Annotated in this window: 221 protein-coding genes, 11 tRNA genes and 1 other RNA gene (2 of these 233 running past the window's edge); 137 read left to right on the forward strand and 96 right to left on the reverse strand. The window is 68.5% G+C overall.

Annotated features, from left to right (window positions below):
* The 4 genes from aqpZ to BLT45_RS07370 form a co-directional block, all read right to left on the reverse strand.
* Positions 1–516 carry the 5' portion of an aquaporin Z gene (aqpZ, locus tag BLT45_RS07355; protein WP_093296942.1) on the reverse strand. 207 nt of this gene lie to the left of the window's left edge, so the window shows 516 of its 723 coding nt (coding positions 1–516); the start codon lies at positions 514–516; its stop codon lies off the left edge, out of view.
* Between the two features lie 146 nt (positions 517–662).
* Positions 663–1526 (reverse strand): pirin family protein, encoded by an 864-nt coding sequence (locus BLT45_RS07360; protein ID WP_093296944.1) that lies wholly within the window; start codon positions 1524–1526, stop codon positions 663–665.
* Positions 1527–1636: 110 nt separating this feature from the next.
* Positions 1637–2302, reverse strand: a complete 666-nt coding sequence (gene nfi / locus BLT45_RS07365; protein WP_254771803.1) for a deoxyribonuclease V — start codon at positions 2300–2302, stop codon at positions 1637–1639.
* On the reverse strand, positions 2299–2844 hold the full coding sequence (locus BLT45_RS07370) for a SixA phosphatase family protein (protein WP_093296946.1): 546 nt from the start codon (positions 2842–2844) through the stop codon (positions 2299–2301). The genes nfi and BLT45_RS07370 overlap by 4 nt, the downstream gene beginning before the upstream one ends.
* Positions 2845–2959: 115 nt before the next feature.
* On the opposite strand from BLT45_RS07370, the gene BLT45_RS07375 reads away from it, so the two are divergent.
* Entirely contained in the window at positions 2960–4510 is a 1551-nt protein-coding gene (locus BLT45_RS07375; protein ID WP_093296949.1) for a phospholipase D family protein, read from the forward strand.
* A gap of 24 nt (positions 4511–4534) precedes the next feature.
* On the opposite strand, the gene mfd is transcribed toward BLT45_RS07375, so the two are convergent.
* The 5 genes from mfd to rlmJ all read right to left on the reverse strand — a co-directional run bounded on the left by mfd (position 4535) and on the right by rlmJ (position 10954).
* Positions 4535–8008: a transcription-repair coupling factor gene (gene mfd, locus BLT45_RS07380; RefSeq protein WP_093296951.1), complete on the reverse strand. Its 3474-nt coding sequence runs from the start codon at positions 8006–8008 to the stop codon at positions 4535–4537.
* Between the two features lie 108 nt (positions 8009–8116).
* A complete protein-coding gene (locus BLT45_RS07385; protein WP_093298675.1) occupies positions 8117–8389 on the reverse strand; it encodes a DUF4242 domain-containing protein in 273 nt (90 codons plus the stop codon).
* Between the two features lie 85 nt (positions 8390–8474).
* Positions 8475–9023 (reverse strand): GNAT family N-acetyltransferase, encoded by a 549-nt coding sequence (locus BLT45_RS07390; protein ID WP_093296954.1) that lies wholly within the window; start codon positions 9021–9023, stop codon positions 8475–8477.
* 55 nt (positions 9024–9078) lie between these two features.
* Positions 9079–10029 carry a DUF808 domain-containing protein gene (locus BLT45_RS07395; RefSeq protein WP_093296956.1) on the reverse strand — a complete coding sequence of 317 codons (951 nt, stop codon included), beginning with the start codon at positions 10027–10029 and terminating at the stop codon, positions 9079–9081.
* A gap of 67 nt (positions 10030–10096) precedes the next feature.
* On the reverse strand, positions 10097–10954 hold the full coding sequence (rlmJ, locus tag BLT45_RS07400) for a 23S rRNA (adenine(2030)-N(6))-methyltransferase RlmJ (RefSeq protein ID WP_093298677.1): 858 nt from the start codon (positions 10952–10954) through the stop codon (positions 10097–10099).
* Here rlmJ and creB point away from each other — a divergent pair.
* The 7 genes from creB to BLT45_RS07435 all read left to right on the forward strand — a co-directional run bounded on the left by creB (position 10953) and on the right by BLT45_RS07435 (position 17031).
* Positions 10953–11663, forward strand: coding sequence for a two-component system response regulator CreB (gene creB / locus BLT45_RS07405; RefSeq protein ID WP_093296959.1), 711 nt, complete (start codon positions 10953–10955; stop codon positions 11661–11663). The genes rlmJ and creB overlap by 2 nt on opposite strands.
* Positions 11664–11666: 3 nt before the next feature.
* Positions 11667–13106: a two-component system sensor histidine kinase CreC gene (gene creC / locus BLT45_RS07410; protein ID WP_093296962.1), complete on the forward strand. Its 1440-nt coding sequence runs from the start codon at positions 11667–11669 to the stop codon at positions 13104–13106.
* 130 nt (positions 13107–13236) lie between these two features.
* Positions 13237–14607, forward strand: a complete 1371-nt coding sequence (gene creD / locus BLT45_RS07415; RefSeq protein ID WP_093298680.1) for a cell envelope integrity protein CreD — start codon at positions 13237–13239, stop codon at positions 14605–14607.
* An 81-nt stretch (positions 14608–14688) separates the two neighbouring features.
* Positions 14689–15174: a hypothetical protein gene (locus BLT45_RS07420; RefSeq protein WP_139187956.1), complete on the forward strand. Its 486-nt coding sequence runs from the start codon at positions 14689–14691 to the stop codon at positions 15172–15174.
* 2 nt (positions 15175–15176) lie between these two features.
* The gene (locus BLT45_RS07425; RefSeq protein WP_093296967.1) at positions 15177–15482 is read left to right on the forward strand and encodes a hypothetical protein; all 306 of its coding nucleotides are present in this window, start codon (positions 15177–15179) and stop codon (positions 15480–15482) included.
* A 65-nt stretch (positions 15483–15547) separates the two neighbouring features.
* A complete protein-coding gene (locus BLT45_RS07430) occupies positions 15548–16153 on the forward strand; it encodes a GNAT family N-acetyltransferase (protein ID WP_093296969.1) in 606 nt (201 codons plus the stop codon).
* Positions 16150–17031, forward strand: a complete 882-nt coding sequence (locus BLT45_RS07435) for a carbon-nitrogen hydrolase family protein (RefSeq protein WP_093296971.1) — start codon at positions 16150–16152, stop codon at positions 17029–17031. The genes BLT45_RS07430 and BLT45_RS07435 overlap by 4 nt, the downstream gene beginning before the upstream one ends.
* A 10-nt stretch (positions 17032–17041) precedes the next feature.
* Here BLT45_RS07435 and BLT45_RS07440 read toward each other — a convergent pair whose 3' ends face one another.
* The 18 genes from BLT45_RS07440 to BLT45_RS07520 form a co-directional block, all read right to left on the reverse strand.
* Positions 17042–17563 carry a phosphatase PAP2 family protein gene (locus BLT45_RS07440; protein ID WP_093298682.1) on the reverse strand — a complete coding sequence of 174 codons (522 nt, stop codon included), beginning with the start codon at positions 17561–17563 and terminating at the stop codon, positions 17042–17044.
* Between the two features lie 7 nt (positions 17564–17570).
* Positions 17571–18716: a glycosyltransferase family 4 protein gene (locus BLT45_RS07445; protein ID WP_093298685.1), complete on the reverse strand. Its 1146-nt coding sequence runs from the start codon at positions 18714–18716 to the stop codon at positions 17571–17573.
* A 154-nt stretch (positions 18717–18870) separates the two neighbouring features.
* Positions 18871–19287, reverse strand: coding sequence for a hypothetical protein (locus BLT45_RS07450; RefSeq protein WP_093296973.1), 417 nt, complete (start codon positions 19285–19287; stop codon positions 18871–18873).
* Between the two features lie 25 nt (positions 19288–19312).
* Entirely contained in the window at positions 19313–19654 is a 342-nt protein-coding gene (locus BLT45_RS07455; protein ID WP_093296975.1) for an MmcQ/YjbR family DNA-binding protein, read from the reverse strand.
* A 28-nt stretch (positions 19655–19682) separates the two neighbouring features.
* Entirely contained in the window at positions 19683–20102 is a 420-nt protein-coding gene (locus tag BLT45_RS07460; RefSeq protein ID WP_093296977.1) for a hypothetical protein, read from the reverse strand.
* 65 nt (positions 20103–20167) lie between these two features.
* Positions 20168–20824 carry a DUF2306 domain-containing protein gene (locus BLT45_RS07465; RefSeq protein WP_093296979.1) on the reverse strand — a complete coding sequence of 219 codons (657 nt, stop codon included), beginning with the start codon at positions 20822–20824 and terminating at the stop codon, positions 20168–20170.
* A 133-nt stretch (positions 20825–20957) separates the two neighbouring features.
* On the reverse strand, positions 20958–21389 hold the full coding sequence (locus BLT45_RS07470) for a hypothetical protein (RefSeq protein WP_093296982.1): 432 nt from the start codon (positions 21387–21389) through the stop codon (positions 20958–20960).
* Between the two features lie 5 nt (positions 21390–21394).
* Positions 21395–21790 (reverse strand): YbjQ family protein, encoded by a 396-nt coding sequence (locus tag BLT45_RS07475; protein ID WP_093296986.1) that lies wholly within the window; start codon positions 21788–21790, stop codon positions 21395–21397.
* A gap of 48 nt (positions 21791–21838) precedes the next feature.
* The gene (locus tag BLT45_RS18310) at positions 21839–22246 is read right to left on the reverse strand and encodes a DUF4259 domain-containing protein (protein WP_175455754.1); all 408 of its coding nucleotides are present in this window, start codon (positions 22244–22246) and stop codon (positions 21839–21841) included.
* Positions 22247–22341: 95 nt separating this feature from the next.
* Positions 22342–22698, reverse strand: coding sequence for a hypothetical protein (locus BLT45_RS18315; RefSeq protein WP_175455755.1), 357 nt, complete (start codon positions 22696–22698; stop codon positions 22342–22344).
* Positions 22695–23663: an aldo/keto reductase gene (locus BLT45_RS07485; protein WP_093296992.1), complete on the reverse strand. Its 969-nt coding sequence runs from the start codon at positions 23661–23663 to the stop codon at positions 22695–22697. Before BLT45_RS07485 ends, BLT45_RS18315 begins: the two co-directional genes overlap by 4 nt.
* Before the next feature lie 51 nt (positions 23664–23714).
* Complete coding sequence (locus BLT45_RS07490) at positions 23715–24971, reverse strand: sensor domain-containing phosphodiesterase (protein ID WP_217629534.1); 1257 nt, start codon at positions 24969–24971, stop codon at positions 23715–23717.
* A 146-nt stretch (positions 24972–25117) separates the two neighbouring features.
* A complete protein-coding gene (locus BLT45_RS07495) occupies positions 25118–26329 on the reverse strand; it encodes an erythromycin esterase family protein (protein ID WP_139187957.1) in 1212 nt (403 codons plus the stop codon).
* Positions 26330–26359: 30 nt separating this feature from the next.
* The gene (gene ppx / locus BLT45_RS07500; RefSeq protein WP_175455756.1) at positions 26360–27889 is read right to left on the reverse strand and encodes an exopolyphosphatase; all 1530 of its coding nucleotides are present in this window, start codon (positions 27887–27889) and stop codon (positions 26360–26362) included.
* Positions 27890–27925: 36 nt separating this feature from the next.
* On the reverse strand, positions 27926–30013 hold the full coding sequence (ppk1, locus tag BLT45_RS07505; RefSeq protein ID WP_093296999.1) for a polyphosphate kinase 1: 2088 nt from the start codon (positions 30011–30013) through the stop codon (positions 27926–27928).
* Entirely contained in the window at positions 30010–31347 is a 1338-nt protein-coding gene (phoR, locus tag BLT45_RS07510; protein ID WP_093297001.1) for a phosphate regulon sensor histidine kinase PhoR, read from the reverse strand. The genes ppk1 and phoR overlap by 4 nt, the downstream gene beginning before the upstream one ends.
* 54 nt (positions 31348–31401) lie before the next feature.
* A complete protein-coding gene (gene phoB / locus BLT45_RS07515) occupies positions 31402–32091 on the reverse strand; it encodes a phosphate regulon transcriptional regulator PhoB (protein ID WP_093297004.1) in 690 nt (229 codons plus the stop codon).
* Positions 32092–32190: 99 nt separating this feature from the next.
* Positions 32191–33831, reverse strand: a complete 1641-nt coding sequence (locus BLT45_RS07520) for a M48 family metalloprotease (RefSeq protein ID WP_093297007.1) — start codon at positions 33829–33831, stop codon at positions 32191–32193.
* A gap of 187 nt (positions 33832–34018) precedes the next feature.
* Between BLT45_RS07520 and grxC the strand changes: the two genes are divergently transcribed.
* The 4 genes from grxC (at position 34019) to BLT45_RS07540 (ending at position 37318) form a co-directional block, all read left to right on the forward strand.
* Complete coding sequence (gene grxC, locus BLT45_RS07525; protein ID WP_254771804.1) at positions 34019–34309, forward strand: glutaredoxin 3; 291 nt, start codon at positions 34019–34021, stop codon at positions 34307–34309.
* Positions 34306–34701, forward strand: coding sequence for a carboxymuconolactone decarboxylase family protein (locus tag BLT45_RS07530; protein WP_093297010.1), 396 nt, complete (start codon positions 34306–34308; stop codon positions 34699–34701). Before grxC ends, BLT45_RS07530 begins: the two co-directional genes overlap by 4 nt.
* A gap of 150 nt (positions 34702–34851) precedes the next feature.
* Positions 34852–35859, forward strand: a complete 1008-nt coding sequence (locus BLT45_RS07535; protein WP_093297013.1) for an isocitrate dehydrogenase — start codon at positions 34852–34854, stop codon at positions 35857–35859.
* A 133-nt stretch (positions 35860–35992) separates the two neighbouring features.
* Positions 35993–37318, forward strand: a complete 1326-nt coding sequence (locus BLT45_RS07540) for a Na+/H+ antiporter NhaC family protein (RefSeq protein WP_093297016.1) — start codon at positions 35993–35995, stop codon at positions 37316–37318.
* A gap of 48 nt (positions 37319–37366) precedes the next feature.
* Here the strand turns inward: BLT45_RS07540 and BLT45_RS07545 are convergent, their stop codons facing one another.
* Positions 37367–38140, reverse strand: coding sequence for a Bax inhibitor-1/YccA family protein (locus BLT45_RS07545; RefSeq protein WP_093298697.1), 774 nt, complete (start codon positions 38138–38140; stop codon positions 37367–37369).
* 151 nt (positions 38141–38291) lie between these two features.
* On the opposite strand from BLT45_RS07545, the gene BLT45_RS07550 reads away from it, so the two are divergent.
* From BLT45_RS07550 to BLT45_RS07610, 13 genes are all read left to right on the forward strand, one after another.
* A tRNA-Pro gene (locus BLT45_RS07550) sits at positions 38292–38368 on the forward strand.
* Between the two features lie 54 nt (positions 38369–38422).
* Positions 38423–38499: transfer RNA gene (locus BLT45_RS07555), tRNA-Arg, on the forward strand.
* Between the two features lie 34 nt (positions 38500–38533).
* A tRNA-His gene (locus BLT45_RS07560) sits at positions 38534–38610 on the forward strand.
* A gap of 76 nt (positions 38611–38686) precedes the next feature.
* Positions 38687–38762: transfer RNA gene (locus BLT45_RS07565), tRNA-Lys, on the forward strand.
* A 123-nt stretch (positions 38763–38885) separates the two neighbouring features.
* A tRNA-Leu gene (locus tag BLT45_RS07570) sits at positions 38886–38971 on the forward strand.
* Positions 38972–39225: 254 nt separating this feature from the next.
* Complete coding sequence (tig, locus tag BLT45_RS07575) at positions 39226–40518, forward strand: trigger factor (protein ID WP_093297019.1); 1293 nt, start codon at positions 39226–39228, stop codon at positions 40516–40518.
* 77 nt (positions 40519–40595) lie between these two features.
* A complete protein-coding gene (gene clpP, locus BLT45_RS07580; RefSeq protein ID WP_093297022.1) occupies positions 40596–41222 on the forward strand; it encodes an ATP-dependent Clp endopeptidase proteolytic subunit ClpP in 627 nt (208 codons plus the stop codon).
* A 128-nt stretch (positions 41223–41350) separates the two neighbouring features.
* Positions 41351–42634: an ATP-dependent Clp protease ATP-binding subunit ClpX gene (gene clpX, locus BLT45_RS07585; protein WP_093297025.1), complete on the forward strand. Its 1284-nt coding sequence runs from the start codon at positions 41351–41353 to the stop codon at positions 42632–42634.
* A 184-nt stretch (positions 42635–42818) separates the two neighbouring features.
* Positions 42819–45278, forward strand: coding sequence for an endopeptidase La (gene lon / locus BLT45_RS07590; RefSeq protein ID WP_093297028.1), 2460 nt, complete (start codon positions 42819–42821; stop codon positions 45276–45278).
* Positions 45279–45391: 113 nt separating this feature from the next.
* Positions 45392–45766: an HU family DNA-binding protein gene (locus tag BLT45_RS07595; protein WP_175455807.1), complete on the forward strand. Its 375-nt coding sequence runs from the start codon at positions 45392–45394 to the stop codon at positions 45764–45766.
* Positions 45767–45803: 37 nt separating this feature from the next.
* Positions 45804–45878 (forward strand) — tRNA-Val (locus BLT45_RS07600).
* Positions 45879–45964: 86 nt separating this feature from the next.
* Positions 45965–46041 (forward strand) — tRNA-Asp (locus BLT45_RS07605).
* 168 nt (positions 46042–46209) lie between these two features.
* The gene (locus BLT45_RS07610; RefSeq protein ID WP_093297030.1) at positions 46210–48186 is read left to right on the forward strand and encodes a SurA N-terminal domain-containing protein; all 1977 of its coding nucleotides are present in this window, start codon (positions 46210–46212) and stop codon (positions 48184–48186) included.
* A 52-nt stretch (positions 48187–48238) separates the two neighbouring features.
* On the opposite strand, the gene BLT45_RS07615 is transcribed toward BLT45_RS07610, so the two are convergent.
* Both BLT45_RS07615 and gloB read right to left on the reverse strand, forming a co-directional pair.
* Positions 48239–49453, reverse strand: a complete 1215-nt coding sequence (locus BLT45_RS07615) for a lytic transglycosylase domain-containing protein (protein WP_093297033.1) — start codon at positions 49451–49453, stop codon at positions 48239–48241.
* Positions 49450–50229, reverse strand: a complete 780-nt coding sequence (gene gloB, locus BLT45_RS07620; RefSeq protein ID WP_093297035.1) for a hydroxyacylglutathione hydrolase — start codon at positions 50227–50229, stop codon at positions 49450–49452. The genes BLT45_RS07615 and gloB overlap by 4 nt, the downstream gene beginning before the upstream one ends.
* A 64-nt stretch (positions 50230–50293) precedes the next feature.
* Here gloB and BLT45_RS07625 point away from each other — a divergent pair, with 64 nt between their 5' ends.
* Genes BLT45_RS07625 through dnaQ form a run of 4 tightly spaced genes read left to right on the forward strand, consistent with a single transcriptional unit; the run spans position 50294 to position 52713 of the window.
* A complete protein-coding gene (locus tag BLT45_RS07625) occupies positions 50294–50953 on the forward strand; it encodes a methyltransferase domain-containing protein (RefSeq protein WP_093297038.1) in 660 nt (219 codons plus the stop codon).
* 16 nt (positions 50954–50969) lie between these two features.
* The gene (gene rnhA / locus BLT45_RS07630) at positions 50970–51419 is read left to right on the forward strand and encodes a ribonuclease HI (RefSeq protein WP_093297040.1); all 450 of its coding nucleotides are present in this window, start codon (positions 50970–50972) and stop codon (positions 51417–51419) included.
* Complete coding sequence (locus tag BLT45_RS07635) at positions 51416–51979, forward strand: GNAT family N-acetyltransferase (RefSeq protein WP_254771805.1); 564 nt, start codon at positions 51416–51418, stop codon at positions 51977–51979. The genes rnhA and BLT45_RS07635 overlap by 4 nt, the downstream gene beginning before the upstream one ends.
* Entirely contained in the window at positions 51979–52713 is a 735-nt protein-coding gene (dnaQ, locus tag BLT45_RS07640; RefSeq protein ID WP_093297044.1) for a DNA polymerase III subunit epsilon, read from the forward strand. The genes BLT45_RS07635 and dnaQ overlap by 1 nt, the downstream gene beginning before the upstream one ends.
* Before the next feature lie 6 nt (positions 52714–52719).
* On the opposite strand, the gene BLT45_RS07645 is transcribed toward dnaQ, so the two are convergent.
* Positions 52720–53424 (reverse strand): PP2C family protein-serine/threonine phosphatase, encoded by a 705-nt coding sequence (locus BLT45_RS07645; RefSeq protein ID WP_093297046.1) that lies wholly within the window; start codon positions 53422–53424, stop codon positions 52720–52722.
* A 215-nt stretch (positions 53425–53639) separates the two neighbouring features.
* On the opposite strand from BLT45_RS07645, the gene BLT45_RS07650 reads away from it, so the two are divergent.
* Together BLT45_RS07650 and BLT45_RS07655 are read left to right on the forward strand one after the other, a co-directional pair.
* Positions 53640–53730 (forward strand) — tRNA-Ser (locus tag BLT45_RS07650).
* Positions 53731–53839: 109 nt separating this feature from the next.
* Complete coding sequence (locus BLT45_RS07655) at positions 53840–54247, forward strand: DUF6165 family protein (RefSeq protein WP_093297049.1); 408 nt, start codon at positions 53840–53842, stop codon at positions 54245–54247.
* Here the strand turns inward: BLT45_RS07655 and BLT45_RS07660 are convergent.
* Positions 54223–55287 (reverse strand): NAD(P)H-dependent flavin oxidoreductase, encoded by a 1065-nt coding sequence (locus tag BLT45_RS07660; protein WP_093298700.1) that lies wholly within the window; start codon positions 55285–55287, stop codon positions 54223–54225. The genes BLT45_RS07655 and BLT45_RS07660 overlap by 25 nt on opposite strands.
* 2 nt (positions 55288–55289) lie before the next feature.
* Entirely contained in the window at positions 55290–56336 is a 1047-nt protein-coding gene (locus tag BLT45_RS07665; RefSeq protein ID WP_093297051.1) for a glycosyltransferase family 9 protein, read from the reverse strand.
* A gap of 19 nt (positions 56337–56355) precedes the next feature.
* Between BLT45_RS07665 and BLT45_RS07670 the strand changes: the two genes are divergently transcribed.
* From BLT45_RS07670 to BLT45_RS07700, 7 genes are read left to right on the forward strand one after another with little or no spacing between them, the layout of a single operon-like run.
* The gene (locus BLT45_RS07670; protein WP_093297053.1) at positions 56356–57105 is read left to right on the forward strand and encodes a 3-deoxy-D-manno-octulosonic acid kinase; all 750 of its coding nucleotides are present in this window, start codon (positions 56356–56358) and stop codon (positions 57103–57105) included.
* A 1-nt stretch (position 57106) separates the two neighbouring features.
* Positions 57107–57859: an MBL fold metallo-hydrolase gene (locus BLT45_RS07675; protein WP_093297056.1), complete on the forward strand. Its 753-nt coding sequence runs from the start codon at positions 57107–57109 to the stop codon at positions 57857–57859.
* Entirely contained in the window at positions 57856–58869 is a 1014-nt protein-coding gene (gene moaA, locus BLT45_RS07680; RefSeq protein WP_093297059.1) for a GTP 3',8-cyclase MoaA, read from the forward strand. The genes BLT45_RS07675 and moaA overlap by 4 nt, the downstream gene beginning before the upstream one ends.
* Before the next feature lie 15 nt (positions 58870–58884).
* A complete protein-coding gene (gene moaC, locus BLT45_RS07685; RefSeq protein ID WP_093297062.1) occupies positions 58885–59367 on the forward strand; it encodes a cyclic pyranopterin monophosphate synthase MoaC in 483 nt (160 codons plus the stop codon).
* Positions 59364–59609: a MoaD/ThiS family protein gene (locus tag BLT45_RS07690; protein ID WP_093297065.1), complete on the forward strand. Its 246-nt coding sequence runs from the start codon at positions 59364–59366 to the stop codon at positions 59607–59609. The genes moaC and BLT45_RS07690 overlap by 4 nt, the downstream gene beginning before the upstream one ends.
* 3 nt (positions 59610–59612) lie before the next feature.
* Positions 59613–60041 carry a molybdenum cofactor biosynthesis protein MoaE gene (locus BLT45_RS07695; protein ID WP_093297068.1) on the forward strand — a complete coding sequence of 143 codons (429 nt, stop codon included), beginning with the start codon at positions 59613–59615 and terminating at the stop codon, positions 60039–60041.
* The gene (locus BLT45_RS07700; protein WP_093297072.1) at positions 60038–61048 is read left to right on the forward strand and encodes a beta-propeller fold lactonase family protein; all 1011 of its coding nucleotides are present in this window, start codon (positions 60038–60040) and stop codon (positions 61046–61048) included. The genes BLT45_RS07695 and BLT45_RS07700 overlap by 4 nt, the downstream gene beginning before the upstream one ends.
* A 167-nt stretch (positions 61049–61215) precedes the next feature.
* Here BLT45_RS07700 and ffs read toward each other — a convergent pair.
* Together ffs and BLT45_RS07710 are read right to left on the reverse strand one after the other, a co-directional pair.
* An RNA gene (gene ffs, locus BLT45_RS07705) (signal recognition particle sRNA small type) lies at positions 61216–61312 on the reverse strand.
* Between the two features lie 234 nt (positions 61313–61546).
* Positions 61547–61639, reverse strand: a tRNA-Ser gene (locus BLT45_RS07710).
* 131 nt (positions 61640–61770) lie between these two features.
* Here BLT45_RS07710 and dnaX point away from each other — a divergent pair.
* The 4 genes from dnaX to BLT45_RS07730 are packed head-to-tail and all read left to right on the forward strand — an operon-like array spanning position 61771 to position 64863.
* Positions 61771–63510, forward strand: a complete 1740-nt coding sequence (dnaX, locus tag BLT45_RS07715; RefSeq protein WP_093297074.1) for a DNA polymerase III subunit gamma/tau — start codon at positions 61771–61773, stop codon at positions 63508–63510.
* 7 nt (positions 63511–63517) lie between these two features.
* Entirely contained in the window at positions 63518–63838 is a 321-nt protein-coding gene (locus BLT45_RS07720; RefSeq protein ID WP_093297077.1) for a YbaB/EbfC family nucleoid-associated protein, read from the forward strand.
* A 52-nt stretch (positions 63839–63890) separates the two neighbouring features.
* Positions 63891–64487, forward strand: coding sequence for a recombination mediator RecR (gene recR / locus BLT45_RS07725; RefSeq protein WP_093298703.1), 597 nt, complete (start codon positions 63891–63893; stop codon positions 64485–64487).
* Between the two features lie 22 nt (positions 64488–64509).
* The gene (locus tag BLT45_RS07730) at positions 64510–64863 is read left to right on the forward strand and encodes a histidine triad nucleotide-binding protein (protein WP_093297081.1); all 354 of its coding nucleotides are present in this window, start codon (positions 64510–64512) and stop codon (positions 64861–64863) included.
* Between the two features lie 61 nt (positions 64864–64924).
* Here BLT45_RS07730 and BLT45_RS07735 read toward each other — a convergent pair whose 3' ends face one another.
* The 4 genes from BLT45_RS07735 to BLT45_RS07750 are packed head-to-tail and all read right to left on the reverse strand — an operon-like array spanning position 64925 to position 69276.
* Positions 64925–65437, reverse strand: coding sequence for a Slp family lipoprotein (locus tag BLT45_RS07735; RefSeq protein ID WP_093298706.1), 513 nt, complete (start codon positions 65435–65437; stop codon positions 64925–64927).
* Between the two features lie 17 nt (positions 65438–65454).
* Positions 65455–67401, reverse strand: a complete 1947-nt coding sequence (locus BLT45_RS07740) for a transglutaminase TgpA family protein (protein WP_093297084.1) — start codon at positions 67399–67401, stop codon at positions 65455–65457.
* On the reverse strand, positions 67382–68338 hold the full coding sequence (locus tag BLT45_RS07745) for a DUF58 domain-containing protein (protein ID WP_254771806.1): 957 nt from the start codon (positions 68336–68338) through the stop codon (positions 67382–67384). Before BLT45_RS07745 ends, BLT45_RS07740 begins: the two co-directional genes overlap by 20 nt.
* A gap of 11 nt (positions 68339–68349) precedes the next feature.
* Complete coding sequence (locus BLT45_RS07750) at positions 68350–69276, reverse strand: AAA family ATPase (RefSeq protein WP_093297091.1); 927 nt, start codon at positions 69274–69276, stop codon at positions 68350–68352.
* Positions 69277–69346: 70 nt separating this feature from the next.
* Between BLT45_RS07750 and BLT45_RS07755 the strand changes: the two genes are divergently transcribed.
* Positions 69347–71188 carry an ArnT family glycosyltransferase gene (locus tag BLT45_RS07755; protein ID WP_093298709.1) on the forward strand — a complete coding sequence of 614 codons (1842 nt, stop codon included), beginning with the start codon at positions 69347–69349 and terminating at the stop codon, positions 71186–71188.
* 9 nt (positions 71189–71197) lie between these two features.
* Here BLT45_RS07755 and BLT45_RS07760 read toward each other — a convergent pair whose 3' ends face one another.
* A complete protein-coding gene (locus tag BLT45_RS07760) occupies positions 71198–71767 on the reverse strand; it encodes a Maf family protein (RefSeq protein ID WP_093297094.1) in 570 nt (189 codons plus the stop codon).
* 124 nt (positions 71768–71891) lie between these two features.
* On the opposite strand from BLT45_RS07760, the gene BLT45_RS07765 reads away from it, so the two are divergent.
* The 15 genes from BLT45_RS07765 to ligD all read left to right on the forward strand — a co-directional run bounded on the left by BLT45_RS07765 (position 71892) and on the right by ligD (position 86369).
* Entirely contained in the window at positions 71892–72398 is a 507-nt protein-coding gene (locus BLT45_RS07765) for a YceD family protein (protein ID WP_093297097.1), read from the forward strand.
* Between the two features lie 67 nt (positions 72399–72465).
* Positions 72466–72660 (forward strand): 50S ribosomal protein L32, encoded by a 195-nt coding sequence (rpmF, locus tag BLT45_RS07770; RefSeq protein ID WP_056880637.1) that lies wholly within the window; start codon positions 72466–72468, stop codon positions 72658–72660.
* A gap of 91 nt (positions 72661–72751) precedes the next feature.
* Positions 72752–73747, forward strand: a complete 996-nt coding sequence (locus BLT45_RS07775; protein WP_093297100.1) for a beta-ketoacyl-ACP synthase III — start codon at positions 72752–72754, stop codon at positions 73745–73747.
* Positions 73748–73953: 206 nt separating this feature from the next.
* A complete protein-coding gene (gene fabD, locus BLT45_RS07780; protein ID WP_093297103.1) occupies positions 73954–74898 on the forward strand; it encodes an ACP S-malonyltransferase in 945 nt (314 codons plus the stop codon).
* 69 nt (positions 74899–74967) lie between these two features.
* Positions 74968–75711, forward strand: a complete 744-nt coding sequence (gene fabG, locus BLT45_RS07785; protein ID WP_093297106.1) for a 3-oxoacyl-ACP reductase FabG — start codon at positions 74968–74970, stop codon at positions 75709–75711.
* A gap of 147 nt (positions 75712–75858) precedes the next feature.
* Entirely contained in the window at positions 75859–76098 is a 240-nt protein-coding gene (gene acpP / locus BLT45_RS07790) for an acyl carrier protein (RefSeq protein ID WP_093297108.1), read from the forward strand.
* A 110-nt stretch (positions 76099–76208) separates the two neighbouring features.
* Entirely contained in the window at positions 76209–77450 is a 1242-nt protein-coding gene (gene fabF, locus BLT45_RS07795; protein ID WP_093297111.1) for a beta-ketoacyl-ACP synthase II, read from the forward strand.
* An 81-nt stretch (positions 77451–77531) separates the two neighbouring features.
* Positions 77532–78893, forward strand: a complete 1362-nt coding sequence (locus BLT45_RS07800; protein ID WP_093297114.1) for an aminodeoxychorismate synthase component I — start codon at positions 77532–77534, stop codon at positions 78891–78893.
* Positions 78894–79016: 123 nt separating this feature from the next.
* Entirely contained in the window at positions 79017–80048 is a 1032-nt protein-coding gene (mltG, locus tag BLT45_RS07805; RefSeq protein WP_254771846.1) for an endolytic transglycosylase MltG, read from the forward strand.
* A complete protein-coding gene (gene tmk / locus BLT45_RS07810; RefSeq protein ID WP_093297120.1) occupies positions 80045–80707 on the forward strand; it encodes a dTMP kinase in 663 nt (220 codons plus the stop codon). The genes mltG and tmk overlap by 4 nt, the downstream gene beginning before the upstream one ends.
* Positions 80704–81681 (forward strand): DNA polymerase III subunit delta', encoded by a 978-nt coding sequence (locus BLT45_RS07815; RefSeq protein WP_093297123.1) that lies wholly within the window; start codon positions 80704–80706, stop codon positions 81679–81681. Before tmk ends, BLT45_RS07815 begins: the two co-directional genes overlap by 4 nt.
* Positions 81682–81703: 22 nt before the next feature.
* Complete coding sequence (locus BLT45_RS07820) at positions 81704–82057, forward strand: PilZ domain-containing protein (protein ID WP_056880630.1); 354 nt, start codon at positions 81704–81706, stop codon at positions 82055–82057.
* Between the two features lie 95 nt (positions 82058–82152).
* Positions 82153–83073 (forward strand): non-homologous end joining protein Ku, encoded by a 921-nt coding sequence (locus BLT45_RS07825; RefSeq protein ID WP_093297126.1) that lies wholly within the window; start codon positions 82153–82155, stop codon positions 83071–83073.
* Positions 83074–83077: 4 nt separating this feature from the next.
* Entirely contained in the window at positions 83078–83704 is a 627-nt protein-coding gene (locus BLT45_RS07830) for a GIY-YIG nuclease family protein (RefSeq protein WP_093297129.1), read from the forward strand.
* A gap of 76 nt (positions 83705–83780) precedes the next feature.
* Positions 83781–86369, forward strand: a complete 2589-nt coding sequence (gene ligD / locus BLT45_RS07835) for a DNA ligase D (protein ID WP_093297132.1) — start codon at positions 83781–83783, stop codon at positions 86367–86369.
* Here the strand turns inward: ligD and BLT45_RS07840 are convergent.
* The gene (locus BLT45_RS07840) at positions 86364–87359 is read right to left on the reverse strand and encodes a DNA topoisomerase IB (protein WP_093297134.1); all 996 of its coding nucleotides are present in this window, start codon (positions 87357–87359) and stop codon (positions 86364–86366) included. The two genes, ligD and BLT45_RS07840, sit on opposite strands and share 6 nt — an antisense overlap.
* A gap of 6 nt (positions 87360–87365) precedes the next feature.
* The gene (locus BLT45_RS07845) at positions 87366–87653 is read right to left on the reverse strand and encodes a hypothetical protein (protein ID WP_093297137.1); all 288 of its coding nucleotides are present in this window, start codon (positions 87651–87653) and stop codon (positions 87366–87368) included.
* Positions 87654–87846: 193 nt separating this feature from the next.
* Here BLT45_RS07845 and BLT45_RS07850 point away from each other — a divergent pair, with 193 nt between their 5' ends.
* Entirely contained in the window at positions 87847–89364 is a 1518-nt protein-coding gene (locus BLT45_RS07850; RefSeq protein WP_093297140.1) for an ATPase domain-containing protein, read from the forward strand.
* A gap of 13 nt (positions 89365–89377) precedes the next feature.
* Complete coding sequence (locus tag BLT45_RS07855; RefSeq protein ID WP_093298712.1) at positions 89378–91024, forward strand: ATP-binding protein; 1647 nt, start codon at positions 89378–89380, stop codon at positions 91022–91024.
* Positions 91025–91057: 33 nt separating this feature from the next.
* Here the strand turns inward: BLT45_RS07855 and BLT45_RS07860 are convergent, their stop codons facing one another.
* Positions 91058–94126 carry a sensor histidine kinase gene (locus tag BLT45_RS07860; RefSeq protein WP_175455757.1) on the reverse strand — a complete coding sequence of 1023 codons (3069 nt, stop codon included), beginning with the start codon at positions 94124–94126 and terminating at the stop codon, positions 91058–91060.
* A 212-nt stretch (positions 94127–94338) separates the two neighbouring features.
* On the opposite strand from BLT45_RS07860, the gene BLT45_RS07865 reads away from it, so the two are divergent.
* Together BLT45_RS07865 and BLT45_RS07870 are read left to right on the forward strand one after the other, a co-directional pair.
* Positions 94339–94968, forward strand: coding sequence for a hypothetical protein (locus BLT45_RS07865; RefSeq protein WP_093297146.1), 630 nt, complete (start codon positions 94339–94341; stop codon positions 94966–94968).
* A gap of 165 nt (positions 94969–95133) precedes the next feature.
* Positions 95134–95352, forward strand: coding sequence for a polyprenyl synthetase (locus tag BLT45_RS07870; protein WP_093297148.1), 219 nt, complete (start codon positions 95134–95136; stop codon positions 95350–95352).
* A 22-nt stretch (positions 95353–95374) separates the two neighbouring features.
* Here BLT45_RS07870 and BLT45_RS07875 read toward each other — a convergent pair whose 3' ends face one another.
* The 7 genes from BLT45_RS07875 to BLT45_RS07905 all read right to left on the reverse strand — a co-directional run bounded on the left by BLT45_RS07875 (position 95375) and on the right by BLT45_RS07905 (position 99496).
* Complete coding sequence (locus tag BLT45_RS07875) at positions 95375–95965, reverse strand: hypothetical protein (RefSeq protein ID WP_093297151.1); 591 nt, start codon at positions 95963–95965, stop codon at positions 95375–95377.
* Between the two features lie 128 nt (positions 95966–96093).
* On the reverse strand, positions 96094–96780 hold the full coding sequence (locus BLT45_RS07880) for an aquaporin (protein ID WP_093297154.1): 687 nt from the start codon (positions 96778–96780) through the stop codon (positions 96094–96096).
* Positions 96780–97163, reverse strand: coding sequence for an arsenate reductase ArsC (locus tag BLT45_RS07885; protein ID WP_093297157.1), 384 nt, complete (start codon positions 97161–97163; stop codon positions 96780–96782). Before BLT45_RS07885 ends, BLT45_RS07880 begins: the two co-directional genes overlap by 1 nt.
* Positions 97160–97600 (reverse strand): arsenic resistance N-acetyltransferase ArsN2, encoded by a 441-nt coding sequence (arsN2, locus tag BLT45_RS07890; RefSeq protein WP_093297159.1) that lies wholly within the window; start codon positions 97598–97600, stop codon positions 97160–97162. Before arsN2 ends, BLT45_RS07885 begins: the two co-directional genes overlap by 4 nt.
* Before the next feature lie 3 nt (positions 97601–97603).
* Positions 97604–98092, reverse strand: a complete 489-nt coding sequence (locus tag BLT45_RS07895; RefSeq protein ID WP_093297161.1) for an ArsI/CadI family heavy metal resistance metalloenzyme — start codon at positions 98090–98092, stop codon at positions 97604–97606.
* A complete protein-coding gene (locus BLT45_RS07900) occupies positions 98089–98430 on the reverse strand; it encodes an ArsR/SmtB family transcription factor (protein WP_093297163.1) in 342 nt (113 codons plus the stop codon). The genes BLT45_RS07895 and BLT45_RS07900 overlap by 4 nt, the downstream gene beginning before the upstream one ends.
* Positions 98431–98554: 124 nt before the next feature.
* Complete coding sequence (locus BLT45_RS07905) at positions 98555–99496, reverse strand: hypothetical protein (RefSeq protein WP_139187958.1); 942 nt, start codon at positions 99494–99496, stop codon at positions 98555–98557.
* Positions 99497–99568: 72 nt separating this feature from the next.
* Between BLT45_RS07905 and BLT45_RS18095 the strand changes: the two genes are divergently transcribed.
* From BLT45_RS18095 to BLT45_RS07925, 5 genes are all read left to right on the forward strand, one after another.
* Positions 99569–99913, forward strand: coding sequence for a hypothetical protein (locus tag BLT45_RS18095; protein WP_139187959.1), 345 nt, complete (start codon positions 99569–99571; stop codon positions 99911–99913).
* A gap of 185 nt (positions 99914–100098) precedes the next feature.
* Entirely contained in the window at positions 100099–100509 is a 411-nt protein-coding gene (locus BLT45_RS07910; RefSeq protein ID WP_217629536.1) for a g-type lysozyme inhibitor, read from the forward strand.
* A 132-nt stretch (positions 100510–100641) separates the two neighbouring features.
* Positions 100642–102897 (forward strand): patatin-like phospholipase family protein, encoded by a 2256-nt coding sequence (locus BLT45_RS07915; RefSeq protein ID WP_175455758.1) that lies wholly within the window; start codon positions 100642–100644, stop codon positions 102895–102897.
* The gene (locus BLT45_RS07920) at positions 102887–103315 is read left to right on the forward strand and encodes a hypothetical protein (protein WP_139187960.1); all 429 of its coding nucleotides are present in this window, start codon (positions 102887–102889) and stop codon (positions 103313–103315) included. The genes BLT45_RS07915 and BLT45_RS07920 overlap by 11 nt, the downstream gene beginning before the upstream one ends.
* Positions 103316–103343: 28 nt before the next feature.
* Positions 103344–104357: a L,D-transpeptidase gene (locus BLT45_RS07925; protein WP_093297171.1), complete on the forward strand. Its 1014-nt coding sequence runs from the start codon at positions 103344–103346 to the stop codon at positions 104355–104357.
* Between the two features lie 33 nt (positions 104358–104390).
* Here BLT45_RS07925 and BLT45_RS07930 read toward each other — a convergent pair whose 3' ends face one another.
* From BLT45_RS07930 to BLT45_RS07940, 3 genes are read right to left on the reverse strand one after another with little or no spacing between them, the layout of a single operon-like run.
* On the reverse strand, positions 104391–104615 hold the full coding sequence (locus BLT45_RS07930; protein WP_093297174.1) for a hypothetical protein: 225 nt from the start codon (positions 104613–104615) through the stop codon (positions 104391–104393).
* Positions 104612–105031: a VOC family protein gene (locus tag BLT45_RS07935; RefSeq protein WP_093297176.1), complete on the reverse strand. Its 420-nt coding sequence runs from the start codon at positions 105029–105031 to the stop codon at positions 104612–104614. Before BLT45_RS07935 ends, BLT45_RS07930 begins: the two co-directional genes overlap by 4 nt.
* The gene (locus BLT45_RS07940) at positions 105028–105504 is read right to left on the reverse strand and encodes a helix-turn-helix domain-containing protein (RefSeq protein ID WP_093297178.1); all 477 of its coding nucleotides are present in this window, start codon (positions 105502–105504) and stop codon (positions 105028–105030) included. Before BLT45_RS07940 ends, BLT45_RS07935 begins: the two co-directional genes overlap by 4 nt.
* Positions 105505–105698: 194 nt before the next feature.
* On the opposite strand from BLT45_RS07940, the gene BLT45_RS07945 reads away from it, so the two are divergent.
* Positions 105699–105953, forward strand: a complete 255-nt coding sequence (locus tag BLT45_RS07945; protein ID WP_093297181.1) for a hypothetical protein — start codon at positions 105699–105701, stop codon at positions 105951–105953.
* An 84-nt stretch (positions 105954–106037) separates the two neighbouring features.
* Positions 106038–106571 carry a GNAT family N-acetyltransferase gene (locus tag BLT45_RS07950; protein WP_175455759.1) on the forward strand — a complete coding sequence of 178 codons (534 nt, stop codon included), beginning with the start codon at positions 106038–106040 and terminating at the stop codon, positions 106569–106571.
* 10 nt (positions 106572–106581) lie between these two features.
* On the opposite strand, the gene BLT45_RS07955 is transcribed toward BLT45_RS07950, so the two are convergent.
* Together BLT45_RS07955 and BLT45_RS07960 are read right to left on the reverse strand one after the other, a co-directional pair.
* Complete coding sequence (locus BLT45_RS07955) at positions 106582–106980, reverse strand: hypothetical protein (RefSeq protein WP_093297185.1); 399 nt, start codon at positions 106978–106980, stop codon at positions 106582–106584.
* A 16-nt stretch (positions 106981–106996) separates the two neighbouring features.
* Positions 106997–109060 carry a 3-hydroxyacyl-CoA dehydrogenase NAD-binding domain-containing protein gene (locus BLT45_RS07960; protein ID WP_093297187.1) on the reverse strand — a complete coding sequence of 688 codons (2064 nt, stop codon included), beginning with the start codon at positions 109058–109060 and terminating at the stop codon, positions 106997–106999.
* 239 nt (positions 109061–109299) lie between these two features.
* Here BLT45_RS07960 and rpoE point away from each other — a divergent pair, with 239 nt between their 5' ends.
* The 9 genes from rpoE to recO all read left to right on the forward strand — a co-directional run bounded on the left by rpoE (position 109300) and on the right by recO (position 118011).
* On the forward strand, positions 109300–109920 hold the full coding sequence (gene rpoE, locus BLT45_RS07965; protein ID WP_093297189.1) for an RNA polymerase sigma factor RpoE: 621 nt from the start codon (positions 109300–109302) through the stop codon (positions 109918–109920).
* Positions 109917–110819 (forward strand): sigma-E factor negative regulatory protein, encoded by a 903-nt coding sequence (locus BLT45_RS07970; RefSeq protein WP_093297192.1) that lies wholly within the window; start codon positions 109917–109919, stop codon positions 110817–110819. The genes rpoE and BLT45_RS07970 overlap by 4 nt, the downstream gene beginning before the upstream one ends.
* 69 nt (positions 110820–110888) lie before the next feature.
* Positions 110889–112385, forward strand: coding sequence for a DegQ family serine endoprotease (locus BLT45_RS07975; protein ID WP_093297194.1), 1497 nt, complete (start codon positions 110889–110891; stop codon positions 112383–112385).
* Between the two features lie 156 nt (positions 112386–112541).
* Positions 112542–114335 (forward strand): translation elongation factor 4, encoded by a 1794-nt coding sequence (gene lepA, locus BLT45_RS07980; RefSeq protein ID WP_175455760.1) that lies wholly within the window; start codon positions 112542–112544, stop codon positions 114333–114335.
* 93 nt (positions 114336–114428) lie between these two features.
* Complete coding sequence (lepB, locus tag BLT45_RS07985) at positions 114429–115229, forward strand: signal peptidase I (protein WP_093297200.1); 801 nt, start codon at positions 114429–114431, stop codon at positions 115227–115229.
* A gap of 34 nt (positions 115230–115263) precedes the next feature.
* On the forward strand, positions 115264–115641 hold the full coding sequence (locus tag BLT45_RS07990) for a DUF4845 domain-containing protein (RefSeq protein WP_093297203.1): 378 nt from the start codon (positions 115264–115266) through the stop codon (positions 115639–115641).
* 4 nt (positions 115642–115645) lie between these two features.
* On the forward strand, positions 115646–116308 hold the full coding sequence (gene rnc / locus BLT45_RS07995) for a ribonuclease III (RefSeq protein ID WP_093297206.1): 663 nt from the start codon (positions 115646–115648) through the stop codon (positions 116306–116308).
* A gap of 10 nt (positions 116309–116318) precedes the next feature.
* Positions 116319–117257: a GTPase Era gene (gene era / locus BLT45_RS08000; protein ID WP_093297209.1), complete on the forward strand. Its 939-nt coding sequence runs from the start codon at positions 116319–116321 to the stop codon at positions 117255–117257.
* Between the two features lie 7 nt (positions 117258–117264).
* Positions 117265–118011, forward strand: coding sequence for a DNA repair protein RecO (gene recO / locus BLT45_RS08005; protein WP_093297212.1), 747 nt, complete (start codon positions 117265–117267; stop codon positions 118009–118011).
* On the opposite strand, the gene BLT45_RS08010 is transcribed toward recO, so the two are convergent.
* Positions 118008–118700, reverse strand: a complete 693-nt coding sequence (locus BLT45_RS08010) for a response regulator transcription factor (protein WP_175455761.1) — start codon at positions 118698–118700, stop codon at positions 118008–118010. The genes recO and BLT45_RS08010 overlap by 4 nt on opposite strands.
* Positions 118701–118799: 99 nt before the next feature.
* Between BLT45_RS08010 and rlmD the strand changes: the two genes are divergently transcribed.
* From rlmD to BLT45_RS08055, 9 genes are all read left to right on the forward strand, one after another.
* Positions 118800–120143 carry a 23S rRNA (uracil(1939)-C(5))-methyltransferase RlmD gene (rlmD, locus tag BLT45_RS08015; RefSeq protein WP_093297217.1) on the forward strand — a complete coding sequence of 448 codons (1344 nt, stop codon included), beginning with the start codon at positions 118800–118802 and terminating at the stop codon, positions 120141–120143.
* Entirely contained in the window at positions 120143–120661 is a 519-nt protein-coding gene (locus BLT45_RS08020) for a CYTH domain-containing protein (RefSeq protein WP_093297220.1), read from the forward strand. Before rlmD ends, BLT45_RS08020 begins: the two co-directional genes overlap by 1 nt.
* Before the next feature lie 12 nt (positions 120662–120673).
* Positions 120674–121681 carry a beta-N-acetylhexosaminidase gene (gene nagZ / locus BLT45_RS08025; protein WP_093297223.1) on the forward strand — a complete coding sequence of 336 codons (1008 nt, stop codon included), beginning with the start codon at positions 120674–120676 and terminating at the stop codon, positions 121679–121681.
* Positions 121681–122250, forward strand: coding sequence for a hypoxanthine-guanine phosphoribosyltransferase (locus BLT45_RS08030; protein WP_093297225.1), 570 nt, complete (start codon positions 121681–121683; stop codon positions 122248–122250). The genes nagZ and BLT45_RS08030 overlap by 1 nt, the downstream gene beginning before the upstream one ends.
* Positions 122251–122253: 3 nt before the next feature.
* The gene (locus BLT45_RS08035) at positions 122254–123000 is read left to right on the forward strand and encodes an S-methyl-5'-thioinosine phosphorylase (RefSeq protein ID WP_093297227.1); all 747 of its coding nucleotides are present in this window, start codon (positions 122254–122256) and stop codon (positions 122998–123000) included.
* Between the two features lie 90 nt (positions 123001–123090).
* Positions 123091–123297, forward strand: coding sequence for a cold-shock protein (locus BLT45_RS08040; RefSeq protein ID WP_055942196.1), 207 nt, complete (start codon positions 123091–123093; stop codon positions 123295–123297).
* Between the two features lie 91 nt (positions 123298–123388).
* Positions 123389–124621: an FAD-dependent oxidoreductase gene (locus BLT45_RS08045; protein WP_093297230.1), complete on the forward strand. Its 1233-nt coding sequence runs from the start codon at positions 123389–123391 to the stop codon at positions 124619–124621.
* 76 nt (positions 124622–124697) lie between these two features.
* Positions 124698–126326 (forward strand): acyl-CoA dehydrogenase family protein, encoded by a 1629-nt coding sequence (locus BLT45_RS08050; protein WP_093298719.1) that lies wholly within the window; start codon positions 124698–124700, stop codon positions 126324–126326.
* A complete protein-coding gene (locus tag BLT45_RS08055; RefSeq protein WP_093297232.1) occupies positions 126323–126838 on the forward strand; it encodes a L,D-transpeptidase family protein in 516 nt (171 codons plus the stop codon). Before BLT45_RS08050 ends, BLT45_RS08055 begins: the two co-directional genes overlap by 4 nt.
* 12 nt (positions 126839–126850) lie before the next feature.
* Here BLT45_RS08055 and fabR read toward each other — a convergent pair whose 3' ends face one another.
* Positions 126851–127504 carry an HTH-type transcriptional repressor FabR gene (gene fabR / locus BLT45_RS08060; protein WP_254771847.1) on the reverse strand — a complete coding sequence of 218 codons (654 nt, stop codon included), beginning with the start codon at positions 127502–127504 and terminating at the stop codon, positions 126851–126853.
* 106 nt (positions 127505–127610) lie between these two features.
* On the opposite strand from fabR, the gene BLT45_RS08065 reads away from it, so the two are divergent.
* On the forward strand, positions 127611–128714 hold the full coding sequence (locus BLT45_RS08065) for a ferredoxin reductase (protein ID WP_093297237.1): 1104 nt from the start codon (positions 127611–127613) through the stop codon (positions 128712–128714).
* 5 nt (positions 128715–128719) lie between these two features.
* Positions 128720–129871 (forward strand): fatty acid desaturase family protein, encoded by a 1152-nt coding sequence (locus BLT45_RS08070; protein ID WP_093297240.1) that lies wholly within the window; start codon positions 128720–128722, stop codon positions 129869–129871.
* Between the two features lie 3 nt (positions 129872–129874).
* Here BLT45_RS08070 and BLT45_RS08075 read toward each other — a convergent pair whose 3' ends face one another.
* From BLT45_RS08075 to BLT45_RS08090, 5 genes are all read right to left on the reverse strand, one after another.
* Positions 129875–130255 carry a hypothetical protein gene (locus tag BLT45_RS08075; RefSeq protein WP_093297242.1) on the reverse strand — a complete coding sequence of 127 codons (381 nt, stop codon included), beginning with the start codon at positions 130253–130255 and terminating at the stop codon, positions 129875–129877.
* A 72-nt stretch (positions 130256–130327) separates the two neighbouring features.
* A complete protein-coding gene (locus BLT45_RS08080) occupies positions 130328–132103 on the reverse strand; it encodes an ABC transporter transmembrane domain-containing protein (RefSeq protein ID WP_093297245.1) in 1776 nt (591 codons plus the stop codon).
* Positions 132104–132188: 85 nt separating this feature from the next.
* A complete protein-coding gene (locus BLT45_RS08085; protein ID WP_254771807.1) occupies positions 132189–132779 on the reverse strand; it encodes an IMPACT family protein in 591 nt (196 codons plus the stop codon).
* Positions 132776–133903, reverse strand: coding sequence for a hypothetical protein (locus tag BLT45_RS18485; RefSeq protein WP_254771808.1), 1128 nt, complete (start codon positions 133901–133903; stop codon positions 132776–132778). The genes BLT45_RS08085 and BLT45_RS18485 overlap by 4 nt, the downstream gene beginning before the upstream one ends.
* Positions 133900–134454 carry an RNA polymerase sigma factor gene (locus tag BLT45_RS08090; protein WP_056880716.1) on the reverse strand — a complete coding sequence of 185 codons (555 nt, stop codon included), beginning with the start codon at positions 134452–134454 and terminating at the stop codon, positions 133900–133902. Before BLT45_RS08090 ends, BLT45_RS18485 begins: the two co-directional genes overlap by 4 nt.
* A 259-nt stretch (positions 134455–134713) precedes the next feature.
* On the opposite strand from BLT45_RS08090, the gene BLT45_RS08095 reads away from it, so the two are divergent.
* Positions 134714–137623: a bifunctional diguanylate cyclase/phosphodiesterase gene (locus BLT45_RS08095; protein ID WP_093297250.1), complete on the forward strand. Its 2910-nt coding sequence runs from the start codon at positions 134714–134716 to the stop codon at positions 137621–137623.
* Between the two features lie 51 nt (positions 137624–137674).
* On the opposite strand, the gene BLT45_RS08100 is transcribed toward BLT45_RS08095, so the two are convergent.
* The 5 genes from BLT45_RS08100 to xseA all read right to left on the reverse strand — a co-directional run bounded on the left by BLT45_RS08100 (position 137675) and on the right by xseA (position 143506).
* Complete coding sequence (locus BLT45_RS08100; protein WP_093297253.1) at positions 137675–139444, reverse strand: vWA domain-containing protein; 1770 nt, start codon at positions 139442–139444, stop codon at positions 137675–137677.
* Positions 139445–139582: 138 nt separating this feature from the next.
* Positions 139583–140143, reverse strand: coding sequence for a hypothetical protein (locus BLT45_RS18490; protein WP_254771809.1), 561 nt, complete (start codon positions 140141–140143; stop codon positions 139583–139585).
* 23 nt (positions 140144–140166) lie between these two features.
* Complete coding sequence (locus tag BLT45_RS08110) at positions 140167–141345, reverse strand: glycoside hydrolase family 19 protein (RefSeq protein ID WP_093297255.1); 1179 nt, start codon at positions 141343–141345, stop codon at positions 140167–140169.
* 30 nt (positions 141346–141375) lie between these two features.
* Entirely contained in the window at positions 141376–142038 is a 663-nt protein-coding gene (locus tag BLT45_RS18100) for a hypothetical protein (protein ID WP_139187961.1), read from the reverse strand.
* Between the two features lie 139 nt (positions 142039–142177).
* Entirely contained in the window at positions 142178–143506 is a 1329-nt protein-coding gene (xseA, locus tag BLT45_RS08125; protein ID WP_093298725.1) for an exodeoxyribonuclease VII large subunit, read from the reverse strand.
* A 118-nt stretch (positions 143507–143624) separates the two neighbouring features.
* On the opposite strand from xseA, the gene BLT45_RS08130 reads away from it, so the two are divergent.
* From BLT45_RS08130 to BLT45_RS08145, 4 genes are all read left to right on the forward strand, one after another.
* A complete protein-coding gene (locus BLT45_RS08130; RefSeq protein WP_139187962.1) occupies positions 143625–144887 on the forward strand; it encodes a sialidase family protein in 1263 nt (420 codons plus the stop codon).
* Between the two features lie 61 nt (positions 144888–144948).
* A complete protein-coding gene (locus BLT45_RS08135) occupies positions 144949–145347 on the forward strand; it encodes a DUF2946 family protein (protein ID WP_139187963.1) in 399 nt (132 codons plus the stop codon).
* 62 nt (positions 145348–145409) lie between these two features.
* A complete protein-coding gene (locus BLT45_RS08140; RefSeq protein ID WP_093297266.1) occupies positions 145410–147611 on the forward strand; it encodes a TonB-dependent receptor in 2202 nt (733 codons plus the stop codon).
* Positions 147612–147711: 100 nt separating this feature from the next.
* Positions 147712–148401, forward strand: coding sequence for a hypothetical protein (locus BLT45_RS08145; protein ID WP_093297268.1), 690 nt, complete (start codon positions 147712–147714; stop codon positions 148399–148401).
* A gap of 3 nt (positions 148402–148404) precedes the next feature.
* Here BLT45_RS08145 and BLT45_RS08150 read toward each other — a convergent pair whose 3' ends face one another.
* On the reverse strand, positions 148405–148959 hold the full coding sequence (locus BLT45_RS08150; RefSeq protein WP_093297271.1) for a response regulator transcription factor: 555 nt from the start codon (positions 148957–148959) through the stop codon (positions 148405–148407).
* A 13-nt stretch (positions 148960–148972) separates the two neighbouring features.
* Positions 148973–150196 carry an ATP-binding protein gene (locus tag BLT45_RS08155; protein WP_175455809.1) on the reverse strand — a complete coding sequence of 408 codons (1224 nt, stop codon included), beginning with the start codon at positions 150194–150196 and terminating at the stop codon, positions 148973–148975.
* 95 nt (positions 150197–150291) lie between these two features.
* Between BLT45_RS08155 and ispG the strand changes: the two genes are divergently transcribed.
* Together ispG and BLT45_RS08165 are read left to right on the forward strand one after the other, a co-directional pair.
* Positions 150292–151557, forward strand: coding sequence for a flavodoxin-dependent (E)-4-hydroxy-3-methylbut-2-enyl-diphosphate synthase (ispG, locus tag BLT45_RS08160; protein WP_093297276.1), 1266 nt, complete (start codon positions 150292–150294; stop codon positions 151555–151557).
* Positions 151558–151561: 4 nt separating this feature from the next.
* Positions 151562–152236: a phosphatase PAP2 family protein gene (locus BLT45_RS08165; RefSeq protein WP_093298728.1), complete on the forward strand. Its 675-nt coding sequence runs from the start codon at positions 151562–151564 to the stop codon at positions 152234–152236.
* Between the two features lie 96 nt (positions 152237–152332).
* On the opposite strand, the gene BLT45_RS08170 is transcribed toward BLT45_RS08165, so the two are convergent.
* Complete coding sequence (locus BLT45_RS08170) at positions 152333–152944, reverse strand: hypothetical protein (protein WP_093297278.1); 612 nt, start codon at positions 152942–152944, stop codon at positions 152333–152335.
* A gap of 52 nt (positions 152945–152996) precedes the next feature.
* Positions 152997–154412 (reverse strand): pectin acetylesterase-family hydrolase, encoded by a 1416-nt coding sequence (locus BLT45_RS08175; protein WP_093297280.1) that lies wholly within the window; start codon positions 154410–154412, stop codon positions 152997–152999.
* Between the two features lie 387 nt (positions 154413–154799).
* Here BLT45_RS08175 and BLT45_RS08180 point away from each other — a divergent pair, with 387 nt between their 5' ends.
* Complete coding sequence (locus BLT45_RS08180; protein WP_093298731.1) at positions 154800–155741, forward strand: DedA family protein/thiosulfate sulfurtransferase GlpE; 942 nt, start codon at positions 154800–154802, stop codon at positions 155739–155741.
* A gap of 13 nt (positions 155742–155754) precedes the next feature.
* Here the strand turns inward: BLT45_RS08180 and BLT45_RS18105 are convergent, their stop codons facing one another.
* Entirely contained in the window at positions 155755–156651 is an 897-nt protein-coding gene (locus tag BLT45_RS18105; RefSeq protein ID WP_175455762.1) for a GGDEF domain-containing protein, read from the reverse strand.
* A 94-nt stretch (positions 156652–156745) separates the two neighbouring features.
* Here BLT45_RS18105 and BLT45_RS08195 point away from each other — a divergent pair, with 94 nt between their 5' ends.
* Complete coding sequence (locus BLT45_RS08195) at positions 156746–159487, forward strand: serine/threonine-protein kinase (protein WP_175455763.1); 2742 nt, start codon at positions 156746–156748, stop codon at positions 159485–159487.
* 12 nt (positions 159488–159499) lie between these two features.
* Here the strand turns inward: BLT45_RS08195 and BLT45_RS08200 are convergent, their stop codons facing one another.
* The 6 genes from BLT45_RS08200 to BLT45_RS08225 all read right to left on the reverse strand — a co-directional run bounded on the left by BLT45_RS08200 (position 159500) and on the right by BLT45_RS08225 (position 164787).
* Positions 159500–160408, reverse strand: coding sequence for a DMT family transporter (locus BLT45_RS08200; RefSeq protein ID WP_254771810.1), 909 nt, complete (start codon positions 160406–160408; stop codon positions 159500–159502).
* Between the two features lie 14 nt (positions 160409–160422).
* Complete coding sequence (gene murB, locus BLT45_RS08205; protein ID WP_093297284.1) at positions 160423–161463, reverse strand: UDP-N-acetylmuramate dehydrogenase; 1041 nt, start codon at positions 161461–161463, stop codon at positions 160423–160425.
* Positions 161460–162515 carry a quinone-dependent dihydroorotate dehydrogenase gene (locus tag BLT45_RS08210; protein ID WP_093297286.1) on the reverse strand — a complete coding sequence of 352 codons (1056 nt, stop codon included), beginning with the start codon at positions 162513–162515 and terminating at the stop codon, positions 161460–161462. Before BLT45_RS08210 ends, murB begins: the two co-directional genes overlap by 4 nt.
* 14 nt (positions 162516–162529) lie before the next feature.
* Positions 162530–162808 carry a DUF4190 domain-containing protein gene (locus BLT45_RS08215; protein ID WP_093297289.1) on the reverse strand — a complete coding sequence of 93 codons (279 nt, stop codon included), beginning with the start codon at positions 162806–162808 and terminating at the stop codon, positions 162530–162532.
* Positions 162809–162957: 149 nt separating this feature from the next.
* Complete coding sequence (locus BLT45_RS08220) at positions 162958–164490, reverse strand: L-piperidine-6-carboxylate dehydrogenase (protein WP_093297291.1); 1533 nt, start codon at positions 164488–164490, stop codon at positions 162958–162960.
* 220 nt (positions 164491–164710) lie between these two features.
* A tRNA-Arg gene (locus BLT45_RS08225) sits at positions 164711–164787 on the reverse strand.
* A 141-nt stretch (positions 164788–164928) separates the two neighbouring features.
* Between BLT45_RS08225 and BLT45_RS08230 the strand changes: the two genes are divergently transcribed.
* The 7 genes from BLT45_RS08230 (at position 164929) to BLT45_RS08260 (ending at position 173466) form a co-directional block, all read left to right on the forward strand.
* A complete protein-coding gene (locus tag BLT45_RS08230) occupies positions 164929–166047 on the forward strand; it encodes a hypothetical protein (RefSeq protein ID WP_139187965.1) in 1119 nt (372 codons plus the stop codon).
* The gene (locus tag BLT45_RS08235) at positions 166044–166514 is read left to right on the forward strand and encodes a GNAT family N-acetyltransferase (protein WP_254771811.1); all 471 of its coding nucleotides are present in this window, start codon (positions 166044–166046) and stop codon (positions 166512–166514) included. The genes BLT45_RS08230 and BLT45_RS08235 overlap by 4 nt, the downstream gene beginning before the upstream one ends.
* Positions 166515–166845: 331 nt before the next feature.
* The gene (gene thrA / locus BLT45_RS08240) at positions 166846–169338 is read left to right on the forward strand and encodes a bifunctional aspartate kinase/homoserine dehydrogenase I (RefSeq protein ID WP_093297296.1); all 2493 of its coding nucleotides are present in this window, start codon (positions 166846–166848) and stop codon (positions 169336–169338) included.
* A gap of 37 nt (positions 169339–169375) precedes the next feature.
* The gene (locus BLT45_RS08245) at positions 169376–170305 is read left to right on the forward strand and encodes a homoserine kinase (protein ID WP_093297298.1); all 930 of its coding nucleotides are present in this window, start codon (positions 169376–169378) and stop codon (positions 170303–170305) included.
* Positions 170306–170317: 12 nt separating this feature from the next.
* Positions 170318–171613, forward strand: coding sequence for a threonine synthase (gene thrC / locus BLT45_RS08250; protein ID WP_093297301.1), 1296 nt, complete (start codon positions 170318–170320; stop codon positions 171611–171613).
* A gap of 9 nt (positions 171614–171622) precedes the next feature.
* The gene (locus BLT45_RS08255; RefSeq protein ID WP_093297303.1) at positions 171623–172672 is read left to right on the forward strand and encodes a L,D-transpeptidase; all 1050 of its coding nucleotides are present in this window, start codon (positions 171623–171625) and stop codon (positions 172670–172672) included.
* Between the two features lie 128 nt (positions 172673–172800).
* Positions 172801–173466 carry a murein L,D-transpeptidase catalytic domain family protein gene (locus BLT45_RS08260; RefSeq protein WP_093298743.1) on the forward strand — a complete coding sequence of 222 codons (666 nt, stop codon included), beginning with the start codon at positions 172801–172803 and terminating at the stop codon, positions 173464–173466.
* Positions 173467–173473: 7 nt separating this feature from the next.
* On the opposite strand, the gene BLT45_RS08265 is transcribed toward BLT45_RS08260, so the two are convergent.
* Positions 173474–174334 carry an MBL fold metallo-hydrolase gene (locus BLT45_RS08265; RefSeq protein ID WP_093297305.1) on the reverse strand — a complete coding sequence of 287 codons (861 nt, stop codon included), beginning with the start codon at positions 174332–174334 and terminating at the stop codon, positions 173474–173476.
* Positions 174335–174445: 111 nt separating this feature from the next.
* Here BLT45_RS08265 and BLT45_RS08270 point away from each other — a divergent pair, with 111 nt between their 5' ends.
* Complete coding sequence (locus tag BLT45_RS08270) at positions 174446–174922, forward strand: OsmC family protein (RefSeq protein ID WP_093297307.1); 477 nt, start codon at positions 174446–174448, stop codon at positions 174920–174922.
* Between the two features lie 93 nt (positions 174923–175015).
* A complete protein-coding gene (locus BLT45_RS08275; RefSeq protein WP_254771848.1) occupies positions 175016–176050 on the forward strand; it encodes a LacI family DNA-binding transcriptional regulator in 1035 nt (344 codons plus the stop codon).
* A 7-nt stretch (positions 176051–176057) separates the two neighbouring features.
* Here the strand turns inward: BLT45_RS08275 and BLT45_RS08280 are convergent, their stop codons facing one another.
* Positions 176058–177734, reverse strand: a complete 1677-nt coding sequence (locus tag BLT45_RS08280) for an alpha-amylase family glycosyl hydrolase (protein ID WP_093297309.1) — start codon at positions 177732–177734, stop codon at positions 176058–176060.
* Complete coding sequence (locus tag BLT45_RS08285) at positions 177734–179119, reverse strand: MFS transporter (RefSeq protein WP_093297311.1); 1386 nt, start codon at positions 179117–179119, stop codon at positions 177734–177736. Before BLT45_RS08285 ends, BLT45_RS08280 begins: the two co-directional genes overlap by 1 nt.
* A 372-nt stretch (positions 179120–179491) precedes the next feature.
* Here BLT45_RS08285 and BLT45_RS08290 point away from each other — a divergent pair, with 372 nt between their 5' ends.
* From BLT45_RS08290 to BLT45_RS08300, 3 genes are all read left to right on the forward strand, one after another.
* Positions 179492–181108 (forward strand): alpha-glucosidase family protein, encoded by a 1617-nt coding sequence (locus tag BLT45_RS08290; protein WP_093297313.1) that lies wholly within the window; start codon positions 179492–179494, stop codon positions 181106–181108.
* 16 nt (positions 181109–181124) lie between these two features.
* Positions 181125–182048 carry an alpha/beta hydrolase gene (locus BLT45_RS08295; RefSeq protein WP_217629537.1) on the forward strand — a complete coding sequence of 308 codons (924 nt, stop codon included), beginning with the start codon at positions 181125–181127 and terminating at the stop codon, positions 182046–182048.
* Positions 182049–182322: 274 nt separating this feature from the next.
* The gene (locus BLT45_RS08300) at positions 182323–185085 is read left to right on the forward strand and encodes a TonB-dependent receptor (protein ID WP_093297315.1); all 2763 of its coding nucleotides are present in this window, start codon (positions 182323–182325) and stop codon (positions 185083–185085) included.
* 118 nt (positions 185086–185203) lie between these two features.
* On the opposite strand, the gene BLT45_RS08305 is transcribed toward BLT45_RS08300, so the two are convergent.
* Together BLT45_RS08305 and rnd are read right to left on the reverse strand one after the other, a co-directional pair.
* Positions 185204–185279: transfer RNA gene (locus tag BLT45_RS08305), tRNA-Ala, on the reverse strand.
* Between the two features lie 17 nt (positions 185280–185296).
* Entirely contained in the window at positions 185297–186406 is a 1110-nt protein-coding gene (gene rnd, locus BLT45_RS08310) for a ribonuclease D (protein ID WP_093297317.1), read from the reverse strand.
* Positions 186407–186637: 231 nt separating this feature from the next.
* Between rnd and BLT45_RS08315 the strand changes: the two genes are divergently transcribed.
* From BLT45_RS08315 to BLT45_RS08340, 6 genes are all read left to right on the forward strand, one after another.
* The gene (locus BLT45_RS08315; protein WP_254771849.1) at positions 186638–188368 is read left to right on the forward strand and encodes a formylglycine-generating enzyme family protein; all 1731 of its coding nucleotides are present in this window, start codon (positions 186638–186640) and stop codon (positions 188366–188368) included.
* 18 nt (positions 188369–188386) lie between these two features.
* The gene (locus BLT45_RS08320) at positions 188387–189298 is read left to right on the forward strand and encodes a M48 family metallopeptidase (protein ID WP_093297321.1); all 912 of its coding nucleotides are present in this window, start codon (positions 188387–188389) and stop codon (positions 189296–189298) included.
* The gene (locus BLT45_RS08325) at positions 189295–189837 is read left to right on the forward strand and encodes an SRPBCC family protein (RefSeq protein ID WP_254771812.1); all 543 of its coding nucleotides are present in this window, start codon (positions 189295–189297) and stop codon (positions 189835–189837) included. The genes BLT45_RS08320 and BLT45_RS08325 overlap by 4 nt, the downstream gene beginning before the upstream one ends.
* 34 nt (positions 189838–189871) lie before the next feature.
* A complete protein-coding gene (locus BLT45_RS08330; protein WP_093297323.1) occupies positions 189872–190111 on the forward strand; it encodes a hypothetical protein in 240 nt (79 codons plus the stop codon).
* 22 nt (positions 190112–190133) lie between these two features.
* Positions 190134–190484 carry a bleomycin resistance protein gene (locus BLT45_RS08335; RefSeq protein ID WP_175455764.1) on the forward strand — a complete coding sequence of 117 codons (351 nt, stop codon included), beginning with the start codon at positions 190134–190136 and terminating at the stop codon, positions 190482–190484.
* A gap of 79 nt (positions 190485–190563) precedes the next feature.
* Positions 190564–191004 carry a phage tail protein gene (locus BLT45_RS08340; protein ID WP_093297327.1) on the forward strand — a complete coding sequence of 147 codons (441 nt, stop codon included), beginning with the start codon at positions 190564–190566 and terminating at the stop codon, positions 191002–191004.
* A 75-nt stretch (positions 191005–191079) separates the two neighbouring features.
* On the opposite strand, the gene BLT45_RS18320 is transcribed toward BLT45_RS08340, so the two are convergent.
* From BLT45_RS18320 to gluQRS, 5 genes are all read right to left on the reverse strand, one after another.
* Complete coding sequence (locus BLT45_RS18320; protein ID WP_175455765.1) at positions 191080–191250, reverse strand: hypothetical protein; 171 nt, start codon at positions 191248–191250, stop codon at positions 191080–191082.
* Between the two features lie 53 nt (positions 191251–191303).
* A complete protein-coding gene (gene phbB, locus BLT45_RS08345) occupies positions 191304–192044 on the reverse strand; it encodes an acetoacetyl-CoA reductase (RefSeq protein ID WP_093297329.1) in 741 nt (246 codons plus the stop codon).
* Positions 192045–192117: 73 nt separating this feature from the next.
* The gene (gene phaR, locus BLT45_RS08350; RefSeq protein ID WP_093297331.1) at positions 192118–192621 is read right to left on the reverse strand and encodes a polyhydroxyalkanoate synthesis repressor PhaR; all 504 of its coding nucleotides are present in this window, start codon (positions 192619–192621) and stop codon (positions 192118–192120) included.
* A gap of 186 nt (positions 192622–192807) precedes the next feature.
* Positions 192808–193548: a beta-ketoacyl-ACP reductase gene (locus BLT45_RS08355; protein ID WP_093297333.1), complete on the reverse strand. Its 741-nt coding sequence runs from the start codon at positions 193546–193548 to the stop codon at positions 192808–192810.
* A 45-nt stretch (positions 193549–193593) separates the two neighbouring features.
* On the reverse strand, positions 193594–194514 hold the full coding sequence (gene gluQRS / locus BLT45_RS08360; RefSeq protein WP_093297335.1) for a tRNA glutamyl-Q(34) synthetase GluQRS: 921 nt from the start codon (positions 194512–194514) through the stop codon (positions 193594–193596).
* 120 nt (positions 194515–194634) lie between these two features.
* Between gluQRS and htpX the strand changes: the two genes are divergently transcribed.
* Complete coding sequence (gene htpX / locus BLT45_RS08365; protein ID WP_093297337.1) at positions 194635–195516, forward strand: protease HtpX; 882 nt, start codon at positions 194635–194637, stop codon at positions 195514–195516.
* A gap of 73 nt (positions 195517–195589) precedes the next feature.
* On the opposite strand, the gene BLT45_RS08370 is transcribed toward htpX, so the two are convergent.
* Complete coding sequence (locus BLT45_RS08370; RefSeq protein WP_093297339.1) at positions 195590–197665, reverse strand: EAL domain-containing response regulator; 2076 nt, start codon at positions 197663–197665, stop codon at positions 195590–195592.
* A gap of 99 nt (positions 197666–197764) precedes the next feature.
* The gene (epmB, locus tag BLT45_RS08375; RefSeq protein WP_093297341.1) at positions 197765–198784 is read right to left on the reverse strand and encodes an EF-P beta-lysylation protein EpmB; all 1020 of its coding nucleotides are present in this window, start codon (positions 198782–198784) and stop codon (positions 197765–197767) included.
* 101 nt (positions 198785–198885) lie between these two features.
* Here epmB and efp point away from each other — a divergent pair, with 101 nt between their 5' ends.
* The 7 genes from efp (at position 198886) to folE2 (ending at position 204312) form a co-directional block, all read left to right on the forward strand.
* Positions 198886–199452: an elongation factor P gene (gene efp / locus BLT45_RS08380; protein ID WP_093297343.1), complete on the forward strand. Its 567-nt coding sequence runs from the start codon at positions 198886–198888 to the stop codon at positions 199450–199452.
* Positions 199452–199661, forward strand: a complete 210-nt coding sequence (locus BLT45_RS08385; protein ID WP_093297345.1) for a hypothetical protein — start codon at positions 199452–199454, stop codon at positions 199659–199661. Before efp ends, BLT45_RS08385 begins: the two co-directional genes overlap by 1 nt.
* An 11-nt stretch (positions 199662–199672) precedes the next feature.
* Complete coding sequence (locus BLT45_RS08390; RefSeq protein ID WP_093297347.1) at positions 199673–201013, forward strand: TRZ/ATZ family hydrolase; 1341 nt, start codon at positions 199673–199675, stop codon at positions 201011–201013.
* Positions 201014–201059: 46 nt separating this feature from the next.
* Complete coding sequence (gene ubiG, locus BLT45_RS08395) at positions 201060–201779, forward strand: bifunctional 2-polyprenyl-6-hydroxyphenol methylase/3-demethylubiquinol 3-O-methyltransferase UbiG (RefSeq protein WP_093297350.1); 720 nt, start codon at positions 201060–201062, stop codon at positions 201777–201779.
* Positions 201776–202471 (forward strand): phosphoglycolate phosphatase, encoded by a 696-nt coding sequence (locus tag BLT45_RS08400; protein ID WP_254771813.1) that lies wholly within the window; start codon positions 201776–201778, stop codon positions 202469–202471. Before ubiG ends, BLT45_RS08400 begins: the two co-directional genes overlap by 4 nt.
* Positions 202472–202559: 88 nt before the next feature.
* Positions 202560–203267 carry an isoprenoid biosynthesis enzyme family protein gene (locus tag BLT45_RS08405; RefSeq protein WP_093297352.1) on the forward strand — a complete coding sequence of 236 codons (708 nt, stop codon included), beginning with the start codon at positions 202560–202562 and terminating at the stop codon, positions 203265–203267.
* A 112-nt stretch (positions 203268–203379) separates the two neighbouring features.
* Positions 203380–204312, forward strand: coding sequence for a GTP cyclohydrolase FolE2 (gene folE2 / locus BLT45_RS08410; protein WP_217629538.1), 933 nt, complete (start codon positions 203380–203382; stop codon positions 204310–204312).
* A gap of 218 nt (positions 204313–204530) precedes the next feature.
* Here the strand turns inward: folE2 and BLT45_RS08415 are convergent, their stop codons facing one another.
* The 3 genes from BLT45_RS08415 to yidD are packed head-to-tail and all read right to left on the reverse strand — an operon-like array spanning position 204531 to position 207000.
* Positions 204531–205346, reverse strand: a complete 816-nt coding sequence (locus BLT45_RS08415) for a M23 family metallopeptidase (protein WP_254771850.1) — start codon at positions 205344–205346, stop codon at positions 204531–204533.
* Between the two features lie 44 nt (positions 205347–205390).
* On the reverse strand, positions 205391–206737 hold the full coding sequence (locus BLT45_RS08420) for a dihydroorotase (RefSeq protein ID WP_093297358.1): 1347 nt from the start codon (positions 206735–206737) through the stop codon (positions 205391–205393).
* On the reverse strand, positions 206737–207000 hold the full coding sequence (gene yidD, locus BLT45_RS08425) for a membrane protein insertion efficiency factor YidD (RefSeq protein WP_093297360.1): 264 nt from the start codon (positions 206998–207000) through the stop codon (positions 206737–206739). The genes BLT45_RS08420 and yidD overlap by 1 nt, the downstream gene beginning before the upstream one ends.
* Before the next feature lie 96 nt (positions 207001–207096).
* Between yidD and dksA the strand changes: the two genes are divergently transcribed.
* Complete coding sequence (gene dksA / locus BLT45_RS08430) at positions 207097–208197, forward strand: RNA polymerase-binding protein DksA (protein WP_093298760.1); 1101 nt, start codon at positions 207097–207099, stop codon at positions 208195–208197.
* 71 nt (positions 208198–208268) lie between these two features.
* Here dksA and BLT45_RS08435 read toward each other — a convergent pair whose 3' ends face one another.
* From BLT45_RS08435 to cysS, 3 genes are read right to left on the reverse strand one after another with little or no spacing between them, the layout of a single operon-like run.
* A complete protein-coding gene (locus BLT45_RS08435; protein WP_093297362.1) occupies positions 208269–209510 on the reverse strand; it encodes an MFS transporter in 1242 nt (413 codons plus the stop codon).
* Complete coding sequence (locus BLT45_RS08440; protein WP_093297364.1) at positions 209507–209944, reverse strand: SufE family protein; 438 nt, start codon at positions 209942–209944, stop codon at positions 209507–209509. Before BLT45_RS08440 ends, BLT45_RS08435 begins: the two co-directional genes overlap by 4 nt.
* A gap of 46 nt (positions 209945–209990) precedes the next feature.
* The gene (gene cysS, locus BLT45_RS08445) at positions 209991–211382 is read right to left on the reverse strand and encodes a cysteine--tRNA ligase (RefSeq protein ID WP_093297366.1); all 1392 of its coding nucleotides are present in this window, start codon (positions 211380–211382) and stop codon (positions 209991–209993) included.
* Positions 211383–211521: 139 nt separating this feature from the next.
* Between cysS and BLT45_RS08450 the strand changes: the two genes are divergently transcribed.
* The 12 genes from BLT45_RS08450 to BLT45_RS08505 all read left to right on the forward strand — a co-directional run.
* On the forward strand, positions 211522–212022 hold the full coding sequence (locus BLT45_RS08450) for a hypothetical protein (protein WP_093297368.1): 501 nt from the start codon (positions 211522–211524) through the stop codon (positions 212020–212022).
* Positions 212023–212283: 261 nt separating this feature from the next.
* Positions 212284–213288, forward strand: a complete 1005-nt coding sequence (locus BLT45_RS08455; protein ID WP_093297370.1) for an N-acetylornithine carbamoyltransferase — start codon at positions 212284–212286, stop codon at positions 213286–213288.
* Positions 213289–213318: 30 nt separating this feature from the next.
* Complete coding sequence (locus BLT45_RS08460) at positions 213319–214515, forward strand: argininosuccinate synthase (RefSeq protein ID WP_093297372.1); 1197 nt, start codon at positions 213319–213321, stop codon at positions 214513–214515.
* A gap of 13 nt (positions 214516–214528) precedes the next feature.
* Positions 214529–214969, forward strand: a complete 441-nt coding sequence (locus BLT45_RS08465) for a GNAT family N-acetyltransferase (protein WP_093297375.1) — start codon at positions 214529–214531, stop codon at positions 214967–214969.
* Positions 214966–216054, forward strand: a complete 1089-nt coding sequence (locus BLT45_RS08470) for an acetylornithine deacetylase (RefSeq protein ID WP_093297377.1) — start codon at positions 214966–214968, stop codon at positions 216052–216054. The genes BLT45_RS08465 and BLT45_RS08470 overlap by 4 nt, the downstream gene beginning before the upstream one ends.
* A 34-nt stretch (positions 216055–216088) precedes the next feature.
* Complete coding sequence (locus BLT45_RS08475) at positions 216089–217408, forward strand: acetylglutamate kinase (RefSeq protein WP_093297379.1); 1320 nt, start codon at positions 216089–216091, stop codon at positions 217406–217408.
* 1 nt (position 217409) lies between these two features.
* A complete protein-coding gene (locus BLT45_RS08480; RefSeq protein ID WP_093297381.1) occupies positions 217410–218030 on the forward strand; it encodes a GNAT family N-acetyltransferase in 621 nt (206 codons plus the stop codon).
* On the forward strand, positions 218027–218989 hold the full coding sequence (gene argC / locus BLT45_RS08485) for an N-acetyl-gamma-glutamyl-phosphate reductase (protein ID WP_093297384.1): 963 nt from the start codon (positions 218027–218029) through the stop codon (positions 218987–218989). The genes BLT45_RS08480 and argC overlap by 4 nt, the downstream gene beginning before the upstream one ends.
* Positions 218986–220278 (forward strand): argininosuccinate lyase, encoded by a 1293-nt coding sequence (argH, locus tag BLT45_RS08490; protein ID WP_093297386.1) that lies wholly within the window; start codon positions 218986–218988, stop codon positions 220276–220278. Before argC ends, argH begins: the two co-directional genes overlap by 4 nt.
* On the forward strand, positions 220275–220532 hold the full coding sequence (locus BLT45_RS08495; protein ID WP_093297389.1) for a YciI family protein: 258 nt from the start codon (positions 220275–220277) through the stop codon (positions 220530–220532). The genes argH and BLT45_RS08495 overlap by 4 nt, the downstream gene beginning before the upstream one ends.
* 9 nt (positions 220533–220541) lie before the next feature.
* Positions 220542–221690: a glutamate 5-kinase gene (gene proB, locus BLT45_RS08500; protein WP_093297391.1), complete on the forward strand. Its 1149-nt coding sequence runs from the start codon at positions 220542–220544 to the stop codon at positions 221688–221690.
* A gap of 19 nt (positions 221691–221709) precedes the next feature.
* On the forward strand, positions 221710–222673 hold the 5' portion of the coding sequence (locus BLT45_RS08505) for a glutamate-5-semialdehyde dehydrogenase (RefSeq protein WP_093297393.1). 299 nt of this gene lie beyond the right edge of the window; the window shows 964 of its 1263 coding nt (coding positions 1–964); it begins with the start codon at positions 221710–221712; its stop codon lies beyond the right edge, outside the window.

Consider the following 222673-nt stretch of genomic DNA (forward strand, 5'->3'; position numbering starts at 1 on the left):
CGGCGCGAACCCGACCGGCGCGCGCCCGTGCGTCGAGCCCATGATGACGATCAGGAAGAACGCGGTGAGCACGACTTCGGTCAGGAACGCCGCCGCCACGGTGTAACCCCCGGGCGACATCGCGCCATAGCCATTGCTGGCGAACGCGCCGGCGGCGTTGGGGTCGATCGCGAAGCCGGGCTGTCCCTTGGCGATGTGCCACAGGATGAAGCCGGCGGCCAGGCCGCCCACGACCTGCGCCACGATATAGGGCAGCAGGTCGCGCGCCGGGAACCGTCCGCCGGCCCACAGGCCCACGCTGACCGCGGGATTGAAATGGCCGCCGGAAATGGGGCCGAACGCGTAGGCGCCGGTCAGCACCGTCAGGCCGAAGGCCAGCGACACGCCCAGCAGGCCGATGCCCAGCGGGTTGCCGTCGCCGCCGAAATTGGCGGCCAGCACCGCGCTGCCGCAACCGCCCAGTACCAGCCAGAACGTCCCCAGGAATTCCGCCGCGAATCTCTTTGCCAGACTCATGCCAGCCCCCAATGCGTGCGTGCCCCGTCACATGACGGTGCGCGCACGATAACGGAACGGGATTCGCGCAGGTGTTTGCTTTGCGTTATTGCGCGCGATTCAAACGCGACTGAAGTAAAACTCACATTTCGCCCGCTGCCGCCGGCTCACCGCTCGGGCAGGGGAATGAACTCGGTTTCGCCCGGCACGTGGCCGAAGCGGCCGTCCAGCCAGTCCTGCTTGGCCTGGTCGATCCGCTCCTGCGAGCTCGACACGAAGTTCCACCACATGTGCCGCGGCGCATCGAGCGGCTCGCCGCCCATCAGCAGGCCCTTCACCGGGGTCTTGGCACGCAGCACGGGGCGGCTGCCCCGGTCGAACACCACCAGGTGCTTCTCCGGGATGTCGGCGCCATCGACCTGCGCGTCGCCTTCCAGCACGTACAGCGCACGCTCGACGTGGCCCGCATCGATCTCCAGCTCCGCATCCGGCTGCAGATCAACGGCTACGTTGAAGGTGCCGCTGAACACCTTCACTGGGGACTCCTCACCGTAGGCACGACCGGCGATCACGCGCAGGCGCACGCCGGCGCGGTCGATGACCGGCAGCGTGGCGGCGGCATGATGATGGAACTCGGGCGCGACTTCCTCGTACGACTTCGGCAGCGCGACCCAGGTCTGCATGCCGTGCACGTCGTGGAGGCCGGTGCGCACGTCGACCGGCGTGCGTTCGGAGTGCGCGATGCCACGGCCCGCCGTCATCCAGTTGACATCGCCCGGCGAGATCACCTGTTCCGACCCCAGCGTGTCCTTGTGGTTGATCGCGCCGGCCCAGAGGAACGTCACCGTGGCCAGGCCGATGTGCGGATGCGGGCGCACGTCGATGCCGCGGCCCGGTTCGAACACGGCGGGCCCCATGTGGTCGACGAACACGAACGGGCCCACGCTGCGGGCCTGCAGGCTGGGAACGGCGCGGCGCACGTTGAAGCCGCCGCCCAGGTCGTGCACGCGTGGCGCGATGATCGTGGTCATGGCATGTCCTCGAGGGTAGGCGCGCAGCATCGCATGGGCCGGCGCCGACCCGGATGACGATACGGAAACGGTCCGTTGCGCGTCATCCCCCATCCGGGCAGGCGCGGCGGTCAGCCCCGGCGCGAGGCGAGCCGGTCCGCGAGGCGGGTGGGTTCCGGCAGGCGGTAGCCGCGCAGCGTGCGCAGCACACCGTCCAGCGCGCCCTGCATCGACACCCGATGACCGGGCGAGACGATCAACGGATTGCAACGGATCTTGCTGCGCAGGGCCCAACCGATGTGTTCGCGACGATGGATCAGGGGCGTGCGTTCGCCGGTGGCGGCGCCGGGCGGTGCGTGGTGCCCGCACAGCACCTGTTTCGCGACGCCGATGCTCGGCAGCCCCGTCACCACGCCGAAATGCGCGGCGATGCCGAGTCGCCGTGGATGGGCGATGCCCTGTCCGTCGATGAAGGCCAGGTCCGGCGCATGCGGCAGGCGCTCCAGGGCGGCGACCAGCGCAGGCAGTTCGCGGAAGCTCAACAGGCCCGGCACGTAAGGCATCGAGGTGGGCAGTCGCACCACCTCCGACGCGACCGGCTGCAGCGTGTCGGCCGCCAGCAGCACGGCCGCGGCGCGCGTGGTGGCGCCTTCATCCTCGAAACCGACATCGAAGCCGCCCAGCCAGCGCGGCGTTTCCGGCGCATCGTCGCGCAGGGCCACGGCGCCGGCCAGCGACACCTGCAGCCGGCGCGCATCGGCGATGCTGCCGTCCCAGTCGCCGAACACACCGGTCACGGTGAAGTGCCACCGTAGCGCTGGACCTCGAGCGTCGCGCGGCCAGCCGCATCCACGCGGACGATGGACAGGCGGTCGTATTCGGTGTCGTCCATGGGCTGCGTGGTGCAGCTGCACAGGGCGGCGACCAGGTCGGGCACGGTGTTGCTGTGGCCGACGACCAGCACGGTGCCGCGGCGGTGCGCCTGCTTCCAGTGCGCCGCGCTCTCCACTGCAGGACCCCGCGCGAAGTACGCGCCGATCGTGAGGCCGTGCGCATCGGCGGCAGGACGCGCCGTCTGTTGCGTGCGCCGGAACTCGGTGGCATAGGCGGCCACGAGCGGGGCGTTCCGCAGGCGCTCGGCGAGGGCGTCGGCGCGCGCCAGGCCCACGGTGGACAGGTTCGGATCCTGCGGATCGTCGGTGGCTTTCTCGGCATGCCGCACCACGATGAACGTCAGCGGCGCCTCCGCCGGGCCGCGCGATGGCAGGGTGCCGCAGGCCGTCGCGAGCGAGGCCAGGGCCAGCAGGACCAGGAGGCGAAGCAGGGGCAGCGGGTGCATGGCGGTCCTCGGCGATGGAAGGAAGCGAGCGTGCAACGGTGTCCGGGGACGCGCAAGCACGGCCCTCACGGCGCAGGCACTACGATAGGCGCACACGCGTGAGGGAGGGGACAGGATGCGGAAGTGGCTGCGCCGGCTCGGCCTGGGGGTGCTGGTCCTGGTGGTGGCGTCCGCCGTGGCGCTTTACAGCTATGGCCGGTTCGCCGAGGGCGCGCGCGGTGCGCCCTCGCACGCGCTGGCTACCGCGGCGGATGCCACGGCACTGGATCGCGCGGTCGCCCCGATGCTGCGCGAACATCCCCGCCAGAGCGGTATGGCGCTGCTGTCGGACAACCTCGACGCCTTCACGGTCCGCGCCGCCACCGCACGGGCCGCGGGCCGCAGCCTCGACCTGCAGTACTACATCTGGAACCACGACTTCACCGGCAACCTGCTGGGGTACGAAGCGCTGCGCGCCGCCGATCGCGGCGTGCGCGTGCGCCTGCTGCTGGACGACATGACCGCGCACGGCAAGGATTCGCACCTGGCCGCGCTGGACGCCCACCCCAACATCGAGGTGCGGCTGTTCAACCCCTCGCGAAGCCGCGCGGGCGTGCTGGGGCGCGCGAGCGAGATGCTGCTGCGCCCGGTCGCGATGAACCGGCGCATGCACAACAAGGCCTGGATCGCCGATGGGCGCGTGGCGGTGGTCGGAGGACGCAACGTCGGCGACGAGTACTTCGATGCTGCGGCGCAGACCAACTTCCTCGACCTGGACGCGGTCCTCGTGGGCCCGGCCGTGCAGCAGACCTCGGCGATCTTCGATGATTTCTGGAACAGCGCATCGGTCATCCCGCTCGTCGCGCTTTCCACGGCGGAGGACGGCGCACTCGATCGGCTGCGTGCGAACGGCGACGCCGGCTACCGTTCGACGCGCGCCGCCGACTATGTCGCGCGCCTGCGCGGCAGTCCGGGCCTGCCGGCGCTGGTGGGCGGCAATGCGCTCTACTGGCTCGATGAGGTGGGCGTCTACTCGGATCCGGCCGCCAAGGGGCAGGGCGAAGGGCAGGCGCAGTGGTTGATCCACCGGCTGGGCCAGGCGATGGGCTTGGCGAAGCGCGAGCTGCGGGTGATCTCGCCGTACTTCGTGCCGGGCGACGAGGGTACTCAATGGCTGGTGGGCAAACGCGAGGCGGGCGTGGAGGTCAGCGTGCTGACGAACTCGCTGGCGGCCAACGACGTGATGGCCGTGCACGGCGGCTACGCGCCGTATCGCGTGCCGCTGCTGGAAGGCGGCGTGGCGCTGTACGAACTGATGCCACACGGGCGCCAGGACAGCAGCCTGTTCGGTTCCAGCGGCGCCAGCCTGCACACCAAGGCCTTCGCGGTGGATGGCGAACGCGGATTCATCGGCTCGTTCAACCTCGATCCGCGTTCGGTCAACCTCAATACCGAAATGGGCATCCTGTTCCGCGACCGTGCCGCCACGGCCGCCTTGCTGCGCAGCTACGAGGCGAAGATCGCGCCGGACAAGAGCTATCGCGTGCGCCTGCAGGACGGTGCGCTGCGCTGGGACGACGCGTCGCAGAAGCCGCCGCGCGTCTGGGACCGCGATCCGGAAGCCAGCGCATGGCGTCGCGGCGTGTCCCGCGCGGTGGGCTGGCTGCCGGTCGAATCCCAGCTCTAGCCTCCGCGCGCGTGCCGGAAGACGTCACGACGGCGACAGCGTGGCGAGCAGCGCCTTGGCGGCGTTGAAGCGGTCCGGCGCGTCCGGCAGCGGCACCTTGATGCGCAGCTTGTCGGGCCCGTCCATCGTGTAGAGCTTCGGTTGCTTCTGGATCAGCTGGATCACCGCCATCGGATCGATGTTCGGCTTGCTCTCGAACACGATGCGGCCACCGTGCTCGCCCAGCTCCAGCTTGCGGATGCCCAGGCCATTCGCGGCCAGCTTCAGTTCGGCGGTGGCGAACAGGTACTTCGCCGGATCGGGCAGCAGGCCGAAGCGGTCGATCATCTCCACCTGCAGGTCGCGCAGGTCCTCCCTGTCCGGCGCACTGCTGATGCGCTTGTAGAGCGTCAGGCGCGTGTGCACGTCGGGCAGGTAGTCTTCGGGGATCAACGCGGGCACGTTCAACTCGACGTCGGCGCCGCGGCGTTCCTGGCCCAGGTCGACATCGGGCAGGTGGCCGGCCCGGATCGAACGCACCGCGCGCTCGAGCAACTCGGTGTAGAGGCTGAAGCCCACCTCCGCCATCTGGCCGCTCTGGTCCTCGCCCAAGAGCTCACCGGCGCCGCGGATCTCGAGATCGTGCGTGGCGAGGGTGAAGCCCGCGCCCAGTTCGTCCATCGAGGCGATCGCCTCCAGCCGGCGCTGCGCGTCGGCGGTGATGCTGCGCTTGTCGGGCACCACGAGGTAGGCATACGACCGATGGTGCGAGCGGCCGACGCGCCCGCGCAGCTGGTGCAGCTGCGCCAGGCCGAACTTGTCGGCGCGGTTCATGATGATGGTGTTGGCGTTCGGGATGTCGATGCCCGATTCGATGATCGTCGTGCACAGCAGTACGTTGAAGCGTTGCTTCTGGAAGTCCAGCATCACCTGCTCAAGCTCGCGCTCGGGCATCTGTCCGTGGGCGATGCCGATGCGGGCCTCGGGCACGAGTTCCTGCAGCTCGCGCTGCATGCGGCCGATGCTCTCCACGTCGTTGTGCAGGAAGTACACCTGGCCGCCGCGCGACAGTTCGCGCTGGAAGGCCTCCTTCAGCAGCGCGTCGTCCCACGGCGTCACGAAGGTCTGCACCGCCATGCGGTTGGCCGGCGGCGTGGCGATGATGGACAGGTCGCGGAGACCGGCCATGGCCATGTTGAGCGTGCGCGGGATGGGCGTGGCGGTGAGCGTCAGCAGGTGGACGTTGGCGCGCAAGGCCTTCAGCGCTTCCTTCTGGCGCACGCCGAACCGCTGTTCCTCGTCGACGATCACCAAGCCGAGATCGGCGAACTTCACGTCCGGCTGCAGCAGCCGATGGGTGCCGACGATGACGTCCAGCTTGCCCTCGGCCAGCTTCTCCAGTTCGGCCTTGATCTCCTTGGCCGTCTTGAAGCGCGACAGCACCTCGACCTTCAACGGCCAGTCGGCGAAGCGGTCGCGGAAGTTGCGGTAGTGCTGCTCGGCCAGCAGCGTGGTCGGTACGAGCACGGCGACCTGCTTGCCGGCGCTGGCGGCGGCGAAGGCGGCGCGCACGGCCACCTCGGTCTTGCCGAAGCCCACGTCGCCGCAGACCACGCGGTCCATCGGTTGGCTGGACTGCAGGTCGCGCAGCACCGCCTCGATGGCCGCGCGCTGATCGGGGGTTTCCTCGAACGGGAAACCCGCGGCGAACGGCTCGTACATCGGCCGGTCGACGTGCAACGCCAGTCCGGCGCGCGCCTGCCGGCGTGCCTGGATCTCCAGCAACTCGGCCGCCACGTCGCGTACCTTCTCGGCCGCCTTTTTCTTCGCCTTCGCCCAGGCTTCGCCGCCCAGCGAATGCAGCGGCGCGGTTTCCGGCGAGGCGCCGGAGTAGCGGCTGATCAGATGCAGTTGCGCGACCGGCACGTACAGGCGATCGCCCTTGGCGTACTCGATCTCGAGGAACTCGCCGGGCATGCCGCCCACGTCCATCGCGATCAGGCCGCGGTAGCGGCCCACGCCATGGTCTTCGTGGACGATCGGCGCACCCTCGGTGAGTTCGCCGAGGTCGCGGATGATCGCTTCCGGCTCGCGGCCGGTGCGCTTGCGCCGGTGCGCCTGGGTGGCGCGCTCGGGAAACAGCTGCCGCTCGGTGAGGACCGCGATGCGCGGGTCATCGAGGGCGAAGCCGTCTTCCAGCGGCGCCACGGTGATCGCGAATCGATCCTTGCACGTCAGGAAGGTGCCGAAGTCCGCGAGCACGCTCGGCACGAGATCGGCGGCCTGCAGCACCTCCAGCAACGCCTCGCGGCGGCCGGGCGAATCGGATGCGATCAGGACGCGGCCCGGGTAGTGGCCGAGGAACGACTTCAGCGCCTCGCCGGCCGGCGCGTCCTTGGCCGCCACGGGCAGCGGCGGCAGCGGCTGGTCGCCCAGCGGCAGCGCGTCGCCGTGGCGGCTGTGCTGCGGCCCGCACACATCGACGCGGGCCTGATGGTTGAGCCGCTCGCGCAGGCCGTCCGGCGACAGGTAGAGCTCGTCCGGCGGCAGCAGCGGCCGTTCGATGTCGTGGCGGCGCTGCTCGTAGCGGTTGCGCGTCTGCGCCCAGAAGGCTTCCGCCGCTTCGCCGAAGCCGTCGGTCAGGACCGGCAACGTATCGGTGTGCAGATAGTCGAACAGGGTCGAGGTCGCATCGAAGAAGAGCGGCAGGTAGTACTCCACGCCGGCCGGCGCCAGGCCCGACTTGAGGTCCTGGTACAGCGCACTGCGGCGCGTGTCCACGTCGAAGCGGTCGCGCAGCAGCGTCATCGCACGCTCGACGGAGCGCTCGTCGAGCGGCACTTCGCGGCCAGGCAACAGCTGCACCGACGCTACCCGGTCCAGCGAGCGCTGGCTTTCCGGGTCGAAATGGCGGATCGAATCGATGCTGTCGTCCAGCAGCTCGATGCGCAGCGGCGCGTCGGCGCCCATCGGATAGACATCCAGCAGTCCGCCGCGCACGGCGAAGTCGCCGGGGTCCAGCACTTGCGGCACGTGCCGGTAGCTGGCGGCTTCGAGCCGGCGCTTCTCGGCATCGAAATCCAGCCGCTGTCCCACGCGATAGTCGAAACTGCCGCCGGCGATGTGCCGCAGCGGCGACAGGCGCTGCATCAGCGTCTGCACGGGCACGATGACGATGCCGCGCGTCAGCGTGGGCAGGCGGTGCAGGGCCGAGAGACGCTGCGACACGATGTCCGGATGCGGGCTGAACTGGTCGTAGGGCAGGGTCTCCCAGTCCGGGAACGGCACGACGGGCAGGTCGGCCGCAGCCCCCAGCAGCGTGTGCAGGTCGGCTTCGATCTGGTGCGCTTCGTGGTTGTCGCGCGCGACCACCAGCACCGGACCGTCATGGGCGCGGGCGGCGGCGGCGATGGACCAGGCCAGCGCGGTGGGCGATGCGGGCGCGCGCCACCAGGCGCGCGACTGGCCGCCGCGAGGCAGAGGGGGGGCAGGGGGCGTGATGTTCTTGGCGTCGGTCATGGGTACACAAAACAACGGCAGCGCCGGACACCGTGGGGTGCCCAGCGCGAAGGGACGCGCAGTGTACCAACAGCCCTGCGGGCGGCCTTCACCGCCGCGCGCGACGCCTCATTCGGCGGTCAGCGGATCGATGATGGCCACCACAGGCGAGATGCGATCGGCGGGAAATCCGCCGCGCAGCGCGTGTTCCCGCACGAGCGCTTCGCTGGGCGCGCGGTAGACGCAGTAGACCTTGTCGTCGGTGACGTAGCTGTGCTCCCACTGCACCTGCGGGCCGAGGTCGGCCAGCACGCCGCAGGATTTCCGGGAAACCGCCTTCAGTTCGGCGGGGGTCATCAGGCCGGCGCCTTCGATGTCGCGTTCGATCAGATAGCGGGGCACGGGGAACTCCAACGCGTGGCGGGGGCCACGGCCATGCCTTCGACTACGCGGAAACCGCCGGCGCGCGCCGACCGCCGGTCGGCGGTCAGGGATCTTCGTTGAGATCCAGCACCACCCGCACCAGGCCCGCGCCGTCGGCCTCGCGCACGCGCTTGAAGCCCAGCGACTGGGCGAGCTGCAGCATGGGTTCGTTGCTGTCCAGCACGTCGCCGTACAGGCGGTCCAGCTTCTTCGAACGCGCCCACTTGGCCAGCTTGCGCATCAGGTGGCGACCCAGTCCCTGGCCGGCGATGAAGTGGCTGACCAGGATGGCGAATTCGGCATCGCGGGTGCGCGCCACCATCGAGGCGCGCGCGACCGCGCCCACCAGTGCCTCGCCCGGCGGAAGCGGTTCGGCGGCGACCAGGGCGAACTCGGTGTTGGGATCGGGGTGGGTCAGGCGCTGCGCCATATCCGGCGTCAGCTCCTTCAGCGCGTAGAGGAAACGCTGACGTATCTCTTCCGGGCCCAGCAGGCCGAACGCGCCCTGGATGGGGCCGGCGTCCTCCGGGCGGATCGGGCGGATCAGCAGTTCGCGCCCGCTGGGCAGGCGGAAGTGTTCATGCCAGGGCGGCAGGCGTTTCGGCGCGGTCATGGGCGGATGCTCGCATGAAATCCGGAGGATCGGCGAGGGCCGTCGGGCATGCGGTTCAGGCGGCGTGGCGTTTGCCGCGCATGCGCTGGATGGCCGTGACCACGGCGAGGATGACGGCGCCCGCCACCACCCCCACGCCGGCATTGAACAGGTTTTCCCACAGCACGCCCCAGCCGCCCGTCACGTAGGGCGCGATGACGTGGTGGAGCGCCGGGATGCTGTGGACCAGGATGCCGCCACCGACCAGGAACATGGCGGCGGTGCCGGCGATGGAGAGGAACTTCATCAGGTAGGGCGCGCTGCGCAGGATGCCGCGGCCGAAAGCGCGCTTGAAGCGCGCCCAGCCGCTCTCGCGCGTGTCGACAGTCAGCGCTAGGCCCGCATCGTCCAGCTTCACGATGCCGCCCACCAGGCCGTACACGCCCACGGTCATGATCGCCGCGATGGCGACCAGCGTCAGCACCTGCTCCAGGAAGGTGCGGCCGCCCAGCGTGCCGAGCGAGATCACGATGATCTCGGCCGAGAGGATGAAGTCGGTGCGGATGGCGCCGCGGATCTTGTCCTTCTCGAACGCCACCATGTCGACGTTCTCGTCCTGCACGGCGGCCAGGCGCTGGGCATGCTCCTGCTCGTCCTCGCCCTTGTGCAGGAACTTGTGGGCCAGCTTCTCCACGCCCTCGAAGCACAGGAAGGCGCCGCCGATCATCATCAGCGGCGTCACCAGCGGGATGGTGTAGCCGCGGCCGTGCAGCCAGGTTTCCAGGGCGCTGATCGCCAGCGCGGCGGGCACCAGGATGGCCTTGTTGACCATCGACCCCTTCGCCACCGCCCAGACCACCGGCAGCTCGCGGTCGGCCTTCACGCCGGTGACCTGCTGGGCATTGAGCGCCAGGTCGTCGCCGAGCACGCCCGCGGTCTTCTTCGCGGCCACCTTCGTCATCACGGACACATCGTCCAGCAGGGTGGCGATGTCGTCGATCAGGGCGAACAGGCTGGATCCGGCCATGGAGAAGGTCTGTGTCGTCGTGGGGAGGGGCCGATTCTCGCACAGGCCCGTGGAGGCGCCGTGCGCGTCAGCTCGCGGCCCGCAGCCATTCCAGCCGGTGGCTTGCCCCGGCCTCGCCGAGGTGGGTGGCGAGCACGGGGAGGATCGGGGCCAGGGCCGCGTCCAGTTGCCAGGGCGGATTGATCACCAGCATGCCGCTCCCGTTGAGGCGCAGCGGCGAGTCGTCGGGCCGTACCTGCAGTTCGGCCACGAAGGCGCCCTTGGAGGGCAGTGCCGCCATCTTGCGGAAGAACGGCAGCAGGCTGCGGCGCTGCTTGATCGGATACCACACGGCATAGGTGGCGGCGGGCCATCGTTCCAGCGCATCGCGCAGGGCCGCGGTGATGGCGGGATACTCGGCGTCCTGCGCTTCGTACGGCGGGTCGATCAGCACCAGGCCGCGGGCGATCCGCTGGCTGCCCGCGCGCGGCGGCAGCAGCGCCTTCATCGCGGCGTAGCCATCGCGCGCATGCACCGCGACGCGCTCGTCATGGGCGAACAGGTCCTTCAACGCGCTGGCCTCTTCCGGCTGGAGTTCGCAGGCCGCCAGCCGGTCCTGCGCGCGCATCGCCTGCGCGACCAGCAACGGCGAGCCCGGGTAGGCCACCAGCGCACCGACCGGGTTGTTGGCTTCCACCGCGCGCAGGTACCGCTCGGCCAGCTCGGGCAGGCGGGGCACGCCAGCCAGCTTGAACACGCCCTCGTCGGCCTCGGAGGTCTTGCGGCTTTCCGCGCCGCCCAGCAGGTAGCGGCCGCGCCCGGCATGGGTGTCCAGCACGAAGAACGGCGCATCCTTGCGCTTCAGCGCATCCACCATCGCCAGCAGGACGAGGTGCTTGAGGACGTCGGCGTGGTTGCCGGCGTGGAAGGCATGGCGGTAATTCATGGCGCGCAGCATATATGCTTGCGCCATGCCGCGCGTATTGATTGCCGAAGACGAAACCGCCATCGCCGATGCCGTGCTGTACGCGCTGCGCAGCGAGGGCCTGGAGGCCGACCACTGCCTGCTGGGCCGCGAGGTCGCCGCGCGTGTGCGCGCCGGCGGCGTGGACGTGGTGGTGCTCGATGTCGGCCTGCCCGACATCAGCGGCTTCGACGTGTGCCGCGAGCTGCGCGGGTTCAGCGACGTGCCGGTGATCTTCCTCACCGCGCGCAACGACGAGATCGACCGCGTGCTGGGCCTGGAGCTCGGCGCCGACGACTACGTCACCAAGCCGTTCTCCCCGCGCGAACTGGTGGCCCGCGTGCGGGCGCGCCTGCGCCGCGTGGGCGGCACGGCGACGGTGCCGGCGGGCGAATGGGTCCTGCGCGGCGCCTTCGCGATCGACCGCGAGGGGCACCGCATCCGCTACCACCAGCAACTGCTCGACCTGACCCGTTACGAATACGCCGTGCTGGATGCGCTGCTGCAGCGGCCCGGCGCCATCCTCAGCCGCGCGCAGCTGATGGATCGCGGCTGGGACAGCGACGCCGACAGTGCCGACCGCACCGTCGACACGCACGTGAAGACGCTGCGCGCGAAGCTGCGCGCGGCCGGCGCCGACCCCGACCCGATCCGCACCCACCGCGGCCTGGGTTACGCCGTCGAGGCCTGACCGGTGCGGCTCGGGCTGAAGCTGGTCCTGGGTTTCTTCCTGATCGTCGGCATCGCCGCGTTCTTCGTGATGCGGGTGTTCGTCAACGAAGTGAAGCCCGGTGTGCGCCAGGCGATGGAATCCACCCTGGTGGACGCCGCCAACCTGCTGGCCGAAGTGGCTGCCGACGATCTGAAAGCCGGACGCATCGCCGATGGGGGCTTCGCGCGCCACGTGGCGCTCGCACAGCAGCGCGATCCGAAAGCCTGGGTGTGGCGGTTCCAGAAGCGCAGCGTGGACTACCGGGTCACCGTCACCGATGCGAGCGGCGTGGTCGTGTTCGACTCGCAGGGGCGCGACGTCGGTCGCGACAACTCGCGCTGGAACGACGTCTACCGCACGCTGCGCGGCGAGTACGGCGCGCGCTCCAGCCCGGAAGCGCCGGGCGACACCGCGCACACCGTCATGCACGTCGCCGCGCCCATCTACGATCCCGGCGACCGCGCCACGCTGCTGGGCGTGCTCACGCTGTCGCAGCCCAACCGCAGCATCGAGCCCTTCATCGTCGCCAGCCAGCGCAGCATCCTGTTGCGCGGTGCGTGGCTGATCGGCATCTCCGCGCTCATCGGCGTCCTGATGACCTGGTGGCTGGTGCGCGGCATCGGCGGGCTCAACCGCTACGCGCAGGCGGTCAGCGCCGGCGAACCGGTGCCGCCGCCGCGTCCGCGCGCCGACGAGATCGGCGACCTCGGCCGCGCGCTGGAGACGATGCGGCACAAGCTGGCGGGCAAGGCCTACGTGGAACAGTACGTACAGTCGCTGACGCATGAAATGAAGAGCCCGCTGGCGGCCATCCGTGGCGCCGCCGAACTGCTGCAGGAGCCGCTGCCGGAAGCGGACCGCCAGCGTTTCGCCCGCAACATCCAGGCGCAGGAGCAGCGGCTCACCGAGACCATCGACAAACTGCTGGCCTTGGCCGAGGTCGAGCAGCATGGCTGGCTGCAGCGGCGCGAGCGCGTGGATGCCGCCGCGCTTGCCGATGAGGTCGCGCAGGCCGTCGACGACAGGCTGACCCCACGCGGCGTGCACCTGGTGACGGTACCGGTGCAAGGAACTTGGAGCGTGGAAGGCGATGGCTTCCTGCTGAGGCGTGCGCTGGGCAACCTGCTGGACAACGCGATCGCTTTTTCGCCGGCCGGCGGCACGGTCGAGCTGGTCGTCGAGGCCGATGCGGACCAGGTGCGCTTCATCGTGCGCGATCGTGGTCCCGGCGTGCCGGACTACGCGCACGAGCGGGTCTTCGAGCGCTTCTATTCCTTGCCGCGTCCGGACAACGGTCAACGCAGTTCCGGCCTGGGCCTGCCGTTCGTTCGCGAGGTGATGCGCCTGCACGGCGGTGAAGCCACGCTGCGCAACCGGCCCGAGGGCGGCGCCGAAGCCGTCCTGTCGCTCCCCAAGGTGTAGCCGTCCATCGTCGTCATCCCGGCTTTCGCCGGGATGACGGAAGAGCACTTCACACAGTCTTCAAACAGGCCACCTGCCCGTTGCACACGGGCCATGGACGATGCACCGCGTATCCAACCGGGGCATCGACATGAAGTCACTGAAATTGCTGTTGCGTTTCCTCACCATCGGCGGGCTGGTCCTGCTGCTGCTCATTCCCCTGATGATGATCCGGGGCACCATCCAGGAGCGCGAAGCCTACCGGCACCAGGCCGTCGAGCGCGTCATCCAAGGCACGGCCGGCAAGCAGCGCGTGACCGGGCCGATCCGCGTCGTGCCATGGACGGAAGTGCGCCGGATCGAGTGGCTGGACGACAAGGGCATCAAGCGCCTCCGTGAAGACAAGACCACGGGCCATCTGCTGCAGATGCCGAAGACGTTGGAGGTCACCGGCCGCCTGGAACCCGCCGAGCGCGCCGTAGGCCTGTACAAGGTCCGGGTGTACGAATGGCACGCCGATCTTGCCGCCACGTTCGAGTCGGCGCTGCCGGGACCGTCGACCACCGGCGCCGAACGCCAGTACGGCACGCCGTATCTCGTGTTCGGCATTTCCGACGTGCGCGGCGTCGCCGGCACGCCGGAACTGAAGGTCGATGGCGCGGCGCTGCCGCTGAAGTCCGGCACCGGCTATCTCGGTGCACGCCTGGACGGCATCCACGCCGAGCTGCCCGCCGTCGTCGCGGGTCGGGCAGCGGGCCAGCAAGTGGCAATGAAGCTGCTGCTCAAAGGCACCGAATCGCTGTCGGTCGTGCCGCTGGGCGACAACAACGACATCCGTGTCAAATCGAACTGGCCGCATCCGAAGTTCGAAGGCTACTCGCCTACCAGCGAGGTCACCGGAGCCGGCTTCAATGCGACGTGGAAGATCTCGTCGTTGGCCAGCAATGCGCAGAAGCAGCTGCGTGGCGAAGACGGTCAGGACGCGCAGGCCGACCGCATCGTCGACGGCCGCGTGCTCGCCGCGCCGCTGAACAGCAGCGTAGACGCACTGCACGTCAGCCTGGTCGATCCGATCGACGTCTATACGCAGGCCGACCGGGCCAGCAAGTACGGCATCCTGTTCGTGGTGCTGACGTTCGTCGGCTTCGCCCTGTTCGAACTGATCAAGCGCTTGCCCATCCACCCCCTGCAGTACCTGCTGGTCGGCCTGGCGCTGGCGATCTTCTTCCTGCTGCTGCTCAGCCTTTCCGAACACATCGCCTTCTGGCAAGCCTACCTGGTGTCGGCCGCGGCCTGTATCGGCCTGCAGTTCGTCTACCTGTCGGGCGTGCTCCAGAGTTGGCTGCGTGCGGCGGGATTCGCCACCATGCTGACGCTGCTGTATGGCGTGCTTTACGGGCTCTTGGTATCGGAGGACAACGCGCTGCTGATGGGCTCGCTGCTGCTGTTCGGCATCCTGGCCGTGATCATGTGGGTCACCCGCAAGGTGGACTGGTATGCGCTCGGCACGGAACTGCGCTGAGCCATGGCGCGCCGTGCGCGACGCTACCGGGGAAGGACCGCGCTCGCGGTCCTTCTCCTCCTGCTGGCGGTGGGCTGGGCCATGAATCGCGTCCGCATCTACCACCGTGCACAGCAGGTGCTGCCGACCGCCATCGAGACGTCGGGCATGCAGCGCTTCGCGATGTCGCCCGGACAGCTGGAGTGCATGCTGCTGGGCCTGCTGGTGAGGTGCGAGTCGCACGGTGCTGTCGTGCTGGCACTGTCCGATCCCGCGGCCACCGCGATCAAGCGCGACGGACTGGACTACTTCGACGGCGCCACTCGCTCGCGCGGTGTGCTGTCGTCGCGTGGACCGGCGCGCTACGAAGCCTGGCGACCGTCGCCGCTGCCGGAGACGTGGCGCAAGTGGGACGACGGATCCGGCCTGTGGCCGGGCGTCATGCACGTGGACGTCGGCCCCGGCATGCGCCGCAGGCTCTCCGCTGCCTGGCAGGAAGGCGCGTACTTCACCCGTGATACCCGAGGCGGCGCCTGGCTGGTGGTGCTGCCGAGCGAACGCTTGGTCGTCTACAGCTGGTGGGATTGAGCATGACGTTGTTCCTGGGTTCGATCGTCATGTTCTCGCTTCCGTTGGGCGCGCTCGCGCTCGTCGCAGCCGGGGCGGGCTTCTTCTTCCGGGCGGCCCAGCCCCTGATCCTGGCCGCGAGCGCCGTTTGCGTGGCGTGGGCCTGCGTGGGTTTCATGGAGGCCGGCATGTTCGCGCATGTGCTGATCCTGCCGCTGATCATCGCGTTCGGCCTGGCCGTGTGCGCGAGCCTGGCGGTGCGCCGATGGATGGAGCACGGCTACCGACAGGACGCCCTGAGGGCGGCCGAGGAGGTGGACCCCGCTTGATCGCGACGTCCATGGAGGGGTTGTCTCGTCTCGCCCCGGCCGATGGCGTGCGCTAGAGTTCAAGGATGACCTCTGCGCACACCATCGGCCTTTTCCGCGGGCCGGAGATCACGCCCTGGCTGGACGACGTCGCGCGCCTGCGCGTGGCGGTGTTCCGCGACTGGCCTTACCTCTATGAAGGCGACCTCGCCTACGAGCGGGACTACCTCGCGGCGTATGCGGCCTCGCCGGAAAGCCTGTTCGTGCTGGCGATGGAGGATGGGCAGGTCGTCGGTGCGTCCACCGGCCTGCCGCTGGTCGACGACACCGAGGCTTTCCGCCAACCCTTCCTCGACAGCGCCTTCGATCCGGAAGACGTGTTCTATTTCGGCGAATCCGTGCTGCTGCCGGCCTATCGCGGCCGCGGCATCGGCCATGCCTTCTTCGATCATCGTGAAGCGCATGCGCGTGCGTTGGGCCGCTTCGCCTGGACCGCGTTCTGCGCCGTGGATCGCGCGGACGACGATCCGCGCAGGCCGGCCGACCACCGCGGCAACGAGGTGTTCTGGGGCAAGCGTGGCTACGAGCGACACCCCGGCATGACGATGCGCCTGCCCTGGGACGAGATCGGGCACGGCGAGACCGATCACGCACTGACGTTCTGGCTGCGCCCGCTGGAGACCGCACGATGAAAGTGGCCGTTGCCAAATACCCGATCCAGGCACCGGTGGATTTCGCTGCGTTCGCGCAACGCCAGGCGGCCGTGCTGGGCGATGCCGTCGCACAGGGTGCCCGCATCGCCGTACTGCCGGAGTACCTGTCGCTTGAATTGGCGGCCACGTTCGATGCCGCGACGCAGGGCGACCTGCACGCGTCGCTCGCGGCGATCCAGTCGCATCGCGACGCCTGGTTGGCCCTGTACGCGGGGCTGGCGAAGGCGCTGGACCTGCACATCGTGGCCGGCACGTTCCTGTTGGCGCAGGCGAACGGTCGCTACCGCAACCGCTGCGACGTGTTCACCCCACAGGGCGGGCACCTCTGGCAGGACAAGCTGCAACTCACCGGATTCGAGAAGGGGCTGAGCGTCATCGACGGCGGCGATGCGCTGACGGTGTTCGACCTGGGCGGCGTGCGCACCGGCGTGGCCGTCTGCTACGACAGCGAATTCCCCTTGCCCGTGCGCGCGCAGGCCGAGGCCGGTGCGCGCCTGCTGCTGGTGCCCAGCTGCACCGACACCGACGCCGGTGCCACCCGCGTGCGGGTGGGGTGCCTGGCGCGTGCGCTGGAGAACCGCGTGTTCGTGGCCCAGTCGGTGACGGCAGGCGAGGCGGCCTGGAGTCCGGCGCTGGACATCAACACCGGCGAGGCCGCGATCTTCGCGCCGATGGATCGGGGTCTGCCCGCAGACGGCGTGGTGGTGCAGACGTCGGGGAACCAGGTCTGGGCGCTCGCCGATCTCGACCTCGAGGCACTGGAGCGCAGTCGCCACGACGCACAGGTGGCGAACGACCGGGACTGGGCGGGCCAACTGAAGCCCGCGATCACGCGTGCCCGGGTGGACAAGCGCTGACGCGTTCCGATCAACCCAGCAGGCTGACCCCGGGTACCAGCCAGATGGAGAGCGCGGCCAGCGCCGAACCGATCACCGTCGCTGCCAGCACGTCGCTGGGGTAGTGCAGGCCAAGCACCACCCGCGAGGCCGCCACGCAACCGGCGAACGGAATCAGCAGCGGTGCCAGGACCTGGTAGTGCGCCAAGGCGACCAGCGTGAACGCCACCGCATGCAGCGTGTGGCCGGACGGGAAGCTGAATTCGTCCAGCGGCGCGATCCACGCACGGATCCGCACATCGGAAGCGAACGGGCGTGGACGCCGCGTCCAGCGCTTCAGCAGCTTGTACAGCGTCAGTGCGATGACGCCGGTCGCCGCCAGGTGCGCGGAGGCGGCCAGGCCGTCCAAGCCGTCGGCGACGATCAGCGCCGCCATCAGCACGTACCAGAACACCCCGTCGCCCAAGCGGCTGACGATGGCGAAGAAGCGGCGCACGCCGGTCCATTCGCCCCAGCGGTTGGCTCGCAGGCACCAGCCGGTATCCCGGCCCATGAAGGCATTACGCGGCAGCAGCGGACGCATGGTGGCTTCTCCGGGTCAGTGCGAGGTCGGTCAGCAGGGCATCGAAATCGGCGGCGACCTGTTCGGGGCGCAGGGCGCGCATCGCGACGGCGGCGGCATCGCCCATCGCGCGACGTTGTGCCGGGTCGGCGGCCAGGCGTTGGGCGGCGGCCAGGAAAGCGTCGTCGTCGTCGACCGCCGCGCCGTGCGCGCCATCGACCAGATGCTCGCGCGCGGCGCCGTAGTTGAAGGCCACCGTCGGCACGCCGCTCGCCATCGCTTCGAGGGTGACGTTGCCGAAGGTTTCGCTGTGGCTGGAAAACAGGAACAGGTCGCCGCTGGCGAAGTGGCGCGCCAGCGCTTCGCCGCGCTGCACGCCGCAGAAGATGAAGTCGGGACGCTCGAGCGCGAGACGCTCGCGGACCGGTCCATCGCCCACCCAGACGAACTTCGCGGTCGGCTGCTGTTGCCGGATCGCATCGAACGCCCGGATCGACAGGTCCAGGTTCTTCTCGGCGGCGATGCGGCCCACGTAGATCACCACCAGGTCCTCCGGCTGCACGCCCCACTGCGCACGCAGAGCGTCGTCGCGGCGTGCCGGGCTGAAGTGCTGCGCGTCCACGGCGCGTGCCAACCGCATCACGTGCTGGAAGCCCTGCGCCTGCAGGAAGTCGGCCAGCTCGCGCGTGGGCACCAGCGTGGCCTGTGCGCCGTTGTGGAAGCGGCGCATCCAGCGCAGCGCGGTGTGTTCGAGGAAGCGCGCGCCGTAGTCGCGCATGTATTCGTCGAAGCGCGTGTGGAAGCCGGTGGCCACCGGAATGCCCAGCCGGCGCGCGGCGCGCACGGCCGACCATCCCAAGGGGCCTTCCGTGGCCACGTAGATCGCATCAGGCGGAGCGTCCTTCCACTGCGCCAGCAGGCGCCGGGTGGCCGGGAGGCCGAATTTCAGGCCGGGGTAGCGCGGCAGGCTGGCGCCGCGCACCAGCAGCGTGTCGTCCGGCGCCGCGGTCTCGGTCGCCTGCCGCGGTCGCACCAGCGATACCGCGTGACCCCGCTGGCGCAGGCCGGTTTCCAGCCCCTGCACGGTGAGGGCGACGCCGTTGACTTCCGGCGGGTACGTCTCGGTGACGATGGCAAAGCGCATGCGCAGCTCCACGTTTTGCGCATGCTGGGGGCGAGAGATGTAGCCGATGTGTCGGATCGGTGACCGTGGGATGACGGTGTGCGCGGAGGCGCACAAAAGCCACGGTTTCGTTCAGGTATGGCGTGCAGCGACGGGCATCCGGTCGCCGACCGCATTACGTCGCGTGAAGGACGAAGCCGGTGCCACTGCCCGGGAGGCTGGACGTGCAGATGATCGTGTTCGTGGTCGAGCCGACCTCGTCGATCGCCGTGTGCAGCCGATGCAGGATGTCGTCGAAGGCCTTCCGCCTCGCCGGCATAGAGATCTCCCAGGTGACCACCCAGAATTCGTTGTTCTTGCTGCCCTCGATCTTGCCGGCCAGGCCCGGATAGTTCACGCGGGCACGGCAGTCGGCGGCCATCGCATGCTCGAGGAACCGCGCGGAGAAGCTGAAGGTGTGCGTCTCCCCGACCGGCAGCGCGTAGCGGTGGCCCAGGGTCCAGATGCGATGCCGGCGCAGGTACTGCCGATACATCCGCCACCCGAGCGTGGCGAACGCGACCAGCACGCCGATAAGGATGAGCGTCTCCATGGCGCGATCGTACAGGCCTTCGGCGTCAACGCGTCCTGCGTGTGCGCGGCGGTCCCGCATCCTTGTGCACGCGGGTCTCGTAGGCCTTCGTTACCAGCGCCCTGACGACCCCGGGCGTGGCCTTTGCCAACGCGACCCGCAGTCCCAGCACCTTGCTGCCCCAGAACAGCTTCTCGACGGACGCGGGATGCATCGCCAAGGCCTGCTCGCGGTCCTCCTCGCCGAGGAACACATGCACGTGTGTTTCCTCCGGCGGGATGGTCACGAAGATCTTGCCGCGCACCCGGAACGACGAATAGGTGTGGTGAGGCTCTTCGGTGACCGCCTCCAGCGACAGCGCATGTACGCGGACGTCGTCCAGTTTCATCCGGAGCGCCTTGTCGGACCGCGCACCTTCAGGCAGGTCGCTTGCCGCGTGCCAATCGATGTCCCAGCCACGCCATCGGCAGGTAGGCGAGCACCAGGTCCACCACGGTGAACCACAGCGGAGAAGGCAGCATCGCGACGGCGGCGATACCGCCGATCAGGAAGAGCGCGCCCACCGCCCACGCTGGGCCACCGGTGCGCCCGGGCGTGGCCAGGGTGGCGACGAAGGCACCCACGAGCGTGCCCACCGCGTGGGCCAGGAACGGGAACACGAAGTGCTTCGGCTCGAACAGCGGCATCGCCGCCTTCAGGCCTTCGGTGGTGGTGGTGTCCACGCCGGCAGGGGGCGGAATGACATGGCCGCTGAGCATGACCAGCGCCATGTTGACGATGCTGCCGACGAACAACCCGGCGATGACGGCCAGGATCAAACGGAATACACGCTTCATGACAACCTCCGGCAAGGATGCGAGGGACTGCCCGTCGGCGTGGGGCCGGCCGTGACTGAGGGCGACTATAGGCGAGCTTCGGCCGCGCGGGGTCGGGGCGTCCTCAGCGCCGGCCACCAGGTGTACCAGGCTTCCACCGCCAGCAGCGGCAGCACGAAGCACAGCCACTCCCGGGTCACGCCCCGCAATTGCGGGTCCGGCATGAAGGGGAACATCACGTCTTCGGCCTGGCCCATCACCCGCACGATCACGAACGCCACCGCGATCGTGTAGCTGCGCACCACGAAACGTTCGTGCGCCGCGAACGCACGCCGCCGCGCGCACCACCAGGCGGCAGCTGAAAAGGCGACCCACAGCGTCGCGAACAGCACGACGGGGACGCGACGGCCCACGAGATCGAAGGTCAGCCCCAGATAGATCGCAAGCGAGCCGGCGATGAGCGATGCCACCAGGTAAGCGCGTCCCATGCGGCGATGCCACTGCGGCCACCGTAGACGGAAGCGACGACTGAACTGCAGCGGTGGCAGGAGCAGCAGGGGCGTGGCGAAGGTCAGGTGCACGATCAGCGCCCCCGTACGGAATGCCGGCTCTCCGGTCCGGTCGCGTGTCAGCGCGTAATCCAGCTCGCCCCAGAGGAACCAGGTGCTGAGCGACACCAGGATGAGCAACAGCAGGACCTTGAACGGCTTGGCTGGCAGCGCGGTCGGACTCGCAGCGGACATGCGGACGCACCTGGGCGTGGCGAGAGTGCCCTGTCGTTCGTCCTACGTATCGCCGTGGCAGAAACGGTCAGCCGGGCGGACTTCGTGTCAGACCTATGACGCTCAAGCGCCGGTGATGGCCTTTACCCCGCCGTCACCACGCGAACCCTTCCTTCCAGTCGTCCTGCGGCAACCACGTGGTCTGGTCCGGCGACGAAGCATCGATCTGGCCGGCCGCCACGCTGCGCGCCACCAACGGTTCGATGTCCGAGAAGCGGGCGGCGCGGGAGCCGATGGCGGCGCCGAGGAGGTTGTTGTGGATGTCCATGGCATTGGCGCGTTTGCCGCGCCGTTCCATCACGCCGTTGACCAGGTCGATGGCGCGCGCGTCCAGCGTATAGGCCACGACGGCGCTGGCCAGCGTATGCCGGTAGGCATCCAGCGGCCCGTGCCGGCCGCCGGGCAGCGGGCTCTGCAGGACGTGGGACCACGTATAGATCAGCACGAAGGCCGGGTACACCGCCAGCACCAGGGCCAGCAGCACGAGGCGGCGCAGCCAGGGCCGTTTGCGCTTCGACGGCTTCATCGGGTCTAGAAATCCTGCGGTTCGACCACCACGGCCGTGCCGTAGCACAGCACTTCGGTGAGGCCGGCCATCACGTCGGTGGCGTCGTAGCGCACGGCGACGATCGCGTTGGCGCCCAGGTGCCGGGCGTGCTGCAGCATGTCGCGGTAGGTCTCGTCGCGCGCCTGCTCGCACAACTCGGTGTAGATGGTGATGTTGCCGCCGAACAGCGACTGCAAGCCGCCCAGGAAGTTGCCCACGATCGACCGCGAGCGCACGGTGATGCCGCGCACCATGCCCAGGTTGCGGCGGATGCGGTAGCCGGGCAGTTCCATGGCGGTGGTCACCATGGCGTCGCTGAGGTGCAGGCCGGTGGCAGGCGAAGGCGCGTAGGCGGAGGACGAGTTGTAAGGGTCGGTCATCGGGCGTCCAGAAGAGGCGTCGTGCGCAACAGGGCGCGACGCGGTGGATCAGGGGTCGAGGTGGCTGCGGAGTTCGGTGACGACGGCCTGCCAGTCGTGGAGGTCGTCGGTCTCTTCCCACAGTTCCCGCAGTTCGGAGTGGTCGGCCAGGATGCGGGTGAGCGCGTCCCGTGCCTGCGTGGCGAGATCGGCATCGATGGTCGGCTGGATCCGCGCGAGCCAGTCCGCCAGCCCTTCTTCCCGCTGTGCCGCGAACGTAGGGCGTCCGCGCGCTGCGGCCACAATCTCGGCGGCGACGATCGCCAGCGTGGCATCAGGCGCCTCCACGTATTCGGTAGACGTCAGTACGTTGTCCAGCACCTCACGGACCAGCGACAGGTCGCCGCTGTCCAGCAGATCGATCATGAAATCGCCCGCGTCGTCGTTCTCGAACGAGCCGATGCCCCAGGTGCCCATGTGTGGTTCCTCAGTGAATGCGTTACGGTTATTTGGCAGCCGCTGATTGTTCTGACGCATCTTCATGCATCTAATCGGTGTCGTACATGGGACGATTACGCGTTGGCGGTGAGCCAAGCGAACACGGAGAGGGTGAACAAGGAAAAGCCGGCATACATCATGATCGTTGCGAACCGCTTGTAGTGGCGCTCGTTGGGACGCTCGTCGTAGTGGTCTAAGACGATGGATGCCATGATCAGGCAGGCACAGATCACTGCGCCATACATGAACCATGCCGCGCTGCCGTACAGGTGCAGTCCTTTCATGTTGCTGCCGCGCCTGAAGTCGATCGGCAGGTAAAAGTGCTCGTATATCCAGCAGTACGTGCCATACGTGAACAACAGCGTGGCAGTGGCGATCAGGATGATCCTGTCCCGCCTGTCGATCCTGTTGGGTACATGTTTCTTCTTCACGGCACCCGTCCCCCTCGCGCCGCGGTGAACAACGCATACCACTCCTCGCGCGAGAGCTGCACCTCGTCCGCCGCGGCACAGGCCACCAGGCGGACGGCGTCGGTGGTGCCGACGATGGGTTGGATGCCGGCGGGATGGCGCAGCAGCCAGGCGAGCTGGATGGCTTCGGGCGTCACGGCCTTCGCCTCGGCCAGCTGGCACAGCAGTGTCGCCGTCTCGCGCACCACCGGGTCGGAGAACTCGGACGTGCCGGCGAGCTTGCCACTGGCCAGGGGCGACCAGGCCTGCACACGGACGTCGTGCAGGCGGCAATAGTCCAGCGTGCCGGCGGCGGACGCATAGGCATGCCCGGTGGTGTTGGCGACCACGCCCTCGTCGATCAGCGGCAGATGAAGCAGGCTGATCTCCACCTGGTTGGCCACCAGCGGCTGGCGCACATGGCGGCGCAACAACTCGATCTGGCTGGGCGTGTGGTTGCTGACACCGAAGTGCCGCACCTTGCCGCTGGCGTGCAACGTATCGAAGGCGCGCGCGACCTCTTCCGGCTCTACAAGTGCGTCGGGACGGTGCAGCAGCAGGACGTCGAGGTACTCCACGCCCAGTCGCGCCAGGCTGCCGTCCACCGAAGCCACGATGTGGTCATGGCTGAAGTCGTACCGGCCCGGGGTGCCGGGCGGATCGTCGGCGAAGCGGATGCCGCACTTCGATTGCAGGACCATCCGTGCGCGCAGGCCGGGCGAGGCGCGCAGCACGTCGCCGAAGGCCTGCTCGGACTTGCCGCGCGCGTAGATGTCCGCGTGGTCGAACAGGGTGATGCCGTGGGCCAGCGCGGTTTCGACCAGCCGTTGCGCGTTGCGGCGCTCGTCCGCGGTGATCGGCGAGGCATCCCACGCACGGCTCAGGTGCATGCAGCCGTAGCCGATACGGGACGTGGCCAGGCCATCGGCGAGGGGATAGGTCTTCATGGGTGCGGCACGCAGGACGGGAACGGCATCATGCCAGAGCGTCGCACCGTGTCAGTTGCGTTGGCGTTCGGCGGCCAGCTTCTGCTGCAGCGCGTCGGCTTCCAGCGGCCGTGCGAGGTGGTAGCCCTGCACGTCGTCCACGCCGAGCGCCTGCAATGCCTCGAGTTCCGAGGCGGTCTCCACGCCTTCGGCCACCACATGCGACTGGGTCTGGCGGGCGAACTCGATCAGCGCGGCGGCCAACGCACGTCGCGGCGAGTCGGAATCGATGTCGCGGGTCAGGCTGAGGTCCAGCTTGATGATGTCCGGATGGATCGCCAGCACGTGTCGCATGCTGGCGTAGCCTGCGCCGGCATCGTCCACGGCGATGCGCACGCCGGCCTCGCGCAAGGGCGCCAGGCGGTTGTTGAGCAGCCCGTAGTCGTCGACCAGCGAGTGTTCGGTGATCTCCAGCACCACCCGGTGCGGGTCGAGGTCGTCGATGTAGCCATCGATGCCGCCGCTGATGATCGTCTGCGGCGACACGTTGAGGGCCACGTAGAAGTCGCCCGGAATGCCGCGCAGGCCATCCAGCGCCGACAGGATGGCATTGAGTTCCAGACGGACGCCCAGGCCGATCTCGCGCGCCTCGGCGAACCACACGTCGGGCGTGCGCTGCGGTTCCAGCTTGAAGCGCGACAGGCATTCCACGCCGATGATGCGGCGTTCGCTGCTGCGGTAGACGGGCTGGTAGACCACGTGCGGCTGGCCGAGCTCCAGCACGGCGGTGACGCGCGCCACCTTCTCCTCGTGGGCGTGCACGGCATCCAGGTCGCCGTCGATCTGGTAGGCCAGCAGGTCGGCGAAGGCGCGCATCATCTGCAGGTCGCGCTGGCTGAGCGACAGGTTGGAGGCCAGGCTGAAACAGCAGAACGTGCCGTACACGCGGCCATCGCGCAGCTGGATGGGCACACTGAGGTGGGCGCCGATGGGCACCAGCGCGGTCTCGGGGATATGGGCGAGCAGCGGGACGGCCGCCGTATCGGGGATCAGTTGCGGGATCTGGCCTTCGACCACCCGCATGCAGTAGCCCTCTTCGAGCGGACTCGAATCGCCGGGACGGATCGGCGCAGGGTCCAGCCGGCTCACCACATGGCGGAATACCCGGTCGCGGCCGTTGAATTCGGAGACGAAGGCCACGTCCATGTCGAGGTGGCGGCGCACCGCATCCAGCATGCGGTCCACGTTGCGGCCGATCGCGGCGGCGCCGGGGCCGCCCTCCAGCCAGGCGTCGGACAGCAGCTCATCGTGGATTCTTCGATCGATCAAGGCTTCCTCCTGAAGACAGGCGTACGACGAAGTGAACAGCCGTCGGGCCTGCCCCCGCCGCAAAGGCGGACGGGGAGGATGGCGTGGGGACAAATGGGTACGGGCCACGCCGCGGACCTCTCGGCAGGTCCGAGTGTACCTTCATGTCACATAAGGGGAAGTGCCGGGGCCGGCGGGACCTCGATGTCCCCGGCGACATGCAGCGGGGTCTCCAGCGGCAGGATCCAGATGCCGTCGAGCAGGGTCGACCAGTCTGCGGTCAGGGGTCGCGCATAGCCCACGACACGGGACTCTCGGGTGCCCAATCGATGGAGTTGGGCAACGTCCAGAAAGACGCTGGATCGCGATGCATGAGGCGCGGCTTCCAATGTGCCCAACGTCGGCGTGTTCAACGCGAGGCTGCCTTGCCCCGGCCTGCCATGGTGTCCGGATGCCGAGGTGAACCCGATGCTGGCGAGATCAGGGCCGAAGCCGGGCACGAGACGCATGCCGAGGGGAATGCGCTCGGGCTTGTCGGCCAATACGCCTTTCAACGCGTGACGAGTGGCCGTCCAGATGACAATGCGCGGTGCGGGCACGCGCGCCTGGTGCCATGCCACATTCCGCGCCATGGCATCCTCGCGCAGGTTGAAGCCGTCATGCGAGCCGACATCCAGGGCACGCATCAGGGCCCAGGTCATGCGCGCGGTGGCCTTGGACGACACCGTGTCGTGATCAGAGGCCAGGCGTGTCTGGATGGTGGCGAGACACGCGCGCACCTGTGTGCGAAACGCATCATCGAAGGGATGCGTCGCATCGAACTCCCACCGGGTGAAGCGGGCGATCCGGCGTTCGCACATCGTGCGTGAGCGACCCGCGTGGCGGGCGAGCCGGGCGGGCAGCGCCTGTGCCGAATACGTCTGGGTGATGCCGCCTACCTGGACATCCAGACCCTGGACATGGAGTCTCCCCGCCACGACGTCCTGCCAAAGCCAGTCCAGCGTCGGTTGGAACTCGGCGGTACCTGCCCAGAGCGCGCCGACCGCATCCGCCAGCAGTCCGGGTCCCGCATCCCGCGCAGCAAGCTGTTCTTCCAGATGAAGGAACTCATAGACGGGACTCTCGAAATACACGGCGGAGAAGCCGCACCGTTCGACCAGCGCCCGGGTGATGCGTCCTTTGAGGGCAACCGTACGTCCCGCGCCATGGCCCGAATCCTCGCCAAGCAGCACCACGCGCTTGTCGCAAAGTGTGGCGAGTGCGGCCTCAAATGCCTGCTTTTCGTCATCCGATGCATCGCTTGCCTTGGCGGCCGACAGGAAGGTCGCGCACAAGAGCAGGAGCGCAATGGCTACGAAGCGTGACGTACGCGTGTTCATCACGGCCTCCTGCCGTATCAGTGAGGGGCCTCAGGCCACGAACGGCTTGAACGCGATCCCCAGGCCCTGCATGTCTTCGGGCTCGCCCAGCAGGTCCGAGCGCAGCAGCGGGCGTGCGTCGATCCACTTCTTGCTGACCACCAGGTCGAGGCGCTCGCCCTGCGCGGTGAGGTCCAGGCGCGGGATGGCTTCGTTGTCGTGCGAGCGGTGCAGCAGCACGGCCAGCCGCAGCAGCGCGGCCTTGCGCTTGGCGCTGAGCAGCAGGCGGTCGGGCAGGGCGTCGAAGGCGTTCTTCGGGATGCCGCGGCGGTGCGTGCGCACCAGCGCCGCCAGGACCTGCTGCTCCTGGCGGGAGAAACCTTCGATATCGGAGTGCTCCAGCAGGTACGCGCCGTGCACGTGGTACTGGCTGTGCGCGATCACCAGCCCGATCTCGTGCAGGCGCGCGGCCCAGCCGAGCATGCGTGCGTCGTCGTCGTCCAGCCCCCAGCTCTGCTCCACCTGTTCGAACAGGCGCATCGCCGTGGCTTCCACGCGCGCGGCCTGGAATTCGTCGATGCCGTAGCGCTGCATCAGGGCGGCGGTGGACAGGTCGCGCGGGTCGTTGTCGCCGCCGCGGCCCAGCATGTCGAACAGGATGCCTTCGCGCATCGCCGCCTTGCTGACCATCAGGCGTTGCAGGCCCAGCGCTTCGAACGCAGCCTCCAGCACGAGCACGCCGCCGGCGATGATCGGCCGGCGGTCGCTGGACAGGCCGGGCAGGTCGATGTCCTCGATGCGGTCGGCCTGCAGCAGTTTCTCGCGCACCTGCGGCAGTGCCTCGGCGGTGACGGCGCCCTTGGTGAGCTTCATCGCCGCGCAGATCTCGCCGATCGCCTTGTTGGTGCCGGAGGAACCGATGGCTTCCTGCCAGCCCAGGCTGCGGTAAAGCCCGGCGAATTGCTGGAACTCGGCGCCGATCTCGGTGAGCGCTTCCTTCCAGCGCTTGCGCGACAGCTTGCCGCCGGGAAAGAAGCGGCGTGTGCTGGCGATGCAGCCGGCCTGCAGGCTTTCGCGCTCGAGCGTCTCGAAGCCGCGGCCGATGATGAATTCGGTGGAGCCGCCGCCGATGTCGATGACCAGTCGGCGGTGACCGGCCTTCGGCGGTTGCGCATGGGCGACGCCCAGGTAGATCAGGCGCGCCTCCTCTCGGCCGGAGACCACTTCGATCGGCTTGCCCAGCGCGGCTTCGGCCGGCACCAGGAAATCCAGGGGTTCGCGCAGCTGGCGCACCGTGTTCGTCGCCAGAGCACGCACGCGCGCGGCAGGTACGTCGCGGATGCGCTGGCCGAAGCGCGACAGGCAGTCGAGCGCACGCTGGCGGGCGGCGGCGGACAGGCCGCCCTTGCCGTCCAGGCCATCGGCCATGCGCACGGTCTCGCGCAGGCGGTCCACGACGCGCAACTGCCCGAGCACGGAACGCGCGACCACCATGTGGAAGCTGTTCGAGCCCAGGTCGATGGCGGCCAGCATGTCCCCGTCCTGCAACGGCGGGGAGGTGGGGGATGAGAAGGGCACCATGCGCACAGTTTAGCCGGTGGCGGCGCCGCTGGCTTCTTACACTTTCGCCAACAGCGTGCCCTGCGCCGAATGCGGCGCGTCGTCGCCCGGCGTCAGTTTCCGGTAGCTGCCGTCGGCCAGCAGCTCCCAGGCGTTGCAGTTGTCGTCCAGGTAATTCTGCAGGCCGTCCTTGAACACGCGCGCGGCGATGTCCTTGTCGAGGAGGGGGAAGCAGGTCTCCACGCGGTGCAGCAGGTTGCGTTCCAGCCAGTCGGCGCTGGCGCAGTACAGTTCCGGCGAGCCGTCGTTGCCGAACCAGTAGATGCGGCTGTGCTCCAGGAAGCGGCCGACGATGGAGCGCACGCGGATGTTCTCGGAGATACCGGGCACGCCGGGGCGCAGCGCGCAGGCGCCGCGCACGATCAGGTCGATCTGCACACCGGCCTGGGAGGCCGCGTAGAGCGCGCGGATGATGCGCGGCTCGTTGATCGCGTTGATCTTGGCGATGATGCGCGCCGGCTTGCCGGCCTTGGCCAGCTTGGCCTCGCGCTCGATCTTCTTGATCAGGCCGGGGTGCAGGGTGAAGGGCGATTGCAGCAGGCGCTTGAGCTTGGTGGTCGGCGCCAGGCCCGACAGCTGCTGGAACAGCAGGTGCACATCCGTGCCGATGTCCGGGTCGGAGGTGAGCAGGCCGATGTCGGTGTACGCGCGTGCCGTGCCGCTGTGGTAATTTCCGGTGCCCAGGTGCACGTAGCGGCGCAGCTTGCGGCCTTCGCGGCGGACGATGAGCAGCATCTTGGCGTGGGTCTTGTAGCCCACCACGCCGTACACGACCTGCGCGCCGGCTTCCTGCAGCTTGTCCGCCACACCGAGGTTGGCGTCTTCATCGAAGCGCGCCCGCAGTTCCACCACCACGGTGACGTCCTTGCCGTTGCGCGCGGCCTGCACCAGCGCCTCGACGAGCGCGGAGTCCTTGCCGGTGCGGTACAGCGTCTGCTTGATGGCCAGCACATCGGGATCGACGGCGGCCTGCTTGACCACTTCGAGCACGGCTGCGAACGAATCAAAGGGATGGTGCAGCAGCACGTCGCCGTCGGCGACCTTCTCGAAGATCGCATCGCTGTCGCGCAGCGTACGCGGGGTGAAGGCGGGGTACTTCAGTTCGGGGCGCTGCACCAGGTCGTAGACCTGGATGACGCGGTTGAGGTTGACCGGCCCGTTGATGGGGTAGACCGCATTGTCGGGCAGGGCGAAGTTCTGCAACAGCGTGCGCACGATGGGCTTGGGGCAGTCGTGGGCGATCTCCAGGCGCACGGCGGGGCGGTAGCCGCGGCCGACCAGCTCGTCGCGCAGCGCCAGCGCCAGGTTCTCCACTTCCTCTTCGTCGACGACGACTTCGGAGTTGCGGGTCACGCGGAACTGGTAGGAGCCCTTGACCTCCATGCCCGGGAACAGCTCGTCGACGAACACCGACAGCACCGAGGACAGCAGGACGAAGTCGTTCTCGCCGCCGGACACGCGCTGCGGCAGGTGGATGATGCGCGGCAGCGAGCGCGGCGCGCGCACGATGGCCAGATGGCCGGCGCGACCGAACGCGTCCTTGCCCTTCAGCACGACGACGATGTTCAGCGACTTGTTGAGGATCTTCGGGAACGGGTGCGCCGGGTCCAGGCCCAGCGGCGACAGCACCGGCATGATCTCGTTGCGGAAATAGGCGCGCAGCCAGCGCGTCTGCCGCGCGTTCCAGCTGTCGCGGCCGAACACCCGCACGCCGGCTTCGGCCAGGCCCGGGCGGAGGACGTCGTTCCAGCACTTGTACTGCGCATCGACCAGCTCGGCGGCGCGGTCGTGGATCTTGTTGAGCACGGTGGCCGGGCTCATCCCGTCAGCGCCGGGTGGCAGGCCGAAGTCCTGCGCATGGCGGACCGTGGCCGCGCGGATCTCGAAGAACTCGTCCAGGTTGGTGCAGGAGATGCAGAGGAAGCGCAGGCGCTCCAGCAGCGGCACCGACGGGTCCTGCGCCTGCGCCAGCACGCGGAAGTTGAAGTCCAGTTGCGACAGTTCGCGATTGAGGTAGAGCGCGGGATCGCGCAGCACGTCTTCACCGGTCAGGGCGGCGGGCGTCGTGTCGAGGGCGGCGTTCATGCGGTCTGGTCCGTCAGGGCGGGAGTGGGGGCGTCCAGGCGCGGTTCGACGCGCTCGGCGCTGAAATGGACGGCGAAGGTGCTGCCGTGGCCGACTTCGCTTTCGATCTCGAGCCGGGCCTGGTGCAGGTTGAGCACGTGCTTGACGATGGACAGGCCCAGGCCGGTGCCACCGCTCTCGCGCGAGCGGCTGGTCGAGACGCGGTAGAAGCGCTCGGTGATCCGCGGCAGGTGCGAGGACGGGATGCCGTAGCCGGTGTCGCGCACGCTGAGCACGGCACCGTCGCCTTCGCGGGCGAACCGGACCGTGATGGTGCCGCCGACCGGGGTATAGCGCACGGCGTTGCTCACCAGGTTGGAGAACGCGCTGTGCAGTTCCTTGTTGGAGCCGGCCAGGTCCACGCCGGCGTCGTCCTGCACGACGATGGTGTGGCGGCGCTGGCTCAGCGCCTCGGCTTCGCGGCGCAGGGTGGCGAGCATCGGCGCCATCGCGACGTTCTCGTCGGGCAGGCTCTCCTGCGCTTCCAGGCGCGACAGCGTCAGCAGGTCCTCGACCAACTGGGTCATGCGCTGGGACTGCTTCTGCATCTCGCTCAGCATCGGCGCCCAGTCCGGGTACTCGGTGGGCTCGAGCATGTCGAGGTAACCGTGCACGACGGTCAGCGGCGTGCGCAGTTCGTGCGAGACGTTGGCGACGAAGTCGCGACGCATCTGTTCCAGGCGCAGCATCTTGCTGACGTCGCGCGCGACCAGCAGCCAGTGTTGGTCGGAGTAGGGGATCAGGCGCAGATTGAGGCGCAGGTCCGGGTCCACCGGTGAGGCGGCATCGAGCATCGGTTCGGCGTTGCGGCCGGCGGCGAGCCAGTGCGACATCGGCAGCGGCTGCAGGCGGTCGCCGACCGGCGCACCGATGTCGGTGGGGTACTGCAAACCCAGCAGGCTGCTGGCCGCCTTGTTGAACCACTGCACGCGCTGGCTGTTGCGTTCCACCACCACGACGGCATCGGGCAGGGCGGCGGCCGCGGCGCGGTAGGCGCGCAGCATGTCGAGCAGGCGGCGCTTGCGGGTGCGCATTTCGGCCTGGCCGCGGAAGAGCAGGCGGTCCAGTTCGTTCCAGACGCCCTGGCCCTGCGCGGGCTCCAGGCGCTGGCGCGCGGTCAGGCGCAGCAGCACCTTGCGCAACCGCCAGTAGTGCCAGGCCACCACGCCCAGCGCGGCCAGGGTGACCACCGGCCACACGTATCCCAGCAGCAGGCCGACGACCACGGCCAGCGCCAGGATGCCGGCCAGCTGGCCGAGCGTCTTGAACCAGGCGGAACGGATGTGGTGGGGCATGGACCGATTGTGTCAGATGTGTATGACAGCGACGCGCGGGCGCGACGCCCGCGCTTACATCGCCGCGGAGAACCGGTAGCCGGAGCCGCGCACCGTCTGCACCATGTTTTCCAGTCCGTGCGGCTCGAGCGTCTTGCGCAGCCGGCGGATGTGCACGTCCACCGTGCGCTCCTCGACGTAGACGCTGCCGCCCCAGACGTGGTCGAGCAGTTGGGTACGCGAATAGACGCGCTCGGGGTGGGTCATGAAGAAATGCAGCAGGCGGTACTCGGTCGGGCCGATCGGTACCGGCGTATCGCCGGCGAACACGCGGTGGGCGGCGCCGTCGATGCGCAGGTTGCCCACCGCGACGCTGCCGTCTTCGTCGTCGTCGCGGGAGCGGCGCATCACGGCGCGGATGCGGGCCAGCAGCTCGCGGGCCGAGAACGGCTTGACCACGTAGTCGTCGACGCCGGCCTCGAGCCCGCCGACGCGGTCGTTCTCTTCGCCACGGGCCGTCAGCATGATGATCGGCACGTCCCGGGTCATGGCGTCCTTGCGCCAGCGGCGGGCCAGCTCGAGGCCGCTGGTGCCGGGCAGCATCCAGTCCAGCAGGATCAGGTCGGGGACGCGGTCGGCGATGGCGTTCTGGGCTTCGCGGGCGTCGCCGGCATGGATGGGCTCGTATTCGCCCTTGCGCAGGGCGAAGGCCACCATGTCGCGGATGGCGGGTTCGTCGTCGACGATCAGGATGTGCTTCTGCACGCGGCGTCCGGTGGCGTAGGGGTCTGCGCCAGTAGACGACAATTTTATGACGATTACATGACGGGCCGCCGGGCTGTCACAAGGACCGCCGGGTGGGGTTCAGCGGCGCTCGACGTCCGGGTCGCGGATGCCCTGGCGACGGAGTTCCAGCACCTCGGGGGTGATGGCGGCGATGCGGGCGTCGACCCGGGCGCGGGCGTAGTAGTCCAGGTCGCTCTGCTTCTTGAGATTCTGCAGCTGGATCAGGGCCTGTTCCGGGCGGCCGTTGAGGTAGGCGGCCTCGGCGTAGGCCTCGCCGGCGCGCGCGGTGTCGCCGGCCAGTTCATTGGCCCGGGCGAACTGCTGCTGGAAGACCGGGTCGTCGCCCGCCCGCGCCATCAGGGGGCGCAGCACGGCCTGGGCGCGGCGCCCGGCCTCGGCGCCACCCTGTTCGTTCAGCACCTTGGCGTAGGTCAGGGCCACCGGGCGGTTCTGTGGCAAGCGCTGGACCAGGGCGTCGAAGCGCCGGTTCGCGGCGGCGGTCTCACCGGTCCGGGATTCGGCTTCGCCCAGGGTCAGGGACACCCACAGGCTGTCCGGGTAGTCGTCCTCCAGGCGGCGCAGTTCGGTCAGGGCGGTGCGGACATCGCCGCCCTGCAGATGGGCGACCGACAGGCCATAGCGTTGCGGGCCCCCCAGCGGCTTGCCGGTCTGGCGGCGCAGGGTCTCGTACTCGCGCACGGCGGCCGACGGGGTGTCGGCACTGAGCGCGCGCAGGCGCTCGCGGGCCCAGTCGAACTCGCCGGTGTCGCCCTGGCTGAAGGCGAGCGAGGGCAGGGTGACCGGGACCGGCAGCAAGGGGTTGTCGCTGCGTGTCTCGGGCAGGGTGATGCCGCGGCGGTCGAAGCGTTCCACGCGTTCGCCCCCCGGGACGGCGGTGACGGTGGTGACCTGTTCGCCGCGCAGCTGGTCGGCGCGCTGGCGCGCTTCGCTGATGCGGGTGGTGGTGACGGGGTGGGTCTGCAGGTAGTCGGGGATGGCCTCGCGGCCGCTGCCGCGCGCGACCCGGGTGGCCTGCTGCAGCTTGGAGAAGAAGCCGGCCATCGCGTCGATGTCGTAACCGGCGCGCGACAGCGTGCGGATGCCGACCCGGTCGGCCTCGGATTCGTTGGAGCGGGTGTAGTCGATCTGCCGCTGCTGCATGAGGCCCATCGCCGAGGCGATGGCCGCCTGCGAAGCATCGGCGCTGGAGTTGCCGCCGGCGGCCTGCGCCAGCACGATGGCGCCCAGCATCCCCAGCAGGATCGGCACCTGGTCGCGTTGCGCACGTTCCACCCCGCGCAGCACGTGCTGCTGGGTGACGTGCGCGATTTCGTGGGACAGCACCGCGGCCACTTCGTCCTCGCGGTCGGCCGTCAGCACCAGGCCGGCGTTCATGCCGATGTAGCCGCCCAGCGTGGCGAAGGCGTTGATCTGCCGGTCGCGCATCATGAAGAAGGTATAGGCCTGCTGTGGGTTGTCGCTGTCGGCGCCGAGCCGGTTGCCGACGGTCTGCAGCCAGTCAGCGACCAAGGGGTCTTCCAGCAGGTACCCGTAGTTGCGCAATTCGCGCAGCATCATGCCGCCGTACTGGGCCTGGCGCGCCGGGGTAAGCAGCTCGCCGGCGGAGGAACCGATGTCCGGCAACCGGCTGTCCTGCGAAGCCGCCAGCGGCGCCGCGAGGACCAGGGTCAGGGCAGTGGCGAGCAGCAGTGGGCGCAAATGGAGGCTCCGTGGCGGATAATGACGCCGTCATCAGGATGACCGGTCGATGATCCGGGCGAGTGAATACGTGGTTAACCGGACCAGTACCGGTCCGCACTGTTCCATGTCGCCGTCTGGAACCCGACCGGCTCGGCCCGATATCGAGTGCGACCACAGTACGTCCTTTTCGTTCCGGAGAATTCCCTTGAGCGACAGCCCGCAAGGCGCCACGGCGCCGGAAATCACCCTCTACAGCACGGCGATCTGCCCGTACTGCGTGGCCGCGAAGAACTTCCTGAAGAGCAAGGGCCAGGCCTGGACCGAGGTGCGCATCGACCTGGACCCCGCCGAGCGCGAGAAGATGATCGCCAAGGCCAAGCGCACCAGCGTGCCGCAGATCTTCGTGGGCGACGTCCACGTGGGCGGTTACGACGACATGATCGCGCTGCATCGCGCGGGCAAGCTCGACGCCCTGCTGGCGGGAGGCGCCGCATGAGCGCCGCCGACGACAGCCAGGACCGCGTGAAGGCGTTCACCGAATTCCGCCAGCGCATGAACAAGCGCATCCTGGACGAACCGAACCAGGTCGTGCGCCGCTTCTTCGCGCTGGACACGCAGACCTACCAGGAAGGCGCGCTGGACGTGAAGACCAAGGAGCTGCTGGGCCTGGTCGCCTCGATGGTGCTGCGCTGCGACGACTGCATCAGCTACCACGTCGCGCAGTGCAAGGAGGCGGGGGTGACCCGGGAGGAATTCTTCGAGACCTTCTCCGTGGGCCTGGTGGTGGGTGGTTCGATCGTCATCCCGCACCTGCGCCGCGCCGTGGATTTCCTGGACCAGTTGGAGGGCGGCGACGCCGCTGCACCGGCGGCCCACGACCACGGCTGAGGCGTTTCGCCCGGCCCTTGCGCCGGGCGTCAGACCATCGTCGATTTGGGGCCCCGAGGGGCGCTCGGGCATAATGGCGGGCACAGACCTTCCCCCTTGCGCCCGTCCCGGCCCCGGCCCGCGCGCGCCCCTGTTCGGAAACCCCACTCAATGACCCAGACGATTACGGTCATCCGCGGCGACGGTATTGGCCCGGAGATCATGGACGCCACCCTGTACGTGCTCGATGCCCTCAAGGTCGGCCTGACCTATGAAGAGGCCGATGCCGGCATGGTCGCGCTGGAGAAGCATGGCGACCTGCTGCCGCAGGCCACGCTGGACTCCATCCGCAAGAACGGCGTGGCCCTGAAGAGCCCGCTGACCACGCCGGTGGGCGAGGGCTTCAGCTCGATCAACGTGGCGCTGCGCCGCCATTTCGACCTGTACGCGAACGTGCGCCCGGCGAAGTCGTTCCCGAACACCAAGTCGCGCTTCCCGTCGGGCGTGGACCTGATCACCGTGCGCGAGAACACCGAAGGCGCGTACATCGGTGAGGGCCAGTCGATTTCGGAAGACGGCGAAACCGCGCTGCTGACCCAGAAGATCACCCGCAAGGGGTCCGACCGCATCGTGCGCTACGCCTACGACCTGGCCCGCAAGACCGGTCGCAAGAAGGTCACGATTGTCCACAAGGCCAACATCCTGAAGACGACCTCGGGCCTGTTCCTGAAGGTCGCGCGCGAAGTGGCCGCGCAGTACCCGGACATCCAGACCAACGAGATGATCGTGGACAACACCTGCATGCAGCTGGTGATGCGCCCGGAGCAGTTCGACATCATCGTCACCACCAACCTGTTCGGCGACATCATCTCCGACCTGTGCGCCGGCCTGGTCGGCGGCCTGGGCCTGGCCCCGGGCGCCAACATCGGCGTCGATGCCGCGATCTTCGAGGCTGTGCACGGCTCGGCCCCGGACATCGCCGGCAAGGGCGTGGCCAACCCCTGCGCGCTGCTGCTCGGCGCGGCCCAGATGCTGGATCACCTGGGCCAGCCGGAGAAGGCCGAGCGCTTGCGCGCGGCCATCATCGCCACGCTGGACGCCAAGGATTCGCTGACCCCGGACCTGGGCGGCGAGGGCAACACGATGTCGTTCGCCAAGGCGATCGCCAGCCGCGTCTGAGTTCGGCGCACATCGGGACGTACACGGACGGGACGCTCAGCGTCCCGTTTTTGTTTGCCTATGTCCCATCCATGGGGTTGGACGCTAGGCTGGCGGCACGCACAATCCGCGGCCCCCCGCAGAAGGCCCTGCCATGTCCGTCCGTCCCAGCGCCCTGGCGCTGACCCCGCTGCTGCTGTTCCTCGCGTTGTTCTTCGGTGCGGGGCTGTACTACACCGAGCAGGGCGACGCGATGGGCTTCTACCGGCTGCATGCGCCGGTGGCGATTCTGCCGGCGATCGCGCTGGGCCTGTGGATCGCGCATCGCGCCGGGGTCAAGGCGATGGACACGCTGCTGCAGGGCATCGGCGACAGCAACATCATCCTGATGTGCCTGATCTTCCTGTTGGCCGGCGCATTCGCCATGGTCACCAAGCAGATCGGCGCCGTGGACGCGGTGGTCGCGCTGGGCGTGGGCGCGTTGCCGCCGGCGCTGATCCTGCCGGGCCTGTTCCTGGTGGCGGGCTTCCTCTCGTTGGCGGTGGGCACCTCGATGGGCACCATCGCGGCGGTCACGCCGATCGCGCTCGGCGTATCCGATGCCGCCGGCATCGACCGCGCGCTGGTCGTGGGGGCAGTGTTGGGTGGCGCCACCTTCGGCGACAACCTGTCGGTGATCTCGGATACGGCGATCGCCGCGGCGCGCACCCAGGGCTGCACGGTGCGGGAGAAATTCCGCGAGAACGTGAAGATCGCGCTGCCCGCCGCGCTGCTGACCCTCGTGGTGCTCGGACTGGTAGGGGATGCTTCGCCCGTGGAGGCCGCCGAGCCGACGTCCGCCTGGCTGGTGCTGCCCTACGTGCTGGTGCTGGCGCTGGCGATCACCGGACTGGACGTGCTGGTCGTGCTGACCATCGGGCTCGTGGTGGCGGGGCTCTTCGGCCTGTGGTTCGGACCGGCCGACTACGCACTGCCGAACTTCGCCGACGACATTTACGCCGGGTTCGAAGGCGTGGTGGAGATCACCCTGCTGGCCTTGTTCATCGGAGGACTGGGCGCGCTGATGAAGGCGAGCGGCGGCCTGGACTGGCTGGCCAGGCAGATCACCCGCATCGCGCGCGGCAACACCGGTCGCCGCACCGGCGAGTGGTGCATCGCTGCGCTGGCTTCGCTGACGGACGTGTTCACCGCCAACAACACGGTGGCCATCCTGATCAGCGGCGGCGTGGCCCGCGACATCGCCGAGCGCCACGACGTGCCGCCGGCGCGCGCGGCCAGCGTGCTCGATATCTTCGTCTGCATCGTGCAGAGCCTGCTGCCCTACGGCGCGCAGATCCTGTTGGCCGCCTCGCTGGCCAGCCTGTCGCCGCTGGCGTTGATGGGCAAGGTGCACTACTGCTGGCTGCTGGCCGGCGTGACCGTGCTGTTCATGGTCTGGCCGTCGCGCCGGGCCAGGGCCGCCACCCACGGCGACGCATGAAAAAAGGGCGCCCGAGGGCGCCCTTCGCTTTTCCGCATGCGCCAGGCGTCAGTCGCGCGACTGCAGCTTGGCCAGCAGGCGCAGGAACTCGACGTACAGCCACACCAGCGTGACCATCAGGCCGAACGCGCCGTACCACTCCATGTACTTCGGCGCGCCGGCTTCCACGCCCGACTCGATGAAATCGAAGTCAAGCACCAGGTTCAGCGCGGCGATCACCACCACGAACAGGCTGAAGCCGATGCCGATCAGGCCGGACTCGTGGATGTAAGGGACCTTGATGCCGAAGAACGACAGCGCGAAGCTGACGAGGTAGATCAGGAAAATGCCACCGGTCGCCGCGGCGACGCCGAGCTTGAAGTTCTCGGTCGCCTTGATCAGGCCGCTGCGATAGGCGGCCAACAGCGCGCCCAGCGTGCCGAAGGTCAACAGAACCGCCTGCATCACGATGCCCGGGAAGCGCAGTTCGAACATCGCCGAGATGGCGCCCAGGAAGAAGCCTTCCACCAGCGCATACAGCGGCGCGGTGACCGGCGACCATTCTTTCTTGAAGGCGGTCACAAGCGCCAGGACGAGGCCGCCGATCGCGCCGCCCAGCGCGTAGATCGCGATGCCGGGCGCCACCATCGGCTGGCCGTCAGGCCCGGTGACGACGGACTGGCTCCAGGCGAATGCCGCGGTGAGCACGGTCAGCAGGAGCAGGATGCCGGTCTTGTTGACGGTGCCATTGAGCGTCATCGTGCCGCCGTCGCGCGACACCACGCTGCCCGTGCCGAGGTCGAGGAAGGTGGATTCCTTCAGTGCCGGATTGCCGCTGCGTATCATGGTTCCCTCATGTGGTCATCGGACTTCTGTCCCCAGCGCCGGAGCATATCCCAAGCCGTGGACCTTCAGGTTTCGTTTGACAGGCGGGCCCCGTGTTCCGACAATACGCGGCCTCGTTGGCGTCCAGACGCCACGCCGGGACCCTCGTCGGGGTATAGCGCAGTCTGGTAGCGCATCTGCTTTGGGAGCAGAGGGTCGGGGGTTCGAATCCCTCTACCCCGACCAGCCTGATGTACTGCCCTGGCGTGACCGACAGGGGAGGGCGAGAATCCGGACCGGGCGCCCGTAGCTCAACCGGATAGAGCACCGGCCTTCTAAGCCGGCGGTTACAGGTTCGAGTCCTGTCGGGCGCGCCACTTCCGGTGTGCGGCGGCAGGGAAAGTTTCAGTGGTGGCTGTAGCTCAGCTGGTTAGAGTACTGGATTGTGATTCCAGATGTCGGGGGTTCGAGTCCCCTCAGCCACCCCACTGTTTGAAGGACTTCCGCGCTCGTGGGGGTTCACACAAAAAGAAGATGCGGTTACACTACGCAGCCAGTTTTTCGGGGCCGTTAGCTCAGTTGGTAGAGCAGTTGACTCTTAATCAATAGGTCCAAGGTTCGAATCCTTGACGGCCCACCAAACCCGAGAACGCCCGGCTCACGCCGGGCGTTTTTCTTTGTGTGTATTAGCTCGGGGTAGCGATTCATTGCGCTGGCTTTTCTTTCGGGACCGGTCGCCGCACGGGTACAATCGCCGGGACCTGCGAAAGTGGCGGAATTGGTAGACGCACTGGATTTAGGTTCCAGCGGGTAACCCCCGTGAGGGTTCGAGTCCCTCCTTTCGCACCATGCTTCCCGGGAGCGCCTCGCACGCCTTTTGGTGTCAACTTGGGGCAAATCCCCGTCCCGGCGGGACCCCCCATCCAGGCGGGGTGACGACGGTCCCGGGGTCCCGAGGCGCCGTCCCAGGCCAAATGCTGGCAGCCAGCCCCGGAATCGGCGAAACTAACAAGTTCCGCCGGCCGGGCCTCGTGCCCGCGCGCCAGGCGTCCCGGATTATCAACATCGCCCCGGCAGTGCCGTGGCCGCAGGAGTCAGTGAGTATGCAAGTTTCGGTCGAATCGATCGGCAATCTCGAACGCCGCATGAGCTTCAGCCTGCCGGCTGACCGTCTGGACACCCACATCGGCGGCCGCCTGCGCGAGCTGACCCGCACGGCCCGCATCAAGGGCTTCCGCCCGGGCAAGGTGCCGGCGAAGGTCATCGAGCAGCGTTACGGCGACCAGGTGCGCGCCGAGGCGCTGGACGGCCTGCTGCGCGAGACCTTCAACAATGCTGTGCGCGAGCAGGATCTCCAGCTCGCCGGCAATCCGCGCATCGAGAAGCAGGGCGCGGGCGAGCTGGATTTCGTGGCGACGTTCGAAGTCGTCCCGGATTTCGGCGATGTCGATGTGACCAAATTGAATGTCGTCCGCCACACCGCCGAGGTGAGCGATGCCGACATCGAGCAGATGGTCTCGAACCTGCGCATGCAGCGTCGGACCTTCCAGGCGGTGGAGCGTCCTGCGAAGGAAGGCGACCGCGTCGGCCTGGAGACCTGGTCGCAAGCCGGTGACGAGCGCATGCCGGCGGAAGGCGTCGAGAAGGGTGCCACCCTGATCGGCTCGGGCGTCATGTTCGGCGAGATCGAGCAGGCCCTGGTCGGCCTGTCCAAGGGCGACGAGAAGACCGTATCGGTGACGTTCCCGGCCGATTGGCGCGTGCCGCAGCTGGCGGGCCGGCAGGTCGACGTGCATGTGAGCGTCACCGAAGTGGCGGAGTCCGTGGTGCCGGAAGTGGACCGCGACTTCATCCGCAGCTTCGGCGTGAAGGGCGGCGATGCCGAGCAGTTCCACGCCGACATCCGCAGCAACCTGGAGCGCGAGCTCAAGGGTGCGCTGATGACCCGCCTCCGCCGCGAAGTGGGCGAGCAGCTGATTGCCGCCTATTCCCACGTCGAGATGCCGCCGCGCCTGGTCGAGAACGAGGCCCGCGTGATGGTCCAGCAGGCGGCCGAACAGGCCCGCCGCCAGGGTCAGCAGGTGCAGATCCCGGACAATGCCCACGAAGGTTTCACGGATGCGGCACGCAAGCGCGTGCTGGTCGGCCTGCTGGTGGGCGAGGTCGCCCGCCACAACCAGCTGCGCCTGGACCCCAAGCGCCTTAACGAAACCCTGCGTCTGATCGCCTCGACCTACGAAGAGCCGGAACAGGTCATTGAGTTGTACCGGAACGATCCCCAGTTGATGAACAGTCTGCAGGGCCGTGTGATGGAAGAGCAGGTGATCGACTGGATCGCCGAGCGCGCCCAGCACACCGAGCAGACGCTTTCCTTCCAGGAAGCCATCCGCAACTGAGCCGGGCTCCCGTCCGGGCAGGCGGTCCGGCTATCCTAGGCCGGACCCCTCCCCATGAACGACAGGCGCGAAAACAGATGAGTATCGAAACCAAAGCCCTCAACCTGGTGCCGATGGTGGTCGAACAGACCAGCCGTGGCGAACGCGCCTACGACATCTACTCGCGCCTGCTGAAGGAGCGCGTGATCTTCCTGGTCGGCGGCGTGGACGACCACGTGGCCAACGTCATCGTGGCGCAGATGCTGTTCCTCGAGGCGGAGAACCCGGAGAAGGACATCAGCCTGTACATCAACTCGCCCGGTGGCGTGGTGACGGCGGGCATGGCCATCTACGACACCATGCAGTACATCAAGCCCGACGTCAGCACCATCTGCGTGGGCCAGGCGGCCAGCATGGGCGCGCTGCTGCTCGCGGCCGGCGCCAAGGGCAAGCGTTACGCCCTGCCGAACTCCCGCGTGATGATCCACCAGCCGTTGGGCGGCTTCCAGGGCCAGGCCACGGACATCGACATCCACGCCCGCGAGATCCTGACCCTCCGCGCCCGCCTGAACGAGATCCTCGCCAAGCACACCGGCCAGGCGCTGGAGACCATCGAGCGCGACACCGAGCGCGACAACTTCAAGAGCGCGGCGGACGCCCAGGCCTACGGCTTGGTCGACCAGGTGCTGGAGCGCCGTCCGGACGACTCCATCCAGGCCGGCTGATTGCCCGGATTGGCCCGGTTTCACGCGCAAATACCCCTGTTCACGGGCCTGGCTGACAAGCCGGGACCGTGTGCTATTCTCCGACCGAAAGCCCCCCGGGGCAGGTTGAGCGACCGAGTAATACCAGCATGAGCGAAGATCGTCAGGGCCGTTCCGGCGACAGCACCAAAATCCTGTACTGCTCGTTCTGCGGGAAGAGCCAGCATGAGGTCCGCAAGCTGATCGCGGGCCCCAGCGTGTTCATCTGCGATGAGTGCGTGGAGCTGTGCAACGACATCATCCGCGAGGAACTGGAAGAAAAGGCCCAGTCCGCACGCAGCCACCTGCCGAAGCCGCGCGAGATCCTCGAGGTCCTGGATCAGTACGTGATCGGCCAGAACCGCGCCAAGCGCACGCTGGCCGTGGCGGTCTACAACCACTACAAGCGCATCGAGAGCCGCCAGAAGAACGATGAGGTCGAACTGGCCAAGTCGAACATCCTGCTGGCCGGCCCGACCGGTTCGGGCAAGACCCTGCTGGCCGAGACGCTGGCGCGCCTGCTCAACGTGCCGTTCACCATCGCCGATGCCACCACGCTGACAGAAGCGGGTTACGTGGGCGAGGACGTCGAGAACATCATCCAGAAGCTGCTGCAGAAGTGCGACTACGATGTCGAGAAGGCGCAGCAGGGCATCGTCTACATCGACGAGATCGACAAGATCTCGCGCAAGAGCGAGAACCCGTCGATCACCCGCGACGTGTCCGGCGAAGGCGTGCAGCAGGCGCTGCTGAAGCTGATCGAAGGCACCGTCGCCAGCGTGCCGCCGCAGGGCGGGCGCAAGCATCCGCAGCAGGAATTTCTGCAGGTCGACACCAAGAACATCCTCTTCATCTGCGGCGGCGCGTTCGCCGGGTTGGACAAGATCATCCAGCAGCGCAGCACGGAAGCCAGCGGCATCGGCTTCGGCGCCAAGGTGAAGAGCGCCGAGCGCAAGACCGAGACCGGCAAGCTGCTGACCGACGTCGAGCCCGAGGACCTGATCAAGTTCGGCCTGATCCCCGAGTTCGTCGGCCGCCTCCCGGTGGTCGCGACGTTGGAGGAGCTGGACGAGCCTGCGCTGGTCAAGATCCTGACCGAGCCCAAGAACGCCATCACCAAGCAGTTCAAGAAGCTGTTCGAGATGGAGGGCGTGGAGATCGAGTTCCGGCCCGACGCCCTGTCCGCCATCGCGCGCAAGGCGCTCAAGCGCAAGACCGGCGCGCGCGGCCTGCGTACGATCGTGGAATCGGTGCTGCTGGACACGATGTACGACCTGCCGTCGATGGAAAACGTCAGCAAGGTGGTCGTCGACGAATCCGTCATCGAGCACAAGTCGGAGCCGTACCTGATCTACCAGAGTCCGCCGCCGCCGAAGGTGGCCGCAGCCGAGTGATCCGGCACGGAAAATGCATCCGAATACAGGCGCCCACGAGGCGCCTGTTCACTTTCTGGCGATCCTGCAAGTCGCTGGTTTTGCTGGCGTTTCCAGGTCGCTATTGCATCCCCGTCCGGATGGCCCCATAACGGGCCCATCGGTGTTTCGACACCCCCGGATTCGCACTTAGCTGGAGCCCCCCATGCCCCGCCGCCCCCAGACTGAAATCCTCGACCTGCCGGTCCTGCCACTGCGTGACGTGGTGGTGTTCCCGCACATGGTCATCCCCCTGTTCGTCGGTCGCGACAAGTCGATGCGCGCGCTGGAACAGGCGATGGAAGCCGACAAGCGCATCATCCTGCTCGCCCAGAAATCGGCCGAGACCGACGACCCCGCGGCGGCCGACCTGTACACCGTCGGCACGCTGGCGCAGGTGCTCCAGTTGCTGAAGCTGCCCGACGGCACGATCAAGGTGCTGGTCGAGGGCACGGCGCGCATCAACGTCAGCAACGTCGTGGAGCGTGACGGCTCGCTGTACGGGCAGGGCGAAGAGGTCGATTCCACCGACGGACGCGAGCCGCGCGAGATCGAAGCGGTCGCGCGCTCGCTGATGAGTCTGTTCGAACAGTACGTGAAGACCAACCGCAAGTTGCCGCCCGAGCTGCTGCAGACGCTCGCCGGTATCGACGAGCCCAGCCGCCTGGCCGACACGATCGCCGCGCACCTGGGCGTGCGCCTGGGAGACAAGCAGCGCCTGCTGGAAACCATCGAGGTGGGCGAGCGGCTCGAACTGCTCGTTGGCTTCGTCGACGGCGAGATCGACGTGCAGCAGTTGGAGAAGCGCATCCGCGGCCGGGTGAAGTCGCAGATGGAGAAGAGCCAGCGCGAGTACTACCTCAACGAGCAGATGAAGGCCATCCAGAAAGAGCTGGGTGAGCTGGACGAAGCGCCGAACGAGCAGGAAGAACTCGCCCGCAAGATCGCCGAAGCCGGCATGCCCAAGCAGGTGGAGACGAAGGCGCGCAACGAGCTCAACAAGCTGAAGCAGATGTCGCCGATGTCGGCGGAAGCCGCCGTGGTCCGCAATTACCTGGACTGGTTGCTCGGCGTGCCGTGGAACAAGCGCACCAAGGTGCGCAAGGACCTCAAGGTCGCCCAGGACACGCTGGATGCCGACCACTACGGTCTGGAGAAGGTGAAGGAACGCATCCTCGAATATCTCGCGGTGCAGTCGCGGGTGAAGAAGCTGCGCGGCCCCATCCTGTGCCTGGTCGGTCCGCCGGGCGTCGGCAAGACCTCGCTTGGGCAGAGCATCGCCAAGGCGACGAACCGCAAGTTCGTGCGCATGTCGCTGGGCGGCGTGCGCGACGAGGCTGAGATCCGCGGCCATCGCCGTACCTACGTCGGCTCGATGCCGGGTCGCATCGTGCAGAACCTCAACAAGACCGGCAGCAAGAACCCGCTGTTCGTGCTGGACGAGATCGACAAGATGTCGATGGATTTCCGGGGCGATCCGTCGTCGGCGCTGCTGGAAGTGCTGGATCCGGAGCAGAACAACGCGTTCAACGACCATTACCTTGAGGTCGACCTCGACCTGTCGGAGGTGATGTTCGTCGCCACCTCCAATTCGTTGAACATCCCCGGCCCGCTGCTGGACCGCATGGAGGTGATCCGCATCCCCGGCTACACCGAGGATGAAAAGGTCAACATCGCGCAGCGCTACCTGGTGCCCAAGCAGCTGAAGGCCAACGGCCTGAAGGCGGATGAACTCAGGATCGCCGAGGACGCGGTCCGTGACCTGGTGCGCTACTACACGCGCGAGTCCGGCGTGCGCAATCTGGAGCGCGAGGTCGCCAAGATCTGCCGCAAGGTGGTGAAGGAGATCGCCTTGGGCGGTGCGAAGGCGATGGCGAAGAAGAAGAACAAGGCCGCGGCGGTACAGGTCAGCTCGAAGAACCTGGAGAAGTATTCCGGCGTGCGCCGTTTCGACTTCGGTCGTGCGGAGGAGCAGAACGAAATCGGCTTGGTGACGGGCCTGGCGTGGACTGAAGTGGGCGGCGACCTGCTGCAGATCGAAGTCGCGTTGGTCCCGGGCAAGGGCGGCATGCTGCTGACGGGCCAACTGGGCGACGTGATGAAGGAATCCGGTTCCGCTGCGCTGTCGGTGGTGCGCAGCCGCGCCGCAAGCCTGGGCGTGGATGCGGAGTTCCTGCAGAAGCACGACGTCCACCTGCACGTGCCCGATGGCGCCACGCCGAAGGACGGCCCCAGTGCGGGTATCGCGATGGCGACGGCGCTGGTGTCGGCGCTGACCAAGAACCCGGTGCGGGCGGATGTCGCGATGACCGGCGAAATCACCCTGCGGGGTCGCGTGACCGCGATCGGCGGCCTCAAGGAGAAACTGCTGGCGGCGCTTCGTGGCGGCATCACCACGGTGATCATCCCCGACGAAAACAAGAAGGACCTCGCGGACATTCCGGCCAACGTCACCGATGGCATGAAGATCGTCCCGGTGAAGTGGATCGACGAAGTGCTCGATCTCGCGCTGGAGCGTCCCCTGGCGCCCGTTCCGGCCGATGGCGGGGGCGGTTCCGAACGTGGCGTGCCCGCCACGGAGAAGGAGGGCGACAAAGCGTCGCAGCAACCCGGCGTGAAGCACTGAACGCGGTGACGAACGGCAGCTGAAAACCCCCGAAACCCGCGTCATTGCTGGGTTTTCGGCTTGCGTGGCATTTTTTGCACTGGTATAACGACGTCACCCGCGCGCGCCAGGCGATGCCTCGAAGCGCGTGGAAACAACGACCGGTTCCCAAGGGCGCGCGCTACCCCAGGTCCCGGTTACTCATTCCGCGGTTGTTCCGCAAAGGGAGTTACTCAATGAACAAAACCGAATTGATCGATGCCGTCGCCGACGAAGCAGAAGTCTCCAAGGCCGAAGCCGGCCGTGCCGTCGACGCCGTCATCTCCAGCATCACGAAGGCCCTCAAGAAGGGCGACAGCGTGACGCTGGTCGGCTTCGGCACCTTCCAAGTCCGCAAGCGCGCTGCCCGCACGGGCCGTAACCCGAAGACGGGCGACACCATCAAGATCAAGGCGTCCAAGAACCCCGCGTTCAAGGCTGGCAAAGCCCTGAAGGATGCCGTAAACTAATCGACTCGCTGCCGATGGCAGGGTGCTTGATGCACCTGGGTGCTTAGCTCAGCGGTAGAGCGTCTCCCTTACACGGAGAGGGTCGGGGGTTCGAAACCCTCAGCACCCACCACCTCGGGGCGATGCGAAGTTAAAAAAATTTTGTCGGATGGTCTAGCGGAAAGTACGCGAACCACCTTACAATGTTCGTCTTGATGCGGAGTGGTAGTTCAGTCGGTTAGAATGCTGGCCTGTCACGCCGGAGGTCGCGGGTTCGAGTCCCGTCCACTCCGCCACTAAGACCCCAGAAAGCCCGCGAAAGCGGGCTTTTTGCTGTCTGCGCGCAGGGCATTTCGCCTTAACGCCGCTGTGCCCGAGGGCCGGAGGCCGCCGCCGGGCGGCGAGACGCCGATGACCGGGCGCGCTAAACTGCGCGGCTGAACGAATTCGGATCCCGTCCGCACATGCTGCAGAAACTCCGCGACAAAACCTCCGGCTGGATCGCCAGCCTGATCCTGGGCTTGCTGATCATCCCGTTCGCCTTCGTGGGCGTTAACGAGTACATGACCGGTGGTACCGCCAGCGACGTGGCCTTGGTCGAAGCGCCGCCGACATGGTGGGAGTCCGCGCCGCAGTGGTGGCCGGCCTCCATGCTGTGGCAGCGCGAAGAGGTCACGCAGGACGAATTCCGCGCCGCCTTCGAGCAGGCACGCCAGCAGGCGCGCCAGCAGGCCGGTGAAGCGTTCGATCCGCGCGACTTCGAGAGCGCGGACAACAAGCGCAAGGTGCTCGAGCAGCTGATCGACCAGAAGGTCCTCGCGCTGGGCTCCAAGCGCGCCGGCATCGTCGTCGGCAATGCCGCGCTCCAGAAGATGATCGCCAGCGAACCCGCGTTCCAGGTCGACGGCAAGTTCAGTCCCGAGCGTTACCAGCTCATGCTGTCCTCGCAGGTGCCGGCGGTGTCGCCGCAGAAGTTCGAGGAAGAGCAGCGCGAGCGCCTGCGCATGATGCTGGTGCCGATGGCGATCAACGATTCGGATTTCATCACCGAAGGCGAGCAGGAACGCATGTGGAAGTTGCTGGGTGAAACCCGCGACATCGGCATCGCGCTGCTGCCGCCCGTGGCCGAGGATGCGGCGCCGGTCAGCGACGCCGACATCAAGGCCTGGTACGACGGGCACAAGAACGACTTCAAGCAGCCGGAACAGGTTTCGCTGGAGTACATCGAGATCAACGGTGCGACGCTGCCCGCGGGCGCGCCGGCCGACGAGGCTGCACTGCGCAAGCGCTACGAAGCGGAGAAGTCGCGCTTCGTTTCCGCGGAGCAGCGCGTGGTCGCGCACATCCTCATCTCGGCCGACGCGGGCGCGGATGCCGCGACCCTGAAGAAGGCGGAGGAAAAAGCCGCCGCGCTCGCCAAGCAGGCGCGCGAGGGCGCCGATTTCGCCGCACTGGCGCGTGCCAACTCGGAAGACCCGGGTTCGAAGGATCTTGGCGGCGAGCTGCCGCCGTTCGCGAAGGACGGCTCGATGGTCAAGCCGTTCGAGGATGCGGCGTTCGCCATGCAGGCCGGCGAGATCCGTGGCCCGGTGAAGTCGGATTTCGGCTACCACGTGCTGCAGCTGAAAGAGATCAAGGCGGGTGCGGGCCGTAGCTTCGAAGAGGTCCGCGGCGAATTGGCCGCCGAGGAAGCCGGGAGCGAACGCGACCGCGCCTACAATGACCTGGCAGGACGCGTGGTCAACGAGACGCTGAAGAATCCGACCGCCTTGGCGCCGGCTGCGCAGGCCGTGGGCCTGCCGCTGCAGAAGGTCGGTCCGTTCTCGCGCAATGCGCCGGAAGGTGTCGCGACCGTTCCTGCCGTGCTGCGTGCCGCGTTCTCCGACACGCTGGTGCAGGACGGTACCGTCAGCGACCCGATCGAGATCGCGCCGAACCACAGTGTGGTGATCCGCGTGGCGCAGCACACCCAGGAGCAGGCGCTTGCGTTGGACAAGGCGCGCGATGCGGTGGTCGCTGCCATCCGCGCCGACCGCCGCGAGAAGGCCGCCGTCGCAGCGGCCGACGCGCTGGTCGCACGCCTGCAGAAGGGCGAATCGCTGGCCACCATCGCGGCCGCCGACGGACTGCGCTTCAACGAGCTGCCGGGCATGCGCCGCGGCATGCCGATGCCGACGGCCGAAGCCAACGAGGCGATCTTCGCGGCCGCGCGTCCGGCGGAAGGCAAGTCGACGGCGGGCAAGGTCGCGCTGGGCAATGGCGCCTACGCGGTGTTCACCGTCAACAAGGTGACCGAGGGCGTGCTGGCGGACATGCCGGCGGAAGAGCGCGCGATGATGCGGCAGCAGATGACGCAGCTGACCGGCGGCATCTCGACGCAGGCCTACGTCGATGCGCTGCGCAAGCGCTTCAAGGTCAAGGTCTTCGAAGACCGGCTGTAACGGTCCTGTCGCGCGCCACCCCGCAATCCCGCCGAAAGGCGGGATTGCTGTTTCAGGGCGCCTCGCTCTGCGTTTCGTCCAGTTGGAGCACCATGCCCGGGCGCAGGACCGCACCGGGCTTGAGTCCGTTCATGCGCAACAGGCGCGCCGCCGGGATGCCATGGCGCTTGCCGATGCTCCAGGCGGATTCTCCGCGCTTGACCGTATGCGTGCGCCCGGTCGAGGCGGTCCCGGAGGAAACCGCGGCATCGTTCTGGGGCGAGGACGGCGATGCGTCGGCCGCCGTCGCAACCGGCGTCCCGCTCGCGGTCTCGCTCGCCGTGGCGAGGCTGGGCGCCAGCAGTCGCATAGGGCGCGTGCCCCGACTGAAGCGCCCTGCCAGTGCGGGATTGAGGCGATTGAGCAGCGTCGTCGATTGTCCGTGGGCCGTGGCCCACGAGGCCAACGTGCCACCGTCGGGTAACGGATGCGCGGCGAGCCGCGGCACAGGGCGATCGAGCTGGTCCAGCCAGGCATCGCGGTCATCGGCCTGCTGGAAGATGCAGGCCAGGGCGTGCAGCTTCTCGACATACGCGTAAGTGATGCCGGAGAGCCCCGGCAACTCGGCGGGGCGTGCGTTGCGCGCATTCATGCCGGCGCGGCGCATCGATTGGAGTACGCGGTACTCGCCGGCGTTGTAGGCCATCACCGCCAATCGCCAGTCGCCGCCGAACATGCCGTGCAGCGTCTTGAGATAGCGCACGGCAGCCTGCGTCGAATCCACCGGCGACAACCGGCCGTCGTAGCCTTCGCGCATCGGCACGCCGTGATTGCGCGCGGTGATGCCGATGAACTGCCACAGCCCGGCCGGGCCGTTCGGGTTGCGGGCACCCGGCTTGTATCCGCTTTCCACGAACGGGATAAGCGCGAACTCGGTGGGCAGGTGCGCTTCGCGCAGCGCATCGACGACGTAGCCGAACAGCGGCAGCAGGTCGTCCTCGGCGCGCGCCAGTTGCCCGGGAGCATGGCCGAACTGCTTCTTCCAGCGCCCGTTGGTGGCCGCGCTGTCGCATGCAGGGTCGGCGAGGCCGTCGCGGAAACGCTGGTAGATCTCCAGGCCGCTGCGCTGCTGGCTGGCGGGCAGGGCGGAGACCGGCACCGTAGCGTCGGACGTGGGCGTGCCCGAGGTTTCCCCGGGCGCGGGGGGATCTCCGGCGACGGCGAACGGCGGCACGGCGACGAGCAGCGTCGCCACGAGTGCGGCACCCAGGGTATGCCGCGTCCTCATGCGCGGAAGTCGTTCTTCCACTGCCGCAAGGCGGCGAACGTTTCGACGCGATCGACGGGCGCGCGCCCGAGCCGATGGGCGACGGCATCGCGGACGGGATCGGTGTCCACGCGCAGGAAGGGATTCGTGGCGATCTCGCTCGCCAGGGTGACGGGCAGCGAGGGGCGCCCGGCCTGGCGCATGGCGCGCACGTCCTCGATGCGGCGCTGCAGCGCGCGATTGTGCGGATCCACCGCCTGTGCGAAGACCCCATTGGCGAGCGTGTACTCGTGGCCGCAGCAGACCAGCGACTCGGATGGCAGCGACGCCAGGCGGTCCAGAGCATCCAGCATCTGCGCCGGCGTGCCTTCGAACAGGCGCCCGCAGCCCAGGCTGAACAATGTGTCGCCGCAGAACAGTTGCGGGGGTCCCTCCGAGCCGCCACCGTGGAACGCGATGTGGCTGCGCGTATGGCCATGCACTTCCAGCACCGACAGCCGCCAGTTCTTCAGGCGCACGGTGTCGCCCGCACCCACGCGCTCGGTGGCGTCGGGAACGCGGTCGTCCGCCGGTGCGAACACCGGCAGGGTCGGCCAGCGTTCGCGCAGCGCCGGCACGCCGCCGGCGTGGTCGGGATGGTGATGGGTGATCAGGACCGCTGCAGGCCACAGGCCGTTGCCGGTGGCGGCCAACACCGGCGCGGCATCGCCCGGATCGATCACCAGGGCATCGCCATCGTCGTCGACCAGCGCCCAGATGTAGTTGTCCTCGAAGGCGGGCAAGGCGAGCAGGCGCATCGGCGAACGGACTCCGGGGGGACGGGGACGGACGCCTGAGGTCGGCGTCCTCTACAATCCGAACATGCCTGCCTTCGCGTTTACCCGTCAACCCGATGCCCTGGCGTGGTTCGGGACCGGGCGCGGCGGACCCGTGCTGGCCTCCGAGCACGCCCGCGTCAGCCAGGCACTCACCAGCCGTACTCCCCAGCCCTGGCTCTGGATCTCGCCCGAGGGGGCCGACGCCGCTCTCTCGGCCGGCCCGGCGACCCGCGGCGTGCACCTGCGGGCGCGGGCAGGCTCCTCCCGCCTCTCCGGGCATGTGCACTGCGCGCTGCCCCTGCCGCTACCGACCGAGGCTGCTGGCGTCATCGTGCTCCAGCACGTCCTGGATGCCGGTGATCCCCAGCCGCTGCTGCAGGAATGCGCCCGCGTCCTGGAGCCGGGTGGGCGCCTGTGGCTGTTCGTCCTCAATCCGCTGAGCCCGTACCGGTTGCGGTGGCGCCGTTCCGGCCTGGTCCCGCGAACGCTGGGGCAGTGGCGACTGCAACTGGCCGCGGCCGGCCTGACCGCTTCCCAGCATGTCCTCCACTACGGCCCGGTGTGGCGCGGCCTGCCAGACGCGCCGGGCCGCGGTCCCGCGCCGCTGCGTGCCGCCTGCCTGCTGGAGGCGGAAAAGCGCGTCGCCGGCCTGATTCCCCCCTCGCCCGTGGCCCGTGCCTGGCGCACGGCGCCGGCCGCCTGAACCCTTACGAGACCGCATGAAGCACATCAGCATCCACACCGATGGTTCCTGCCTGGGCAATCCCGGCCCGGGCGGTTGGGCCGCCCTGCTGCGCTATGGCCAGAAGGAGCGCGAGCTGGTGGGCGGCGAGGGCCAGACCACCAACAACCGCATGGAACTGATGGCCGCCATCGCCGCGCTGGAGGCGCTGACCGAGCCTTGCCAGGTCACTCTCCATATCGATTCGCAGTATGTGCGCCAAGGCATCACCGAATGGATGCCGAGCTGGGTGCGCCGCGGCTGGAAAACCGCGGGCGGTGATCCGGTGAAGAACCGCGATCTGTGGGAACGGCTGCATGCTGCCGCCGGCCGCCACCGCATCGAGTGGAAATGGGTGAAGGGGCATAACGGCGATCCGGACAACGAACGCGTCGACGTGCTGGCCCGCAACGAGGCCACGCGCTTCCGTGGCGGAGCGGTGGCGTGACGGGAGTGCCACTGGTGCCGGGCACCCTGGTTGCCGAAACGCCCCGCCTGCGTTTGCGGGCCATGGCCGACGACCGCGCGGAAGACGCCGCCCTGATGTTGACGCTGCTCAACGAACCCAGTTTCATCAGGAACATCGCCGACCGCGGTGTCCGTACGCTGGAGCAGGCGAGCGCCTACCTGAGGCAGGGTGCGATGCGCAGCTACGCCGAACATGGCCTGGGCATGTACGTCATCGAAAGGAAGGACACGGGCGAACTGATCGGCAACTGCGGGCTCGTGCGGCGCGAAGGGCTGGACGGTCCGGATATCGGCTACGCGCTGTTGCCCGCGCATGTGGGCTACGGCCTCGCCGAAGAAGCCGCGCGCGCCGTGATGGCCGACGCGCGCGATCGCCTGCGGCTCTGCCGCCTGCTGGCCATCGTCAATCCCGACAATGCCGCGTCGATCCGCCTGTTGCAGAAGCTGGGATTCGTCTTTGAGAGAATGGTCACGCTGCCCCATGTGGAACAAGAGGTCGGCCTGTACCACGCGAACCTTCTCACGGAAACGTCTCTCTGATGCGCCAGATCATCCTCGATACCGAAACCACCGGCCTGGAATGGAAGAAGGGCAACCGGGTCGTCGAAATCGGCTGCGTCGAGCTGCTCGAGCGCCGGCCGACCGGGCGCACCTATCACCAGTACATCAATCCGCAGCGCGAATTCGAGCAGGGCGCGGCCGAAGTCACCGGTTTGAGCCTCGAGTTCCTGTCCGACAAACCGCTGTTCGCCGACATCGCTGACGAGTTCCTGGCCTTCATCGAAGGGGCGGAACTGGTGATCCACAACGCGGCGTTCGACGTGGGCTTTCTCGACTACGAACTGTCGCGGCTCGGCGAACGGTACGGGCGGCTGGCCGATCGGGCCACCGTCGAGGACTCGTTGCTGCTCGCGCGACAGCGCTTTCCCGGCCAGCGCAATTCGCTGGATGCGCTGTGCAAGCGCCTGGGCGTGGACAACACCCATCGCCAGCTCCACGGCGCGCTGCTCGACGCCCAACTGTTGTGCGATGTCTATCTGAACCTGACGGCCGGCCAGAGCGAGATCGGCTTCGGTGGGGCCGAGGAGGCCGCCGCGGGCGCCGCCGCCGTCACGGTTGTCGCCTTCGATACCGCCAGCGCGAGCGAGCGGCCGCGTGTCGTCGTATCGGCCGACGAACTCGCCGCCCACGAAGCGCGTCTGGAAAAGCTGCGGAAGAAAGCCGGAGGGCGGTGCCTGTGGGACCCGCCGCTGCTGGAGCAGGCGGGCACCTGACCGCCGTCAGTGGCAACGCACCAGGATCGCGGTGACGTTGTCCGAGCCGCCGCCGTCCAGGGCCGCGGCGATCAGGGTGTCCACGCATTCCTGTGCGCTGCAGTCGTCATGCTTGAGCGTGACGGCGATGCTGCGGTCGTCGACTTCTTCGGTCAGGCCGTCGCTGCACAGCAGGAGCTGCATGCCCGGGCGTAGCTCGCCCGTCATGGTTTCCACGTTCAGGTGGTTCGGATCGGTGACGCCGAGCGCCTGGGTCACGACGTTGCGATGCGGATGCGAGCGCGCCTGCTCGGCCGTCAGCGCGCCTTGGGCGATCAGTTCCTGCACATAGCTGTGGTCCTGGCTGAGCTGGGCCAGTTGGCCCTCGCGCCAGAGATAGGCACGGCTGTCGCCGACCCAGGCCACTTCGAAGCGGTTGCCCTGGATGCGGGCCGCCACCACCGTGGTGCCCATCGGCAGGGTGTCGTTGCGGCGGCGCGAGGTGCGGATGATTTCCTCATCGGCGATGCGGATCGCCTGTGCCAGCGGCGTGCCGTCGCGGACCTCGCGGACGATGGTCTCGCGGGCCAGCGCACTGGCCACCTCGCCACAGGCGTGACCGCCCATGCCGTCGGCCACCAGCCACAGGCCCAGCTCGCTGTCGCCGTAGTAGGTGTCCTCGTTCAGCTCCCTGCGGAGGCCGACGTGGGAGATGTGGCCGAATTCGATCATGGTGCCCTGCGCTGTGGGACGTGCTTCGCCTACCCGTTCATACGCAATGATCCGGACGGACAGGACAACCGGCAAGGCCGACGCGTCAAGGAGGCCGGTCGGGGTTCATCGACGTGCACGCCGATGGCCGCGCGTGCGCGCCATCGTGTCCGTCGGCTTGTCCGGAAGCGGCCCGCCACGTATCATTCACGGCCCTGGACGCGTCCAGGGCCACCGGAGAGGTGGCAGAGTGGTTGAATGTACCTGACTCGAAATCAGGCATACGTTAATAGCGTATCGAGGGTTCGAATCCCTCCCTCTCCGCCAGTTTCGCGAAAGCCCCCGAAAGGGGGCTTTTTGCGTTCTGGCGCCTGCGCGAGGGGTGCCGCGGCGGAAGTCGCCGCCTAGAATGACGTTCTTTGCCGGGAGTCCGCCCATGTCCGAGATCCTCGTCCCCGTGTCGTTCGGCGAGCTGCTGGACAAGATCGCCATCCTCCAGATCAAGTCCGAGCGCATGAGCGACCCGGCCAAGCTGGCCCATGTGCGCGACGAGCTGACCGCGCTCGAGCAGGCCTGGATGGCGCATCCGGCGGCGGGGAACAGCATCGTCGAGCTGCGCGCGCAGCTGAAGGCCGTCAACGAGCGCCTGTGGGACATCGAGGACGACGTCCGCGTGAAAGAAAAGGCGCAGGCGTTCGACGATGCGTTCATCCGCCTGGCGCGCAGCGTGTACATCGAGAACGACGAGCGCGCCCGCATCAAGAAGGCGATCAACCTGGCGCTGGGGTCGAGCTACGTGGAAGAGAAGTCGTACCAGGACTACCGGTCGGGCGACGCGTCCTGACGGATCGGGGCGAAGCCCTGCGCCAGCGCTTCCGTAAGCGCTGCGGCGGGAACCTCGCGGCACGCCGGGAACCGTTGGCCTGCCCACAGCAGCGAGTAATCGTCGAGCCCCTGCGCCTCTGCAGGTCCGCGCAACGGTGCGGAATAGGCCGTCGCCAGCGGGAATGCGGGCGCGTCATCCGCCAGGGGGCCCCAGGCCCGCATCGCATGGTTGACGATGCCGCGCGCTGGGCGACCGGTGAAGACGTTGGTGACCGCGGTCGTCCGCGGTTCTCGCAACGCCCGGCGGTGCACCGCACGCGTATCGGCCTCCGGGCACAACAGATAGGCCGTGCCGATCTGCACGCCCGCGGCACCAAGCGCCATCGCGCCCGCGACGCCGCGCGCGTCGGCGATGCCACCGGCGGCGATCACCGGCACGTCGACGGCCGCGACGATCTGCGGCAACAGCGCGGGCAGGTCCGACTGCAGGTCCAGGTCATCGGACAGGAAATGCCCCCGATGTCCGCCCGCTTCCCAGCCCTGCGCAATCACGGCATCCACGCCGCGCGCCTGCAGCCAGCGCGCCTCGTCCGCGGTGGTCGCACTGGCCAGCACGCGACAGCCGGTCTCGCGCACGCCGGCCAGCAATGCGTCCGCCGGCAGGCCGAAATGGAAGCTCACCACTGCAGGCCGGTGCGCCTGCACGAGCGCGAGTGCTTCGGCATCGAAGGGGCGGCGTCCCGGCGTGGCCACGATGTCTTCGATGTCGAGATCGAACCGTGCGTAGTCGGCGCGCAGTTTCCGCCGCCAGGCGTCGTCGCGCGCGGAATCCGGCGTCGGTGGTGCGTGGCAGAAGAAGTTCAGGTTCCAAGGCCGGTCGGTACCGGACCGCAGGTGGCGGATTTCGGCGTCGAGCGCATCCGGTGTCAGCGCGGCGGCGGGCAGGGCGCCCAGGCCGCCTGCTTCGCAGACGGCGAGCGCCAGGCGGCTGCCCTGCACGCCGGCCATCGGCGCCTGCAGCAGCGGCCAGCGGATCCCGAGCAGGTCGGCCAGGTCCACGGTCAACCGTCCAGGTCGGCGCGTCGCCGCTCGAAGGCCGCCACCGCGTCTTCCACCGTTACCAGACCCATGACGCCGTCGTGTTCGATCTTCGTGCCCCAGGGCAGGTCGGCCGCAGGCTTGCCTCGGTACTTGCGCGCAGCATCGTCGTAGCGGTCCACGCAGTAGCGCGTGGTCGAGTAGGGGCCGCTGCGATGCGGATTGCTGGCGGCGTGCAGGCCCAGCACGGCGCTGCCCATCGCGTTGGCGATGTGCATGGGGCCCGAGTCCGGCGTCACCACCAGGTCGGCGCGGGCGAGCAGGGCAGGCAACTGCTTGAGCGTGTCCTTGCCGACGAGGTCGAGCACCGGGGCGCGCATCGCCGCGATGATGGCGTCGGCGGTGCGGCGTTCGAGATCGCTGCGACCGCCGCACAGCACCACGCGCCAGCCCTGCGTGGCCGCATGGTCGGCGAGCGCGGCGTAGCGTTCGGCGTACCAGTTCCGGCGTTCGTGGCTGGAGCACGGCGAGATCATCAGCGTGCGCTGGCCATCCGCAGGCCATTGCGCCCCCGCCCAGGCGTACGCGTCTTCGGGAACCGGCAGGCGCCAGACGACCTCGTCCTGATTCAGGCCCAGGGGTTCGCAGAAGCTGCCGATCGCGTCCAGCACGTGGATGCCGGGACGGTCGGGGATGCGCTCGTTGATCACCAGCCCGTGCAGGTCCTTCGAGCGGCTGCGGTCGTAGCCGATCCGGCGGCGTGCGCGGATGAAGGCCGACAGCAGGTTGGCGCGCAGGGCCACCTGCATCTGCAGCAGCGCGTCGAAGCCGTCGCCCGGCAGGTCCGCGCGCAGGGCACGCATGCCGGCCAGCCCCGTCTTCTTGTCGTAGGTGTGGAAGGTGACGCCCTCGAGGCCTTCCAGCAGCTTGAAGCCGCCCTTGTCGATCACCCAGTGCAGGCGGGTCTGCGGCCAGTGGCGCTGCAACGTGCGCACCAGCGGCACGACATGGGTCACGTCGCCGAGGGCGGACAGGCGGAGCAGGCAGAGCGATTGGGGAATCGTGGACAAGTGTTGTTAGACTCGCTGGATGGTCGGTTTTGACGCCTCGGAATCCCTGACGCCGTTCCGCGAAGGCAGCGGATACGGTGCGATTCTGTTCGACCGCAAACACCTGCGGCAAGCGGATCCCGACTGGTTTTCGCCAGAGAAGTGGGGCGACCGCGCCCGGCCCGTCGACAGTGGCGGCCGGGGAGGCGCCTGGTTCATCGATGCGCCTTCGAGCCAGTGTGTCCTGCGTCACTATCGGCGCGGCGGCCTGGCCTCGCGCTTCAGCCAGGACCGCTACCTGTGGCACGGTCCCGACCGTACGCGCAGCTTCGCCGAATTCCGCCTCACCCGTGCGCTGCTGGCGCGTGGCCTGCCGGTCGCGCGGCCGGTGGCCGCCAGTTACGTGCGCGATGGCATGTTCTACCGTGCGGCCATCCTGGTGGAGCGGTTGATGGATGTGCGTACGCTGGCCGACATCGCGTCGCAGGACGACGGCCGAGCGCCCTGGGAAAGCACGGGCCGGCTGGTGGCGCGCTTCCACCGGGCCGGCCTGGACCACGCCGACCTCAATGCGCAGAACATCTTGTTCGACGGCACGGGCCATGGCTGGCTGATCGACTTCGACCGTGGGCGCCTGCGTATTCCCGCCACCGCCTGGCGGGAACAGAACCTGGCGCGCCTCAAGCGTTCGCTGCTCAAGCTGCGCGGCGCGCGCAGCGTCGACGAGGTCGGCGTGGATTTCGCCCACCTGCGTCGCGCCTACGACCACGCCTGGTCGCGGGGTTACTGAGGTGACGTGGATGCTGCGCTTCCTTGGCGTGGGCAACGCCAGCGCGGTCGAGCTGGGCTCGGCCATGGCCACGCTGGAGCGCGATGGCGCCCCGTGGCTCACCATCGATTGCGGCGGCGAGGGCCTGACCGCGTACCACGCCCGATACGGCGACATGCCCGACGCGGTCTTCATCACCCACCTGCACCTGGACCATGTCGCCGGCATGGAGCGGCTGTTCGTGGCCAGCTATTTCGATCCGGCGCGGCGCGGCAAAGTCCGCCTGTACGTGCCTGCGCCGCTGGTGCCGCTGCTGCACCAGCGCATCGCCAGCTATCCGAACGTGCTGGCCGAGGGTGGAGCGAACTTCTGGGATGCGTTTCATCTGGTGCCGGTCGGCGATGCCTTCTGGCACGACGGGCAGCGGCTGGAGGTGTTCCCGGTACGCCACCACTGGCCGGAGACGGCGTTTGGCCTGCGCCTGCGCGGCAGTGTGGTGTGGACGGGCGATACGCGTCCGATCCCGGAGATGCTGGCCCGCCACGCCGATGCCGACGAACTGATCGCGCACGATTGCGGGCTGCACGGCAATCCTTCGCACAGCGGCATCGACGATCTGGAGCGCGAATATGCGTCGGCTCTGCTCGCCCGCTGCGTGCTCTACCACTACGCCAGTGCCGCGGACGGCGAGGCATTGCGCGCACGCGGTCATCGCGTCGCCTCGCCCGGCGAAGGCATCGCGCTGGCCGGGCCATCGCCCGTCGAGCTGCCGTGAACGTCTCGCCACTGCCGAAGGATCTGCTGGGGCGTCCGCTGCACGACCTGCGGCTGTCGGTGATCGATGCCTGCAACTTCCGCTGCGGCTATTGCATGCCGGCCGACCGGGTGCCGGAGGACTACGGCACCGATGCGTCGCAGCGCCTGTCCTTCGACGAGATCGAGGTGCTGGTCCGTGCGTTCGCGCGGCTGGGCGTGCGCAAGCTGCGCCTGACCGGCGGCGAGCCCTTGCTGCGAAAGCGCCTGCCGGATCTGGTGCGCCGGCTGGCCGGCATTCCCGGCCTGGACGATATCGCGCTGACCACCAACGGCGTGCTGCTCGCGCACCAGGCGCAGGCCCTGCACGACGCCGGCCTGCGGCGCATCACCGTCAGCCTGGACGCGCTGGATCCCGACGTGTTCGCTGACATGTCCGGCCGACGCGGGCAGGTCGGCGACGTGCTCGCCGGCATCGATGCCGCGGTGGCGGCCGGCTTCACGCGGTTGAAGATCAATGCCGTCGTGCAGCGGGGCGTGAACGAAGCGGAGGTGCTCCCGCTGGTCGAGCGCTTCCGCGGCACCGGGCACGTGGTGCGCTTCATCGAGTTCATGGACGTCGGCGACAGCAACGACTGGCGGCTCGAGCGGATGGTCCCCTCGTCGGCACTGCGCGACCGGATCGCCGCGCGCTGGCCCCTGCATCCCCTGCAGGCGGAATACCGGGGCGAGGTGGCCGAGCGCTATGGATTCGACGACGGTGGCGGCGAAGTGGGGTTCGTCAGTTCCGTCAGCGTGCCGTTCTGCGGCGACTGCCATCGCGCCCGCGTGTCGGCGGACGGCCGATTGTTCACCTGCCTGTTCGCGTCGGACGGCACCGACCTGCGGGCGATACTGGCCCAGGGCGAAGACGCGCTGGTCGCGCATGTGGCCCACCTGTGGTCGGCGCGCGGGGACCGCTACAGCGAACTGCGCGGCCGCCCGGAAGTGCGGGACCGGCGCCGCGTCGAGATGTATCTTATCGGCGGCTGATTTCCCAGGACCCGCATGCCCCGCACCGCACTGACCCACCTCGACGCCGACGGCCGCCCCGCGATGGTGGATGTGTCCGGCAAGGCCGTCACCGCGCGCGAAGCGCGGGCGACCTGCCGCGTGCGCTTCCCCGCCGAGGTCGCGCGACAGCTGAAGCGCAACGGGTTGCGCAGCGCCAAGGGCGGGATCGTCGATACCGCGATCATCGCCGGGACGATGGCGGTCAAGCGCACGCACGAACTGATCCCGTTCTGCCATCCCCTGCCTATCGACGGTTGTCGTCTGGCGATCGACTGGGAGGGCGAGAACGCCCTGTTGATCGAATGCCAGGTGCGCACGGTGCATCGCACCGGCGTGGAGATGGAGGCGCTGACCGGCGCCACCGTCGCCGCGCTGACCGTATACGACATGTGCAAGGCGCTGTCGCACGCCATCGTGCTGGGACCGGCGAAGCTAGTGGCCAAGCGCGGTGGCAAGCGCGACGTGGGGTCGGCATGACAACGACGCTCACCGTGCTCTATTTCGCCAGTCTGCGCGAACGCACGGGTGTGGCCAGCGAATCGGTCACCACCGTCGCGGTCGATCTTTCCGGACTGTATGGGGAAGTGCAGGCGCGCCACGGGATCGCCTGGCCTCGCGAGCACCTGCGCGTCGCGGTCGATGGCGAGTTCGCGCGCTGGCAGGACAGCCTGCGGACGGGCAGCGAAGTCGCCTTCATCCCGCCCGTGAGCGGAGGCTGAGGCATGCCGCAATTCGTTCTTTCCGCGGAGCCTTTGGATGTCGTCGCGTTGGGGTCCGCGCTGCGCGATCCGCGCGCGGGTGGCCATGCGACGTTCGAAGGCTGGGTCCGCGACCACCACGCCGGCCGCGCAGTGGATGGCTTGGACTACGAAGCGTATGGCGCGCTGGCCGAACGCGAAGGCGAGCGCATCGTCGCCGAGGCGATGGAACGCTTCGAAGTACTGGCGGCCTGCTGCGCGCACCGCGTCGGCGCCCTGGCGGTCGGCGATCTGGCCGTCTGGGTCGGGGTGAGCGCAGCGCATCGCGGCGCCGCATTCGATGCGTGCCGCTACATCATCGACGAGGTGAAGCAACGCGTGCCGATCTGGAAGCGCGAGCACTATCGCGAAGGGGATGCCGATTGGCTGCATCCGGTGGCGGACGGTCCGTGAGGGCGCTCCTGCCGGCCACGCTGGGCATCGCCCTGGTGTGCCTCTGGGCACCGGGCGCTCAGTCGGCCGAACTGCTGGTCGGCAACAAGTCCGCCGATACCGTGTGGCGCCTGTCGTTGCGCGACGGTCGCCGCGTCGGCGAATACAGGACCGGCGACGCGCCGCACGAGATCGCCGTGGCGCCGGACGGTCGCGTCGCCGTGGTGACGAACTACGGCGGCGCGAAATCCGGCAGCACGTTGTCCGTGCTGGACCTCGTGGGAGGCAAGCCGACGCGCGTGATCGACCTGGGCCAGCACAGTGCGCCGCATGGCATCCGCTTTCTGGCCGATGGGCGTCGCGTGCTCGTCACCACCGAAGCGTCGGCCAGCCTGATCGTGGTCGACGTCGCCTCGGGCGAGGTGGAACGCAGCATCGATGTCGGCGGTGGTACGGGGCACATGGTGGCGCTGTCACCGGACGGGCAGGTCGCCTATCTGACCAAGATCCAGGCCGGCACGATCAGCCGGATCGATCTGGCCACCGGCGCCCGCGTGGAGCGTCCGGCGGGCAAGGGCGCCGAAGGCGTCGCGGTGCGGCCGGACGGTGCGGAAGTCTGGGTGACGAACCGCGAGGACGGCACGCTCACCGTGCACGATCCGCGCACACTGGCGGTCAAGCGCCGCATGAGCAGCAAGGGCTTCCCCATTCGCGTGACCTTCGCGGCCGACGGCGCGCTGGCCTTCGTCACCAATGCCCGCGCGGCCACGCTGGCCGTCTTCAACGCCCGGACCAAGGTGCCGGTGGCGACCGTTGCGCTTTCGCGCGAGGACATGGACTACCAGGCCACCATGCTCGGCAACGCGGCGCTTCCGATCGGCGTGGTGGTCGCGTCGGACCGTCCACGGGCCTACGTGGCGATCAGCGGCGGCGACCGGGTTGCGGTCATCGATACGCAGCGCTGGCAGGTCATCGATTACTGGGTGACCGGCCGCGAACCCGACGCGCTGGGCATCATCGCCGACTGAGTCGCACGCGCCGTCGGGCAGAAAAGGCGGTGGCCCCGCCGGCTGACCTCGGCGCCCGCGTTGATCGATACCGTTGCTGCCGCGCCCCGCGGTTGTTCCGCGGCGCGGAGAAAGATGCCGTCGCAACGGCAGGGGTCAATGAATAACCCGTGGCCGAAAAGGCGGTGGCCCCGCCGGCTGACCTCGGCGCCCGCGTTGATCGATACCGTTGCTGCCTTCCGGCCCTGGCGGGATTTTCGACCTAGCGTCGCGAGGGGCCGACGGGGCCACCATAGAAACGAAACCGCGCCGGAGCGCGGTTCGCCATCATCCCGATACGCTGGGACGCATCGAATCTGGCGGAGAGAGGGGGATTCACTCGGCGCTGCGCGCCTTCGCCCTGCGGGCGGCTTCGCCGTGCAAACCGCTACGCGGTTTGTCGAACCCGGGGGTTCTCACCCCCTCTCCACGTCCCGGCGAAACATCACGGACCTGAAGCCATCACTACGTCTTTCAATCTGGCGGAGAGAGGGGGATTCGAACCCCCGAAGCGCGGTTTAGACGCTTACACACTTTCCAGGCGTGCTCCTTCAACCACTCGGACACCTCTCCGGGACCTGAACGCGACCGCGGGCCGCTTTCAGGGGCGTGAATTCTAGCCTCCGGCGAAGCAGGCCACAAGCGAAGCCGGTCGCGGGCGTCTTCCGGCCGGGGCCGCTTGCCGGCCGTGGCACAATGTCGGCATGTCCTACCTTGTCCTCGCCCGCAAGTGGCGCCCCAAGCGTTTTGCCGAACTGGTGGGCCAGGAACACGTGGTCCGCGCGCTCACCAACGCGCTGGATTCCGGGCGGGTGCACCACGCCTTCCTGTTCACCGGCACCCGTGGCGTCGGCAAGACCACCATCGCGCGCATCTTCGCCAAATCGCTGAACTGCGAGAAGGGCACCAGCGCCGATCCGTGCGGCCAGTGCGCGGCCTGCCTGGACATCGACGCGGGCCGCTACATCGACCTGCTGGAGATCGACGCCGCGTCGAACACCGGCGTGGACGACGTGCGCGAAGTCATCGAGAACGCGCAGTACATGCCGTCGCGCGGCAAGTTCAAGGTCTACCTGATCGACGAAGTCCACATGCTCTCGAAGGCGGCGTTCAACGCGCTGCTGAAGACGCTCGAGGAGCCGCCGGAGCACGTCAAGTTCCTGCTCGCCACCACCGATCCGCAGAAGCTGCCGGTGACGGTGTTGTCGCGCTGCCTGCAGTTCAACCTGAAGCGCCTGGACGAGGAGCAGATCCGCGGCCAGATGACCAAGATCCTCGGCGCCGAGCAGATCGAGGCCGACACCGGGGCGATCGCCCAGCTCGCGCGCGCGGCCGACGGTTCGCTGCGCGACGGCCTGTCCTTGCTCGACCAGGCGATCGCTTATGCCGGCGGTGCGTTGCGCGACGACGGCGTGCGCACGATGCTGGGCACCGTGGACCGCACCCAGGTCAACGCGATGCTCGCCGCGCTGGTGCAGGGCGATGGCGACGCGCTGCTGCAGGTGATCGCGGGCCTGGCGGAATTTTCCCCGGACTGGGGTGGCGTGCTGGATGCGGTGGCCGAAGCGCTGCATCGCATCCAGGTGCGCCAGCTGGTGCCCTCGGCCGCGGTGGAAGCCGAAGGCGTGGATGTCGAAGCATTCGCCGGACAGCTGCGCCCTGAAGTGGTCCAGCTCTGGTACCAGATGTCGATCAACGGCCGGCGCGACCTGCACCTGGCACCCAGCGGCCGCGCGGGCTTCGAGATGAGCCTGCTGCGCATGCTGGCGTTCCGTCCTGCCCAGAACGGCGAAATGCGGGGCGAAGGGAAGCAGGCGCCGGCGGCAGCAGACGCGGGCGCCGCGGTATCCGCGGCGCCTTCCAAGCCGGTGCGCGCCGCTGAACCCGTTCGCGAGGCGATGCCGCCGCCGGCCGCGCCCGTCCATGAAGCGCGCGCGGCCGTATCGCCGCCTGCTTCGTCTGAAGACCCGCCGTGGGCGCCTGAGCCGCCGCCGGCTCCGGCACCGACTGCGCCTGTTGCACGCACGGCGATGCCGACCGACATCGGCATCATCGATGCCGAGACCTGGCTGCATTTCGCCAGCACCTGCGGGTTGAAAGGCGTCGGCAAGCAACTGGTCGAAAACGTCGCCTTCTCCGGCTACGCCCACGGCACGCTGACGCTGGCGCTGGACAGCGGGTTCGACTACCTCCGCTCCGAGCGCACGCTGGGCGAGCTGGCCGACGCCATCGCCGAACGCTACGGCGTCGCCCCCCGGCTGGCGTTCGCGACCACCATCGCCGCCGCGGAGACCGAAACGCTCAAGGAGCGCAGCCACCGGCAGCGTGGCGAGCGGCAGAACGAGGCCGAAGAAACCTTCATGAACCATCCGGATGTGCAGCGACTGGTGCAGCAGCACGGCGCCCGGCTCGTCCCGGACTCCATCCGTCCTTACGAAGAGTGATCACGACATGCGTGGAAACATCGCCCAACTGATGCAGCAGGCGCAGAAGATGCAGGAGAACCTGCAGCGCGCCCAGGAAGAACTCGCCAAGCTGGAAGTCACCGGCAATGCCGGCGCCGGCATGGTCAGCGTCACGCTGACCGGCGCGAAGGAGTGCCGCAAGGTCCGCATCGATCCGTCGGTGCTGTCGGATGCCGAGATGCTGGAAGACCTGATCGCGGCCGCTTTCAACGACGCCTCCAACAAGGTCGACGCGGAATCCAAGTCGCGCATGGGTGCGGCCACGGCCGGCATGCCGATGCCGCCGGGCATGAAGCTGCCGTTCTGACCCGCACCGGTCCGGCGCCCGCGGTATCGGCGGGCGTGGACCCGGGATGACGATGTCCAGTCCGCTGCTCGAACAGCTCATCGAATCGCTGCGCGTGCTGCCCGGTGTCGGGCAGAAGACGGCCCAGCGCATGGCCTACCACCTGCTCGACCGTGAGCGGGACGGCGGCAAGCGCCTGGCCGCCGTGCTCGCCGATGCGCTCGAACGCATCGGCCATTGCGCGCAGTGCCGCGACTTCACCGAAGGCACCCTCTGCGTGATCTGCGCCAGCGGTAGCCGCGACCGCCACCAGCTCTGCGTGGTCGAGTCGCCGTCGGACCGCCTCGCGATCGAACAGGCGACCGGCTATCGCGGCGTCTACTTCGTCCTGCACGGCAGGCTGTCGCCCCTGGACGGCATCGGTCCGCGCGAGCTCGGGCTGGATGCGTTGACCCGTCGCCTGGTTGCGGGCGAAGCGACCGAACTGATCATCGCCACCAATCCGACGGTCGAGGGCGAGGCCACGGCGCATTACCTGGCCCAGCTGGCACGCCAGCAGGGCGTGCGACCCAGCCGGCTGGCGCATGGCGTCCCCCTGGGCGGCGAGCTGGAGTACGTGGATCGCGGCACGCTGGCCCATGCCTTCGGCGGCCGCAGCGAAATGACCTGACCATACCCGGGAAGACGACCCCATGACCGATACCATCTTCGCCCGCATCATCCGCCGTGAGATTCCCGCCACGATCGTCTACGAGGACGACGACGTGCTGGGTTTCAAGGACATCGCGCCGCAGGCGCCGGTGCATGTGCTCTTCATTCCCAAGCACGACGCGATCCCGACGCTCGACGATCTGCGGCCGGAGCAGGCGGTACTGGTGGGCAGGCTGGTGCTGGCGGCAGCGGAGTACGCGCGTCGCGAAGGCTTCGCCGAGGACGGCTACCGCGTGGTGATGAACTGCCGCGAACATGGCGGACAGACCGTCTTCCACATCCACCTGCATCTGCTGGCCGGCGCACCGCTGGGACGCTTCGGCACGCCGGGCTGAGACGATCGATCAAAAAGAAAGCCGCCCTCGGGCGGCTTTCTTCATGCGGCGATGGCGGTGCTCACCACCAGCCCCAACGGCCCCAGCGCGGGCCCCAGAAGGGATCGTAGTAGGGATAGGGGCGAACCTCGACCTCGCGCACTTCCGGCCAGAGGTAGACCACGTCCGCTGCGACACGCGGCAGCTGGTAGTCGTAGTCGCCGATACGCGTGCTCTCGTAGCCGTCGATCTTGCCGACGAAGGTCACTTCGCGGCCTTCGGCGAACACGGCCGGATCGTAGAAACCGGCGCGGCAGGCGATGAAGCGGCCATCGGTGGCATCGGGCGCGCTGGCCAGCGGCCGACCCGTGCCCGCCAGCGGTCGCGAGACCAACTGGAAGCACGTGCTGTTCTGCGCGGGCGTGGTGCTGATGATGCGGCCGCCCCAGCGGACGGAGGCGCCTACCTGGGGTGCAGCGACCGAGTCGCGCGGATTGACGGGCGTGAAGCTGCCCTGCAGCGGTGCGGGTGCGGTGGCGCACGCCGACAGCAACACGGCAGTGGCGGTAGCGAGGACAGCGAAACGAAGGTTCATGGCCAGTCTCCAGTAGGTCACGGGCGGTGCCGGCGCAGGTCTTCGATCAGTGCGCGGTGATCCCCCTCATCCGGAGCGTAGCGCGCCGCGGCGAAACGCCGGCTGAGCGAAAACAGTACGTTCGAGGCCTGCGGACGCCGCGCGGCGACCCTTCGTGCCCAGTCCGTGGCGGTCTCATGGGGCTCCCGGCCGAGCCCCAGGCGCGCGTACCGGCGTCCCAGGCGGTGCCAGGCGCGCAGCAGCGGATCGCGTTCGCGTTCGGCCCGGGCCAACCACCAGCCCATCCAGCCCAGCGTGCCGAGCGCCGCGATGCCGAACAGGATGCCCAGCCCGGCGCCGCCGAGTCCGTTCGCGCCCAGGCGTTCGAGCAGCTGCGTCTGTCGGCGCGCATCGAAGCCCAGCACCAGATCGTTCCAGCCGCGGCGCATCCAGTCGCTGACGCTGCCGAAGCCCTCGAGCGTGAGGCGGCCTGCGCCCACCCCATCGCCCAACTGGTCGTCCAGGGTGTCGTAGATGCGTTCCGGCGCCACGGCTGCGGTCGGATCGACGCGTACCCAGCCGCGTTCCGGCAGCCAGACTTCGGCCCAGGCATGGGCGTCCATCTGCCGGATCACCCAGTAGCCGCCCAGCCGGTTGTAGACGCCGCCCGTGTACCCGGTCACCACGCGCGCAGGCACGCCAGCGGCCCGCATCAGGAAGACGAAGGACGAGCTGAAGTGCTCGCAGTAGCCCTGCTGCTGATCGAACAGGAATTCGTCCACGGCGTCCCTGCCGGGCAACGGGGTTTCGAGCGTGTACGCGAACTCCGCGCGGATCCAGGCAAGTGCTCGCTGCACGATCGCACTGTCGTTGCCGCCGGCTTCCTGCCGCCACTGCAAAGCCAGTCGCCGTGTGCGCGGATTGAAGTCCGCCGGTAACAGGAGGGCCTGCTGGCGCAGTAGCGCCGGCAAGGGGGATTCGAGACGATCCGGCGCCACGGATTGCATGCGCCAGCGCGTGAGTGCGTTTAGCGGCGTACGCACCGTCATCGAATAGTCGTTGGCCAGATGAGCACCTTCGGGGGCGGCCGAAGGTAGGTCCAGCGCCACCAACTGGCGCCTGTCCGTCGGCTCGACCTCGAGCTGATAGTCCCATTGCGTGCCGCCACGCGTAGCTCGCGCGGGCGGCAGTCCACGCAGCCATGGCGCCTGCGTCCAGGTGCGACCGTCGTAGTTCCACAACACCGGCCCGCGCCAATACATCTGCTCCGGGGCGGGCGTCGCGCCAAAGAACTGCGCGCGCAGCGCAGGATCCTCATCGGCCATCAGGTCGAGCCATCCACCGGGCGACATGTCATCGCTCAGACCGGGTTTGGCGAGCGCGCGTTCTGGCACACCCCACAGCGGTGACGCGAAACGAGGGAACAACCAGAACGCCGCCAGCACCAGCGGCAGTCCCAACAGCACGAGCCGTCCGACGAGGACCAGACGGGGCCATGCGTTGGGTGCGTCGGCCGTGCTGAACGTCTCCACATCGGCCAGCCGCTGCAGCGCGATCAGGCCGGCGCACAGGCCGAACAAGCCCAGCGTCATCGTCAACGGCCCCTGGTCGAGCAGGAAGGCGGCGAACGGCGCGAAGAAGGCGAAACCGAGCAGGCTGCGATTGTCGCGCAGCCCCTGCGTTTCGGTGGGCTTGAGGGCGAGCATCGCCGCCAGCAACGCGCAGCCGGTATCGCGTCCGAAGCGCAGGCCGGTGACGTAGAGCACCGCCGCCAGCATCGCCAGCGCCAGCAGAACGCGGAGCCAGGCCGGCAAGGGGCGCCACCAGGACGCAGCGCCGAGCACGACACCGACGGCACCGAGTGCAAGCGCCAGTGACAACGGCAACTGGAGCAGCAGGGGCAGCAGGCACAGCGCCGCGCTGCCCAGCGTCCACAAGCGGCTGGTGCGGTCGGGGAGGGGGGCGTCAGGCGCGGGGATCGGCATGCGGCATCAGCGCGAGGGCGCGCAGGCAGAGGTGGCGGTGCAGGGTGCCGTTCGCCGGCCCCAGCGGCGGTTGGCCGGGCAGGGCGAGCCGATAGCGTCGCCCCTCGCGTTCGCCGAGTTCCACCCAATGCGCGAGGCGGCGGATGCGATCCTCATGCGCGAGGGTGCCCAGCATGTCCCAGTCCAGCCTGACTTCGACGCCCACCGGTTGCTCGTATTCGCGCACCAACAGCATGTCGCGTCGTGCGGAAGGCTTCCACGCGATCGTGCGCGGCGCGTCGCCCGCGCGATAGCCGCGCAGGTGGTGGACATCGTCACCCGCCGGGTCGAGCCTCGCCCGCTGGCCCGTGCGTCCACCTTCCGGCAACGGTGGCCCGTGGACCTCGAGCGCGGGATAGACCAGCAACGGTGGCGGCCAGATCCACGACCAAGCGCGCGCCAGGCCGAGGGGCTGCGTGGTCGATATGCGCAGCCGTCCGATCTCATGCCAGCCGCGGCGCTGCGTGGGCAGGGCCAGCTCCACCACGGTCCCTTCCGCGGACATCGTGGGCGCGAACGCCGTGGCTTCGGCGCCATCCACCCGGAGGCCACGGCGCGGGCGGCCGTCGCGCGCGGAAAGGGCGATGTGCAGCAGGAGCGACTCCCCCGCATGCACGGGGTCGCCCGACACCGCGTCCATGCGCAGGCCGGACAGCTGCAGGTGCGCAAAGATGAGGCTCGCCATCGCGGTCGCACCCAGCAGCAGCGCCATCAGCAACGCGGGATTGTTGTTGTAGTTCAGCGCACCGAGCGCCATCGCCAGCACGAGCACAGCATAGAACAGGCCGAAGCCCGTCGGCAGCACGTACACGCGCCGTCGGTCCAGCTGGACCGGCAGCACCTCCGCGGCGCGTGGCCGCGCGAGCAGGGCCAGCCGTCGTGCCAGCGATGCGCGCAAGCCCGCCATCCTCAGTCGACCGGAACCGCGTGCAGGATGGCTTTGGCCAACGTGGTGGCCGAGGCGGCTTCGGCTTCGGGCACCAGCCGGTGGGTGGCCACGGCAGCGAACAGCGCCTGCACGTCGTCGGGCAGCACATGATGGCGACCGAGCAGCAGGGCATAGGCCTTCGCCGCGCGCAGCAGCGCGATGCCGGCGCGCGGCGACAGGCCGACGCGTACGCCCGGGTGCTGGCGGCTGCGCGTGAGCAGCGCCTGCACGTAGTCGATCAGCGCGTCGCCGGCATGCACCTGGCCGACGGCCTGCCGCAGCGCCATCACCTCGTCCGAAGACAGCAGCGGCATCGCCTGTGCGATCAGCATGCGCCGGTCGGTGCCGGCCAGCAGGGCGCGCTCGGACTCCGCGCTGGGATAGCCCAGCGCCAGACGCAGCAGGAAGCGGTCGAGCTGCGAATCGGGCAGCGGATACGTGCCGGAGAGATCGACGGGGTTCTGCGTCGCGATGACGAAGAACGGTTGGGGCAATGCATGGGTCACACCGTCCAGCGTGACCTGGTATTCGGCCATCGCCTCCAGCAACGCGCTCTGGGTGCGCGGTGGCGCGCGGTTGATTTCATCGGCCAGCAGCACGTTGGTGAAGACAGGACCGGGATGGAACGTGAAGGCGCGGGCCTGCGCGTCGTACACCGAGACGCCCAGTACGTCGGCCGGCAGCAGGTCCGAGGTGAACTGCACGCGCTGGAAAGTGAGGCCTAGCGTGGCCGCCAGGGCGTGCGCCAGGGTGGTCTTGCCCAGGCCCGGCAGATCCTCGATCAGCAGGTGGCCGTCGGACAGGAGGGCGACGAACGCCAGGCGCACTTCATGCGCCTTGCCCAGCACGAGCGAGTTGACCTGGGCCTGTGCCCGCTTAAGGGCATCGGCCAGACCTTCGGATAGCATAGGGCGGGTGCTGGGAATGGCGGACATCGCGCTCTCGGTTCCGATCGTGGGTTCCGGGAAGTGTAGCGAGATGGACGAACAACAACGCGCGCGGCGATGGTTCCTCACGGTGTGGGCAACCGTGACGGTGGTCAAGATCGCGATCGCCTCGCGGCTTCCCTTGTTCGTCGACGAGGCGTTCTACTGGCAGGAAGGACAGCACCTCGCGGCGGCCTACTCGGATCTGCCCGGGCTCACCGCATGGTTGACGCGCCTGGGCGTCGAGCTGGGTGGCCATCATGTGCTGGCCGTACGCGCTCCGTTCCTGCTCCTGGCGGCGGCGTTGCCTTGGCTGGTCGCGCGCTGCGCGGCGCGTGCCTTTGATGCGACGACAGGCTGGCAGGCCGCGACGTTGACCACCCTGATGCCGCTGGCGGGCACCCTCGGTGTGCTGGCCCTGCCTGACGTGCCGATGGCGGTGGCGGCCGTGCTCTGTGCAGACGCAGGCGCGCGCTTGCTGCGAGGTGTGGATGGGCGGGCGGCGACCGAACTCGCCGTGGGCCTGGCCATGGGCGCGCTCAGCCATTACCGCTTCGTCGGCGTGATCGGCGTCGGCCTGGTCGCGTTGCTGTGGTTGCCCGAAGGCAGACGGGCGCTGCGCGATGCGCGCGTGTGGGGTGCGCTCGCCGTCGGCGCGCTCGCCTGGGTGCCGCTGCTCGGGTGGAACCTGGAGCACGCCGATGCGGGCCTGCGCTTCCAGTTGCTGGATCGGCATCCGTGGCGTTTCCATGCCGACGGCGCACGGTTCCTGCTGGTGCAGGCGGCGATGGCGACGCCGCTGCTGTTCTGGGCATTCCTGGCGCTTTGCGTGCGCGGGCTGCGTGGCGATGACGGCCGCGGATCCGCATGGCGCTACTTCGCCCTGCTGGGCGCGATCTCGACGTTCGGCTTCTTCGTGCTCGGCTTCTTCGCCGACAACGAACGCGTGAGCTTCCACTGGACGCTGCCGGGCTATCTTGCCTTGCTGGCCATCGCGCCGCTCCTGCTCAGGGAGTGGCCGAGACCACTTCGCCGCGCCACTTGGCTACTGGCCGCGACCGGCGCGGTGCTGATGCTGGGTTACTACGTCGCCGTTTCGATGCCGGGCGTGCGCACCCATCTTGCCGGCAGCAAGTACTACCCCGAGAACTTCACCGGCTGGGACACGCTCGCGGCCGACGTGCGGACGGCGCGGACGCGGATGCCTGCCGACACCGTGCTGCTGGCTGACAGCTTCAAGACAGGGGCCGAACTGGGTTTCGCGCTCGGGGATCCGGACATCCGCGTGCTGGACCATCCGTTGAACAGGAAGCACGGCCGCGCGCCGCAGCTGCAGGTGTGGGGATTGCACGACACGGGTCAGCGCAGTGCGCCTACGCTGCTGGTCGTCGGCGCGACCGACGTGAAGTTCAGCGCGCTGCTCGCACACTACCAACAGCTGTGTGGCGTCGTCGGCGCATTGCCGCCTGCACGGGTCGTCAACATCGATCGCGGCGCGCGCCGGTTCCTGCTGTTCGCATTGCCCGCCACGCGCGGCGAAGGCGCGTGCATCACCCCGGTGGTGGCGAACGTCGACGTACCCGCTGCAGGCGCCGCCGTGGAACGCCGTTTCAGCGTGGGCGGCTGGGCCGTGAAGGACGTCGTGGGCGTCGCGAAGGTGGAGATCACCCTCGACGGGCGCGTGGTCGCGGTGGCGGAGGGCGCTGGGCCGAACGAGTGGCTGCGTGGCTTCCTGAAGCACGCGTCGCGCGACCCGCGCATGCCCCGGGTGCAGTTCAAGGCTGAGGTCGACGCCACCGCGTTGCCGGCTGGACGCCATTGGCTGGGCCTGCGGGTGACCGGTGGCGATGGCAGCGTGGAGACCTGGGCCGAACGGCCGGTCGTCCTGCGCTGACCGGCGGGCTCAGGGCAGGTCGAATCCGGCGTCGCGCAGCATCCGGCACACCGCGATCAGCGGGAGGCCGACCAGGGCGGTGGGATCGGTCGATTCGATGGCGTCGAACAGGGCGATGCCGAGCCCTTCGGACTTGAAGCTGCCAGCGCAATCGAAGGGTTGCTCGGCATCCACGTAGCGCTCGATCTCGGCGGCGTCCAGGGAGCGGAAGCGGACCGTCGTGATGTCGTGCGCGGCCAGGGTCTCATCGTCCCGGACCAGCGCCACGGCCGTATGGAACCGCACCTGGCGGCCGGCCATGGCCGATAATTGGGCGATGGCGGCGTCGCGGTGTCCGGGCTTGCCGAGCGGGGCGCCGTCCAGCTCGGCCGCCTGGTCGGCGCCCAGGACCCAGGCCCCGGGGTGCTGGGTGGCGATCGCGGCGGCCTTGGCCTGGGCCAGGCGGGCCGCCATGGCCGGCACGGCTTCCCCGTCCAGCGGCGTTTCGTCCACCTCGGGGCGGGCAATATGGAACGGCAGGCGCAGGCGCTCCAGCAGCTCACGGCGGTAGCGGGACGTGGAGGCGAGCAGCAGGGGCATGGAGGCGGGGATCGGCAGGGGACGGGGCGGGGGAGTCTGACCGGCAGGTGGGCCGGCGGCAAGCATCCTCGTCCCACGGGGTGGTTTGACAGTTCAGGGTTTGATCCTTAACATTCAGCGGCTTATGTCCGCGAATACGCCCGAGCTGCTGGATGCGTGGCGCATGGTCGCGAACCGGCGCAGCTTCGAAGGCCGCCTGCCGTTGTCCGCCATGACGCGCCTGCGAGGCCTTCTGGCCGATACCGAAGGCGAAGTGCGCTACACGGTGGAGTTCGACCACGATGCGTTGCGGGTCCCGTACCTGGAGCTGCAGATCGAGGCCGGCCTGCCGTTGGTGTGCCAGCGCAGCCTGCAGCGTTTCATGCTGCCGGTGACGCTGAAGCAACGGTTGGGTCTGGTACGCAGCGAAGAGGAAGAAGCCGCGCTGCCGCCCGACTACGAAGCGCTGCTGGTGCCGGAAGACGGCATGCTGCGCCCCGCCGACCTGGTGGAGGACGAACTGGTCCTCGCCGTGCCGGTGGTGGCGGTGGACCCGGCGTCCGACGCGGTGGAACGCGAATGGGCGGCGGACGAAGAAGAGGTGGCGAAGGTCAGTCCGTTCGCGGCGCTGGCCTCGCTGAAGAAGAACTAGCCGCTACGGCGGTCTGGCAACACGAACCGCAAGGTTCACCAACAGATACGAGAGCTGGAGCAATCCCATGGCTGTGCAGAAATCCCGCGTCACCCCGTCCCGTCGTGGCCAGCGTCGTTCGCACGACGCGCTGACCGCCAAGCAGCTGTCCACCGACCCGACCACGGGCGAGACGCACCTGCGCCACCACGTGACCGCCGACGGTTACTACCGCGGCAAGAAGGTCATCGCCACCAAGACCTCGGCGGTCGAGGAAGATTGATCCATGCAGCGCGCCCGCCGATGGCAGGGCGCGCCTTCCGCATGATCGATGACAACCTGGGCCCGCTGGCGGGCCGGCAATGGGAGCGTGCATGAGCGAGCCGGGCAACAAGGGGCGCATTTACGCGCGCATCGCCGGAACGGGCAGCTATTTGCCCGAGAAAGTGCTGACCAACGAAGACCTGTCGAAGTTGGTCGACACCAGCGATGAGTGGATCCAGTCCCGTACCGGCATCCGCGAACGCCACATCGCCGCCGAAGGCGAGACCGCGGGCGACCTGGGTTACCAGGCCGCCTTGCGCGCGCTCGAAGCCGCCGGCGTGGACGCTTCCGAGATCGACCTGATCGTCGTCGGCACCACCACGCCCGACCTCATCTTCCCGTCCACCGCCTGCCTGATCCAGGCGCGCCTCGGCGCGACCGGCTGCGCCGCGATGGACGTCAATGCCGCGTGCTCGGGCTTCATCTACGCGCTGAGCGTGGCGGAGAAGTTCATCCGCTGCGGCGACGCGAAGACCGCGCTGGTGATCGGCACCGAAACGCTGAGTCGCATCGTCGACTGGACCGAGCGCACCACCTGCGTGCTGTTCGGCGATGGCGCCGGCGCTGCCGTGCTCAAGGCTGACAGCGAAACCGGCATCCTCAGCACCCACCTGCATGCCGATGGCAGCAAGAAGGAACTGCTGTGGAATCCGGTCGGCGTGTCGGCCGGCTTCAACAAGGATGAGCCGAACAACGGCATCCGCATCCACATGAAGGGCAACGACGTCTTCAAGTACGCGGTGAAGGCGCTCGACAGCGTGGTCGACGAGACGCTCGACGCCAACGGCCTGGACAAGCACGACCTGGACTGGCTGATCCCGCACCAAGCCAACCTGCGCATCATCGAAGCCACGGCCAAGCGCCTGGACATGTCGATGGACCAGGTCATCGTGACCGTCGACAAGCACGGCAACACCTCGTCCGGTTCGGTGCCGCTGGCGCTGGACACGGCCGTCCGTTCCGGTCGCGTCGAGCGCGGCCAGCTGTTGCTGCTGGAAGCGTTCGGCGGCGGCTTCACCTGGGGCTCCGTGCTGCTGCGCTACTGAGCCACGGCCGCACGCTTCCGCAAGACGAAAGGCGACGCTGCACAGCGTCGCCTTTCGCGTTTCTGGCGATGCGTATTCCACGTGCGCGGCCTTCGTCGGCAGCATGCGGCGCGATGTCGCATCCGTGCGCGCATACGCCCCGGTACAGACAATCCGGCGGGTTCGCCCGTATCATCGCCGCCTGATTTTTCGCGCAGGGTATCCGAGTGGCCTCCACGCAACTCGCTTTCGTCTTCCCGGGCCAGGGCTCGCAGTCGCTCGGCATGCTGGCCGAACTCTCCGAGCTGCACCCGATCGTGCGCGAGACGTTCGCCGAAGCCTCCGAAGGCGCCGGCGTGGACCTGTGGGCGTTGTCGCAGGGCGGCCCCGAGGAAATGCTCAACCGTACCGAGTACACGCAGCCGACGTTGCTGGCCGGCGGCATCGCCGTGTGGCGCGCCTGGCAGCAGCAGGGCGGTGCGCAGCCGGCGCAGTTCGCCGGCCACAGCCTGGGCGAATACACGGCGCTGGTCGCTGCCGGCGCGCTTTCGCTGAAGGACGGTGCCCACCTGGTGCGCCTGCGTGGCCAGCTGATGCAGGATGCGGCGCCGGCCGGCGTCGGTGCGATGGCCGCGGTGCTGGGCGCCGAAGATGCGCTGGTCGCCGAAGTCTGCACGCTCGCGTCCGACAGCAAGGTCGTCGTGCCGGCGAATTACAACTCGCCCGGCCAGATCGTGATCGGCGGCGACAGCGATGCGGTCGAGCGCGCCATCGCGCTGCTCACCGAGCGCGGTATCCGCAAGGTCGTGAAGCTGGCCGTCAGCGTTCCCTCGCACACGCCGCTGATGCGCGAAGCCGCCAACCGCCTGGCCGAAGTGATGGCGGGCCTGTCCTGGCACGTGCCTTCGTTGCCGGTGGTGCAGAACGTCGATGCGAAGGCGCATGACGGCGTGGATGCGATCCGCGACGCGCTGGTGCGCCAGCTGTACCTGCCGGTGCGCTGGACAGAATGCGTGCAGGTGCTGGCAGCGGGCGGCGCCACGCGCATCGCCGAGTGCGGCCCGGGCAAGGTGCTCGCCGGCCTGGTCAAGCGCATCGACAAGGGCCTGGATGCGCGCGCCATCGGTGGCGTCGGCGACTTCCAGGCCGCCTTGGCCGACTGGCACGCCTGATACGCCTCTGTCGCCGTTCCCTTATCCTGTCCGCCGCGATCGCGCGGACCCGTCCCGAGGACATCCATCATGAGCAAGCCCCTGCAGGGTGAAATCGCGCTGGTCACCGGCGCCAGCCGCGGCATCGGCGCCGCCATCGCGGACGCGCTCGCGGCGCAGGGCGCGACCGTCATCGGTACCGCGACCAGCGCATCGGGCGCGCAGGCCATCGGCGAGCGTCTCGCGGGCGCAGGCGGCCACGGCCGCGAGCTCAACGTGACCGACGCGGGCGCCGTGGACGCGCTGGTGGACGCGATCACCAAGGAATTCGGCGGCATCTCGATCCTCGTCAACAATGCCGGCATCACCCGCGACAACCTGCTGATGCGGATGAAGGATGAGGACTGGCAAGCCATCCTCGACACCAACCTGACCAGCGTCTACCGCACGTCCAAGGCGGTGATGCGCGGCATGATGAAGGCGCGCAAGGGGCGCATCATCAACATCGCCTCGGTGATCGGCGTGACCGGCAACGCGGGCCAGGCGAATTACGCCGCGGCCAAGGCCGGCATCATCGCGTTCTCCAAGTCGCTGGCGAAGGAAATCGGCAGCCGTGGCGTCACCGTGAACGTGGTCGCGCCGGGCTTCATCGCCACCGACATGACCAAGGACCTGCCGGAAGAAACCAAGAAGGCGCTCGGCGAGCAGATCGCCCTGGGCCGCCTGGGCGAACCGGCCGATATCGCCAACGCGGTGGCGTTCCTGGCCGGCCCTTCGGCCAGCTACATCACCGGCGAAACCCTGCACGTCAACGGCGGCATGTACATGCCGTAGCAAAAAATAGCTGTAAGTGATTGATTCGGTGGCGGTTGCAGCAAGCTGCCCCACGCCCCCGGTTTCCACTACACTATCCCCCGGTTTGCCCTCGCGCAGCGTCGGCAGAGTCCAACAAGTCACCCAATCTCCGTCTGGAGCGAATCCATGAGCAGCATCGAAGAACGCGTCAAGAAAATCGTCGTCGAACAACTCGGCGTGAAGGAAGAAGAAGTCACCAATAGCGCATCGTTCGTCGATGACCTGGGCGCCGACTCGCTGGACACCGTTGAACTGGTGATGGCGCTGGAAGAAGAGTTCGAGTGCGAGATTCCCGACGAGGAAGCCGAGAAGATCACTTCGGTGCAGCAGGCCATCGACTACGTCAAGGCGCACGTCAAGGCGTAAGTCCCGCGTTTGCAGTAAACCGTGTCGGGGCCGCGAATGCGGCCCCGCGCGTATCCGGCCCCCATGCGCCTGCGTAGGGCGCGGCCGCCAAGATTCATGAGGAATCCGATATGAGCCAGCGTCGTCGCGTCGTCATCACCGGCATGGGCCTGGTGTCCCCCCTGGGCAATGACATGGCCACCAGCTGGGACGGCATCGTCAACGGGCGCTCGGGCCTGGGCCCGATCACCAGCTTCGACACCGAGGGCTACACCACGAAGATCGCGGGCGAGATCCGCGGATTCGATCCCACGGCCTTCGTTTCGCCGAAGGACGTGAAGAAGATGGACTCGTTCATCCACTACGGGCTGGCCGCATCGCTGATGGCGATGGAGGATGCCGGCCTGGAAGTGACCGAGGCCAATGCCGAGCGCATCGGCGCGATCATCGGCGCGGGCATCGGCGGCATCCTCGGCATCGAGGAAACCGCGGTGAAGCTGCACGAAGGCGGCCCGCGCAAGATTTCCCCGTTCTACATTCCCAGCACCATCATCAACATGCTGCCGGGCCATCTGAGCATCATGAAGGGGCTGAAGGGTCCGGGCTATTCGGCGGTCTCCGCCTGCGCCACCTCGAACCACTCGATCGGCATCGCCATGCGCACCATCCAGTACGGCGACGCCGACGTGATGGTCGCCGGCGGTGCCGAGCGCGGCTCGTCGCCGACGTCGGTGGGCGGCTTCTGCGCGATGAAGGCCATGTCCACCCGCAACGACGACCCGGCCCGGGCCTCGCGGCCGTGGGACAAGGACCGCGACGGCTTCGTGCTGGGCGACGGTGCCGGCATCCTGGTGCTGGAGGAATACGAACACGCCAAGGCACGTGGCGCGCGCATCTACTGCGAGCTGGCGGGTTTCGGCGCGTCCCAGGACGCGTACCACATGACCGCTCCGAGCGAGAACGGCGAGGGTCCGTCGCGCTGCATGCTGTCCGCGCTGAAGGACGCGGGGCTGAACGCCGACCAGGTCGAGTACCTCAACGCGCACGGCACGTCCACGCCGCTGGGCGATCTGGCCGAAACGCTGGCGATGAAGCGCGCGCTGGGCGATCACGCGTACAAGATCATGGTCAGCTCGACCAAGTCGATGACCGGGCACCTGCTGGGTGCGGCGGGCGGTGCGGAAGCCATCTTCTCCGTGCTGGCCATCCACCACGGGATCATCCCGCCGACCATCAACCTGGACGAGCCGGGCGAAGGCTGCGATCTCGACTACGTGCCGCACACGGCGCGGGAGAAGAAGATCGACGTCGCCGTGTCGAACGGCTTCGGTTTCGGCGGTACCAACGGGACGCTGGTGTTCAAGCGGATCTGAAGCACGGCGCCCACGTTGCATGAGGAGCGGCGGTACCCTTGCGGTCCGCCGTTCCTGTTTTCCACCCCCGCATCCCGCTCCATGATCGAAACCCGCGCGCTTCCCACCGCTACCGACCTGCTGGCCCTGCATCGCCAGGACCCGCTGCGCTATCCCGTCCTGCTGGAATCGGTCGCTTCCGGCACCGCGCAGGGGCGGTGGGATTTCCTGTTGGTGGCCGACGGCACCGGGCTGCGCCTGGGCAGCGATGGCGTCACGCGGGACCTGCTGGGCCGGGCCGAGGCCGGCGATTTCCTCGCCGCGCTCGACCGCCAATGGCAGGCGCAGCGCACGCCGCGCGAGGAGCCGCGCTGGCCGTTCCGCGGGGGCTGGGCGTTGCTGCTGGCTTACGAACTGGCGCAGCAGGTCGAACCGGTCCTGCTGCTGCCGCAGGCCCCCGATACGCAACCCGTCGCGCTCGCCCTGCGCTGTCCCGCCGCGGTGCTGCGTGATCGCAGCACCGGCGACTGCGTGGTGGTGGCCGAAGCGGGGCAGGGCAATCTGATCGCGCGCACGGTGGCCGACGTGATGGCAGCGACGCAACAACCGGACCTGCCCGCGTGGCAGCCGCCGGCCCGGATCGACGAAGACGCACCCGCCGCCTTCACCGACGGCGTGCAGCGCATCCTCGACTACCTGCGCGCGGGCGACATCTTCCAGGTCAACCTGTCGCGCGCCTGGCACGCGCGCTTCGACGCGCCGCTGGATCCGGCGGCGCTGTACGCGCGCCTGCGCACCGCGAATCCGGCCCCGTTCGCCGGCCTGTTCGCCACCCCGGACTGGACGGTGGTCAGTTCCTCGCCGGAGCGCCTGGTGTCGGTGCGCGGCGATGTGGTCGAGACCCGGCCCATCGCCGGCACGCGACCGCGTTTCGAAGGCGACGACGATGCCGCGCGCATCCGCGAACTCGTCGGCCATCCGAAGGAGCGCGCCGAGCACGTGATGCTGATCGACCTGGAGCGCAACGACCTGGGCCGCGTCTGCATGCCCGGCAGCGTGCAGGTGGACGAGCTGATGACCGTGGAAAGCTATGCGCACGTGCATCACATCGTCAGCAACGTGCGCGGCCACCTGCGCGACGACGCCACGCCCGGCGACGTGATCCGCGCGACCTTTCCCGGCGGCACCATCACCGGCTGCCCGAAGGTGCGGTGCATGCAGATCATCGCCGAACTCGAACAGGTGCCCCGTGGCGCTTACACCGGGGCATTCGGCTGGCTCAACCGCGACGGCGACCTCGACCTGAACATCCTGATCCGCAGCGCCGAGATCGTCGCCGACGGCGCCGGCAGCGTGGCGCGCTTCCGCACCGGGGCGGGCATCGTCGCCGACTCGGACCCGGACAAGGAGCTCGACGAGACCCGCGCGAAGGCCCGGGGCGTGCTGAAAGCGCTGGAAGGCTGAGCCCGTCCGGGTCTCCCACGGTCGCGACCGTGGCCGGCTGAGACGGCGACCGGGTATCCTGCACGGCCTGTTCCCATCGCCGAGGATCGCGTGGCGTCAGCTCTCAAGCGCGGTTGCCGCTTCATCGTCATCCTGTTCTTCCTGCTGCTGGCCCTGGCGGTCGGCGCCGGCGTATGGCTGTGGCAGGGGCATCGCGGCTTCGCCGACAGCCCCATCGGCGGTCCGCCGGAAGCGACGGTCGAGGTCGCCAGTGGCGACGCGTTCCCCACCGTGCTGCGTAAGCTGCGTGAGCATGGGGTGACGATGGGGTCCGACCTGCAGTGGCGCCTGCTCGCACGCGAGACCAACACGGCCAGCCAGTTGAAGGTGGGCGAGTACGCACTCGAGCCCACGCTGACCCCGCGCGAACTGCTGCAGCGCATGCGTGAAGGGCGCACGCTGCAGTACCGCGTCACCCTGGTGGAAGGCTGGAACATCCGCCAGCTGCGCGCCGCGCTGCGCAACGCGACACCGCTGCAGCAGAAGACCGCGCAGATGAGCGATGCGGAACTGATGGCGGCGCTCGGCCATGCTGGCCAGCACCCCGAGGGGCGCTTCCTGCCCGAGACCTATGTCTACACCCGCAGCGAGTCCGACCTGGACGTGCTCAAGCGCGCGTACGCCGCGATGGAGAAAGCACTGGCGGCAGCCTGGGACGGCCGCGCGCAGCACATTCCCCTGCAGTCGGCCGAAGAGGCGCTGATCCTGGCATCGATCATCGAGAAGGAAACCGGCATCGCCGAGGAGCGTCCCGCCATCGCCGGCGTGTTCGCGCGCCGCCTGAAGATCGGCATGCCGCTGCAGACCGACCCCACCGTCATCTACGGCATCGGCAGCAGCTACGACGGCAACATCCGCCGCCGCGACCTGACCACGGACACGCCTTACAACACCTACACCCGCAAGGGCCTGACCCCCACGCCGATCGCGATGCCCGGTGCCGATGCGCTGCGCGCCGCGGTGAACCCGGCCGATGGCAACGCGCTGTACTTCGTCGCGGTCGGCGACGGCAGCGGACGGCACCTCTTCTCGGCCACGCTGGCCGAGCACAACGCCGCCGTCGCGCGCTATCTGGTGACGCGCCGCGAGACGCTGCGCAAGGCGGAAGCGCCATGACCGAAGCGCTCCTCTCGCAGCCGCGCCTGATCACCCTGGAAGGTGGCGAGGGCGCCGGCAAGACCAGCGCCATCGTCGCCATCCGCGACCGCCTGCTGGCCGAGGGCCACGAGGTGGTGCTGACCCGCGAACCCGGCGGCACACCGCTGGCCGAGCGCATCCGCGAGCTGCTGCTGGATCCGCGGGACGAAGCGCTGGCGCCGGAAACCGAACTGCTGCTGATGTTCGCCTCGCGCGCGCAGCACGTGCGCGAGGTGGTGCGTCCGGCGCTGCGTCGCGGCGCCTTCGTCGTCAGCGACCGTTTCACCGACTCCAGCTACGCCTATCAGGGCGCGGGCCGCGGCCTGGACCCCGAGTGGATCGCCGCGCTGGAGCGCCGCGCGGTCGGGGTGAAGCCGGGCCTGACCCTGCTGCTCGACCTCGACGTGCGCGAAGGCCGTGCGCGCACCGCCGGCCGCGATCTGTGGCCGGACCGGATCGAAAGCGAGCAGGACGACTTCTTCGAACGCGTGCGCGCCGGATTCCGCGCGCGCGCGGCCGGCGAGCCACAGCGTTTCCGCGTGATCGACGCCGGCCAGCCGCCCGCTGGCGTGGCGGCATCGGTCGACACCGCGATCACCGCCTACCTGCGCACGCTGACCGACAGCGACCTGGCATGAGCGCCGCGTTCTCGCCCTGGCAACAACGCGCTTACGACCATGCGGTCGCGGCGCTGGAGGCCGGCCGCCTCGGCCACGGACTGCTCGTCTGCGGGCCGGCCGGGCTCGGCAAGCGTGCGGTGGTCGATCGCCTGGCGCGGCGCGTCCTGGCTCAGCAGCGCGATGCGCAGGGCGAGCCCGCACCCAACGACCGCAGCGCGCACCTGATCGACGCTGGCACGCATCCGGACCTGCAGGTGGTGACGTTCGCGCCCACCAAGGACGGCAGCAAGCTGCGCACCGAGATCGTCATCGACCAGGTCCGCGAGATCTCGCAGAAGCTGGCGCTGACGCCGCAGTACGGGCGGGCGCAGGTGGCGATCCTCGATCCCGCCGACGCGATCAACCGTGCTGCCTGCAATGCGCTGCTGAAGACGTTGGAGGAACCCTCACCGGGCCGCTACCTGTGGCTGGTCAGCGCGCAACCCGCGCGGCTGCCGGCGACGATCCGCAGCCGTTGCCAGCGCATCGAATTCCGCCTGCCGCCGCGCGACGAAGCGCTCGTCTGGCTGAAGGCCCAGGGTCATGCGGCGGCCGATGCCGAGCGTGCGCTGGACGCCGCCCGCGGCCATCCGGGCCTGGCCGACGACTGGCTGCGCAACGACGGCCTCGCATTGCGCCAGGCCGTCGCACGCGATCTGGCGCGGCTGGAGCAGGGTGAAATCGGCGTGGTGGAAACCGCGCAGCGCTGGGCCAACGACGACCTCGCCGACGCGCGCCTGCGCCATGCCGCCGACCTGGCGCTGGAGCAGGCGGGCCGCACCGGCTTGACCGATCCGGCCCGATTGACCAAGCTGGCCACGTGGTTCGACGCCGCCAACCGCACCCGCGACCTGTTGCGGACCACGGTGCGCGGCGACTTGGCCATGGTGGAACTGTTGCTGGCCTGGGCCGGCAACGACCGCGGGCGCGCTGTCGGCGCGCGGCGCGGCTGACCGACACGCACGGAGACGGGGAATGAATGCAGCAGGTGGACGGCAGGGCATCCTGTCACTGGCAGTGAAGGACAAGGCCGCGCTGTACAACGCCTACATGCCGTTCGTGAAGGGTGGCGGCATCTTCGTGCCCACCCCGAAGCGCTACTTCCTCGGCGATGAAGTCTTCCTGCTGCTCACGCTGCCCGAATCCAGCGACCGCCTGCCGGTGGCCGGCAAGGTGGTGTGGGTGACCCCGGCCGGCGCGCAGGGCAACCGCGCCGCGGGCATCGGCGTGCAGTTCGCCGAGACCGGCGAAGGCGAAGCCATCAAGAACCGCATCGAGACGATGCTGGCCGGCAGCCTCAACGGTGAAAAGCCCACCCACACCATGTGAAGCCCGTCCGCGCCCTGCGCGCGGGCCGCTGTTTTCACGCCGGCTTTCGTCCCGTCTGGCGAGCATCGAGCCTTCCTTCCCGTGGCAGGCATTCCATGGCGCGCCCGATCTGGACCGGCACCCTCTCGTTCGGCCTCCTGAACATCCCCGTTTCGCTGATGTCCGGCGAGCGCAAGGTCGACATCAGCTTCCGCATGCTGGATTCGCGCGACAAGAAGCCGATCCGCTTCGAGCGCGTCAACGCCGAGACCGGCGAAGAAGTGCCGTGGAAGGACATCATCAAGGCGTTCGAGTACGACAAGGGCAGCTACGTGGTGGTGGAGAAGGAGGACATCGCGTCCGCCGCGCCGCAGACCCATGAATCCGTCGACGTGGAAGCCTTCGTCGACCGCGACGCGATCGGCATCCGGTTCTTCGAGAAGCCCTACATCCTGGTGCCCGGCAAGAAGGCCGAGAAAGGCTACGTGCTGCTCCGCGACACGCTGGCCAGCACCGGCAAGGTCGGCGTGGCACGGGTGGTGATCCGCACCCGCGAATACCTGTGCGCCGTGGTCCCCGAAGGCGATGCGATGGTCCTGATGATGCTGCGCTATCCGCAGGAACTGGTGGATCCGGAGGAATACAAGCTGCCCACCGGCAAGGCGTCCGACTACCGCATCACCCCCAAGGAGCGCGAGATGGCCGAGAGCCTGATCGGCTCGATGTCGGCCGAGTGGACGCCCGACGACTACCACGACGAGTTCCGCAGGCGGCTGGAAGCCATCATCAAGAAGCGGATCAAGGCACGCGGAGCCACCACGAAGATCAAGGACGACGACGCGCCCGAACGCGAGGATGCCGCCACTAACGTGGTCGACTTCATGTCGCTGCTGCAGAAGAGCCTCGACACCAAGAAGCGGACGCCGGCGAAGAAGGTCGCCGCCAAGAAGGCCCCCGCGAAGAAGGCGCCGCGCAAGGCGGCCAAGGCGGCGAAGAAGGCGCCGGCCAAGCGCGCCCGCAAGACGGCGTCGCGCTGACGGCATGGCGGGCGGTCGCCGCATCGTGCCGGTGGAGGGCGTCGGCACGGGTGCCAGCGGACGCGCCTGCCTGTACGTGATGCCTTGCGCTTACGAGGACCACGCCAAGCTCGGCATCGCCACCGACCCGCTGGCGCGCATGCAGGCGTTCTCGTCCCGGTATTACGCATTCTTCGATCTCGAACGCGGCTGGCTCGCCGATGCCGGCAGCGTGCGCGAGGCGCGCGCATGGGAGACGCGCCTGAAACGGGACCTCCGCGCGCATGCCGCGCCGCCGCCGCTGACCGTGCCCGCGCGTGCCGCCGGACGCACGGAGTGGTTCCGTGGCGCGGACGTGGCCCTGCAGGCGGCGAGAGCCGTGCTGGAGGCCGAGGGCTTCACCGTCCATCCGCTGCGCGATTGGGTGTCCGCGCGCCTGCGCGTCCAGCGCGACCAGCTCGATGCCGGGGAGCAGGCCGCCGTCGACCGCTTCGGTCCCGTGGACGAATGGCCACCCGCGCACACCGGCCCGCCATGGGAGACGCTCCGCGACGCGCTGGACGCGTACGTCGCCCTGGACCTGCCGCTGCAGGGTGCGGTATCGCCGGTCCTGCAGGCCTGGCATGCGCGCAACAGTCTGTCGCCCCGCTGAAGCGCGGCACCGATCGCCCGCGACTTGCACGCGCCGTTGACGGCGCAGGCGGCATAACAGCGGCGAGGATCCCGTCATGAGCCTGCAGGAATACCGCCGCAAGCGCCGCTTCGACCGCACGCCCGAACCGTCGGCGGAAGCGCAGGGCGCGCGAGGCAAACGGCCCATCTTCGTGGTCCAGCTGCACCACGCCAGCCACCGCCACTACGACTTCCGCCTGCAGGTGGGCGACACGCTCAAGAGCTGGGCGGTGCCCAAGGGACCCAGCTTCGACCCCGACGTGAAGCGGCTCGCTGCCGAGGTCGAGGACCATCCGGTCGATTACGCGGACTTCGAAGGCGACATTCCGAAGGGCCAGTACGGCGGCGGCCACGTCGCCACCTTCGATCGCGGCCTGTGGACCACGGACGGCGATGCCGAAGCGCAATTGGCGAAGGGTCACCTCCGCTTCCGCATGTTCGGCGAGAAACTCAAGGGCGGCTGGCACCTGGTGCGCACGCCCAAGCCGGCGCGACAGCCGCAGTGGCTGCTGTTCAAGGAGCGCGACGATTTCGCGGGCCCGCGCGAGGCCGACGACCTGCTCGACGACGTGAAGCCGCCGCCCGGTGCAAAGCCGGTGCGACGCAAGCGGACGCCGGCCAAGTCCAGTGCCCACGCAGCGTCGCGTGCGAAGAAGCCGTCTGCACCGCGCGAGCGCTGGGCGCAACGCGCGGCCCGGCTCGACGGCGCGCGCGCCACCTCGAAACATCCGGCCTTCCGCATCCCCCAGCTGGCGAAGCTGCAAGAGCAGGTGCCCGCGGGGGACGACTGGCTGCACGAAGCGAAATGGGACGGCTACCGCCTGATCGCCGAGATCCGGCGGGGCCGCGTGCGCCTGTGGTCGCGCAACGAACGCGAGTGGACCCAGAAGGCGCCGGAGATCGTCGCCGCGATCGAGCGGCTCGATCTCGAGGATGCGGTGCTCGATGGCGAACTGGTCGCCGGCGCCGGGCGACAGGAGGACTTCGGCCTGCTGCAGGCCACGCTCTCGGGCGAGAAGAACGCCACGCTCTCCTACGTGTTGTTCGACATCTTGCAGGTCGACGGCGTGGACATCACCGGCAGCCCGCAGTACCAGCGCAAGGCCTTGCTGGCGGAAATCCTGAAGTCGCCGCCGGACCGCCTGGTGTACAGCTCGCATATCGTCGGTCGTGGCGATGAAGCGCTGAAGATGGCGCTCGAGCGCGGGCTGGAAGGCATCATCTCCAAGCGCGCGGACGCGCCGTACCACGCCGGTCGCGGCGATGTGTGGCGCAAGATCAAGCAGCGCGATGCCGAGGAGTTCGCGGTGGTGGGCTTCACCGCGCCGAAGGGCGGCCGCTCCGGGCTCGGCGCATTGCTGCTGGCCACGCCCGACGGCGACAAGGGGTGGCGCTATGCGGGACGCGTGGGCACCGGGTTCAGCGATGCGCTGCTCGCATCGCTGTCCACGCAGCTGGCCAAGGGCGCGCGCGCCACGCCCACGGCCCAGGTCGAGGTGGACGATCCGGAGCTGCGCCGCGCACGCTGGGTCACGCCCAAGCTCGTCGCCGAGGTGTTCCACCACGGGCGCGGCAACCAGGGCCTGCTGCGGCAGCCTTCGCTGAAAGCGATACGCCGCGACAAGCGCGCTGCCGACCTGCGCGAAACGCGCGCTCCCGCCGGAGATTCCGCCATGCCTGCCGCCGCCCGCACACGCGCCAAGACCACGTCCGCATCGACGCCTGCGTCGATCGAGCTGACCCATCCCGAGCGCGTCGTCTTTCCCGACAGCGGCATCACCAAGCACCAGGTGTTCGACTACTACCGCGCGATGGCGCGCTGGCTGCTGCCCGAGATCCGCGAGCGGCCGCTGTCGATCGTGCGCTGCCCGCAGGGCGCGGGCCGACCCTGCTTCTTCCAGAAGCACCACACGCCCGGCATGGACCGCGTCGACGCGGTACCGCTGGCCGAGGAAGGCGGGACGCGCGCGGACTACCTGGTGGTGCGGGACGAAGCCGGCCTGCTCGAACTGGTGCAGTTCAACGCGATCGAGTTCCATCCGTGGGGCGCGCAGGCCGACGCGCCGGACGAGGCCGACCGCATCGTCTTCGATCTCGATCCGGGCCCCGACGTGCCGTGGCCGCACGTGGTCGAGGCCGCACGCCTCGTGCGCAAGCGCCTGCGCGCGCTGGGGCTGACGTCGTTCGTCCGCACTTCGGGCGGCAAGGGCCTGCACGTGGTGGTGCCGCTGAAGCCGGCGTGCCCGTGGCCGCAGGCGAAGGACTTCGCCCACGCGTTCGCCGAGTCGATGGCGGCCTCCGAGCCGTTGGCCTACGTGGCGACGGCGACGAAGAAGTTCCGCAAGGGCAAGATCTTCATCGACTACCTGCGCAACGGCCGCGGCGCCACCAGCGTGGCCTCGTTTTCGCTGCGCGCGCGCGAAGGCGCGCCGGTGTCGATGCCGCTGCGGTGGGAGGAACTGGGTCGGATCAAGGGCGGCGATGCCTACACCCTGTCCACCGCGCCGCGCCGCATGAGCCGCCTCGGCGCGCATCCCTGGGGCGACTACGCACGCCGCCGGCAGGACCTGGCCGCCGTCAGCGACGCCTTGTCCACGTTGCAGGCGCCGCCCGCGCCCGAGAAGAAACGCCGCCGCCGCTCATGAGCCGCGACGCGCGCGCCTGAGGAAACGGATCGCCGCCTGCTCCCATTGCCGCTGGCCGCGCACCTGGGTCGCGGTGCGTTGCACGCGGCCGTCCTCCCAGCCTTCGAACACGCGCGGGTCCACGTAGCAGCGTTCGCAGATGCGCGGCGTGTTGCCGAGGATGGCGGACGTCTCGCGCAGGACCCCCATGCGCGCCTGCTGCCGCGCGGTGTCGCTTTCCGGCACGTCCGTCGCCGCGAGGGTGCGGAACGCGAACAGCGTCGCGCCCCAGGTGCGGAAATCCTTCGCCGTGAACGGGCCGCCCATCACGTCCTGCAGATAGGCGTTCACGTCGCCCGAGCTGATCCGCTGCACGGTATCGCCGTCGCGGTACTGGAACAGCGCCTGGCCCGGCAACTGTCGGCAGCGCCGTACCAACCGCACCAGCCGCGCGTCGCTGACCCGCGCTTCGATCGGCTTGCCGCCCTTGCCGCGGAAGGCGAAGCGCACCTCGCTGCCGGCGACGAAGCGCGCATGCACGTTGCGCAGGGTGGTGAGGCCGTACGACCCGTTGCTCTTCTCGTAGCTGGTGTTGCCCACGCGCAGCAGGGTCTGGCCGAGCAGGGCGAGCACGAGTGCGACGACTTTCTCCCGCGGGAAGCCGGGCAGGGCGAGATCGGCGCGGATGCGGCGGCGCAGACGGGGCAGGGCATCGGCGAAGGCGAGCAAGCGGTCGTACTTGCGTGCGCCACGCTCGGCCTGCCAGTCGCGGTGGTAGCGGTACTGTTTGCGCCCGCGCGCGTCGCGGCCGGTGGCCTGCAGGTGGCCGTGCGCATCGGCGCAGATCCACACGTCGGTGTAGGCGGGCGGGATCGCCAGCATGCGGATGCGGTCGAGCGTGGCCGGTGCGCGCACCGCACGGCCGCGCGGATCCAGGTAGACGAAACCACGCCCGCGCCGCTGCCGGCGCAGGCCGGGCACGGTGTCGGTCGTGTAGTGCAGGCCGGCCACGCGGCCTCAGAACTCGTCGACGTACTCGAGCACCAGCCCGTAGCGGCCGGCGATGTCGTCAGCGGTCTCGCGCACGCTGTCCGCATAGGGCGAAGGCGCTTCCACTTCCAATGCATGCAGATCGCCGCCCCGGTCGTCGGTCAGGCCGGAGGAACTGGAGTCGTCGTCGTCCATGTGCGGCATCAGGTCCGCCAGCTCCTCCACACGCTCCACGCCGTCCACGCCATGCAGGGCTGCCACCAGCGCATCGAACCCGGTGCGCGTGCCCGTGGCCCGCAGTCTGATCATCGTCATGGGAATCCTCTGCGCCAGGCGCTTTCAAGTCCCGCCGAACATAGGTCGGCCCGGGTCGTCTCTCCGTGAAGTCAGCCCCGTTGTGGCACTACCGCTACATGCTTCCTTAACGACGCGCCATCCATAGTCAGGACCAATGGTCGGCCGTAGCGGCCCGGCCTTTATCGCCACGGGTTGCCATCACGAGGTCGTCATGGATCAGGATTCGTCGTCCACCGCACACCAGGAACGCAGGATCTCCACCGGCAACGAGGGCCTGGACAACATACTGGGGGGCGGCTTCGACGCCGACCGGATGTACCTGTACGAGGGTCGCCCGGGCACCGGCAAGACCACGCTGGCGCTCGAGTTCCTGCTGGACGGCGTCTGCAACGGCGAGAAGACGCTCTACATCTCGTTGTCGGAAACCCAGCGGGAACTGGAACTGGTGGCGTCGCGCCACGGTTGGGACGTGTCGAAGGTCGACATCTTCGAACTCATCCCGCCGGAGACCACACTGGATCGCACGCAGGAACTCACCGTCCTGCATCCGGCCGAGGTCGATCTCGCCGAGACCACCAAGCTGATCCTGGACCGGGTGGAGGAACACAGCCCCCAACGGGTCGTGATCGACAGCCTCTCGGAACTCCGGTTGCTCGCGCAGAGCTCGCTGCGCTATCGCCGGCAGGTGCTGGCGCTCAAGCACTTCTTCGCCAGTCGCGCCTGCACGGTGGTCCTGCTGGACGACATGACCTCGCACGAGAACGACCTGCAGCTGCACTCGATCTGCCACGGCGTCGTCCTGCTCGAGCAGCTGGCCATCGAATACGGCGCGGAACGCAGGCGCCTGCGCGTGGTGAAGATGCGTGGCATCAACTTCCGCGGCGGCTATCACGACCTGACCATCCGCAAGGGCGGGCTCGAGATCTATCCCCGCCTGGTGGCGGCGGAACACCACACCAGCTTCCTTGGCGAGTTCACCAAGAGCGGCAACGCGGAACTGGACAAGCTCCTGGGTGGCGGACTCGAGCGTGGCACGAACGTGCTGCTGATCGGCGCGGCCGGCGTCGGCAAGTCGTCGCTCGCGGTCACCTACGCCATCGCGGCGGCGGAGCGGGGCGAGAAGAGCGCGTTCTTCGCGTTCGACGAGGGCAGGGGCACCATCGAGGCCCGGGCCAGGACGCTGGGGCTGCATCTGCAGCCGGCGCTGGACGCGGGACTCATCCTGTTCCAGCAGATCGATCCCGCCGAACTGTCCCCCGGCGAGTTCGCGAAGATCGTGCGCGAGCGCGTGCAGAAGGACGGCGCCCGCATCGTCGTCATCGACAGCCTCAACGGTTACCTCAATGCGATGCCGGACGGCAGGTTCCTGATCCTGCAGATGCACGAGCTGTTGACCTTCCTCGCGCAGCAGGGCGTGCTCACCATCCTGGTGATGGCGCAGCACGGCCTCGTGGGCCCGATGGAAACACCGCTGGACATCAGCTACCTCAGCGATGCGGTCCTGATGCTGCGGTATTTCGAGTACGCGGGCACGGTGCGCCGGGCCCTTTCGGTGGTGAAGAAGCGCAGCGGCGAGCACGAACACACGATCCGCGAGTTCAAGCTCAGCTCGCACGGACTGGTATTGGGCCCGCCACTGAAAGAGTTCAGCGGCGTGCTTTCGGGGACCCCGACGTACATCGGCGGCGGAGAACCCCTGCTGGACTCCGATCCCGAACGGGGTGCCTGAGTTGGACAAAACCGTGCTCGTCCTCGCCCCGATCGGCCGCGATGCCGTGACGGTGGCGGACGTGCTCCAGCGGTCCGGCATCCGTGCCGAGGTCTGTCCCACCATCACCGCGCTGGTCGAGCGCCTCGATGACGGCGCGGGCGCGGCCTTCATCGCCGAGGAGGGCCTGTTCGCCGAGGATACAGAGCGTCTCGTGCAATGGGTCGCCAAGCAGGCGCCGTGGTCGGATTTCCCGTTCGTGCTGCTCACCAGCCGACAGGATCAACCGCAGGTCCGGGACTGGCGGCAGAAGATGATGCAGCAGCTGGGCAACGTGTCGCTGCTCGAACGGCCGGTGCAACCGATCACCCTGGTGAGCCTGGTGCAGGCCGCGTTGCGCGCACGCCGTCGCCAACGCGAGGTGCGCACCCTGCTGGACGAGCAGACGCATGCGGCGAACAAACTGGAGTCGCTGATCGATGAACGGACGGTCCAGCTGCAGCAGACGAACGCGCAGCTCAGGGCCGAGATCGACGAACGCGCGAAAGTGGAAGAGACCCTGCGCCATGCGCAGAAGATGGATGCCCTCGGCAAGCTGACCGGCGGCGTGGCGCACGATTTCAACAATCTGCTGATGGTGATCACCGCCGGCCTCGATGTGCTCGACCGCGCCGCCGACCCCCTGAAACGCGAACGGATCGTCGCCGGCATGAAGCAGGCGGCCCAGCGCGGCGCGAGCCTGACGCGACAGCTGCTGTCCTTCTCCCGCAACCATGCGTCGAAGCCCGAGGTCGTGGACGTGCGCGGCCTCGTCACCCAGATGAGTGACCTGCTGCACCGCAGCCTGCGGGGCGACATCGAGGTCAAGCTGGACATCGCGCCCGGCATCTGGCCGGTCTTCGTCGACCCCGGCGAGCTGGAGATCGCGCTGCTCAACCTGTGCGTGAACGCCCGCGATGCGATGGAGCAGGGCGGAACGATCACGATCTCGGCGGCGAATGAAGGCGAAGAGCGCGCGAGCGTGCGCGGCAGTGTGCGGTTGAGCGTGGCGGACTGCGGAACGGGCATGCCGCCGGAGATCCAGGCAAAGGTATTCGACCCCTTCTTCACCACGAAGGAAGTGGGGAAAGGCTCCGGTCTCGGCTTGGCGCAGGTGTACGGTTTCGCGCGCCAGTCCGGCGGCTCGGTCGAGATCGCATCGACGCTGGGCGCCGGCAGTACCGTGACCCTGCACCTCCCGCGCGCGGGCAGCGCGTCCAGCGAAGGCAAGGCCGCGCCGGCGACCGTGCCGGCTGCGGGTCCCGGACGATCCGGTTCGATCCTGCTCGTGGAAGACGACCAGGACGTCGCCGCCATGCTGCTGGGGCTGCTCGAGACCCTCGGATTCGAGGTGACCCATGCCACCAGCGGCGTCTCGGCACTCGGCGCCCTGGCCGACGGCCGCAGCGTGGACTTGGTGCTGTCGGACATCATGATGCCGGGCGGCATGAACGGCATCGGGTTGGCCAAGGAGATACGGGCGAAGCGGCCGGACGTGCCGGTGCTGCTGAGCAGCGGTTACTCCGACGCCTTCAGGGACGATGCCGAGGCGCTGGGCATCACGATCCTCGCCAAGCCGTATCGCATCCAGGAACTGGAAGCCGCCATCGAGAAGGCTCTGTCGCGAAAGGCGGACGCGTAAGCACCCCAAAGAAGGTGGACGCCGGCAGGACGTTCACGCCGTGTCGTTCGGGGTGGCCGGATGGCGCTGCGTCAGCCAGGGCCAGAACCCGGAGCGACGGCGACGGTAGACGTGCCGGGCCGGCACGAACAGTTCGACCCGCGTGCCGCCGTCCGGCGACGTGCGGATGTCGAGCCGACCGCCGAGCTGGTCGGCGCGTTCGCGCATGCCGGCGCAGCCGAAGTGGCCATCGCCACCGTCGGCACCGGCCAGGGCAGCGAGCCCGATGCCGTCGTCGCGGATCGTCATCGCCAGGCCGTCCGCGCGGTAGGCCAGCGCGATGCACGCGCTGCGCGCCTTCGCATGCCGCACCACGTTGCGCAGCGCTTCCTCCGCGATGCGCCGCACTTCTTCGGCGGCCGTATCCACCAGCGGCCGTCGCGTGCCCTCCACCGTGACCTGCAGGTCCAGCGAACCGTCCTCGATCAGGTGTGCGGCGGTGTCCCGGAGCGCGGCCGGCAGATCATCGCCGGTATGCGGCGTGCGCAGGTCGTGCACGCGTTCGCGGCCCGCCTTCAAGGCCTCGTCGGCGCGATCCAGCGCCCGGTTGAGCGCCTCGTGCGTGCGTCCGTCCGCGCGCAGGCTGTCGACCGCACCCTGGAAGCGCAGGGTCAGCGCCTGGAATTCCTGCAGCAGGGTGTCGTGCAGCTCGCGCGCGATCCGCGTGCGTTCGGCGATCTGGCCGTCGAAGCGGTCGCGCAACCGCGCCGTCTCGTACCGCAGCCGCAGGGCGTACAGGCCCCACAGCAGCAACGCGACGGCCAGCACGAGCAGGGCCTTGAACCAGGCCGATTGCAGGAAGGTCGGCGGCACGGCGAACGCGAGCGTCGCGCCCTCCTCGTTCCACACGCCGCTCTCGTTCGCCGCGATCACCTGGAAACGGTACTGCCCGGGATCGAGGTTGGTGTAGAACGCCTGGCGTCGATGGCCGGCCTCGATCCAGTCGTCATCCACCCCGTCGAGCCGATATCGGAAGCGCACGCGCGCGGGGTTGCGCAGGCTCAGCGCGGTGTAGTCGATCTCGACCCGCGATACGCCCGCAGGCAGGGTGGGAGCAGCGGGGTCGCGGAGGCGCTGCGTGCCATGGGCCAGGCCCACGATGCGCACCGGAGGCGGCAGGGGATTGCGGGCGAGACGATCCGGGTGGATCTGCGCCACACCGTCCGTGGTCACGAACCACAGCCTGCCGTCGCCGCCCATCACCGCGCTGTTGCGCGCGTAGCCGGGTGCCGCGGGTGCCCGCAGGCCGTCTTCGAAATCCAGCACCTCGACCTCCAGCGGCTGCGCCGGCTCGTCGAAGCTGCGGAGAAGGGCGTCCCGGGGCACGCGCGCTATCCCGGCGCGCGACTGCAGCCACACGTGGCCGTCGCGACTTTCCACGATGCCCGTGATGCCCTGGTGCCACGCATCCTGTCGCTTCAGCACCACGACCTTGCCATCGCGCAGGCGCGCCAGGCCACCCAGGCTGGCCACGAGAACGTCCTTGCCGAGACGATGCAGCATGGTCACTTCGCCGCCGGGGATGTCGGCGTGCTTCCACAGCATGCGCGTCGCGGGCGGGTCGATGCGCATGAGGCCTCTCGAACGCACGTACGCCAGCAACCCGCCCTCGGGCATCGCGATCATCGTCGGTATTCGCAACGGCCCGTCCGGATCCGTCGGCAGGGCTTCGATCCATTCCCCGTGTTCGTAGCGCATCAGTCCGCCTTGGACGCGGCTGAACCAGGTACGTCCGTCGGTGGTGGTGACGCAATCCAGGCCCGCGCGACGCTTGGCCGCAAGCGGCATCGGCGCGAAGCGTCCGTCCACCCCGCGCAGCAGCGCATCGCCGGTCTTTACCCAGATGGCGCCGGAGGCGTCTTCGCAGAGCGCCTGCGGGTTCTTCAGGCCTTCGAGCACGCGCGTGGCTTCGCCCACCGGCGGAATGCGGAACAGGCTGTCCGAATCGGCGACATACACGCTGCCGTCGCGTGCGCCCATCAGCACGTAGCCCAGCGGCGAATGCGGGGGAACGACGGCCGCCGGACGGATATCCGCCGGACGGAAGCGGTCCAGGCCTGCGCTGGTGCCGATCCAGAGATTGCCCTCGCGGTCTTCCAGGATCGCCTGCGCGCGATCCGAAGACAGGCCGTCCTTCGCGGTGAAGGTGTCCTCCGTCAACGCATGGCCCGCAGACAGGCGACCCGGATGGGCGATGCGGAAGAGGCCCGCCGAATAGGTGACGCCCCACAGCGCGCCATCGCGGTCGAACAGGGCGCGGCGATAGAAATGTCCGGGCGTCGCCACCGGCACCACGGGCGGAGCCCCGCGGTCGGCGCCCGCCGCTTCCGGCAGGCGCTGCGTGCCGGTCAAGGGGCTGGACAGCCAGACGTGCCCGGTACGGTCGGTCACCAGGTCGAAGTTGTCGCCCGAATCGTCGCGCCGTTCGATCCCGTTGCCGGTGCTGATGAAGCGGCGCGTGCCGCGGTCCAGCACCTTGACCTCCCTGCCTTCATCCACCCACAGGCGACCATCGCCGGATTCGGTGATCGACCAGGTGAAGTTCGCATCGAACCCCCAGGTGGCGTCGATGCTCTCCCAACGGCCACCGGCATAGCGCATCAGGGGATGGCGGGTATTGCCCGTGACGGCCCAGACCGCACCCGCGCGATCCTCGAAGAACCGGAACACCCAGCGATCGCTGGCGGGCGTCGAGCGGTCGAGCAGGTTTCCGTCGCGCAGCAGCGCCATGCCGCCGGACTGGTAACCGATCCACAGGTCGCCATTGCGCGCGACCATCAACGCCGACACCGGCAGGTTGCGCGCCGCACCGCCGGGCACGGCGCCCCCGTCGAACCGCACGCCGTCGAAGCGGTGCAGTCCCGCATCGCTGCCGATCCACAGGAAGCCGTCCGGCGTCTGCGCCAGGGCATAGATGCCCGTTGGCGCGCCGTCGTCGGCCATCCAGCGGCTGTGTTTGAGCTGGGCAAGACCGACGCCCGGATCCAGCGCATGCGCGGGCGCCGCGCCCAGGAGCACGCCGGCTGCAGCCAACAGGACCGTCAGGAAAAGACTGCGCAGCATGGCGGCCCTCCGCAGGCGGCCAGACGTCAGGGCATCGTCGTAGGGGCCGGTCATCCCCTCCCGGGCCCGCCGGCATCCTAACCCGCCCGCCGAACCATGCGCGACTGCCGGCCCCGCACCATCGCGCTACCATCGCCCCAGGGACGTCGGCGTCCCGACGGGGTGCAGGGATGAAGGGGATACAGGGAAGCCGGCCGCGGCGTCGGACGCGCGTGCCGGTGTGGGGGGTGCTGGTGTGGGGCGCGCTGCTGTGCGCGCCGCTGCTGGCGCAGACGCCGTCGTTGAGCGGCCTGCGCGTGCTGCCGCACGCGGACCGCGAAACCTCGTTCACCGGCTGGACGCATGACGGGCCGGTGCCCGCGTCCGTGGCCGCGTCCGTCGAACTGGGCGACGATCTGTCCGGTACCACGTTGCAACTGCAGCCGGCGAAGCCCGGCGACACCTATCGCGTGCGCGTGCAGTACGAAACCAGCCTCGCCCTGGGCGCGGAAGGCCCGCACCTGGACCTCATCGACTGGAAGCACTGCACGTCGGCGTGGCAACCCGCCAAGGCCGTCGATGCGGTGTCCTTCGTGCTGCCGACGCCCACGGCCGAACAAGACAGCTGCTTCCCGGCCTATACGCGCGCCGAACTCGAGGCCGCTGTGCGCGCGCACGGCGTGAAGCAGGGCGATCCGACACTGGCCGACGGCTGGCTTCCGAACCTCGACAAAGGCGATGCCGTGGGCGCGGTGACGCCCTACGTGGGCATCAGCACGGTGCGGGTGCGGGTGGAGGTCAAGCGAAAGGGCGTTTGGGTGGTTGTGACGACGGTGGAATTTGCGTTGCCGATGGGGTGTTGAGAAGAGCGGCGTGCAGCCATCGTGTGTGCTGCTTGATAGGCAGACCGGCTTCGCCGTTGAAAGCCACCTTCGGCTCAACCCTTCCTACGGTGGCCGTTGCGCCGGTTTCCCGAATTCTGGTGCACTGGCGCACAATGCGACGCCCTCATTCGATCTGGACCCCTCATGGATACCGAAGCCATCCTCAGTGCCGCCCTGCGTGAAGCGGGCTACGGGCCGGATGCGATCGGCTCGGCGCTGCCGCGGATCCTGCGCATCCTGGAGGCGGAGGATGTCCGCATCGAGATGGGACGCGTCCTGTCGCGCAAGGAGCGCGAGTACGTGCGCCTGCAGCTTGAGCTCGGGCTCAGCGTGCGGGAAGTGGTTGCGGGTCTGAAGAAATAGCCGCAACGAGTTGACGGCACGCTCAGTTCGGCCGTGCACCCGGCGCGTGGTGCACGACGTCCGTCTCGCCGAGGCCGGAGGGATCGATGGCCGGCAATTCGCGGAACTCCTCCGCGCTCATCGCGGAGAGGCGTGACCGGAGATCGTTCTCCACTTCGATCCTGCGCCGGTCGACGAACGTCTGCAGCGCATCCAGCAACTCGGAGAAATCCATCGCCTCGAGGCGGCCCAGCGAGAACATCGGGACGCGCTCGCAGCCGACATGGGAACGGTCATCCCGATCACGCACGGCTTCCGCGATGTAGGTGTGGTCCACGCCGCCGGGATGCGACACCAGCGTGTCGCGCAGCCGCCTGAAATGCCGATGGCGTACCTGCAGCAGGTCCGGCAGGCTGCCGATCACTTCGCCGGCGCCCCAGGGCGCGACGCCCTTGCCGAAGCAGCGCCCGTAGCGGACCAGCGCCGAGGTCCACCACGCGTCGACATCGCTCGCCGGCGCCGCGTCCTTGATCCGGTCCACGTAGGCGGCCACCGCGAGCAAGTCGTCGGCAATGCCGCTCAATACTTCCAACCGTCGCGCCTGCTGGCCGTCCAACCGCCTGGCTTCGGACATTCCTTGCTCCCGACCCACCGTTCCAACGGTGACCTTACTGGCGATGACGATGTGCGACCGGGTTTCAGGCAACCGTACATCGGACGATGCGAGGTAAACGTATCTACCAGAAGGACGCGGCGATAGCGTCAATCCGTTCGCTCACGGCCCGGGGGCGGCTGAGGATGTGCGACGAAGGCGCGGGCCACCGCCAGCGCAGCGACGGCGCCGACGAGCTGTGCCAGCACGAAGCCCGCCACATCACCCGGTCGGATGCCGGCGAAGGTCTGCGTCAATGCGCGGGCGAGCGTCACCGCCGGATTCGCGAACGAGGTGCTGGCCGTGAACCAGTACGCAGCGAAGATGTAGCCGGCCACCAGCGCGGGTATCGCGGCAGGGCGATGCCGGAGGCCCAACAGGATCGTCAGCACCAGGCCGAACGTGGCGACGCCTTCGCTCAACCACTGGCCATCGCCCGTCCGGATGCGGGTGCCGGGCTGGAGCAGGGGCAGGTCGAACATCGCATGCGCGAGCAGCACGCCGGCGACGGCGGCGACGATCTGCACCACGACGTACGCCAGCGCCTCATGCGTGCGCAGTTCGCCCCGCCACCGCATGACCAGCGTCACCACCGGATTGAAGTGGGCACCGGACACGGGCCCGAGCACCACGATCAACACGTAGAGGATGCCCGCGGTCGCGCCCGCGTTCGCGAGCAGCGCGATGGCAGCGTTTCCGTCGGCCAGGTTCACGCCCATGACCCCGGAACCCACCACGCAGGCGAGCAGCAGCGCGGTGCCGATGAACTCGGCCAGCACTTTCCGGCCCAGCGACATCAGAGCGACGCCAGCAGCGTCTTGACGCGTTCGGCGATCTCGTCGCGCACGGCGCGGTACCCGTCGTCGTCCATGTGCTTGGGATCGGGGAGCGCCCAGTCCTCGCGCCGCTTCGCCGGCACCCACGGGCAGTTGTCGCCGCAGCCCATGGTGATGACGGCATCGAAGGCGCCCTCGATGTCGTCCAGCGCGGTCGAGGCATGGGTGGTGAGGTCGTAGCCCAGCTCGGCCATGAAGCGGACCGCCTTCGGATTGATCTGTCCCGACGGCCGCGAGCCGGCACTCAGCGCCTCGACCTGGTCGCCACCATGGAGACGCGCGAACGCCTCGGCCATCTGGCTGCGGTTGGCATTTTCGACGCAGACGAACAGGACGCGCTTCATGGCACGGATTCCAGGGGTTTGATCATGCAAAGGGCGGACGCGGGGCAGAGGGTGCGGAACTCGGCGCTGCCGCGCACCGCGGCAGGCGCCTGGTCGCGCGCGATCTCGACGTAGCCGCAGCGGGCGAAGAACGGCGCCGCCGTTTCGGTCAGCAGCACCAACTGCCGCAGCCCGTGCGTCGACGCCTGCGCTTCCAGCGCGTCGACGAGTCGCTCGCCGATGCCGTGGCCGCGACGGTCGGCCCGCACCGCGAGCGAACGCAGCAAGCCGCTATCGCCGAAGCGTTCGATGCCGACCACGCCTGCGAGCGTCGCGTCTTCGACGGCCACGATGAAGTCGACCACGGTGGTGCCGAGGTCATCGACGGGCAGGCGGCTGTCCTGCAGCAGGCCGCGGATCGCCGTGCCGTCGTCGGACGTGCTGGCGCGCAGGTCCATGGCTCAGCAGCAGCCGGAGGCCGGTGCGCAGCACGAGGCGACGGCCACCGGACGCGGCGCCATCGACGCCGCATCGGGGCTGCAGGCTGCGCCATCGGTGGCGCACGGCGCATCGCCCGCGTAGTAGGTGGTCGCTGCGCCGGTGGTGTGGAAGGTTTCCCAGCGCGTGCCCTGCGGGTCTTCCGTCCACAGCTTGTCCGACTGCGCGTAGCAGCAGATCGTGGCGTCCTCGGGCACGACGCTGCCGCCGGCCGCGTCGAGGCGCTGGCCCATCGCGGCCAGGCCGTCGGCGCTGTCCACCTGGAAGCCCAGGTGATCGATGCCCGCAGTGCGTCCGGTGGTGGAAATGGCGAAGTTCACCCGCGGATCGTCGAGCATCCATTTGGCGTAGTCGGCCTTGACCACCGCCGGCTGCGTGGCGAAGAGCGCGGAATAGAAGCGGATGCTGCTGTCGAGGTCGGTGACGTTGAGGTGGACGTGGAAGCGGTTCATGCGCGGGCTCCGGTGTTCTTGGGGGTGCAGGCCACGGCGGGGCCGCATGCGGCAGCGCCCGCGCAGCAGTTCTCGGTCAGGTAGGCGATCAGGGCATTCATCTGCAGGTAGTTGGCGCGGACGCGGATGACCCGTCCCTCGCGCTCGTCGCGGACCAGCGCCGCCGCGCGCAAGACATTGAGGTGGGCGCTCAGCGTGGCCGGCGGCAGGTCCAACTGCTCGCGCAACGCACCGACGGCCATTCCGTCGGGACCCGCCTGGACCAAGGCGCGGAACGCGGCCAAGCGGGTGTCGTGGCTGAGGGCGCTGAGGGCGGACAGGGCAGTGGTGGTTTCCATAATTCCAATATTCCGGAAATATGGAATGTTGTCAATCCGGGTCCGCCAACGGCGGGCTTGCCCTGGAAAAACGAAGGCCCCGCATCGCGGGGCCCTCGTTTGTCGGTGTGCGGCGATGTCGACGTCAGAACCGGAAGGTCACGCCCGCCATCGGCCCATGCACCTTGAACTGCCCGGTGAGGCGACCGGCGACATCCACCGTGCCCACGCCCGACTCGGGCGGCGCCTCGAACGATCCGCGATAGTCGTCGCTCAGCTTCAGGCGGAACCAGTCGTAGCCCACGTGGATGCCCAGGCGCTCGGTGACGAGATATTCGACCAGCAGGCCGCCGCGCTCGAAGTGGCCACGCTCGTCGATGAAGTTGCCCCAGCGCGTGTCCAGGTATTGCGCCTGCGCCTCGATGCGCAGCCGCGGCGTCGGCGACCAGCCGATCCGCGTGTGCAGGTTGGGCGAGGTGCCGTCGCGCTTCCAGTCCAGCGTCTCCCACTGGGGTTCCAGTTCGCCGGTGCCGGTACTGCGGCCGGTGCCGCGTGCTTCCAGCGTCGCATGGGTGACGCCGGCGCCGAGTCCCCATTGGAAGCGCGGCGTGTCCACCACCGCGAACTCGTAGTTGAGGCTGGCCAGTTCGAAGCTGAGGCGACCGTCGATGTCGATGGCGGGCACTTCGACCGGGTCGCCGGGAATCTCGACTTCGTCGAAGATCGTGCCCGGATCGACCCAGTCACCATCGAAGTTCCACGACTGCTCGCGCCGGTAGTCGTAATAGTTCGCGCGCAGCGATTGCCGGGGCGACAGACGGAAGGCGAGTTCGCCGCGCGGACGCCAGCGCCCGTCAGAATCGATTTCACCCGACGCCGCCAAGTCTTCGCTCTGCGTGCCATCGGTCGCGGTGCCGGTGCCGTCGAAGCGGATGTTGGCTTCCGGATTGAAGGCCGACAGCCGCAGTTCGAAGCGCGCTTCGTCGGCGAAATCCTGGGCTGCGGCGCCCAGTGCGATGCAGGAAAGCGGAAGGCAGGCCAGCAGCGATACGACGCGTGACGTGCTTGGGGAACGGTGGGATTTCACGAAGTGCTCCATGCGTGGGGGTAACACACCCTTGCGCATGCGGAGTCGACATGAAGTGAACTGCGGTCGCGCATGTCGCACGATGATGTGCTTATCCGCATCGATCTCACCGCATCGATGACGTATGTCGTGCAGCTTTGTGGACGCGCGGTGAGTTCAGTGACGTCGAAGGAAGATCAACGCGTTCTGCATCTGCTGATCACATGGAAGCGCGCAGGGTGTTCGTGCGGCCAACAGGTCGCATCAGAGGACATCGAAATGCCGAACCAGCAGAACGACAAGCAACAGACGCCCGGCCGCAACCAGGACCAGCCGAACCAGGATCCGAAGCAGAACCGCGGTCGTGACGATCAGCAGGATCAGCAGAAGCAGCAGGGCACACCGCAACAGAAGCCGCGCGATCGCGACGACACCTGACGCGGGTTGAAGCGACGCGGGGGCCGACGGGTCCTCGCTCGCCTCGAGGGCTTGGACGCTCTCCCTCACTCATGCAGCGGCTCGCGCATCGCGCCTGGCGCTGCATTGTCACGTCCGGGTAACGAAACCGGAGCTAGTGTCATCCCGCCACCGGGGGGCGGCGCCCTCTCAGCAAGGATGACGCGATGAACGCGATGCGCCATGCCGTCGTACTGTCGATACTGCTCCTCGTCGCAGCACCCGTGATGGGCCAGGACAAGGTCAGCATGGTGCCCGTCGGTTTCGCCAAGGGCAGCAGCAGCGCGACGATGAAGGGCAACCTCGGCGGTTACGACAGCGTGCGATACACGCTGTCCGCGCGTGCCGGGCAGACGATGACGGTGAAGATCGGCGGCAGTTCAAATGCCAACTTCAACGTCTTCGAACCGGGCGATGCGCCCGGCAACGCCACCGCGTTGGGGAGCGGCAGCGTGGGTGCGGACTGGCGCGGCACGCTACCCGTCAGCGGGCAGTACACCGTGCAGGTCTTCCAGATGCGCGCGTCCGCCCGTCGCGGCGAGCAGGTGCCGTATACGGTGACGTTCGGCATCAAGTAGCGGGTGGGCCGCGCACGTCGCGTGCGCCTGCCATCGCGCTCGGTCATACTCGATCACGGACGGTCCACTGTCGGGTACGACCGCTCCGCTGCGCTTCCGGGGAGTGCCCGACGTCATGCCCGGGAATCACACGTGCCCCGTACCACGCACTTTCTGCTGTCCTGCTGCCTGCTGCTGGCCCACGGTCTGGCGAGCGCCGACGCGCGTGCGCAGACCCCCGAGGGTGAAGACGCGGCGTCCGCATCACGCCCGAAGACCTGCCTGGTGTTGGGCGGCGGCGGCGCGCGAGGCGGCGCGCATGTGGGCGTGTTGAAGGTGCTCGAGCGCGAGCGCGTGCCGATCGACTGCATCGTCGGTACCTCGATGGGGGCCATCGTCGGCGGCCTGTACGCGGCGGGCTACAGCGCCGACGAGATCCAGGCCATCCTGGACAAGGTGGACTGGAACGCCGAGCTGCGCGACAAGCCGCCGCGCAGCGACCGCGGCATGCGCCGCAAGGAAGACGATCTTCGCCTGCTGGGCGGCATCGAACTCGGCATCCATGAAGGCAGCCTCGCGTTCCCGCGCGGCGTGATCCAGGGCCAGCGGCTGGAGCTGCTGCTGCGCAAGCTGTTGCTGCCGGTGGCCACGGTGCACGACTTCGATGCGCTGGCCATCCCGTTCCGCGCCGTCGCCACCGATATCGTCAAAGGCGAGAAGGTGGTGTTCGCCGAAGGCGACCTGGCTGCGGCGATCCGCGCCAGCATGTCGGTGCCGGGCGTGTTCGCGCCGGTGAAGATCGACGGCCGTTTGCTGGTGGATGGCGGGGTGCTGGACAACGTGCCGGTGGATGAGGCGCGCAAGTTGGGCGCGGAGCGGTTGATCGTGTCGCGCGTGGGCAGCCCGCTGCGGACGGAGGAGGGGCTGACCTCACCGCTGGCGATCACCGAGCAGATGAGCAGCATCCTGATGCAGCGCGCCGTAGAGGCGCAGCTGGCCACGCTGGGGGCGCAGGACCTGCTGCTCGCGCCCGACCTGGGCGACATCGCCAGCGAACAGTTCAATCGCGCACCGGAGGCCGTGGCGCCCGGTGAGCGCGCCGCCGATGCGGTGGTGCCGCAGTTGCAGCGCTACGCCGTCGATGCGGACGCATACGCCGCGTTTACCGCGCGCCACCGCATGCCGCGGTTCGACACGCCGGTGGTGCGGTTCGTCGAGGTCGACGGGCGCCAGACCGGCACGGAAACCTTCGTCGAGCAGCGCCTGGTCCCGCTGGTCGGCAAGCCGCTGGATGTGCCGGCGGTGGAGCAGACCCTGGCCACGCTGTACGGCGAGGGCCGCTACGAGAAGATCGGCTGGACGCCGGTGCGGCGCGACGAGGCGTGGGGGCTGCAGGTCAACCCGGTGGACAAGGCGTGGGGTCCGGACTTCCTCCATCTTTCGCTGCGTCTGTCGGACGATTTCGATGGCGCCAGCGCGTACCAGTTCATCGCCGAGCTGACCCGCACCGGCCTCTCCGAAGCCGGTGCGGAGGCCCGCGTGCGTGCGGCGATCGGCCAGGAGGCGCAGCTGTTCCTGGAGTACTACCATCCGCTCGGCCTGCGCGCGCACCACGCGCTGTCCACCTACCTGCAGTACCGGGCCACCAACCGCGACATCTCTTTCGTGGAAGGCGACCTGGGCGACTACCGCTACTTCCAGGCCTACGGCGGTGCGCGCTGGACGTATTCGCCGCACCGCGACTGGGAATTCGCAGCCTTCCTCGAGCGCGGCCACGAGCGCGTGCGCTTCGATCTGGGCGACCCCGCACTGCGCGGGCGCTACCACGCCAACCTCGGCAGCCTGGGCCTGCAACTGCGGCACGACTCCATCGACAGTTCCACGTTTCCCACGCACGGCCATCGCGCGTCGCTGACGTACCAGCGGTTCGACGACGCCCTGGGCTCTTCGGTGGACAGCGCGGTGGCGCGGTTGCAGTGGGACGGCGCGTGGTCGTGGCGGGAGCATCGCTGGGTGGGCGGCGTGCGTGCGTCCACGTCCACCGGCAGCGATGCGCTGCTGGCGACGTACGGGTTCCTGGGCGGGTTGGGCAATCTCTCCGGCTATGCGGAACAGAGCGTGTTCGCGCCGCACACCGCACTGCTGCGCCTGATGTACTACCGGCGCGTACTGCACACCGACAGCCTGATCACGCTGCCGCTGTACGTCGGCGGGAGCGCGGAGTGGGGCGGCTTCTGGGCGACGCGCGAAGACGCGAGTTTCGGCAGCATGACGCCGGCCGGCAGCGTGTTCGTCGGTGCGGATTCGCCGCTGGGGCCCATCTTCCTCGGCTGGGGCCGGGCCGAAGGCGGGCGCGATTCGTTCTACCTGACCTTCGGGTCGCTGCTGAGGACGCTCGATGGCTTCTGACCTTTCCCGCGCGCCGCCCACCTCGACGACGGCCGTGCATGTGCTGCTGGGCGGTACGCTGTACGCACTCGCGCTGGTCTGGGGCGGCGAATGGCTGTTCGCGCAGTTCACCGCGCGCGAATTCACGATGGGTGCCGAAGTGGGGCCGCGCTGGACGCGCACGGCGCTGGCGTTCGCGCCGTTCGCCGGCCTGGCGCTGTATGCCTTCTGCCGCCGGCGCGCGCTGTGGTCCGCGCGCGTGCGGCTGGCGTGGGCCACGGGCATCGTGCTGTCGCTGCTGCTGTGGCTGTGGTACTTCCTGGATCCGCTGCTCAACTCGGGCGGCGGCGCCAACATCGGCCTCGGCCTGCTGATGATGGCCTCGCCGCTGCCGATCTTCCTCGCGATGTGGCTGATCGCCCGCCGGCCACGCGCCTGAGCGCGCGTCCCTTTCAAGGAGCTGTCCCATGAAGGCGTCCGTCCTGGTGTTGGTGTGCTGCCTGCTGATGCCGGTCGCGGCGGAGGCGGTGCCGTTCTGGGGCGCGAAGCAGTCCAGCCCGGCGGACACGCAACCCGCGGCGCTCAAGCCCGGCGAGTGGATCTGGGGCGGCGACAGCAAGGCGATGGGGCCGATGGCGGTGCTGGTGAGCCTGACCGAGCAGCGCGCCTACGTGTACCGCAACGGTGTGCTGGTGGCGGTGTCCACCGTCAGCACCGGCAAGCCGGGACATGAAACGCCGACCGGCGTGTTCACCATCCTGCAGAAGGACAAGGACCACCATTCCAGCAAATACAACAACGCGGCAATGCCGTACCAGGAGCGGCTGACCTGGGACGGCGTGGCCCTGCATGCCGGCGGCCTGCCGGGATATCCGGAATCGCACGGCTGTGTGCACCTGCCATCGGAATTCGCGCGACGGCTGTTCGACAGCACGAACATGGGCATGGTGGTGGTGATCGCCAGGAGCGGCGAAGCGCCCGAGCGGCTGGTGCATCCCACCGCGATCAGTCCGATCAGCGCGACCACGGGCGCGGACGACGAAGCGGCGCCGTTGCCGGCCGGCGAGGCCTTCCGCTGGCAGCCGGAGAAAGCGCCGGAAGGCGTCGTGTCGCTGTTGATGAGCACGGCGGACCGCCGTATCTTCGTCTACCGCAATGGCGTGGAGATCGGGCGCGCGCGCATCGAGTTCGGCGCGGCGGGTCCACCGCAGGGCACGCATGCGTATCTCGTCGCCGCCGGTGGACAGCCCGGCCGGATGCCGCCGTGGCTACGCATCGGCATTCCCGGTCACGAGGAAGAAGCGCGCCAGCCGGTCAGTCCGCAGGACGTCGCCCGCGTCATCGCGCCGGGCGCCTTCGTGGCCCAGGTGCTGCCGCTGCTGTCGCCGGGCGTGGTGCTGCTGCAGACCGACGCGCACGTGCTGCCCGAGACGACGGGCGTGAAGACGCAGGTGTTGAACGCGGATCCGCCGACGTTGTGAGAATCGGCGGTGCGTGGCGTGCGGCCAACGGTGCTACGACGTCGCGCCACCCGCACGCCCGCGCCCGAAGTAGGGCAGGGCGAACAGGTACAGGCCGGTGAACAGCTGCAGGAACAGCGGCGGCAGTGGCGAGTAGGTCACCCAGGCCGGGGGTTCGCCCCCCGCGGCGGCGCGCCAGGCGAAGTTGAGGACGACTGTCAGGGTGAACACGATGGAGAGCCAGCGGTGGCTCTGCCGGGAGAAGCGCGCGAGGCTCATGGCGTTTCCTTGTGGGGGCGTTCGATCATCTTCCAGCCGTTGCCGGACGGATCGCGGAAGCCTGCGTCGACCTGCCCGTAGCGGCTGATGGGTTCCTGGACGAACTCCACGCCCTGGGCGCTGAGCGCTTCGTAGGTGGCCCGGCAATCGCCGACCTTCATCACCAGCGGTGGCATCGCACCCTTGGCGACCAGGCGGTCGAGCGCATCGGCGGTGGCCGCGTCGTGCACCGGCGGACCGGGCCGGAACAGGCCGAGCTGCACGGAGGGTTGATCCGGATGCTGCACCGTCAACCAGCGGTAGTCGCCGTTGCGCACATCCGCCTGCACGCGGAAGCCCAGCTTGCCGACGTAGAAATCGACGGCCTCGTCCTGGTCGCGTACGTAGACGCCGATCACCTCGATACCCTGATTCATGGAACCTCCTTCGCTGGGGCCGCCAACGTAGCCTCGACGGCCTGTCGGCGCTTCTCCAAAACTGCGGTCTTCAGGTCCGGACGCTCCACTGCGCGGAGCACGCACTCCGGGATCAGGCTGCGCGGGGCGGGCGCTTCGCGCGCGCGCCGTCGGCATTCGCCCGGGCTCTCGCCGGTGATGTCGCGGAAGATCCGGCCGAAGGTGCCGATGCTGGTCCAGCCGGTCTGCAGCGCGATGTCGATGATGGCCGCGTCGGTATCGCGCAGCAGCGCCGCGGCGCGCTCGATCCGCCGGGTCAGCAGGTAGCGGTGCGGCGGCAGACCGAAGGCCAGCTTGAACGCGCGCGCGAAGTGCGCCGGCGACACCGCGCTGATTCCGGCCAGCCGTTCGACCGGCCAGTCCCGGTCGGGATGGGCGTCCATGCGGTCCTTCGCCCGCAGGAGCCGGCGCAGCAGTTCGGGGCTCTGGTTCACCGGCGGAACGCTCCTGAGTGTCGGTGAGGGCGAGGGCTGCGCCGCGCATTGTGCCGTAACGCCGCTCGCTGAAAACGAAGGCCCCGCCGCGTCGACATGGCTGAACGGTAACGGCGTTCACAGAACGACGCCGATCGTCGGATGAACGGACTTCATGTAACACAACCGGCACGCATCGCCCCTAATCTGCGGCCATGGACACGTTGGCCGACATCCGGGCCGTACTGGCCCTGGCGCACGAGCGCATCGAACGCGGCGCGTTGCGGGAGGACCCGCGCGTGTTCATGGACCAGCTGTGGCGCCAGGTCTACGACGCCGCACCCGACGACCTGCAGCCCTACGTCTGGTCGCGACTGGCCGACTTCGCCGCGCAACTGGGCACCCAGGGCGATCCGGAGCCTGCCCGCCGCCCGCTGCGGGCACCGCCCGAGGTCCATGCGCGACGCTGAACGTGCCGCGCCGGTGCGTGGCCTTTCCCGCGTGCGGCGTGCGTTGTCATCGGCATGGATGGCAACAAGGAACATTCCCGCGGCATGAAGGCCGGTACCGTGGTGCGCCCCGCGCGGGTGAATGAGGCTGCCGAGCTCTCGGCGATGATGCGGCGCACCTTCGTGGCCGCGAACGGACACTGCAGCACGCCCGAAAACGTGGCCGCCTTTCTCGAGGCCGTGTACACGCCGGAGCGGCAGGCGCAGGAAATCCGCGACCCCGACACGCTCACCCTGATCGTCGAGCACGACGGCGTGTGGGCCGGCTTCGCGCAGCTGCGCTGGGGCACGGTGCCGCCGGCCGAAGTGCTGGTCCGGCCCACCGTGGAGCTGGGCCGGATCTACCTGGACGAGGCCTTCCACGGCCAAGGCATCGCCGCCGTGCTGGTGTCGCACCTGCTGGCGGCCGCGCAGCTGCGCAAGTCGCGCTCGGTGTGGCTCAACGTCTGGCAGGAATCGGCGCAGGCGATCCGCTTCTACCGCAAGCATGGCTTCCAGATCGTGGGCCGTTCGATCTTCTACGTGGGCGACGACCCCAAGGAAGACTGGGTGATGACCCAGACGCTGCCGGCGGGTTGAGCCGCGCGGATCAGGATTCCGCGCGCTTGAGCTGCAGCGTGTAGTCGCCCGGCGGCAGGCCGTCGATGTGCAGGCGCACGTTGACCGGCCGGATGCAGGCCGGCACCGGGCGGCCGGGTTCGATGGGGGCGACGTGGACGTTCACCGTGGCGGTGAGCGCAGTGCCCTCGCGGGTGATCTCGAGGATGTCCATCGGGTCCAGCGATTCGCGCACGGACAGCCAGACGTCCTGTTCGAAGGTGGTGCGCGTGCCGTCGACCTGCACGCGCAGGTCGGTGTTCGCATCGCCGCTGCAGCCGCCGTCGCGCTCGTGCACTTCGAGCAGGCCGGACAGCGTAGCGGTGTCCGGCGTGGCGGCTGCGGGCGATGCGCCCAGCAGCAATGCGAGCATCAGGGAAGCGATCGGCATGGCGCGTGTCCGGTGATCAGACCGTGGGCGTACGCAGTGTCGGGTTGTCCCAGCCCGGGCGCGGTGCGAAGCGATCGCCGTGGCGCGCCTGCAGCGCCTTGAGCGTCTCCAGCAGTGCGTCGGGACCGACGGCCTTGACGTGTTCGATCGGGCCGCCGCGGAACGGGGCAAAGCCGGTGCCGAAGATTACGCCGGCGTCGAGCAGGTCTGCATCGGCGACCACGCCATCGTGCAGGCAGGCGACCGCTTCGTTGAGCAGCGGCAGGATCAGGCGGTCTTCCAGATCGTCCGGCGCCTTGTAGTCGGACGGCACCTGCGGCTTCACCGGCTTGCCGTTCTCCCACTTGTACAGGCCCTGGCCATCCTTCTTGCCGCGCTTGCCCGGTTCCACCGTCGCCAGTGCCGCGGGCAACTGCAGGCCGAGGAACGGCGAGAGCTCCGCGCCGACGCCCTGGGCCACGTCCAGGCCGACGGTGTCGATCAGTTCGATCGGGCCCATCGGCATGCCGAACTTCACAGCGGCCTTGTCGATGACCGGGCCGGGGATGCCTTCGGCGTAAGCGGTGGCGGCTTCCAGCATGTACGGGAACAGCACGCGGTTGACCAGGAAGCCCGGCGTGCCGGCGACCGGCACCGGGAACTTGTCCAGCGCCTTGCAGAACGCGGCCAGGCGGCGGACGTTGGCCTCGTCGAGTGCGTCGTGCTGCACGATCTCCACCAGCGGCATCAGTGCCACCGGGTTGAAGTAGTGCAGACCGGCGAACTGCGCCGGGCGCTGGATGTGCTCGCGCAGTTCGGTCAGCGGAATGGACGAGGTGTTGGTGGTCAGCAGCGCGTCGGCCTTCAGGCGCGGCTCGACGGTCTGGTAAAGATCGCGCTTGGCCTCGGGATTTTCGATGATGGCTTCGATCACCAGGTCGGCCTGCGGCACGCCGTCGCCGGCCAGGTCGCCCTTCAGGCGCGCGGCCACGGCGGGGCGCTTGCTCTCGTCCTTCACCTTCTTCGCGAACAGCTCCTGCGCACGCGCGAGGGCGCCGTCGATGAAGCGCTGCTCACGGTCCTGCAGGGTGACGTTGAAGCCCTTGTAGGCGGACCACGCGGCGATGTCGCCGCCCATCACGCCGGCACCGACGACATGCACGTTCGCGATGCCATGGTCCTTTCCGCCGAGGCCTTTCAGGCGTTCGGTGAGGAAGAAGATGCGGATCAGGTTGCGCGCCGTCGGCGTGCCTGCCAGCTTCACCACCGCCTTGCGCTCGGCATCCAGGCGCGCCTGGATGCCCTTGCCGCCGGCGGTCTTCCACACGTTGATCAGCGCGTACGGCGCGGGGTAGTGCGCCTTGGGCGCCTTGCGAGCGACCTGCTTGAGCATCTGCGGCGCCAGCAACTGGCGGGCCAGCCAGCTGTTGCTGATCCAGCCGGTGAAGCGCTGCTTGAACGCGCGTTGCGGGCGCGAGGCGATCAGCGCGACGGCGGCGTCGATCAGCACGGCCGGTTCGGCGATCTTGTCGACCAGGCCCATCGCCTTGGCCGAACTCGCCGACAGCGTGCGGCCGGTGAGCATCATGTCCATTGCCTTCGGCGCGCCCACCAGGCGCGGCAGGCGCGCGCTGCCGCCCCAGCCGGGGAAGATGCCGAGCTTCACTTCGGGCAGGCCGATACGGGTGGACGGATCGCTGCTGGCCACGCGGTAGTCGCAGGCCAGCGAGATCTCGGTGCCGCCGCCCATGCAGAAGCCGTGGATCGCCGAGACCGTGGGGCAGGGCAGTTCGGCCAGTTTCTGGAACACGGCCTGGCCGCGGCGGATCGCGTCGTTGACGGTGCCCTTGCGGTCGAACTCCTGGAATTCCTTCAGGTCCGCGCCGGCGATGAAGCCCGACGCCTTCGCCGAGCGCAACACCACGCCCTTGGGCGGATCGATGGCCAGGCGTTCGATGATGTCGGCCAGTTCGATCAGCACGTCCTGCGAGAACGCATTGACGCTGGCGCCCTGACGGTCGAAGCCCAGCACCACGATGCCGTCCTCGCGCAGCTCGGTCTGCCAGTGACTGAATCGCAGCCCATCGAAGTTCGCGGCCATGCTGGGACCATCCGTTGACGTATGGATAAGGCCGCTATCATCCCGAGGTTGTTTCACCCGCGTCAAATCCACATATCCGTTGGAACGTCGTCACGGGCGTGACCGGCGGCAGGGGGATGTTCCTGCCGCCTTGGTTAAATTCTTGATAGGGCAACGGTTTGGACAAGGCGTTGAACTTTCCCCCGCTAGCGCGGTCACAGGGCACGGCCACCGCCGAGCCGACAGGAGTGCGGCCCGGCATGGCCGAAACAGATCCAACCCAGGAGCTGGACCTCGAGCTGGTCAGACGCGTGCAACGCGGCGACAGCGCGGCCTTCGACCTGCTGGTGCGCAAGTACCAGCATCGCGTGGTGGCGCTGATCGGGCGGTACGTCCATGACTGGAGCGAGTGCCAGGACGTGGCCCAGGAGACGTTCCTGCGCGCTTACCGCGCGCTGGGCAATTTCCGGGGCGATTCCCAGTTCTATACGTGGCTGCACCGCATCGCCGTGAATACCGCCAAGAACCACCTGGTCGCGCACAACCGCCGTCCCCCCACGGACGACGTGGATGCCGCCGACGCCGAGCAGTACGACATCGGCGCCCGGCTGCGCGACACCGACACGCCCGAGCGCGAACTCATGCGCCAGGAACTGGAGGCGACGGTGATGAAGGCGGTCGACGCGCTGCCGGAAGAACTGCGCACCGCCATCACCCTGCGCGAGGTGGAAGGGCTGAGTTACGAGGAGATCGCGCAGAAGATGGATTGCCCGATCGGGACGGTGCGCTCGCGCATCTTCCGGGCGCGCGAAGCCATCGACGAACAAATGCGTCCCCTGCTGGACACCGACAGTGCAACCCGGGAGCGTGCCCGCCCATGACTGCCCGCAACGAGATTCCGACCATCGACAAGCTCGACATCCATCATCGCCAGCAGCTCTCCGCCCTGATGGACGGCGAACTGGTGGCCGACGAGGCGCGCTTCCTGCTGCGTCGCCTGCAGCACGACCAGGACCTGGCCGGCTGCTGGGAGCGCTGGCAGCTCTGCGGCGACGTCCTGCGCGGCCAGGGCCGTGCGCCGGCCCCGACCGGGTTCGCCGAGCGCGTCGCGAAGGCGGTCGCCGCCGAATCCGTGGCGGCCCCGGCCGCCGCGCACGCGGCTACCGGCCGGCCACGCAACCTGCTGGCCCGCTGGGGCGGAGGTGCATTGGCGGCGTCCGTCGCGTTGGTCGCGCTGTTCATGGCCCGCCAGCAGGGGCCGCAGCCGGCCCCGGCAGGTGAAGACACCCAGGTCGCGTCGGCCCAGGCCGCACCGACCGTCGCCCCCGCCCAGAACCCCGCGGCACCGGCGCCGGACGCCGAGGCCTATGCCGCGGCCGCCGTCGTGGCGGCCGCCAGCCTGCCGCGGCGCCAGGACAACGCGACCCGTCGCAGCGCCACCCGCAACCAGCAGGCCGCCCGGTCCGCCCAGCGCGTAGCGCGTGCCGAAGCGCCTGTCCGCGCCACCGGCACGCTGCCCGTCACGGGCGGCGCCACGAACGCGCTGGCCACCGCGCCGCTGCATGCGTCGACCAATCCGTTCTCCCATCCGTCGCAGGACGCCTCCGCCGTGCCGGCACGGCCCTGGCCACGCTCCGCGCTGTCGGCCTATCCGTCGGCCACCGGCGCGCTGACGACCGGTTACAGCAGCGAATCCGCGGGCCGCACCTTCTATCCGTTCGAGCCGCGCCCGCAGCAGACCCCGCCGGTCGAGTTGCCCACGGACGCGCCGCGCGAGTAAGTCCCCCAGGCGCCGGCCGTCGCCGGCGCCTCTCCCCATGTTCCTTCTCCCTATCGAGGCTTGCGTTCGATGACTCCCCACGCCCGTCATGGTCTGTTGACCCTGCTGATGCTGACCACGCCGCTGGCCGCCTGCGCGCAGCAGGCCGAGGCGCCCGCGCCGGTCGCGGCCGCTGCGCCGGCCGTCGCCCAGTCCGCCGCACCGCAACTGGTGACCGGCCTGCCGGACTTCACCCAGCTCGTCGAGCAGGTGGGCCCGGGCGTGGTGAACGTGGAGGCCAAGATCGGCTCGCGTGCCAGCGCGCAGGGCGAGGAAGGCGACATCCCGGAGATCTTCCGTCGCATGCTGCCGCCGGAATTCCAGATGCCCGGTCCGGGCCAGGGGCCGCAACGCCGCGGCGGTACCTCGATCGGCTCGGGCTTCATCATTTCGGCCGACGGCTACGTGCTGACCAACCATCACGTGGTGGACGGCGCCGATGAAGTGAAGGTCACCCTGCCGGACCGCCGCGAGCTGACCGCCAAGGTGGTGGGCAGCGACCAGCAGTACGACGTGGCCCTGTTGAAGGTGGAGGCCAAGGGTCTGCCGACCGTGCGCATCGGCAATTCCGCTGCGCTGAAGCCCGGCCAGTGGGTCGTGGCGATCGGGTCGCCGCTGGGCCTGGATCACTCGGTCACGGCCGGCATCGTCAGCGCGGTCGGCCGTAGCGCCTCGCCGGAGCAGCGTTACGTGCCCTTCATCCAGACCGACGTGGCGATCAACCAAGGCAATTCGGGCGGTCCCCTGCTCAATACCCGCGGCGAAGTGGTCGGCATCAACTCGCAGATCTTCTCGGTGTCCGGCGGCTACATGGGCATCAGCTTCGCGATCCCGATCGACCTGGCGATGAGCGCGGTGGAGCAGCTGAAGAGCAGCGGCAAGGTCAGTCGCGGGCAGTTGGGCGTCCAGGTCGGCGCAGTGACGGCCGACGCGGTGAAGGGATTCGGCTTGCCGGACAATCGCGGCGCGCTGGTGAACGAGGTGCTGACCAGCAGCCCTGCGGCGAAGGCAGGCCTGAGCCCCGGCGACGTGATCCGCTCGGTGAATGGTCGTCCCGTCAACGATTCCAGCGACCTGCCGCCGCTCATCGGCGCGATGGCGCCGGGTTCGAAGGTCACGCTGGGCCTGTTGCGCGACGGCAAGGCGCGCGACATCACGGTGACCCTGAGTGAGCTCGATGAGGGTACCGCGGCCCGGGATTCGCTGCCGACGGCGCCGGAGCGCGACGCGACGCCTGCGGGGCGCAACCCGCTCGGCATCCAGACCCAGAGCCTGGATGCCAACAGCCGCAAACAGCTGGGTGTGGAGTCGGGCGGGGTGCTGATCAGTCGTGTGGAGGGTGCCGCCGCCCGTGAAGCCGGTCTGGCGCCGGGCATGGTCGTCCTGCAGGTAGGGCGTACCAAGGTGGACAGCCCGGCCGCGCTGGACCGCGAACTCGCCTCCGCCAAGGCCGGCGATACGGTCATGCTGCTGGTCCGTGTCCGCGGCGTAACCCGCTTCTTCGCTGTCACGGTGGAAAAGGGCTGAGCGTCGGCCCCCCGGATCCTCTGGCTCCGGAACGCCTCGCGCCCGCGGGGCGTTCGCATTCCGGGGCCCCGCGCGGCCTGGGCCGGCGTCCGTGCGATAATGTCCCGTTATTCCTGACGACGGCACAGGCCGCCGCCCCTCATGTCTTCTGATTCCATGCGGAATATCCGCAACTTCTCGATCATCGCGCACGTCGACCACGGCAAATCCACCCTGGCCGACCGCATCATCCAGCTCTGCGGCGGCCTCGAGGCCCGCGAGATGGAAGCGCAGGTGCTCGACTCCAATCCCATCGAGCGCGAGCGCGGCATCACCATCAAAGCCCAGTCCGTGTCCCTGCCGTACAAGGCCAAGGACGGGCAGGTCTACCAGCTCAACTTCATCGATACCCCCGGCCACGTCGACTTCTCCTATGAAGTCAGCCGCTCGCTGGCCGCCTGCGAGGGCGCGCTGCTGGTGGTGGACGCCGCCCAGGGCGTGGAAGCCCAGTCGGTCGCCAACTGCTACACCGCGGTGGAGCAGGGCCTGGAAGTGGTGCCGGTGCTGAACAAGATCGACCTGCCGACTGCCGACATCGAGAAAGCCAAGGCCGAGATCGAAGCCGTCATCGGCATCGATGCCGACGATGCCGTGCCCGTCAGCGCCAAGACCGGCCTCAACGTCGACCTGGTGCTGGAAGCCATCGTCCAGCGCATCCCGCCGCCGCAGCCGCGCGACACCGACAAGCTGCAAGCGCTGATCATCGACTCGTGGTTCGACAACTACCTGGGCGTGGTCTCGCTGGTGCGCGTGATGCAGGGCGAGATCGGCCCGAAGAGCAAGATCCTGGTGATGTCCACCGGCCGCACCCACGAGGTGGACAAGGTCGGCGTGTTCACCCCCAAGCGCAAGGAGCTGAAGAAGCTCGGTGCGGGCGAGGTGGGCTGGATCACCGCATCGATCAAGGACGTGCATGGTGCGCCGGTCGGCGACACCCTGACGCTGGCGGGCGACCCCGCGCCGGGCCCGCTGCCGGGCTTCCAGGAAATGCAGCCGCGCGTGTTCGCCGGCCTGTTCCCCGTGAACGCCGAGGATTACCCGGCGCTGCGTGAGGCGCTGGAGAAGCTGCGCCTGAACGACGCTGCGCTGCGTTTCGAGCCGGAAAGCTCGGAAGCCATGGGCTTCGGCTTCCGCTGCGGCTTCCTCGGCATGCTCCACATGGAGATCGTGCAGGAGCGCCTGGAGCGCGAGTACGACCTGGACCTGATCACCACGGCACCGACCGTCGTGTATGAAGTCCTCAAGACCGATGGCACGGTACTTACCCTGGACAACCCGGCCAAACTGCCGCAGTCAAACCTGATCGAAGAGGTGCGCGAGCCCATCATCCGCGCCAACATCCTCACCCCCGAGGCGTACATCGGCGCCATCATCAAGCTGTGCGAGGAAAAGCGCGGCGTGCAGATCGGCATCCAGTACCTGGCCAGCCAGGTGCAGATCAGCTACGAGCTGCCGATGGCCGAAGTGGTGCTGGATTTCTTCGACAAGCTGAAGTCGGTCAGCCGCGGCTACGCGTCGCTGGACTACTCGTTCCTGCGCTTCCAGCCCGGCCCGTTCGTGCGCCTGGATACGCTGATCAACGGCGACAAGGTCGACGCGCTCAGCCTGATCGTGCACCGCAGCCACGCCGACCGGCGCGGCCGCGAGCTGTGCGAGAAGATGAAGGAGCTGATCCCGCGGCAGATGTTCGACGTGGCGATCCAGGCCGCGGTCGGCTCGCAGATCATCGCGCGCAGCACGGTCAAGGCGATGCGCAAGAACGTGCTGGCCAAGTGCTATGGTGGCGACATCACCCGCAAGAAGAAGCTCCTCGAGAAGCAGAAAGAGGGCAAGAAGCGGATGAAGCAGGTGGGCCGCGTGGAGATTCCGCAGGAGGCCTTCCTGGCGGTGCTGCAGGTGGACAGCAAGTAACAGGCGACAGCGGCGGACGAGGACGCCGGGCATGCCCGGACGGTCCCGGTCGACCTGCCGTCTTCCGACGAATTCCGTTCCAAGGGAATACAGATGGTCTGGTTTGAAACGATCCTGGTGGTGCTGACGCTGCTGACCGGCGTGGTCTGGCTGGCGGACAAGCTGTTTCTGGCGAAGCGCCGTCGCGCCAAGGGCGGGCTGCTGGACGAGGAGCCGGTGCTGGTCGACTACTCGCGCGCCTTCTTCCCGGTGCTGGCGGTCGTGCTGGTGCTCCGCAGCTTCATCGCCGAGCCGTACAAGATCCCGTCCAGTTCGATGATGCCGAACCTGCTGATCGGCGATTTCATCCTGGTCAACAAGTTCTCCTACGGTCTGCGCCTGCCGATCACCAACCAGAAGTTCCTGGCCCTCGGTGAGCCGGCGCGCGGCGACGTGGTGGTGTTCAAGCCGCCGCACGACCCGGAGAACAACTGGATCAAGCGGGTGATCGGCCTTCCGGGCGACAGGATCGGTTTCCATGGCGACACCGTGTATCTGAACGGCCAGCCGTTGAAGTACCAGACCCTGGGCCCCTACGAGGGCACCGGCGGCACTACCGAGGCGCCGGGCGCGACCTTGCTCCGCGAAGACCTGCCGGGCCGTCCCCATACGATCCTGGAAAGCGTCGGCGTACCGCCCCCCGGCGGCGGCGAGGGCGACTGGATCGTGCCGCCGGGACGCTATTTCGTGATGGGCGACAACCGCGACAACAGCCTGGACGGCCGGTTCTGGGACTACCATTTCCTGCCGGAGGAGAACCTCCGCGGCAAGGCGTTCCTGATCTGGCTGAACTGCGAGGGCTGGGTCTGCAAGAATGGTTTCGATGCCTCGCGCATCGGCAACGGCATCGAGTAGCAACTAACGTCCAACGGGGCATGGGGGAATGGCAATGAAGCGCAACCAAGGTGGCATGACGTTGTTGGGGTTCCTGCTGGTACTGGTGGTGGTGGGCTTTGCGGCCTTCATCGCCATGCGGCTGTTCCCGATGTACCAGGAGTTCTACGCGGTCAAGTCTTCGCTGAAGGGCGTCGCAGGCGAGGCCGGCGTCTCCGACATGGATCCCGCCAAGATCCAGGACCTGTTCTTCCGTCGGCTCTATATCAACTATTCCCAGAGCGTGAAGCCGTCCAACGTCAAGATCGAGCGCATGGATGGCGGATGGCGGATGACCGTCAGCTATGAGGTCCGCCGCGAACTGCTCGGCAATCTCGACGTGGTGGGCAAGTTCAACGCGTCCGAGCCGTTGACGCGTCGAGCGCCGGAATAAGGGTTTGGCGGTTGACCGCATCGGCCATGCTTTCGCCGACCAGGGCCTGCTCGCACAGGCCCTGACGCATCGCAGTGCGGGGGCACCGCACAACGAACGGCTGGAGTTCCTGGGCGACAGCGTCGTCAACCTGCTGGTCGCCGAAGCGCTGTTCCAGCGCTGGCCCAAGGCCGATGAGGGTGCCCTTACACGGGCTCGCGCCGAACTGGTGCGCGAAGCGGCCCTGGCCGTCATCGCCCGCGAGCTGCAGCTGGGCGAGCGGCTGACGATGGGGCCGGGTGAGATGAAATCCGGCGGCCATCGCCGCGATTCCATCCTCGCCGATGCGCTCGAAGCGGTGGTCGCCGCGATCTACCTGGATGCCGGTTTCGAAGGCTGCCGGGCCGTGGTGCTGCCGTGGTTCGAGGCTTCGCTGGCCGCGCTTCCGGTCGGCCGGCCGGAGAAAGACGCGAAGACGCGCCTGCAGGAATGGCTGCAGGGCCGCCAGCGTCCGCTGCCGGTCTATGATCTGGTTTCCGAAAGCGGCGACGACCACGCCAAGGTCTTTCTCGCGCGCTGTACCACGCTGGATCCGCCGTTGATGGCGGAAGGCGAGGGCACCTCGCGCCGCAACGCCGAGCAGGTGGCCGCGGCCGCCCTGCTCGACAAGCTCGACATTTCGAAGTGAGTACACCCCGGTGAGCGATTCCTCTTCCTACCGCAGCGGCAGCGTTGCGGTCATCGGCCGTCCCAACGTCGGCAAATCCACCCTGACCAACGCCCTGGTGGGCGCCAAGGTCAGCATCACGTCCAACCGGCCGCAGACCACACGTCACCGCCTGCTGGGCATCGCGACGTTCGCGGCCGGCAAGGAGCGTCCTGCCGGGCAGATCGTGCTGGTCGACACGCCCGGCCTGCACAAGCAGCAGGGCAAGTTCTCGGCCTCGGCCATGAGCCGGGTGATGAACCGTGCCGCGCGCGGTGCGCTCGAGGAAGTCGATGCGGCCCTGATGGTCGTGGAGGCCGGCCGCTGGGACGATGAGGACACGCTGGCCTACAACGTCCTGCGCGACGCCGGTATCCCGGTCGTTCTGGTGGTCAACAAGGTGGACCGCATCAAGGAGAAGGCGGCGATGCTGCCGTTCCTCGCGGAGGTGGGGCAGGACCGTGAGTTTGCGGCGGTGCATCCGGTGTCCGCGCTGAAGCGCAATGGCCTGGATGCGCTGGTCAAGGACGTGCTGGCCTTGCTGCCGGAACAGCCGCCGATGTTCGGCGAGGACGAAATCACCGACCGCAGCGAGCGTTTCCTCGCGGCCGAGCTGGTGCGCGAACAGCTGATGCGCCAGCTGGGCGCCGAGCTGCCGTACGCCACCACGGTGGAGATCGAACGGTTCACGACCGAAGACTCGCCGAAGGGCGAACTCGCGCGGATCGGCGCGGTGATCTGGGTGGAGCGCGAAAGCCAGAAGGCCATCGTCATCGGCAAGGGCGGCGCCCGGCTGAAGGAGATCGGCAGCAAGTCGCGCCAGCAGATGGAGCACCTGTTCGGCCGCAAGGTCTTCCTCGAGACCTGGGTGCGCGTGCGCGAAGGCTGGTCCGACGACGAGACCGCGCTCAAGGCCTTCGGGTACGAATGACGCGCTGATGCGCATCACCGGCGAGACCGCGTTCGTCCTGCATGCGCGCCCCTGGCGCGAGACCAGCCTGCTGGTCGAGGTGCTGGGCAGCGAACAGGGCCGCATCGGCCTGGTTGCGCGCGGCGTCCAGGGCCCGAAGAAACACGTGTTGCGGGCGGCCTTGCAGCCGCTGCAATGCATCCGCCTGGATGTCGACCTGCGTGGCGAGCTGGGCAGGCTGGTGGCCGCCGAGGCGCTGGATGCCGCGCCGCAACCGGCCGGCGACGCGATGCTCGCCGCGTTCTATCTCAACGAACTGGTGCTGCGCCTGGCGCCGCGGCACGACCCGTTGCCGGCCCTGTTCGAAGCGTATGCGGACGCGCGCGAGGGCCTGCGTCAGCGCGCAGGTCTGGCGTGGACGCTGCGTCGCTTCGAGCGCGAGTTGCTGGAGGCGCTCGGTGTCGGTTTCGCGCTGGACGAGGATGCCGATGGCGAGGCCATCGATCCTGCCGCACGCTACCGGCTCGACCCCGAGCAGGGACCTCGCCGCCTGCTCAGCGACCGTGGCCACGAGGAGCGCGGCCGCGCCGCGACCGGTCGCGCGTTGCTGGCGCTCGCCGGCGATACGCCGCCCTCGGCGGACGATCTCGCCAGCCTGCGTCTGCCGCTGCGCGCCGTGTTGGCGCACCACCTCGGGCCCCGCGGCCTGAAGTCGTGGGAAATGATCGGCGACCTGGGACGGCTCCGACGCGCGCCGGAGCGGCACATCGACTAGTCCTGTCGGTTCGCCAGCAGGCGGTCCGCCGCCGTCGCGAACGCATCGCGCGCCGCCGCATCGCCTGGCGAGGCATGCCAGCGGGAGGCGATGCCGGCCAACGCACGCGCGCCAGCGAAGCCGCAACTCGCCTGCAGGCGATGGAGATGTGCGCGCAATGCGGTTTCGTCACCCTGTTCGAAGCTGGCCAGGCAGGCTGCGCGCGTCGCGGGCAATTCGGAGAGGAACAGCTGGCGCAGCAGCTTCGCGTGATCGCGATGGCCGCCCAATGCGGCGAGCGCCGCTGCATCGTCCCAATCCTCGTCCCCATGGGCGCGTTCGCCGAGCACGGCGCGGATGGCGTCCTGCAGCGCCTGCACGCCCATCGGCTTGAGCAGTACGTCGGCGAAGCCTGCCTGGAGCAGCGCCTTTCGCAGGCTGGGCGTCGCGTCCGCGGTGTGCGCGAGCGCTGGCGTGGCCGCATGGCGCGCACGCAGGTGCTGCAGCAGGACGCTGCCGCTGCCGTCGGGCAGGTTGGCGTCGATCAGCCACAGGTCGAACGGGCCCGCCGCGGCCAGGGCTTGCGCACCGTCGGCGGCCAGCGCGACCTCGGCCGGCAGCGCGGCCAGCGCGACGCGCATGAACTGGGCGCTGATGGGGTCGTCCTCCACCAGTAGCAGGCGGGGCGGGGTGCCGGAAGAAGCGGGCATGGGGGCTTCCTGCAGGGGTGCGGCCATCTTAGCGCCGGCGGGCCGCGCCATCGGCCATGCGACAATGCGGCCCCGCCGACACACGCAGCCTGACGCCACGTGGCACGTTCCCGCTCCCCCCGCATCGACAAGACCCCGTTTGAAGCCCAGATCACCGACCTGACCCACGACGGGCGCGGCGTTGCCCGTCGCGACGGCAAGGCCGTCTTCGTCGCCGGCGCCCTGCCGGGCGAGCGGGTGATGGCCGAACAGACCGCCAAGAACCGCCATTTCGACGAGGCGAAGACGCTCGTGGTCCTGGAAGCCTCCCCGGACCGGGTGGCGCCGCGCTGCCCGCATTTCGGCACCTGCGGTGGCTGCGTGCTGCAGCATCTGGACGAGGAACGCCAGATCGAAGCCAAGCAGCGCGTGCTGCTGGAGAACCTGGAGCGCATCGGCCATGTCACGCCCGGCACGGTGCTGCCGTCGCTGACCGGCGCTGCTTGGGGCTATCGGCGGAAGGGCCGTTTCTCGGTGCGGCGGGTCAACAAGAAGGACAAGACGCTGGTGGGCTTCCGCGAACAGGATCCGCGCTTCGTCGCCGACCTGTCCGAATGCCACACCGTCATCCCCGAGATCGGCGGCAAGGTCGCGGCCTTCGCACAGTTGGTGGAAGGGATGGAGGCGCGCGAGCACATCCCGCAGATCGAGTTCATCGCCGGCGATGCCGCGGCGGACTTCGACGGCGTCGCACTGGTGTTCCGCCACCTGCAGCCGCTCGGCGATGCCGACCGTGAGCGCCTGGTCGCCTTCGGCCAAGCGCACCGCTTCGCGATCTTCCTGCAGCCCGGGGGCGTGGAAAGCGTGCACCCGCTGTGGCCGGAGGCGCCGCAACTGGCGTTCGGTCTGGCGCCGTGGGATGTCTCGCTTGCGTTCCGTCCGCTGGACTTCATCCAGGTCAACGCAGCGCTGAACGAGAAGATGATCGCCCACACGTTCGGCCTGCTGGACCTGCAGCCGGACGACCGCGTGCTCGACCTGTTCTGCGGCCTGGGCAATTTCACCTTGCCGATGGCGCGCGTGGTGCGCGAGGTGGTCGGCGTGGAAGGCGATGCCGGGCTGGTGGCCCGCGCCCGCGAGAACGCGGAACGCAATGCGCTGGCCAACGCGCAGTTCCACGCGGCCGACCTGACCCAGGACCAGCGCAACGCGTCGTGGATGCGGCAGGGCTTCGACAAGCTGCTGCTGGACCCGCCGCGCTCGGGTGCGATCGAGGTGCTGCAGCAACTGCCGCTCAAGCAGTTCGGCCGCATCGTCTACGTCAGCTGCCACCCGGGCTCGCTGGCGCGCGATGCCGGTTACCTGGTGAACGAGCAGGGCTATACGCTGGTATCGGCGGGGGCCATGGACATGTTCCCGCATACCGCGCACGTCGAGTCCATCGCCTTGTTCGAGAAGCGCTGATGGGCATCGAGGTCGAGCGCAAGTTCCTGGTCGCCGGCGACGGTTGGCGCGCGGCCGCGCGCGAGGTCGTGCCGATGGCGCAGGGCTACATCAACGACATGGGCGCGATAGACCGTGGCGAACAGAAGGCCTCGGTGCGCGTGCGCATCCAGGGCGAGGCCGCCTTCCTCAACCTGAAGTCGCGCGAGCTCGGCCACACGCGCCAGGAGTTCGACTATCCGATTCCTGTCGCCGATGCGCGCGCGCTGCTGGCGCTGTGCGTGGGAGGCGTGGTCGACAAGCGACGCCACTATGTGGAACACGAGGGCCACCTGTGGGAGGTCGACGAGTTCCTGGGCGACAACGCCGGGCTGGTGGTGGCGGAGATCGAGCTGGACCACGCCGATGAAGCTTTCGTGAAACCGGCCTGGATCGGCAAGCAGGTCACCGACGCGGCCCGCTATTACAATCTGGCCCTGGCATCGCGCCCGTACTCGGCCTGGTCCGACGACGAACGCACCGCCACCGACCTTCCCTGAGGATCCCCCGAAATGCTCGTCATCGGCATCGCCGGCACCGAACTCACCGCGCAGGAGCGCGACTGGCTGCAGCACGACGCCGTGGCCGGCGTCATCCTGTTCACCCGCAACTTCGCTTCGCGCGCGCAGGTGGCGGAACTGTCGCAGGCCATCCGCGCCGCCGCGCCGCGTCCGCAGTTGGTCTGCGTGGACCAGGAAGGTGGCCGCGTGCAGCGCTTCCGCGAGGGCTACAGCGACCTGCCTGCGCTGGAAGGCTTCGGCAAGCTGTATGCGCAGGACCCGACGCTGGCCCTGCAGCGCGCCGAGGAACATGCCTGGCTGATGGCCAGCGAGATCATCGCCAGCGGCGTGGACCTGAGCTTCGCCCCGGTGGTGGACCTGGCGCGCGGCAACCGCGCCATCGGCAATCGCGCGTTCGATGCCGACCCGCAGGTGGTGGCCGAGTTCACCCGCGCCTACGTGCGCGGCATGCACAGCGCCGGCATGGCCGCCACGCTGAAGCACTTCCCCGGCCACGGCACGGTGCTGGAAGACACGCATTTCGACGACGCGGTGGATCCGCGTCCGCTGGACGTGCTGCGCGCCGAGGACCTGGTGCCCTTCGTCGCCGGCATCGAGGCCAAGGCCGACGCGGTGATGATGGGTCACGTGAAGTATCCCGCCGTCGCTCCGGAGCCGGCGGGCTATTCGCCGTTCTGGATCCAGCAGGTGTTGCGCCAAGAGATGGGGTTCCGTGGCGTGGTGTTCTCTGACGACATCGGCATGGCCGCGGCGTTCTCGGCCGGCGGGGTGAAGCAACGCATCCACGACCACCTCGACGCGGGTTGCGACGTGGTGCTGGTCTGCTCGCCGAAACTGGTCGACGAGTCGCTGAAAGCGGTGGAAGGCCGCGCGTTGAACACCGCCGCCGTGCTCGGGGTGCTGGGCCGCGGCGCGCTGGGATGGGATGGGTTGATCGCGGATGCGCGCTACGGCGATACGCAGTCGCGTGTGATCGAAAGTCTTAAAGGAGTGGCTTGATGGAATCGCTGGGTAATCCGAGGCCGAAGCTGGCCGACGCGCTGGCCAACGCCGACCTGCTGGTCGACCGCGCGACGATCGACCGTGCCATTGCGCAGATGGCGGCGCCGATCGCGCGCGACTACGCCGGCGAAGTGCCGGTCTACCTGACCATCATGCACGGCGCGCTGCCGTTCGCCGGCCAGTTGTCGCTGGAGCTGGGCGCGCTGGGTCTGGACCTGGAGTTCGACTATCTGCACGCGACGCGCTACCGCGGCGAGACCACCGGTGGCGAACTGGTGTGGAAGCACCGCCCGGCGACGGCCCTCTACGGCCGCCGCGTGCTGCTGGTGGACGACATCCTCGACGAAGGCCACACGCTGCTCGCCGTGAAGCAGTGGTGCCTGGAGCAGGGCGCCACGGACGTGCGCATCGCCGCGCTGACGACGAAGCAGCACGACCGCTGCGTGGCGGGCATCTGCGCCGACTACGTGGGGCTGGAAGTGGCCGACCGCTATGTGTTCGGTTTCGGCATGGACTACCACGAGCAGGGCCGCAACCTGCCGGGCATCTACGCGCTGAAGGACTGAACCATGGGCGATATCGCGCTCGCCGTCATCGGCGGCACCGGCGTCTACGCGCTGGCGGACCTGCAGGACGTGCAGGCCCATGACTTCGATACCCGCTTCGGTGCACCGTCCGGCCCGGTCCGCGTCGGCCTGCTCGGCGGCCAGCGGGTGGCCTTCCTCGCGCGCCATGGCGAAGGCCACTCGGTGCCGCCGCACAAGATCAACTACCGGGCCAACCTGCAGGCGCTGAAGGACATCGGCGCCACGCGCGTGCTGGCGCTGAACACGGTGGGTGGCATCACCGACGCCTGCGGTCCGCGCGTGCTGGCATGCCCCGACCAGCTGATCGACTACACCTGGGGTCGCATCTCGACGATCTGTGAAGAACCGGGCACCGAGGTGCTGCATGTCGATTTCGGCGATCCATACACGCATTTACTTCGCCAGCAGATCCTGGCCGCAGCGCGCACGGCGGGCGTGGCGTTGGTGGATGGCGGATGCTACGGCGCCACCCAGGGGCCACGCCTGGAAACCCGGGCCGAGATCCGCCGCCTGCGCCGCGATGGCTGCGATCTGGTCGGCATGACCGGCATGCCGGAAGCCGGCCTGGCGCGTGAAATGGGCCTGGAGTACGCATGCCTGGCCATCGTCGCCAATTGGGCCGCAGGGTGCGGTACCGATGAGGAAATCACGATGGACGAAGTGCTGGCGAATGTCGCCGCGGCGTCCGCGGGTATCCCGGCCCTGGTGGAGGCGTTGGCACGCGGGTGATTGTCAACGCGCGCCGGGATTTGCATACTCGGCGCGTGTGACGCCTTGTCACACACACCACCCGCATCCAGAAAAGGAAACGCAAGCGCTATGCCGTACGGTACCGTGAAATGGTTCAACGATGCCAAGGGCTTCGGGTTCATCGCGCCAGAAGATGGCAGCGCCGATGTCTTTGCGCACCACACCGCCATCAACTCCAAGGGCTTCCGCAGCCTGCAGGAAGGCCAGCGCGTCAGCTACGAGTTGACCCAGGGCCCGAAGGGCGCACAGGCGTCAAACATCACGCCGGCAGCCTGATCCAAGACGATTTTCTTGAACCCCGCTCCGGCGGGGTTTTTTATGGCCGCGTTTCGGCGGCCTTGTGCGCCTCGCGCGAGCATCTGCACGCATGACTCCCCTGCACATCGCGATCATCGGCTACGGCACCGCGGGCCAGGCGGCCGCGCTGTCGCTGTCCCGCGATGGGCACCGGGTGGAGGTGTTCGAGCGTGCGCCGGAACCCGGACCGGTCGGTGCGGGATTCCTGCTGCAACCGACCGGCCTGCAGGTGCTGTGGGAGCTGGGCCTGTTCGCGGATGCGATGGCGCATGGACGTCGGGTCAACCGCCTGTACGGCGAGACGCCGTGCGGCCGTGCCGTGATGGACATGCGCTACCGGGGGCTGGATGCGCGCCTGTTCGGCCTGGGCATGCAGCGGGGCGCCCTGTTCTCGCTGCTGGACGCGGCATGGCAGGGGCAGGGCATCTTGCATCGTGGTCATGCCATCGCCGCGGTCAGCGACGACACGCGTCGCATCCGGGACCAGCATGGCCGCTGGCATGGCCCGTTCGATCTGGTGGTGGCGGCCGACGGTTCGGCCTCGGCACTGCGCGCCGCGACCGGCGCGGTGAAGCGCGAGGCGCCGTATCCCTGGGGTGCGCTGTGGCGGCTGGTGCCGCAGCAGGCATGGGCCTGGCCCGACGAACTGCGCCAACGCTACGTGGCCGCGCGCAAGATGATCGGCCTGCTGCCTGTCGGCACCCGGCCCGGCGATCCCGTGCCGCGGCTGAGTTTCTTCTGGAGCCTGCCCGTCGCCGACTTCGACGCCTGGCGCGCGCGCGGCCTGCCGGCATGGCGGGACGAGGTCGCCCGTCTGTGGCCCGAAGCGGACGCGTGCCTGGCCGACACCCTGGACCCCGACCAGCTGGCGCGCGCGAGTTATCGCGACGTGACCCTGCGTCAGTGGCATCGCGATCGTCTCGTCGTGCTTGGCGACGCCGCGCACGGCATGAGCCCGCAGCTGGGGCAGGGCGTGAACATGGCGCTGATGGATGCGATCGCGCTGCGCGACCAACTGCGCGTGCACGACGCCGTCGAGCCGGCACTCGCGGCCTACCAGCGCGTGCGCCAGGCGCACGTGGGCATCTACCAGTTCTGGAGCCGGTGGCTGACGCCGATCTTCCAGTCCGACCACGACGCTGTCGGATGGGCGCGGGATGTCGCCTTCCTTCCGCTGGGCAAGCTACCGGGCGGTCGTGGACACATGCTCCGCGTGTTGAGCGGCACCCAGCACGGCATGCTCGGAACGCTGCGCCTGACCCCTGCGTTCCTGCGGACGATCGAACAGATCGCACCGGGGTAACCGTTTCCCGTATCCGGGTGATTCCACCGCAGGGCATCGAACTGCGCGAGAATCGATGGAAGACCGGGAGCCGACGATGCCAGACCTGCCGCCTTTCGAAACCCATCGCGTCGACAACGTGCCGCCGCCCTTCGAGCCGCGCGACCTGTGGGCCGACGATGTCGCGCTCCGCGACGCGGTGCAGCGCGAAGGCGCCGCGGCGTTCGCCGCACGCCTGGCCGCTTACGGCGCGCTGGCCGGCGATGAGCTCTACCGGCTCGGCTTCGATGCCAATCGCGACCGGCCGCGCCTGCGCACGCACGATCGCCATGGGCATCGCATCGACAGCGTCGAGTTCCACCCGGCCTATCACCGTTTGATGGAGATCGCGAAGGCCCACGGGGTCGCGGGCCTGTCCTGGCACGCGCCGGCGCCCGGCGCGCACGTCGCGCGCGCGGCGCTCAGCTACCTGCACCACCAGGCCGAGGCCGGCACCAGTTGCCCGCTGACGATGACGCACGCGGCGGTGCCGGTGCTGCAGCGTGTCCCCGCGCTGCAGGCGTGGGCAGCGAAAGCCGCGGCGCCGCACTACGACCCACGCGACGTGCCCATCGCCGACAAGGCCGGCATCACCCTGGGCATGGGCATGACGGAGAAGCAGGGCGGGTCCGACGTACGCGCCAACGCCACCGTCGCCACGCCACGGGCCGACGGCGGCTACAGCCTCGTCGGCCACAAGTGGTTCTTCTCCGCGCCGATGTGCGACGGCTTCCTCGTGCTGGCCCAGGCCCCGGGCGGACTCACCTGCCTGCTGATGCCGCGCCGCCTGGAGGACGGGACGAAGAACGGCTTCCGGCTGATGCGCCTGAAGGACAAGCTCGGCGACTGGTCGAATGCGTCCAGCGAGGTCGAGTTCACCGACGCGCACGCGTGGCGCGTGGGGGAGGAGGGGCGCGGCGTGGCGACCATCATCGAGATGGTCATGCTCACGCGGCTGGATTGCATGCTCGGCTCCGCGGCCGAAATGCGGATGGCGCTGGCGCAAGCCGTGCACCATGCCCGCCATCGTCGGACGTTCGGGCAGCCGCTGGTCGAACATGCGCTCATGCAGAACGTGCTCGCAGACCTCGCGTTGGAGTCGGAAGCCGCCACGGCGTTGGCGCTGCGGGTCGCGCGTGCCGTGGATGCGGCTCCCCGCGATGCGGCGCAAGCCGCCTTCGCCCGCGTCGCCACCGCCGTGGGCAAGTTCTGGATATGCAAGCGCGCGCCGACGTTCGTCAACGAAGCCCAGGAATGCCTGGGCGGCGCGGGCTATGTCGAGGAGTCCGTCCTGCCGCGGCTGTACCGGCAGGCGCCGCTGAACTCCATCTGGGAAGGCAGCGGCAACGTGCAATGCCTGGACGTGCTGCGCGCGCTGTCGCGCGAGCCGGCGAGCACAGCGGCGGTGCTCGCTGAGCTCGATGCGTGCGCGGGGCGCGATGCGATCTTCGATGCCTTCGTCGCGCAGCTGCAGGCGGACCTGGCGCAGGCCCACGAGGGCGTGGCGCGTCGCCTGGTCGAGCGGATCGCGCTGGCGCTGCAGGCCGCCGTGCTGATCGGCGCGGGCAGTCCGGTGGCGACGCTGTTCGTCCGCAGCCGCCTGGGAGGCGAACAGGGGCGCGTGTTCGGCACATTGCCGGCGGGCGCGGATTTCCCCGCTGTGATCGGGCGGACGCTGCCGCCATGAAGACCCGTTTCGTCCGCTGGTTCACGGCCCTTCTGGTCGCATCGGGGCTCGCACCCGCACAGGCGCACGAGGCGGGCCGCCCCGCACCTGCGTTGCTGCCGGTCGCTCAGCAGGCCGACGCCATCCGGGTCTACAAGGCGCAGCGCCGGCTGGACCTGCTGCGCGCGGGGCGTGTCATCGCGACCTACCGCGTGGTGCTGGGCGGTGAGCCGGTGGGGCACAAGCGCCAGCAGGGCGACCAGCGCACGCCGGAAGGCGACTACCGCATCACTTACCGCAACGACCGCAGTCGCTTCCACCTGTCGCTGCGCATTTCCTATCCGGACGATGCCGATCGCCACCAAGCCGTCGCGCGTGGCGTGGATCCGGGCGGGGACATCATGATCCACGGCGCGACCCCGCCGGGTTCGCGGACGGACTGGACGGAAGGTTGCATCGCGGTCACCGATGCGGAGATGGATGCGATCTGGCAGCGCGTGCCGGTGGGAACCCCGATCCGCATCGACCCCTGACGCGCGTGGACGTCAGCGCGGTGCGGAGCGAGAGGCGAGGGCGCGCGAACCGGTCAGGATCAGGCGGACCATCTCGGAGAGTTCGTCGATGAGCTCGCCATCGCGCTCGGGCGGCAGGTCCATCGCCGTCGCGCCCATCGCGAATACCAGGCGGGTGATGGCGCGCGAGACGAGGGCCGGTTCGTGCAGCGGCGCGTTGTCACGGGCGGCCAGCCGGACGAGGTCCACGTGCAGTTCCTCTTCGAAGAACTGAAGTTCGCGTTCGACCGCGTGCTTGAATGCGTCGGAGCCGACGTTGCCCTCGCGCAGCAGCACGTGCAGCAGCTTGTCGTCGGCGCGCAGCTGTTCGATGAAGGCCTCCACCGAGCCGCGCACGACGCTGCGGTCGGTACTGGCCGCCCGGTGGCGCGCTTCGCCGATGATCTTGCGCAGCGAGCGACCGGCCAGGTCGATCAGCGCCACCGCGAGTTCGTCCATGTCGCGGAACTGGCGGTAGAAGCTGTTCGGCGCGATGCCGGCTTCACGCGCCACTTCGCGCAGGCTGAGCGTGGAGACGCTGCGGTGCGGGCCCACCAGCTTCAGCGCCGCGGCAAGCAGGTCCTCACGCGAAATCGTCGCCTTCCGGCCGGGGCCGTGGTCGTCGTGGGGCAGCGGATGCGGGTGCAGGGTCACGCGGGCAGGCCGGGCATACGGGGTGGTAGGGGCATCATAGCCGGGTAAATTAATATACAACTGTATACACAAACGTCTTCCCATGGGTATAGTGGCGGCCATGAACGCCCAGTTCCGCCCGTCCCCCCGCCGGCCCGGTCCCCTGAAACGCTTGATCCGGCCCCTCGTGAAGCCGGATGTCTTCGATTTCTGGGCCTCCCGTTTCCACCGCACCTGGACCTGGGAGCGCCCACTGGCGCGGCTGGTCGCCCGCGAAGCCGCGTCGGCGGATGCGGTCACCCTGCTGTTCAAGCCCAATCGCCACTGGGCCGGTCACCGCGCCGGCCAGCATGTGAACGTCGGCGTGGAGATCGGCGGCGTGCGGGTGACCCGCAGCTACAGCCTCACCGCACCGCCGCGTGCGGACGGCCTGCTGCCGATCACCGTCAAGGCGATCGAAGGCGGCAAGGTCAGCAGGCACCTGAGCCAGGCGGCCCGCATCGGCGACATCGTCGAGCTGGGCCAGGCGTTCGGCGACATGACGCTGCCGGCTTCGCCCCAAGGCGCGTTCCTGCTGTTGGCCGCCGGCAGTGGCATCACGCCGTTGATGGCGCTGGTGCGCGAGTTGGCCGGGCAGGGCATGCCGGCCGACCTGACGCTGCTGTATTGGGTGCGTCGGCGCGAGGAGGCCTGCTTCCTCGACGAACTGCGCGCGCTGGCGGCGGAGCATCCGCGCTTCCGCCTGCGGCTGCTGTTGACGCGCGACGCCGCGTCGGCCGGCGACGAAGCCGAAGGCCGCCTCGATGAGGCGTTGCTCGCCGCGCATGCGGGCGACCTGTCCACGCAGCAGGTGATGGCCTGCGGCCCGGGTGGCTTCGTCGAAGCGGCCCGGAGCCTGCTGGCGACGCAGGCGTCGTCGTTCCAGGCCGAAGCCTTCACGCCCCCGCCGGTCACCGTGATCGACGAGGGCGAAGTCGACATCCGCCTGAAACGCAGCGGGCGCACGCTGCGCGTGGCGCGCGGCGAATCCCTGCTGGTCGCGCTGGAGCAGCACGGGCTGAAACCGCCGTCCGGCTGCCGCATGGGCATCTGCAACACCTGCGCGTGCGGCAAGTCCGCCGGCAGCGTGCGCCACTTGCCCAGCGGCGACCTGTCCCACGAACCCACCCTGGCGTTGAAGCTGTGCACCCACAGCGCCGCCACCGACCTCGAGCTCGATCTCTGATGGCCATGTCCTCCTCACGCAATCGCAAGCTTTCCGTCGAAGAACTGGACCGCTTCGGCGAGGAACTCGACGCCCTGCGCGCACGCACGGTCGCCACGCTGGGCGCGCGCGATGCGCGCTACATCCGCAACGTGGTGAAGGCGGTGCGTTTCAGCAACCTCACCGGCCGCGTGCTGCTGTTCGCTGCGGCGATCGCCGGCGGCCTGTGGCTGGCCGACAGCGCCGTGGGCTGGCTGTTCTGGGTGCTGTGGGCGCTGGGCGCGTTCTCGCTGGGCCTGGGCAAGATCCTGGACAACATGGAGTTGGGCCACAACGTCATCCACGGGCAGTACGACTGGATGGGCGACCCCCAGCTCAACGGCAAGACCTACGATTGGGACATCGTGGCGACCAGCGACAACTGGCGGCACACCCACAACTTCCGCCACCACACCTATACCAACGTGCGTGGGCTGGACGACGACATCGGCTACGGGCTGCTGCGGATCTTCCCCGAGCAGAAATGGCGTCCGTTCTATCTGGTGCAGCCGTTCGTCGCGGTGGTGTTCGCGCTGCTGTTCCAGTGGGGCATCGCCATCCAGGACCTGAAGCTGGGCCGCTGGTGGAGCGGCAAGATGACCAACAAGCAGCTGCGCCGCAAATCCGCGCCGGTGGTGCGCAAGATGGGCAAGCAGCTGGCGAAGGATTACGTGATCTACCCGGCGCTGGCCGGCCCGTTCTTCCTGCCGGTGCTGCTGGGCAACATGGTCGCCAACGGCCTGCGCAACGTGTGGACCTACGTGATCATCTTCTGTGGCCACTTCACGGCCAATGCGGAGACGTTCCCGAAGGAATGCATCAAGAACGAATCGCGCGGCCATTGGTACCTGCGCCAGCTGCGCGGCTCGTCGAACCTACGCGGCGGTTTCCTGATGAACGTCATGTCGGGCAACCTGAGCCACCAGATCGAGCACCATTTCTTCCCCGACATCCCGGCCAACCGGTATGCGGAGATGGCGCGTGAAGTACGCGCGATCTGCGCGCGCTACGGCCAGCACTACAACACCGGCACGCTGCTGACCCAGTTCGGCCAGGTGTGCTGGCGGATCGTGCGTCATGCCTTCCCCAGCCGGCCGCGCCACCTGCCGGCGTTGGTCGCCGCCGACGCCGTCGCGTAGCCGCTAGCACGGGTCTTCCGGGGACGTCGCCCTCGCCGCGAGGGCGATCCGGCGCTTGAGCCGCCACTCGGCGAAGAACGACGCCGCGATCAGGCCGGTGCCCAGCAGGCCCAGCCACTGGAACCACGGGTTCTCGAAGACATCATCGGCCAGGTCGTTGTCCTGCAGCTGCAGGCGCAGCAGCCGGACTTCGGTGGCGAGCGCGGTCGCGCCGCTCGGGTTCCGGGGCAGGGACGCTTCCGCCTTCGATGCGAGCCGCGCGAGATGGGCCTGTTCCGCCTGATCCGCGTTGTCGCGACGCTCCACGGTGACCACCAGCGCGCTGGTCAGCAGGATCAGCAGCGTGCCCAGGCCACGCAGCAGCGGCGGCAACGAGTCGGACATCGGGCGCGGCTCCCGGAGACGATGCCCCGCATCCTAGACCACGCGCCGCGCGAATGTCGTGCGGCGGTGGCGTCAGTCGAGGAATTGCAGGCGCGCGAGTTCGGCATACAGGCCGCCCTGCGCCAGCAGTTCGGCATGCGTGCCCTGGGCGACGATGCGGCCGCGATCCATCACGACGATGCGGTCGGCCTTCAGCACGGTGGCCAGGCGGTGCGCGATCACCAGGGTGGTGCGGCCGTCCATCAGCCGTTCCAGCGCATGCTGCACGGCGCGCTCGCTCTGCGCATCCAGGGCGCTGGTGGCTTCGTCCAGCAAGAGCACCGGCGCGTCCTTCAGCAAGGCGCGGGCGATGGCGATGCGTTGTTGCTGGCCGCCTGACAGGCGTGCGCCGCGCTCGCCGAGCGGGCTGTCGAACCCTTCCGGCAGTTCGCGGATGAAATCGTCCGCTTCGGCGGCTTCGGCCGCGGCCTGCAGTTCGGCGTCGGTGGCGTCCAGCTTGCCGTAGCGGATGTTCTCCGCGGCGCTGGCCGCGAAGATCGTCGGCTGTTGCGGCACCAGCGCGATCTGTTCGCGCAGATCGGTCGGGTCGAGTTCGCGCAGGTCCACGCCGTCCATGCGCACGCTGCCGGCCTGCGCATCGTGGAAGCGCAGCAGCATCGAGAACACGGTGCTCTTGCCGGCGCCGGAGGGGCCGACCAGGGCGACGGTCTCGCCCGGATGGACCGTCAGGCTGAAATCGTCCAGAGCGGGCAGGTCAGGGCGCGAGGGATAGTGGAAGGAGACATCGTCGAAGCGGATCTCGCCCTTCACCGGTGAGGGCAGGGCGCGCGGCGTGGCGGGTGCATGGATGGCCGGGGATTCGTTGAGCAGTTCGGCGATGCGGCCCATGCCGCCGGCGGCACGCTGCAGTTCGTTCCAGACTTCCGCCAGCGCGCCCACCGAGCCGCCGCCGATCAGCGCATAGAACACGAACTGGCCCAGCTCGCCCGTCGTCATGCGCCCGGCGATCACATCGTGCGCACCGGACCACAGCACCAGCACGACCGCGCCGAACACCAACGTGATGACGGTAGCGGTGACCAGCGATTGCGCGCGAATGCGCTTGCGAGCGGTTTCCACCGCGACGGCGACCGCGTCGCCGAAACGCTTGAGTTCGTAGCCTTCGCGCGCATGCGCCTGCACGGTGCGCACGGCGCCCAGTGTCTCGCTGGCGAGCGTGTTGGCGTCGGCGACGCGGTCCTGGCTGGCACGCGAAGCCTTCTCCAGCCGGCGCGCGCCGAGCACGATCGGCAGGACCGCCAGCGGGATGCCGACCAACGCATAGGCCGCCAGCTTCGGGCTGGTGACGAACAGCATCACGATGCTGCCGATCACGGTGATGCTGCTGCGCAGGGCCACCGACATGCTGCTGCCGACCACGCTGCGCAGCAGTTCGCTGTCGGCGGAAAGTCGCGAGACGAGTTCGCCGCTGCGGGTGCGGTCGTGGAACTCCGCGTCCAGGCCGACCAGGTGGCCGTACAGCTGGCGGCGCAGGTCGGCGACGACGCGTTCGCCCAGCAGGGAGACGAAGTAGAACCGGGCGGCGCTCGCCACGGCGAGGACGAGCACGACGATGAAGACGCCCAGGAACACGCGGTCGATGTTGCCGCCGCTGTGGAAGCCGCCGTCGATCATCTGTTTGAAGGCGACCGGGAAGCTCAGCGTCGCCGCCGAGGCCAGGCCCAGCGCGCACAGCCAGGCGGCGAACAGGCCCCCGTGCTGGCGCACGAACGGCCACAGCGCACGCAGCGTGCCGAGCTTGGCCTTGGGTTTCGAGGGGGCGGACGTGTCGGTGGCGCTGTCGGTCATCGGGAGGGTCGTATCAAGGCGACTGTGGGAGGGGCTGTGCGTCCATCGACGGCCACAGCGCCTCCCGCATGCGCCTCGCGCGCCGTCAGGCCGAGGCCGGCAGCACGCGCACCCGATTACGGGTGGCGTCGCGCAGCTGGGTTTTCAAGGCGTCCACGCGGTCGACCGGCAGTTCGAGCACCAGCCGGGCGCCGGATTCGTCGAACGTTTCATCCTGTTTCACGGCCTGATGGGCGCCCAGCGCACCATGCACCACGCCCAGATCGTCGAACGGGCAGGTCAGCACGAGGGCCGCCATCGCCACGACCGGCAGCCGTGGCGCCTGCCGCAGGCATTCCGCCGCGGCGCCGCCGTACGCGCGCACCAGGCCACCCGCGCCCAGTTTGATGCCGCCATACCAGCGGGTTACGACCACCATCACCCGGTCGTAGCCCTGACCGTCGATCGCCGCGAGGATCGGGCGCCCGGCGGTGCCCGCAGGTTCCCCATCATCGCTGGACCGGTACTCGCTCCCGATCCGGTAGGCCCAGCAGTTGTGCGTGGCATCGGGTGTGGCGACCTCGCGCAGGAAGGCCAGTGCCTCGTCCGGTGTGGCGACCGGTGCCGCCAGGGCGAGGAAACGGCTGTGCTTCACCTCCAGCAGATGGGAGGCCCGCGCCGCGAGCGTATCGGTCACGGCGTGCCCAGCAGCGGGCGCAGGTCGTCGGGTACGCGCTGGAAGGGATGCTCCTGCACGAACAATTGCAGGCTGCGCAGCGCGTTGGCACTGTCGCCCAGGTCGCGGCGCAGGCGGATGCGGTCCAGCCATTCGGCCGGTGCCAGGCGGGTGTCTTCGTCCACCGGCACCTGCAGCTCGGTGCGGCGCAGGGTGTTGCGCGCCACGCTGGGCGCCGAGGCGCCCGTGCTGGCGGCCGGCGCGGGAGCAGGCGGAGGCGGAGGCGGCGCCGCAGCGGGCGCGGCACTGAAGCCGTCCTGCCGCGAGATGCGCGACCCGGTGACCATGACCGAATCCAGCGTGTCCGACGTATCGGCAGCGGCCTTGGCCTCGCTCGCCCGTCGCTCGCTTTCGCTGCGCAGCTGCTGCTCGCGTTGCTGTTCCGCCAGGACGCGCTGGCGGGTTTGCTGCTGCAGCGCGCGTTCCTCGGCGTCGGCGGCGGCCGCGCTCGCGCGATCTTCAGCCACTTCGGGGAACGCTTGCGGTGCGGTGGCTTTGCGGGTCAGTGCCGGCTCGGCGGGCGCGGGCAGGCCCGGCACGGCAGGGATCATCGACAGCGGCCCGCGTTTGGGCGCCGCCTCCTGGCGCGCGGCGGCCTCCGCATTCCTGCGGGCCGGGCTGGCGGGCGGCGCCGGTGCGGCCTCGATCACGGGCGGGGCGATCTGCCGGACCGGCGGCGGAGGTTCGTAGGCCTCGACGGGGGGAGGTGCCGCAGCCGCGTCCATCTCCGCGGCAGCCGCCGCATCGGCGGCCTGTTCCGCGGGCGCGGACATGACCGCGGTCTCGCGCTTGGCCAGCACAGGCACTTCGCTGGCGACCGGCACCTGCTGGGTGGGCCGCAGTTGCCACGCGATCCCGGCGGCCAGCAGCACCGACGCGGCCACGCCCATGCCCAGCGGCCAGCGCCGGCGCGCCGGTGGGACCGTGGCGCCACGCGGGCCGGGTGCGTCCTGCACGGCGGCGCGGGCAGCGCCGAGGATGCGCGCGTCCAGACCGGGCGATGGGCCGCCGTGCGGTCCCAGCCTGGACAGGGACTGCGCCAGGGCGCGTTCTTCGGGCGTCAGGGGTTCGTGGGGCGTCTTCATTCGTTCAACCTCGACCGCAACCGGTCCATCGCGTACCGCAACCGCGATTTCACGGTCTCCCGGCCCACGCCGGTGATCTCGCCGATTTCCTCCAGGGTCAGTTCCTGCTCCAGCCGCAACAACAACACTTCCCGCTGCTCGGGCGGCAACTCGTCCATCGCCACCTGCAACCGCCGGCGCTGCTCGAATTCCGACAGTTGCCGCTCGGGCGTATCCGGATCCGGAACGCGCTCGGTGCGCGCCTCCGCGTCCTCCGGGGTTGCCGGCCGGTGCTTGAGTGCGCGCCAGTGGTCGTTCAGCCGATTGTGCGCGATCCGGTACAGCCAGGTCCCGAACGCCGCTTCCGGTTTCCAGCCCTGGCGTGCCGCGATCACGCGCTGCCAGGTGTCCTGGAAGAATTCATCGGCCATCGCCGCATCGCGCAGATGCCGCAGCAGGAAGCGGTACAGCGGTCCGCGATGCCGCGCGTAGAGCTGCTCGAAGGCTGACGCATCGCCGGCGGCATAGGCCAGCATCAGGGTTTCATCGGCAGGTTCGGCAAGGTCGTTCACCGCCACCAGCGTAAGCGGTCCGTGCGCGGGCGTGAAGCCGCCGCGAGGAGACGCGGCCGCCGCGTTCAGCCATCCGGTCGCGGATGTTCGCGGGGCGGTAAGCGAGGACGCGGCGGGGGCGAGGGGCGGGCACACAGGGAAGTGAACGCCTCGCGGCGCGCGATGGGGTTGCGCGGCGGTTTCCGTTCAGGGGGCGGCAGGCGGTATGCTCGGCAGGGGGATATCCAGATACACGCACCGTCTCTGTCGGGACACGGTCATGCCTACGCCATCGATCAGCGCAGACAATCCGGCCAGCACACCCGCGTCGCCCGCAGAGCGGATCGCGTCGATCCTGCGTGGGCTGCTGCCGCCGGGCGCCGAGCTGGCGCTCTGCTGGCGGGACTGGGCGTTGGGCAACGGCGCCGGTGCCACGCCGGGCGCGTCCCCCTCGCTGCGCCGTCGCGCCGAACATGCACTGGCGGAGGCGCTGGTCGAACACGACGGCCCCGAACTGCGCGTGCATGCGTGGGACAACGCCGATGGCAACGCACGGGTCGCCTTGGCCGTGGCCCTGCCGCATCCGCTCTCGGCGGGGGAAGAGGAATCCTGGCTGCTGCTGGCGCGCACGCTGCTGGTCACCACGCTGGACGCGTCGCGCGCGCAGGCGCGCATCGTCTCGCTGGAGAAGTCCAAGCGGCTGCAGCAGGCGCTTTACGAAATCGCCGATCTCGCCGGCGCCGACCTTGAGATGCCGGAGATGCTCCGCCGCATCCATGCGGTGGTGAATTCGCTGATGTACGCGGAGAACTGCTACATCGTCCTCTACGACGACCAGCGCCGCACGGTGCGGTTCCTGTACTTCGCCGACCAGCGTGATCCCTACATCGCCGAGGCCGAGCGCGAGTTCGGCGAAGAGGAGATGGCCAACAGCATGACCTTCGCGCTGCTGCGCCACGGCCAGCCGCTGCGCGGCCCCTCGGCCGTGATCCGGCAGAAGCTCGGCGTCATCCGCGATCCGTCCCACGGCCCCGACAGCCTGGACTGGCTGGGCGTGCCGATGCGGCGCGACGACCGCGTCTGCGGCGCGATCGTCGTGCAGAGCTACGACACGCCCGCCAGCTACGCGGACGAGGACCGCGCGCTGCTGGGTTACGTGGCCCAGCACATCCTGACCGCGCTGGACCGCAAGCATGCGCACGTGGAGCTGGAGCACCGCGTGGCGGTGCGCACCCACGAACTGCAGCGCGCCAACCGCGAGCTGCAGGCGGAGATCATGGAGCGCAAGCGCGCCGAGAAGCTGCAACGCGCGCTGTTCCGCATCACCGACCTGGCGATCACCTCCGAGAGCCTGGAACGTTTCTACGCCGACGTCCACGTGGTGGTGGACGAACTGATCAACGCCCGCAATTTCTACATCGCGCTGGTTTCCGACGACGGCGAAGCGCTGAACTTCCCGTACTCGATCGACGACCGCGACCCGATGCGCAAGGCGCGGCGGATGACCAACGGCCTGACCGAGTACGTGGTCGCCACCGGCCGGCCGCTGCTGGCGGACCGGGAGGTCATCGGCCAGCTTGCCGAGGCGGGCAAGGTGCTGCAACACGGGCCTCCCGCCCACAGCTGGCTCGGCGTGCCGTTGTTCCGCGGCGAGGACGTGGTCGGCACGGTCGTGGTGCAGAGCTACACCGACGACGTGAAGTTCACCGCCCACGACCAGAACCTGCTGACGTTCGTCGCCCACCACATCGGCAACGGCCTGGACCGGCAACGCACGCAGGAACGCCTGCGCAGTGCGCATGCCGAACTGGAGCGCCGCGTGGAAGAGCGCACCCGCGAACTGAACGAAGCCAACCACCAGCTGCGCGCCCAGATCGGCGAGCGCCTGCGCGCGGAGCAGCAGCTCACCTACCAGGCCACGCACGACGCGCTGACCGGCCTGCCCAACCGGCCGCACCTGCTTGACCGTCTGTCGGCGGCGATCGAACGCGCGCGCCATGGCGACGGTCAGGCGTTCGCGGTGCTGTTCCTGGACCTGGACCGGTTCAAGCTGGTCAACGACAGCATGGGCCACGCCGCCGGCGACGAACTGCTGGTGGAAGTCGCCCGCCGGATCACGATGAGCGTGCGCGACGACGACGTGGTGGCGCGGCTCGGCGGCGACGAATTCGCGCTGCTGGTCGAGTACGCCGACGGCGTGGAGAACGTGCGCGATTTCGCCCAGCGTCTGCTGGCGGTGCTGGGCCGACCCATGTGGGTGGCGGGACGCGAACTTTTCCCGTCGGCCAGCCTCGGTATCGCCATCTGGCATCCGCGCTACCGCAACGGCGAGGAACTGCTGCGCGACGCGGATGCGGCGATGTACCGCGCGAAGGAGCAGGGACGCGACCGTTCCGCGGTGTTCGACGAAGCCATGCGCGAAGCCGCGATGCAGAGCCTGGACCTGGAAGCCGATCTGCGCCGCGCCATCAACAACCGCGACTTCCTGCCGTTCTACCAGCCTATCCGCCGGATGGACGACGGCCGCGTGATCGGCCACGAAGCACTGCTGCGCTGGCAGCACGAACGCCGTGGCCTGCTGCTGCCGGCCGAGTTCATCGGCCTGGGCGAGGACAGCGGGCTGATCGAGCAGGTCGACTGGCTGCTCTACGAACAGGTCGTGCGGCAGATCGCGCGCGGCGTGGAAGGCTACATCTCGGTCAACGTGTCGCCGCGGCATTTCCGCTCGCCGGATTTCGCCGACCGCCTGCTGGCCATGTTCGAAGCCCAGGGTGCCGATCCCTCGCAGTTGCGCCTGGAGATCACCGAGGTCGCGCTGCTCGACGACGCGCCCCGCACGCTGCGCATCCTGCGCACACTGCGCCAGCACGGCATCCTCGCCCAGCTGGACGACTTCGGTACCGGTTTCTCGGCGCTGTCGTACCTGCACCGGTTCCCGATTTCAGTGCTCAAGATCGACCGCAGTTTCGTCTCCGGATTGGGCAGCGAAGCGCGCCCCGAAAGCCTGGCGCTGGTGCGCGCGATCCTCGCGCTGGCCGGCACGCTGGGCATCGAGACGATCGCCGAAGGCGTGGAAACCGAAGAGCAGCGCCAGTCCCTGGTGGAACTGGGCTGCCATCTGGGGCAGGGCTACCTGCTGGGTCGGCCGGCGGCGCAGATGGCCGTGGCGACCGCGCTCGACACGCTCTGAGTCGCGCGCCGAAGGTGCGGCGCGGCATCCCTGCCGCTGCCGCTTGAACCATCACTCACCGGCGATCGCCGGGGCATCCGTCTGCGTGGCGACCAGGCGGTGCGCCTGATCGATCAGGCCGATGAACTCGGCCTTCAGCCCGTACGGATCGCGACCCGTTGCACCGCGTGCTGTGCGTGCGACGTCCGTCCACGCCCAACCATCGATGCGCTTCCCGCCGCGCAGCAGGTCGGCATAGGCGGCAACCGCGGTGGCGAAGCGGAACGCCTCGCTGGGCTGCGATATCAGCATGCTGCGTGCGATCGGCGCTTCGATCAGCCGGCTGGCATCCTGCCCGGGCAGCTTGTAGCGCAGGCGCAGGTGGGCGACTTCATCGGTCGCGACGCCGGCCGCCACCGTCTTGCCGCCGTAACGCAGTGCCGGCAGGCGATCCGCCCCCGAACCGACCGGGGTGATTTCGTACAGGGCGGTGACCTCGTGCCCGGCGCCGATATCGCCCGCATCGACTTTGTCGTTGGCGAAGTCTTCGTTCGCCAGCACGCGGTTTTCGTAGCCGATCAGCCGGTACTCGGCGACCACGGCCGGATTGAACTCGACCTGGATCTTCACGTCGCGCGCGATAGTCAGCAGGGTGGACTGCATCTCCTCGACCAGCACTTTGCGGCCTTCCTGCAGCGTGTCGATATAGGCGTGGGTGCCATCGCCGACATCGGCCAGCTTTTCGGCCAGGGCGTCGTTGTAGTTGCCGGTGCCGAAGCCCAGCGTGGTCAGGGCGATGCCGGACTTGCGCTGGTCGGCCACCATCGTCTCCAGCGCATCTTGGCTGACGGTGCCGACATTGAAGTCGCCATCGGTCGCCAGGATCACCCGGTTGACGCCCTCGGGCACGAAGGCCTGTTTCGCCATCGCGTAGGCCAGGCGGATGCCGTCGCCGCCGTTGGTGCTGCCGCCCGCTTGCAGCCGGTCGAGTGCGGCGAGGATTTCGCCATGGCGGTCGCCCGGCGTGGGCGGCAACACCAGGCCGGCGGAGCCGGCATAGACGACGATGCTGACGCGGTCCTGCGCCCGCAACTGCGTCACCAGTTGCGTGAAGGACTGCTTCAGCAGCGGCAGCTTGTCGGGCGATTCCATCGAGCCCGAGGTATCCAGCAGGAAGACGAGGTTGGCCGGCGGCAGCGTCGCCTTCGGCACGTCGTAGCCCTTGATACCCACCATCAGCACCTGGCGCTGGGCGTTCCAAGGCGCGGGGGCGAGTTCGGTGGTCACGCGGAACGGACGGCTGCGGTCGTTGGGGGCGGCGTGGCCGTAGCGGAAGTAATTGACGAACTCCTCGGCGCGCACCGCATCGGCGGGCGGCCGCTGGCCATCACGCAGCATGCGCCGCACGTTGCTGTAGCTACCGGTGTCCACGTCCACGGAGAACGTCGACACGGGCTCATCCAGCGTTCGACGCACCGGGTTGTCGTCGCGTTCGGCGTACTTCTCGGTGTTGGCGGGTTGAGTTTGCGGGTACGCGACCACGCCCGCGGAAAAGCTCTCCCGGTAGGCCACCGACGCGGGTGCGGGCGGCGGAGGGGGCGCATAGGCATAGCCGGGTACGGCGGCCTTCGCCTGCCGCGAAAGACGCGCGCCGGTGACGACGACACTGTCCAGCGTGCTGCGCTCACGGCGCTCGGTTTCCGCACTTGCGGCGGCATCAGCCGCGGTGGCAGCGGCCAGCGCCGCTTCCTCTGCCGGTGCCTGCTGGGCGGTCGGGTTGGAAGTGCAGCCGGCGAGGACGGCGACGGCAAGCAGGGTGAGGTTAAGACGACGGTGCGACATGGCGTGACTCCGTGGCGGGGACGGAAGGTCGAACGCACGGGGTCGGGGAGTGGGGTTAACGGTGCGGCTTGGATGTAAGGGTTGCCCCGCCTAGCGGCGAGGACACTCCGAGGTGCTCCTGGCTTACGCGACCCGCCGCTAAGGCCTCGGCTTCGCTTGCCGATACTCCCCGCGCTCGCCCTGCCGTAGACCCTTGGGGTCGATATGGACGCAGATGCGATCGCCGCAAAGGGTGGCGTCGGACGCGTAGTAGGCTTGCAGCACGGGGATCGCAGCGTCGTAGCGATTGAGCTCGCCTCTCGCCGTGGCTATCTCGCGTCGGTAGTGGCTGACTGAGGCCCACCCCGCGAATGCCAGCAGCAGCGACAGTGATCCGGCTGCGCAGGTCCACGACCATGCAATTCTGTGGGCCCTCCGCAACTGGATCGACATAGTCGATACATCACGACTGTACTGCGATGCCAGTGGCGCCAAGACATTGTTCGCCTCTTCGCCAATGCGAATCGTAGCGCTCCGGACAATCTCGCTAATGCGCTGATCGGCCAATCCAACCCCTTTGTGGAGCGACGCCATTTGCTGGTCGAACGAGGCTTGAATATGCGCTTCTCGCTGCTCGATCTTCGCAATGAGTGCCGCTTGCAGCTTGAGCGAGCTGTGAAGGGACGATAGGGCATCCCGAACTGAATGGTCATCGGACATAAGCGCTCCTTGCTTGCTTCTTGTCAGGTCCTTGCTCCAGGCGACTCCAGCTGCCTGGCCATTTCTTGCTGTTGAGTTTCTTCCATCCGTTGTGGAGTCGCTGGCTCGCGTGCCCATTCTTCCAAGGCTCGAACGTGCGGCGACTGAGCGATTCGCGTACATGCCTCAGAGATTGCTGTCTCATCTCGGCTGGCTAGTGCGGACGCGAGTCTGTCCAACTCGGCGTTGCCGGTGCCACTAAGTCCGACCACCGCACCATGCTGCTGCTTGTGATTCGAGGATTCGATACCAATGCGCTCATCGGTTGCGGGTGGATCTTGGCGCTGCCGTAGCTCGCGTTCTATTGTTTCCAGTGTTGCGGGATCGGCGCGGCCCGTAGTGGGAACGGCTTGTTGCTCTTGAAAGAGTCGTATGGCTTGCTCCGTCTCCCGGGTGAACGTGTCGCCTTCAGGGACCTGCCGATTACGTTCGGCCCGCACGTCCAGTGCCCGCAGATGGCTATTGAGTTGGCGAACTTCCCCGCCGTCTTCGAAGCGGCGCAGTGCGCCATCTTCCATTGCAGGCCGGTCCTGTGTAGGGGCGATGCCCGCTCCAGCGCGGATGCGCCCCAGATCCAATTGGGCGACGAAGTCCGGGGTGAGTGCAGCGTGCCAGGCGTCATATCGGTTGAGGCGATCCTTCAAGCCGTTCTCGCCGTTGTTGATCGCAAGTGTCGCGCGCGTGACATCATCTCTATCCTGTTCGGGTACCTGGTTCTGCCAGAACCAGATCGCGATTCGCTCAGCGTTGTCGCGATCCGAAGCGAGGGCGGGGTTGGCTATCAAGTCGAGATTGAGGGCTTCGTCGGCAGCTCGATAGTTGTTCTCGCCGGTCAGTTGCGTGTAGCCACGGCCGCGATACAAATAGCCATCCCCCGCGTTGTCGTTGCCCATGCGTTCCCCGTACATCAGTCGGCCCAGTTCCCGAGGTCGGCCTTCTAAAGCTTCCTGGCGGGCATTCTCCAGTGCTTGTGCGCCTTCACGCCACGCGGAACGAACGGGGATCTGATGGATGCCTCGTGTGTACCTGAAGCTTTCCTCAAGGCGCGTGAATCCTGTGGATTCATGGCCCATCTGCGCCATGAAATTGGCCATTTCTTCGCGAGATGTAATGCCAGCGTCGCGAGCGGCTCGCAGCATTGAAATTTCATGTTCACTAGGCATCGACGAAATCCTTGTCGAAATAGGTGCCGGTCAGGGGAGCGCGTCGGCTGGATAGTCTTCCGATGAGAAGGTCGCCATGGACACTTCGCCAAAATCGATTGGCGTCAATCGCCTCTCTGCGGAGTTGCCGTCTACACGGTCGATTCCGCCATGTACGATGCTAGTCAGTAACCAGAGTTTGCGCTCGCGCGCATACTCGAATCGGTACTGGCTTGACCACAGCTCGCGCGAACCCCCCTCGAATCGGAACAAGATTTCGCCAGGTTCGATACGTATATCCTGCAGGGGGTCGCCCATCATGCCCCCGCACGTGGAGCACGGAATCGCTTCAGGGTTAATGAGGGCCTTACTCAAGCGATGATGCTCGTCGCGGCGCAGCAGAAGAAGCTGTCGTTGACTGGCTTGAGCGCGGTCGCCACCTTGCTCGAGGACCACCAGTATGTCTTCGTCACCATCATTGTCGACGTCGCCGCGGGCCACTGCTTGAATGACGGTCTCCGCTGGTGCGAGATATTCGAGGTCACTGCAACTGACGTCAGGGGGGGATGTGTTGCACCATCCAACGGATGTCCCTTCGCTGATGCCGACTCCGTAGAGTTGTGGAGCCCGATCGTGCGCGCACGCAACCAATCCGCTGAATAGGAGGCTCGTAAAACCGATCCCTGCTCGAACTCTCCATGTTTCGATAGGCATGTGGCGATCCTGCCGTTGTCGCGTTGGCAGGAGTGTAGTCATGGACGGAGGTTCCCGGAGCAGGTTGTTCACTAATGTGACGTTGATAACGTGCTGTCCGGACAAGGGAACCGTCACATCAACGTGTTGTCGGGAGGTTTCACTCCACGCGGACCCTCAGTGTCCCGTCCACCAGTCGCGCGTTCAGCGTCTCATTGACCTCGACCTGCGCCACCGACCGCACCAGCGTGCCGTCCTCCTTCGTCACCAGGGCATAACCGCGGGCGACGGTGGCCAGCGGGCTGACGGCTTCGAGTGAGCGGGCGAGGCCGCGCAGGTGCAGGGCTTCGCGCTGCAACGTGCGCGCGATGGCGGCTTGCGGGCGTGGGGCGAGGGCGAGCAGGCGTGCGCGCAGGTGGTCGAGGCGGCGCTGGGGCGCGTGCGCGCGCAGGATGGCGTCGGCATGCCGAAGGGTGGCAATGCGCCGTGCCTGGCGATCGCGCCAGAGCGCGTGCAGGCGACGCACCGCGTCGTCCTGACGACGCCGCAGCAGGTCCAGTCGCGCTTGCGGGCGCAGGGCGTTCAAGCGTAGCGCGGCGCGATCCGCGCGCTGCATCAGGTTGCGCAGGCGATGCGCATGCGCGGTGGCCAGGCGTCGCTGCAGGTTGTGTACGCGGGCGAGCAGGTCGCGGCGATCCGGCACCAGCAGTTCGGCGGCGACCGATGGCGTGGGCGCGCGCAGGTCAGCGGCGAAGTCGGCCAGGCTGAAGTCGGTTTCGTGGCCCACGGCGGACACCACCGGCACCGGCGAGGCGGCGATCGCGCGCGCCAGGCGCTCATCGTTGAAGGCCCACAGGTCTTCCAGCGATCCGCCGCCGCGGGTGACCAGCACCACGTCGTAGCGGCCACTGCGCGCGGCGCGTTGGAGCATGTCCACCATCTGCGCCGCGGCCGTCTCGCCCTGCACCTGCACGGGCAACACGTCCACCTCCAGCAACGGGTAGCGACGCTGCAGCACGCTCAGCACGTCGCGCACCGCTGCGCCGGTGGGCGAGGTGACGACGGCGAGGCGCCGCACATGCGCCGGCAGCGGGCGCTTGCGGTCCGCATCGAACAGGCCTTCGGCCGCGAGTTTCGACTTCAGCTCCTCGAACGCGCGCCGCAGTGCGCCTTCGCCGGCCTCTTCCATATGGTCGACCACCAGTTGGTAGTCGCCGCGCGCTTCGTACAGTGTCAGCCGGCCGCGCGCGAGCACGCGCAGGCCTTCGCGCGGGGCGAACTTCAGCCACTGGCTCTTCGGCTTGAACATCGCGCACTTCACCTGCGCGCGCGCGTCCTTCAGGGTGAAGTACAGGTGGCCCGACGCCGGCCGGGTGACGTTGCCGAGTTCACCTTCCACCCAGATCAGCGGGAACGTGTCTTCCAGCAGGTTCCGCGCAAGCGCGTTCAGCTGGCTGGGCGAGAGGATGTCGCGGGCGGTGTCGGTCATGCGGGAAGGATAAACGGTGGGGCCGGCCGGCGCCGCGAAGGCCTGCGACACGCGGTCGCGGTCGCCCGGGCGCGTTCCATGGTGGAATGCGCGAGTCTAGATGGCTGGAGTCGTCCGCATGCCCGTATCCCGCTGGTGCGTTCCCGTGGTGCCAGTCCTGCTCGCCGCGCTCGCCGGATGCGGACCCGATGCGCCAGCAGCGAAAACCGATCCGGCTCCCTTGGTGGAGGCACAGGCGTTGCCGTCGACGGCCGGCGCCGCGCAGCCCGACCTGGTCGCCACGCCGGATGGCTCGCTGCTGCTGAGCTGGGTGGAGCCGGTCGGAGACAGCGGCCACCGTCTGCGCTTCAGTCGCCTGGTCGAGGGCGAAGCCGCGTGGGCTGCGCCACGCATCATCGCCGAAGGGTCGGGCTGGTTCGTCAATTGGGCCGACACACCGCATGTCTTTGCGCTGCCGGACGGGTCATTGTGGGCGCACTGGTTGCGCAGCACCGGACCGTCGCGGATGGACTATGGCATCGACCTGGTGCGTTCCGCCGATGGTGGCGCGACCTGGTCAGCGCCGACGCTGGTGCCGCCCACGGCGAAGCAGGGCGACAACGGCTTCGTGACGTTCTGGCCGCAGGGCCGCGATCGGTTGGGTGTCGCGTGGCTCGACAGCCGGCAGAAGTCGCCCGGCGATGGCCATGCGCATCACGACGATCACGGCAGCGGCGCGATGATGCTGCGCGCGGCGCTGTTCGACACCGAGGCGACGCAGCAGGCCGAATGGGCCCTCGATGCCTCCACCTGCGACTGCTGCACCACCGCGTCCGCGATCACCGACCGCGGCACCGTGGTGGTCTACCGCGGCCGCACCACCGGCGAAGTCCGCGATACGCGTCTCGTGCGTTTCGACGGGAACGCCTGGACGGCGCCGCGCGACGTGCATGCCGATGGCTGGGAGATCGCGGGCTGCCCGGTCAACGGGCCCGTCGTGGTGGCCGACGGGCCGCGCGTGTGGGTCGCCTGGTACACCGAGGCCGAGGGCCTGCCGGAAATCCGCGCGGCGCGTTCGGACGATGCGGGCGACACGTTCACCGCCCCGGCCACCCTGGCCAAGGGCGAGCAGGTGCTGGGGCGGCTGGGGCTGGCGCGGGGCGACGGGCACCTACTGGTCAGTTGGCTCGAACAGGCAGGGGATGCCCAGCGACTGGTGCTGGCGCGCTATGACGGCGAGTGGAAGGGCGCACGGCGCGCCGAGGTCGCCACGCTCGCCGCGCGCGGGCGCGCCAGCGGCATGCCGCGCCTGCAGTGGTCGCATGGCGCCGCCTGGCTGGCCTGGACCGACGTGGTCGATGGCGCCCCGCAGGTGCGCGGTGCGCGGGTGACGTTCCCGTAATGACGCGGCTGCGACACCGGGTCGCAGCCGATTCTCCGGGGCCACCGTCTACCATGCCGCGGTGATCCGCACGTCCGCCTTCCTCCGACCGATGCTGCAGCTGGCCTTGCTTGCCGCGCTGCTGATGGCGTTCGCGCCGTCGGTGACGCGTTGGGTGGGCACGGCCGGGTCGCAGGTGCTGGCGGGCTGGACCGAGCTGTGCACGACCGATGGCATGAAGTGGGTCGATACGCGGATCACGTCGCCCGCCAAGAAATCGCCGCCGCCCGCCGGCCTGCCATCGGGTGCCGACTGCGCGTACTGCACGCTGGCCGTTGCGCTGCCGGTGCTGTTGCTCTGCCTCGCGCTGCTGTTCCCGCGCCACGCCGCCGACGTCATCGCACGCGTCGTGGCGCTTCCGCGTGTGGATCGATTGCGTCTGCGCGGCTTGGGCGGGCAGGGGCCGCCCGTCCTGCTCTGAACCACAAGACCTTCCGTTGATCGTGCGGCCCGTGCGCCGCGTCCTTGTGCTTTGGAGTGTCCATGTCCCTGTCCTCTTGCGCGACGCTGCGAGCGTCGCGCCTCGCCGTGGCCGTCGCCGCGGCGTTGTCCCTTCCCCTTGCTGCCCGTGCGGCCGACAGCGTCACGCTGCCGGATGGGTCGCGCGCCACCCAACTCGATACCGTCGAAGTCGAAGGCCACGCCGCCGATCTCGACCAGGCCGCCGGTACCGGGACCCGGCTGGCGCTGAGCGTCATGGAGACCCCGGCCTCGGTGACCGTCATCGATCGCGGTACGCTGGATCGGCGCGGCGTGCGCACCACCCAAGATGCCTTGTCAGGCATCCCCGGCCTGACGGTCGCGTCACCGCCCGGCAACGGCAACGCAGTGACCTACCGTGGCTTCTCCGGCAGCCAGATCACCCAGCTGTTCAACGGCATCGATGTGCAGTACGCGAGCATCGCCGCGCGACCGGTGGACGCGTGGCAGTACGAACGGGTGGAGGCCATCGGTGGACCGTCCAGCTTCCTGTACGGCGCGGGTGCAGTGGGTGGCACGATCAACTACGTGACCCGGCTGGCGCGCCTGGACCGCGACGAAGCGGCCGTGCAAGCCTCGTGGGCTGCGTTCCGCGACGCCACGCTGGCGATGGGCGCCAACCTGCGCATCGGTGGCGATGACGCGCGCCAGGCGATCCGGTTGGATGTCAGCACTCGCGACGCGGAGACTGGCATCGACCAGCAGCGGCGCGAGGCCACGACGCTGGCGGCCTCCTGGTTGGTGCAACTGGCACCCACGCTCCGCCACACGCTGGCCGTGGAAGTTCAGGAGGAAGAAGACCATCGTCCGTACTGGGGCACGCCGGTGCGCCAGCCCGCGTCCGGACGCCTGTCGGTACTGCCGGCGACGGTGGGTCGCAACTACAACGTCGCCGATGGCTATTACGGACAGGACGTGCGATGGGCGCGCTCGTTGCTGGAATGGACGCCGGGCGAGCGCGATACGGTGCGCAACACGGTGTACCACTACGACGCGTTGCGCGACTACCGCAATGTCGAGAGCTACCGTCTGACGCCCGACAACGACGGCGTGATCCGTTCCGGCGCGTTGCTGCAGCGGCACGATCAGCAGCTCTACGGCAACCGGCTGGAATGGACGCACGAAGGCGCGCTGTTCGGCCTGCCCACGCAATGGGCCACCGGTCTGGACGTCAGTTACAACCGGCAAACGCGTTTTCCGCTGTCGTTGCCGGCGACCGTGGACACGGTGGCACTGGACGCGGTGACGCCGGGGCACTTCCTCGATGTGCCGGGCGCGTCCCTCGTCCACACCCCGGACCGCACGAACCGGCTGCATACGCAGGCGGTCTATCTCGAAAACCTCACGCACCTGACGCCGGCGGTGTCGCTGCTGACCGGCCTGCGTCGCGACCGCATCGTGCTGGACGTGGTGAACCATCGTGCGGCGACCAGCACCAATCCGGCCCGCTTCGAGCGGACGTACACGCCCACCACCGGCCGTGTCGCGTTGAACTGGGCGTTCACGTCACAGGCCAGCGTGTACGCGCAGTACAGCACCGCCGCCGATCCGCCGGCCGGCATCCTGAGTACCGCCAACTTCGCCACGTTGCGCGATTTCGATCTCACCACCGGGCGCCAGGGCGAAATCGGGGCGAAGCTGCAATCGCAAGACGGGCGCAGTTTCGCCACGCTGGCGGCGTACCGCATCGTGCGCCGCGATCTCGCCATCACCGATCCCGCCAATCCGGGGCAGACCTTGCCGGTCGGCCAGCAATCCGCGCGCGGTGTGGAAGCGTCGTTCGGCTGGCGCCCGTCGGATGCGCTCACCGTTGAAGGCAATCTGGCTTGGGTCGATGCGGCGCTGGATGACTTCTACGAGAACGTCGGTGGCCTGTCGGTGTCGCGTGCGGGCAACCGGCCCACCAACACGCCATCCCGCGTGGGCAACCTGTGGGTGGACTATGCCTTCGATCCCCGCTGGCGCGCAGGCGTGGACCTGCGCGGCGTCTCGTCGCGGCACGCCAACGCCGCGAACACCCTGTCCACTGCCGGCTACGCCACCTGGGGTGCACACGTGGGCTTCGCATGGAACGACAGCACGGAGCTGATCGTGCGCGGCCGCAATCTGGGCGACCGTACCTACGTGGCGTACACGCTGGGCGGCACGATGGTCTATCTCGGCGATCCGCGCAGTTGGGAGATCATCCTGCGCAAGCGGTTCTGATGCCATCGCGCTGCGGCAGGCGGGTCGGCGCGGTCTTCGCGCCGGCCTTCCCCGTGTTGGTTACGATGCCCCCCATCGCGATCCGCCGAAGGAGCACCGCATGCGGGGTCTGGATTTCAGTTCGTGGCAAGGCCTGCTGACCACGCTGGCGGGCCTGGCGCTGATCACGCTGATCGGCGTGGGCATCCGCTTGCTGGTCATGCAGACCGTGCAGGAGCGGCGCGCGCGGGAGAACCGGCAGATCAACGAGCGCCTGCGCACGCTGATCGCGGCCTACAAGACGCTCGGCGGCTCTTTCACCGGGAATCTCAACGTGGACCCCACCCACCTGCGCGAGCTGCGCCAGCGCGCGCGCGATGAAGGCCTCGAGGAGGCGGAGACCGGCAGCGATCGTGCGCGCCGCATCCGCGACGCGGTGGAAGCCGCGTTGTCGGACATCATCCTGCTGGGCACCGATGAACAGGTCAGGCTCGCGGCCGAGGCCGCCCGTGATCTTGCCGCCGGCAAGCCGATCCACACGCACGCGCTGGTGGTGTCGCTGCGCGATTTCATCCGCGGCGTACTGGACCTGGAGCCGGTCCCGTCCGATCTGGCGATCCCGCGCCAGGGGCCGGCGCGTCCGGCGCCCAACGCGAAGGGCAAGGGCGAGGGCGGGAAGGGCGAGGATCGCCAGGGCGGCGCGCGCGGCGGTGGCGGTGCCGGCGGCATGGGCGCCGGGATGGGGGCGGGCGCCGGCATGGGCCTGGGCGCCGGGCTGGCGGTGGATCCGGACCGCGATCCACCGGGTTGACGGCTACTCGTCGATCCAGCGGCGTTCGGGACCCGGGCGCTTGGCCAGCTTGCGCTGCAGCGAACGCCGGTGCATGCCCAGCAGGCGCGCGGCGGCGGAGATGTTGCCTTCGGTTTCGGCCAGGGCCTGCTGGATGTGCTCCCACTCCAGCCGGCTGAGCGGCGTCATGGTGTCCTCGGCGGCATCGGCATCGTCGACGGGCGTGGTCGGCGCTTCCAGGCCGAGCGCGCGCAGGATCGTCGGCACCGTGGCCGGCTTGGGCAGGTAGTCGTCCGCCCCGCGCTTGATCGACTCCACCGCCGTGGCCACGCTGGCGTAGCCGGTGACGAGCAGGATCTGCATGTCGGTACGGATGCCGCGCAGTGGTTCGATCAGGGCCAACCCGGAATCGCTGCCGAGCTTGAGGTCGACCAGAGCGAAATCCGGCTGGAACTCGCGTGCGCGCGCCAACGCGCTGGGCGCGTCCAGCGCGATCTGGGTCTCGATGCCCTTGCGCGCCAGGCTGCGCTGCAGCGTGCGGGCATAGAGTTCGTCGTCGTCGACCAGCAGGCCTTTCATCCGGAACCTCGCGTCAGGGTGTCTCGTCGTGGCCTGCCACCGGCAGGCGGAATTGCACCTGCACGCCCTTGGGCGGCACGGCGCGCATGGTCATGCGTCCGCCCAGCCGCTCGATCGTGGCATGCGACAGGGCCAGGCCCACGCCCATGCCCTCGGGCTTGCTGGTGCGGAAGAGTTGTTCGGACTGGAACGGCAGCGCTTCGTGGAAGCCGTTGCCGTAATCGCGCACCGTGCCGACCAGTTCGTCGTCCTCGCAGCGCAGATCCAGGTCCACGCGCTGCGAACCGGCCTGCCGGCTGGCATCGGCCGCGTTGTTGAGCAGCGCCTGCAGCAGGTGGCCGGTGGAGGCATCGGTCGCCAGCCACGGCGGCAGGGCACCGGTGCGCTGCAGCTCCACCGTCGGACGGATCAGCTGCCAGCGCTGCACCACGTCGTCCAGGTCCACGCGCTGGCGCACGCCCATGTCGGCCGAGGCGGCGAGCGCCCGCACGCGGTCGCGGCACAGGTCGATCAGCTGGCGCATCGTGCCGGCGTCCTCGCGGATGTCCGGTTCGCTCGCATGCTCGCGGATGTCCTCGGTGAGCAGCGTCATCGTCGCGAGCGGCGTGTTGAGCTCGTGCGCCACGGCCGCGGCATGCGTAGCCAGCGCGACGATGCCTTCGTTGCGGGCGAAGCGCTCGCGCAGGCGCGCCAGTTCCTGTTCGCGCAGGCGTAGCGCGGCGACCAGGCGCGTGGAGAAGTACAGCACCACGCCGGCGGACAGCACGAAGTTCACCGCCATGCCCCACAGGTGCACGTTGAAATTGTTGCCGTGCAGGTGCGGCAGCGGGCGGCCGAACACCGCAGTCAGTACGTAGCCCAGCAGCGAGGCCACGCCCGTGGCCAGCACCCAGCGCAGCGGCAGCGCCAGCGAGGAGACCGCGATCAGCAGCAGGAACATGGAACTGAACGGATTGCCGATGCCGCCGCTCCAGGCCACCAGCCACGACAGCACGGCCACGTCGACCAGCATGTGGGCGAAGGCTTCGGCGGGGGTCTCTTCACCGGGGTGGCGGCTGCGCCAGGAGGCGTAGACGTTGAACAGCGCCAGCGCTGCGATGCCGCCCCACAGCGGCCAGCGGGGCAGGGCGATCCCCAGCGGCCCCAGGGCGACCAGCACCGTCACCGCCTGGCCCACGATCGCCACCCAGCGCAGGTTGCACAGGGTACGCAGGAACGACGGCGTGGTGGTCAGCAGGGTATTCGGCATCGGTACATGCTAGAGCAAGCGCGCGCGACGGGCCTGCGGCATGACGTCGCAGGGCGGCGGGGCGCCCACGCTACAATGGCGCCATGCACGACGCCGTCACCCGCCCCACGCCCCCCACCGACGCCGCGCCCTGGCCGCGCCGCATCACCCAGGCCGTCCAGATCGGCAACGCCGTCGTCGGCGGCGGCCGCCCGGTGGTGGTGCAGTCGATGACCAACACCGACACCGCCGACATCGCCGGCAGCGTGAAGCAGGTCGCCGAACTCTGGCGCGCCGGCTCGGAAATGGTCCGGCTGACCGTCAACAACCCCGAATCCGCCGCCGCCATCCCGCGCATCCGCGAGAAGCTCGAGATGATGGGCATCTCGGTGCCGCTGATCGGCGACTTCCACTACAACGGCCACCAGCTGCTCGCCGGCGAGCCGGCCTGCGCCGAAGCGCTGGCCAAGTACCGCATCAACCCGGGCAATGTCGGCTTCGGCAAGAAGCGGGACACCCAGTTCGCCCAGCTCATCGAGTTCGCGATCCGCTACGGCAAGCCGGTACGCATCGGCGCCAACTGGGGTTCGCTGGACCAGTCGCTGGCCGCGCAGCTGATGGACGAGAACCACACGCGGGAGACGCCGTGGGACGCGGGCCGCGTACTGCGCGAGGCGCTGATCCGCTCGGCGGTGGATTCGGCCGAACGTGCCGTCGAGATCGGCCTGCCGCGCGACCGCATCGTGCTGTCGGCCAAGGTCAGCGGCGTGCAGGAATTGATCGCGGTCTACCGCGACATGGCCAGCCGCACCGACTTCGCCCTGCACCTGGGGTTGACCGAGGCCGGCATCGGCAGCAAGGGCATCGTCGCCTCGAGCGCCGCATTGTCGGTGCTGCTGCAGGAAGGCATCGGCGACACCATCCGCATTTCGCTGACGCCCGAGCCCGGCCAGTCGCGCACGCAGGAAGTCATCGTCGCGCAGGAACTGCTGCAGACCACCGGTCTGCGCGCGTTCACGCCGATGGTCACCGCGTGTCCCGGCTGCGGTCGCACCACCTCCGAGTTCTTCCAGGAACTGGCGAAAGTCGTGCAGGAACACGTGCGCGGCAAGATGCCAGAGTGGAAGGTCACCCATCCCGGTGCGGAGACCATGACGCTGGCCGTGATGGGCTGCGTGGTGAACGGGCCGGGCGAATCGCGCCACGCCAACATCGGCATTTCCCTGCCGGGGACCGGCGAGGCCCCAGCGGCGCCGGTGTTCGTCGATGGCGAGAAGAAGGTGACGCTGCGCGGCGAGAATATCGCCCACGAGTTCGTCGCCCTGATCGACGAATACGTCGAGGCCAAGTACGCGCGTGTCACCGGCTGACAGGCTGGTCCAGGGCGGTCGCTTCATCGCCAGCCTGCTGCGCGAGCATGGCGGCCGCCTGGTCCTGTTGTTCCTGTGCGTGCTGGCGCCGCTGTGGCTGTTCGTCGAACTCGCCGACGAAGTCCACGAACTGGAAGTCTTCTATTTCGACGATCCGCTGCTGTGGCGCGCCCATGCGCTGGCAGGCCCGGCGCTGGACCGCTTCTTCATCTTCGTCTCCGCGATCGGCTACCAGTGGGGCGTGGTGCCCGTCGATATCGCGCTGACGATCGGCCTGCTGGTCGCACGGCGCTGGCGCGAAGCCACGTTCGCAGGCGTCTCCCTCGGCGGTTCGGCGCTGCTCAACATGGCGACGAAGCAGTTCTTCCAGCGGAACCGGCCCACGCTGTGGGAATCCATCGCGCCCGAACACACCTTCAGCTTCCCGAGCGGGCACGCGATGGGCTCGGCCACGCTGGCGATGGTCGTGCTGCTGCTGTGCTGGCACACCCGCGCCCGTTGGCCGGTCGCCGCGCTCGCCGCGCTGTTCGCGCTGACGGTCGGTGCCTCGCGCATCTACCTGGGCGTGCATTACCCGTCCGACATCCTCGGCGGCTGGACGGCCGGTATCGCCTGGGTGTCCGGCGTCTATCTGGTGCTGTACCGCATCCGCGAGCGGCCCTGGCAGGTCAGAGGCTAGAAGGCTGTGGGAGCGACGTGAGTCGCGATGGACGACCTGTAAAGCCTCGTCGCGACTTACGTCGCTCCCACACCTGTTTCCACGTGCGCCAGTTCTTCAGGGCGCGTACGCCCGCTCGCGTTCTTCCTGCAGCCGCTGCCGCAGATACTGGTCGCGGGTCAGGCCGGCGGGCACCGATGTCATCGCCATCACTTCGGCCACCACCTGCGCCTCACGCGTCTTGTAGGCCTGGAAGCGGGGATCGTTGGCCTGCTGCGCGGCGAAGGCCGCCATGCGCCGGTCGGCATGGTTGCGGTAACGGTCGGCGATGGCGGCGACCTCTTCCACTTGCCGCGCGGGATCGTCCACCGTCGCCTTCACCAGGGCGGTGCGCAGCAACAGCGCTTCGCCGGCGGACAGGCCGCCGGCCGCTTCATATGCGTCGATCTGGCGAGTCAGCGCATCGGCGCGCTCGCTACGCTCCACGGCACCCAGGGAGGCGGCACGTGCGAAGAAGTCCTTCGCGTCGGCTTCGAAGTGTTGCCGATCACGGTGCGCCTGGGCCTGTGGCGTCGCCTGCAACGACGCCAACGTAGGCGAGGTCGTGTCGAGGGCTGCGGAGGATGGCCGTGTCGCGTCCGACGACGCGCCCGCATCCCCGCGCGTCCACCAGAGCACGGCGGCGGCGAAGACCAGGCAGGGCACCAGCAGCGTCAGCACCTTCTTCATACACGGTTTCCTGGACACCGGGACCGTCGCAGGACGGTCCCGGGCGTGGACATCAACCCATCAACTGGTCGACCAGCCAGTACAGCAGGTTGAACGGCTTGGCCTTGTCGGCCTTGTCGTCCTGTTCGCTGGCATCGATCACCTTGCCCTGTCCGTCGAGCACGCTGTCGATGAAGTGCTTCAGTTCCAGGTTCTGCGCCTGCACGTCGGCGTTCTTGAAGTCGACGATGGTGGTGCAGTGGCTCTCGTTGAGCGCGCGGTATTGCGGGAAGTAGCCGCCTACGTTGTTCAAGCCGTTCAGACGGTCGCGCAAGCGTGCCGTGTCGGTGTTCCAGCGCGCATGGATGCGGGCTTCCTTCGTGGCCTGGTCCGGCGCATTGGCGATGTCCGGATAGAAGCGCTCGTACGAGTACGAGGAGTAGTTCAGGTCCTTCCAGAAATGCGTATGGCCGAGGCGGTCGTTCGCATACTTGCTGGACAGCGCCGGGTACAGGCTGCCGAGTTCATTGAGGTCGAACTGCGGCAGTCCGCTGGCGAGGTAGGGCAGCGGGCCATTCGGCTGATCCAGGCCCCAGGCGCTGCGGATGAGCGCCATCAGCGGTTGCGAGGGATAGTCGACCGGGTTGCCGTTCTTCGGGGTGGGGAAGATCGGGCCGGAATCGTCGATCAGGAAGCTGCGCGTGGGCGCCAGGTCGCGGCGCAACGGGTGGTAGCTGGTCAGGCTGCCGGCGCCGCCGGCGCTGCAGCCGGTGGACAGCATCTGGGTGGGCCGCGGCAGGTTGTCCTTCAGCCAGCTCACGACCGCACGCGTGTTGCGTGCGCCGTTGTGGTGCCACACCAGCGGCGCGGCCTGTCCTGTCGGGTCGTTGTAGACCGCGACGCGGTCGCCGCTGTAGATGTCGCCGGTGCAATAGGGCACGTAGACCATGTTCCAGCCCTGCGTCTTCACCGCATCGAACGGCGAGACGCGGGTGACGAACGGGCTGACCAGGCTCGCGCCGGGATTCAGCAGGCTCATGTAGTCGTCGGGGATGCCATTCGGGTTGCGTGCGCCGCGGATACCGCTCTGGCCGCTGCAACTGGCGTAGTCCCAGCAGGCACCGCCGCCTTCCATGTAGATGATGGTGTTGCGGGTGTCGGCCACGCGATTGACGAAGAACTTGAACGGCGAGCCGTCGCCGCAGACCGCACCGGTGGACGGCGCCAGTTGGATGGTCTGCCACGCGTCGTAGCGGCCGGGCTGGAATCCGTCGTTGAAGCCGGCGGGATTTGCCAGCAACGGGTAGGTACCGGTGCGTTGCGCGGGGGTGACCTTGTTGTCGGCCTTGGGCGGCGACACCAGGTTCACCAGGGTTTGCCAGAAGCTGTAATCGCCTTCCTCGGCCTTCAGGGGCGCCGCCACCATCAGGGTGAGGCCGGCGGTGGCCAGGACGAGGGACAGGCGGGCGGGTCGTACGGGTGCAACCATGATCGGATCCTCCGGCGAGAAGTCTGTGGACGTTCAACGGGATGGACTGCCTTGGCGTGCGGCACGCGTGGGGGCGGCGACCGTACAGCGGCGCATGGTCGGCCCGTACCGCGGCGAAGGGATTAAGCCGGCGTGAGGGGCGCGGCTTTGGCTGCCGCTGCCCCCTCGATTGGCCGGAATGCCCCCCTTCCGAAGCGCTCCGCGACCCCTGGGGGCCGCCCCGGATCATGCAGCGCAGCAGAGGTGACGCGCGGGCGGGTGGTACAGGCGTGCGCGATGCGGCCGGGCAACGGATCGTTGCAGGCCCACCGCTTGCCGGCGCTGCGCGCGGGGTCGAACATGCCGACGCACGCCGCGGGACGCAGCGTGGACCTCACGGGGATCGCAATGCAGGAACTGGTCGACCGATACGGCGTGCTGCTGGTGTTCGTCAACGTGCTGGCGTTGTCGCTCGGCTTGCCCGTGCCCGCGTTGCCCACGCTGATCCTGGTCGGCGCCGGACTGGCGCTGCAGGCCGATCCGCTGTGGCTGCCGCTGGCCGGCGTGCTCGGCGTGTCGGTGCTGGCCAGCCTGATCGGCGACAGCGTCTGGTTCTACGCGGGCCGCCGCTACGGCAACCGCACGCTGCAGTCGCTCTGCCGGCTGTCGCTGTCGCGCGACACGTGCATGAAGCGCACCGAGCGCTTCTACGGGCGTTTCGGGATCCGCATCCTGTCGGTGGCGAAGTTCATCCCCGGCCTGTCGATGGTCTCCGTGCCGCTGGCCGGCGCGATGCAGGCGCGCCTGCCCGGCTTCCTGCGTTACGACGGGCTGGGTGCCGCGTTGTGGGCCGCGCTGGGGCTGGGCCTGGGCGTGGTGTTCGCCCACCAGGTGGAGTCGGTGATCGAGGCGCTGTCGCAACTCGGCACCGGCGCGGTCGTCGTGATCGTTGCGGCGCTGGTGGCCTATGTCGGGTGGCGCTGGTGGCGCCGTCGCACGTTGCTGAAGTCGCTGGAAGCCTCTCGCATCGATGTCGCGGGCCTGGACGCACTGGTGCGCGCGGGCCAGCCGCCGGTGGTGTTCGACATCCGCGCGCCCGGCTTCCGCGATGTGGACCCGTACGTGATTCCCGGTGCGATCTTCGCGGACGAACGCCGTCTCGACGGCATCCTGGCCGCATATTCACGCGAAGGGAAGATCGTCATCTACTGCGCATGCCCGGACGAAGTATCGGCGGCCTGGATGGCGGCGCGCCTGCGCGAGGCGGGGTTCCGCGACGTGCTGCCGCTGCGCGGGGGCATCGATGCGTGGCGTGCGGCGGGCTACGGCGTGGACAGGCTCGGCGGCTGAGTCGGCCCGCGGGTCAGGGCTCGATGCAGACCCGGTTGCGGCCTTCGCTCTTGGCGCGGTACAGCGCGGCATCGGCCCCGGCCATCATCCGGCTGCAGGTATCGCGCTCCGGCGTCAGCGAGGCGATGCCGATGCTCACGGTGATGCGTTGCGCTTCGCCACCGGGCCGGAACACCACGGCTTCTACCGCTTCGCGCAGGCGTTCGGCGAAGCCGTAGGCGGCATCGGCGTCGCATTCGGGCAGCAGCACGGCGAATTCCTCGCCGCCGATGCGCGCGGCGGCATCGTCGTTGCGCACGTGCCGGCGCACCAGGCCCGCGATCTGCTTCAGTACATGGTCGCCGGAAATATGGCCGTAGCGGTCGTTGATCGGCTTGAACAGGTCCACGTCGATGATGCACATCGTCAGCGCGCGGTGGTGGCGCATGGCGCGCGCGATCTCCTTGTCCACGGTTTCGATGAAGTGCCGCCGGTTGTACATCTCCGTCAGCGCGTCGTGGGTGGCCAGCTGGTAGATCTCTTCGTGGTAGTGCGCTTCCACGCTGCTGTGGCTGATGAACTTGAGGACGCTCTCGCCCAGCGTCAGGTGGTCGCCGTCCACAAGCGCCGCTTCCTGCACCGCCGCATCGTTCAGGCGCGTGGTGTTGGTCGCGCCCAGGTCGCGGACACGGTAGGTGTCGCCATCGCGCCAGATCTCGCAGTGCAGGCGCGACACGCTGTTGTGCGGGATATGGAGGTCGGCTTCCTGCGAACGGCCGACGACCACCCGCTGGTCGCCGATGTCCGCCCGCCGGCCCAGGCCTTCGCCCTGGATCACCACCACGCAGGCGGAGCGGGGCGACAGCGGGCGAGGGCCGTCGCTGAGGACGGTCCGTAGCGTGGTATGCGGGTCGTGGGGGTCCCGGGACATGCGAGCGCAGAGGGCGGATGCGTCCGGAAGTGTACCGGATCGGCCGGCGGCGGCAGGCTCCGGTACCATGGCGTCGCCCACCGGGGATAGTGGCATGACATCGCAACCGTACGACGACCTCGCGCCCACCGAGCAACTGGCCACGCGCCTGCAGGACGCGCCCACCGCGCCCGACGGTACGCTCGCGCCCGGCGCGCGGCTGGGCCACTACCGCATCGAAGGCCTGCTTGGCCGCGGTGGCATGGGCGAGGTCTATCGCGCCGCGCAGCTGGAGCCGGTCCGCCGCGAGGTGGCGCTGAAGCTGCTGCGCGCGCAGAAACTCCAGGCCCGCCATCTGGCCCATTTCGAAGTCGAGCGGCAGGTGCTGGCGCAGATGCGCCACCCCGCGATCGCGCAGATCTACGACGCCGGCGCCACCGAAGAAGGCTTCCCGTTCTTCGCGATGGAGCTGATCGAGGGCAGCCCCATCACGCGCTACTGCCGTGAGCAGCGGCTGTCGCTGGACGAACGCGTCGCGCTGTTCATCCGCGTCTGCGAAGGCGTGCAGCACGCGCACCACAAGGGTGTGGTGCATCGCGACCTGAAGCCGGGCAACCTGCTGGTCGACACGCTCGACGGCCGTCCCGTGCCGAAGATCATCGACTTCGGCATCGCGATGGCGGCCTCGCTGGCCGGCGAAGCGGCGCTCGAGCGCGCAGGCACGCCCGAATACATGAGCCCGGAGCAGGCGCATGGCGACGCGCACCAGGTCGATACGCGCAGCGACGTCTACTCGCTCGGCGTGGTGCTGTACGAACTGATCGCCGGCGTGCGTCCCGATGCGGTAGGGGAAACCTGGGCCGCGGACACGCCTACGGCCGTGGCGCCCTCGTCGCGGCTGGCGTCGCTGCCGGCCGAGCAGGCGCGGCAGGTCGCTGACGAGCGCCGGCTGTCGACGGCCGGCATGCGCGAGCGCCTGCGCGGGGATCTGGACTGGATCGTCCTGAAGGCGATGCAGCACGACCGCGACGCGCGCTACGGATCGGTCGCGGCGCTCGCGGACGACCTGCAGCGCTATCTCGACGGCCGCGTGGTCGGCGCCGTGCCGCCGAGCCGTGGCTACGCGGCCCGCAAGTTCCTTCGCCGTCATCGGACCGCGACGGCGGCTGCTGCGGTCGTGCTGCTGGCGCTGTTCGCCGGGCTGGGCCTGTCGCTCTACGGCCTGCAGCAGGCGCGCGCGCAGCGCGCCGTGGCGGAGTCGCGCAGCGCGGAACTGGAGAAGGTCGCCGCCTTCCAGCAATCGATGCTGGAAGGCATCGACATCGAGACGATGGGCGTGGGTCTGTCGGAGGGGCTGGTGCGGCAGGTGGCCAGCGTGGATCCGGGTGCGTCGGTCGCGTTCGGCGCGACGCTGGCGAAAGCCAGCACCGGCGACCTGGCCCGCGACCTGGTGGATCGCCAACTGCTGGCCAACGCCGAGAATGCCATCGCGCGCGACTTCGCCGACCAGCCGGACGTCGCCGCCAGCCTGCGCGAATCCGTGGCGCGGGTGTATGCCGCCATCGGCCGCTACGACAAGGCGGCGGAGCATTTCGGCCGGGTCGCCGAGCACCGCGCCGCCACCCTCGGCGACGGTGCGCCGGAGACGCTGCGCGCACGCAACGAGCAGGTGCAGGCGCTGCTGGAAGGCGCCCACATCGACCAGGCCGACGTCGTGCTGCAGAAGGCGCTGCCCCGGGCCTTCGCGTTGCCGGAGAACGATCGCGTGCGGGTCAAGCTGGAACTGGCGCAGGCGCAGGTCATTTCCGCGCGTGGCGACCGTCCGCGGGCCAAGGGCGTCGTGCAGGCGGTCCAGGAGCGTTTGCTCGCCAGTGCCGGTGAACGCGACCCCGCCGCGCTCGAAGCGACCAACAACCTCGCCGCCGTGCAGCGCAGCCTGGGCGAACTGCCCGAGGCGCGCGCCAACATGGAGAAGGTGGTCGCGCTGCGCACGGCCACGCTGGGACCGGACGACGAGGAAACCCTGTCCGCGATGGGCAACCTGGCCGTGCTGCGGATCATGAACCGCGAACGGGACGAGGCGATCGCGATGCAGCGCGACCTCACCCAGCGTTACACGCGCAAGTTCGGCAGCGAGCATCCCACCACGCTGCAGGCGCGCAGCACGCTGGCCACGATGATGATCGACGGCGGCGACCGGAAAGCGGTGAAGGCCGCGCTTCCGGCGTTGCAGGAAGTGCTCGCCGCGCGCGAACGCGTGCTGGGTCGCGACCATCCGCAGACGGTGCGCACCCGCCTGAACCTGGCGACGGCCTACGCCAAACTCGACGATTTCGCCGCCGCCCTGCCGCTGGAAGAGCAGGTGATCACGGCACGCAGCCGCGCGCTCGGCCCCGGGCATCCGGACACGCTGTCGATCCTCGTCAACCATGCGGGCACGTTGCTCAATGCCGGCCAGGCGGAAGCGGCGCTGCGCCTGTTGGGCGACGTGCAGCCGCTGGCGCTGAAGACGCTGGGCGAGAAGCACCCGCAGGCGCAGATCACCATGGTCATCCGTGCCGAAGCGCTGCGCGTGTTGGGTCGTACGGCGGAAGCCGTGCCGGAGTACCAGCGGCTGTTCGAACTTCGCCGGCGCGTGCTGGGCGAGACCGATCTGGAAACGCGCATTGCGGCCTGGAACCTGATCGACACGTACCACGAACTGGGACGCAAGGCGGACGCCGAGCCGCTGTATCGGCAGTATGTCGCGCCGCTGCTGGCAGCGGATCCGAAGACGCTGGACGATGACGACGCCCGTTTCGCCGAGCTCTATCGCGAAGGCAAGCGTCCCGGCAAGCAGCCCACCAAGCGGGGCTGAGCGGACCTGGCGTCATTCGCCGGGCTTGGCCGCCGCGCTGGGCGCTTCGGAGGCGGCGCGACGGGCCAGTACGGCCTCGCGATGCGCGATGTAGGCATTGGCGCCGAAGATGATGCCGGCACCGACCAGCGTCCAGGCGTCGAGCGATTCGTCGAACAGCAGCCAGCCGAACAGGGCGACCACCGGCAACTGCATGAAGCTGATCGGCGTCAGCGCCGAGACTTCACCCAGCTTGAGCGCGCGCGTCCACAGCATGTGGCCGCCGGTGCCGAGCACGCCGGCGGCGACCACCCAGACCCAGGTGATGCCTTGCGGCCATTCCCACACGGCCAGCGCGGGGAACAGCGACATCGGCACCCACAGCAGGGTGGTGTAGATGACGATGCGGTCGGCCGGTTCGGTGTTGGACAGTTGCTTGATCTGGATGGCGACCAGCGCGCTCATCACCGCGGCAAGCACCGCGATCAGCGCATCCACCGTGAATTCGGTGGTGCCCGGCCGCACGATCACCAGCACGCCGATGAAGCCGAGCCCCACTGCCGTCCAGCGGCGCGCACGCACCTGCTCGTTGAGCATCGCCGCGGCGGCGAGGGTGACGAACAGCGGTGTGGAGTACGACAGCGACACGGCCTGCGCCAGCGGCAGGTGGCCGATCGCCCAGAAGCCGGCCAGCATCGAGCAGATGCCGATCAGGCAGCGGAACAGGTAGCGCGGGAATTGGGTGGTCTTCAGGAATCCCGGGCCATGCCGCAGGATCAGCGGCGCGGCGGCGAGCAGGCCGAAGAAATTGCGGAAGAAGGCGATCTCGAACGTGTGCAGGGTCGCCGAGGCGAGTCGGATCGCCACCACCATCAGGGCGAACAGCACCGTGCTGCCCAGCATCAGCGAGGCGGCGCGGAAGTGGGCGGGAACGGTGGGCATAGGAGGTGCGGCGGCTACCAGCGCGCGCCGATGATCTTCGGTTCGGGCTCGATCGCGACGCCGAAGCGTGCGTGCACCGAGTCGGCGATGCGCCGCGCGATCGAGAGCAGCTGCGCGCCCGTGGCCAGTCCATGGTTCACCAGCACCAGCGCGTGCGCGGCGGACACGCCGGCATCGCCGTCGCGATGGCCCTTCCACCCGCAGGCCTCGATCATCCACGCGGCGGACAGCTTGCGGTTGTGCTCGGCATCGCCGCGGAACACGGGCAGGGTGGGGTAGTCGACCTGCAGCGCGTCGGCCTGCGCCTGCGAGAGGATGGGGTTCTTGAAGAAGCTGCCGGCATTGCCGACGACCGCCGGGTCCGGCAGCTTGCGCTGGCGGATGCGGACGACGGCGTCGCCCACGTCGCGTGCGGTCGGCGCGCCGACGCCCATCGCGACCAGTTCCTCACGGATGCCGGCGTAATCCAGGCGCAGTTGCGGCGTGCGCGGCAGCACGAACTCCACCGCCGTCACCAGGTAGCGGTCCGCTTCACGCTTGAAGACGCTGTCGCGATAGGCGAACGCGCAGGCCTCGCGGTCCAGCCGCACCATCGTGCCGCTGCGGCGGTCGAGCGCTTCGACCACGCTGATGAACTCGCCGACTTCGGTTCCGTACGCGCCGATGTTCTGGATCGGCGATGCGCCCGCGGTGCCGGGGATCAGCGCCAGGTTCTCGAGGCCGCACAGGCCCTGTTCCAGCGTCCACATCACCAGCGGATGCCACGCGACGCCGGCATCGGCGCGTACCCGCGCCTGCTGGCCATCGTCGGACAGCAGCTGCAGCCCACGCGTGGCCATCGTGATGACGGCGCCCGGCGCATCGCCGGCGAACAGCAGGTTGCTGCCACCGCCGATCACCAGACTGTCGCTGCCGACGACCTGCGGCAGCGCAAGGACGTCGGCCAGGGCCGAGGCGTCGTCCACTTCGATCAGCCACGGCGCCATCGCCGGCACGCCGAACGTGTTGCGGTCCCGCAGGGACGCATTGGCGGTGAGGCGGTACCCCTGGGTCATTCGGGTGCTACCGGCCCACGGCTCGGCGCTTCGCGGCGACGGCGGATCGCTTCCACGCATTCGCGGACCAGCTCCGGTCCGCGGTAGACCAGACCGGTGTAGCACTGCACGAGCGACGCGCCGGCGGACATCTTCGCCACCGCATCGGCCCCGGACAGGATGCCGCCCACGCCGATCAGCGGGATCGTGTCCGGCAGGCGCGTGCGCATGCGGCGCAGCACCAGGGTGGCCTGGCCCATCAGCGGCGCGCCGGACAGGCCGCCGGTCTCGCGTGCGTGCCGGTGCTCCTGCACGCTCAGGCGCGAGACCGTGGTGTTGGTGGCGATCACGCCGTCCACCTGCATGTCGCCCAGTACACGGGCGACCGCGTCGATGTCGCTGTCGGTCAGGTCGGGCGCGATCTTCACCAGCATCGGCACGCGCTTGCCGTGCTGGGCCGCCAGGTCTTCCTGAGCGTCGCGCAGCGTGCCGATCAGCTGGCGCAGCGCCTGTTCTTCCTGCAGTTCGCGCAGGCCGGCCGTGTTGGGCGACGATATGTTGATGGTGATGTAGTCGGCCAGCCGGTAGATGCGCTCGAGGCAGTACAGGTAGTCGGACGCAGCGCGCTCGTTGGAGGTGTCCTTGTTCTTGCCGATGTTGATGCCGAGCAGGCCGCGGTCGCGGCGCGCGGCTTCGACGTTGCGCACGAGCGCATCGACGCCTTCGTTGTTGAAGCCCAGCCGGTTGATGACGGCCTGGTGCTGCGGCAGGCGGAACATGCGCGGTTTCGGATTGCCCGCCTGCGGCTTGGGCGTGACCGTGCCGATTTCGACGAAGCCGAAGCCCAGGGCGAACAGCGCATCGATGTGCGCGCCGTTCTTGTCCATGCCGGCGGCCAGGCCCACCGGGTTCGGGAAGGTCAGCCCCATCACCTTGGTCGGCATCGGCGTGATCGGCCGGGCCACCAGCGGCGTGGTGCCGGTGCGGTAGGAGACGTCGAGGGCCTTCAGACCCAGGCCGTGGGCGGTTTCGGCATCCAGGCCGAACAGGAAAGGTCGGGCGAGGGGATACATGGACGCGGGCGGGCTCAGTTCAGCGTCGCCAGCCAGGCCAGCCCGCCCAGGAACATGAAGATCACCACCAGGCCCACGATCCACACCAGCGCCGACAGCCAGCCCAGGATCAGGCCGCCGATGGCCAGGCCGTCGCCATCCAAGGCGCCCGCGCTGCGGCGGATCTCGCCGCGCGCCATGTGGCCGGTGACGATGGCGACGAGCGTGCCGATGAAGGGCAGCAGCGTCCAACCGAGGATGCCGGAGACGAGGCTGGCGATGGCGAGGCTGCTGGTGGTGCGGGCTTGGTTCATCAGGAGCTCCGTGCAGGGGTCAGGGAGGCGCGATGGCGCTGGATCGGGCCGGCGCAAACACGCGCGCCACCCCGGAGGGTGGCGCGATTATCCCAGAACGCGAGGCCCCGCGGGGCCGCCGGCACGCATGCGCACCGGTCGCGACGACCTCAGAGGTCGAACTTGATGCCCTGCGCCAGCGGCAGCGAGTCGGAGTAGTTGATCGTGTTGGTCTGACGGCGCATGTAGACCTTCCACGCATCCGAACCGGACTCACGACCGCCACCGGTCTCCTTTTCGCCACCGAACGCACCGCCGATTTCCGCGCCGCTGGTGCCGATGTTGACGTTGGCGATGCCGCAATCGCTGCCGGCCGCCGACAGGAACTGCTCGGCCGCCTTGAGGTTCTGGGTGAAGATCGACGACGACAGGCCCTGCGGCACGGCGTTCTGCATGTCGATGGCTTCGTCGAGGGTCTTGTACTTCATCACGTACAGGATCGGCGCGAAGGTCTCGTGCTGCACGACTTCATCGGAATTCTTCAGGCCGGTGACGATCGCCGGCAGGACGAAGTTGCCCGGGCGGTCGATCGAAGTACCGCCGGTCTCGACGGTGCCGCCGCTGGCCTTGGCCTTGGCGATGGAGTCCAGGAACTGCTGCACGGCGCCCTGGCTGTTGAGCGGGCCCATCAGGTTGGCCGGGTCGGTCGGGTCGCCGATCTTGCCTTCCACCTGCTTGTACGCCTTCACCAGCGTGGCCAGCACGTTGTCGTAGATGGACTCGTGCACGATCAGGCGGCGCGTGGTCGTGCAGCGCTGGCCGGCGGTGCCGACGGCGCCGAACACGATGCCCGGCACGGCCAGCTTCAGGTCGGCGGTTTCGTCCAGGATGATGGCGTTGTTGCCGCCCAGCTCCAGCAGGCTGCGGCCCATGCGGCGGGCGACGCGCTCGCCGACGGTGCGGCCGACCTGGGTGGAACCGGTGAAGCTGATCAGCGGGATGCGCTTGTCGTCGACGAACTGCTGCGCCAGCTCGACGCCGGCGTCGTTGATCAGGAAGAAGATGTCCGGGAAGCCGCCGGCCTTCAGCGCGTCGTTGCAGATCTTCATGCTGGCGATCGCGGTCAGCGGCGTCTTGTTGGACGGCTTCCAGATGCAGATATCGCCGCAGATCGCGGCCAGGAACGAGTTCCACGCCCACACGGCGACCGGGAAATTGAACGCGCTGATGATGCCGACCAGGCCCAGCGGCTGGTACTGCTCGTACATGCGGTGGCCGGGGCGCTCGGAGTGCATGGTGTAGCCGTACAGCATGCGGCTCTGGCCCACGGCGAAGTCGGCGATGTCGATCATCTCCTGCACTTCGCCATCGCCCTCGGGCTTGCTCTTGCCCATTTCCAGCGCGACCAGCGAACCCAGCGCGTCCTTGTGCTTGCGGAGCGCTTCGCCGCACAGGCGCACGGCTTCGCCACGGCGCGGGGCCGGGGTGGTGCGCCAGATCTTGAACGCGGCCTGGGCACGGGCGACGACCTTCTCGTAATCGGCCTGGCTGCTGGCATGGACCTCGGCGATCACCTCGTTGGTGGTCGGGTTGATCGACTGCAGCAGGCCGGCGTCCGTGGTCGTGGACCACTCGCCGCTGCCGAGGTAGGTGCCGGAGTTGGTGCTGGCAAGGCCGAGGGCCTTGAGAAGGTCTGCGGGCATGAAGTGCTCCAGGGATCGAATGCAGGGGATGCGGCCGAAGGGGTGCATCGCGGGGGCATGATTCTACCAGAGCGGCCGCGGCCGACCTGCTGGAAACCCTGTGTATTTCAATCGGTTACGGCGCCGTTGATTCGCTGTCGGCGTCTGTTCGGATTGCCGAGCCGGAACTGGCGTTGTCGGCGATCTGCCGATGCGGCGCGGAGCCCGCAAGACGAGGGAGTGGTGGCCCCGACACGATTCGAACGTGCGACCTGTCCCTTAGGAGGGGACCGCTCTATCCAGCTGAGCTACGGGGCCAAGACGGCGGAAGGATAGCGCATGGCCGCGACGCCTCCCAGAAATCCAACGCCACTGCGATGCGGAGGGACGCGTTTTGCGTTACATCTTGTCCGACACCGGGGATGGGGGCGATGCATGCGGCGATGGGGGATGGTCCTGATGATGGTGCTGCTGGCCGGGTGTTCGGAGCGCCCTGACGGCATGCCGGGTCCCAATCCTGGTCTGTTCGCCGGTTTCAAGGAAGGCTGCCCGGACCTGCGGGGCACCTACACCTTCAACCACGCCGAGGGGCGTCGGCAGCGGTTCCTCGGCAAGGCGATGGAAGGCGCGCTGGACCGGGTGCCCGATCGCTATGGCGTCTGGAGCATCGACGCCATCGACGAGGAGCGGATCGTCCTCAGCAGCTGGAGCAGCACGGAAGACACGCACGAGGCGTTCGAGGAATGGCGTCGCGAAGAGCCGTACCAGTACGCCCTGTGGGCCGGATCGCTGGTGGCGCGCCAGGCCGTGGGTGGGCTGCGCCTGGAGCGTGATCCCCGCAAGGTGCGCGTGCCGCCGCCGATGCTGACGCAGCGACTCACCACCTCGATCAGCAACATGGCCTATGCCTGCGAGAAAGGATGGGTGGTCTTCAGCGGCGACGAGCTCCCGTCTTCCGATCATATGGACCTTGGCGAAGTCAGGATGACGCGGGCCCAGGACGGGGGCCTGGTGGCGGTCGTGCGCTACAAGGTCCAGCAGAGCTTATCTGTCTGGTGCGGCGACAGCTGCAAACCCGACATCGATCTGGGGGAAGGCGAGCGCGAGTACTGGTGGCACGCCGCACCCGCGCCGGCCGCCGAGATCGCGCCGATCGACTGGGCGAAGTGGGTGGCCAACGACGATCGGCCGCTGGCGGTGCGTGAGATGTACCAGGACGGCGTCTTCATGCCGTACCAGACCCAGGAGCAGCGGGACGCCCGCCTGCTGGCCAAGAAATACCTCAGCGGCGCCATGGACGAAGTACCGGCCCCCGCGCCCGACGCCAGCGTCGCGATGTGTGCCCCGCTGATCCGAAAACTGGGCGAGCACGTGGGCGGGCTGCTGGATATCACCCGCGTGCACTGCACCGCGCGGCGCTGCACGCTGGAAGGTCGCGCCGACACGCGATCCCTGGTGTCCGATGCCATGCGGGCGATGGACCATGGCGGCGTCAAGGGCGTGGACCTGGCGGTGCTCGAACAGGCGCGCGCGGGACAGCGCTTCGTCTTGAACCTGGACCACGACTGCGCCGAATGAGCCTGGACGCCATGGACCTCCGCCTCGACGACCTCCGCCATCCCGCCGTGATCGCGCTGCTGAAGGAACACCTGGACTGGATGCATCGCATCTCGCCGCCCGAAAGCGTGCATGCGCTCGATCTGGACGCGCTGCGACGCCCCGACATCACCTTCTGGACGCTCTGGGACGGCGAAGCGCTGGCGGGCTGCGGTGCGCTGCGCGAACTGGCGCAAGGGCAGGGCGAAGTGAAGTCGATGCGCACGGCGCAGACACACCTGCGGCGTGGGGTAGCGGCGCGGATGCTTGGGCACATCCTGGCCGAGGCGCGCCGACGCGGATACGCGCGCCTCAGTCTCGAGACCGGCTCGATGGACTACTTCGCGCCGGCGCGCGCGCTGTACGCACGTGCCGGCTTCCGTGTCTGCGGGCCGTTCGGCGATTACGTGGACGACCCGAACAGCGTCTTCATGACCCGCACGTTGTAAGCGCGACGGATTGGTTTCAGTTGCATCCAACTGAAATCATTGGCTTTGTTGCGTCGCAACGCTTGACAGCCCCCGGGGGTGCCGTGGTTTTCTTCACCCATGCGCTCCCTTGCCCACGCGTCTGCGAATTCGATCCCGGCCCCGATGCCGGTGTCGGCGCGCGCATCCGGTGGACGCACGGCCCTGATTACGACCATTACCACCCTGACTCGTCGGGTGCGGCTGGTCGTGTTCGCGTAACTCGCAAACCACGGCCCCGCACCCGGATCAGGATGCAGGGCGACCCCGATTCCTGATGCGTGCCGGGCCTCCTAACCGAGGTTCCTGACCCATGTCGTCCCGCAGCGCCGAAGTCGAACACGCCAAACCCCGCACCGTCGTCCACAAGTTTGGCGGCACGTCCGTCGCCGATGCCGAACGCTATCGGCATGTCGCCAAGCTGCTGCTGGCACGCGACGAGGAGGTGCAGGTCACGGTCGTGTCGGCCATGAAGGGCGTCACCGATGCGCTGATCGAATTGTGCGAACTGGCCGCCGCCAACCGCCCGGAGTGGCACGAAAGCTGGCATGCCCTGCGCGCGCGGCATCGCGGCGCGGCGGTGGCGTTGCTGGGCGAAGAGGCCGGGCCGGTGATCGAATGGGTCGACGAGCGCTTCCAGCGGCTGGAGGAGATCCTCAACGCGCTGATCGTCATCGGTGGTCTGCCGGAAGTGGTGCTGCAGCGCGTGCAGGGGCTGGGCGAAGTCTGTTCGGCGCGCCTGCTGGGTGAGTACCTGAAGCTGCAGGGCGAAGATTGCGCCGTGCTGGACGCCCGCGACGTGCTCCGCGTCGACCACGGTGAACTCGGCGTGGTGGTCGACTGGGAAGACAGCGCGCAGCGCCTCGCGACGTGGCGTGCCGCGCACCCAGAGCGCCGCGTGGTGGTCACCGGTTTCGTCGCGCGCGACCGCGAAGGCCGCTTCACGACACTGGGCCGCAACGGCAGCGACTACTCCGGCGCCATCTTCGCCGCCCTGTACGACGCAGCCGAACTGCATATCTGGACCGACGTGGATGGCGTGCTGTCGGCCGACCCGCGGGTGGTGCCGGAGGCCGTGCAACTCGGTGCCCTGAGCTACGACGAAGCCTGCGAACTTGCCTACTTCGGTGCCAAGGTCGTGCATCCGCAGACCATGTCGCCGGCGATGGAGCGGGGGTTGCCCATCATCATCCGCAACACCTTCCACCCGGAACACCCGGGCACGCGCATCACCGCCGAGCGCGACGCCGTCGGCCCGGTGAAGGGACTGACGCTGAGCGCCGACCTGGCCCTGCTGAACCTCGAAGGCACTGGCCTGATCGGGGTACCCGGTACGGCCGAGCGCGTGTTCGCCGCGTTGCGCAATGCGCACGTGTCGGTGGTGATGATTTCGCAAGGGTCGTCCGAGCATTCGATCTGCTGCGTGGTCAAGGCCAGCGAAGCGGCGAAGGGACAGGCTGCGCTGCTGGACGCGTTCGCCCACGAACTCGATACCCGCCAGATCCAGCGCGTCCAGCGCCGCGACGGCGTCAGCGTATTGGCCGCGGTCGGCGACGGCATGGCCGGCACGCCGGGCGTATCGGCGCGCCTGTTCGGCGCGCTGGGCCGTGCGCAGGTGAACATCCTGGCGATCGCCCAGGGCTCGTCGGAGCGGAACATCTCGGTGGCTATCAACAGTGGCGATGCGACCAAGGCCCTGCGTGCCGCGCACGCCGGGTTCTGGCTGTCGCCGCAGACGTTCGCGATCGGCGTGATCGGCCCGGGCAACGTGGGCGCGGCGCTGATCGAACAGCTGCGTGCGGCGCAACCGCAACTGCTGGCCAAGGCCAACCTCGACCTGCGCCTGCGCGCGGTCGCCTCGAGCCGCAGGATGCTGCTGGACGAGCGTTCGCTGGGTGACGACTGGCGCGCGCGCTTCGACGCCAGCGCGCAGGCCACCGATCTCGACCGCTTCACCCAGCACCTCTTGTCGGCGCACATGCCGCACGCAGTGATCGTGGACTGCAGCGCGAGCCCCGTCGTGGCGGACCGGTACGCCGAATGGCTCGCCGCCGGCATCCACGTGGTCACCCCGAACAAGCAGGCCGGTGCCGGCGCGCTCGAGCGCTACCACGCCATCCGCGAGGCCGCGTCGGCCAGCGGCGCGCGCTTCCGTTACGAGGCGACGGTCGGCGCTGGCTTGCCCGTCATTTCCACGCTGCGCGACCTGCTGGATACCGGCGATGTGGTGGTGTCGGTGGAAGGCATCTTCTCCGGCACGCTGGCCTGGCTGTTCAACAAATACGACGGCAGCGTGCCGTTCTCGCAACTGGTCACCGAGGCGCGCGGCCTGGGCTATACCGAGCCGGATCCCCGCGACGACCTGTCCGGCACGGACGTGGCCCGCAAGCTGGTGATCCTGGCCCGCGAAGCCGGCCGCGAACTCGCCCTGGACGATGTGCAGGTGGAAAGTCTGGTGCCGGAATCCTTGCGGCAGGCCAGCGTGGACGATTTCATGGCGCGCCTGGGCGAAGTGGACGCGGCCTTCGCTGAGCGTTTGGCGCATGCGCGCGCGGACGGCAACGTGCTGCGTTACGTGGCCCGATTGGATGCTGAAGGCCGGGCCCGCGTCGGCCTGGTGGAACTGCCCGCGGCGCACGCCTTCGCCAACCTGCGCCTGACCGACAACATCGTCCAGTTCACCACCCGGCGTTACTGCGACAATCCGCTGATCGTGCAGGGCCCGGGCGCCGGGCCGGAAGTGACCGCCGCCGGCGTGTTCGCCGACGTGCTGCGCGTGGCGGCCGGGCAGGGCGCGAAGCTGTGAGGCGGGATCTGGGCAGGCCATCGGGAGCGTCGTGGGCATGAGGCAGCAGGCAAGTGCGTTCTCACCGGCGTCGGTGGGCAACGTGGGCGTGGGGTTCGACATCCTGGGCCACGTGATCGAAGGAGCGGGCGATACGGTGACCGTGCGGCGCATCGACGCGCCGGAGGTGCGCATCGCGTCCATCAGCGGCGCCACCGTGGACCTGCCGCTGGATGCGCCGGGCAATACCGCGGGGGCGGCGCTGATCTCGCTGCGTGAAGCGCTCGGCCTGCCGTTCGGCTTCGAGGTGGAGATCGAGAAAGGCATTCCCCTGGGATCGGGCATGGGCGGCTCCGCCGCGTCCTGCGTAGCGGCGCTGGTCGCCGCGAATGCGCTGCTCGATGCGCCGCTGCCGCGCGAACAGTTGTATCCGCATGCGCTGGTGGGCGAGGCCGTCGCCAGCGGCGGCAAGCACGGCGACAACCTCGGCCCGATGCTGCTGGGCGGCCTGGTGCTCGCCACGGCCGAGCACCTGGTGCGCATTCCCGTGCCGGAGGCCTGGCACAGCGTGCTGGTGCATCCCGACGCGATTCTGGAAACGCGTCGCGCGCGCGCGGCGCTGCAGGGCGACTACGCGCTGAAGGATTTCGTCGCCCAGAGCGCGAACCTGGCCCTGGTGCTGGCCGGGTGCCATGCCGGCGATGCGTCGCTGGTCCGCGCGGGCTTGCAGGACATCCTGGTGGAGCCGCGCCGCGCGCCGTTGATCGTCGGCTTCGATGCCGCGAAACAGGCCGCGCTCGAGGCCGGCGCGATGGGCGCCAGCATTTCCGGCGCCGGCCCCAGCGTGTTCGCGTGGTTCGAATCGCGCGCCGAGGCCGAAGCGGCCGCGCCGGCCGTGCAGGCCGCGTTCGCCGCCGCCGGTTTCGACAGCCAGGCCTGGGTGTCGCCGATCAATGCCACGGGCGCGCAGCTCGTGTCCGCCTCCTGACTCTTACTGCTCATGAATTTCATCTCGACCCGCAACGCCGCGCCTGCCGCCACCCTCAGCCAGGCCATCGCCGCCGGATTGGCGCCCGACGGCGGCCTGTATGTGCCCGAAGCGTTGCCCGCGCCGCGCGAGCTCGCGCCGGGCCGCGACATCGCCGAGACCGCGGCGACGCTGTTGGCCCCGTTCTTCGTCGATGACGGGCTGGAAGGCGAACTGGCGGCGATCTGCCGCGAAGCCTTCGATTTCCCCGCACCGCTGCGTGCGCTCGGCACGCCGGGCGACCATGTGCTCGAGCTGTTCCATGGGCCGACCGCCGCCTTCAAGGATTTCGGCGCGCGCTTCCTGGCGGCCAGCATGGCGCGGCTGCGTCGCAGCGAAGCCAAGCCGCTGACGATCCTGGTGGCGACCTCGGGCGATACCGGAGCGGCGGTCGCAGCGGCATTCCACCGTCAGCCGGGTCTGCGCGTGATCGTGCTGTATCCCGATGGCCGCGTGTCGCCGCGACAGGCGCACCAGTTGGGATGCTTCGGCGACAACATCACCGCGCTGCGGGTAGCCGGGTCGTTCGACGACTGCCAGGCGCTCGTGAAGCGCGCGCTCAACCACGTCGACCTGCAGGCGCAGGCGCCGCTCAGTTCCGCCAACAGCATCAGCTTGGGTCGCCTGCTGCCGCAGATGAGCTACTACGCCCACGCGGCACTGACCCACCGCGCGGCCACCGGCCGGTCGTTGAACCTGGTCGTTCCGACCGGCAACCTCGGCAATGCGCTCGCCGCGATCCTGGCACGCGCGCTGGGCGTACCGCTGGGCCGCATCGCGCTGGCGACCAACGCCAACCCGGTGCTGCCGGACTTCTTCGCCGGCAACGACTACGCGCCCGCCGCCAGCGTGCCGACCCTGGCCAATGCGATGGACGTAGGGGCGCCGAGCAATTTCGAACGCCTGCGTTGGTTGTATGCCGGCGACGATGCGGCGCTGCGTGCGGGGTTCACCGCCACGCGCGTCGACGACGCCACCATCCGCGAGGCGATCGCGCGGCGCTACCGCGACCACGGCGAGATGCATTGCCCGCACACCGCCACCGCGATAAAGGTGCTGGAAGACCTGCGTGCAAAGGGCGAGGCCGGCGACTGGGCCGTGGCCGCCACCGCGCATCCGGCCAAGTTCGAGAGCGTCGTGGAGCCGCTGATCGGGCGCACGGTGGAGGTGCCGCCCGCGTTGGCCGACCTGCTGGCCCGGCCCGCCCACGCCGCGCCGGTGCCCAACGCGTACGCGGCGCTGCGCGATGCGGTGCTGGCCGGCGTGTAAGCTGGGCGCATGCCCCGACCCCTGACGCTGCTCGCCTTCGCCTGCTTGCTGGCCTTCGCCGTGCCCGCATGGGCGCAGACGAAGCCCGCCACGGCCACCGCCGTCTCCACGCCCGATGTCCGTGCACTGAAGCCGGGCGAGTTCCTCTGGTATCCGCAGATCGCCCCGGATGGTCCGGTGGTGCTGGTCGTCAGCCTCGACGAGCAGCGCGCCTACGTGTACCGCAACGGCATCGCCATCGGCGTGTCGACGATCAGTTCGGGCAAGGAAGGCAAGGAAACACCGACCGGTGTCTTCACCATTCTGCAGAAGAACAAGGACCACCGGTCCAACCTCTACAACAACGCGCCGATGCCCTTCATGCAGCGGCTCACCTGGGACGGCATCGCCCTGCATGGCGGCAGCCTGCCCGGATATCCCGCTTCGCATGGTTGCGTGCGCCTGCCGCAGGCGTTCGCGGAAAAACTGTTCGGCATCACCCGCTTCGGCGACTCGGTGGTGGTGGCCAACGCCAAGGCCTCGCCGGCGAGCATCGTGCATCCGGCGGTGCTGGCGCCGGTGACGTCCGGCGGACAGGCCGCGCATCCGTCGCTGTCGGCGTACGAGGTCTACTGGAACGAAGCCGCCTCGCCCGAGGGGCCGGTGAGCATCCTCGTCAGCCTGTACGACCAGCGCGTCTCGGTGCTGCGCAATGGCGTGCTGATCGGTTCGGCGCCGCTGCAGATGGTCCAGGACTTCGCGCTGAACGGCACGGTGTTGTTGGTCATGACCACGGAAACGGAGGACATTCCCAGTCTTCTGGATCCGCGGCAGAAGGAATACCGCTGGGTCGCCCACCGCGTGCTGGGCGCGGCGGATGCGCCGATGCCGCCGTTGCGCCGGCTGGGCGAATCGTTCTGGATCCCGCAGGATTTCGCCCGCCGGCTGTACGGCATCCTGACCCCGGGTACCACCGTGCTGTTGTCGGACCTGCCGGGCGTTCATGCAACGCCGGCCGAACAGGCGCCCGTCCCGGTCTTGGAATCGGACGAGGCGGCCCCCACAACGGCCGTACGCTGAGTCGCGGACGGAATCGGGAGATCGGCGTTGGTCCCCAAGGTCTGTGCGCCATGAATCTCCGCCCGATGTCGTCCCTGCGTCGCCTGTCCCTCGTCGCCCTGTGCCCGATGGTGTTCGCCGTGCCCGCGATGGCCGCCGCGCCGGGCGACACCACCGAACGCCTGGTCGATACGCTCCACCGTGCGGCCCCGGCACTGGACCGCAACGTGCTGTCGATGGCGGCACGCGCGATGGCCTGCTCGATCAAGCGCGGCGGGCCGGTGCCTTCGCAGCGGCTCAGCGTGATCGACTACTCGCGCCCGTCCACGCAGCCGCGGCTGTGGGTGTTCGACCTGGAGCGCCAGCGCCTGCTGTTCGAGGAGTGGGTGGCGCACGGCCGCAACACCGGCGAGAACCTCGCGCGGAAGTTCTCCAACGCCAATGGCAGCTACATGTCGAGCCTGGGCGCCTTCGTGACCCAGGAGTCGTACAGCGGGTCGAACGGCTATTCGCTGCGCCTGCAGGGCCTGGAACCGGGCTTCAACGACAATGCCCGCGAGCGCGCGATCGTCATCCACGGCGCGCCCTACGTGAGCGATGCGCTTATCCGCGCGCAGGGTCGCCTGGGCCGCAGCCTGGGCTGTCCTGCCGTGCGCACGGCGGTCGCGCGCCCGCTGATCGACACGATCCGCGGCGGCTCGTTCGTGTTCGCGTATTACCCGGACGCCGAATGGCTGAAGCGCTCGTCGTTGCTGAGCGTCGATTGCGGCGAGGGCGTGGCCGCGCACCCCGCGGCGGCGGGTGCAGGCGGCTGAGCGCCGCTCAGACCTTGAGCGGGATCTTCAGGTACCGGCGCCCATTGCCTTCCGGGTCCGGCAGGCGGCCGGCGCGGATATTCACCTGCAGCGCGGGCAGCAACAGCACCGGCGCCGACAGCGTGGCATCGCGCGCTTCGCGCATGGCGACGAAGCTGGCCTCGTCCACGCCGCCGCCGACGTGCACGTTGCGCGCCTTCTCGTCGGCCACCGTGGTTTCCCATGCGAAGTGGTCGCGTCCGGGCGCCTTGTAGTCGTGGCACAGGTAGAGCCGAGTCTCGCCCGGCAAGGCAAGCAGCTTCTGGATCGAGCGGTACAGGGTGCGTGCGTCGCCGCCGGGAAAGTCCGCGCGCGCCGTGCCGTAGTCCGGCATGAACAGGGTGTCGCCGACGAACACCGCATCGCCGATGCGGTAAGAGACGCAGGCTGGCGTATGGCCGGGCGTGTGGATCACCTCGACCCGCAGATCGCCTAGCGGAAACGCGTCGCCGTCGCGGAACAGACGGTCGAACTCGCGACCGTCGCCGCTGACGTCGTCCATGCCGAAGACCGGCGCGAAGGTGCGCTGCACGTCGGTGATGTGTTCGCCGATGCCGATGGGCGCGCCGGTTTTTTCCTTCAGGTAGGGCGCGGCGCTGAGGTGATCGGCATGCGCATGCGTTTCAAGGATCCAGGCGACGGACAGCCCCTGGTCCGCGACGAAGCCGAGCAAGGCGTCCGCCGATCGGTAAGCGGCGCGGCCGGCGCGATGGTCGTAGTCGAGCACCGGATCGATGATCGCGGCCTGGCGCGTGGCCGCATCCCAGACCACGTAGCTGACGGTGTTGGTCGCGTCGTCGAACTGGGCGTGCAGGGCGGGGATGGCCATACGGCCTCCGGCAACGGGAAGCGGCCATTCTAAGGCTTCGCGCCGTCACCGACGCCGCGGGCAGGCGCGTGGGATGATGGGCGCCGACGCCGACCGTTCCAGGACACCGCCATGAGCGACACCCAGCGCATCCGCCTGACCCTGGAGCAGGAGGACGACTACGCCTTCCGCATCCGGTTCGATGACACCACCATCGCCGATCTGATGACCGACGAATCACCGCCGCTGGGCCAGGGCGAAGGACCGAACCCGACGCGCCTGCTGCTGTCCGCCGTGGCCAATTGCCTGTCCGCCAGCCTGCTGTTCGCGTTGCGCAAGTTCAAGAACACGCCCGGCAAGCTGGTGACCCACGCCACCGCGGAACTGGTGCGCAACGAACAGGGCCGGCTGCGCGTGGGCCATATCCATGCCGACATCCGCCTGGCGGAGGCGGGCGCGGCGCACGCGTCGCTGGAGCGCATCCTGGCCCAGTTCGAGAACTTCTGCGTGGTGACGGAGAGCGTCCGCCACGGCATCGATGTCTCCGTGAGCATTACCGACCGTGACGGTGTGCAGCTGCACGGCACGGCGCGTACGCCCGATGCCTGAGCGCTGGGACCGCTTCCACCGGGCCGGGATGAAGCTCCGGCGGGGGCGTGTCATCATCGGGGCTCCTGCCGCCCGTTTCCGAACCTGTCCGTGATCGCGCCCATCAAGGGAAAGGCCACCTCGCTGGACATCGCCCATCTGGCGGGTGTGTCCCAGCCCACCGTGTCGCGCGCGCTGCGCGGCAGCCCGATGGTCAATGAGGAGACGCGCAAGCGCATCCTGGCGATCGCGGAGCAGCTGAACTACAAGGTCGACAAGAACGCCTCCAACCTGCGCCGGCAGCATTCGGGCACGCTGGCCCTGCTGTTCTTCGAGGACCCGACCCCGGACGAATCGGCGATCAATCCGTTCTTCCTGTCGATGCTGGGCAGCATCACCCGCGCGTGTGCGTTGCGCGGCTACGACCTGTTGATCTCGTTCCAGCAGCTGTCCAACGACTGGCAGGCGGATTACGAGGACAGCAAGAAGGCCGATGGCATCATCCTGCTCGGCTATGGCGACTACCTGGAATCGCGCAGCCGGCTGGAGCGCCTGGTGGAGCAGGGCACCCATTTCGTGCGCTGGGGCGCGGTGCAGCCGGATACGCCCGGCGTGTCGATCGGCTGCGACAACACCCAGGGCGGGCACGACATCACCGCGCACCTGATCGCGCAGGGCCGTCGCCGCATCGCGTTTCTCGGCCACGCGTCGAACCACTATCCGGAGTTCTTCGAGCGCTACCTCGGTCACCGCCAGGCACTGGAGGCCGCGGGCCTAACGGCCGATCCGTTGCTGCAGGTCGATGCGATCACCACCGAGCAATCCGGCCACGAAGCCGCCTGCGAACTGCTGGCCAGAGGCGAGGCCTTCGATGCGATCTTCGCCGCCAGCGACCTGATCGCCGCCGGCGCGATGAAGGCGCTGCTGGAGCGTGGCCTGCGCGTGCCGGAGGACGTCGCCGTCGCCGGCTTCGACGACATTCCGCTGGCCAGCTTCGTCAACCCTGGCCTGTCCACCGTGCAGCAGGACACCAAGCGCGCAGGCGCGCTGTTGGTGGAAACGCTGCTGGCGCTGATCAACGGCGAGCCTGCCGAGAGCCAGACGATCCCGGTCAGGTTGGCGCTGCGGGGATCCACCGCAGCGAAGTGATCCGCGCTCAGTCGGCTTTCGGCGCCTTACGGGCCATCAGTTCGGCCAGGCGTGCACGGGTATCGGCGCGGGTAATCGGCGCATCGAGCAGGAATACGCGCACGCCGTGCGCCGGCACCTCGGCCTGCAGGCGGTTGCGCACGCGCTGCTGCTTGCCGGTGAAGGCATCGCGCCATTGGCCCGCCTGCAGGTGGTCGGACACGGACACCTTCGCCGGCGCATCCGCCTTGTTCAGCAGCACCAGCGCGGTCTGGTTGACGCCCTCGTGCTGGAGTACGCGATAGAAGATGGCCTGGTCGCCTTTCATGCGGACATTGAGCTGCAGGCCGCGCTGAAGGGCGGGCGTGTCGCGGCGCAGGTGGGCGATCCGCTTCAGCGGGGCGAAGATGGGGCTCTTCGGCGCGGCGTCGACGCGTTCCTGGCCGAAGTAGTTGCGGTTCCCCGCGTGCTCGGCACGGCCGCGTTCGAACCCGATCTCCGAGCCGTAGTAGACCACCGGGATGCCGCGCGCGGTGAACAACCAGTTGTGCGCGTCGATGAAGCCCGCGTCGCTGGCGTTCATGCGCGCCATGTCGTGGTTGTCGTAGAACGTCATCAGCTCGTACGGATTGGCGTACGGACCATCCTCGAGGTACAGGGCCTTGCCGATCTCCTCGTAGCTGGTGCCGGGCTTCTCGAACACCTCGGTCAGTTTCCCCTTCAGCGGGAAGTCGAGCACGCTGTAGTTGCCGTTGCGGGACCAGGTGTGGCCGGCGATGCTGGCGGCGTCGTAGTTGAAGTTCTCGCCGAACATGAAGAAGCCGGGCTTCTTAACGCGGATGCGGTCGGCGAATTCCTTCCAGAACGCGTGCGGCATCCACGCGATGGTGTCCACGCGGAACGCCGCGGCGCCCTGGTCGATCCACTGCTCGTAGGCGCCGACCAGGTACTCCATCACCGCCGGGTTGTTCTCGTTGAAGTCCGACAGCTGGGCGAGTCCGCCGCCGGTGTTGTAGAACGCATGCAGCGGCTTGCCACGTGGGTCCAGCTTGTCCGGGTCGAGGTTCTGGTGGTCGGCGACCAGCGTCCCGTCCTTGTCCCAGACCTTGCCATACTGCGCCTGCTTCTTCGGCATGGAGTACGCCGGTGAGCCGTGGTTGCCGACGATATCCAGCACCACGTCGAGCTTCTGCTCTTTCATGGCGCGCGTGAAGCCGGCGAAGTCCAGCCCTTCGCTGGGCAGGTGTTCGTCGAGCTTGTAGAAGTTGATGCCCCAGTAGCCGTGGTAGCCGGTCTTGCCGCGGTCGGTGAACATGCCGGCCCACTTCACCTCTTCGCCACCGGTGAAGGCTTCATCCGGGTTGTCGATGATGGGCGTGATCCATACCGAGGTGAAACCGAGGTCGCGGATATAGCCCGCGTTCTCCAGCACGCCCTTGAAGTCGCCACCGAGGTAGCCGACGTTGTCGGTCTGGCCTGCGGGGGCTCCGGGCGTGGGGCGATCGAACGTACGGTTCGCGCCGCCCTGGTCGCGGTGGTCGTTGGACGGGTCGCCGTTGACGAAGCGGTCCGTCAGTACGAAGTAGACCGCTTCCTTCGCGAAGGGCTCGGTGGTGCCGTAGACATCATCCGCGGCCAGCGCAAGAGCGGGTGCGCCGAGCAGGGCGGCCAGGGCGTTGGTGAGGGCGTGGCGGGCGAGCTTCATCAATGAGCCTGCGAGGGAAGGGAGGCGGGAGCACCGGAGGGTTCGTGCACGCGAAACAGGGCCAGTGCAGCGAGCAGCAGGCTCGCACCGCTGATGACCAAGGCGAAGATGGCCTGGTTCGCGAAGAAAGCGCGCAGCGCCGGGCCCAGCAGCGTGGCAGCGACGATCTGCGGGACCACGATGAACATGTTGAAGATGCCCATGTAGATGCCCATTCTCTCGGCAGGCACATGGCTCGAAAGCAAGGCATAAGGCATCGACAGGATGCTGGCCCAGGCGACGCCGACCAGGGCGAAGGAACCGATCAGCCAGGCCGGATGCGGCACGAACACCATCGACAGGAAGCCGATGCCGCCCAAGACCAGCGAGCCGGCATGCACCGCCTTGCGGTTGAGCGGTAAACGCGCCGCATAGAAGCTCAACAGGAGCGCTACCAGCATCGACGACAGGCCGTAGTAGCCCATGTAGGAGCCGACCAGGTCGGCCGCATCCTGGAACGCGGCATTCGCCGACTGGAAGGCGGCGGCTTGTGCAGGCACGGCCATGTCGAACGCGGCAGGGTCTGGTGCGGGAGCCTTGAACACATGCTCGGTCAGGCCCGGCGTGGCCATGCTCCACATGGCGAAGAACGCCAGCCAGCTGAAGAACTGCACCAGCCCAAGGCGGCGCATCTGCGCCGGCATGTGGACTACATGGTGGACGATCTCGCCGGCGAAGTTGCCGCGGCGCTTCTGTTCGTCGCGGAAGCGCTGCAGGTCCTCCGGCGGATACTCGGGCGTGGTGAGGATGGTCACCAGGATGCTTGCCATGAAGACGAAGGCGCCGATAGCGAAGGCCACCTTCACCGAGGGCGGCACCACGCCCGGTCCGGCTTCGTTCGGCACGCCGAGCTGGGTGATGAACCAGGGCAGGTTGCTCGCCACCCACGTGCCCACACCGATGATCAGCGTCTGCAGCACGAAGCCGAAGGAGCGTTGCTCTTCGGGCAGCTTGTCGGCCACCAGCGCCCGGAACGGCTCCATGCTGATGTTGATGCTCGCATCCAGCACCCACAGCAGGCCCGCGGCGATCCAAAGCGTGGGCGAGTGGGGCATGAACACCAGCGCGATCGAACTGAGGATGGCGCCGATCAGGAAGAACGGCCGGCGACGGCCGAGGCGCGGATGCCAGGTGCGGTCGCTGAGGTAACCAATGATGGGTTGCACCAGCAGGCCGGTGAGCGGCGCGGCGATCCACAGCAGCGGCAGGGCATCCTTTTCCGCACCGAGCGTCTGGAAGATGCGGGACATGAAGCCGCCCTGCAGCGCGAAGCCGAACTGGATGCCGAGGAAACCGAACGACATGTTCCAGATCTGCCAGAAGGACAGGCGCGGCTTGGCGGTCATGCAGGGTTCCCGGTGGTGCGTGGACGGAAGGCGGCGCGCGGACGCCGCGGACGTGGCGGCATCTTGAAGGCAAGCGCGGGCGTTTCCATGCTGCACCGCAAACAATGCGGACGCGGAGGACCCCATCACTCATGGCCAGTCCTCGTCTTGATAGAAGCCCGAAAAGCCTTGTGCTGATTGGGTTTCGGCAGGCCATTTCGTCTGGTCCTGCTGTGATGGACGCATCGCTGGCGGGCGGGTACGCACGACGCATGCATACGTATTCATGCGTGTGCATGGCGCCTTGCGCCCACGCGCCCCGATGGCTCGTGGAATAGTGGCGCCCGCCGTGCGCACCGGAGGGGTGCGCCATGCATGCGAGCTGGTGTTGCAATGAAGAAGAACAATTGGTGGCGCGGCGCGGTGATCTACCAGATCTACCCCCGCAGCTTCCTGGATACCAACGGGGACGGCGTCGGCGACCTGCCGGGCATCGTCGAGAAGCTCGATTACATCGCGGGCCTGGGCGTGGACGCGATCTGGATATCGCCGTTCTTCAAGTCGCCGATGGCCGATTTCGGCTACGACATCGCCGACTACCGCGACGTGGATCCGCTGTTCGGCACGCTGTCCGACTTCGACCGCCTGCTGGCGAAGGCGCATGCGCTGGGCATCAAGGTCATGATCGACCAGGTGCTGAGCCATTGTTCGGTGGAGCACGCCTGGTTCAAGGAGAGCCGCGAGAGCCGCGACAACCCGAAGGCCGACTGGTACGTGTGGGCGGACCCGAAGGAGGACGGCACCCCGCCGAACAACTGGATGTCGCTGTTCGGTGGCGTGGCCTGGCGCTGGGAGCCGCGCCGCGAGCAGTACTACCTGCACAACTTCCTGGCCAGCCAGCCCGACCTGAACTTCCACAACCCTGCCGTGCAGGACGCGACGCTGGACAACGTGAAATTCTGGCTCGACAAGGGCGTCGACGGCCTGCGCCTGGATGCGATCAACTTCTGCTTCCACGATGCGCAATTGCGCGACAACCCGCCCAAGCCGAAGGAAAAGCGGGTGGGGCGCGGCTTCAGTCCGGACAACCCGTACGCGTACCAGTACCACTACCACAACAATACGCAGCCGGAGAACATCGGCTTCCTCGAGCGCCTGCGTGGCCTGCTGGACCAGTATCCCGACGCGGGGGCGCTGGGCGAGATCTCGTCGGAGGATTCGCTGGCGACCACCGCCGAGTACGTCACCGACGAGCGCCTGCACATGGGCTACAGCTTCGAGCTGTTGACCGATGACGGCACCGCCGCCTACATCCGCGACACCGTCGAACGCCTCGAGGCCGCCATGGTCGAAGGCTGGCCCTGCTGGGCGATCTCCAATCACGACGTGCAGCGTGCCGTGACACGCTGGGGGCGTGGCGATCATTCGCCGGCGCTGGCCGCCCAACTGGTCGCGCTGGTCTGCTCGCTGCGCGGCTCGGTCTGCCTGTACCAGGGCGAAGAGCTGGGGCTGCCCGAGGCCGACGTGCCTTACGAAGCCCTGCAGGATCCCTACGGCAAGACGTTCTGGCCCAACTTCAAGGGCCGCGACGGCTGCCGCACGCCGATGCCGTGGCAGGACGGCGAACAGGCGGGTTTCAGCAACGGCGTTCCATGGCTGCCGATCCCGGCCGAACACCGTGCGATCAACGTCGCTGTGCAGGACGCCGCCGCCGACTCGATCCTCAACCAGGTGCGGCGGTTCCTGGCGTGGCGGCGTACCCAGCCGGCCTTGCGGGTAGGCAGCATCCGCTTCCTCGACGCGCCCGAGCCGGTGCTCGCCTTCGTACGCGAGGTCGAAGGGGTCTCCTTGCTCGTCGTGTTCAACCTGTCGCCGCAGGACGCCCGCTGGACGCTGCCGGCCGGTATGTCGCCGCGTCCGTTGGACGGCCCCGGCCTGCCATCGGGCACGGTGCAGGAAGGCACGCTCGTGTTGCCGGCCCGTGGCGTGTACTACGCCCTCATCGACTGAGCGACGAGGCACGAAGATGGGCATCCGCATGGGCACCTTCTGCGTCGCGCTGCTGATGCTCGCCGCGGCATCCGCGCAAGCGCAGTCGAAGCCAGCGTCCGCGCACGTCGCCCAGGCAGTGACCGGCGACGGTGTGACCGGCACACTGCTGCGTCATGCGCAGTTCCCCTCGCGTCACGTGGCCGCGCGGAACGTGGACGTCTGGTTGCCGCCCGGCTACGCGGAGGCGGCGGGCACGCGTTACCCGGTGCTTTACATGCACGACGGACAGAACGTGTTCGATCCGTCGACGTCGTACACGAAGGTGGACTGGGGCGTGGACGAGGCGATGACCCGGCTGATCGCCAACGGGCACGCGCGCGCAGCCATCGTCGTTGCGGTGTGGAACACGCCCAAGCGCTTGCAGGAGTACATGCCGCGCAAGGCGATCACGGGCGAAACGTTCATCCCGACGCCGGGTGATCCGCCCTTCCCGACGGGCGAGATCGTCGCCGACGACTATCTCGCTTTCCTTGTTACCGAGCTGAAGCCGTTCATCGATGCGCACTACCGCACGTTGACCGGCCCGGAAGATACGTTCGTGATGGGCTCCAGCATGGGCGGACTGATCTCCGCCTACGCGGTGCTGGAGTACCCGCAGGTCTTCGGCGGGGCAGGGTGCGTGTCCACGCACTGGCCGATCGCCGGCGGCATCGTCGAGGGCTACCTCGCGGAGCATCTGCCCGCGCCCGGCATCAACCGCTTCTACTTCGACTACGGCACCGAAGCCATCGATGCCATGTACGAGCCCTATCAGCAGCGCATTGATGCGCTGATGCGCACGCGCGGTTATCGGCCGGGCGCCGATCTGTTGAGCCATCGCTACCTGGGCGCCACCCACAACGAGGCCGCGTGGCGCGACAGGATCGAAGTGCCCCTGATGTTCCTGCTGCGACCCTAGATCGGCCGCCGCGCGGGCCATCCCGAGCACGTAACTGAACCGCGTCGCGCATCGTTGCGGCGTGGATACGCACGCCTGCGCAGGCGTACGGAACGCGTGTTACGCCGCTGCGCGGAATATGCATGAATACGTATGCAGGCCCGTTTGTGCAACTGCACGCGCCACTACCATGGCCGCACGTTTCGGGGCCCCGTGCCCCAACGTGTAAGACCCGGGCGATCGCGCTGCGCGACGCACCCGGTTCGTCGCATACAACGTCCTTGGAGAGGGGAACATGCAACTCAAGCGCAACCTGCTGAGCGCGGCGTTGGCGTCTGCCATCGCGCTCACCGCGACCGGCGTGAACGCCCAGACGGCCCAGCCCGCCGAACAAACGAACGAACAGGCCGAAGCCACCGAGCTGGACACGGTGGTCGTCACCGGCATCCGCCGCGGCATCGAGAGCGCGATCTCGGTCAAGCGCGATTCCACCTCCATCGTCGAAGCGGTGTCCGCCGAAGACATCGGCAAGCTGCCGGATGTCAGCATCGGTGAATCGATCGGTCGCCTGCCCGGCCTGGCGGCGCAGCGCGTCGCGGGTCGTGCGCAGGTGATCAGCGTCCGCGGCCTGTCGCCCGACTTCTCCACCACGACGCTCAATGGCCGCGAGATGGTCAGCACCGGCGACAACCGCAGCGTCGAGTTCGACCAGTACCCGTCCGAGCTGGTCGCCGGCGTCACGGTGTACAAGACACCGGATGCCGGTCTCATCGGCCAGGGCCTGTCGGGCACGATCGACATGCAGACCGTGCGTCCGCTGAGTTTCGATGCCCCGGTGGGCACGGTAGGCGTGCGCGGCCAGCGCAATTCACTGGGCGCCGCGGCGGATGCGTCCGCCTACGGCGAACGCGTCAACGCCAGCTATATCACCCAGAACGAGGCGCGGACGTTCGGTTTCTCGATCGGTTACTCGCATACCACCACGCCGATCCAGGAAAACCAGGTCGGCCTGTACGAGCCGTGGCAGGCGATCGGCGACAACTGGCGCCCGGGCGTGCCTGCGGGCACGTTCTACTCCGACGGCATCAAGGCCCTGCGCCGTACCGGTGAAACCAAGCGCGACGGCGTGATGGCGACGCTGCAGTTTCGTCCGTCGAATGCCTGGACCAGCACGCTGGACCTGTTCCATTCCGAGGCCGAGCAGGTCGATACCGCCAATCAGCTCGAAGTGCACATCGGCGACTACAACGGCGGTTATGGTCGTCTGCAGGTCACCAATCCGTCCATCAACGGCAGCAACACGTTCACCGGCGGCACGGTCGGCAACGTGTACCCGCTGGTGCGCGGCATGTACAACAATCGCGAAGACGAGATCAACGCATTCGGTTGGAACAACGAGTTCACCGTCGGCCAGGCGCGCATCATCGCCGACATCGGCTGGTCGCGCGCCAAGCGCGACGAGCTCAACCTCGAGAACAACACGCAGATGCTGCCGGCGCCGCAGTTGGACACGCTGCAGTTGCAGATCCGCAACAACGGCTTCTCCCAGATCAATCCCGGTCGCGACTACTCGGATCCGAGTTCGTTGTATCTCACCGGCACGATCTACGGGTCGGGCTACGGCAAAGTGCCGAACGTCGTCGACGAGCTGCGCACGGGCAAGCTGGCAGCCTCGTTCCCGGCGCCAGGCTTTCTGTCCTGGATGTCGGATATCGATGTCGGTCTGAACTACGCCGATCGTGAAAAGAACAAGCGCCAACCCGAGGGCAACATCAACCTCGGCGCGCAGGGCATCACCACGATCGCGTCGGACCTGCAGTACCGGCCGGTGGACCTGAGCTTCGCGGGCGTCGGCTTCATCCCGTCCTGGAACGTGCCGGGTGCGGTGGCGCGCTACATGACGTTCGAACCGAGCGACAGCGCGTTCCCGTACCTCGTCGCCAAGGCGTGGGACGTGCGCGAGAAGACCACCACCGCCTATGTCCGCGGCAACGTCGACACCGAGTGGGGTAATGTCAGCGTGCGCGGTAACGCCGGTGTGCAGGTGCAGCGCGTCGATCAATCCTCCGATGCGATCCGGCTCAGCGGCGGCGCCGATCCGCAGCCCATCCACATGGGCAAGACCTTCACCGATGTGCTGCCGAGCATGAACCTGGCGTTCGGCTTCGAGAACGACCAGACCCTGCGCGTTGCGCTGGCCAAACAGGTGGCGCGTCCGCGCGTCGACCAGCTGCGTGCCTCGCTGGAAGTGACGGCGTCCGACGGTCCCGACCAGGACAACGGTCTGCGCAACAGTTTCGCCAGCGGTGGCAATCCGCTGCTGGACCCGTGGCGTGCCTACGCGTTCGACATCTCCTACGAGAAGTACTTCGGCACCAAGGCCTATGTGGCGGCGGCGTACTTCTACAAGGATCTGCAGACCTACATCTACACCCAGACCGATCCGTTCTACGACCTGTCCGACTACACGCCTGACATCCCGCCGAACGCTAACTATCCGGGCGTGGGCGTCGATCCGACCGGCAGCTATTCGCGTCCGGTGAACGGCGAGGGCGGTACGTTGCAGGGTCTGGAACTGACAGCGTCGCTGCCGTTCGAGATGTTCAGCGATGCGCTGCAGGGTTTCGGTGCGGTGGCCAGTGCCACCTTCAACGACAGCAACATCCAGATCCGCGATCCGGAAAGCGCATCCAGCGTCGGCGCCGGCGACATCGACCTGCCGGGCCTGTCCAAGCGGGTCTACAACCTGACGGTGTATTTCGAGAAGAACGGTTTCGAGGCGCGCGTCAACCAGCGTCGTCGTTCGGACTTCATCGGCGAGATCGGCAACTTCAACGGCAACCGCACGCTGCGCTACGTGGTCGGCGAGAACATCACCGACGCGCAGGTCAGCTATTCGTTCCCGGAAGGACATGCCCTCAGTGGCCTGAGCGTGCTGTTCCAGGCCAGCAACCTGACCGACGAGGCCTACCAGACCTACGCCGGCACCAAGGACCGTCCGCTGGAATACGTCGAATGGGGCCGCAGCTACCTGCTGGGCGTCAGCTACAAGTTCTGATCCACGCGTTACCTTGCTCTCCCAGCCCGTCGGCGTCCTGCCGACGGGCTTTTTCTTTGGGAGGCCGAGGATGGCGCAAAGAAAAAGGCCAGGCATTCGCCTGGCCTTTCGTGTTGATTGGTGGAGCCAGGGAGGATCGAACTCCCGACCTCGTCATTGCGAACGACGCGCTCTCCCAGCTGAGCTATGGCCCCACATGAGCGGCGCCATTCTAGCCCGCAGGGGCTGGCTGTGCCAAGCCTGCGCCGTCCAGCACGGGGGTCAGGACGGGCTCCAGTTCGCGCCGTCGCCAGCCGCCGAGGGCGGCGGGCCACTGCCCGGCGTCCAGCAGTCCTTCCAGGTAACGGCGCGAGGCGAGCACGCCGTCGGGCAGGCCGAGTTCGCTGCTGCGCTGGGCGACGGCATCCTGCAGGCGTTTGAGGCGCGCCTTGTCGCCGTCGGTCGCGTTGCGCGCCACCGGCATGTCGGCCTCGTCGTTCAGCGGGGTGTCCAGCGCCTGCCAGATCGCGTCCGCCAGCTTGCGCGGGGCCTTGGGCTGGGTGTCGAAGAAGCGCAACAGCGCGGCCTTGTCGATGGGCGGGGTACGCGCCAGCGCCACCGCCAGCTCGTTGTCGAGGATCCAGCTACGCGGTTTGTCGCTGGCGCGCGCCTGCACCTCCCGCCAGCGCAGCAGGCGCACGAGCCGATGCTGCGCGTCGATGTCGAGGAACTGCGCGCTGCGCATCGACAGGTGCGGCCAGCGCTCGCCTTCGTCCTGCGCGGCATTCTCGACGAAGCGCGCGCAGTCTTCCTCCAGCCAGCCCAGACGGTCGGCGGAGACCAGTTCGGTCCTCAGCGCGTCGTGCACGGCGAACAGGTAGCGCACATCGTCGGCGGCGTAGTGCAGCTGCGACTCGCTTAGCGGACGGCGCAGCCAGTCCGAACGCGTCTCGCCCTTCGGCAGCACCACGCCGGTGACGCGTTCGACCAGCTTCTGGTAACCGATACCGGCCGCCACGCCGGCCAGCGCGGCCGCGATCTGGGTGTCGAACAGCGGCGTCGGCAGCACGCCACAGGACACCTTGAACGCCACCAGGTCCTCGCTGGCGCTGTGCATCACCTTGGTGATCGACGGATCGGACAGCCAGGGACGCAGGGCATCGGTCATGCCCGGTGCCAGCGGGTCGACGAGCAGGACGTCCTCGTCGAGGGCGATCTGCACCAGCGCGAGCTGGGGCCAGAACGTGCGTTCGCGGACGAACTCGGTATCCAGGCCGATCCGCGTCGGGCGGCGCTGCAGGTGCGCGTCCAGCGCGGCGGGGGTGTCAATCCAGTGGGGCAACGTAATCTCCGCGTGATGCGTCGTTTGCTCAGTCGGGGGACAATAACCTAAGGTCCCGGCTCTGCCGGTATCGTCTGCCGGCATTCTCTCATGGGGGCCGGTCGCTCCCTTCACGGAGGATGTTTGCGCGCGCTCCTTGTCGCCTTGTTGATCTCGCTGTCCGGGTTGGCCGCATGCTCGCGCGACGACGGCGCGCCGCAGGACGGCCAGGCCGCCGGCGACAACGTGCGCATGCCGCGTGTCACCGTCAGCGGCGACGACAGCAGCATGGACGAACTGACCTGGCGGGCGCCCACGGTGACACTCGTTGGAGAAGATGTGGCCGACGCACGCCAGCGTGCCGCGCGCGCGCTGGCCGAGGACCGCCTGTTCGACGGGCCCGACGATGCCATCCCGTTGTACCTGGCGCTGCAGCGCCTGGATCCCGCCGATGCGCGCGCCAAGGCCGGCCTGGAACGCAGCCTGGATGCGCTGCTGGCGCAGGGCGCGCAAGCGCTCCGCCACGCCGAGGACCGTACCGAATCCCTGCGCCGCGCCCGCCAGATCGCCGCGGTGGCGCGCACGCTGGCGCCGGCCGATCCGGCCGTGACCGCGTATCTGGCGCGGGTCGACGATGCCGACCAGCTGACCCGCCTGAACGTCGCCGCCGAGCGTGCGCTGCGCGAGGACCGGCTGGGCGAGGATGGCGGTGGCGCGCTGGCGGGGTTCCGCGAGGTGCTGAAATGGAAGCCGGGCCAGCCCCGCGCGATGCAGGGCGTGGCGGCGGTGGAGAGCGCGCTCATCCGTCGTGCCGAAGACGCGGCGCACGCCAGCGATTTCGACACCGCCCGGCGCTGGCTGGAGGCGGCCGCGCAGGTGCGTGAAGACGCGCAGACCGTGGCGGATGCGCGCGTACGGGTGGAAGCGATCCGCATCGCGCGCATCGTCGACCTTCGCGACGCGGGCGTGCGCGACATCGCCACGCCGCAGGGCATCAAGGACGCCCGGGTGAAGCTGGCCGAGGTGCTCCGCATCGCCGAGCCCGGCAACCGGGTCGCGGCCGACCTTCGCCAGCGCATCGACCTGGCCACCTACTACGGCTTGTTCCGCCCGGGCCAAGCATTCACCGACGCGCTGCACCACGGGGGGCGGGGGCCGGAAATGGTGGTCGTGCCGCACGGTGGCTTCCTGATGGGGGCCACGGAGGACGAGGCCGACGCCGCCGATGCCGAGAAGCCCGCGCATTACGTGCGCTTCGACCGCGGGTTCGCCATGGCACGCCACGCGGTGACCGTGGGCGAGTTCCGCCGCTTCGTCCAGGCCACCCAGTACCGGCCGCGCGCCACCCGTCGCGGCCACTCCATCGTTTACGACGAACGCAGCGGCAATTTCGTCCGCCGCAGCGGGGTGGACTGGCAGTCCGATTACGCCGGCGATCCGGCCAGCGACGACATGCCGGTGCTGCATGTCAGCGTGTACGACGCCGAGGCCTACGCCGAGTGGCTGGCGGGACAGACCGGCCATGGTTACCGCCTGCCCAGCGAAGCCGAGTACGAATACGCGCAGCGCGGTGGCCAGCAGGGCCGCTATCCGTGGGGCAACGGCCAGCCCCCGCGCGGGGTGGCCAACCTGACCGGCGGCAACGACCGCTCCCCCAGCGGCCGCAACTGGAACAACGCCTTCATCGCCTACGGGGACGGTTACTGGGGTCCGGCGCCGGTGGGGCGCTTCCGCGCCAATGCCTTCGGCCTGAAGGACCTCGAGGGCAACACCAGCGAATGGGTCGGCGACTGCTGGCACGCCAGCTACCGGCGCGCGCCGGCGGACGGGGCGGCGTGGTTCAATCCCGGCTGCCGGTCGCGGGTGGTGCGTGGTGGCTCCTGGGCCAGTTCGCCGGCGCAGGCGCGCGCGGCGTGGCGTTCGTCATCGGATTCGGATATGACTAATGCGCGGGTGGGCTTCCGCGTCGTTCGCGGCATCTAGGCCGCCAGGGAGAGGGTAATGAGGCAAGATCCTTACGGGCGCTCGCAGTACGGGCAGGGCGGCGGACGGCGGGGCGGCGGACTGGGCAACCTGCGCTGGCTAATCCTGCTGGGCTTCCTGGTCTATGGCGGCTGCTACTACCTGAACAACCGCGTCGTCGATCCCTACACCGGCGAGAAGGTGCTGATCGACAACTCGATCGGCGTGGAAGAAGAGAAGGCCCTCGGCCTGCAGGCCTACGAGGAAATCCTGCAGCAGGAGCAGCCCGTCGATCCCAATTCGCAGATCGCCCAGCAGGTGCGCACCATCGCCCAGCGGCTGATCGCCAGGATTCCCGAAGTCGAGGCCGCCATCGCCGCCGAGAAGGGCACCCAGCCCAGCGGCAACTGGAAGTCCTTCGAGTGGGACGTGAACGTCATCCAGTCCGACCAGGCCAACGCTTTCTGCCTGCCGGGCGGCAAGATGGCCGTGTACACGGGCCTGATCCCGGTGGCGCAGAACGCCGACGCCGTTGCCGTGGTGATGGGCCACGAGATCGCCCACGCACTGTTGCGCCACGGCGCCCAGCGCATGTCGCAGCAGAAGCTCACCCAGATCGGCCAGATGGCCGGCGCGATGAGCGGCATGGACCCGCAGCAGCAGCAGATGGTGATGGCCGCGATGGGCTACGGCTATCTGCTGCCCTATGCGCGCGAGCACGAGACGCAGGCGGACGAAGTCGGCCTGATGCTCGCCGCGGCCGCCTGCTTCAACCCGGAAGAAGCCGTGCCGCTCTGGCAGCGCATGAGCGAAGCCAGTGGCGGGCAGGCGCCCCCCGAATTCTCGTCCACCCACCCGAATCCCGGCACGCGCATCCAGAACCTCACCGCGCTGATGCCCAAGGCGATGGCCTACCGCCAGAAGTTCTGCCCACAAGGCGCGGCGAAGTGAAGGCGCTGGCCGGCGTCGCGATCCTGATCGCCGGGGCGCTGGCGTTGCCGGCACAGGCGGCGGTCAAGGACGCGCAGCCGAACGGCTTCACCGTCGAGAATTCCGAGTGGGTGCTGGTTTCACCGCAGGTGGCGTACACCGCGCTGGTCCACGACGTAAGCCGCTGGTGGCCCGCCGATCACACCTGGTGGGGTGATGCCTCCAAGCTTTCCATCAGCGACAAGGCCGGCGGTTGCTTCTGCGAAATCAACGGCGCGCAACAGGCCTGGCACATGACGGTGACCTTCACCGATCCGGGCAAGCTCATGCGCATGACCGGCGGCCTCGGGCCGCTGCAGGGCATGGGCCTGCACGGCGCGCTGGAATGGCGCTTCGCCGAAGAGAAGGGCGGCACCCGCATCACCCTGTGGTACCGCGCCGGCGGCTACACGCCGGACGACATGAGCACGTTCGCGCCCGTCGTGGACAAGGTGCAGGGCCTTCAGCTGGCTGGCCTGGCCGCGTTCCTGCGCAAGGACGCCGACGGCGCACCGCGCTGACAATCACTCCAACGTTCGAGGAAAGGAAGACCGCATGAGCATTCGTTTGTCGGAAAAGGACAGTGGCCGCACGCTGGGCAGCATCTCGGAGGCGGACTTCCAGATGCTGGTGGATTACATGGAAGAGGAGTCCTCCAAGGATCAGGATTACTACGTCGAACACACCGCCATCGATGCGCTGGAGAGCCTCGGTGCCAGTGCCGATTTCGTCGCGCTGCTGCGCACGGCGGTCGGTGAGTCGGAAGGCGTGGATGTGGTGTGGGCGGCAGAGTAGGGCTGCGCCGGACCGAATCCTCATGTCCCACATCATCCCCATGCAGCCCGTCCGCCATCTGCCGCGGGCGATCACGTTCTACGAGCAGCTGGGCTTCGCGGTGGAGGATCGCCGCGACGACTGGGGCTGGGCGAAGCTGCGCTGGGGCGACTGCCGGGTGATGTTGGATCAGTCGATCAACGTGAACCCCGATGCGCCCCGTGGCGCCGTGCTGTATCTGTATCCCGACGACATCGAGGCCTTCCACGCCCAGGCGCGTGCGAAGGGCGTGGACGTCCCCGATCTGGACACGACGTTCTACGGCATGCGCGAGTTCCGGATCGACGATCCCGACGGCAACCGCCTGTGGATCGGACAGGCGATGGCGGGCTGACCTCTGCGCGCGTAGGACCGCGTTGGAAGAGAGTGTGCCCACGCACGGGCATGCCTCCCTTCCCACATGGAACCTGCCCATGCCCGTACAACGTGATCGCCCGTATGCCGGAATGAACTTCCACGTCGACCTCGGCCTCGGCGACGGACCCGATGCGGGCGTGGCCGAGGTGCTGTTCCCCGAAGCGCGCCTGCAGGTCAACGAGTACCGCAACGGCAACGACAAGGTGCCGGAGGCGACGAAGCTCTCCACGCTGACCCACTACGACAATCTGGTCCTGCGGCGGGGCGTGATCGGTTCGCTGGCCTGGTACCAGTGGTGGGACGAGGCGCGCAACGGGGGCGACGCACGACGCACCGTCGCCATTACGTTGCTGGACGAGCAGGGCAATCCGGTGATGCGCTGGCGTTTTCTGCGGGCGCGGCCCGCGGCGTACACGCCTTCGCCGATGGACGCGGCGGTGGGCGACACGCTGTTCGAAACGTTGGAGATCGCGTTCGAGCGTTTCGAGATGGAGTGAAGCTGACGCTAACGGGCGTGCGGTGTCCCACATGCCCGCTCCCGACGATCTACGTCGGGAGCATGGCGCGCGCCGTCAGAGCTTGCTGAAGACCGTCGCGGCGACCAGCAGGCCGAAGCCGCCGACCACCAGCCAGAACGCGTGCGGCGCCAGCACCGGCACGTAACCGAACTTGGCGGCGATGCCGCCGCCGCCGAGCAGCAGGGCGATCAGCCAGACGCCGAAGGTGGGAGGGGTGAGTTTCATCGGGGAGCCTCGTGAGGGTTCGTAAGGGTGTCGCGGCGCGACCGGGAATCCGGTCAGAAGCTCATGAACAGGCCGCCATTGACCGGCAGGTTGGCGCCGGTGATGTAGCCCGCGTCGTCGGCGGTGAGGAAGGCCACGGCGCGCGCGATGTCGTCGGGCTGGCCGATGCGGCCCACCGGCACGGCGGCCACGGTGCGGTCGCGGACGTCTTCGGGCATCGCCCGCGTCATCGGGGTTTCAACGTAACCCGGCGAAACGCTGTTGACGGTGACGCCCTTGCGCGCGACTTCGCGCGCCAGCGACATCGAGAAGCCGTGCAGACCCGCCTTCGCCGCGGCGTAGTTCACCTGGCCGAAGTTGCCGGTCTGGCCGCTCACCGAGCTGATGTTGACGATGCGGCCGAAACCGCGCGCCTGCATGCCGTCCACGGCGTGGCGGCAGAGGTTGAACACGCTGTCCAGGTTCACCCCGATGACGGCGTCCCACTGCGCCTTGTCCATCTTGCGCAGGGTGGCGTCGCGGGTGATGCCGGCGTTGTTCACCAGGATGTCCAGCGCGCCATGCTGGGCCTCAACGCCCTGCACGAACGCGGCGCAGGCCTCGAAGTCGGCGACGTCGACCACGGCGGTCTCGATGTCGAGCGTGGCCGTGTGCGCGCGGAAGTGCGCCAGCTGTTCGGGGGAGGGGGACAGGTCGGCGGCGATCACCTTGCGGCCGGCACGGGCCAGCGTCTGGCTGATGGCCAGACCCAGGCCGCCCAGGCCACCGGTCACCACGGCGATGCGTTGCGTCATGTGGAATTCCTGTGTTGCGGGCTAAAAAAAGGCCCGCGCAAGCTGCGCGGGCCGGGTTTCACTACGTGTGTTCTCAGCGTGCGCGCGTCTTGGGCGTCTCGCGCGGCGGTTCTTTCGGCTTGACCGTCGTCGGCCGGCCCAGGCCACCGCTGAGGTTGCGCTGGAATTCCTGCCACAGCTCGAGATTGCGCTCGGTCAGCTGGTTCATCATGGTCCAGGGGGTCTGGCCCAGCAGGTTGCCCATCTGGCTGCGGAACTGCTGCTGCTGTTCCATGAACAACTGCATGCTGCGCTCCAGGTAGTTGCCCATGAAGCCCTGCAGGGAATCGCCGTAGAAGCGGATGATCTGGCTCAGCAGCTGCGTGGACAGCACCGGCTCGCCGTCCTGTTCCTGCTCGCTGATGATCTGCAGCAGCACGGTGCGGGTCAGGTCGTTGCCGGTCTTGGCGTCGCGGACTTCGAAATCCTCGCCATCGACGATCAGCTGGCGCACGTCCTCGATGGTGATGTAGCTGGAGATCTCGGTGTCGTAGAGGCGACGGTTGGGGTACTTCTTGATGATGCGGATCGCAGCCATTGAGTCTTCGCTCTAAACGCGTATGACCGCAGCATGACGCAGCGCAACAGCCCTTGCAACAGGCCTCATGGCACGGAAGCCCTGTTCAGCCAAGGAAAAATGCTGCGCAGCATCCGAACGGACGACGCCCCTTGCGGGGCGTCGTGAGGTGCGTGAGTCGGCGCCGGTGGCGCCGCGCCGGCCCCATCACCAGCCCATGTGGTGGCCGCCGTTGATGTCCAGGTTGGAGCCGGTGATCCAGCTGGCCTGTTCGTCCACCAGGAATGCGACCGCATAGGCGATCTCTTCCGGCTTGCCGAGGCGGCCGGTCGGGATGTCGGCGGCGATCTTGGCGCGAACCTCTTCCGGCACCGCCATCACCATGTCGGTCGCCACGTAGCCGGGCGAGACGGTGTTGACGGTGATGCCGAGCTTGGCGTTCTCGCGCGCCAGCGAAATGGTGAAGCCGTGCATGCCGGCCTTCGCGGCGGCGTAGTTGGCCTGGCCGTACTGGCCCTTCAGGCCGTTGATCGAACTGATCTGGATGATGCGGCCCCACTTGCGGTCGCGCATGCCGTCGATCACCGGACGGGTGACGTTGAACACCGAGTTGAGGTTGGTGTTGATGACGTCGCCCCACTGGGTGGCCGACATCTTGTGGAAGGTGCCGTCCCGGGTGATGCCGGCGTTGTTGACCAGCACTTCGACCGGTCCCAGGTTTTGCTCGACTTCCTTCACCATCGCCTGCGCTTCGTCGGGCGAGGTCACGTCGCCCTTGACCAGCGCGATGTCGTAGCCGTCGGCCTTCATCTGCGCCTGCCACGCGCGCGCCTTCTCTTCGTTGCGGTAGTTGGTGGCGACCTTGTGGCCCATGTCGGCCAGCTTCTTGCAGATGGCGGTACCGATACCTCCGGTGCCGCCGGTGACCAGGGCGACGCGCGATGTCATGTGGGGAATCTCCTTGGACCGCCGCAAGCCGACGGCCCCTCGATTCTAGACAGCGCCTGCGACAGGTTTGTTGTGCGCTGCAGCGAATGTCGCGTGAGGCGCTTTCTGCAGCGATCCCGGCTGGAAATGCCGTCGTGCGGCCGCCAGGGCGAGGGGCACGGACGGCGCGTCGGCCAGCGCGCTGGCGGGCTGGCCCAGCGCGGCCCACGCGGCACGCAGTGCCGGCAGCGGGGCATCGCCGTCGATCGGCAGCGCGGCCATCGACTTGGACAGCTTCTGGCCTTCCGCATCGACGATCAGCGGCAGGTGCAGGTAGCGCGGCGTGGGCAGGCCGAGCGCGCGCTGGAGGAGGATCTGCCGCGGGGTGGAATCCAGCAGGTCCGCGCCGCGCACGACATCGGTGATGCCCTGCTCGGCGTCGTCGACCACGACCGCCAGTTGGTAGGCCCAGAAGCCGTCCGCGCGCCGCAGGACGACGTCGCCGACGTCGCGATCCACCGCCTGTTCCACCTTCCCCTGCAGGCCGTCTGCGAAGCCCACGCGGCTGCCGTCAGCCACGCGCAGGCGGAACGCCGGTGGGCGCGCGGGATCGCGGGCGATGCAGGCGCGGTGGATGCCGCCGGCGGCGGCCAGGTCGGTGCGGCTGCAGCGGCACTCGAAGGCGAGGCCGTCGGACAGCAGCTGATCCAGTGCCTGCGCGTACCGATCATGGCGCCGGCTTTGCCAGACGACGGGAAGATCGGATGTCATGCCGAACGCCGCCAGCGTCGCGAGCTGCGCGTCCGCGGCACCGGGCACCTCGCGCGGCGGGTCGAGATCTTCCACGCGGACCAGCCACTCACCGTCGTGATGGCGCGCCAGCAACCAGCTGCCCAGCGCCGCCACCAGCGAGCCGAAATGCAGGCGGCCGGTGGGCGAGGGCGCGAAGCGGCCGCGATAGCGAAGGTGGGGATCGGTCCCGGTCATTCGTCGGAAAGGTGAGGAAAGCTGAACCATGCAGTCAGGCAGTTGCTTGAATTCACGCGCGCGCAGCCGCAATTCTGCGTCCGTATACCTTCGCACATCCCCACTCCCGGAGCTTCTGTCGTGTTCACGCGTGTCGCGCTGTTCCTTGCCACCAACCTCGCCGTGCTGGTCCTGGCGGGCATCGTCATGTCCCTGCTGGGCGTCAATCCGAACCAGATGGGCGGCCTGCTGGTGATGGCCGCGGTGTTCGGTTTCGGTGGCTCGCTGATCTCCCTGCTGACCTCCAAGTGGATGGCCAAGCGCGCCACCGGCGCGCAAGTGATCGAGCAGCCGCGCAACGACGCAGAGCGCTGGCTGGTGACCACCGTGCAGCGCCAGGCGCAGGCGGCCGGCATCGGCATGCCCGAGGTCGCCATCTACGACGCACCGGAGATCAACGCCTTCGCCACCGGCGCCAACCGCAACAACGCGTTGGTGGCGGTGTCCACCGGCCTGTTGCGCTCGATGAGCCGCGACGAGGCTGAAGCCGTGCTCGGCCACGAAGTCAGCCACGTCGCCAATGGCGACATGGTCACCATGGCCTTGCTGCAGGGCGTGCTGAATACCTTCGTCATCGTGCTGGCCCGCGTGGTGGGCGGCATCGTCGACGGTTTCCTCTCCGGCAACCGCGAAGGCGGCGGCCGCGGCTTCGGCTACTACATCATCGTGATGGTGCTGGAAGTGGTGTTCGGCCTGTTCGCCACGATGATCGCGATGTGGTTCTCGCGTCGTCGCGAGTTCCGCGCCGACCACGGCGGCGCATCGCTGGCCGGCCGCCAGAAGATGATCTCCGCGCTGGAACGCCTGTCGCAGCAGCAGCGTCCCAGCACGCTGCCGGCCCAGGTCGAGGCGTTCGGCATCGCCGGCGGCATCGGCCAGGGCATGAAGAAGCTGTTCCTGAGCCACCCGCCGCTGGAAGAGCGCATCGCCGCGCTGCGTGCGCAGCAGGGTACCTTCGCCTGAGCCGCTTCATCGGCCTGATCAACGAGAAACCCGCCTTCCGGCGGGTTTCTTTTTTTCAGGCAGTGCGCCAGGCTCAGCCGAAGTCGTAGTTCATCGCCGGTCCCGGCGTGGCGAGGAAGTTGCCTTCCACGTAATCCACGCCCGTGGTGAACAGGAAGGCCATGGTGGCCGCGTCCTGGACGTGCTCGGCCACGGTGAGGATGCCCAGTGCCTGTGCGCGCTCGGCGATCTCGCGGATCTTCTGCTGGTGTTCCGCCGTCTTGCCCAGTTCTTCGCTGAAGACGCGGTCGATCTTGAGGAAGGTCGGCTGGAAGTGGGAAAGCAGCTGGAACGAATCCAGGCCCGCGCCGAAGTGCTCCAGGCCCACCTGGCACCCGAGCTTCGCCGCGGCGGCCTGGAAGGCCTGCGCATGCCGCAGGTGGGTGAACACCTTGGCTTCCGGCGTCTGCAGCCAGAGACGGTCGCCGGGCACGTCGAGCGCCGCCAGCTGGCGGGCGATCAGGTCGAGCAGCCGGTTGTCGGCGAACGATGCCGGGCTGACCTTCACCACCATGCGGGTGTCGTGGCCGGCGCGCTTGCGTTCGGCCAGCACTTCAATGGCACGGTTCACGACCCAGCGATCGATGTCGTCCAGCAGGCCGTTGTCCTCGGCGATGCCGATGAAGGACTGCGGCAGCACGACCTCGCCGTTGGACTCCAGCCGCAGCAGGGCCTCGTACACCTCGCCAGGCTCGCCCTGAAGGCTGACCACGGGCTGGAAGTAGAGGCGGAAGCTGCCGTCCTGCAGCGCTTCCTGGATCCGCTGGACCCAGTTCTGCACGCGCTCTTCCTCGGCGCGGTCCACGGCGCCGGGGTCGAAGATCTCGATGCGGTTGCCGCCCAGGTTGGTGGCGGCCTGCAGGCAGTCGGTCGCGCGCGTCAGCACCTGGCCGACGCTGGCGATCTTCTCGCCGATCTGCACGCCGCCGATGCTGGTGGTCACCGACGCCGAGCGTTCGCCCACGTTGAACACGTGCGAGGCATACGCCGCACGCAGCTTGTCGGCCAGCGCGGCGGTATGCGCATGGTTGCCGCGCAGGAGCACGGCGAAGGTGCGCTCGCCGAAGCGGGCGGCGGTGCAGGCGTCGTCGAGTTTTTCCGACAGGCGGGCCGCGAGCGCGGCCGCCAAGGCGTCGGCCGAGTCGATGCCGATGTCCTGCAGCAGGCGCTGGTAGTGGTCGGGTTCCAGCAGCAGCAGGGCGTACTGGTCCTCGCCGCGCGCGACTTGGGCCACGGCGGTCTCCAGCTCGCGCAGGAAGGTGGCGCGGTTCATCAGGCCGGTGACCATGTCGCGCTGGCGCAGGTCCTCGACCTCGCGCGCCAGCTCCGGATCGAACTCTTCGCGGCGGCGGAACACCACCTGCACGCAGGGCTCGCCCTCGTAGGTGGCGGTGGCGAACTCCAGCGTGGCCGGGAAACTGTCGCCGTCGATGCTGCGGGCCTCCAGCTCGAAGCGCGGCGGCGGCGGTTCGCCCTTGCTGAGCTTCTTCAGCAGGGCCTTGAAGTCGTTGACGTACTGCGGACCCACCAGGTCCAGCAGGGACAGGCCTTCGACGTCCTCGAAGGATTCGAAGCCGAACATTTCCAGGTAAGCGTCGTTCGCCCGGATGTGCATGCCTTCATGGATGTAGGCGATCGGGTCGCGCGAGGACGAGATCAGCGCATCGCAGCGGCGTTCGGTCTCGCGCAGTTGGCCTTCCAGGCGGCGCTGGGAGCGGCGCGCGTCCAGGTCGCCCCATTCGCGGCGCAGCACCGTCAGCACGTGGTCGAAGCGCCCGCGCAAGGCGCTGGCACGCGCGCCGGCGGCCTGGTCGGCGAGCAGGTCGGCCTCGGCCAGGCCGTCGGCCAGCACGATCACCGGGATGTCCTTGCCGCTGGCATCCACTTGCGAGAGCACGGTGGCCAGCGGAATGCCCTTGGCCGAGCGCGAGGCCAGCAGCAGGTCCATCGGCTGGGAGGCGACCATCTGCGCCAGTTCGGCCGGGTCCACCGGGCGGAGCGGGCGGACGGCGATGCCGCCGTTGCGCAGCGCGGAGACGATCGCCTCGGCGTCCTCGGCGCTGTCGTCCACGAGGGTCAATCGAAGGGTGGTGTCTTTGCCGATCTGCATGCAGCGGGTCCGCCAGGGGTGCGGGTTTAATACACGAAGGGGCGCGGAGCGTCCAATGCGGGCGTCGCAGATGCGGCGCGCCGTCGCAGGTTGCGCGGCCTAGAGCGGGCGCTTGCCGGTGTCGCCGGGGACTTCGCGCACCAGCCGGGGCACCAGGTAGCCGGACAGGCGTGAGGCGAGCGCGGCATGCAGGGCGCGCGCCTGCGCATCGTCGACTTCGAAGTGGGCCACGCCGGCGACGCGGTCGAGCTGGTGCAGGTAGTACGGCAGCACGCCGGCCGCGAACCCGCGTTCGCTCAATGCGGCCAGCGCGTCCACGCTGTCGTTCACGCCCCTGAGCAGGACGGCCTGGTTCAGCAGGTGCACGCCGGCTCCGCGCAGTCGGCCCAGCGCGGCGTCGACGGCCGTGTCGAATTCGTTCGCATGGTTGGCATGCACCACCAGGGCGACCGGCCAGGGCAGGGCGGCCAGCCAAGCCAATAGGCCATCGTCGATGCGTTCGGGCAGGACGATGGGCAGGCGGCTGTGGATGCGCAGGCGGCGCAGGTGCGGGATGGCGGCCAGGGCGTCGGTCAGTTCGGCCAGCTTGCCGTTGGACAGCGACAGCGGATCGCCCCCGGACAGCAGCACTTCCTCGATCGTCGGGTCGTGGCGGATCAGGTCCACGGCCTCGCGCCAGCCATCGCGGGCCGCCGTCTCGTCCGCGTACGGGAAATGGCGCCGGAAACAGTAGCGGCAGTTGATCGCGCAACTGCCGGTGGCGACCAGCAGGGCGCGCCCACGGTATTTCTGGATGACGCCGGTCCCGGTCCGGGCCGCGCCGTCGCCGACCGCGTCCAGGCCGTAGCCGGAGGCCGGTGTCATCTCGTCGTCCAGCGGCAGTACCTGCCGCAGCAGCGGATCGTGCGGATCGCCATGTCGCATGCGCGCCACGAAGCCTAGTGGCACGCGCAGGGGGAACTGCGCCGCGGCGGCGTCCGACAGGCGCGGCGCCAGGGACGCCAGTCCCAGCAGGCCCAGCAGCTCGCGCGGATCGCGCACGGCCTCCCTCAGGGCCTGCTGCCAGCGGGCGGGCTGCAGCGCGGCAGGCTGTCGGGGGTCGGGGGCTGCGGTTATCATGTCGGGTCTGGAAACAAGCACCCGCCGGGTCCGGCGGGCTCCCCATTCTATCCGGCCGGCCGTGTTCCGCGGCGGGTTTGTCTTACCCAAGGAGTTTACCCATGGCCAGTTACGGCATGAACGACGTCAAGAACGGGATGAAGATCCTGATCAACAACGACCCGGCGGTCATCAGCGACACCGAGTACGTCAAGCCGGGCAAGGGCCAGGCCTTCACCCGCGTGAAGTACCGCCTGATCAAGAGCGGTCGCGTGCAGGAAATCACCATGAAGAGCACCGACTCGGTCGAGGCGGCGGACGTGGTGGACACCGACATGCAGTACCTCTACTCCGATGGCGAGTACTGGCACTTCATGCAGCAGGAGACCTTCGAGCAGGTGCAGGCCGACAAGGCCGGCATGGGCGGCGCCGAGAAGTGGCTGAAGGGCGAAGAGGACTGCGTGGTCACGCTGTGGAACGGCAACCCGATCCAGGTGACCCCGCCGAACTTCGTCGAACTGAAGATCACCGAGACCGACCCGGGCGTGAAGGGCGACACCGCCGGCACCGGCGGCAAGCCGGCCACGCTGGAAACCGGCGCCGTCGTGCGCGTGCCGCTGTTCGTCGGCCAGGACGAGGTCATCAAGGTCGACACCCGCACCGGCGAATACGTCAGCCGCGTGAAGTGATGGAACAGCTCGCGCTCTATCTCGGCGTCTGGGCCATCGGCGTATTGATCGCCGGGCTGGGTGTGATGCTGTGCTGGAACGCGACCCTGCCGCGGCTGTTCCCCAGCGTGCCGCGGCTGGGCTATGGACGTGCCCTGGCCCTGATGCTGCTGTGCTGGCTGCTGTTCGGCGCCGGCGCCATCGGCCTGAGCTACACGCTGGGATTCTGAGCCGAGGCCCCATGAGCGACCGCACCCCCGAAGCCTGCGACCTGTTGATCGAAGCCGGCTTCGTGGTGCCGGTCGTCCCGCACGGGGTCGTGCTGGAAGACCATGCGGTCGCCGTCACCGGTGGCCGCATCGTGGCGATCCTGCCGCTGCAGGACGCGCGGCTTCGCTTCGCGCCTCGCGAGACGGTGTCGCGCCCGGATGCTGCACTGATTCCCGGACTGGTGAATGCGCACACGCACAATCCGATGACGCTGTTGCGCGGCGTCGCCGACGACCTGCCGTTGAAGGTGTGGCTGCAGCAGCACATCTGGCCGATCGAAGGCGCGGTGATCGGTCCCGATTTCGTGGCCGACGGCATCACCCTGGCGATCGCGGAAATGCTCCGCGGCGGCACCACCTGCGTCAACGAGAACTACTTCTTCCCGGATGTGCAGGCGGCCACGTACAAGCGCTACGGGTTCCGTGCGCGTGTCGGCCTGCCGGTGATCGACTTTCCCACCGCGTGGGCGACCTCGGACGACGAGTACTTCGAGAAGGCCGGCGAGGTGCACGACCAGTGGCGCGACGATGCCCTGATCGCCACCGCCTTCGCTCCGCATGCGCCGTACACCGTCAACGACGCCAACTTCGAACGCGTGCGGATGCTGGCCGACCAGTTGGACGTGCCGGTGCACCTGCACCTGCACGAGACGGCGCAGGAAGTCGAACAGTCCATCGAGCAGTACGGGCAGCGCCCGATCGCGCGCTTGGACCGGCTGGGCCTGTTCAACGACCGCCTGATCGCGATCCACATGACCCAGCTCACCGAAGCTGAAATCCACCTGTGCGCCGAGCGCGGCGTCAGCGTGGTGCATTGCCCCGAATCCAACCTCAAGCTCGCGTCCGGTTTCTGCCCGGCCTGCGCGCTGGAGCGCGCCGGCGTGAACCTGGCCGTCGGCACCGACGGCTGCGCCAGCAACAACGACCTGGACATGTTCAGCGAGACCCGCACGGCCGCGTTGCTGGCCAAGGCAGTGGCGCAGGATGCCGCCGCGCTGGATGCCTTTTCCGCGCTGCGTGCGGCCACGTTGGGTGGCGCGAAGGCGATCGGTTTCGACGACCAGGTGGGCTCCATCGAACCGGGCAAGCAGGCCGATCTGGTCTGCGTCGACCTGTCCGCACTGGAAACCCAGCCGCTCCATCACGTGGTGTCGCAGCTGATCTACGCGACCGGTCGCCAGCAGGTCAGCGACGTCTGGATCGCCGGCAGGGCCAAGTTGCTGCAGCGCACGCTGGTGGATATCGACATCGACGGCGTGATCGCCAACGCGCGCCAGTGGCGCGAGCGGATCGCCGGCATCCGCCTGTCCTGAGCCGTGCGTGACGGCGTCATGGCCGGGTCCGATCTACAATGACCCCATGACGACCACGACTGCGCCCCGCGACGACAATTTCAGCCAGGCCGAGCTCGACAAGTTCGGCGCGCTCGCCAACCGCTGGTGGGACCCCGATGGTCCCCAGAAGGCGCTGCATGCGCTCAACCCGGTCCGCGTGCAGTACGTGCGCGACCGCGCCCGTCTAGCCGGCGCCACCGCCCTCGACGTGGGCTGCGGCGGCGGGTTGCTGAGCGAAGCGCTGGCGCGGGAAGGCGCGCAGGTCACCGCGATCGACCTGGCGCCCGAACTGGTGAAGGTGGCGCGACTGCACCGCCTGGAATCCGGCGTGCAGGTCGATTACCAGTTGCGTTCGGTGGAATCGCTGGCCGAAGAGCGACCCGGCAGCTTCGACATCGTCACCTGCATGGAAATGCTGGAGCACGTGCCGGATCCGGCGTCGATCATCCGCGCCTGCCATGCGCTGCTGAAGCCCGGCGGCCGGCTGTTCCTCTCCACGCTCAACCGCACGCCTGCCGCGTTTGCGCTGGCGATCGTCGGTGCGGAGTACATCGCGCGCCTGCTGCCCAAGGGGACGCACCACTACCAGGAGTTCATCCGCCCCTCCGAACTCGCCGCCTGGCTGCGTGAAGCGGGGTTCCAGCTCGAGCATGTCACGGGACTGGCCTATGAGCCGTGGCGCCACCGCGCGCGGCTGTCGTCGCGCACCGATGTGAATTACCTCGCCAGCGCGGTGAAGGCGTGACCGCCGTGGGGTTCCCGCGCGCGGCGCTGTTCGACCTGGACGGCACGTTGCTGGACAGCGCGCCGGACATGCTGGCCACCGCCAACCGCATGCGTGCATCGCGCGCGGTCGGGCCGATGACGCTGGAGGTCCTGCGACCGCACGTATCCAAGGGCGCGCGGGCCATGCTCGCCGCCGCGTTTCCGGAGATGGAGCAGGGAGCCCGCGAGGCGATGGTTCCCGAGTTCCTGGCGATCTACCAGGAAGAGCTGGGTCGCCACAGCGTTTTGTTCGACGGCGTCGCCGAGATGCTGGCCGCGCTGGAGGGAGCGGGCAGCACTTGGGGCATCGTCACCAACAAGCCCGAGTACCTGGCGCGCGACATCCTGCCGCAGTTGGACTGGCAGACACGCTGCGCCGTGCTGATCGGCGGCGACACGCTCGCCGAGAAGAAGCCGCATCCGCTGCCGCTGCAGGTCGCGGCCGAGCGCATCGGCATCGCCATCGGCGACTGCGTGTACGTGGGCGACGACGAGCGCGACATCCAGTCCGCGCGTGCCGCCGGTATGCCGTCCATCGCGGCGTTGTGGGGGTATCGGCAGGCGCATGAGGAGCCTGCGCTCTGGTTGGCAGACGTGATGGTCGAGGTGCCTGGGGCCCTCATCGAGCCGTCGGCATGGCCTGCGCAAAGACGTGTTGTGGGAGCGACGTAAGTCGCGAACCCCGCAACCGCAGTCCTCCGTTGGCTGCGAGCACCCGTACACGGTCGCGACTGACGTCGCTCCCACAGAGCCCCACCGCATGTCCGATTCCGCCGCCCTCGACAGCTTCCTGGAAAAATGGCGCGTGCGCTGGCCGGAATGGACGGTGGCGGAGGTGTTCGTCGCGCCGTCGCGCCGGGACGTGGCCGTGGCCTGGTTCGCGCTGTTGCAGGAGTTCGACGATGTGCTGAACATCGCGGGCGATCCGCTGCCGGCGGATGCCAAGCTGGCATGGTGGGGCGAGGAACTGCGCGGTTGGGCCACGCAGCGCTCGCGCCATCCGCTGGGGCGTCGCCTCGAGCCCGTGCGTGCCGACTGGGCGCGGTTGGCCGACGCGCTGCCGACGCTGACCGATGCGCGCGCGCGCGCTGTGAGTGCGGATGCGGCCTTCGGTTCCCTTTCGCATTACGGGGAGGCGGTCGCGGCGGTGGAGGCTGGCGTACTCGGACGTGCGCCTGTATCACAGGCGATCGTGGCCCAGATGTTGGCTGCGCGACTCACCGAAGTGGGACCGGCCGCGGTTCCGACGGACGTCCAGCAGGGCAGGAGCGACGCCGACAGCCTGCGCGCATGGTCTGTGTCGCTCAGCGAAGGGTGGCCGCCTGGCCGGGGCGCCCGCGAGCGTCGCCTGTTGTCGGCCTACGCACAGGGGCGCTTGCATCGCTTCGCCCGCCGCGGCGAACCCGCGCCGCTGCCATCGCGGGCCGCCCTGCTGTTTACCGGCTGGCGTGCCGCACGCGGCGACTGAAAGCGCCGCCTATCGTCGCGATAGCCTGCGGAATGCATCGTAACGGACTGTTTCATCTGGCGATTCGGGGCAGGGGGTACAATGCGCGGCATCCACTCCCCCGTGCATGACGATGACTTCCTCGCTCCCCGTGGCGCCTCGCGCCGACCTGCCTGACGTCGCACACCAGCGCGTGCCGCTGGCGCGCCCGCTGGACTGGGTCGGCATGGAGAACATCGCGTTGCCGGTCCGCATGCCGGACGGGCAGGGTGGGCAGCTGCAGGTGGCGGCCAGCGTCGACCTGTCGGTGAACCTGGCCAACGCCGATGCGCGCGGTATCCACATGTCGCGGCTCTACCTGGAGCTGCAGGACGGCTTGGCGCGCGAAGCCATCACTCCCGCGGGCCTGCGCCACCTGCTGCAGACCAGCGTCGATTCCCAGGCAGGCTTGGCGACGCAGGCCCGCCTGCGCATCCGTTACGAGGCGCTGCTGCAACGCAAGGCCTTGGAGAGCGACTACGCCGGCTGGAAGCGGTACCCGGTCGAGATCGAGGCGACGTTGGCCGACGGCCATCTCGTGCTCGCGCTGTCGTTCGCGGTCGAATATTCCAGCACCTGCCCGGCGTCCGCCGCGCTGTCGCGCCAGGCCAATGCCGAGCGGTTCGCGGAGGACTTCGCGGCGGCGCATCCGCTGTCGGTCAACGTGGTGCACGATTGGCTCGCTTCCGAGCGCGGCCTGGCCGCCACGCCGCATGCGCAGCGCAGCCGGGCCAGCGTGCGCGTCGAGTTGCGACCGCAGTTCGACGAACTCCCGCTGGTGGCGCTGGTCGATGCCCTCGAGGCCGCACTGGCCACGCCGGTACAGACCGCGGTGAAGCGCGTGGACGAGCAGGCCTTCGCCCGGCTCAATGCCGAAAACCTGATGTTCTGCGAAGACGCTGCCCGGCGCGTGGCGTCGGTGCTCGCCGGCGATCCGCGCATCGCCCGTTACGACGCCACCGTGGCGCACTACGAGAGCCTCCACCCGCACGACGCGGTTGCCCGTGTGAGCGGTTGCAACGACTGAGGCCTCGGTTGCCGGATGTGGGAGCGACGTGAGTCGCGATCGCTCTCAAAGCCAAAGCTTCGCGACTCACGTCGCTCCCACGACAGCAGGGTGGGTCATCTCCCGCGTTCGAGCACAAGCAGCGGGTCGATGCGCACGTCGAACCGCGCCCACCAGCATCAGAAGCGTCATGGGCCATCAACGCGCCGCAGCGCGTCCGTGGGGCGAACAACGGGTTTCTACTTCCCGCGTTCGAGAACGAGCAGGGGGTCGATGCGGGTATCGAACCAGTTCATCCCCCAATGCAGATGCGGCCCCGTCGCGCGGCCCGTGGCGCCGACGGCGCCGATCACCTGTCCGGGTTCGATGCGGTCGCCCACCTTCACGTCGATGCGCGACAGGTGCAGGAAGTTCGAACTGATGCCATACCCGTGGTCGAGCAACACCGTGCCCCCCGTCAGGTAGAGGTCCGGCGCCGCGAACGTCACGACGCCACCGGCCGGCGCCTTCACCGGCGTGCCGGTCGGCGCGGCGATGTCCATCCCGGAGTGGCCGGCGCCGGGCTGCCCGTTGTAGACGCGCGCATTGCCGAACCGACCGCTGATGCGGCCTTCCACGGGCCATTGGAACGGCACCGCGAAGTCGGTGCGTTCGTCATCGCGCAGGCGCGCGGCGGTCACCAGCGCCTGTTCACGCTCGATCCGGGCGGCGATCTCGGGCGGTGGATTGACGGTCTTCGGCGGCACGCCATTGACGTGCTCGACGGGCCAATCACGCGGGGTGACGGTGATTTCGGCGACAAGCTCCGCGACATCGTGGCGGGGAGGGCCAGGGAGGATCACGCCGATCCGTATGGGTCCCTGTTCGTCGCGACCGACACCGAATACGACGGTGCCATAGCCGCTGACCCGCAGCGTCCGTGCTCCATAGTGCACGGAGCTGCCGGGCGGCACCTTGCCGAAGACCAACGCTCCTTGGGACACGCTAGTAGGGAAGATCACGCGTTGGTCGGTCGCCGGCGCGATCAAGGCGTCCTGCGCCGCCACGCGCGGCATGCCGCCCATGCAGATCGCGGCGAGCAGCGCCGCGACCGCCGCCTTCAACGTGCGAACTCCAGGCGCTGGCCGTTCGGCGTGCCGACCAGATGCTCGCCATTCCAGACCATGCGGCCGTTGACCCAGGTAGCGCCGATCCGCGAATGGAAGGTGCGGCCCTCGAACGGCGACCAGCCCACCTTGGACAGCACGTCTTCGCGCTTCACGGTGAACGGCTCGTCATCGATCAGGACCAGGTCAGCGAAATAGCCTTCGCGCAGGTAGCCGCGTTCCTTCACGTCGAACAGCTGCGCGGGCGCGTGGGCGAACTTCTGCACGACGCGGGTGACGTCCATGCGCTTCTCGTGCACCAGCTCCAGCGCGGCGACCAGCGCGTACTGCACCAGCGGCAGGCCGGACGGTGCCTGCACGTAGGGCTTTTCCTTCTCTTCCAGCGTATGCGGCGCATGGTCGGTGGCGAGCACGTCGATCACGTCGTCCACCAGCGCCTTAATCAGCGCCTCGCGGTCGCTGGCGTCCTTGATGGCGGGGTTGCACTTGATCAGGTTGCCCAGCGCCGCATAGTCCGCGCGGTCGAAGCGCAGGAAGTGGATGCAGGTTTCCGCGGTGATCCGCTTGCGCGCGCCATCCGCGTGCACCAGCGGGCCGGGCGTGAACAGCGCCAGCTCGTCGGCGGTGGAGATGTGCAGCACGTGCAGGCGGGTGCCGTGTTTGCGCGCCAGCGACATCGCCAGGCGGGTGGACTTGATGCACGCCTCGCGGCTGCGGATGTCCGGGTGGTGCTCGGCACTGAGCGCATCGCCGTACCTGGCCTGGAACGCCGCCAGGTTGGCGTCGATCATCGGCGTGTCTTCGCAGTGGGTGATGATTGGCGTCGGCGCCTCACGGAAGATCGCGTCCAGCGTGTCGGGGTTGTCGACCAGCATGTTGCCGGTGGAGGCGCCCATGAACACCTTGATGCCCGGCGCGGTCTTCGGGTCCAGCGTGCGGATCGCTTCCAGGTTGTCGTTGCTGGCGCCCATGTAGAAGCCGTAGTTGCCCCAGGCGCGGCCCTTGGCCCGCTGGTACTTGTCCTCCAGCGCCGCGGCGTCCAGCGTCGGCGGGCTGGTGTTGGGCATGTCCATGAACGTGGTCAGGCCGCCGGCCACGGCGGCGGCCGATTCGGTGGCCATATCGCCCTTGTGGGGCATGCCCGGTTCGCGGAAATGCACTTGGTCGTCGATCATCCCCGGCAGCAGCAGGCGTCCGGCCGCGTCGATCACGGTGTCCTCGCCCTGGGGCCGGATCTCGGCGGCGATGCGGGCGATGCGGCCGTTCTCGATCCGCAGGTCACCCTCGGTGACGCGGCCTTCGTTGACCAGGCGGGCGTTGACGATGACGGTGGCGGGCATCAGGGGTTCCTGGAAGGGCGGGGGGAGGGGGCGTGCGCGTGGCCGCACGACGACGGTACAGGATCGTGGCCGCCGGGGTGGAGCGGATGGCAGCGGCCGATCCGGCGGATCGCCAGCCAGCCGCCTTTCAGCGGACCGAACCGGCCGATCGCCTCCATGGCGTACTCCGAACAGGAGGGCACGAAGCGGCAGCGAGGGCCCAGCAGCGGGCTGATGAAGCGCTTGTATCCCTTCAGCAACAGGATGAGCAGGCGGGAGAGCATGTGCCCGATGATACCCCGTCGGGTTGCCGCTGCCTCCCGGGTAGGCTATAAAAGCGCGCTTTCCCGATGCTCGGGAAGAACAAGGAAGCGCTGTTCGTGGCTGCAAAGAAACCTGCGAAGAAGGCCGCCAAGGCCGCCAAGAAACCCGCTCAGACCGTCGCCAAGAAGCCTGTCGTGAAGAAGGCTGCTGCCAAGAAACCGGCCCCGAAGCCGGCGGCCAAGAAGGCGGCTCCCAAGCCTGTCGCCAAGAAGCCTGTCGCCAAGAAGGCGGCGGCACCGGTGAAGAAGCCGGCTGCCAAGCCGGTGGCGAAGAAGGCCGCACCGGTCAAGAAAGCGGCGGCCAAGCCCGCACCCGCCAAGAAGCCCGTACCGGCCGCCAAGGCGCCCGTCGCCAAGGCTGCGCCCGTGAAGGCGCCGGCGAAAGCCACGAAGCCCGCTCCTGCCAAGCCCGCACCGAAGCCTGCCGCCAAGCCGGCTCCGGCAAAGTCCGCCCCCACCGCGGCTGCGACCAAGTCCCCCGCTCCGGCGCCTGCCCCCAAGGCAGCTGCCGTGGCTCCGGTTCCCGCCGCCAAGGTTCCGTCCCCCCCGAAGCCTGTGCCAGTCCCGAAATCAACTAGCAAATCCGCCAAAGCGCCGACCCCCGCCGCAGCTCCCGTGAGCACCCGTCCCGCCGTCACTCCTCGCCCCGTGGGCAAGGTCGCGGTGGCCGTGGCCGCCAAGCCTGCCGCGCCGGTCGTGCGCGGCAAGGTGAAAGAAGTGCCCTACAAGACCGACGAAGCCACCGGTCGCCCGATCGTGCCGACCGGCTACAAGCCCTCGCCCGAAGAGGAGTACATGAGCGCGTTGCAGCTCGAGTACTTCCGCCAGCGCCTGCTCCAGTGGCGTGGCGACCTGGTCGAGGAATCCAAGCAGACCATCGAGAACCTCAAGGATGAAGTCCGCGACATCGGCGACGAAGCCGAGCGCGCGACCCGCGAGACCGAGAACTCGCTGGAACTGCGTACCCGCGACCGCTACCGCAAGCTGATCGGCAAGATCGACAGCACGCTGAAGCGCCTGGAAGGTGGCGACTACGGCTACTGCGTCGACACCGGTGAAGAAATCGGCCTGGATCGCCTCGAAGCGCGCCTGACCGCCGAGCGCACCATCGACGCCCAGGAGCGTTGGGAACACCTGCAGAAGCAGCAGGGCGACTGAGTTCCGCGTTCTCCTGATATGGAAAACCCCGCCTCGGCGGGGTTTTTCTTTTTCCGGATACGGCTTGCCGGCTACTGGAGCTCGCGCAGGTCGAGGCGTCGCAGGCGAGGCGCCTTCCATGCCGTGACGCCGGCAACGGACAGGATCGCAAAGCCCCCGATGATGACCGCGGGTACCAGGCCGAGCAGCTTGGCCATCGTGCCGGCGTAGAACGCGCCGAGTTCGTTCGACGAACTGACGAAGATGCCGTTGATCGACGACACGCGCCCCCGCATCTCGTCCGGCGTGGACAGCTGCAGGATGGTCGAGCGGACGACCACCGACACGCCATCGCACATGCCGTAGAACAACAGGATGCCCGCCGACAACCAGAAGCTGCGCGACAGGCCGAACGCGATCACGCTCAGGCCGAAACCCATCACCGCGAACAACAGGACGCGGCCGGCGTGTTTCTGCAGCGGGTGGCGCGCCAGCCACAGGCCCACGCAGACCGAGCCGGCTGCCGGCATCGCGCGGAGGATGCCCAGGCCTTCCGGGCCGTAGTGGAGGATGTCGTGGATGAAGGCGGGCAGCATGGCCACCACGCCGCCGAGCAGCACGGAAAACATGTCCAGCGCCATGGCGCCGAGCATGATCTGGTTGCTCAGCACGAAGCGCGCGCCCTGCGCGATGCTCGCGAACACCGGCAGGCTCACGGCGGGCGGCCCGGGCTCTTCCACCTTCAGCCGGGCCAGCACGGTGGCGGCCAGCAGGGCGAACACCACGGCGATGGCGTACGACAGCGTCTTGCCGCCGAACCCCACCAGCACGCCGCCCAGCGCCGGCCCGGTGACGAGTGCGGCCTGGAAGATCACGCTGCCCAGACCGGCTGCGCGCACGAAATCCTCGCGAGGCAGCACCTTGGCGAACAGCGCGTTGTAGACGGGACTGAGGAACGAGCGCGCCATGCCGGTCAGCGCGATCGCCGCATAGATCGGCCACGTCCCGTTGAAAGGCAGCCAGCCGGCGGACACGGCCACCAGGATCACGGCGGTGGTCGCCAGCGCGGCGCACGCCACCATGCCTACGCGCCGCCGCGGCAGATGGTCGACCAGATAGCCGGCAAACGGTGCGACGCAGAAGAACGGCAGGACTTCGGCCAGGCCCACCAGGCCGAGCGAGAAGGTGTCGCGGGTCAGTTCGTAGATATGCCAACCGACGGTGACGGCGACGATCTGGTACGACAGCAGCGCGCAGATGCGGTACGCCAGCACCGCCGCATAGCCGCGGTTACGCAGCAGCGAGAAGGCGGAAGGGGTCGGGCCGTCGTTCACTTTGCGTTGGCGGCCGTCTCGCGGATGAAGGCCAGCAGCGAGGCCAGGCCGTTGCTGCGGGTGGGCGAGAGGTGCTTGGCCAGGCCGATGTCGGCGATGTAGTCCGGCGTGGTCTCCAGGATCTCCGCGGCCGAGCGACCCGAATACACGCGCAGGGCGAGAAAGATCAGTCCGGAGACGATCGCCGAATCGCTGACGGCATGGAAATCCAGCTTTGCCGCATCGCCTTCGGGCACGATCCAGACCATCGACTGGCAGCCGAGCAGGCGGTGCTCCTCGCGTTTCCAGTCGTCCGGAAACGTCGGCAGCTTGCGACCCAGGTCGATCAGGTACTGATAGCGTTCGGACCAGTCGCCGAAGAAGGCGAATTCGTCCTTGATGGCCGCCTGCGCATCGGCGGCGGTCGGTTCGAGCGGGAAGATCGTGTCGGTCATGGGGGTTCCGGGAGCGCGGCGTCGCCGGCTCCCTGATGGGGATGGATCAGGCGCGCTTCCAGCGTACGCCCTGCGGCGTGTCTTCCAGCAGGATGCCTTCGGCCGCCAGCTGGTCGCGGATCGCGTCGGAACGGGCGAAGTCGCGCGACTGCTTCGCGGCGGCGCGCTCGTCGATCAGGCCCTGGATACGGGCATCGTCGTCGCTGGACGTGCCGCGGGCGAACCAGGCGGCGGGATCCTGCTCGAGCAGGCCCAGCACGCGCCCAGCACCGAGCAGTTCGCCCTTCAGGCGCTCACGGTCCTGCGCCGTCGTCGCCTTGCGGGCGTCGGCGGCGATGCGGGCGATCTCCGCCAACGCCAGCGGCGTGTTGAGGTCGTCGTCCAGCGCATCCTCGATGGCCTGCGGCGTCTGCGCCGGTGCGGCGACATCACCCAGATCGCGCAGGGTGCCGTACAACCGGTCCAGCGTGTTCTTCGACTGCTCCACCAGCGCCTCCGACCAGTCCAGCGGCTGCCGGTAGTGCGCGGAGAGCAGGGCGTAACGCAGCGCTTCGGGCGGATGTTGCTGAAGGAGATCGTGGACCTTCTCGATGTTGCCCAGCGACTTGCTCATCTTGGCGCCGCCGAAGTTCAGCATGCCGTTGTGCAGCCAGAAGCGGGCGAAGGTCTTGTGTGAGCCGTCGGCGTGCTTGTGCGCGCATTCGCTCTGCGCCACTTCGTTCTCGTGGTGCGGGAACTGCAGGTCCACGCCACCGGCGTGGATGTCGATGGTCTCGCCGAGGTGCGCGGCAGCCATCGCCGAGCACTCGATGTGCCAGCCCGGGCGGCCGAGGCCCCAGGGCGAGTCCCAGCCCGGCAGGTCGGGCGTGGAGGGCTTCCACAGCACGAAGTCGCCGGGATCGCGCTTGTAAGGCGCCACCTCGACGCGGGCACCGGCCAGCATTTCGTCCGGATCGCGGCGCGAGAGCTTGCCGTACTCGGCGAAGCTGCCCACCGCGAACAGCACGTGGCCTTCGGCGGCATAGGCGTGCCCGCCGGCGATCAGCTGCTCGATCATCGCGATGATGTGCGGAATGTGGGCGGTCGCGGCCGGTTCGATGTCCGGGGAGAATTCGTCCGTCACGCCCAGCCCGGCCATGTCTTCGCGGTACGCCGCCGCATAGCGGTCGGTGATGGCGGAGATCGCCACGCCCAGCTCCTTGGCCGCCGCGTTGATCTTGTCGTCCACGTCCGTGATGTTGCGCGCGTAGCGCAGCCGGCCGTAGCGCCGCCGCAGGAGGGCGGCCAGCACGCCGAACACCACGGGGCCGCGCGCGTTGCCGATGTGGACGTAGTTGTAGACGGTGGGCCCGCAGACGTACATCGTCGGGCAGGCAGGATCGAGCGGCGCGAACGGCTCGACCCGGCGCGTCAGGTTGTTGTGCAGGCGCAGGGTCATGGGCGTGGGGCAGGGGATACCCGGTCGATTCTACCGTCTGCGCTCCCTGCGGACACCGGGTCGGTCCGGCGCCCGATGTTCAGCCCCACTCAAGGCGCGATGCCTACACTGTGACACCGGGATACCACTTACAGGCCACATGCACCGCTTCCGCGCCGCCCTTTTCCTGTCCTGCCTGCTGGCCTGCGCCCCGTTGTTGGCGCAGGAGCGGGTGATCCCGACGGAGAACGTGCGGCTCGATTACGCCCAGGTGCTCAGCGTGGAGCCGGTGTACCAGACCCTCAGGGCCACCCGCACCGAGCAGCGCTGCGACGAGGTGCCCGCGGTCAAGCCCGAGCCGGCGACCCGCGAGGAAGAAAGCCGCTGGTCGAAGATGGTCAGTTCGGTGAAAGGCTGGTTCGGGAGTGATGAGGCCTCCGCCCCGCCAGTGGCGCCGCCGGCCAGCACGGTCCGGACCAATTGCAGGGCCGTGCCGGTGGAACGTGAGTTCCAGCGGCCCATCGCCTACGACGTGGACTACATCTACAAGGGCGTGAAGTACCGCTCCCGCCTGGCCGAGGATCCCGGCAACCGCCTGCGGATCCGTGTGTCGGTGGTGCCCTACGTCACCCCGATGCAGCCCGCCGCCAGCACGCCCTGAGTGCTGCCACCCTCCGAAGGTAGCCTTGCGCTGCGCCGCAGCACATGCGAGCATTCGCGGCCATGAAGATGAACGCACACGCCCATGCAGCCAGCGCGGCCTCCCAGGCCTCGAGCATGACGTCGCGTGCCCGTCGACCGGAATCCTGCATCTAGCTGGGTACCCCGGACGTCGTCGCTTGTTCACCGGAACCCAGCCAGAGGCTGGGTTTTTTCGTTTCTGACCTCCGCAATGCCACATTCCCGAAACCAGGATGCCGTAATGAAGCACTTCTTGAACACGCAGGACTGGAGCCGCAGCGAACTGGACGCCTTGCTCACGCAGGCGGCCCTCTACAAGCAGCACAAGCTGGGTGATGCGCTGAAAGGCAAGTCGATCGCGCTGGTGTTCTTCAATCCTTCGATGCGTACCCGTACCAGCTTCGAGCTGGGCGCGTTCCAACTGGGCGGCCACGCGGTCGTGCTGCAGCCGGGCAAGGACGCATGGCCCATCGAGTTCAACCTGGGCACGGTGATGGATGGCGACACCGAGGAGCACATCGCCGAGGTGGCCAAGGTGCTCGGCCGCTACGTGGACCTGATCGGCGTGCGCGCATTCCCGAAGTTCGTCGACTGGGCCTACGACCGCGAAGACATCGTCCTGAAGTCCTTCGCCAAGTACTCGCCGGTGCCGGTGATCAACATGGAGACGATCACCCATCCCTGCCAGGAGCTGGCGCATGCGCTGGCGCTGCAGGAGCACTTCGGCACGTCCGACCTGCGCGGCAAGAAGTACGTGCTCACCTGGACCTACCATCCCAAGCCGCTGAACACCGCGGTCGCCAATTCCGCGCTGACCATCGCCACCCGCCTGGGCATGGACGTGACCCTGCTGTGCCCGACCCCGGACTATGTGCTGGATGAGCGCTACATGGGCTGGGCCGAGCAGAACGTTGCCGAGAGCGGCGGCTCGCTGCGCGTCAGCCACGACATCGAGAGCGCCTACCGCGGTGCCGACGTCGTCTACGCCAAGAGCTGGGGCGCCTTGCCGTTCTTCGGCAACTGGGAGCCCGAGAAGCCGATCCGCGACCAGTACAAGCACTTCATCGTCGACGAAGCCAAGATGGCGCTCACCAACAACGGCGTCTTCAGCCACTGCCTGCCATTGCGCCGCAACGTGAAGGCCACCGACGGCGTGATGGACTCGCCGCAGTGCATCGCCATCGACGAAGCCGAGAACCGCCTGCACGTGCAGAAGGCCATCATGGCCGCACTGATGCAGCAGTAATCCCACCGAACCCGAACAGAACGCACCCCCATGAACCAGTCCAAAGACATCGTCCTCGCCTTCTCCGGCGGCCTCGACACCAGCTTCTGCGTACCTTATCTGAAGGAGCGCGGCTGGAACGTGCACACCGTGTTCGCCGACACCGGCGGCGTGGATGCCGAAGAACGCGCCTACATCGAACAGCGCGCCGCCGACCTGGGCGTGGCCAGCCACGTCACCGTCGATGGCGGTCCCGCGATCTGGGACGGCTTCGTCAAGCCGTTCGTGTGGGCGGGCGAGGGCTACCAGGGCCAGTACCCGCTGCTGGTGTCCGACCGCTACCTGATCGTCGACGCCGCGCTGAAGCGTGCGGCCGAGCTGGGCACGAACGCGATCGCGCACGGTTGCACCGGCATGGGCAACGACCAGGTGCGCTTCGACCTCGCCGTGAAGGCCAGTGGCGATTACCGCATCGTGGCGCCGATCCGCGAGATCCAGAAGGAACACACGCAGACCCGTGCCTACGAACAGGCCTACCTGGAAGAGCGCGGCTTCGGCGTTCGCGCCAAGCAGAAGAGCTACACCATCAACGAGAACCTGCTGGGCCTGACCATGTCCGGCGGCGAGATCGACAAATGGGAAGCGCCGGGCGAGGGTGCCCGCGGCTGGTGCGCGCCGCGCGCCGAATGGCCGGTGGAGCCGCTGCGCGTCAAGGTCGGCTTCAAGAACGGCGAAGCTGTCAGCCTGGACGGGCAGGCCATCGGCGGCGCCGCGCTGCTGGCGAAGTTGAATGCGCTGTTCGCGCCGTACGGCGTGGGCCGCGGCGTATACACGGGCGACACCGTGATCGGCCTGAAGGGCCGCATCGTGTTCGAGGCGCCCGGCCTGGTGTCGTTGCTGGCCGCGCACCGCGCGCTGGAAGAGACCGTGCTGACCAAGCAGCAGAACCGCTTCAAGCCCGAGATCGCGCGCAAGTGGGTCGAGCTGGTGTACGAAGGCTTCTACCACGATCCGCTGAAGGCCGACCTGGAGGCGTTCCTGCAGTCCTCGCAGGCCACCGTCAACGGCGAGGTGGTACTGGAGACCCGCGGTGGCCGCGTCGATGCCGTGGCCGTGACCTCGCCGCACATCCTCAATGCCAAGGGCGCGACGTATGCACAGTCCGCCGACTGGGGCGTGGAGGAAGCGGAAGGCTTCATCAAGCTGTTCGGCATGAGCTCGACCCTGTGGGCCGAGATCAACCGCTGACCGGAACGCCACGATGAGCGCCCTGCGCATCAGCACGGACAAGGCGGAGCTGGATCTGCCGCTGATCCATCGTTTCCTCTCGACCCAGGCCTACTGGAGCCAGGGCATCCCCGAGGAGACGGTGGCGCGCGCGGTCGCGGGCTCGCTGTGCTTCGGCGGTTATGTCGAAGGCGTGGGACAGGTGGCGTTCGCGCGGGTCGTCTCCGACTTCGCGACGTTCGCCTATCTGGCCGACGTGTTCGTGCTGCCGGAGCATCGCGGTCGCGGCTACAGCAAGGCCCTGGTGGCCGAGGTCATGGCGCACCCGCAGTTGCAGGGGCTGCGCCGTTTCATGCTGGCCACGTCCGATGCGCACGGGTTGTACACGCAGTACGGCTTCGCCACGCCGGCCAAGCCGCAGACGCTGATGGAAGTGTCCAAGCCGGACATCTACACCGAGGCCAACACCGCATGACCTTGCTCGCGACCACGCTCAAGCACCTCGAAGCGCTGGTGTCGTTCGACACCCGCAACCCGCCGCGCGACATCGGCACCGGCGGCATCTTCGACTATCTGCGCGCCCAATTGCCGGACTTCCAGGTCGAGGTCATCGACCATGGCGCCGGCGCGGTGACCCTGTTCGCCGTGCGCGGTCAGCCCCGGCGCGTGTTCAACGTGCATCTGGATACGGTGCCATCTTCGCCCGCGTGGAGCGCCGATCCGCACACCCTGCGCATCGAGGGCGACCGCGCCATCGGCCTGGGTGCCTGCGACATCAAGGGTGCGGCGGCGGCGCTGGTGGCCGCGGCGCAGGTGACCCAGGGCGATGCGGCGTTCCTGTTCACGACCGACGAGGAGGCGAACGACGCGCGCTGCATTGCCGCCTTCCTCGCCCGCGACCATGGCTTCAGCGAAGCGATCATCGCCGAGCCGACCCAGTGCCAGGCGGTGCTCGCGCATCGTGGCATCAGCGCCGTCCGCATGGCGTTCAAGGGCCAGGCCGGGCACGCGTCCGCCGAGAACGCCCTCACGCTCAGCGCGCTGCACAACGCGATGCGCTGGGGCACGTCAGCGCTGGATTTCGTCCAGGCCCAGCACCACCTGCGTTTCGGCGGACTGACCGGCCTGCGCTTCAACATCGGCCGGGTGGAAGGCGGCATCAAGGCGAACATGATCGCGCCCAGCGCGGAAGTCCGCTTCGGTTTCCGTCCGCTGCCCTCGCAGGATCCCGCCGAACTGCACGCCACGTTCCACGGCTTCGCCAACACCGATGCGCTGGCCGAGTACGAAGAGACCTTCCGCGGCCCTTCGTTGCCGTCCGGTGACGTCGCCCGCGCCGAAGAGCGTCGGCTGGCTGCGCGCGACCTGGCCGACGAACTCGGCCTGCCGATCGGCAATGCCGTCGACTTCTGGACCGAGGCGTCGCTGTTCTCCGCCGCCGGGCTGACCGCCTTCGTCTACGGCCCCGGCGACATCGCCCAGGCGCACACCGCCGATGAGTGGGTCGCCCTGGACCAACTTAAGCGGTACGCCGAGAGCGTCGCCCGCATCCTCGCCTGATCCACGTACCCCGAACACGCATCGAAACGACACGATGGAATCCAACAAGCAAACCCGTCAGACCATCATCCGTCTGCTGTCCAGCATGGCCAGCGCGAAGGAGATATCGCAGTACGTCAAGCGTTTCTCCCAGCTGGACGCCAAGCGCTTCGCCGTGGTCAAGGTCGGCGGTGCGGTGCTGCGCGACGATCTCGATGCGCTGACGTCCTCGCTGACGTTCCTGCAGGAAGTCGGCCTGACACCGATCGTCGTGCACGGTGCAGGACCGCAGCTGGACGAAGAGATGACCGCCGCGGGCATCACCAAGCAGACCGTCAACGGCCTGCGCGTGACGACGCCCGAAGTGCTGGCCATCGTGCGCAAGGTGTTCCTGCAACAGAACCTCGCCTTGGTCGAGGCATTGCAGCAGGTGGGTGCGCGCGCGACCTCGATCGTGTCCGGCGTGTTCGAGGCCGAGTTCAAGGACCAGGCCACCTACGGACTGGTAGGCGACGTCACCCGGATCAACCAGGCGCCGATCGAGGCCAGCCTGAAGGCGGGTTCCATTCCGGTGATCGCCAGCATGGGCGAAACCGTGGGCGGGCAGATCCTCAACATCAACGCCGACTTCGCCGCCAACGAGCTGGTGCAGGTCCTGCAGCCGTACAAGATCATCTTCCTCACCGGTACCGGCGGCCTGCTGGACGCGGAAGGACGCGTGCTCGATTCGATCAACCTGTCGACCGAGTACGACGAGCTGATGGCGCAGCCGTGGATCAATGGCGGCATGCGGGTGAAGATCGAGCAGATCAAGGATCTGCTGGACCGGCTGCCGCTGACCTCCTCGGTGTCCATCACCAAGCCGGCGGAACTGGCCAAGGAGCTGTTCACGCACCGCGGTTCCGGCACGCTCGTGCGCAAGGGTGAACGCGTACTGCGCTTCGAAGGTGGTTGGGAAGGCGTGGACCTGCCGCGACTGAAGACGCTGATCGAATCCAGCTTCGGCCGCACGCTGTTGCCGGACTATTTCGAGCGCACCACGCCATACCGCGTCTACATCAGCGAGAACTACCGCACCGCCCTGATCCTCACGCAGGAGGAAGGGTTCGCCTATCTGGACAAGTTTGCCGTACTCGACGACGCGCAGGGCGAGGGCCTCGGCCGCGCCGTGTGGCATGTGATGCGCGAAGAGAATCCGCAGCTGTTCTGGCGTTCGCGCCACAACAACCAGGTCAACATCTTCTACTACGCCGAGTCCGACGGCTGCTACAAGCAGGAGAAGTGGAAGGTGTTCTGGTACGGCATCGAGGATTTCGCCGACATCGAACGCTGCGTCGCGCACTGCCGCACGCGCCTGCCCACGTTGAAGGACTGACATGGCCGCCGCACTCCCCACTGCCTGGCAGCAGGTACCGGTCCTGACGGGGCGTCATGCGCGCCTCGAACCGATGTCGTCCGACCATGTCGAGGGCCTGCGCGCCGCCTTGGCGGGCGATGAACTGGCTGCGCTGTGGTTCACGCAGGTGCCGAAGGCCGCCGATGCGGCGGACTACGTGGACGCGGTGCTGGCGGCGCAGGCCGACGGCCGCGTGCTGCCGTTCGTGGTGCGGGATGCCGCTGGCCGTGTCGTCGGCAGTACCCGGTTCTACGGGCTGGAAGCGGACGTGCCCAAGCTCAGCATCGGTTACACCTGGTACGCGCCCAACGTGCAGCGCACCGGCATCAATACCGAGACCAAGCTGTTGTTGCTTACGCATGCGTTCGAGACGCTGGGCTGCATCAGCGTGGTGTTCGAGACCAGCTGGTTCAACTACCGCTCGCGCGCGGCGATCGCCCGGCTCGGGGCGAAGCAGGACGGTGTGCTGCGCAACCACAAACGCCATACCGACGGCTCGCCGCGCGACACCGTCGTCTTCTCTATCATCGACGGCGAGTGGCCGGCGGTGAAACGCAACCTGCTGGCGAAGCTCGCCCGGCACGATCAGGACGTCCCATGAGTACCCCGAAGACCGTCGGCATCGTCGGCGCCCGCGGCCATACCGGCGCGGAGCTTATCCGCCTGATCGCCCGCCATCCGCAGCTCGAACTGGCGTTCGTGTCCTCGCGCGAGCTCGACGGGCAGAAAGTCAGCGACCATATCGAAGGGTTCACGGGCGAGCTGCGCTACGAGAACCTGAGCCACGAGCAGGTCGGCGCGAAGGGTGCCGACGCCGTGATCCTGGCGCTGCCCAACGGCAAGGCCGGCGACCTGGTCGCGGCGCTCGATGCGCAAGCCCCCGACACGATCATCGTCGACCTGTCGGCGGACTACCGTTTCGATCCGCACTGGTACTACGGTCTGCCGGAATTGACCCGACAGGACTATGCCGGCCAGACGCGGATCAGCAATCCGGGCTGCTACGCCACGGCGATGCAGCTCGCGATCGCACCGCTCCTTGGTCGCTTGGCGGGCCCGCCGCAGTGCTTCGGCGTCTCTGGTTACTCTGGCGCAGGGACCACGCCGTCGGACAAGAACAACACCGAGCTGCTGCGCGACAATCTGATGCCGTATGCGCTTACCGACCACATGCATGAGCGCGAGGTCAGCCGCCACCTGGGTGTGCCGGTCGAGTTCATGCCGCATGTGGCCCCGCACTTCCGCGGCATCACGATGACGGTCAACCTCTGGCTGCAGCAGGCGGCCAAGGTCGAGGACATCCGCGCGCGCTATCGCGAACGCTATGCGGGCGAGCCGCTGGTCCGCGTGCTGGACGAAGCCCCGTGGGTCAGTCGGATCGCCGGCCGGCACGGCGTCGAGATCGGTGGCTTCACCCTGGCGCCCGGCGGCAAGCGCCTGGTCGTGGTCGCGACCCTCGACAACCTGCTCAAGGGCGCGGCGACGCAGGCGATGCAGAACCTCAACCGGGCCTTCGGGTTCGACGAACTGGACAGCATTCCGCAGGAGACGACGGTATGAGCGACCTGTTGTGGCAGAAGCCGGGCGTAGCAGTGGACGCGGAGATCCAGCGTTTCCTGGCCGGCGACGACGTGGTGCTGGACCGCGAGTTCTTCCTGCACGACATCCAGGCCAGCACCGCGCACGCGGAAGGCCTGCAGCGCATCGGCATCCTCTCGGGCGACGAGCTGGCCGGCCTGAAGCGCGAACTGGCGGTGCTGGCGGACGACTTCCGTCGCGGCGATTTCGTCCTGGACGAGCGCTTCGAAGACGGGCACTCGGCCATCGAGGCGCGCCTGACCGAGCGCCTGGGCGATGCCGGGCGCAAGATCCACACCGGGCGCAGCCGGAACGACCAGATCCTCGTCGCCACCCGGTTGTGGCTGAAGGAGAAGCTCGCGCGCGTGGCCGTGCTGTCGCGCGAAGTGGCCAAGGTCGCGCTGGACCGTGCGCTCGCCGAACGCGATCTGCCGATTCCCGGCTACACGCACATCCAGCGCGCCGTGGTGTCGTCCGCCGGCATGTGGTGGGCGGGCTGGGCGGAAGCCTTCATCGACAACACGGTGCGCGCCCGCGATACGCTGAAACTGGTGGACGCCAATCCATTGGGCACGGCCGCCGGCTACGGCGTCAACCTCAAGCTGGACCGCGAACACACGACCGCGGCACTCGGTTTCTCGCGCATGCAGGTCAGCCCGATCTATGCGCAGCTCTCGCGGGGCAAGTTCGAACTGGCTGCACTCGAAGCGCTCGGTGGCGCGACCCTGGACCTGCGCCGCATCGCCTGGGACCTGTCGCTGTTCACCAGCGCGGAATTCGGTTTCGTCGCGTTGCCCGCTCAGTACACCACGGGCAGTTCCATCATGCCGAACAAGCGCAATCCCGACGTCATCGAGCTGATGCGCGCCACCCACGCCAGCGTCGCGGCTGCGCGGATGGAGATCGAACAGCTGCTGTCGCTGCCGTCCGGCTACCACCGCGACCTGCAGGCCAGCAAGGGCGCGATCTTTCATGGTTTCGGCCGCGGCTTGCCGGCGCTCGAACTGCTGCCCGCGCTGCTGGCGAACCTGGAGTGGCGCGAAGACCGCCTGCGTGCGGCGATCGATTCGGGCATGTACGCCACCGACGTGGCCGTGGAAGCGGCCGTGGCCGGCGTGCCGTTCCGCGAGGCCTACAAGGCCGCGGCGGCATCCGCGGACAGCGCGGGGCAGGGCCGCACGCCCGAGGGCAGCCTGGCGGCGCGGGTGTCGCCGGGTGCCGGTGCCGACCTCCGCCTGGATGCACTGGCGGCGCGCTGGAATGCGCTATGAGGCGCTACCTCGTCATGGCGATGCGTCGACCCACGTTCGACGAGGGCGTGGTCGCCCCGCACCTGGCGTTCCTCGACGAACTGCGTGCCAGCGGACACCTGGAGATGACCGGGGGTTTCAGCGACAAGACCGGCGGCGCCTACGTGCTCGTCAACGTCGACTCGCTGGAGCAGGCCCGTGCGATCGCGGCACGCGATCCCCTCGCGACCCAGGGCACGTCCGACCTCACCGTCTACGAATGGAACACACGCTGAGCTGATCCCATGACCCACGCCGCGCCGCTCCCGTTCGAAGAACAACCGCTGCCGGCGTGGCGCCGCGCCGTGCTGAAGGTCGGCAGCAGCCTGCTGGCGGGCGGCGATGAGGGACTGACGCCGCGCCACGCACTGAGCCTGGCGCAGTTCGTCTCTTCCAGCATTGCGGCAGGCAAGGAAGTGGTGATCGTCTCGTCCGGCGCAGTCGCGGCCGGACGTGGCCTGCTGCACCGTAAGCCGCAGGCAGGCGCGGCCATGGCCGAACGCCAGGCGCTGGCGGCGCTGGGCCAGGCCCAATTGATCGCGCTGTGGCAGCGTTTCTTCGATCGACCGGTCGCGCAGGTGCTGTTGACCCATGACGACCTGCGCAACCGCCGGCGCTACCTCAATGCGCGCGCGACCCTGCAGGAACTGCTGTCGCTCGGCGCGCTGCCGGTGGTGAACGAGAACGACACGGTCTCGGTCGACGAACTCAAGCTCGGCGACAACGACAACCTCGCGGCCGTCGTCGCCGCGCTGATCGACGCCGATGCGTTGTTCATCGCTACCGACATCGATGGCTTCTACACCGCCAACCCGCGCACGCATGCCGATGCGCAGCCGATCCTGGACGTCGAAGCGCTGACGCCCGCGTTTTACGCGATGGCCGGCGGCGCGGGCAGCGGCGTCGGCACCGGTGGCATGCATACCAAGCTGGAGGCCGCGGCCAAGGCGGCCGCGGCGGGCATCGAGACCTTCCTGTTCAACGGTACCCGCGCAGGCACGGTGTCGGCGCTCGCCCACGGGGGCCTCGTTGGCACGCGATTCCGGCCGGCGCAGAACCGCCTCGCCGCACGCAAGTACTGGTTGCGCAACGTGCCGGTAGAGGCGGGCGCGATCATCGTCGACACCGGCGCCGCTGGCGCGATGGCGGGGAAGGGCGCGTCCTTGCTGCCGGGTGGCGTGACCACCGCCGAAGGCGATTTCCGCCGCGGCGACATGGTCGAGGTGGTGCTGCGCGATGGCGAGGGTGATCGCACGGTGGCGCGCGGCGTGAGCCAGTACTCGGCAGTGGACATCCGCCGCATCGCGCGCCGCCACTCGCGCGACATCGAAGGCATCCTCGGTTATACCTACGGCGAGAACGTCGTGCATCGCGACGATCTGGTCCTTCTCTGACGCCTCCCCCGGAGTCCGCATGACTGGCGCGATCACCCAGCAAGCCCTGCAGTGCCGTGACGCTGCGCACGCCATCGCCGCGTTGCCCACCGACGCGAAGAACGCGTTGCTCCGTGCCATGGCGGATGCGCTGCTCGCGGACGAGACGGGCATCCTGGCGGCCAATGCGCGCGACATCGCGACGGCGGAGGAAAAGGGCATCGGCAGCGCGATGCTCGATCGCCTGCGCCTGGATACCAAGCGACTGCAGGGCATCGCGGCGGCCGTACGCGAGGTCGCCGACCTTCCGGATCCGGTGGGGCAGGTCACCCGCGCCTACGACCGGCCGAACGGCATCCACGTTGAGCGCGTGCGCGTGCCGCTGGGCGTGATCGCGATGATTTACGAAGCGCGGCCCAACGTGACCGCGGACGCCGCTGCGCTGTGCCTGAAGGCGGGCAACGCGGTGATCCTGCGCGGGGGATCCGAGGCCATCCACTCCAATACCGCCATCGCGGGTGCATTGCGTCGCGCCCTGCGCGAGGCCGGACTACCCGAGGCCGTGCTGACCCTGGTGGAAGACCTGCGCCGCGAGACCATCCTCGAACTGATCCAGCTTAGCGAGATCATCGACTTGGTGATCCCGCGCGGTGGCGAGGGCCTGATCCGCTTCGTGGCCGAGCACGCGCGCGTGCCGGTCATCAAGCACTACAAGGGCGTGTGTCACCAGTACGTCGATGCCGATGCGGACGAGGACGTCGCGTTGGGACTGCTATTGGACGGCAAGGTCTCGCGGCCATCCGCCTGCAATGCGCTGGAGACGCTGCTGGTTCATCGCGACATCGCGCCGACTTTCCTGCCGCGCGCCGTGGAGGCTTTGCGTGCCCGGGGCGTGGAAGTGCGTGTGGACGACGCGGGCCGGGCTTGGGTGCCCGATGCAGCGGAGGCGACGGAAGACGATTTCGCAGCCGAGTTCCTGGACCTGGTGCTCGCCATCGGCGTCG

The organism is Pseudoxanthomonas sp. CF385, from assembly GCF_900104255.1.
GTDB lineage: Bacteria > Pseudomonadota > Gammaproteobacteria > Xanthomonadales > Xanthomonadaceae > Pseudoxanthomonas_A.

Coding starts and splice junctions, on each gene's coding strand:
- BLT45_RS07360 (WP_093296944.1), bottom strand. CDS start 1,526: ATGACCACGATCATCGCGCCACGCGTGCACGACCTGGGCGGCGGCTTC.
- BLT45_RS07370 (WP_093296946.1), bottom strand. CDS start 2,844: ATGCACCCGCTGCCCCTGCTTCGCCTCCTGGTCCTGCTGGCCCTGGCC.
- BLT45_RS07375 (WP_093296949.1), top strand. CDS start 2,960: ATGCGGAAGTGGCTGCGCCGGCTCGGCCTGGGGGTGCTGGTCCTGGTG.
- mfd (WP_093296951.1), bottom strand. CDS start 8,008: ATGACCGACGCCAAGAACATCACGCCCCCTGCCCCCCCTCTGCCTCGC.
- BLT45_RS07390 (WP_093296954.1), bottom strand. CDS start 9,023: ATGACCGCGCCGAAACGCCTGCCGCCCTGGCATGAACACTTCCGCCTG.
- BLT45_RS07395 (WP_093296956.1), bottom strand. CDS start 10,029: ATGGCCGGATCCAGCCTGTTCGCCCTGATCGACGACATCGCCACCCTG.
- creB (WP_093296959.1), top strand. CDS start 10,953: ATGGCGCGCAGCATATATGCTTGCGCCATGCCGCGCGTATTGATTGCC.
- rlmJ (WP_093298677.1), bottom strand. CDS start 10,954: ATGAATTACCGCCATGCCTTCCACGCCGGCAACCACGCCGACGTCCTC.
- creD (WP_093298680.1), top strand. CDS start 13,237: ATGAAGTCACTGAAATTGCTGTTGCGTTTCCTCACCATCGGCGGGCTG.
- BLT45_RS07420 (WP_139187956.1), top strand. CDS start 14,689: ATGAATCGCGTCCGCATCTACCACCGTGCACAGCAGGTGCTGCCGACC.
- BLT45_RS07425 (WP_093296967.1), top strand. CDS start 15,177: ATGACGTTGTTCCTGGGTTCGATCGTCATGTTCTCGCTTCCGTTGGGC.
- BLT45_RS07430 (WP_093296969.1), top strand. CDS start 15,548: ATGACCTCTGCGCACACCATCGGCCTTTTCCGCGGGCCGGAGATCACG.
- BLT45_RS07435 (WP_093296971.1), top strand. CDS start 16,150: ATGAAAGTGGCCGTTGCCAAATACCCGATCCAGGCACCGGTGGATTTC.
- BLT45_RS07440 (WP_093298682.1), bottom strand. CDS start 17,563: ATGGGCCGGGATACCGGCTGGTGCCTGCGAGCCAACCGCTGGGGCGAA.
- BLT45_RS07445 (WP_093298685.1), bottom strand. CDS start 18,716: ATGCGCTTTGCCATCGTCACCGAGACGTACCCGCCGGAAGTCAACGGC.
- BLT45_RS07450 (WP_093296973.1), bottom strand. CDS start 19,287: ATGGAGACGCTCATCCTTATCGGCGTGCTGGTCGCGTTCGCCACGCTC.
- BLT45_RS07455 (WP_093296975.1), bottom strand. CDS start 19,654: ATGAAACTGGACGACGTCCGCGTACATGCGCTGTCGCTGGAGGCGGTC.
- BLT45_RS07460 (WP_093296977.1), bottom strand. CDS start 20,102: ATGAAGCGTGTATTCCGTTTGATCCTGGCCGTCATCGCCGGGTTGTTC.
- BLT45_RS07465 (WP_093296979.1), bottom strand. CDS start 20,824: ATGTCCGCTGCGAGTCCGACCGCGCTGCCAGCCAAGCCGTTCAAGGTC.
- BLT45_RS07470 (WP_093296982.1), bottom strand. CDS start 21,389: ATGAAGCCGTCGAAGCGCAAACGGCCCTGGCTGCGCCGCCTCGTGCTG.
- BLT45_RS07475 (WP_093296986.1), bottom strand. CDS start 21,790: ATGACCGACCCTTACAACTCGTCCTCCGCCTACGCGCCTTCGCCTGCC.
- BLT45_RS18310 (WP_175455754.1), bottom strand. CDS start 22,246: ATGGGCACCTGGGGCATCGGCTCGTTCGAGAACGACGACGCGGGCGAT.
- BLT45_RS07485 (WP_093296992.1), bottom strand. CDS start 23,663: ATGAAGACCTATCCCCTCGCCGATGGCCTGGCCACGTCCCGTATCGGC.
- BLT45_RS07495 (WP_139187957.1), bottom strand. CDS start 26,329: ATGAACACGCGTACGTCACGCTTCGTAGCCATTGCGCTCCTGCTCTTG.
- ppx (WP_175455756.1), bottom strand. CDS start 27,889: ATGGTGCCCTTCTCATCCCCCACCTCCCCGCCGTTGCAGGACGGGGAC.
- ppk1 (WP_093296999.1), bottom strand. CDS start 30,013: ATGAACGCCGCCCTCGACACGACGCCCGCCGCCCTGACCGGTGAAGAC.
- phoR (WP_093297001.1), bottom strand. CDS start 31,347: ATGCCCCACCACATCCGTTCCGCCTGGTTCAAGACGCTCGGCCAGCTG.
- BLT45_RS07530 (WP_093297010.1), top strand. CDS start 34,306: ATGAGCGCCGCCGACGACAGCCAGGACCGCGTGAAGGCGTTCACCGAA.
- BLT45_RS07535 (WP_093297013.1), top strand. CDS start 34,852: ATGACCCAGACGATTACGGTCATCCGCGGCGACGGTATTGGCCCGGAG.
- BLT45_RS07540 (WP_093297016.1), top strand. CDS start 35,993: ATGTCCGTCCGTCCCAGCGCCCTGGCGCTGACCCCGCTGCTGCTGTTC.
- tig (WP_093297019.1), top strand. CDS start 39,226: ATGCAAGTTTCGGTCGAATCGATCGGCAATCTCGAACGCCGCATGAGC.
- clpP (WP_093297022.1), top strand. CDS start 40,596: ATGAGTATCGAAACCAAAGCCCTCAACCTGGTGCCGATGGTGGTCGAA.
- clpX (WP_093297025.1), top strand. CDS start 41,351: ATGAGCGAAGATCGTCAGGGCCGTTCCGGCGACAGCACCAAAATCCTG.
- lon (WP_093297028.1), top strand. CDS start 42,819: ATGCCCCGCCGCCCCCAGACTGAAATCCTCGACCTGCCGGTCCTGCCA.
- BLT45_RS07595 (WP_175455807.1), top strand. CDS start 45,392: ATGCCTCGAAGCGCGTGGAAACAACGACCGGTTCCCAAGGGCGCGCGC.
- BLT45_RS07610 (WP_093297030.1), top strand. CDS start 46,210: ATGCTGCAGAAACTCCGCGACAAAACCTCCGGCTGGATCGCCAGCCTG.
- BLT45_RS07615 (WP_093297033.1), bottom strand. CDS start 49,453: ATGAGGACGCGGCATACCCTGGGTGCCGCACTCGTGGCGACGCTGCTC.
- gloB (WP_093297035.1), bottom strand. CDS start 50,229: ATGCGCCTGCTCGCCTTGCCCGCCTTCGAGGACAACTACATCTGGGCG.
- BLT45_RS07625 (WP_093297038.1), top strand. CDS start 50,294: ATGCCTGCCTTCGCGTTTACCCGTCAACCCGATGCCCTGGCGTGGTTC.
- rnhA (WP_093297040.1), top strand. CDS start 50,970: ATGAAGCACATCAGCATCCACACCGATGGTTCCTGCCTGGGCAATCCC.
- dnaQ (WP_093297044.1), top strand. CDS start 51,979: ATGCGCCAGATCATCCTCGATACCGAAACCACCGGCCTGGAATGGAAG.
- BLT45_RS07645 (WP_093297046.1), bottom strand. CDS start 53,424: ATGATCGAATTCGGCCACATCTCCCACGTCGGCCTCCGCAGGGAGCTG.
- BLT45_RS07655 (WP_093297049.1), top strand. CDS start 53,840: ATGTCCGAGATCCTCGTCCCCGTGTCGTTCGGCGAGCTGCTGGACAAG.
- BLT45_RS07670 (WP_093297053.1), top strand. CDS start 56,356: ATGGTCGGTTTTGACGCCTCGGAATCCCTGACGCCGTTCCGCGAAGGC.
- moaC (WP_093297062.1), top strand. CDS start 58,885: ATGCCCCGCACCGCACTGACCCACCTCGACGCCGACGGCCGCCCCGCG.
- BLT45_RS07690 (WP_093297065.1), top strand. CDS start 59,364: ATGACAACGACGCTCACCGTGCTCTATTTCGCCAGTCTGCGCGAACGC.
- BLT45_RS07695 (WP_093297068.1), top strand. CDS start 59,613: ATGCCGCAATTCGTTCTTTCCGCGGAGCCTTTGGATGTCGTCGCGTTG.
- dnaX (WP_093297074.1), top strand. CDS start 61,771: ATGTCCTACCTTGTCCTCGCCCGCAAGTGGCGCCCCAAGCGTTTTGCC.
- BLT45_RS07720 (WP_093297077.1), top strand. CDS start 63,518: ATGCGTGGAAACATCGCCCAACTGATGCAGCAGGCGCAGAAGATGCAG.
- recR (WP_093298703.1), top strand. CDS start 63,891: ATGTCCAGTCCGCTGCTCGAACAGCTCATCGAATCGCTGCGCGTGCTG.
- BLT45_RS07730 (WP_093297081.1), top strand. CDS start 64,510: ATGACCGATACCATCTTCGCCCGCATCATCCGCCGTGAGATTCCCGCC.
- BLT45_RS07735 (WP_093298706.1), bottom strand. CDS start 65,437: ATGAACCTTCGTTTCGCTGTCCTCGCTACCGCCACTGCCGTGTTGCTG.
- BLT45_RS07740 (WP_093297084.1), bottom strand. CDS start 67,401: ATGCCGATCCCCGCGCCTGACGCCCCCCTCCCCGACCGCACCAGCCGC.
- BLT45_RS07750 (WP_093297091.1), bottom strand. CDS start 69,276: ATGCTATCCGAAGGTCTGGCCGATGCCCTTAAGCGGGCACAGGCCCAG.
- BLT45_RS07755 (WP_093298709.1), top strand. CDS start 69,347: ATGGACGAACAACAACGCGCGCGGCGATGGTTCCTCACGGTGTGGGCA.
- BLT45_RS07760 (WP_093297094.1), bottom strand. CDS start 71,767: ATGCCCCTGCTGCTCGCCTCCACGTCCCGCTACCGCCGTGAGCTGCTG.
- BLT45_RS07765 (WP_093297097.1), top strand. CDS start 71,892: ATGTCCGCGAATACGCCCGAGCTGCTGGATGCGTGGCGCATGGTCGCG.
- rpmF (WP_056880637.1), top strand. CDS start 72,466: ATGGCTGTGCAGAAATCCCGCGTCACCCCGTCCCGTCGTGGCCAGCGT.
- BLT45_RS07775 (WP_093297100.1), top strand. CDS start 72,752: ATGAGCGAGCCGGGCAACAAGGGGCGCATTTACGCGCGCATCGCCGGA.
- fabG (WP_093297106.1), top strand. CDS start 74,968: ATGAGCAAGCCCCTGCAGGGTGAAATCGCGCTGGTCACCGGCGCCAGC.
- acpP (WP_093297108.1), top strand. CDS start 75,859: ATGAGCAGCATCGAAGAACGCGTCAAGAAAATCGTCGTCGAACAACTC.
- fabF (WP_093297111.1), top strand. CDS start 76,209: ATGAGCCAGCGTCGTCGCGTCGTCATCACCGGCATGGGCCTGGTGTCC.
- BLT45_RS07800 (WP_093297114.1), top strand. CDS start 77,532: ATGATCGAAACCCGCGCGCTTCCCACCGCTACCGACCTGCTGGCCCTG.
- tmk (WP_093297120.1), top strand. CDS start 80,045: ATGACCGAAGCGCTCCTCTCGCAGCCGCGCCTGATCACCCTGGAAGGT.
- BLT45_RS07815 (WP_093297123.1), top strand. CDS start 80,704: ATGAGCGCCGCGTTCTCGCCCTGGCAACAACGCGCTTACGACCATGCG.
- BLT45_RS07820 (WP_056880630.1), top strand. CDS start 81,704: ATGAATGCAGCAGGTGGACGGCAGGGCATCCTGTCACTGGCAGTGAAG.
- BLT45_RS07825 (WP_093297126.1), top strand. CDS start 82,153: ATGGCGCGCCCGATCTGGACCGGCACCCTCTCGTTCGGCCTCCTGAAC.
- BLT45_RS07830 (WP_093297129.1), top strand. CDS start 83,078: ATGGCGGGCGGTCGCCGCATCGTGCCGGTGGAGGGCGTCGGCACGGGT.
- ligD (WP_093297132.1), top strand. CDS start 83,781: ATGAGCCTGCAGGAATACCGCCGCAAGCGCCGCTTCGACCGCACGCCC.
- BLT45_RS07845 (WP_093297137.1), bottom strand. CDS start 87,653: ATGACGATGATCAGACTGCGGGCCACGGGCACGCGCACCGGGTTCGAT.
- BLT45_RS07850 (WP_093297140.1), top strand. CDS start 87,847: ATGGATCAGGATTCGTCGTCCACCGCACACCAGGAACGCAGGATCTCC.
- BLT45_RS07860 (WP_175455757.1), bottom strand. CDS start 94,126: ATGCTGCGCAGTCTTTTCCTGACGGTCCTGTTGGCTGCAGCCGGCGTG.
- BLT45_RS07870 (WP_093297148.1), top strand. CDS start 95,134: ATGGATACCGAAGCCATCCTCAGTGCCGCCCTGCGTGAAGCGGGCTAC.
- BLT45_RS07875 (WP_093297151.1), bottom strand. CDS start 95,965: ATGTCCGAAGCCAGGCGGTTGGACGGCCAGCAGGCGCGACGGTTGGAA.
- BLT45_RS07880 (WP_093297154.1), bottom strand. CDS start 96,780: ATGTCGCTGGGCCGGAAAGTGCTGGCCGAGTTCATCGGCACCGCGCTG.
- BLT45_RS07885 (WP_093297157.1), bottom strand. CDS start 97,163: ATGAAGCGCGTCCTGTTCGTCTGCGTCGAAAATGCCAACCGCAGCCAG.
- arsN2 (WP_093297159.1), bottom strand. CDS start 97,600: ATGGACCTGCGCGCCAGCACGTCCGACGACGGCACGGCGATCCGCGGC.
- BLT45_RS07895 (WP_093297161.1), bottom strand. CDS start 98,092: ATGAACCGCTTCCACGTCCACCTCAACGTCACCGACCTCGACAGCAGC.
- BLT45_RS07900 (WP_093297163.1), bottom strand. CDS start 98,430: ATGGAAACCACCACTGCCCTGTCCGCCCTCAGCGCCCTCAGCCACGAC.
- BLT45_RS18095 (WP_139187959.1), top strand. CDS start 99,569: ATGTCGCACGATGATGTGCTTATCCGCATCGATCTCACCGCATCGATG.
- BLT45_RS07910 (WP_217629536.1), top strand. CDS start 100,099: ATGAACGCGATGCGCCATGCCGTCGTACTGTCGATACTGCTCCTCGTC.
- BLT45_RS07920 (WP_139187960.1), top strand. CDS start 102,887: ATGGCTTCTGACCTTTCCCGCGCGCCGCCCACCTCGACGACGGCCGTG.
- BLT45_RS07925 (WP_093297171.1), top strand. CDS start 103,344: ATGAAGGCGTCCGTCCTGGTGTTGGTGTGCTGCCTGCTGATGCCGGTC.
- BLT45_RS07930 (WP_093297174.1), bottom strand. CDS start 104,615: ATGAGCCTCGCGCGCTTCTCCCGGCAGAGCCACCGCTGGCTCTCCATC.
- BLT45_RS07935 (WP_093297176.1), bottom strand. CDS start 105,031: ATGAATCAGGGTATCGAGGTGATCGGCGTCTACGTACGCGACCAGGAC.
- BLT45_RS07945 (WP_093297181.1), top strand. CDS start 105,699: ATGGACACGTTGGCCGACATCCGGGCCGTACTGGCCCTGGCGCACGAG.
- BLT45_RS07950 (WP_175455759.1), top strand. CDS start 106,038: ATGAAGGCCGGTACCGTGGTGCGCCCCGCGCGGGTGAATGAGGCTGCC.
- BLT45_RS07955 (WP_093297185.1), bottom strand. CDS start 106,980: ATGCCGATCGCTTCCCTGATGCTCGCATTGCTGCTGGGCGCATCGCCC.
- BLT45_RS07960 (WP_093297187.1), bottom strand. CDS start 109,060: ATGGCCGCGAACTTCGATGGGCTGCGATTCAGTCACTGGCAGACCGAG.
- rpoE (WP_093297189.1), top strand. CDS start 109,300: ATGGCCGAAACAGATCCAACCCAGGAGCTGGACCTCGAGCTGGTCAGA.
- BLT45_RS07970 (WP_093297192.1), top strand. CDS start 109,917: ATGACTGCCCGCAACGAGATTCCGACCATCGACAAGCTCGACATCCAT.
- BLT45_RS07975 (WP_093297194.1), top strand. CDS start 110,889: ATGACTCCCCACGCCCGTCATGGTCTGTTGACCCTGCTGATGCTGACC.
- lepA (WP_175455760.1), top strand. CDS start 112,542: ATGCGGAATATCCGCAACTTCTCGATCATCGCGCACGTCGACCACGGC.
- lepB (WP_093297200.1), top strand. CDS start 114,429: ATGGTCTGGTTTGAAACGATCCTGGTGGTGCTGACGCTGCTGACCGGC.
- BLT45_RS07990 (WP_093297203.1), top strand. CDS start 115,264: ATGAAGCGCAACCAAGGTGGCATGACGTTGTTGGGGTTCCTGCTGGTA.
- recO (WP_093297212.1), top strand. CDS start 117,265: ATGCGCATCACCGGCGAGACCGCGTTCGTCCTGCATGCGCGCCCCTGG.
- BLT45_RS08010 (WP_175455761.1), bottom strand. CDS start 118,700: ATGCCCGCTTCTTCCGGCACCCCGCCCCGCCTGCTACTGGTGGAGGAC.
- BLT45_RS08020 (WP_093297220.1), top strand. CDS start 120,143: ATGGGCATCGAGGTCGAGCGCAAGTTCCTGGTCGCCGGCGACGGTTGG.
- nagZ (WP_093297223.1), top strand. CDS start 120,674: ATGCTCGTCATCGGCATCGCCGGCACCGAACTCACCGCGCAGGAGCGC.
- BLT45_RS08030 (WP_093297225.1), top strand. CDS start 121,681: ATGGAATCGCTGGGTAATCCGAGGCCGAAGCTGGCCGACGCGCTGGCC.
- BLT45_RS08035 (WP_093297227.1), top strand. CDS start 122,254: ATGGGCGATATCGCGCTCGCCGTCATCGGCGGCACCGGCGTCTACGCG.
- BLT45_RS08040 (WP_055942196.1), top strand. CDS start 123,091: ATGCCGTACGGTACCGTGAAATGGTTCAACGATGCCAAGGGCTTCGGG.
- BLT45_RS08045 (WP_093297230.1), top strand. CDS start 123,389: ATGACTCCCCTGCACATCGCGATCATCGGCTACGGCACCGCGGGCCAG.
- BLT45_RS08050 (WP_093298719.1), top strand. CDS start 124,698: ATGCCAGACCTGCCGCCTTTCGAAACCCATCGCGTCGACAACGTGCCG.
- BLT45_RS08055 (WP_093297232.1), top strand. CDS start 126,323: ATGAAGACCCGTTTCGTCCGCTGGTTCACGGCCCTTCTGGTCGCATCG.
- BLT45_RS08065 (WP_093297237.1), top strand. CDS start 127,611: ATGAACGCCCAGTTCCGCCCGTCCCCCCGCCGGCCCGGTCCCCTGAAA.
- BLT45_RS08070 (WP_093297240.1), top strand. CDS start 128,720: ATGTCCTCCTCACGCAATCGCAAGCTTTCCGTCGAAGAACTGGACCGC.
- BLT45_RS08075 (WP_093297242.1), bottom strand. CDS start 130,255: ATGTCCGACTCGTTGCCGCCGCTGCTGCGTGGCCTGGGCACGCTGCTG.
- BLT45_RS08080 (WP_093297245.1), bottom strand. CDS start 132,103: ATGACCGACAGCGCCACCGACACGTCCGCCCCCTCGAAACCCAAGGCC.
- BLT45_RS18485 (WP_254771808.1), bottom strand. CDS start 133,903: ATGAAGACGCCCCACGAACCCCTGACGCCCGAAGAACGCGCCCTGGCG.
- BLT45_RS08095 (WP_093297250.1), top strand. CDS start 134,714: ATGCCTACGCCATCGATCAGCGCAGACAATCCGGCCAGCACACCCGCG.
- BLT45_RS08100 (WP_093297253.1), bottom strand. CDS start 139,444: ATGTCGCACCGTCGTCTTAACCTCACCCTGCTTGCCGTCGCCGTCCTC.
- BLT45_RS18490 (WP_254771809.1), bottom strand. CDS start 140,143: ATGTCCGATGACCATTCAGTTCGGGATGCCCTATCGTCCCTTCACAGC.
- BLT45_RS08110 (WP_093297255.1), bottom strand. CDS start 141,345: ATGCCTAGTGAACATGAAATTTCAATGCTGCGAGCCGCTCGCGACGCT.
- BLT45_RS18100 (WP_139187961.1), bottom strand. CDS start 142,038: ATGCCTATCGAAACATGGAGAGTTCGAGCAGGGATCGGTTTTACGAGC.
- xseA (WP_093298725.1), bottom strand. CDS start 143,506: ATGACCGACACCGCCCGCGACATCCTCTCGCCCAGCCAGCTGAACGCG.
- BLT45_RS08130 (WP_139187962.1), top strand. CDS start 143,625: ATGCCCGTATCCCGCTGGTGCGTTCCCGTGGTGCCAGTCCTGCTCGCC.
- BLT45_RS08140 (WP_093297266.1), top strand. CDS start 145,410: ATGTCCCTGTCCTCTTGCGCGACGCTGCGAGCGTCGCGCCTCGCCGTG.
- BLT45_RS08145 (WP_093297268.1), top strand. CDS start 147,712: ATGCGGGGTCTGGATTTCAGTTCGTGGCAAGGCCTGCTGACCACGCTG.
- BLT45_RS08150 (WP_093297271.1), bottom strand. CDS start 148,959: ATGAAAGGCCTGCTGGTCGACGACGACGAACTCTATGCCCGCACGCTG.
- ispG (WP_093297276.1), top strand. CDS start 150,292: ATGCACGACGCCGTCACCCGCCCCACGCCCCCCACCGACGCCGCGCCC.
- BLT45_RS08170 (WP_093297278.1), bottom strand. CDS start 152,944: ATGAAGAAGGTGCTGACGCTGCTGGTGCCCTGCCTGGTCTTCGCCGCC.
- BLT45_RS08175 (WP_093297280.1), bottom strand. CDS start 154,412: ATGGTTGCACCCGTACGACCCGCCCGCCTGTCCCTCGTCCTGGCCACC.
- BLT45_RS08180 (WP_093298731.1), top strand. CDS start 154,800: ATGCAGGAACTGGTCGACCGATACGGCGTGCTGCTGGTGTTCGTCAAC.
- BLT45_RS18105 (WP_175455762.1), bottom strand. CDS start 156,651: ATGTCCCGGGACCCCCACGACCCGCATACCACGCTACGGACCGTCCTC.
- BLT45_RS08195 (WP_175455763.1), top strand. CDS start 156,746: ATGACATCGCAACCGTACGACGACCTCGCGCCCACCGAGCAACTGGCC.
- BLT45_RS08200 (WP_254771810.1), bottom strand. CDS start 160,408: ATGCCCACCGTTCCCGCCCACTTCCGCGCCGCCTCGCTGATGCTGGGC.
- murB (WP_093297284.1), bottom strand. CDS start 161,463: ATGACCCAGGGGTACCGCCTCACCGCCAATGCGTCCCTGCGGGACCGC.
- BLT45_RS08210 (WP_093297286.1), bottom strand. CDS start 162,515: ATGTATCCCCTCGCCCGACCTTTCCTGTTCGGCCTGGATGCCGAAACC.
- BLT45_RS08215 (WP_093297289.1), bottom strand. CDS start 162,808: ATGAACCAAGCCCGCACCACCAGCAGCCTCGCCATCGCCAGCCTCGTC.
- BLT45_RS08220 (WP_093297291.1), bottom strand. CDS start 164,490: ATGCCCGCAGACCTTCTCAAGGCCCTCGGCCTTGCCAGCACCAACTCC.
- BLT45_RS08230 (WP_139187965.1), top strand. CDS start 164,929: ATGATGGTGCTGCTGGCCGGGTGTTCGGAGCGCCCTGACGGCATGCCG.
- BLT45_RS08235 (WP_254771811.1), top strand. CDS start 166,044: ATGAGCCTGGACGCCATGGACCTCCGCCTCGACGACCTCCGCCATCCC.
- thrA (WP_093297296.1), top strand. CDS start 166,846: ATGTCGTCCCGCAGCGCCGAAGTCGAACACGCCAAACCCCGCACCGTC.
- BLT45_RS08245 (WP_093297298.1), top strand. CDS start 169,376: ATGAGGCAGCAGGCAAGTGCGTTCTCACCGGCGTCGGTGGGCAACGTG.
- thrC (WP_093297301.1), top strand. CDS start 170,318: ATGAATTTCATCTCGACCCGCAACGCCGCGCCTGCCGCCACCCTCAGC.
- BLT45_RS08255 (WP_093297303.1), top strand. CDS start 171,623: ATGCCCCGACCCCTGACGCTGCTCGCCTTCGCCTGCTTGCTGGCCTTC.
- BLT45_RS08260 (WP_093298743.1), top strand. CDS start 172,801: ATGGCCGCCGCGCCGGGCGACACCACCGAACGCCTGGTCGATACGCTC.
- BLT45_RS08265 (WP_093297305.1), bottom strand. CDS start 174,334: ATGGCCATCCCCGCCCTGCACGCCCAGTTCGACGACGCGACCAACACC.
- BLT45_RS08270 (WP_093297307.1), top strand. CDS start 174,446: ATGAGCGACACCCAGCGCATCCGCCTGACCCTGGAGCAGGAGGACGAC.
- BLT45_RS08280 (WP_093297309.1), bottom strand. CDS start 177,734: ATGAAGCTCGCCCGCCACGCCCTCACCAACGCCCTGGCCGCCCTGCTC.
- BLT45_RS08285 (WP_093297311.1), bottom strand. CDS start 179,119: ATGACCGCCAAGCCGCGCCTGTCCTTCTGGCAGATCTGGAACATGTCG.
- BLT45_RS08290 (WP_093297313.1), top strand. CDS start 179,492: ATGAAGAAGAACAATTGGTGGCGCGGCGCGGTGATCTACCAGATCTAC.
- BLT45_RS08295 (WP_217629537.1), top strand. CDS start 181,125: ATGGGCATCCGCATGGGCACCTTCTGCGTCGCGCTGCTGATGCTCGCC.
- BLT45_RS08300 (WP_093297315.1), top strand. CDS start 182,323: ATGCAACTCAAGCGCAACCTGCTGAGCGCGGCGTTGGCGTCTGCCATC.
- BLT45_RS08315 (WP_254771849.1), top strand. CDS start 186,638: ATGCCGCGTGTCACCGTCAGCGGCGACGACAGCAGCATGGACGAACTG.
- BLT45_RS08320 (WP_093297321.1), top strand. CDS start 188,387: ATGAGGCAAGATCCTTACGGGCGCTCGCAGTACGGGCAGGGCGGCGGA.
- BLT45_RS08330 (WP_093297323.1), top strand. CDS start 189,872: ATGAGCATTCGTTTGTCGGAAAAGGACAGTGGCCGCACGCTGGGCAGC.
- BLT45_RS08335 (WP_175455764.1), top strand. CDS start 190,134: ATGTCCCACATCATCCCCATGCAGCCCGTCCGCCATCTGCCGCGGGCG.
- BLT45_RS08340 (WP_093297327.1), top strand. CDS start 190,564: ATGCCCGTACAACGTGATCGCCCGTATGCCGGAATGAACTTCCACGTC.
- BLT45_RS18320 (WP_175455765.1), bottom strand. CDS start 191,250: ATGAAACTCACCCCTCCCACCTTCGGCGTCTGGCTGATCGCCCTGCTG.
- phbB (WP_093297329.1), bottom strand. CDS start 192,044: ATGACGCAACGCATCGCCGTGGTGACCGGTGGCCTGGGCGGCCTGGGT.
- phaR (WP_093297331.1), bottom strand. CDS start 192,621: ATGGCTGCGATCCGCATCATCAAGAAGTACCCCAACCGTCGCCTCTAC.
- BLT45_RS08355 (WP_093297333.1), bottom strand. CDS start 193,548: ATGACATCGCGCGTCGCCCTGGTCACCGGCGGCACCGGAGGTATCGGT.
- gluQRS (WP_093297335.1), bottom strand. CDS start 194,514: ATGACCGGGACCGATCCCCACCTTCGCTATCGCGGCCGCTTCGCGCCC.
- BLT45_RS08370 (WP_093297339.1), bottom strand. CDS start 197,665: ATGCAGATCGGCAAAGACACCACCCTTCGATTGACCCTCGTGGACGAC.
- epmB (WP_093297341.1), bottom strand. CDS start 198,784: ATGATAACCGCAGCCCCCGACCCCCGACAGCCTGCCGCGCTGCAGCCC.
- efp (WP_093297343.1), top strand. CDS start 198,886: ATGGCCAGTTACGGCATGAACGACGTCAAGAACGGGATGAAGATCCTG.
- BLT45_RS08385 (WP_093297345.1), top strand. CDS start 199,452: ATGGAACAGCTCGCGCTCTATCTCGGCGTCTGGGCCATCGGCGTATTG.
- BLT45_RS08390 (WP_093297347.1), top strand. CDS start 199,673: ATGAGCGACCGCACCCCCGAAGCCTGCGACCTGTTGATCGAAGCCGGC.
- ubiG (WP_093297350.1), top strand. CDS start 201,060: ATGACGACCACGACTGCGCCCCGCGACGACAATTTCAGCCAGGCCGAG.
- BLT45_RS08405 (WP_093297352.1), top strand. CDS start 202,560: ATGTCCGATTCCGCCGCCCTCGACAGCTTCCTGGAAAAATGGCGCGTG.
- folE2 (WP_217629538.1), top strand. CDS start 203,380: ATGACTTCCTCGCTCCCCGTGGCGCCTCGCGCCGACCTGCCTGACGTC.
- BLT45_RS08415 (WP_254771850.1), bottom strand. CDS start 205,346: ATGCCGCGCGTGGCGGCGCAGGACGCCTTGATCGCGCCGGCGACCGAC.
- BLT45_RS08420 (WP_093297358.1), bottom strand. CDS start 206,737: ATGCCCGCCACCGTCATCGTCAACGCCCGCCTGGTCAACGAAGGCCGC.
- yidD (WP_093297360.1), bottom strand. CDS start 207,000: ATGCTCTCCCGCCTGCTCATCCTGTTGCTGAAGGGATACAAGCGCTTC.
- BLT45_RS08440 (WP_093297364.1), bottom strand. CDS start 209,944: ATGACCGACACGATCTTCCCGCTCGAACCGACCGCCGCCGATGCGCAG.
- cysS (WP_093297366.1), bottom strand. CDS start 211,382: ATGACCCTGCGCCTGCACAACAACCTGACGCGCCGGGTCGAGCCGTTC.
- BLT45_RS08450 (WP_093297368.1), top strand. CDS start 211,522: ATGCACCGCTTCCGCGCCGCCCTTTTCCTGTCCTGCCTGCTGGCCTGC.
- BLT45_RS08455 (WP_093297370.1), top strand. CDS start 212,284: ATGAAGCACTTCTTGAACACGCAGGACTGGAGCCGCAGCGAACTGGAC.
- BLT45_RS08460 (WP_093297372.1), top strand. CDS start 213,319: ATGAACCAGTCCAAAGACATCGTCCTCGCCTTCTCCGGCGGCCTCGAC.
- BLT45_RS08465 (WP_093297375.1), top strand. CDS start 214,529: ATGAGCGCCCTGCGCATCAGCACGGACAAGGCGGAGCTGGATCTGCCG.
- BLT45_RS08470 (WP_093297377.1), top strand. CDS start 214,966: ATGACCTTGCTCGCGACCACGCTCAAGCACCTCGAAGCGCTGGTGTCG.
- BLT45_RS08475 (WP_093297379.1), top strand. CDS start 216,089: ATGGAATCCAACAAGCAAACCCGTCAGACCATCATCCGTCTGCTGTCC.
- BLT45_RS08480 (WP_093297381.1), top strand. CDS start 217,410: ATGGCCGCCGCACTCCCCACTGCCTGGCAGCAGGTACCGGTCCTGACG.
- argC (WP_093297384.1), top strand. CDS start 218,027: ATGAGTACCCCGAAGACCGTCGGCATCGTCGGCGCCCGCGGCCATACC.
- argH (WP_093297386.1), top strand. CDS start 218,986: ATGAGCGACCTGTTGTGGCAGAAGCCGGGCGTAGCAGTGGACGCGGAG.
- BLT45_RS08495 (WP_093297389.1), top strand. CDS start 220,275: ATGAGGCGCTACCTCGTCATGGCGATGCGTCGACCCACGTTCGACGAG.
- proB (WP_093297391.1), top strand. CDS start 220,542: ATGACCCACGCCGCGCCGCTCCCGTTCGAAGAACAACCGCTGCCGGCG.